The organism is Rhizobium sp. BT04 (assembly GCF_030053135.1).
GTDB lineage: Bacteria > Pseudomonadota > Alphaproteobacteria > Rhizobiales > Rhizobiaceae > Rhizobium > Rhizobium binxianense.
This window is the reverse complement of sequence record NZ_CP125652.1, coordinates 3,764,275-3,993,753: the sequence shown is the minus strand read 5'-3', so window position 1 is coordinate 3,993,753 and position 229,479 is coordinate 3,764,275. Positions and strand designations below refer to the sequence as shown.

Sequence of the window (229,479 nt, the reverse complement as noted above, 5' to 3'; positions counted from 1 at the left end):
CGCCGGCAGCGCCGGCGGACCTGTCTATGTGCCCTTTTCCCTGCCCGGGGAAACGGTGGCGATCGCCCGCGTCAAGAGCCAGGGAACGATCATGTCGATCACGACGGCCTCGCCCGACCGGCAGGAGCCGCCTTGCCGGCATTTCGGCCCGGATGGCGTCAACGGCACCTGCGGCGGCTGCACGCTGCAGCATATGGCAGATGGCCCCTACCGCGCCTTCAAGCGCCAGCTGGTCATCGATGCGCTGAGATCCAAGGGGCTGACGCCTGACGTCGGCGAGATCGTTCCGGCCCGGCCGGGCGAACGCCGGCGCGTGGTGTTTGCGGCGCGCAAGACCGAAAGGGACATGCTTGTCGGCTTCAACCAGGCCGAAAGCCATCATATCGTCGCCATCGAGGAATGTCCGATCTCTTCGGCAGGGATCATCGCCCGGCTGCCGGCGATCAGGGCGATTGCCGCATCGCTGGCGACCAATGCCGAGCCCTTCCGGGTCTCCGTGCTCGAAACGCTTTCCGGCCTCGATATTGCGGTCGACGAGGTGAAGAAACTGTCCGACCCGCAGCGGCGCAAGGCGGTCGAGACCGTGCTCAGCCTCCGCGGCATCGCCCGCGTTTCGCTGAACGGCGAAATTCTCATCGAGCCGTCGAAGCCGCTGGTCGATTTCGGCGGCGTCCAGGTCTCGCCGCCGCCGGGCGGCTTCACCCAGGCGACCAAGCCGGCGGAAGAGGCGATGGCCGAGCTGGTGCTCGCCCATGCCGGCAAGGCCAAGCGGATCGCCGATCTGTTTGCCGGCGCCGGCACATTTTCGCTGCAGCTGGCGCGGATCGGCCGCGTGCATGCCGTCGAAGCCGAGGCAAAGGCGCTTGCTGCCCTCGACCATGCCGCCCGCAACACACAGGGGTTGAAGCCGGTCAGCGTCGAAAGGCGTGATCTCTTCCGCCGTCCCCTGATGACGCAGGAGTTCAAGCCCTTTGACGCCGTCGTCTTCGATCCGCCGCGCGCCGGCGCCGAGTTCCAGTGCAAGGAGCTTGCCCGCTCAAGCGTGAAGAAGATCGCGGCCGTCAGCTGCAATCCGCTGACGCTGGCACGGGATCTGGCGATCCTCGTCGAGGGCGGCTATCGGATCACCGGCGTGACCCCGATCGACCAGTTCCTCTGGACCTCGCATGTCGAGGTGGTGGCGACGCTGGAGAAATAGGCGGGCCTGTCGGCTCTCTGTTTGCTCTCTGTGTCGGAGCTTCCTTATCGAGTTTCCGTTATCTGCTCCGAGCTCAGTCGCATCGCCCGGGTTCCGAGCTTTGCACCCGAAACGGCATCTATTGCGATCGGCTCGATCTCCAAGCCCGACTCGACATCGACATAGCGGGCAAGATCGCCATCGCAATGACGGTGCGCCCATGCCCCGATCATGATGAGCACCGGCAGGAAATCCCGGCCGGCTGCGGTGAGGACGTATTCTTCGCGCGGAGGCCGTTCGGAATAGAGGCGCTTTTCCAGCAAGCCATCATCCGTCAGGGCCTTGAGCCGCTTCGTGAGCATGGTCGGTACGATGCCGAGGCTCTTCCTGAATTGGTCGAAGCGGGTGAGGCCGGTATGTGCATCCCGCAAAACCAAAATGCTCCACGCATCGCCCACAGATTTAAGGCCCCGGGCGACCGGGCACTGGGGAATTGGACTATTTTTCATTCGGTATCTTTTCGATAGCGACACGATATCGAAAAGATAGTAACATATCGACGGACGATGATCCACATCCAATAAAAATTGAAACGAAACAGAAGCGTTGCCCTGGAATTTAGGACAGGATTCAGATTTAGGCGGACCGGCCTAAAATCATCCTCTTCCAGGCGGAGGAAACCGATTCCGAATGCGTAAGACCAAAAGACGCAATCCCTACTATAATGGCCCAGTGTCCGACCACTTCGACGGCACGCATTTCTTCAATCCCGAAGGTATTGAGCCCCTTGGTTTCCGCGATCTGCTGCGGTGGCAATTCGGCGGTGGCCGGGAGCGTTGGTCGCAGTCTGTCCCAAGTCCATACGCGGCGGCCAAGCCGGATCCACGCGTAGACGGCGAGGATCTAAGGGTGACCATGGTTGGTCATGCAACAATGCTCCTGCAGGTCGCCGGGCTCAATATCCTCACCGACCCGGTGTGGTCGGAGCGCGCGAGCCCCTTCGCCTTTGCCGGACCCAAGCGTGTCGTCCAACCGGGCATCGCGTTCGATGATTTGCCGCCGATTGATCTCGTGCTGGTATCGCATAATCATTATGATCATCTCGATATCGCAACGCTCAGGCGGTTGTGTGCGAAGCATCGGCCGCGTGTCGTGACGCCGCTCGGTAATGACACGATCATACGCCGTGCCGTGCCCGATATGCAGACGAAATCGATGGACTGGGGCGAGCGCATTTCGCACGCCGGAATCAGCATTGATGCGGAGCCGGCACACCATTGGTCCGCCCGCGGAACCGCCGATCGCCGGATGGCGCTCTGGGCGTCGTTCGTTTTGTCGACTCCAGCCGGAAAAATTTATCACATCGGGGATACGGGCTTTCACCACGGCATCAATTACAAAGCGGCACAGCGGAAGCATGGCGGCTTTCGCTTGGCCATTTTACCCATCGGCGCATATGAGCCGCGATGGTTTATGAAAGGCCAGCACCAGAACCCGCAGGAGGCGGTGATCGGGATGAAACTGGCAAATGCGGCCTATGTGGCCGGGCATCACTTCGCCACGTTCCAACTGACAAATGAGGCGGTCGACGCGCCGGCAAAAGCGTTGCAAGACGCAATGAGCGAGCATGATATTCCCCCGGAACGGTTCCGGCCTCTCAGGGCCGGCGAGGTATTCAACGTGCCGGCGGTCTAATCGGTATCCGCTTGCCCCCGGATGGTGCCAGGCGGCGCTCAGCGGCGCATGAAGGCTTCGAAGGCGGCGCGGGCCTCGGCGCTTTTCAGCCGCGCCGAGAAATAGCGGGCCTCCTCGTCGATGCGGGCGAGGATCTCGCCGCGGTCGGGGCGAATGAGGTCGCGGGCGATGCGCAGCGCCTCCGGCGGCTTGGCGGCGAGCTTTGCGGCGAGGCCAAGCGTCAGGGCATCGACCTCATCAGGCTCGACGACCTTCCAGACCAGGCCGGCTTGCCGCGCCTCCTCGGCCGAAAATGCTTCGCCGGCGGCCAGCATGGCGAAGGCGCGCTGATGGCCCATCAGCCGCGGCGCGACGAGGCTGGAACCTGCCTCCGGCACCAGCGCCAGATCGACGAAGGGTGTGCGGAACTGGCTGCGGCCGGAGGCGATGGTCAGGTCGCAATGCAGATGGATCGTCGTGCCGATGCCGACCGCCAGACCGTCGACGCCGGAGACGACCGGCTTTTCGGCATTGACCAGCGCATAAAGGAAATCGAGGATCTCCTGCTCCAGGCCACGGCCGCCCATCGCGGCAGCGAGAAAATCGTTGAGATCATTGCCGGCCGAGAAGCAGCCTTCGGTGCCGAGCAAGGCGGTGGCGCGGATGCCCGGATCGGCATTGGCCGCATTCAGCGCATCGGCCATGGTGCGGTACATGGGGCGGGTGATGGCGTTCTTCTTTTCCGGCCGGTTGAAGCGGATGAGCTGGACGCCGGGATAGGCGGAAGGCTGTTCGACGATGATGTGATCGGTCATTGGATCTCCTCGGGGGGTCCCCTCAGGCAAGCAGGATGCGGGCGGCGGCAAGGCTTGCCGCGCCATTGACGACCCGGTCGCGAAGGGCCGCGGTTTCAGCGAGCAGGTTTTCGGCGGCGAAGCGGCAGAGCGCGATGCGGCCTTCACCTGCGCCATCGGCTGCCTCGGCGAGAGCGCCCTTGGCGAGGTAACAGCCGGTCAGCACGAGGCCGAACAAGCGCTGATAGGGTGTCGCTCCCGAGAGCGCCTCGGCCGCCTTTTCCTCGGCAAGCGTCTTCAGCAGCCAGTCGGTCGCCTGCTCGAGGTCGCCGATCGCAGTGTCGAGCCTCGCGGCAGTCTCGCCGAAACCATCGAGATTGGAGCCGCGGACATTGTTGGCGATCTGCTTCAGCTCGGCGACAAAACCCTTCACCTGCTCACCGCCGGAGAGCGGCAGCTTGCGGGTGACAAGATCGATCGCCTGGATACCGTTGGTGCCCTCATAGATCGGGGCGATGCGGGCATCGCGGAGATAACGCGCGGCACCCGTCTCCTCGATGAAGCCCATGCCACCATGCACCTGAATGCCGAGCGAGGCGACGTCGACGCCGGCATCGGTCGAAAAGGATTTGGCGATCGGCGTCAGCAAAGCGGCGCGCTCCTGCCAGTGGCGATTGTTGTCACCTGCCCGGTGCGACATGTCGATCGCGTGGGCGCAGGCATAGGAGATGGCGCGTGCGCCTTGGGTCAGCGCCTTCATGGTGAGGAGCATGCGGGCGACATCGGGATGGTCGACGATCGGGCTCATGCCGGCGCCGCTCCAGCCGGGCGCCCTGCCCTGGGTGCGTTCCCTGGCATAGGCGAGCGCCTTCTGGGTGGCGGCCTCCGCGATCGCCACGCCCTGCATGCCGACGGCAAGGCGGGCATTGTTCATCATCGTGAACATGCAGGCGAGCCCCTTGTTCTCCTCGCCGACCAGCCATCCCACAGCGCCCTTTTCACCGCCGAATTTTCCGTCGCCATAGATCATCGTGCAGGTCGGCGAACCGTGAATGCCGAGCTTGTGCTCCAGCGAGTGGCAGAACAGATCGTTGCGAGCCCCAAGCGAGCCGTCGTCGTTCACCAGCAATTTCGGCACCAGGAAGAGCGAGATGCCGCGGGTGCCGGCCGGCGCATCCGGCAGGCGGGCCAGCACCAGATGGATGATGTTGTCGGCCGCGTCATGCTCGCCCCAGGTGATGAAGATCTTCTGGCCGAAGAGGCGGTAGCTGCCATCATCGCGGCGCTCTGCGCGGGCCTTGAGCACGCCGAGATCGGAGCCGGCATGCGGCTCGGTCAGGTTCATGGTGCCGGTCCATTCACCTGACACCATCTTCTCCAGATATTTGTCTTTCAGCGCGGCACTGCCATGGGCGCTGACCGCCTCGATGGCGCCCATCGTCAGGGTCGGGGCGAGCGCGAAAGCCATGGAACCCGAATTCCACATTTCGAGTGCTGCGACATTCAGCATATGCGGCAGCGCCTGGCCGCCGAAAGCCTCCGGCGCCGTCAGGCCGTTCCAGCCGCCGGCGATCCAGTTGCGATAGAGATCGCGCCAGCCATCCGGCAGCCTGACCTCGCCACCCTCCAGACGGGCGCCCTGGCGGTCGCCGATATCGGCGAGCGGCGCCACTTCGTCTGTGGCAAAACGTCCCGCCTCGGCGAGGATGGCGCCGACCAGATCGTCGCCGAGATCGCCGAGCAGCCCTTCGGACATCGCCTCGCCCATGCCAGCTACATGCTTCAACGTGAACGCGATTTCCTCGACGGGCGCCTTGTACATGCTCTTTTCCTCCGCAGACCGGCCTCGCACGCGGCAAAACCTCTCCGAGGCCACGGCTAATTGATTTTTACGTAAACGTCAATTTCGATTTCCGCGAGCGCCATGCGATAGTTTGGCTGACGTGACGCTTTGCTCTTGCACCCTTGCACAAATAGCCGTCATGGAGACACTACAGCGCCGCGCGTCTTTTCAGACGCGCAAACGACGCTGTAGCACTTTGAATGCTGCATAATTTTATCCGTAAATCGATTCCGATTTAAGGAATTATGCAGTAGGGAATGATATCGCCTTCGCAAAGGATCGGCGACCAATGGATACATTGCCCGTCAACATACCCGGTTTTGTCTGGGCCTATCGCTTCTCCCCCGAAGAGAAGACCGCGGTGCGGCTGAACAATAGTGCGACGGTGGCGGAACTGACCGCCGACAACTGTTTCTACTGGCTGCACCTCAATCTTGTCGACGCCCGCGTGCCGGCCTTGCTCGAGACCCTGGACGGGCTGACAGAGGACGCCAAATCGGCGCTGACGACGCGCGATACGCATGCGGCCATCACCGTCGACGAGCAGATGCTCTATGGCACGCTCGTCGATTGCCAGCGCGATTTCGCCCAGGATACCAACAATCTCGGCTGGCTGCATTTCGCCATGTCCGGCCGCTTCATCATCACCACGAGGCTGCAGCCGCTGCGCAGCGTCGAACGGGCGCGGGCGCTGATCGAGAAGAACCCGGGCAAATTTTCACGGCCGGTCGACCTCTTCGAACTGCTGGTGATCGAGTTCCAGCGCACGCTGATCGCGATCGTCATCGAACTCACCGAAGAGCTGAACCAGATCGAGGATATCGTCTACGACAGTGCGCAGCGCGACGAGCGCCGGCGTCTGGCGCCGGTCCGGCGCACCGTGGTCAGGCTGCATCGGCACCTGCGCACGGTGCTGGCGCTGATGCGCCGGGCGGCGGCAACCGACGACGACGAGATGCCCTTCGGCTTCGACGATGTGGCGCGGCGGCTGACGAGCCGGCTGGAAACGGTCGACCACGATATCTATGCGCTGCAGGACCGGGCGCGCCTGCTGCACGAAGAAATCGATTCGAAACAATCCTCCGAAACCAACCGCCACCTCTATCTGCTGTCGATCATGACGGCCTTCCTGCTGCCGCCGACGCTGGTGACCGGTTTCTTCGGCATGAACACCGCCAACCTGCCCTTCGCCGTCGGCGACTACGGCACCGAATACGCCGTCGCCCTCATCGTCGCGTCGATTGCGTTTGCATGGTGGCTGCTCAGGCGGGTGGATATTCTTTGAGGGGGAAAGGTTCGGCGTGACTGTCGAGGGTGTGAGTTCGCTCTTATTCCATCAAACGTCGCGGTACTTGCCACAGAGCTCACCCCACCCTCCGTCATCCTCGGGTCAAGGCCGAGGATGACGGAGGGTGGGGAAACGTTCCAGCCAAACTCGCCGCCGACGCAGCGGATGGCGCGTGCGTTGCACCTACCGTATCACACCGCATTGACACTGAGCGATCGGAAGCGCGTCACGCTTCCCATGCCTTTATCAATACGGCGAATAGCACTGCTGGCGCGGGCCGTTATAGGGCTGGAACGTGTTGTCGTAGGCGCGATAGGACCGGTAGCGGTTGGCGCACCAGGCGACGTGGCTTGAACCCATGCGGGGCGCAGCGTAGCGCGGGGCGACGACGACTGCGCCGGCGCCGAAAGCGGCGAGCGGATACCAGTAGCCGTTGTAACTGCGGTATCCCGGGCGGTAATAGCTATATCCCCGATAGCCGCCGTAGTAGCCGGGCCGGTAGTAGGCGCCGGGGCGATAGCCCGGCCGGTAACCGGGGCGATAATAGCGGCGGTACTGGACATTCTCGACGGCAGAGGATTTTTCCACCTGCGGGGCGGTGGGCATCTGGATTGCCTGCGACGGCACGAAGCCCGTCAGAACGACGGCAGCGGCCAGAACCGCGGTCGCGATTTTATTTCTCAGCCCGATCATTTCTCTCTCCCATTCAACAGCGATCACCGCCAGCCCAGCAACGCTTTCGGGCCCGAATGGTTCCGGAGCGGCCGAGGTCCGGCCGCTTTCTGTTTTAGCGAGGCTGAACTGAACCGCACATTAACCGGCGCCGGCAATGCGATCAGGCAACGGCCGAGATTTTCGCCTGGTCGCCCTGCAGGCGGTTCACCATGAAGTTCGAATACCATTCGAGGAACTGCATGACGCCGCCCTCATGCAGGGAAGAATATGGGCCGGGCTCATAGGCGGGCGAGTGGATGCCGAAGGCGTTTTCCTCGACGATGCGGCGATCCTGATCATTGGTCTCGGTCCAGACGTGGGTCAGTTCCTCGAGATTGTAATCGACACCTTCGACGGCGTCCTTGTGGACCAGCCACTTGGTCGTTACCGCCGTCTCGTTGGCGCTGAGCGGCAGCACGCGGAAGGAGATGGCGTGGTCGCCGAGCAGGTGGTTCCAGGTCGTCGGATAGTGGAAGAGCAGCATGGTGCCGATATGGCTGATCGCGATATCGTCGGCGAGCGGGCGCTTGACGGCGCGCTTGCCCGACATGGTGTAGCTCTCGGCATCTTCGATCAGCGGCATGCGGGCGGTGCGGAACTGGCCGTCCGGCGAAATCTGGAACTTGCTCGGCAGGCCGGCCGCCTCACAGCGCGCCCAATGGCCGGCGATCTCCGGATCGTCGGCGCCGCCATCCGTGCCGGTGACGCTCGGCGCTTCGGGATAAGTGCGGCAGAGTTCGGGGTGATTGGCGGCGCAATGATAGCACTCGCGGTTGTTTTCCCAGACGAGTTTCCAGTTGCCCTTCTCGATGATCGTGCTCTGGAAGGCGACCTTGCTCTCACTGATCCGGTGCGGCGCGACATAGGGTTCGATCTTGTCGCGCACCACCTGGAAATCCGGGGCGCTGTTGGCAAGGCAGATGAAGACATAGCCTGCGACGACCTCGCAATGGACGGGCTTCAGATTGAAGCCGGTCTTATCGAAATCATCGCCCATGTGGCGGGCGAAGGCGAGCTTGCCTTCAAGATCGTAGGTCCACTGATGATAGGGACAGACGAGACGCACGGAGGAACCGTGCTCCTTGGTGCAGACGCGCGAGCCGCGATGGCGGCAGCTGTTGTGGAAGGCGCGGATGACGTTGTCCTTGCCGCGGACGATGACGACGGGATAGCTGCCGATCTGGACGGTGAAATAGGCGCCCGGCTTTGGCAGTTCGCAATCATGGCCGATGAACAGCCAGTCGCGGTAATAGATCATCTCCATGTCGAGCTGGAAATAATCCTCGTCGATATAGAACGGCTGTTCGAGGCTGAAGCCCTCCCGGCGGCTCTTGAGCTGACGCAAAACGTTGCTGCGAATATCCATCTTCATGTCCTCGTGCACCCGGTTGCCACCCTCGATTGGAGGGCCGGCGGAAGCGCGCCCGCTTCCTTCTCCTTCGGGAGAATTGTTCGTGGCGCCATTTAATCACCTGGCATCGCTGCCGCTTGGTTGTAATGCGACATCGGCTTCGAAATTGGCGACAGGATGCGGCAAGGCTTGAAGCGGCCGATCCCGGTCGATCCTATCGCCCGACTCTCCGGGCAATTATCGTCAATTGCGACATGGCGTAAAGACTGTTGCGCAAAGAGGTCGGCTGCCTCCGTCGCGTTTGCGACATCTGCGCGCATTTGCCTTTCAGCCGGCCCGGCACCCGGAGATTTTAACATCGCCTTAAGCATACGGTCCTATCCTGCTGCTGATTGAAGACCGACCGAAGAACGCGACCTATGGCCAAACTCCGTTATTTCGATGCGAAGGAAGCGAGCAAATCGCAGGAGCGGCAGCTGGTTGCCGCGCATTCCGAATTCTTGCGCACCGGCCGCATACCCCGCGAGCGGCGGCACTGGCTGGCCGAGGAAAAGCGCTATTTCACCCATGATGAGGTGGCCGCAAAGACCGGCCGCAAGCTGCAGGCCGCCGGCGAAAAGACGCATCAGCACATTAACGGCTTTCACCACTCGATCCAGTTTCCGAAGATGATCTTCCACCGGACGCTGGAGGACAGCCCGCATCTCGGCTATTGCCACGTCACCGCCGCGCGGACGAAATTCGCCCATTACGAAGAGGTGAGCTGGGCCTTCTACATCGCCAATTTCTATTCCGACATCGGCGAGAACGACAATTTCTTCGAACGTATCGATGTCGGCTATTCCCGCATGTATTTCGCCGTCGCCATCAAGCCGGGCGAGAACTCCGCGGAAAAGATGACCATCGACCGGTCGGTGCGCGGCAACGGCCTGCTCTTCCGCACCCATGATCCGCAGGCAGCGATCCGCAACATCCTGTTGCTCGGCGCCCGCAACGAACAGCTGCGCGAAATCATCCGGCAGCTCTAAAGCGCCCGTTGTCGAACCGGATTCAACAACGCGATTGATCGCGGGCGGCGGAAAGCCTAAGGACTGCCGGAACGGAAAATCAGGCAGCACATGGCACGCACGATCGACATCAAGGCAGACAGGCAGGCGGCGCTGGACGTGGCCTCAGCCGTACTTGCCGATGGCTTTGCCATCGCCATTCCGACCGAGACCGTCTACGGCCTTGCCGCCGACGCCACCAATCCGGCCGCCATCACCCGCATCTACGAGACCAAGGGACGGCCACGCTTTAACCCGCTGATCTGCCATATGGCCGACCTCGCCATGGCCGAGGAACACGCCGAATTCGATCCCGTGTCGCGGGCGCTCGCCGCAGCCTTCTGGCCAGGGCCGCTGACACTGGTGTTGCCGCTGAAGCCTCAAAGCCCGATCCATTCGCTGGCGACCGCCGGGCTCGACAGCGTCGGCGTGCGTGTGCCGGAAGGGTTTGCCGGCGCCTTGATCGGCGCCTTCGGGCGGCCGCTCGCAGCTCCCAGCGCCAATAGGTCGGGCGCAATCAGCGCCACGAGTGCCGCCCATGTCGAGGCCGATCTCGGGGCGAAAATTCCGTTGATCCTCGATGCAGGCCCAAGTGCCGTCGGCGTCGAATCGACGATCGTCAAGGTGGAGGGCGACCGGCTGAGGCTGCTTCGGCCCGGCGGTCTGGCAGCGCGCGATATCGAGCGCGTCGCAGGCAGGCCGCTGCTCAGAGCGAAGACGGCATCGGCGGCCATCGAGGCGCCGGGTATGCTTGCCTCGCATTATGCGCCGGGCGCCTCCGTGCGTCTCAATGCGCGCGCCGTGGAACCCGGCGAAGCGCTGATCGGCTTCGGCGGTGCTGCGGTCTCCGGCGCGGAGGCTGCGCGGATCGTCCTCGATCTCAGCCCGCGCGGCGACCTTGCCGAGGCCGCCGCCAATCTTTTCGACTATATGAAGCGGGCCGATGCCAGCGGGGCTTTAAGCATCGCCTTTTCTCCCATTCCCGAGGATGGGCTTGGCGAAGCGATCAACGATCGCCTGCAGCGGGCAGCCGCACCCCGCGACTGACAGACCTTATAAAATCAAGAGGATCGATCTGATGAGCAGCCCCGACATTTCCACCGATCTTCTCGACCGCTTCGCCGCAATCGTCGGCGAAAGATACGCGCTTCGCAGCGAAGCCGATCTTGCGCCGCATCTGATCGAAAACCGCGGGCTCTATCACGGCTCCTCCCCTCTCCTACTCAAACCCGGCTCGGTCGCGGAAGTCTCCGACATCATGAAGCTTGCGACCGAGACCGGAACGGCGATCGTGCCGCAGACCGGCAATACCGGCCTGGTCGGCGGCCAGACCCCACGTGCCGGCAAGGCCGATATCATCCTGTCGCTCGAGCGCATGAACAGGATCCGTGATGTCGATCCGGTGGCGAACGTGCTGGTCGCCGATGGCGGCGCCATCCTCGCCGAGGTGCAGAAGGCGGCCGAGGCGCATGGGCGGCTGTTTCCGCTGTCGCTCGGCTCGGAAGGCTCCTGCCGCATCGGCGGCAACCTTTCCACCAATGCCGGCGGCACGGCCGTGCTTGCCTACGGCAATATGCGCCAGCTCTGCCTCGGCCTCGAAGTGGTGCTGCCGACCGGCGAAATCTGGGACGGGTTGCGCCGCCTGAAGAAGGACAATACCGGCTACGACCTGCGCGACCTGTTCATCGGCGCCGAAGGCACGCTCGGCATCATCACCGGCGCGGTGCTGAAGCTCTTTCCCCAGCCGCTCGGCCATCAGGTGGCCTTCGCCGGCCTGAATTCGGTCGAGGACGCGCTTGGCCTCTTCAACCTCGCCGCCAGCCTCTGCGGCGCCTCGCTGACCGGTTTCGAGCTGATGCCGCGTTTCGGCGTCGAGATCACCACCCGCCATATCGACGGCGTGCGCGATCCCTTGGACGCGGCCTATCCCTGGTACGTGCTGATCGACATTTCAACCTCGGACTCGGCCGAGACGGCGGAGCGGATGATGAACGGCGTGCTCGAACAGGGTTTTGAGGCCGGGCTGGTGCTCGATGCGGCGATCGCTTCATCCGTGGCGCAGCAGAAGGCGATCTGGCACATGCGCGAGAGCATGTCGGATGCCCAGAAGCCGGAAGGCGGGTCGATCAAGCACGATGTTTCCGTGCCGGTGTCGAAGGTCCCGCACTTCATCGCCGAGGCCGAAGAAGCGGTGATGGCGGCCATGCCTGGCGCCCGCATCTGCGCCTTCGGCCATATGGGCGACGGCAATATCCATTACAATATTTCCCAGCCGGTCGGTGCCGACAAGGACGCCTTCATCGCCCGCTGGCATGAGATGAACCATATCGTGCATGGGCTGGTGCTTGCCCATGGCGGCTCGATCTCGGCCGAGCACGGCATCGGCCAGTTGAAGCGCGACGAACTGGCGGCGATCCGGCCGGCGATCGAAATCGAGCTGATGCGCCGCATCAAGCGCGCCTTCGATCCCGCCAATATCATGAACCCGGGTAAGGTCGTCAGCCTCGAGGTGTGAGGTCGGAGCTCAGCGAGGTCGCCGAGGTTCGCCCCTCATCCGCCTGCCGGCACCTTCTCCCCGCTTGCGGGGCGAAGGGACGTGCCGCCCCTCTCGGTTCCCACCTCGCTCTCGCAGGGCAAGTACCCTCTCCCCGTTTTTACGGGGAGAGGGGTAGCCATTAACGCGAAGCGGACAGCTGTCGTCCCGCGAGAAAAACCTACCGTGCGCGCTTTGCTGGATTGCCTCAGCTTTACTGCGTGCCGCCGCCGGTGAGGATCTGCAGCGCCGGCGATTGCTGGGTGCTGTTCTGGACGTCGTACATGGCGGTGAACCGGCGCAGCAGCTTGTCGACCTTCTTCGGATCCTGGAGATCCTCGAGCTTGACGAAGCGGTTGATCAGATCGGCCTGCTTGGCGACGTCCATGCCCGAGATCTGCGACGGTAGGCTGAAGGCTGTGGTAATGACCTGGTAGAGCGCCTTGTCGCCGAGGAGCGAAAAGATCGAGGTGATGCTCGGGGCCTTGCGGCTGAAATAAAGCGCCAGGCGGACGCCGTCATTGCTTTCGCCCTGCTGGTTTTCCATCGTCTGCTGGACGAAGAGCTTTTGGGTACGATCCTCCGCCGCCTTGTTCTGGATGGCGCCGATCTTGGCGCGGGTCAGATCGCCGTCCTTGTCGAAATTGAAGGCGGCGACGATATCCTTGAAGCGCGCATCGGCCTTGGTGTTGAGGTAGCTCTTCTTGTCGTCGGGATCGGACGTGAAGATCTTCTTCAGCGTCGCCTTGTCGTAATCCTTCGGGTCGAGATTGTTCGCCTTCAGCACCAGATCCGTCAGGCGGCTGTCATCCAGGAAATCATCGAGCGACTTCACCTTCGCCATGCCCTTGGCGAAATAGTCGACCTCGGTCGTCGCGTCCTTCGATGCCTTGTCCTTCACCGGCCCGGCCTTCAGCAGCATGGTGACGTGCGCTTTGTAGTCGGTGGCGTATTTGGCCAGGGTCGCCTCGGGAAGCGCCTGGAGGGGCGACGCCGCCTTGCCGTCGGGACCGAAGTTGAAGGCGCGGGCGAGGTTGGTGATACGTTCGTCCTTCAGCGAGGCGATAAAACCATTCGGGTCGTAGGCATCGCTCGTCAGGATCTTGCGCATCATCGAGCGCGAGACTTCCTGGTCCGTCAGGCCGAAGGCCTGCAGCGCCACATGATAGGGATCCGGCAGATCATCGTTGCTCTTGGTGAAATCGGCCGACGAATTGCTGCGCAGAAAGTCGTTGACGCTCTTTATGTCCGAGAAGTTGAGCAGGCTGCCGCTGTCGGCCATCATGCGGGTGTAGTTGGTGGCCACCTCGTCGATCGCCTCGTCGCGCTCGTCGTCATAACGCGCCATATAATTGTCATTGGTGGTCTGCGCCTGATCGGCCGTCTGGATCGAACTCATCACCGGAAGCGATCCATCGGCGGCGAAGTTGAAATCGGCGTTGAGATCGGCATGGCCGGCGGCGGCAGCCGCCGTCGCATCGGTCAGGATGCTCTTCAGATCAGCGTTCGAAATGCCGGTCGGAAGGTTGTAGGTGCTCTTCAGGAAGTTGGTGATGGCGTCATCGGCGATGAGATCGTCGACATTGGCGATCGTCGACATCCGGGCGGAATAGTCGTCCGTGCGGGCGGAAGCGGTAAATTTCGTGCTGCTGATCTGGGTGGCCGTCTGCGCGGCCATGCCGTCCTCGAGCGTGCCGTCCGCCTTGAAGTTGAAGGCGGCGGCGACGTCGGCATAGGTACCGGTGCCGCTCTGATCAGTCAGGATGGCGCGAAGGGCAACGTCGGTGACGGTCGACGGGATGCCGTAGGCGTTGCGCACGAAATTGTTCAGCTTCTGGTCCGACAGCAACTGATCGACGTTGGAGATGCCGGCGATGGTCGCCTGGTAATAGACGGCCGCAGTGTCGGCCTTGTCCATGGTGCTGGCGCTCTGTGAGGCGCTCTGCGAGGCGTAAAGGGTCGCGACCGATCCGTCCGCCTTGAAATTGAAGAGATCGTGGACGTCGCTGTAGCCCTGGGCGCTGGCCGCCGCGGGATCGACGAGGAAAGTCCTCAACGTCGCATCGGAAACGCTGTCGGCGATCTGCATGCTGTTTCTGAGATAGCTGACCGCAACGGGATCGGACATGATGTCGTCGACATTGGTGACATTGCCGATCATGCTGTTGAAGTGCGTCGCGTTCGCCGCCGACTTGTCGGTGGTCGACTTGCGCTGCGCCGCGGTCTGGATCGCCGAACCGTTGATCGAGCCGTCCGCCTGGAAGTTGAAGTCGGCATTGAGATCGGCGTGGCCCTGGGCCGCGGCATAGGCCGAATCCGTCAGGATATTCTTCAGGTCGGCATTGCTGAAATTCGTGCCGAGGCCATAGGCATCCTTGATGTAACGCGCCAGCACATCATCGGCCAGCAGATCGTCGACATTGGTGATGGCGCTCGACTGCGAGGTTACGGAATAATAGTTGGACGTGCTCGATGCAGCCGATTTCAGTTTGTTTGCCTGGTCGATCGACTGGACGCGCGCCGTGCTGGAGGTCGATCCGTCAGCCTTGAAGTTGAAAGCATTGTAGACATTGGTAAAGCCCATCAGCTGGGCATAACCGGGATCGGTCAGCACCGTGCGCAGCGCGGCCGCGGTGAAGTCGGCGCCCATGCTGTAGGCCGTCGTGATATAGGAGGTCAGGCGTTTGTCGGCGACCAGATCGTCGACATTGGTGATCGTGCCGATCTTCGCCGTGTAATAGGCCTTGTTGTAGTCCGCTGCCGTCTGGCCGACGTAAAAGACGTCCGAACCGACCGAATTGTCGATGATGACCGACTGGGAATTCAGCGTGAAGGACTCGATGACCGAGGCCTTCTGCGCGGCGGTCTGCGCCGTGCCGGTGACGGTGCCGTCGGCATTGAAGCTGAACTGGGCGGCAAGCGCCTTGTATTTGTCGCCGCCCTGCGTGTTGACGACGCTCGTGGGGTCGCTGAGATCGCTCGTCAGCACCTGGCGCAGAAAGTCCTTCGACGCATAGGTGGGATCGATCTTGAACGTCTTCAGCACATAGGTGCGCAGCCGGGTGTTGTTGACCAGATCGTCGACGGTCTGCACGCTGTCGATATTGTTGCTGTAATAGATGCTCTCGGCGGCGGCCGCCTTGTCGGCATCGACGAAGGACTGCTTGTAGAGGCCGATGAGATCGTCCTCCTGCGCGTCCGTCTGGACGTCCTTGGCGGGCGCATTGAAATTGAAGGCGGCGGCGAATTCGCGGTAGCGCGTATCGGAAAGCTTGTTGGCGTAGCTGTTGGGGTCGGTGAGATCGCTTTCCAGCACCTTCTTCATGAGGGCCTTGGCGTAGGTCATGTCCTCGAGGCCATGGGCCTTCATCGCGTAGCTGTAGAGCTTGTAGTCTCCGAGGAAGTCGTCGACCGATGTGACCTTGTTGATGTGGTCCGCGTAGTACTCGGCATCCTTCTTGACCGTCGCCTGAGACGCAACCTTGTTGAGGCTGGACGTCATATCCTTCGACAGGATCGTATAAGCGAGGGAAGCCGTGATCATGAATAGCGCCCTTTTCGGCAAAATCTCTAAAAGAACGACGAACTGCTGGTGAGCACATTTTGCCACGGAAAGCTTACCTGAGACTTACCTCAGGATGCATCATTTCCGCACACCACAGCGTTCACCTTCCGGAAACCCTGCCGGATTCGGTTTTGATAACCATCAGAGGAGGCAAAGTTTTCTTAACCGCAATTTTTAAGCTGTACGGAACGGCAGGCCCCTATTGTCGGCCATAGAGGACGAAAAGTCCCAAGGAGAAGACCGGAAATCGGCTCTCAGGTAAGACAAGGGTAGAATGAAATGAACAATCCCGTAATGAAGCCCGCCTGGGCTGGCACGACGTTACGCCTCGATCCGTCCCGCTTTCCCCAGCAGGTCAGCTACGCCATCCATGATTGTTCGGATGACGTCAATATCACCATCGACGAACGCGGCGCGGTCCTGCGCAAGGTCCTGCCTTCCAGTGGCCTGCCGCTTTCGATTGCGCTGCCGAAGCGCGTCTTCAAGGGTGTCGCCGCCCGCGCCATCGACCATGGCGACGGTGAAGTTACCGTCACGCTCGAGCTTCACCACGCCGATCCCGAGCTCTGCGTTCCGTTGCTCGTCGCCCATGATCTCAGCGATATCGCCGCCGACTGGCGCAGCTGGTCGGAAGCCTTCCGCATTCCGATGCTGATGGTCGAGGCCGACGGCGTCGCCCGTCCGCTCGAAGACCATATTGGCGGCCTGCGCACCAGCGACCTCAAGCCGCGCCGCCGTCATTCCTACTTCGCCAATCGCCGTCCGCGCTTCCTCGTGCGCCGCACCACCGGCCGGCTGGGCGTCGCCATGAAGATCGAGGGCAAGGAAATCATCGCCCGCAACTGACCGAAATCGCGACACCGGACACATCATTGCCGGGCATTCTGCGCACTCATCAGTCGCAGAATGCCCGTTTTGCGACGCTGTCGAATTCGGCCGCAAACTGTCGCTTTAATCTCGATTGGCACCGCGGGATGAATTTTGACAGGATCACTGCGTAGCCAGTAAAAAAGCCTCTCATTCAAGGACGGAAAGTCCCAATCCGTGCTTGACCGTTTTGAGTGCGATCAGGCTCTTGTATTTTCGCACGAGCGCCTGTTGCTCACCCATAAGCCGCTCAATGAAGGCGTTGTATTCCTCGAGATTGCGGACGGCTACGAGCAGGACATAGTCCATATCGCCGGTGACATACCAGCATGACTGAACTTCGGGCGCACGGTCCAACCATCGCTGGAATTGCTCCAGCGTGTGTCGATGTTCGTTCTGGATTTCAAGCTCAACCAAAACGGACAAGGTGCGATCGACGGCTTTCGGACTGACCACCGCCACGATCTTCTCGATGATCCCATCTTGCTTCAGTTTGCTGATGCGGCGTTCGACGGCGGAGGGTGAGAGATTCACCACATCAGCAATGACCTTGCCGGGAATGTCGGCATTCTCCTGCAGCATTGACAGAATAGTTCGATCAATATCGTCCACTGCGTATAATCCAGATTTTATGCGGAGAATCCGCTATTTTTTTCCGTTGGCGCGGTTTTTCCGCGTCGAAAATTCATAACATCTCTCCATGACACAACAAGCACCTCTTTTAGCCGCCAAAATCGACGATGCCCGCAAGAAAATCGATCCGATTTTCCTCAACACCAATCTGTTGCGTTCCGATAGGCTCGCGCTGTCGCTCGTCGCCAAGGACGAAACGGAAAATCCGATCCGCAGCTTCAAGGGGCGTGGGACGGGGTATTTTCTCGCCGACGTCGCTGGTGAAAGAACTCCTCTGGTCACCGCATCAGCCGGGAACTTCGGTCAGGGGCTTGCTTATAATGCCGCACGGCATGGGCGATCTCTGGTCGTGTTCGCCAGTATCAACGCCAATCCGCTGAAGATCGAAGCCATGCGCAGGTTTGGGGCGGAGGTCTTTCTCGCCGGAGAAGATTTTGACGCTGCAAAGGAGGCAGCCAAAATCTACGCCGTCGAACGGAAGCTGCAGTTCGTCGAAGACGGAGCGAGCGCAGCCATTGCGGAAGGGGCAGGAACGATTGCGGCGGAGCTGACTGAAGAGGTCGACGATATCGACACCGTTTTCATTCCGCTTGGCAACGGTGCTCTGGCGGCCGGAGTGGGATGCTGGTTCAAATCACGTTCACCGCGAACAAGGGTCGTCGCCGTCGCCGCAAAGGGTGCGCCTTGCATGGCTCTCTCCTACAATGCGGGTGAGGCGATCTCGACGCCGGAGGCACGCACGATTGCCGATGGAATTGCCGTCCGGATTCCCGTCCCGTCGGCCGTCGACTGGCTTCAAGACACGATCGACGACGTCGTTCTCGTGGATGACGATCAGATTCTGGATGCAATGCGGTTTGCTCATGACACATGGAAGCGTCTCGTCGAACCAGCCGGAGCGGCGGGGCTCGCAGCTATTCTTGCGCAGGCATCTGCCCTGAAAGGCTGCCGTGTAGCGACTGTGCTGTGTGGTGCTAACCTAACGGATCAACAGATCAAGGCATGGCTTCCATCTGCCGCAAAGGACGACACGAATGCGTGCTAGACCAATCCTCCTGTCTGAGGACAGGCGCGCGAGGGCTGGCGCCCGCGCCGGGCTTAGCGTCCCAATCAGGGAATGGCAAACAGCAGGGAGACGAAGAGGCCGAAGAAGATGATCAGGCCGACGCGGTTGTTCGATTTGAACAGCGCCAGGCACTGGTCGGCATCGTTGATATCGAGCCGGACGATCTGCCAGGCGAACATGCCGGCCGCACCGAGCAAGGCCAGGAAAGCGATGAGATTGGCGCCGGCGAGCGCGAAAGCGATAAACATCAGCACCAGCGTCAGCCCATAAAGGCCGATCAGCCAAACCCTCGTCCTGTCGCCGAACAGCCGCGCGGTCGAACGGACACCGATCAGCTCGTCATCCTCCTTGTCCTGATGGGCGTAGATGGTGTCGTAACCGATCGTCCAGGCGACGGAGGCGGCATAGAGCAGGATGGCGGCGAAGGAAAGCCCGCCCAAAATGCCGGCCCAGCCCATCAGCGCACCCCAGGAGAAAGCAAGGCCGAGATAGAATTGCGGCCAGTCGGTGAAGCGTTTGGCGTAGGGATAAAAGGCCACGATGGCGAGCGAGAGCAAGCCCAAGAAGACGGTGAGCCAGTTGAACTGCAAGAGCACGAAGAGACCGACCAGCGCCTGCAGACCGATGAAGATTTTTGCGCGGGCGCGCGTGACGCGGCCGGAAGGGAGCGGGCGCGAACGGGTGCGGGCCACTTCCATGTCGATCTCGTGGTCGACGAGATCATTATAGGTGCAGCCGGCGCCGCGCATGGCGACCGAGCCGATGAAATAAAGGAAAAGGTGAGACACCAGCAGGCTGCCGGAATAGAGCCCTTGGTCGATCGCCGCATTGGCGGCGAGTGTCGCCGACCAGAAACATGGCCACATCAGCAATTGCCAGCCGATCGGGCGATCCCAGCGCGCCAGCTGCGCATAGGGCCAGAGCCATGGCGGCAGGATCCGGTAGACCCAGTTATTGGAAGGCGCGTCGGAGACGCGATCGTTGAAGTGGTCGGTATCTTCCATGCCGCTCATCTAGCGGCGGGCCGCCGATCCGGTCAAGAAGCGATCATAGCACCGTCCCTCGCATCATTTGCCGGACCCGAACCGATTCAAGGATAAAATCTCTGGTAGTTCAAGGCATTATGGCGCCCGCACATTTGAAAAAAACGCGTGGGCGCCGGCCATCACTGCAGTGAGAAATTGAACTTGTAGGTGGCCGAGACACCGATCAGGACCTGATTCTTCGAACCGCGGTCGCGCACCAGGCTGCTGTCGGCGGCAGGCCCCGCCAGCCGCTTATATTCGAGGAAGGAGCTTGCCGAGAGGTTTTCGGTCGCCTTCCAGGTGATGGCCGTTCCCGCGCCATAGGACTGGATGCCCGACGAGGGCTTATAGGGATCAAGACCGCTTGCCGCCGCGTGCTTGGCGCTGACGCCGTAATAGGCGTCGTAATAGCCTGCGGTGGCGAAGGTCGCGCGCGGACCGCCTGACAATTGCAGGTTGGGCGCGATATCGGTAAAGGCATCGACCGCGAGATCGGCGACAACGCCGTCATGAGAGCGGATGCCCTGGCGGACTTCGGCGCGGGCGCGCAGGAAATCTGTGGGGTAGACCTCGACGAAGCCGCCGGCTTCCGCCCCCCATTTGACCTTCCTCAAGCCCTTCAAGTCACGGTCGTCGCCGCCATCGCGCGACGGCACGAATTTGCCGACGATGCCGGCGCGGAAGGCGCCCTTGTCGATGAGGGCGAAGGAGGGATTGTCGTTGCGCGAGGAAAATCGCGGCCCGGCGCCCTGGCGGCCGACCGAGATCAACGGGCTGAACTTGAATTCATTGTGCGACGAGCCCTCGAATTTCGGGGCGGAGAAGCCGGCGACGCCGACGCTCAGATACCAGTCGCCGGACCAGAAGGGCTGGCCGCTTTCCTGCGCCGACGCCAAAACTGGGAATGAAAGGGCAATAGCCAAAGAGATCGATACGACTGATCGATGAAACACGTTCGCACTCCAGAAAACGCAAAAACAAAGCCGCGGAGGGCGGCGGTGGCTAGATTTATCCGGATCTCGTTACGCCAATGTTAACCACGGAGACACGAAGGGCGCTAAATGAAAGCGTGCCGCCTTTGGCGGTCGTACGCGAAAACCCGCCGGGAGAAAGACCTCCCCAAAGGGACAACCCGCAGCGGGGTCCTGCCATCAAAATGCGCCACCACATGTTGCGTCGTCAGGAAAGAAACTCGACGGACGCCAAACAGCAGCCCCTCCCCCTTGCGGGGAGGGGTTGGTGAAGGGTCTTAACTAGCGCCGACCGGACGCAAAATCGCTCCCGCAATTTTGGTGGAATTGCTTACCGCTGGTTCCACTGGCGGATGACTGGTTCGGTCAGGTCGTGCTCGTAGCCGAGCACGCTGATGCTTGTGGTATCGAGCGAGAAATGCGCGCCGCCTTCCGGCGGCAGGCCGAGCCAGCGGGCGGCGAGCACCCGCAGGAAATGTGAGCTGGAGAAGATCAGGATGGTGCTTGCCGCCTCGCGAAGCGCATGGATGACGGCGTCGGCGCGGGCACCGACATCGGCGGCGAACTCGCCATTCGGGCAGCCGTCGCGAAAGAGCTGCCAGCCGGGGCGGCCGGCCAAGATTTCCTTGGTGGTGATGCCCTCATAGGCGCCGTAGTCCCATTCGGCGAGATCGTCCCTGATGACCGCGCCCGATCCGAAGCCGGCGAGCGCGCAGGTTCGGCGGGCGCGAGCGGACGGGCTCGACCAGACGGCGGAGAAGGTCAGGCCCGCAAGCCGTTCGGAGAGCTTGCCGGCGGCAGCCTCGCCATTTGCCGTCAACGGAATATCGGTTCGCCCGGTATGGCGCCCGGAACGGCTCCACTCGGTTTCACCGTGCCGGACGAGATAGATCTCGGGAAACGCACTGCTCATCGGCATGCCCTTTCATTATGGCCGGCACAAGCGCTGTCGCTCAGAAAATTACCTTTTCGAGCGGCGCGCGCCTCGCCTCGAATTCCTTCAGCTTCGTCTCGTTGTGCGCGATGTAATTGCGATTGTCGGGAACGGCGAACTGGTTCTTGGCGATCTGGATCTGCAGGATGAAGAGTTCGTCCCAGCGGAAGCCCATTTCGGAACCCGCCAGATAGAATTCCCACATGCGGAAGAACTGTTCGTCGTAAAGCGCCACGGCTTCGGCCTTGCGCGCCACGAAACGCTCGCGCCAATGGCGCAGCGTATAGGCATAATGCATCGGCAGGATTTCGACATCCTTGACCAAGAGCCCCGCCTTTTCGAGCGGCGGCAAGACCTCGCCGACGGAAGGAATGTAGCCGCCGGGGAAAATATACTTCTCGATAAAGGCGTTGGTGCCGAAGCTCGGCTTCGGGCGGCCGATCGAATGCAGCACCATGACACCGTTATCGTCGAGGAGATCCGATACCTTGCGGAAGAAGTTGGCGTAATTGCCGATACCCACATGTTCGAACATGCCGACCGAGACGATGCGGTCGAACTTCTTGCCCGTCATGCTGCGATAATCCTGCAGCTCGAAACGCACGCGGTCGGCAAGGCCGCGCTTTTCGGCGCGGGCGCGGGAGACCTTGAGCTGTTCTTCGCTGAGCGTAATGCCGGTGAAATCGGCTCCATCAGTCGCTTCCGTCAGGTACATGCCCATGCCGCCCCAGCCCGAGCCGATCTCCAGGATACGCTGGTTGGGCTGAAGCAGAAGCTTGGCGGCGATATGGCGTTTCTTGGCGAGCTGCGCCTCATCGAGACTGATGCCCGGCGGCTCGAAATAGGCGCACGAATATTGCCAGTCCTCGTCGAGGAAAAGATCGAAGAGCTTGGCCGACAGGTCATAATGATGGGCGACGTTGTGCTTGTTGCGATTGACCGGCACGCGGCTCTTCAGCTGCTGCCAGGCAATGCGGCCCAGGAGCAGTGCCGCCATCTTGAAATCGAAGATCTCGTTGGTGGTGTTCTGCTTCACCAGCGACAGGAAATCGTAAATGTTGCCCTGTTCGAGAATGAAGCGGCCCTGCATGTACATTTCGCCGAGCTTCATCGTCGGGTCGCGGCGAATGGCGTCCTCGGCCTCCTGATCGGCAAGGCGGGCGACAACGGTTTCACCCGTGCCGTCGCCGATCAAGTGGGTCTCGCCATTGGCAAGGGTAAGTTTCAACGAACCCTTGCGGATGATTTGCTGGACGATCGAAAGGAAAGCTGACGCCACGGACGCCTCGCAAATGTGACAGGATGGTCACATCAACTTAGTAGCTCTCTTTCGCCTTACAAGCGCCGGATTTAGCACTCTTGAAATAACGCGGGCAAACTGTTGCATTTTTGCCAAAATGCCGGCTAAGCCCTTATTTTCGCTTCATGGCTTCGGCAAGGGCTGCGCCGAAAGCGCCCTGGCTCTCCGGTTTGGCGGCGGCCGGCCGGCGCTCGTTCTGCGGCCGGGAGCCCTGGTTGCCGCGAGAATCACCCCGCGGCGGCGGTGCAGCAGAACCGTCATCGCGCTTCATCGACAGAGCGATGCGCTTGCGCTTGGCATCGACTTCGACCACTCGCACCTTGACGACATCACCCGCCTTGACGACCTCGTGCGGATCCTTGACGAAGCGATCGGCAAGCTGGGACACATGCACCAGACCATCCTGGTGCACGCCGATATCGACGAAGGCGCCGAAGGCGGCGACATTGGTCACCGTGCCTTCCAGCATCATGCCGGGCTTCAGGTCGGAAATTTCGTTGACGCCCTCGGCGAAGGTCGCAGTCTTGAAGCTCGGACGCGGGTCGCGGCCGGGTTTTTCCAGCTCGGCGATGATGTCCCTGACCGTCGGCAGACCGAATTTCTCGTCGATGAACTGACGCGGATCGACCGATTTCAGGACGGCGCTGTCGCCCATCAGCGCGCGCAGATCACGGCCGCAGGCAGCGACGATCTTCTTGGCGACGCCATAGGCTTCCGGGTGGACCGAGGAGGCATCGAGCGGCTCCTTGCCGTTGGGGATGCGCAGGAAGCCGGCGCATTGTTCGAAGGTGCGGCCGCCGAGGCGGGCGACCTTCAAAAGATCCCGCCGGGTCTCGAAACGGCCTTCGCAGTCGCGGTGACGGACGATGGCGTCGGCAATCGACGGGCCGAGGCCGGAAACGCGAGACAGCAGCGGCGCAGACGCGGTGTTGAGATCGACACCGACGGCATTCACCGCATCTTCGACCACGGCATCGAGCGAACGCGACAGCTTCTGCTGGTCGACGTCGTGCTGATACTGGCCGACGCCGATCGACTTCGGCTCGATCTTGACGAGTTCGGCCAAGGGATCCTGCAGGCGCCGCGCGATGGAGACGGCGCCGCGTAGCGACACATCGAGATCGGGAAATTCGGCCGCTGCAGTCGCCGAGGCGGAATAGACCGAGGCGCCGGCTTCCGACACGATGACCTTGGTCGGCTTCGGCGCCGGCAATTCGGCCAGCATGTCGGCCACCAGCTTTTCGGTTTCGCGGCTGCCGGTGCCGTTGCCGATCGAGATCAGTTCGACATTGTGCTTGCGGATCAGCGATGCGAGCTCGACCTGGGCGCCGCGCACGTCGTTGCGCGGCTGGAAGGGATAGACGGTCGATGTCGCCACCACCTTGCCGGTGCCGTCGACGACGGCGACCTTGACGCCGGTGCGGATGCCTGGATCGAGACCCATCGTCGCGCGCGAGCCGGCGGGTGCTGCGAGCAGCAGATCCTTGAGATTGCGGGCGAAGACATGGATCGCTTCCTCTTCGGCCCTTTCGCGCAGTTCCCGCATCAGGTCGAGCGACAGCGACATGGAGAGCTTCACTCGCCAGGTCCAGCTTGCAACCTCCATCAGCCAGCGGTCGCCGGGACGGCTCGTCCCGATCTCATAGGCGGCCGCGATCATGCGTTCGACCGGCTTGTTCGGCGAGGCGGTCTCGGCGTCGGCCTCGATCGTCAGCGTCAGCACCTCCTCGTTCCAGCCGCGCAGCATGGCGAGCGCGCGGTGGCCGGGGGCGGTCGCCCAGCGTTCGGAATGGTCGAAATAGTCGGAGAACTTCTCGCCCGTCGCCTGCTTGCCGTCGACGACCCGGGCCTTTAGCAGCGAAGCCTGGCGCATATGGGCGCGCAATCTGCCGAGCAGGTCGGCATTTTCGGCAAAACCTTCGGCGACAATGTCGCGCGCGCCTTCGAGCGCCGTCTTCACATCCGGCACATCTGCCGTGATGAAGCCTTCGGCCAGCACCGCCGGCCCCCGGCCGCGCTCAGTGAGGATCGCCTCGGCGAGCGGGCCGAGGCCGCGTTCACGGGCGATTTCGGCGCGCGTGCGGCGCTTCGGCTTGTAGGGCAGATAGAGATCCTCGAGCTCGGCCTTGGTTTCGGCGCCCGAGACCTTGGTCATCAGCTCGTCGGTCATCTTGCCCTGGCCGGTGATCGATTCGACGATCGCGTCGCGGCGGGCTTCGAGCTCGCGCAGATAGACCAGCCGCTCGGCGAGATTGCGCAGCTGCGTATCATCCAACCCGCCCGTCACCTCTTTGCGATAGCGGGCGATGAAGGGCACGGTGGCGCCCTCGTCGAGCAGCTCGATCGCGGCTTTGGCCTGGTCGGGCCGGGCGTTGATTTCGGCGGAGATGCGGGCTGCGAGGAAACGGAGGTCTGCGGCCATGGGATTTCCTATGTCGACGAAAGTTGCGGGACCATAGCGGCGAAAAGCGGCAAGGCAATGTTGGAGTTTACAGGCAAGCGGCGATCCACAGGATAAGCATGCCGGAAAGGCGGCGATTTTGCGGTTGTGCAGATGCGCCATTCTTTGCTAGCAGAAGCAACGTTTTGACCCGGCGCCCATGCCATCCCTCCCCTGTCTCGGGAGGCAAGGAAATTCGACATGCCAAACCTTCTTCTCGAACTCCGCTCCGAAGAGATTCCGGCCCGCATGCAGCGCAAGGCTGCCGGCGACCTGAAGAAGCTCGTCACCGATGCGCTTGTCGAAGCGGGCCTGTCCTACGAGGGCGCGCGCGAATACTGGACGCCGCGGCGGCTGGCGCTCGATATTCACGGCCTGACGGCACGCTCGGCCGATGTGCGCGAGGAGCGCAAGGGGCCGCGCACCGATGCCAACGAGAAGGCGATCGAAGGTTTTCTGCGCGGCGCGGGCTTGTCCTCGGTCTCTGACGCGCAGGTGGTGAGCGATCCGAAGAAGGGCGATTTCTACGTCGCGGTCATCTCCAAGCCCGGCCGTGCGACCGAAGAGATCGTCACCAATGTCATGCCCGGCATCATCCGCGATTTTCCCTGGCCGAAATCGATGCGCTGGGGCAAGGCTTCCTCCAGGCCCGGCGCGCTGCGCTGGGTGCGGCCGCTGCAGTCGATCGTCTGCACCTTCGGTCCGGAGCATGAAGAAACCACCGTCATCCCCTTCGAGATCGACGGCATCACCGCTTCCAACATCACCTATGGCCACCGTTTCCATGCGCCCGAGGCGATCACCGTCCGGCGCTTCGACGATTATGCGGCGAACCTGGAAAAGGCGAAAGTCATCCTCGATGCCGAGCGGCGTAAGGATATCATCCTGCACGACGCCCGCGACATCGCCTTTGCCAATGGGCTGGAGCTGGTGGAAGACGAAGGCCTGCTGGAGGAAGTCTCCGGCCTCGTCGAATGGCCGCAGGTGCTGATGGGCTCTTTCGAGGAGGATTATCTCTCCATTCCCTCGGAAATCATCCGGCTGACGATCAAGACCAACCAGAAGTGCTTCGTGACGCGGCCACAGAGCGGCGAAGCGCTGTCGAACAAGTTCATCCTCGTCTCCAATATCCAGGCAAGCGACGGCGGCAAGGAAATCGTCCACGGCAATGGCAAGGTGGTGCGGGCAAGGCTTTCCGACGCGCTGCATTTCTGGAAGCGCGACCAGGGCAACCTGCCGGATCTCGAGACGCTCACGGCTTCGGCGGCAAAGTTCGGCCTCGACCTGAACAAGCCGCTCGACCAGCGCATGGCCAAGCTGGATGCGCTCGACGTCACCTTCCATGCCAAGCTCGGCACGCAGGGCGTACGCGTCGCCCGCATCCGGGCGCTTGCAAAGGAGCTAGCAAAGATCACCGGCGCCGACGCGGCTCTGGTCGATCGCGCTGCCGTGCTCGCCAAGGCCGATCTTCGTACGGAAGCGGTCGGCGAATTCCCGGAACTGCAGGGCCTGATGGGCCGCAAATATGCGGCACTGCAGGGCGAGGATGCTTCCGTTGCCGCCGCGGTGGAGGATCACTACAAGCCGCAGGGGCCGTCGGACCGCGTGCCGGAGGACAAGGTGGCGATCACCGTCGCGCTTGCCGACAAGCTCGATACGCTGATCGGCTTCTGGGCGATCGATGAAAAGCCCACGGGGTCGAAGGACCCGTTCGCGTTGCGGCGTGCGGCCCTCGGTGTCGTCAGGATCCTCTTGGAGCGAAGAATCCGCCTGCCGCTGCTGGCGACGACCAGGGATATCGATCTCCTCTCCTTCTTCCACGACCGCCTCAAGGTCTATCTGCGCGACCAGGGCGCCCGCCACGATCTCATCGACGCGGTGCTGACGGCGGATGCCGACGACCTGTTGATGGTGGCGCGCCGCGTCGAAGCGCTGACGGCCTTCATCACCTCGGAAGACGGCAAGAATCTGCTCGCCGGCACCAAGCGGGCGACGCAGTTGCTCGCCGCCGAGGAAAAGAAGGGCACCGTGATCGCCGACGGCGTTTCGCAAGCGCTTCTGAAGCTCGATGCCGAGAAGGAATTGTTCGCCGCGATCTCCAGCGCCTCGAAGGATGCGTCGGACGCCGTCGCCGGCGAGGATTTCCGCTCGGCAATGGAAGCGCTTTCCAAGCTGCGCGGCCCGGTCGACCGCTTCTTCGAAGACGTGCTCGTCAACGACGAGGACGCCGCCATCCGCGCCAACCGTCTCGCCCTGCTGCGGTTGATCCGCGAGGCGACGGGAACGGTTGCGGATTTCTCGAAGATTTCGGGGTGATATTCGGCTTCGGCCGGATGGCGCTGCATTTTCGTCGGAGCTTGCCCCATCCGGCTGCCGCCCCCTTCTCCCCGCTCGCGGGCAAAGGGGGATGGCGCGACCTCTCTATTCCTCGCTCACCTCTCGCAGGTTAGGGTGAGGGGCAGCCATCGGCGCAAACCGTAGGCGTGAGCTTGACCTGAGCATCCATAAGCAAGCAGTTCCGGTGCTGTCCAGCGTGAGGAATCGTTGAAACGGCGGCATCGACAAACGGCACGGCCGCCGGAGAACCGACGGCCGCTGAGAATTTGGTGATAAACGCCTTTGGCGCCTCGCCGTTTTTGTCTTTACGCAATTCCTGACGGAAAACCGCTTCGCACTTTTCCTGGAGTTGCTTTAAGCGGCGCGGCGACCCTGATGCGCAGCCGGGGCAGCACCTTCGCCGCTGACGCGGAAGCCGCGGATGAGGTCGATCAGCTCGTCGGTGTCGCTGGCCAGCGTTTCGGCCGATGCCGTCGTCTCCTCGGCCATGGCGGCGTTCTGCTGGGTGGCGGCGTCGAGCTGGTTCATCGAGGAGGAAATCGAGCGCAGCGTCGTATCCTGCTCGGAAGCGCTGTGGGCGATCTTGGCGACGATCTCGTTGGCGGCCTTGATCTGGTCGGAGATACGCTTCAGCGCCTCGCCGGCCTCGCCGACCAGGCGGACGCCATGGTCGACCTGGCTGGAGGAGCGGGCGATCTGGTCCTTGATCTCCTTGGCCGCAGCAGCCGAGCGCTGGGCAAGTTCGCGCACTTCCTGGGCGACGACGGCAAAACCCTTGCCGGATTCACCGGCACGGGCCGCCTCGACGCCGGCATTCAGCGCCAGCAGGTTGGTCTGGAAGGCGATCTCGTCGATGACGCCGATGATCTTGGTGATCTCCGACGACGACTTCTCGATACCGCTCATCGCCTCGATCGCCTGGGTGACGATCGCATCGCTATGGTTGGCTTCGGTGCTGACCGAGTGGACGCGCTTGCTCGCCTCATGGGCGCCATCGGCCGTCTGACGGACGGCGACGGTGAGCTCGTCGAGAGCAGCCGAAGTCTCTTCCAGGCTGGCGGCCTGGCGCTCGGTGCGCTGCGACAGCTCGTTGGAGGCGCGGCGGATCTCTTCCTTGCTGGTGCCGATGTCGGTGCCCTTGGCGCTGACCTTGGCCATGGCGGCTTCGAGATGCGACAGCGCATCGTTGAAGTTTTCGCGCAGGGCGGCGTATTTCTGGCCGAGATCGGCGCAGCGGACGGTGAGGTCGCCGCGTGCGATCATCTCCAACGCCTGGCCGATCGTCGCCACCACACGCGCCTGCAGCGCTGTTTCATCCTGCTGCTGGCGCAGATTGTTCTCCCGCTCGTTTTCCAGCGCCAGCTGCTGGGCCGCCTCGCGATCCGACATAGCATGGCGTTCCCGGATCTTTTCCTGCAGCGACTGCGTCGCCTTTGCCATCATGCCGACTTCATTGTTCATGCCGATATGCGGGATGGCGATGGAAACGTCCTCTTCGGCGACGGCCTTCAGGGCGGCATGGACGTTGTTGAGAGGTCCCGATATGCCGCGGATCACGACGTAGGCCGCTGCCATGGCAAGGAAGAACAGGACGATGCTGCCGGAGAGCGCAGTGAGGATCGTGCTGTTTATCTGAGCATCGAGATCGTCCATGTAGACCCCGGTGACGACAACGACTTTCCATGGGTCGAAGGCCTGGCCATAGGCCGTCTTGCGGTAATCACCGGCCGGCTGGCCCGGTTTACTGGTGGAATAAAATTCGACGAGGCCGCCGCCCTGCTGCCCGAGCTTGACCAGCTCTTCGCGGTAGAGCTTGCCTTTGCTGTCGGCCTGACCCTTGAGGTTCTGCCCGACTTTCGCCGCATCGTAGTGGAACATCATCTGGACGTCGTAGCTATAGCCGAAGAAATAGCCGTCGGGATCGTATTTCATCCCGTTGACGGTGGCGTAGGCCTGCTTCTGGGCATCCTCGAGCGTCATTTCGCCCGCGGTTACCTTGGCCTGGTAAAGCTTGAGAACGGACACCGCCGATTGAACCTCGGCGCGGAGCATGTCGTAGCGCTCCTTATAGATCGCATCGACCGAGGAGCGGATCTGCAGGGACGTGGCGATCGCAAAAGCAATCATCAGGCCGACGACCAGCAGTATGAGCTGCTTCGATATCTTCAAATTTTTCATGACGCCTCGCAACGGGAATGGTGGGCTGCATTCCGGTGCGGTTTTCTACCGCCTGTGCGAGCGCGCCAAACAAGGCCGCGCGTCTACCGCTGCTAAAACAAACATGCTGCGACCGGGTAAGTTACAATTGATGCCCACCCTATAAAAAAGCTTTAACTTTATTAAAAGCGATGCAGATTTCCCTAAAAATCAAGGGGTCAAATTATACAGCGCAGCGTCGGATTTCATCCGATGATCGCAAGATCGCTCGTGTTGGAAATTTCAGCTTGCCCAGCCCTATCAAAACAGGAATGCACCCCCGCTGCTCATCGAGGGTGCATTCGGCCCACCTGCGGTGGACCCCCAAACGATCGAAACCTTGATCAGGCGGGGGCAGGGAACTTTTTAGAAACGCAGCTTGAATTCGGAAACGTTGAGGGTTGCCGGCTGTTCAGTCATGCCAGCTGCAACAGGCTTGACGTCGCCGCCGATGACGGCCGCGGTCTGGGCGTTCATGTCGATGCCGTCAGCCGGCGGGGCGGACGGTGCTGCCGCAACCATCGCTTCCGGGGTCGCCTTGCTGACGAAGACGACCGGCGAGCCGCCCATCCAGCCTTCGGTGCGGTAGATCTTCTTTTCGCCGCCGACATCACGGATTTCACTCGCCTGGAGGACGCCGGGCTTCAGTTCCGGCACCGTATAGTCCTTCTTGGTCAGCTCGGCCTGGAGCGGCGGGCAATCGGCACAGCTTTCGGTGACGATGCTGCCTTCAGCGCGCGGAGCAGTCTTGCCGACCACCTCTATCGAGGACGCCATTGCTGAGCCTGCCATCAGCAGGATTGCCGCACCGAGGAAAATCTGACGCATCAACGCACCTCCGTCTTACCGTAGGGGCGGTATAACGGAGCTTTGTTTCCATCCCGTCAGGGGAAAGGGTAAAAATTTAAAGAATGCGGTGGTTTATACCGTATCTCAGGCTTTTTCGCGCTCGATTGCCCGCCAGCCGATGTCGCGCCGGCAGAAGCCGTTTTCCCATCTCACCTTGTCGAGCAGCGCGTAGGCCCGGTCCTTGGCCGCGGCCACCGTGCCGCCCGTGGCGGTGACGTTGAGCACACGGCCGCCGGTCGCGACCAGCACGCCGTCCTTCAGAGCCGTGCCGGCATGAAACACCTTCTCGCCCTCGCCCGCATCCGGCAGGGAAAGGATCGGCGTGTTCTTCTCGTAGGCGGCGGGATAACCCTTGGAGGCCATGACCACCGTCAGGGCCGGATCGTCGTTCCATTCTGCGGTTACCTGATCGAGCGTGCCGTTGGCGGTGGCAAGCAGCAGCGGCAGCAGATCGCTCTTCAACCGCATCATCATCACCTGGCATTCGGGATCGCCGAAGCGGACATTGTATTCGATCAGCTCCGGCCCCTTCCGGGTGATCATCAGCCCGGCGAAAAACACGCCGGAGAAGGGATGACCGCTCTCGGCCATGCCGCGCATCGTCGGCTCGATGATCTCCTTCATGGTACGCTCGACCATCTCGGCAGTCATCACGGGCGCCGGCGAATAGGCGCCCATGCCGCCGGTATTGACGCCGGTATCGCCCTCGCCCACCCGCTTGTGGTCCTGGGCGGTTGCGAGCGGCAGCACATGTTTTCCATCGCAGAGGCAGAAGAAGCTCGCCTCCTCGCCGTCGAGATAGGCTTCGACGACGACTTCGGCGCCGGCGGCGCCAAAGGCGCCCTCGAAGCAGTCGTCGACCGCGGCCAAGGCTTCATCCAGCGTCATCGCCACCGTCACGCCCTTGCCGGCGGCAAGGCCATCGGCCTTGACGACGATCGGCGCGCCTTGAGCGCGGATATAGGCCTTGGCCTTCGGCGCATTGTTGAAACGCTGATAGGCGCCTGTGGGAATGCCGTAACGGGCGCAGATATCCTTGGTGAAGCCCTTGGAGCCTTCGAGCTGGGCGGCAGCAGCGGAAGGACCGAAAACCACAAGACCATCGGCGCGCAGCCGGTCGGCGAGGCCGGCCACCAGCGGCGCTTCCGGGCCGACGACGACGAAATCGATCGCCTTGTCCTTGCAGAAGGCGGCGACCGCCTCGTGATCCTCGATGTCGATGGGCACGAGGACGGCGTGTTCGCCAATGCCGGGATTGCCGGGCGCGGCGTAGAATTCGCTCATCAACGGCGATTGCGCCAGCTTCCAGGCGAGCGCATGCTCACGTCCGCCCGATCCGATCAACAGAACCTTCATGCGCAACCCTTTCCTTTTGCCCCTGGCGGTTAAGGGCCAAGGGCTAAAAGGTCAAGCGGGAAAGCTTACCAGCCGCCGCCTCCCCCGCCTCCGCCGCCGCCGCCCGACGAGCCGCCGCCGGAAAAACCGGAGGATGAGCTCGACGGCGGCGGTGCCGGAATCGTCGACGCGATGGTCGAGGCCATCGACGAGGAAAAGCCGCCGATACGATCGGAAAAGCTGCCGCTGTTGAAATTGCCGGAATACCAGGCGGGCGTATAGGCCGCAGCCGCACCGGCGGCAGCGGCCGCAAGCCAGGTTTCGAAGGTGCGCGACCACGGCTTTTCGACGCCGAGCGCCACCGCATAGGGCAGCAGCGTCTCGAAATGCTGCGGCGACATTTGTGGGGCGCCTGCCGTGTTCATCCGATCCTTCTCGGCCAGCGTCAGATATTGGCGCAAGCCGTCTATGCCATCCATCATCTTGGCGCCGAGCGGGGTCGGAGCGCCCATGATGAAGAAATAGAGGATGTTGAGCAGTACTATGCCGCCGACGGCAAAGAGCATCGGCGTTTCATGCAGTTCCACCAGCGACGAGGCAAGCGCCAGGACCACGGTCGCCAGGATGCTGATGCCGACGAAAACGCCGATCGCCGTGGCAATGATGGCGATAATCTTGCCGAACAGCGACCTGCCGCGATGCAGCGACCTGACGAAGCCGGCGACGAACACCGCGACAAAGACCGAGATGCCGATCGGGATCAGCATCAGCGCGATGGTGTCGGGCTGCAGCGACCCAAAGACGAACAGCGCCACCAGGGCGGCGGCGCTGAGCGCAATGCCGCCCGTGGTATAACCGAGGTTGGAATTGTAATATTTGCCGCGGTGCTCTTTCTCGATCGCCGAGCGGAAAGCCTGTCCAACGGACTTCACCCGCTCGCCATTGGCCTTGTCGATCGTCAGCGTCTTGCCGGCGCCGCCAGCGGCCTTCAGCAGTTCGATCTCGCCGGCCTGGAATTTCTCTTTGCCGAGCGCCTTGCCGGTGCCGCGGATGACAATCGAATTCTTCAGATCTTCGAGCTTGACGTAACCGCGAACCGCAAGATTGAGCGCGGTGGCGGAAAGGGCGGTCCAGCCCTCGCCGGAAAAGCCCTTATTGTCGATGTAGTTGACCAGTGCCGGCGAAATGCCGTCAGGCGCGTCCCAGCGTGGCACGACGACGCCGCGGGCAGGATCGCGGCCGACCTTCAGCCATGATCTGAGATAATAGGCGAAAACCAGGATCAGGCCGCCGAAGCCGATGAAATAATCGCGGTTGTCCTTCAGCCACCATGTGCTTTCCATATCCGTGCTCGGCGGATCGATCGAGCCCTTCGGCATGCGGATCGCGAAAGTCAGACCTTCGTTAGGACCGAGAGGCGCGGTGGTGGAAAAAACGATGCCGGCGCCGGCCTCGCTGGCGCGGGCGTTCTTTCCAGTTGCGCCCTGCCGGCCGGTGAAGAAGGTCGTCTCGGTGGCAGTGACACCCGGCGGCAGCGTCACCGTGGCCGTCGCCGAGCGGATCGGGAAGATCCAGCCATTACCGGTGACGTTCCAATAGAGCTCGTCATGATCGTCGAAATAGCGGATCTGGCGGTTGGTTCTGTAGGTGAAGACGTAGCGATGACGGCCCGGCGTCACCGTCACATCGGCAGAACCGGCATAAATGCGGATGCCGCCCGAGATCGATTCCGTATGCCAAGGCTCGTTAGCACCGTCGCGCTGGACCGACACCATATCGAAATCGACGCTGCGGCGGCGGCCTGAGGCATCGGTGAAATAGAGCGGGAAGTCACGGAAGATGCCGTGGTTGATCCTGTTGCCCTCGGCATTGACGGTGATTGTTTCCGTCACCGTCATCGCACCGCTTTTTTCGAGCGCGATGTCGGAGGCGAAACTGTCGATCACCTCGGCGGCAAAGGCAGCCGGAGCGGCAAGCATCAACAGCAGTGCAAAACACAATCCGAAAAGCCGACGCCCCATCCCAGTCTCCCCGCCGGCAGCCTCGGCTGCGTGTTTTCCGTCAATCGTTGTCCTGATATGTCACGCCGAGGGCGGCGAGTGTGCGCCAATAGGCCGGGAAGGTTTTGCCGACGCAATCGGGATCGAGAATGGTGATGCCGTCGATCTTCAGGCCGGCGAGCGCGAAACTCATGGCGATGCGGTGATCGGCGAAGCTGTCGATCTCGGCCGGCAGGCGTTTGCCCGCAAGGGCTGGATCGGAGCTCACGATCAGATCGTCGCCCTCTTCGCGGGCAAGCCCCGAAATAATGCGGTTGAGGCCGGTGGACAGCGCCCGGATGCGGTCACATTCCTTGACGCGCAGGTTGGCGATGCCGACGAAGCGAACCGGCGTCTGGTTGAAGGCGGCAAGCACGGCCAGCGTCGGAACGGCATCCTGCATCTGCGAGCCGTCGATCTCTGCCGGCAGATGCGGGAATTTGGCGATGATGTCATAGGCGCGCGCATCCGGCTGCGAGAAGGTATCGGAGGGAACACCGAGATCGATCGCGCCGCCGGTGAGAACCTCGGCAGCCCAGAGATAGGTCGCGGCCGAGGCATCCGGCTCGACGATGAAATCGGCGGCGCGGTAGCCGGTCGGCTCGACGCGCCAGGTGACCGGGCTGGTCTTCTCGACCTTGGCGCCGAAAGCCTTCATCGCCGCCGTGGTCAGATCGATATAGCCGAGCGCGCCGATATCCTCGCCGACGAGTTCGATGTCGACCGGCCGGTCGCCGCCGGCTGCCATCATCAGCAGCGCCGAAACATACTGGCTGGACAGGCCACCATCGATGCGGATGCGATCGGCCTGGAAGCGGCCGGTGCCCTTGACGGTGACCGGCGGGCAGCCAGTCTCGGCGGTGACGTCGATGCCGAGCGTGCGCATCGCCTCGACCAGCGGGCCGATCGGGCGCTTGCGCATGTGCTCGTCGCCATCGACGATGACGGTGCCGTCGACAAGGGCGGCGGCCGCCGTCAGGAAGCGTGTCGCCGTGCCGGCATTGCCGAGGAAGAGCGGAGCCTTCGGCGGCTTGAGCCTGCCGCTGCCGGTGACGACGAAGGTGGTGTCATCGGGCTCGTCGATCGAAACCCCCATGGCACGTAGCGCATCAGCCATGTAACGCGTATCGTCGCTCTTCAGCGCACCCGTCAACCGGCTCGTGCCTTTGGCAAGGCCTGCCAGCAGCAGTGCGCGGTTGGTGATCGACTTGGAGCCCGGCGGCATGGCGCGACCCGAAAGCGGCTTGCCCGGCGGGATGATTGTGAGTTTGGCTGTGCTTTTCATGCTATGTCTTCCGTCCATGAGACGACCCTTTCCGGCCGCAAATCTGCCCTTGCTCTTAATCTCTTTCTCGCAAAGGCAAAATGCCGGATCGTCAGAATTTCACGCTGGGGACGGCGCGGTCGGCCTCGTTGGTGATTTCGAAATATTCCCGCTTGGCAAAACCGAACTGGCCGGCGACGAGATTGGAGGGGAAGCTTTCGACCTTGACGTTCAGGTCGCGGGCGGCGCCATTGTAATAACGCCGCGCCATCTGCAGCTCGCCTTCCATGGTTTCGAGCGAGGCCTGGAGCTCGGCAAAGTTCTGGTTGGCCTTGAGATCGGGATAGGCTTCGGCGAGCGCGATAACCCGGCCGAGCGCCTGGCCGAGCAGGCCTTCCGCCTGCGCCCTGCCCGCAACATCGCCTGATGGCACGGCCTGCGCCTTGTTGCGGAGCGAAACCACCTCTTCGAGCGTGGTCTTTTCATGGGCGGCATAACCCTTGACCGTCTCGATCAGGTTCGGGATCAGATCGGCGCGGCGCTTGAGCTGGACGTCGATGCCCGACCAGGCCTCTTCCGCCATCTGCCGCGCGCGAACCAGGCCGTTATAGATGAAGACGACGTAGAGTGCGATGACAACGATAATAGCCAGTATCACATACATGCAGATCAGCTCCCCGATTTGATGATCGCACGTTAGTGATTCGGCATAACAAAGTCATCTTGGCGTGGTCATTCTTCGGCCGATTTCACGAAGACTTTGAAAATACCTTTGGTCGAAGAGCTTATCCGCCAGTCGGGAGCATAGGCATCCATCCTTTCGCTCTCTCGCCAGACATTGAAGCGTTCCGTCCAGCAACGCTCGACGTCAAGCGCAACAGCGAACGGCAGATGGTGCTCGTAGCACTCGGTCGACATTGCCGGGCCATCAATCTCGCCCCGCAAATAACGGTCCAAACTCAGCACGTTATCGCGGATCTCGCGCTGCTTCGGCGTTGGCACGCGCAGCGTTGCCGCGACGACGATGATGCCCGCAATATCCAGCAAGATCGCCACCAGATATGGCTGCTGCTCGCTGATCACCTCGGTGGTCCCAATGTAGTAAAGCGAAAGAATCATCAGCACCGGAAGACCGAGACATACTCCCAATACCTGCCTGAAGTCCGCGAGGCTTGGGCGCTCCTCTGGGCGCAGCAACGCCGAGACGGCACCCAAAGACGTCAGCAATATGCCGCAGATGGCTGCCGAAAAAATCAAAAGGCCCGAGAAAATAGGCGACAGCAATGCCAAGAGTCAGAATGGAGAAAATAGCTCGCGAAACCCACCGATCTTTGCCTCTGAGCTTCTGATATTCCGCAACGACTGTCTTGTGCAATTCATCTTCGAGGCCATACCAGGCATATAGAACCCTGCGCCTGTCATCGACAGGCCGCTCTCTTTCAATCCGCTCAAATACCAGACGTGTTGCATCGGGAAGGCTATACCATCTGGCGCCGGTCACCTTGCGTTTCCCGCGCGCTTGCTTGGCAGACAAATCCGAAGCCTCGGCATCTTCGCCAAAGCCGGAAATGCGAAACTTTCGCTTCACTGCGAGATGGCAGACAGACGCCGTAAAAGCTGCCATTGCCGCACCCGCCTTCCAGTTTCGGAACAGATAGGCGGCGAGCGCCGGGGATATGCCCTCCGTCGTTTTGCTATCGAGGCCTGTCAAAGCTGGAGGCGAGCGCCGGCCGAGCGACAATCTCAACGCTACAAACAGACTGGCGATCAGCGGCCCTAAAATGCTTATGAATGCGAGAAAGTGGTCGGAGAGCCACCAGCGCACGAGCTTGTCGCTCGTCCCACTCAGGAACGTTCCTCGGGGATAGTCGATCTCGATGTCCGGCAGAACCCGGTCTCCCTTCCCTGCTGCAATGGACACCAGGATCTCGTTCGGTGCGTTCTGTGTGATCTCGTAGGCCGGCGGGTCAAGATGCGAACGGCGCAGCACTCCGCCCGGCGGGATCGTGAGAGTTACGATCTTTCTCGCACCCTGGCCGTGAATGCGCCCCATATAGGCCGGGAGGAAAAGCACCTGACGATCGCCCTCCTCACGGACCAGGCGCCCCAGGCGGTAAGCGATCTCTATGTTGCCGGGGCCGGGGGGCAGGTCGGCACGACAGTTCTTGCAGTGCCATTCGCCAATATAGATCGAATAGCCCGGCACGTTGTTTTCTTTGAAGTAATGTTCGTCACCACCGTCACGCTGGGCGGTTACCAGATTGAAATCCCGCCAGTGAGCACCGCCTGACGCATCCGTGAAACGTTGAGGTATATCGACGTAAACGCCGCCGTAATTTTCCGCTTTCTTGACGGAGATGTCGAAGCGTTCCGAAACCAAGGCAGTGCCGTCGGGGGACACGTTGACCGCGCTTTTTGCCGACTGGACAGTAAACTCCTTGTCAAAATCGCTACACGAGGTCAGGAAGACCAGAATTGCGCATGACATGAGCCATGAGAAAATTCGCGGCATCCCGCCTGCGAAGCTCATGAATAGGATTTTAAAATAAAGAATACCGCTCTTCAAAAGACAGACCGAATCTATACCTGATCGAAACAGCCGATAAGATAGTCATCGAGCGGCTCGCGTAAAAGACGCACAGTCTCGGAAGCGATGAAATTTAAAGAAGCGGCTTTTACGCCGCCTCTTTCGACAGGTTGACGCCGCCGGCATCGGTCAGCAGGAAGGCTTCGCCGCAGGCCTTGGCAAGCGTGCGAACGCGCAGGATGTAACTCTGGCGCTCGGTGACCGAGATGACGCCGCGGGCGTCGAGCAGGTTGAAGACGTGGCTGGCCTTGATGCATTGGTCATAGGCCGGGAAGACGCATTTGTGCAGGCGCTGGTTGGCGTTGTCACCAGGCGCGCCGGCATCGAGCAGTGCCCGGCACTCCTTCTCGGCATCGACGAAGTGGCGATGCAGCATCTCGGTATTGGCGAATTCGAAATTATGACGCGAATATTCCTGCTCGGCCTGCAGGAAGACGTCGCCATAGCTGATCTTCTCGTCGCCTTCGCGGCCGTTGAAGTTCAGGTCATAAACATTGTCGACGCCCTGGACATACATGGCCAAGCGCTCGAGACCGTATGTCAATTCGCCTGCGACCGGCGAGCATTCGATGCCGCAGACCTGCTGGAAATAGGTGAACTGCGAGACTTCCATGCCGTCGCACCAGCATTCCCAGCCGAGGCCCCAGGCGCCGAGCGTCGGGCTTTCCCAGTCGTCTTCGACGAAACGGATATCGTGCAGCAGCGGATCGAGACCGATCGCGGCCAGCGAGCCGAGATAGAGTTCCTGCAGGTTGGGCGGGTTCGGCTTCAGAATGACCTGATACTGGTAATAATGCTGCAGTCGGTTCGGGTTCTCGCCATAACGGCCGTCCGACGGGCGGCGGGAGGGCTGGACGTAGGCCGCCTTCCACGGCTTGGGGCCGAGGGCGCGCAGCGTCGTGGCCGGGTGAAAGGTGCCGGCGCCGACTTCCATGTCGTAGGGCTGCAGCACCGCGCAACCCTTGTCCGCCCAGTAGCTATGCAGGGTCAGGATCAGCGCCTGGAAGGAGCGCTTCGGGTTCATATGGTCTGGGATAGCTGACATCGAACGGCACCGATTGCTTGGGAATTATCGGCGCGACAGGTGCCATGGAGGGCGGCGGGGGTCAAGAGTTTTGCGGCGGCCGAGAGAGCCGGATGGGCAGAGCAGTCGCGGCGCCTTACTTCGTGCTCGTGATTTTATTCCTCATCGCGCTTCAGCCGATATTCCCCCGTCACCGGATCCTTGACCAGCGTGCCGATGGCGCCGGTCTGGCGCTCCTTTTCGGCGCGGCGCGACTTTTCGGCGAGTTTGCGGGCATCGGAGACGAAGCGGCGGTAGAGCCACCAGGCTGAGAAGACCAGGACCAGGATCGTGATAAGCTGCGCCATTCCCCTCTCCTGCTCTCCTTAAAGCCCGAAACGGCTCCACAATGCTCTTTCTTCGGCCGCTTCGACAAGCCCCGTCGCGAGACCGGATGCCGCACTTTCGAGCGAGACCGGCGATACGCCGGGGATACGGCGGCCGAGCAGGCCACGGCCGGCAGTGACGAGCTCCAGCTTGGTCTTCTGGCCGTAGCGCCGCTTCAGTTCCTGGCGCATGTCGCCGAGGCCATCGATGAGGCCGAGTTCGAGGCCGCGCGTGCCGCTCCAGAACAGGCCGGAGAAGACCGCCGCGTCGTCCCCCAGCTTGCCGGCGCGGCGCTCGCGCACCATCGCGATGAAGACCTGATGGATTTCGAGCTGCAGGCTCTTCAGGTATTCGATGTCCTTTTCCTTTTCCGGCTGGAAAGGATCGAGGATCACCTTGTTTTCACCCGCGGTATAAACGCGGCGCTCGACGCCGATCTTCTTCAGCAATTCGGGAAAACCGAAACCGCCGGAAACGACGCCGATCGAGCCGACGATCGAGGTGGCGTCGGCGATGATCTCGTCGCCGGCAAGCGCGATCATGTAACCGCCGGAAGCGGCGACGTCCTCGACGAAGACCAGAACCTTCTTCTGCTTCTCGCGGGCAAGCTCCCGAATACGGGTGAAGATCAGCCGCGACTGGACCGGCGAGCCGCCCGGCGAATTGATGGAGATGGCAACCGCCGGCGCGTCCTTCATGGCGAAGGCCTTTTCCAGCACCGGCGCGACATTGGCGAGATTGAGAGCCGGCCGGAACTGGCCGCCGCCGCTGATGATCGCGCCCTGCAGCCGGACGACCGGGATGGTGACGCCATCCTTGCGGAACCGTTTCGGCAGCAGTTTTCTCAACAATCCGGCCATCTCTAATCCTTCGCTTCGCGTCGTCTGATCGTCAATCGCGATCGGCATCCATGTATGCGCTGGAACGACAAACGCAATGGCCGCGTTCTCAAAACATGCAGTTTGATTTTCTTGTTGCGAATGACTTGCATTATCATTCTAATCCGTCATAGTGCACGCGAGATAAACAGGTGGAAAACGCATGGACGCCCTAAACCCGAATGCAAACCGCGGCTGGCGGCACGAACGCGGCGAGGCATCGCTATCGGATGTCTACCGCACCGTCGGAACGGGGCGTCACAGCTCGGCATGGCGGCGGGCGGCAGCCTTCGCCGGGCCGGGCTACATGGTCGCCGTCGGCTATATGGACCCCGGCAACTGGGCGACCTCGCTCGCCGGCGGCTCGAAATTCGGCTATGCGCTGCTGACCGTCGCCCTGCTTTCCAACCTGATGGCGATCGTGCTGCAATCGCTCTGCGCACGCCTGGCGATCGCATCGGGCCGCGACCTCGCACAGGCCTGCCGCGACGCCTTTCCGAAATATGTCTCGGTGCCGCTCTGGGCCTTTGCCGAGATCGCCATCATCGCCACCGACATCGCCGAGGTGATCGGCACGGCGATCGGCCTCAACCTGTTGATGGGCATCCCGCTCGAACTCGGCGTGCTGATCACCGCGCTCGACGTCTTCGTCATCCTCTTCCTGCAGAAGCTCGGTTTCCGCTGGGTGGAGGCCTTCATCATCGCGCTGCTCGGCGGCATCGCGATCTGCTTCGGCGTGCAGATCCTGCTTGCCGATCCGCAATGGGGCGCCGTCCTCACCGGCTTCTTCCCGACCACCGAGATCGTCACCAATCCGGAGATGCTCTATCTGGCGCTCGGCATTCTCGGCGCCACCGTGATGCCGCACAATCTCTACCTCCATTCCGGCATCGTGCAGACGCGGGCCTATGGCCACACCATTCCGGAGAAGAAGGAGGCGCTGACCTTTGCGACGATCGACTCGACAGTGGCGCTGTGCTTTGCGCTGCTGATCAACGCCTCGATCCTGATCCTGGCGGCGGCTGCCTTCAATGCGCATGGGAAGACCGATGTCGTTGAGCTCGGCGATGCCTATTCGCTGCTGTCGCCGCTGCTCGGCCTTGCCATCGCGCCGACGCTGTTCGGCATCGCGCTTCTCTGCTGCGGCCTCAATTCAACGGTGACGGCAACGCTTGCCGGCCAGATCGTCATGGAAGGCTTCCTGAAGATCCGGCTGAAGCCGTGGGTACGCCGGCTGATCACCCGCGCCATCGCCATCGTGCCGGCGGCGATCGTCACCATCTGGTATGGCGACAAGGGCACGGCCGAGCTGTTGATCCTCACGCAGGTGGTGCTCAGCCTGCAGCTTTCCTTCGCGGTCTTCCCGCTTGTGATGTTCACCGCCAGCAAGGCCAAGATGGGCGAACTCGTGGCGCCACGCTGGCTGAGCGGCATCGCTTATATGATCGCGGTCGTCATCGCCGGGCTGAACGTCAAGCTGCTCTTCGACTTCGTCACCGGCTAAATCCTACGGTAAGCCGCCCGGCCATTGTTGAAATCATCGACGAGAGGGGAGAACTTGTGGCTCCCCTCTTCGTGCATGATGAGGGCCGCCCGCAGCGACAGCCGGGCCCGCGACCCCTTGATACCAGTCACCAGAATGCGCACGGCATTTTCACCCGGACGCGGATGGATGGCGGTGATTTCGATGCCGCCGAAGCGCCGGCCGCAGGCATCGATGATCTCGGCGATCGACTGGGGCCTGGCGATCAGCGACAACTGCCCGCCCGGGATCATGATGGCGCCCGCCGTGCGGATCCAGCTTTCGAACAGGCCATCGGTCATCGCATGGGCTTCGGCCTTCAGCGCATCCGGCGTGCGCCGATCGCCGGCGTCGTTGAAGGGCGGGTTCATGATGACGTGATGGAAACTCTCATCGATGAGACCGGCATCGTTGCGCGCCTTGGCGGTCAGCGTTACATCGGCCTCGACGACGCTGACGCGGCCCGCGACATGGGCATTGTCGGGCAAGAGGATGCTGCGGCGGGCATAATCGGCCATCTCGGCCGAGCGCTCGAAGAGCACAACCTGCGTCTCGGCAAGCCGCGAGGCGACGGCAAGGCCGGCAGCGCCGGCGCCGGCGCCGAGATCGGCAACCCTGACCGGGCGATCGTCGGCAACGAGAGCCGCAAGCAGCATCGCATCCATGCCGGAACGATGGCCCCTGCCCTTCGGCTGCACCACATGGAAGGCGCCGCGATGAAAGGCATCGATGGTGTCAATGGGTTCCCCGGTCATCGGAGCTCACTTCCGCTCGCGCAACTCGCCGCCGAGACCGGCATCGGTGAGGATGCGGCGCGCCTGATCGGCCATCTCCTCATCCACCAGCAGGCGGCGCGACAGCATGCCGAGCGAGCCTTCCAGCACGCTCATGCCCTGATCGGCGATGAAGCAGTGAATTCCCGCATCCTTCATCAAACTCTCGGCATAAGAGAGCAGAACGGGGTCGTTGGCGCGGATAAGCTCATGCATTTGCCGTCGTTTTCCTTCCAATTTCGTTCAGCGCGACAATTCACCCCTTGCCGCCTGCATCGCCCCTTTCTATTGTCAGGTGCAATGAATGAACAGGAGTCCGGGTCGTTGGGCGTGGTCATACCGCTTGAAGAAAGCAAAAACAAACTGGCATCCATCAAGCCATTGGTCGATCTCACCAGGGTTGATATGGAGCGAGTAAACCAGCTCATTCTGTCCAAGGCCGGCTCCGACGTGCAGATGATCCCTGAGGTGGCGAACCATCTGATTTCGTCAGGCGGCAAGCGGCTGCGGCCGATGCTGACGCTGGCCGCCGCCTCGCTGTTCGACTACAGAGGCGAAAATCACGTCAAACTCGCGACCTCGGTCGAATTCATGCACACCGCAACGCTGCTGCATGACGACGTCGTCGACGAAAGCGACCTGCGCCGCGGCAAATCGACAGCGCGGATGATCTGGGGCAACCAGGCAAGCGTGCTGGTCGGCGACTTCCTGCTCGGCCAGGCCTTCCGCATGATGGTCGAAGTCGGCTCGCTCGATGCTCTCGACGTGCTGTCCTCGGCCGCCTGCGTGATCGCCGAAGGCGAAGTGCTGCAGCTTTCCGTCGCCAAGAACATGGAGACGACGGAGGACGATTATCTCGCCGTCATCCGCGCCAAGACGGCGGCGCTTTTTGCCGCCGCCGCCGAAGTCGGGCCGATTGTCGCAGAGGCCGGCAAATCCGGCCGCAACGCGCTGAAGTCCTACGGCATGAATCTCGGGCTCGCCTTCCAGCTGGTCGACGACGCGCTCGACTATGGCGGCAAGGCGGCCGACCTCGGCAAGAATGTCGGCGACGATTTCCGCGAGGGCAAGATCACCCTGCCGGTTATTCTCGCCTATCGCCGCGGCACCGAGGACGAGCGCGCCTTCTGGCGCGATGCGATCGAAGCCGGCAACAGCACCGCCGCCAACCTGGAAAAAGCGCTGGGGCTGATCACCAAATATGGGACGCTCAGCGACACGATCGGCCGGGCGATCCATTACGGCACGATCGCCCGCGACGCGCTTGCACCGCTCCCCGATACGGCCTGGAAATCCGCCCTGATGGAAGTGATCGATTTCTGCATCGAGCGCGTCAACTGATCAAACGTCCTTGATCGCAGGCTGATTTTCTTGCGGCGCCGCTTCAAAAAAGCCATCCTGTTATGAATCAGTGATCACAACTGATTTTGCGACCGGCATCATCGCCGGGACGCTCTCGAAGAAAGGTTTCCCTAATGCGGCAGAGATTCGCCATCCGTCTTCTTACGAGCGCAGCGCTAGTGGCTGTTCTTTCGCTCGGCGGCGTCGCCGGCGTGAACGCCGAGGATGCGGCCAAGACGGGCGATGCCGGCAAGACCGACAGCTTCGATGCCGACAGCGTCACCTCCTTCTCCGGTGCCTTCCTCGCGGCGCGCACGGCCGATGTCGATCATGATTACCCAACGGCGATCGAACTCTACAAGAAGGCGCTGCAGATCGAGCCCGGCAATCCGGAGATTCGCCAGCGGCTGATGATCTCGCTGCTGCTCAACGGCGACATCAAGGAGGGCGTCAAATATGCCAACGACCTGAAGGGCGATCCTTCCGTCGAGCGCATCACCACGATCGTGCGCGGCATGGATGCCGTGCGCCGTGACGACTACAAGACCGCCGAGGCCATCCTCAAATATAACGGGCCGAACGATCTCGACCGGATGATGAACGACCTGCTGCTCGCCTGGGCCCGCGTTGGCGCCGGCCGCGGCAAGGAAGCACTCACCATGGTCGAGAAGATGAAGGGACCGGACTGGTTCCGCATCTTCCAGAATTACAATGCCGGCGCCATCGCCATCGCCACCGGCGACGTGAAATCCGCCCGAAAGCATCTGAACGATGCCGTGCTCGACAAGGAGGGCGGTGCGACGGCGCCCGACACCTTCATGCGCGCGGTGATGGCGCTTGCCCGCCTCGAAGCCCAGCAGGGCAACAAGCAGAAGGCGCTCGACGCCGTGTCCGTCGGCGACAATCTGCTGCCGAACTATGCGCCGCTGAACGCGCTGCGCGACAGCATCGAAAAAGACCAGAAGCAGGAACAGCAGGTCAAGACCGCCGAAGAAGGCGCTGCCGGCGTGCTGTTTTCGGTCGGCGGCGCGCTGAACCGCGACGGCGCCGAGGACATCGTCTCGCTGTACCTGCAGACGGCCAATGCGCTCGATCCGAACAGCGCCGATACGCTGGTGCTGCTCGGCGGTATCGCCGAGAAGCAGAACCAGATGGACCGCGCCATCGCGCTCTACAAGCAGGTGCCGGAAAATTCGCCGATGCGGCGCATCTCCGAGCTGCAGCTCGGCCTTGCCCTTGCCCAGGGCGGCAAGGTGGACGAGGCACGCAAGCATCTGCAGGCGCTGATCGCCTCCGACCCGAAGGACATCCGCAGCTACCTGGCCTATGGCAGCGTGCTCTCCGACGCCAAGGACTACGAGGCGATGGCCGCCAATTACGACAAGGCGGTCGAAGCGATCGGCCCCATTCCCGGCCGCGCCAATTGGAGCGTCTTCTTCCAGCGCGGCATCGCCTATGAGCGGCTGAAGAAGTGGGACCAGGCCGAACCGAACTTCCGCAAGGCGTTGGAGCTCAACCCCGACCAGCCGCAGGTGCTGAACTATCTCGGCTATTCCTGGATCGACATGAACCGGAACCTCGACGAAGGCCTCAGCATGATCAAGAAGGCCGTCGATCTTCGCCCCGACGACGGCTACATCATCGATTCGCTCGGCTGGGCCTATTTCCGCCTCAACCGCTTCGACGATGCCGTCGACGAATTGGAGCGGGCCGCCCAGATCAAGGCCGGCGATGCGACGATCAACGACCATCTCGGCGATGCCTATTGGCGCGTCGGCCGCAAGCTCGAGGCCGTCTATCAGTGGAACCGGGCGCTCAGCTCCGAGCCTGAAGCCACCGAAATTCCGAAGATCAAGGACAAAGTCGCCAACGGCCTGCCTCCCGTCAGCGACGATGCCAAGGCGGCCGACAAGAAGCAGCCGGACCCGGCACCGGTCACCCCGCCGCCGGTCGACAAGAAATCCTGACGGGCCGAAAATATGCCTGAAGAGGGCCTGGCCGAGGCTTTCGGCGTCACCGAAGAGGCGCGCGCGAAGATCAACCTCGCCCTGCATGTGACGGGCCAGCGGGCAGATGGCTATCATCTGCTCGACATGCTGGTGACCTTCGCCGATTGCGGCGACCGGCTGGGCTTCCTGCCTTCGCAGGCCGACACCTTCACCCTGTCGGGCCGCTTCGGCGAAACGCTTGCCGGCGATGGTGGCACCAATCTGGTGCTGCGGGCGCGCGATCTGCTGCGCGAAGCGGTCGGCGCCCTCGCCTTCCCGGTCCATATCCACCTGCAAAAGAACCTGCCGATCGCCTCCGGCATCGGCGGCGGTTCGGCCGATGCGGCCGCGACGCTGCGCGGCCTGATGCGGCTCTGGGGCATGAGCTTGCCGGCTTCAGCGCTTGCCAACCTCTCGCTGAGGCTCGGCGCCGATGTGCCGATGTGCCTTGAGAGCCGGCCGCTGATTGCCCGCGGCATCGGTGAAAAGATCGAAGCCGTGCCGGGTCTGCCCGCCTTTGCCATGGTGCTCGCCAATCCGCTGAAAGGCGTCTCGACGCCGGAGGTTTTCCGGCGGCTGGCCGCGAAGAACAATCCGGCGCTGAACCTGGCTTCAAATCTTGCTGGGACTGCCGACTGGCTCGCGGCGATCAGCATCGCCCGCAACGACCTGGAGCCGCCGGCACGCGAACTCGTGCCCGAGATTTCGGCGATCTCGGCAACGCTGCAAGCCCGCGGCGCCCTGCTCACCCGCATGTCCGGCTCCGGCGCCACTTGTTTCGGGATCTTTGCTACTATGGCCGCAGCGCAGGAGGCGGTGGCAGGTCTTCACGGCGAGCGGCCGGACTGGTATTTCCAGGCGACGGAAACGGTTTCGGGAGGCAGGTGATGGCAGGTCTGGACGAAAAGCGGCCCTTCATCGCCGTCGGCATCGCGATTCTCACCGTCTCGGATACGCGCACGCCGGAGACGGACAAATCAGGCGACACGCTGGCGGCGCGAATCACCGAGGCCGGCCACAGGCTGGTCGACCGGGCGATCGTGCCCGATGATCGCGAGAAAATCGCCGCACGGGTGAAGGCCTGGACGGAGAGCAAAGACATCGACGTCGTCATCACCACTGGTGGTACCGGCTTTACCGGCCGCGACGTGACGCCGGAGGCGGTGGAGCCGTTGTTCGAAAAGCGCATGGACGGCTTTTCCGCCGTCTTCCACCGCATCTCCTACGAGAAGATCGGCACGGCGACGATCCAGTCGCGCGCGACGGCAGGCGTTGCCAATTCCACCTTCATCTTTGCACTGCCGGGATCGCCCGGCGCCTGCCGGGATGCCTGGGACGGCATTCTGAAAGGACAGCTCGACTATCGCAGCGTGCCCTGCAATTTCGTCGAGATCATGCCGCGTCTGGACGAGCATCTGAAACGCGGCGCGACCAAATAGAATTCGCTATGTGGCAAGGCCCGGCAGAGCCGGCATTGTTTCCCAGCTGTCACCCGACAGCAGGATGCAGCTTATGCCGTGAACATCCGTGACGACGAGTGTCCAGGTTCCGCTTTCGGCGGCGTAGACTTCGAGGACGGCGTTCTGGTTGACCAGTCCGACAGCCGTGAGCTTTTCAGCGAAGTTCCTGTCGAGGAACTTGATAACCTCGGATCGGCCTGCGCAACTGAGCATCGTCTGCGATGCTGCCGAATGCGGATGCGCGATCACCAAAGCCGGCAATATGACGGCCAGCAGGCCGTAGATCATACCGCGTACGCCGTAGATCATACCGCGTGTCATGACGCACCTCCTTTCGCCGGGAACCCGGCAGAAGAGGAGATTTTCGCGGACCTGTTCTGCCGCTCACCGGCATTCCATGGCCATTCCGTTGCGAAGCGCGGCGCTTCGACGGCGCCATATTTGAATTATAGCGCGAAATCCTATTGGGCGCCATCTTTTGCGAGAGCCATGGAGAGTATCGCGGCACCTACCGTGCGGCGCGGGCGACCCAGGAGGGAATGAGTTCGCTCGCCAGCTTGCGCGGCTTCTGGCCTTTGACGAATTCCGTAAGAGCCATCCCGCTTTTGGCGGTGGCGAGCGCCAGCTTTTTCGGCACGAGGAAACCAAGCTCCAGCGGGGGTACGGTGCGGCCGACACGCTGGAAGAACGGGCGCCGATAGCCCCTCGACGCGGTAAAGCGCGCCGGCAGCTTGTTCAGCGCCACATATTCGGCGATCTCATCGATCCAGCCGGCCTGCGGTCTGGCGCCCGGCTCGACGAAGAGCAGCCATTCGCCGCGGGCGGAGCGGACGATGTCCTTGATATCCCATTGTGAATGGAAGCGGCAGCCGGCAGCGTCGGCCACTCGTGAGGTACCGTCGCGCGAGCCGTGATCGAGCACGATCACATCGCTGACAAGCCCTTCCACCGCGCCTGCCACCAGTACCGATAAAGTCTGCGCCAGCTCAGATTCCTGATCATGGCATTCGAGAACAACCGTCAACATCGACTATTCATAATGCGCCGCACAAATTTTTGCCAGCACCGTTTTCCGCATTTTGTTCTTGCATTGTTCTGCTTTTACCGATAGGAATTTAATCATCAAAACGGGCGGGAGCAATGGCTTTCCGCCGCGGGAGAATCCGATGAGAGAGCAGTCCCTGGCAGGGCAGGCCGCATTCGCGCCTGCCAATACGGCAGATATTGCCGATGCAATGATCGTTTCCTCCGGTTTGAGAGTCGAGGTCGATCGGCGGCGCGGCCGTGGGGCGGGATTGAACCCGACAGGGCGGTTCGAGGCACTGCAGCGGGAGAGCTTCGACGACGGATGGCAGACCTGGGAAGAGCTACCGCCGTTCAAGACGGAGGTGCAGATCGAGAAACCGCGCACGGCCATCACCCGCAACGAATCGCCTGATATTTCCTTCGACCGCTCGATCAATCCCTATCGCGGCTGCGAGCATGGCTGCATCTATTGTTTCGCCCGGCCGACGCATGCCTATATGGGACTGTCCGCCGGGCTCGATTTCGAGACGAAGCTGTTTGCCAAGCCGGATGCGGCAAAGTTGCTGGAGCGAGAACTCGCCAAGCCCGGCTACAAGGTGCGGGTGATCGCCATCGGCACCAATACCGACCCTTATCAGCCGATCGAGAAGGAGTGGCGCATCATGCGCGGCATTCTCGAGGTCTTGAACAAGGCGAACCATCCGGTGTCGATCGTCACCAAGTCGGCGATGATCCTGCGCGATCTCGACATTCTGCAGGAGATGGCAGCCAAGAACCTGGTGCGCGTCGGCATCTCGGTGACCACGCTCGATCGCAAGCTAGCCCGGACGATGGAGCCGCGTGCCGCCACGCCGCCGCGGCGGCTGGAGACAATCCACACGCTTGCCGAAGCCGGCATACAGACGGCCGTGATGGCCGCCCCGCTCATTCCGGCGCTGAACGATCATGAGCTGGAGCGCATCCTCGAATCGGCCAAGGCTGCTGGCGCTGCCGAGGCGAGCTACGTCATCCTGAGGCTGCCGCTCGAGGTCAGCCCGCTGTTTCGTGACTGGCTGCTGCAGCATTATCCCGATCGTTACCGGCATGTGATGTCGCTGGTGCGCTCGATGCGCGGAGGCAAGGATTATGATGCCGAATTCGGCAAGCGCATGAAGGGCGCCGGTCCCTATGCCTGGCAGATCGCAAGGCGCTTTGAGATGGCCGCCCGGCGTTTCGGCCTGACGCGACGCAGCGTGCCGCTGCGCGACGATCTGTTTATTCCGCCCGATGGCAGCGGCGTGCAGCTGTCGTTTCTTTGACCTTTTGTGTTTACGCAATTCCAGCAAGACCGCTTCACACTTTTCCTGGAATTGCTTCGAGCTTGCGCATCGGCTGCTCAGAAAAACCGCCCTGTTTTCGAGCCCCGAGCGCAATTCCCGCGGATGGCCTTGACTGCCACCATCCGCCGGACCGGTCCCCGGCCGCCGCCCTGATCCGGGGACTTGCGGGAAATCGGGTTGGCGTGCGAGGTTCAGCCGCATGAAACCTCGCACGCCACCCGATTCTCCCCTGCTGTTCGACACGGCTCCGCTCGTGCCGGATTTCAAGCTCGAGCTCAAAGCCCGCAAGGCCGGCCACTGGCCGGTCGCCGGCGCCGATGAGGCGGGCCGCGGGCCGCTGGCAGGACCCGTCGTCGCCGCTGCCGTCATCCTCGATCCCAAGCGCATCCCCGAGGGTCTGAACGATTCCAAGCAGCTTTCGGCGCAACGGCGGGAGGAATTGTTCGTGCAGATCCTGGCAACCGCCACCGTCTCCATCGCCTCCTCCAGCTCGACGCGCATCGACGAGACGGATATTCGCAAGGCAAGCCTCGACGCCATGCGCCGCGCCATTTGCAGCCTCGCCATTCCGGCAAGCTACGTGCTGACCGACGGCCTCGACGTGCCGCCCGGCCTCGATTGCCCTGGACAGGCCGTGGTCAAGGGCGATGCCCGCTCGGTTTCGATCGCCGCCGCCTCGATCGTCGCCAAGGTGACACGCGACCGGATGATGGCGCGGGCGCATCATGTATTTCCGGATTACGGCTTTGCCGCGCATGTGGGCTACGGCACGGCACAGCACCGCGCCGGCATCGAGAAACACGGCCCCTGCTCCCTGCATCGGATGAGTTTTAGGCCGTTGCGCAAGGTCGAGGACGGTCCAGAGATGGATGAGCTGATCTCCTAGGTCGTCAAGAAAAGGCCGGTATATCCCTCCGTCAGACTGCCGATCAGCCCCTCATCCGCCTGCCGGCACCTTCTCCCCGTAAACGGGGCGAAGGGGACATGCCGAAGCCTTTCCGTCCCCCTCCGCCCTCTCCATTTCCAGCTCACTCTTGCATGGTGTTGCCCTCTCCGTCCCGAAGGGAAGAGGGGACGCGCCATGAGAGAGGCGGCGCGGAACGGAACGTCTCGGCTTGGTCCCTTCGCCCCGTTTACGGGGAGACGGTGGCGGCAGCCAGTGAGGGGCGGACGGTGGATGAGGAACACCGACCTTGCTCCGCAAGAGACCGAGCAAAAACAGGCCTTATCAACAAAGAAAGGCCGGGACATGCCCGGCCTTCGCTCTCAATCTTTTCGAAAACAGCTCAGTTGAGCCGTGTCTTGACCTGGCCGACGGCATTGCCGAAGAGCTCGGACTGGACCTTGGCATCGGCCTGCTTGGCGAGCACCGTTTCGGCGGCCGCGATTGCAAGATCGACGGCGGCGGAACGCACCGCCTTCATCGCCTCGGCCTCGGCCTGCTTGATCTTCTGCTCGGAAAGCGCCGTGCGGTTGGCGACGAATTCTTCCGTCTTCTTCTTCGCCTCAGTGGTCAGCATTTCGGCTTCGCGCTCGGCGGCGGCAACGATGTGAGCCGCTTCGGCTTCCGCTTCCTTGCGCTTGCGCTGGTATTCGGCGAGCAGGTGCTGGGCCTCCTCGCGCAGACGCTTGGCTTCGGCCAGTTCGTTGCGGATCTGGTCGGCGCGGTCGTCGAGCGACCGTGCCATCATGCCCGGAACCTTCAGGTAGACGACCAGCGCCAGGAAGAGGACGAGGCCGACAAAGGCGAAGAAAGTTGCGTCAAGGTGAAATTCCATCGATCAACCCTCCTTCTTGGCAGCTGCGACGGCAGCGGCGACATCGGCCTTGGCGACCGTGCCGCCGATCAGCTGATCGACCACGGCAGCCGCGGTTTCCTCGGCAATGGTGCCGACGTCGGCGAAGGCCTTGGCCTTGATCTCGCCGATGCGGAGTTCGGCAGCCTTGATCTTTTCCGACAGGCTCGCCTCGACAGTGCGGCGATCCTCTTCGGCCTTGGCCTTGGCGGCATCGCGTGCGGCAGAGCCGATCGCGTTGGATTTGGCGCGGGCAGCGGCCAGTTCACCTTCATAGGTCTGGACAGCCGCGTCGGCTTCCGCCTTCAGGCGGCCTGCTTCTTCCAGATCCTGGGAGATGCGCGTATGACGCTGATCGAGAATGGCCCCGATGCGCGGCGCGATGACCTTTTGCATGAGGAGGTAGAAGACGCCGAACGTGATCACCAGCCAGAGCAGCTGGGATGCGTAGGTCGTCGAATCGAAAGGCGGGAAAGGGCCACGGGCGTGTTCGCCTTCGGCAACACCAGTCTCGGTATGGACCTCGCCTGCGGCCGGAGCGGCATGCGCATCCGTACCCGTCGCTGCCGCCGGTGCTTCCTCAGCGTAAGCCGGGGTCACAAAAAACATGCTCACCTCCAGGTGGACTGCAAATGCAAAGGATCACGGCTTGCGGTCGCAGGCCGTGATCCATCTATTCGCCGATATCAGACGGCGAAAAGGAGGAGGAGAGCGACGAGCAGCGAGAAGATGCCCAGAGCTTCCGTAACGGCGAAGCCGAATACCAGACGGCCGAACTGGCTGTCAGCGGCAGACGGATTGCGCAGTGCGCCGGAGAGGTAGCTGCCGAAAATATTGCCGAGGCCGAGAGCCGTACCGGCCATACCAAAGCAAGCCAGGCCTGCACCGATGTACTTTGCTGCTTCCGCTTCCATGTTGAACTCCTTTGAATGGTTGTTGCGGCGAATGACTGACGCCCTTTGACGTCGTTGTCGTTATCCTTAGTGCCCGCCCGGATGGATCGCGTCGTTGAGGTACATGCAAGTCAGCACCGCAAAGACGTAAGCCTGGAGGAAGGCGACGAGGAACTCGAGACCGGTCAGGGCGACCGTCATGATGAGAGGAAGAACGGCTCCGCCGACACCGACAGCACCAAGGGCTCCAAGCGAGGCGACGAAGCCTGCGAACACCTTCAGCGTGATATGGCCGGCAAGCATGTTGGCGAAAAGACGAACCGACAGCGAAATCGGACGGGAGAGGAAGGAGATGATTTCGATCGTGACGACCAGCGGCAACAGAATGCCCGGCACGCCCGAGGGCACGAAGACATTCAGGAAGTGAAAGCCGTGCTTGTAGAAACCGTAGACGAGAACCGTGCCGATGACGAGGATCGCCAGCGCGAAGGTGACGATGATCTGGCTGGTGACCGTGAAGAAATACGGAAACATGCCGAGCAGGTTCGCCGTCAGGACGAACATGAAGAGCGAGAAGACCAGCGGGAAGAATTTCATTCCCTGCTTGCCCGCGCCTTCCTTCAGCATGTTGGCGATGAATTCATAGGACATTTCCGCGACCGACTGAGAACGGCCCGGCACGATGGCGCGGTTCGAGGTCGAGAAATAGAGGAAGCCAACGGCTACGGCAGCCGAAGCGGCCATGAAGAGCGATGCATTGGTGAACGAAAAATCAATTCCGCCGATTTCGATCGGCACAATCTTCTGGATCAGGAACTGATGAGTCGGATCGTTAGACACCGCTTGTTCTCTCTCTTTGGCCCGCAGGACGCGGGGTCATTGCACTGGACCGGGACCGGCCCTTATTTCTTGTCGTCGTCGAGCGGATGGGCCACCACCCCCGCAGAACGCAGCACGTTCAGAACGCCGGCACAGAATCCGAGAAGCAGAAGAACAATCAAACCCCAAGGCGCCGTGCCAACAAAACGGTCGAGGACATAGCCAAGGAAGGCACCGACGAGGATCGCAGCAATGAACTCGCTGGAAAGCTTCATCGCCTGAGCATAACCTTTACGGCTTACCTCGGCACGAGCTTCGCTTGCCTCGTCCACTTTTGCCTCGACGCGCTTGGTCGCGAGTTCCGCTTCCAGTTGCGCACGGCGCTTCTCAAGACTTTCCTCGCGGTCGTCCGCCATGGATCTCTCCTCGCCTGCCCGTCGCCCGCACTCCCGCTACCCCGGTCATTCGGACCCCGGACACGAGGGTTGAAACCCTTCCGGCCCGTTCTGAAGTCGCGCGCAACATAGTTTTAGGGATTGGTATAGTCAAGGCGTAGACAGCTTCTGTCCAGCCAGAAAATAATTCCATCGAATCAAAGAGATAAACCGATTTTGGGTCGATTGCTTAAATTCGATGGAAAGAATCCGCTTTTAAGCCCGGCAAATCTGCTTGCCCCGGCGATTTATCTCAGCTCCAGCCGCCGCCGTAGGTGCGATAGAAGACGTGAAGACCGATGCGGCCGACCTTTTCCATGGTCTTTGCCCATTTCGGCCTGACATAGACGGCGTGATAGTGAGTCGCCGAGCCCACCTGTGGCAGCCAGATCTTGCCTGCCGTCACCGCCATCGCCACGTCGCGGGCCATCCGCCAATGATATTCCGAATTCACCCTGTCCTTGATGCTGTCGCAGGCGAAGGAGAACTGGCAGCGGTTGCGCCAATCCTCGTTCTGGTAGACGACGCCGCAGATCGTCTTGGGATAGGCAGGGTTGCGGACGCGATTGAGGATGACCTGGGCGACGGCCGCCTGGCCCTTCACCGATTCTCCACGCGCCTCGAAATAGATGCCGGAGGCAAGGCACTGCTGTTCGCGGGCGGAAAAGACGCTCGGCGCCAATATGCTTGCGGCCCAGGCATGGTCGCGCGGGCCGATCTCCGGAACGAAGCGGCCGCTATCCTGTTCGGTCAGGATCGAATCGAAGGGTGACTGGCGGGAATAGTCGGGTGCGGCCGGTCCATAGGCGGTGGCGAGCACATCGGCCTTGTTGCTGGTGACCAGGCTTGCGAGCAATGCCGGCACGCCCCTATCGGTCACCACAGGCTGCTTCTTATAGAAAGACGTGGCGATCTCGATTTCCTTGCCCTGGATCTTCGGCTTGACGAAAGCCGACCTGTCCTTGAGATCGAAGCTCGGGGTGAAGAGCATCTTGGTACGCTCGAGGATCGAGCCGGCGGAAAAGTCCTTCGGCGGCTGCATCTTCTCGACGGCGACGACGCGGCCTTTTTTGGTGGAGCGGTTGACGCGATCCTCGTCGGGCGTGTCCTCGTGGCCCCTATCCTTGTCAGTGCCCTTGTCCTTGGCGGTAAAGGCGACCTTACGGCCATCGGGCAGCACCATGCCGGCGCCGGCGGAGATCGAACCGGTCACCATCGGCTCGGCGAAAGCGAGCTCGGCCTGGTGGATGGAGCCGGCCGGCGAATTGGTCAGCACCATGCGCCAGTTCTGTCCTTCCCGGTCGAGACCAGCGAGCATGGCGGCGAGATCGGCATGGGATGCGACGCTCGGGAAAATCAGCCAGCCGGCGAGACCGAAGATAACCGGCGACACCCAGTTCTCGGGAAGAAGACGCAGCTTGCTACGGGAAGAGCTCTTTCGACGCAACACGAACTCCGGGCATAGGACGCGGGAACATGCCCCTATAAATCTCGCATTAACCTTGACGTCCGGTTAACGGGCCGTGCCGGAATGTGACTGTGAGAACTTTTGGATGTTCTAATGTGTCTTAAAAGGTCCCTCCCCCAACCCCTCCGCACACCCGGGGAGGACTAACCGGAGCGCGCGCCTCGTCCCACTCGAAACATCGCAGATATGGAAACGGGTGCGACAGGTTAAGCCCCTCCCCTTGTGGGGGAGGGGTTTGGGGCGGGGTCTCTGCCACCCATCAAATAATAACGTGCGAGCCCAGTTCCACCACGCGGTTGGCCGGCAGGCGGAAGTAATCCGACGGGTTGGCGGCGGCGTTGGCGAGCGCGATGTAGAGCCGGTCCTGCCAGTAAGGCATGCCCGACTTGGCGTCCGGCACCAGCTTGCGGCGACCGAGATAGAAGGAGGTCGACATGATGTCGAACTTCAGTCCCGTCTTGCGCAGCGTCGCCAGGGCTTGCGAGACGTTCTGCGATTCCATGAAACCGAACAGCAGTTCGACGCGGGAGAAGCGTTCGGAAATCTGCTCGACCTTGTAGCGGTCCTGGCTGGGGACGCGCGGCTTGTTGACGGTGCGGATCGTCAGGATGACATTGCGGTCGTGGAGCACATGGTTGTGCTTGAGATTGTGGAGAAGCGCGGCGGGGGCCGATTCCGGATCGCTGGTCAGGAAGATCGCGGTGCCGGGAACCTGGGCCGGCGAATGTTCGCTCTTGCGCTCGATCGAACTGACGAAGGAGGGGAGCGGGATATCGGTGTGGCGGGTCTTTTCCATGAGGATCGCGGTGCCGCGGCGCCAGGTCCACATGATGACGGTGAAGGCGGTGGCGATCAGGATCGGGATATAACCGCCGTCGTGGATCTTCAAAAGGTTGGCGCCGAGGAAGATCAATTCGAGCACAACCAGCGGCGCAAGCGCCATCACCGCAACCGGCAGCGACCAGTTCCAGCGGGCACGAACGAATTCGAAGGCCATGATCGAGGTGACGACCATGGCGCCGGTGACGGAGATGCCATAGGCGGTGGCCAGCGCGTCCGACGTCTTGAAACTCAGGACCAGGAAGATGACGCCGATGAACAGCACGGCATTGACCGAAGGCACGAAGATCTGCCCGGTATTGGTTTCCGAGGTGAAGAGGATTTCCATGCGCGGCAGGAAGCCGAGGTTGATGCCCTGGCGCACCATCGAAAAAGCGCCCGTGATGACCGCCTGGCTGGCGATGATCGTCGCCGCGGTCGCCAGGATGACGACCGGCAGCAGCGCCCATTTCGGATACATCAGATAGAAGGGATCGGACATCGTCGCCGGATTGCCCAGCACAAGCGCGCCCTGCCCGAGATAGTTCAGCGTCAGCGCCGGGAAGACCAGCAGGAACCAGGCCCACTGGATCGGGCGGCGGCCGAAATGGCCGAGATCGGCATAGAGCGCCTCGGCGCCCGTCACCGTCAGGAAGACGGCGCCGAGCACGACGACGCCGTAAAAGCCCTCATGCAGCAGGAAGCTGACGGCATAATAGGGATTGAAGGCGGCAAGGATGCCGTAATCGTCCGAGATATGGGAAATGCCGGCGGCGGCCATGACGAGGAACCAGACGGCGGTGATCGGACCGAAGAACCGCGCGACGGCGCCGGTGCCGCGCGATTGCACGACGAAGAGCAGCGCCAGGATCACCACCGAGATCGGCACGATATATTCCGAGAGGCTTGGCGTGACGAGCTTCAGGCCCTCGACCGCCGACAGCACCGACAGCGCCGGCGTGATCATCGCGTCGCCGAGAAAGAGGGCAGCGCCCATCAGGCCGAGCAGCATCAGCAAGGCGGTGTGGCCGTTGGCGGTCTTCATCAACAGGGCGAGCAGCGACAGCGTGCCGCCCTCCCCTTCGTTGTCGGCGCGCAGCAGGAAGAGCACATATTTGATGGTGACGATGATCGTCAGCGCCCAGATCATCAACGAGATCAGGCTGATGACCTCGAAACGGGTGACGCCGTCATGGGCGACAGGCTTCAGCGCCTCGCGAAAGGCATAGAGCGGGCTGGTGCCGATATCGCCGTAGACGACGCCGATGGAACCCAGCGTGAGATAAAACAGCTTTTTCGGCGTCATCTGGGATTCGTTCGGATGGCTCTCTTCGGACATGAAGTTGCAACAGGCTCCTCAGAGCCAGCCTTTCCAGCGGAAAAAGAAAAAGGGGATGACGGCTGATATCACCATCAGGGCCAGCGAATAGGGATAACCCGCGGCCCAGGCCAGTTCCGGCATGACCTGAAAATTCATGCCATAGATGGAAGCGACCAAGGTCGGCGGCAAGAACACCACCGAGGCAATCGAGAAAATCTTGATGATCGAGTTCTGCTCGATGTTGATCAGCCCGAGCGAAGCGTCGAGCAGGAAGGTGATATTGCCGGCGACGAAGGCGGCATGCTCCGACAGCGACTGGATATCGCGCGAGACGGTACGGCAGAGTTCCTTCGCCTCACGGTCCTGCTGCATCGCCGGGATCGTGTGAAAGAAGGTGAGCAGGCGGGACAGCGAACCGAGGCTGTCGCGCACCTTGCTGATCGTCCGGTGATAGCCGGCGATATCCCTGAGCTTCTCCTCGAGATAGTTCGAGGGCTTGCGCACCTTCTTTGCCCGATCACCGAAGACATGCATCGACAGGATGTCGATGCGCGAGACGGAGATCTCTAGGATCTCGGCGGTGCGGTCGACGATCGTCTCCAACAGCTTGGCGAGAAGGGCAGCGCCGCTGCGCCAATTTTCCGGCAGCCGATGAAGGGCGGCGATGAACAGCGCAAAGGATTTGGGGTGGGCGTAACGGATGGTGACCAGGCGATTTCCGGCCAGGATGAAGGCGACATCGGTCAGCGTCGGCGCGTCGGTATCAGCCTTCCAGAGCAGCGAGGCGGTCATGAAGACGGCATCGTTTTCGACATAAAGACGGGCGGAAGGCTCGATATCCTTGAGATCGTCGCGGGTCGGGACCTCGATGCCGAGAACCTTCTCGACATAGAGCTCCTCGTCGCGGGTCGGCTCGATCATGTCGATCCACACCACATCCTCGGGGAAGGATGCGGCATGCGACAGGTCGCGAATTTCGACCGACGTGCAATTGGAACAGTAGGCGGTGATCAACGGCAGCCTCTCCGATGCTCACGGCGCTTCGCGGCCAGTGCGCTTTTCATCGCAAGCCTTTCCCTGCCGTCGCCAGTGCGGCAACGCGACGGTCGCTCATCCCAGCGGAACTCCAGCAGACGTGCCTGGCTCGAAACGGAAGCAGATCAAGAAAGTTCATACGACTCCGGCTGCATCCGACCTCAAGGACCGGCATGCGCATTGTGCTCCACCGCATCGCAGTTACCAATCCTTCGATCGACAAGACAACTCCGAACTCGCAGGCGGGTGTATCCTTCGGAACGAAGGCGGCCGTCATTGAGCATCTGCAGCAAACGCCATCATGGCGCCGCGGCATATGAAGCAAAGCCATGAAATAATCAAGACATCTTCCGTGAAGCGCGGCTTTTCACCACGTTTCCCCCACAATTTGGGGTATCCGCCACGGTGATTCGGGCCTCAAGCTCTCTGTTTATGCTGTCGTTACGCCGGAACGCCGCACACGTCCCGATGACATGCGTTCTTCCTTTGATGCATGTGGTTTTCCCGGAACCGCTACACACTTCCGGGCGACATGCACTATTTGTCGTTATTCGAAGACGATCGTCGGCGCGGGGCGCTGCGATTGGCCGCCCACCTGCTCCCAGACCTTGGCGGCGATGCCGCGATAAATGCCGGCGACGACGCCGTTCGGCTCGGAGGCGACGAGCGGCGTGCCGGCGTCGGAGGTTTCGCGGATATTCATCGTCAGCGGCACTTCGCCGAGGAAGGGCACGCCGATGCGCTCGGCCTCCTTGCGGGCGCCGCCATGACCGAAGATATCGTAGCGGGTGCCGGTATCGGGGGCGATGAAATAGCTCATATTCTCGACGATGCCGAGCACCGGCACCTCGACCTTACGGAACATGTTGAGGCCCTTGCGGGCATCGATCAAGGCGAGATCCTGCGGCGTCGAGACGATCACGGCGCCGGCAAGCGGCACCTGCTGGGCCATGGTCAGCTGCGCGTCGCCGGTGCCGGGCGGCATATCGACGACAAGTACGTCGAGCTCACCCCAGGCGACTTCGCGCAGCATCTGCAACAGCGCCGACTGGACCATCGGCCCGCGCCAGATCATCGCCGTCTCCTCGTCGACGAGGAAGCCCATCGACATGACCTTGAGGCCGTAATTCTCCATCGGATTGATGATGCGACCGTCGATCTGCGTCGGGCGGCCGGATATCTTCAAGAGCCGCGGCATCGAGGGACCATAGATATCGGCATCGAGAATGCCGACGCGAAGACCGTTCGCCAGCAGCCCGAGCGCCAGATTGACGGCGGTGGTCGACTTGCCGACCCCGCCCTTGCCCGAGGCGACGGCGATGATGGCGCCGATGCCCGGCACACCGATCTTGCCAGCGCGCGGCGGCTGTGGCTGCGGCGCATGCGCCCCGTGATGATGGCCCGCGTGATCGTGGCCGGCATGGCCGTGCGGCGGATTGGGTGCAGGGCGGGCGGCGGGAGCTGCGGCGGCCGCCTTCTTGTCCGCGGTCAGTGTGACGAGGGCGCCCTTGACGCCCGGCATTTCCTTGATGACGCGTTCGGCGGCAAGCCGCATCGGCTCCAGCTCCTTGGCGCGATCGGCGGGAACGGTGATGGAGAAATAGACCTTGCCGTCGGAGATGAAGACGTCGGAGACCATGCCGAGCTCGACGATATCATGCTCGAGATCGGGTCCGCGCACGGTCTTCAGCGTTTCGAGAACCTGTTCCTTGGTGACGTCGGCCATTCCATCCTCACTGCTTGCCTGCAGAGACCACAAATAGTGGAGGCGGACGCCTTCGCCAAACGAAATCATCGTGGGGAAATCGATTTGCCGGCTTGCAAAAGCGCCGGGGAGAATGGGCAATCCGTTGCGGCCATCAAGTCCGCCGGGCTTTCGCCCTGATGGCCGCAACGGTCTCCCCGAGAACCGGCGCAATGCGGGCGAACTAGAGTAAGCCGGCAAAAAGGCCAGCGAAAAATGAAGGGGAAAGACCAAATCGCCAGCAGCTGCCAACAAGCGGTGCCAAAACGCAACAACCGCCGCCGACACCGATGGCCTACGAGATGGGCGGCATCGGTGTCGGGCAGCAGTGTGCCGGCCGCGCCATTTCCTGGCGCTGGTCCAAGTCCCCTCTGGGCCTTTGCCAAAGGAGATGCAGAAAGCGTGCCAGACGGAAAATCGGCGGAAATGCCACAATGGCGACCCGGGGATGGCGCCAATGGCAGGGATTTGCTCAAGCGCTGGGCGGCCGGCGAAAGCCCGCCGCGCCTTATTGCATCTTATTTGATCAGGCCGATCCGCAGCGCCTTGGCGACCGCCTGGGTGCGGTTGACCGTATCGAGCTTCTTGGTGGCGCGGTTGAGGTAATGATTGACCGTGTGCTCGGACAGCGTGAGGATCTCGGCGATCTCCGCACTGGTCTTGCCGGCCGCCGTCCAGTTGAGGCAATCGATCTCGCGGTCGGTCAGCGTGTCGGTGATGCGCGTATCGAGGTTGCGGATCTCGGCGAGCCTGTCGAAGACATGGATGGCGATGTAGCAAAGCTCACGCATCTCCACCGGGCTGAAGAGTTCGCGGTCACCGGCGAAAGACACGGCGCCCCGCAGGCCGGAGGGCTCATGCGTCGGAAAATAGGCGCCGCGCATCATCCTGAAACGTTCGAACATCGTCACGACGAGCGCGGACTTGCCGTCGTCGCGCGACCAGTTCTCGCGCGACGTGTCGTAGAAGAACGGCCGCGCCGATGTTCTGAGCCGCCGGAGAACCGGGCTGTTGACCAGCAGTCCCTCCTGGTCGTAGAGCGCCAGAAGCTCGGCCGGCCAGCTGGTGATGACGGTGCTGCCCTGGAGATCCAGGGAGGTGATCGGCGGCAGGTTGAGAACCATGAAGGCACGGCTGCGATAGGCTTCCGTCACGCGTTTCAGGAAACGGAAAATATCGAACTGGGTCTTCAGGCCCGCTATCTCGTTGATATAATCGTCTTCTTCCGGGGATGTTTGCGACAAGGGTGCCATCACATTTCTTCATCTTCGGCAGGGCAGCCGGTTCGATTGCATCGGGGAATGACGATCGCTGATTGGATCAAACGGAGCCGGCCTCGGCGTGCAGCATTCGGCCGGTGAGTGGTTGTCGATTTCGCGGACTATTTGCAGTTGTCGTGATTCGCCGGCAAATCTCAATATCGCCCTCATCATAAGCATGCTCTCTGAACTGCGTTCGGCAAGGGCGGAGCGCAATTTTCCGTCAGCGGCGCGGGCCGAGGCGGATGCGCATGCCTTCCATGATCCTCCCGGCTGCCCGCTGAACCGGAACGACCCATTGGCGTAGAAGTTCCATCGACAAGCGATAGGCCGGGCCGGTGATCGAAATGCCGCCGATAAAAGTCCGATCCTCCGACCAGACGGGGGCGGCAACGCAGCAAATACCGGCCTCATGCTCCTCGCGGTCGAAGGCATAGCCCTGGTCGGCGATCTCACGGATTTCGGCAAGCAGCGTTTCGGCTGAGACATGGGTCGAAGCGGTAAAGCGGGTGAAGCTCAGATCGGCGAGGAGATCGGCGAGGAGATCGGCGGGAAGCAGCGAAAGAGCAGCCTTGCCGACGCCGGTGCAGTAACAGGGCGAGGCATTGCCGATCTGCGAATACATGCGCACCGGCTGACGGCCGTCGACCTTATCGAGATAGATGATCGACTGGCCTCTGAGAACACCGAGATGCACCGTCTCGCCGGTCGCCTGCTGCAGATCGGCCAGGTGCGGTTCGGCAATCAGGCGAAATTCATTGCGCGCCCAGCTGCGGGCGGCAAAATCGAGCAGGCGCAGGCCCGGCGCATAACGGCCGTCGCCATCGAGTTCGAGCAGACCTTCTTCCACCAGGTGACTCAGCTGGCGATGCAATGTGCCGCGCGGCTGGCCGGCAAGGGCCAGGATATCGGTGAAACGCAGTGGGCCATCTGCATGGGTGACGAGATCGAGCAGAACCATCAGTTTGCCGAGCGTGCCGGTCTCGCGTGCCTGCGCCATGCCGTCGCCGCTTGAATTCATCGCCCCATCCACCCTTGACAGAAAGGGCAGCATAATTGGATAATTCCATATAGTCAAATTAAGTTCCACATAATGGAATAATGAGTGGGGAGGCGCCGCTGATGATGACAATGAACATGATGCCAGCCGCACAGTTTCCCGAGTTCAAAGACCGAGCCGTGCTGGTGACCGGCGGTGGATCGGGCATCGGTGCTGCGATCGTTGAAGGTTTCGCGCGCCAGGGCGCCAAAGTCTCCTTCATCGATATCGCCGAGGACGCAGGCCGCGCGCTCGCCGAGAGGCTGTCGCCGGAGACGGTGCATCCGGTCTCCTTCCACCATGCCGACCTGCGCGACATCGAGGCGATCCGGCGCACGGTCGATACCGTCGTGGCGCGTTCGGGGCCGATCCGCGTGCTCGTCAACAATGCCGCCTGGGACGACCGCCATGAATTCGACGCGGTGACCGAGGCCTATTGGGACAACAACCAGGCGGTCAATCTGCGGCATGTGTTCTTCACCTCGCAGGCAGTAGTGCCGTCGATGCGGGCGGCCGGCGGCGGGGCGATCATCAATATGTCGTCGATCGCCTTCAAGCTGAACATGGGCGGTTTTCCCGCCTATGCGGCGGCGAAGGCTGCGGTCGTCGGACTGACGAAGAGCATGGCGGGCAGGCTCGGGCCGGACCATATCCGGGTCAACTGCATCCTGCCCGGCATGGTCGTCACCGAACGGCAGATGCAGCTCTGGCTGACCGAGGAGAGCATCGCGCGCTCGGTTGAGGACCAGTGCCTGAAAATTCCGCTCAAGCCCGATGCGATCGTCGGTCCCTGTCTGTTTCTTGCATCGGACTGCGCGGCGGCGATGACCGCGCAGTCCCTGATTGTCGATGGAGGCGTTCTGTAATGGCAAATCCCGCTTATGTTGCGGTGGACTGGGGCACCAGCAGTTTCCGGCTCTGGCTGCTCGGCAGAGACGGCAGCATCCTTGCCGAACGCCGCAGCGGCGAAGGCATGACGAGCGCTGCAAAGACCGGCTTTTCCCAAGTGCTTGCCGCCCACCTTACGGCCGTCGAGGCGCCGGAAAACCTGCCGGTGATCGTCTGCGGCATGGCCGGCGCACGGCAGGGCTGGGTCGAGGCCGGTTATATCGACGTGCCGGCCCCGCTCGCATCGATCCTTACCGGAGCGGTCTCAGTACCGGGGGAAAGCCGCGACATCCGCATCCTGCCGGGTCTTGCCCAGCGGGATATCGCCACACCCGACGTCATGCGCGGCGAGGAAACCCAGCTGCTTGGCGCGCTCGGCCGGACAAGCTCCGGAGCGCAGGCGGTCTGCATGCCCGGCACACATTCGAAATGGGTGCATGTGACGGACGGCAAGGTCACCGGCTTTTCGACCTTCATGACCGGCGAGCTGTTCGACGTCATCAGCAAACACACGATCCTCTCGCATGCCGTTGCCAGCGCCGGAGAGCAGCCGGCGGACGCGGCGGCCTTCGAGGCCGCGGTATCGTCGGCTTTCGCACGGCCGGCACTTGCCTCCAACCTGCTCTTTGCCGCCCGCTCGGGCCAGCTGCTGCACGGCATCTCGGCTGCTGCCGCGCAAGCCCGGCTTTCCGGCACGCTGATCGGCCTCGAAATCGCCGGCGCGCTGCAGGATGCAGCCAACTCAGGCATCACCCTGGTCGCTTCCGGGCGCCTGCAGGCGCTCTACGAACAGGCCTTCAAAACCCTCTCCCTTCCCTTCACCGCCATCGATGCGGACGCCGCCGTGCGCCGCGGGCTTTCGGCCGCCGCCGAAGCCATCTGGCCGAATTGAGAAAGCCGACATGATGAACCGTATCCCCTTCCCCGAGATGAAACGGCCGCTGATCGCCATCCTTCGCGGCATCAGGCCCGATGAGACCGAGAGCATCGTCGGCGCTTTGATCGAAAACGGCCTGACGGCGATCGAGATCCCGCTCAATTCGCCGGAACCGTTCAAATCCATCGAGATCGCCGCGAAGATGGCGCCGGCCGAGGTACTGATCGGTGCCGGCACGGTGCTGACGGTCGAGGCGGTCGACAGCCTGCATGCGGCCGGCGGCAAGCTGCTGGTCACGCCGAATGTCGACCCCGAGGTAATCATCCGGGCGCGAGAATATGGCATGGTGACGATGCCCGGCGTCTTCACCCCGACCGAGGCGCTGGCGGCAGCGCACGCCGGCGCCACCGGCCTCAAATTCTTTCCGGCGAGCGTGCTTGGCCCTTCCGGCATCACGGCGATCCGGGCTATCCTGCCGCCGGAGCTGACGATTGCCGCCGTCGGCGGCGTATCGGACAAGAATTTCGGCGATTATACCAGGGCCGGCATCTTTGCCTTCGGCCTCGGCACCAGCCTCTACAAGCCGGGAATGACCGCGTCAGAGGTTGCCGAGCGCGCCAAGGCGACCATTTACGCCTATGATGCAGCCATTGGGAGCGTGAGCGTATGACCGATATTTATGAGTTCGAGGGCAAGACCCTTTGCAACACCAACTCCGTTCTCGGCGAAGGTCCGACCTATGATCCGGACAGCAATACTGTCTGGTGGTTCAACATCCTCGGCAAGGAACTGCACGAGCTCAATCTTTCGACAAACGCGAAAAAGGTGCATCCGCTGCCTGCCATGGCAAGCGTGCTGGCCCGTATCGACGCCGGACGGCAGCTGATCGCGACGGAGGAAGGGCTGTTCGTCCGTGATGTGGCGAGCGGCAACCTCACCTTCTATGCGGCGCTCGAAAACGACAAGCCGGAAAACCGTTCGAACGATGGTCGTACCCATCCTTCCGGTGCGCTCTGGATCGGCACGATGAGCAAGCGGGCGGAAAACCAGGCCGGCGCCATCTATCATGTCGCTGGCGGCAAGGTGACGAAGATCTTCAACGGCATCAGCATCCCGAATTCGATCTGCTTCTCGCCGGATGGCACGATCGGCTATTATACGGACTCCCGCCTCAACCGGCTGATGCGCGTCATGGTCGATCCGCAGACCGGCCTGCCCGCGGGCGAGCCGATCGTGCTGGTCGACAGCGCCAACGAGCCCGGCGATATCGACGGCTCGGTGGTCGATGCCGACGGTTATATCTGGAATTCGCGCTGGGGTGCGGGCGTCGTCGACCGTTACAATCCCGATGGCCTGCGCATCTCGCGCTACAAGGTTCCCGCCGTCCAGCCCTCCTGCCCTGCCTTCATCGGCGTCAATGCCGACCGGCTGGCGGTGACGACCGCCTGGGAGGGGCTGGACGAGGATGCCCGTTCGGCGCAGCCCAGCGCCGGCGCGCTGCTGGAACTCGGCATCGACGTCAAAGGCGTGTTCGATCCGGTCTATGTGATCTGACGCGACCCGCATTTGCTTGCCAGCGGCGATCAGAGGCGCTCCCGACCGGGGCGCCTTTTCTCGTTCAGGTGGTTGCCGTTGATAAATGTTCCGTGAAAATCGAGAAATTTTCCGTGTTTTCAACCGGAACCAATCGGCGCACCAGCCATTTTCCCTTCGAACCGGCGCGGCAATGACTAGAGGCGTTGCCGGGTCAGCAATCACTCTAGGGAAATGAAGGTAGGTTCGAAATGACACGCAAACTCCTGACGACCGTTGCCGCTGGCGCACTGTTTGCCACGGCTTTCGCACCGGCGGCATTCTCGCAGACCGCCCCGCAGCCGGCCGATCCAGCCGCTTCGACGCAGGCGGCTCCCGCCGATCCGGCAGCACCGAAGCCGCCGATCACCCCTGACGTCACCAAGCCGGCAGGCGATGCCGCACAGGCTCCGGCCGCAGCACCGACGGCAGACACGGCCCAGGCTGGCTATATCACGGAGCAGGCTCCGGATCAGGTCAGCGCCAACACCTATATCGGCCAGTCGGTCTATAACGGCAACAATGAAAGTATCGGCAGCGTCAACGACCTGATCATGAAGAAGGACGGCGGCTTGGTCGCTGCGATCATCGGCGTCGGCGGCTTCCTCGGGATTGGCGAAAAGAACGTCGCCGTGCCGATGGACAAGATAACCGTCGCCCAGAACACCCAGGACGGCAGCGTCAAGCTGACGACAAGCGAAACGGCTGAATCGCTGAAGGCCGCGCCTGAGTTCAAGACGCTGGCCATGCAGTCAGCGGAAAAGGCCCCGGCTGCGACCGGCACCGATACCACGGCGACCGGCTCGACCACACCTAAGTAAACCGCGCGGTAGTATAACGTAGGCGATGGCGCTCCCAGGGGCGCCATCGTTTTATGACGCCATCGCTTTACGCGCTGACACGCTCCGCCACGGCCGGATCGTAATAGTTCTCGTGCAGGAAGCGAAGCGTGGCGATACCGTCGGCCGGACGGCCGAAGTGATAACCCTGCCCCATGCCGCAGCCGAGCGTGCGGAGCTTCACCGCCTCGGCATAATCCTCGATGCCTTCCGCCACGACCTCCAGCTCCAGGCCGTCGCACATGGTCAGGATCGCCTTGATGATGTGTTCGGAGGCGCGGTCGGAATTGATGCGCGAGACGAAGGCGCGGTCGATCTTGATCTTGTCGAAGATGAAGTCGCGCAGGCGCCCCAGGCTCGACTGGCCGGTGCCGAAATCGTCGAGCGAAATGCGCACACCGGCGGCGCGCAAATCGGCGATGATGCGGTGGGCGGTATCGGCCGAACTCATCACCGCGGTCTCGGTGATCTCCAGTTCCAGGCGATGTGGATCGAAGCCGACGCGGCCGAGGATCGACAATACGCTGCTGCTCGTGCCCGGATCCATCAGCTGGGCCGAGGACAGATTGAACGACAGGAAGAGATCGCGCGGCCATGAAAGGGCGGCTTCCGCGGCCTTGCGCAGCAGCGCCTCCGACAGCGCATCGATGAAACCGCGCTCTTCGGCGAGCGGCACGAAGACGCCGGGCGAGACGAAGCCGAGGTCGGGATCGTTCCAGCGGGCGAGCGCCTCGAAACCGACGACCTGGTTGTTGGAGAGCGAGACGATCGGCTGGAAATGCACATCGATCGCGTCGGAGATGATGGCGTTTCTGAGCGCCTGCTCCAACTGCGTCGCGCGCTTCATTTCCTGGGCGATCTCTCTGCTGTAGACGGTGATCTGGCCGCGGCCGCGGCGTTTGGAACGGTAAAGCGCGGTTTCCGCGCTCTTCAGCAGTTCCTCGCAATCCTCGCCTGCGAAGGGATAGATGGCAAAGCCTAGGGAGGCGGAGAGACGGACGTTGCGGTCGCCGAGGTCATAGGGGGCCGACAACACCTCGCGGATCATCTGGCCGAATTTCTCGGCACTCGCCCGCTCGAAAATCAGCGGCAGCACGAAAGCGAATTCATCGCCATCATGGCGGGTGACCAGCGCGCCATCGGGAATGCAGGCTCGGAGGCGATGCGCGACCTGGCACAGGATTTCATCGCCGGCCGCCGAGCCGAAGAGATCGTTGATCGGCTTGAAACTGTCGAGATTGGCGATGCCGATGGTGAAGGGGGCCGGATCGCTGGCACGCTCGGAGGAGATCTGCAAGACCTTCTCCCGCATGCGATTGCGGTTTCCCAATCCGCTCAGCGGATCGGTATAGGCCATCGTCTGAAGCTCATTCTGACCGACGGTCAAGAAAGCTATATCCGCCGATTTCATTATCCACCCGAGCTTTCCCGCGCCATGCAAAGAATGACCGGCATATCTTAACAATTCGATAGTAAATCAGCGGCCATGGCCGCTTGAATCGCCCTAAATCTGGGGATTTGACGGGGATTGCCTTGTTTTATCCATGCCGTTATCCCGGAACCGCGGCATACTTCGGGCGACATGCATTAGCCTCGCGCCCGCAGGGCTTCATCCAATAGGTGTTTCTGAAATATCGCCTCGAGCATGTCAGGGCTGACGGGTTTCATGATGACATCGTCCATGCCTGATTTGACGCATTCGGCGCGGTCGCGTTCGAAGGCCTGGGTCAGCACGCCAATGATCGGGGTGCGGGTTCCGCCGCCGGTTTCCTCCATTTGCCGGATCAGGCGGGCGGCCTCAAAGCCGTTGAAGCCCGGCAGGGAAATATCCATCAGCACGATCTGCGGCCGGTGCTCGGCCCACAGGCGCACGACCTCGTCGCCGGTCGCCGCGATCATATGGCGATAACCGAGGCCCTCGAGGATCTGCGAAAAAACGATCTGATTGATATCATTGTCTTCGGCGACGAGAACCTGCAGGCCGACCACATCGTCGGAAATGCTGATTTCCCAATCCGTATCCGCACCGGCAGCACTGCGGCTGTTGCGGTTGAAATGGCGGGCGATCTGGAAGGTGAGCTCGTTGGCGATCTGGAATCCGTCCATAACAAGCGACGGGATGCCGTAATGCTCGGCAAGCTCCAGGCAGCGCATGCCCATCTGATTGTCGATGATCAGGAGATCGAGCGAGATGCCGGAGGAGGTGGCAATTTCCAGGAAGCGCTCCTCCTCGTCCTCGCCGCGGACCGAGCAGGATTCGAAACCGTATTTCGACAGCGTCCGCAAGGCAGCAGTCTCGGCGGCGAGGTCGGCCGTGACGACGAGGACCTTGCGGCCGGAGAAATTCTCCGGAACGATCGCTTCCATCGCAGCCGGTTCGCGGCGTTCGACGGCGCTCGGCACCGGCACATAGGCCCGACGGTAGCTTTGATTGCTTGACGTGGTGATCGCCGAGGCCCGTCCGAACTCGTCGAGATCGGCGCCGTCGCGCGGCAGGTCCTGCATGGTCGACACCAGGAAATAGCGGCCGGGCTTGCCGATGCGGTGCTTGCGGCTGACGATGTCGCGCTCGATGCCGTCGCGGGAGATCTGCCGCTGGCGGGAGACGGACATTTCGCCGGTCTCCAGCACATGGCGATCGCTCTCCTCGAAACGCTTGGCGATCTCTTCAGAAAAGAGATCGCCGCTCTTGCGCCCGAGCACCTCGTCAGCGGTCGTCTGATATTTCTCGCAGAAGGCAAGGTTGACCGCGACATAGGTGAGGTTGCGGTCCTTGACGAAAAGCGGGAACGGCAGATTGTCGAGAATGTCCTCGGTGAGCTGCACCCGCTCCAGATCCGAGCGCCATTGCTCTTCGCGTTTCTTGTCCTCTGATATGTCGGAAATGATGGTGACGCCGTAACCGCCCGGCAGCCTGCGCTTGACGAAGCGGACCCAGCTGTCGGCGCCGTGGCGCTCGACGGATTCGAAGCGCTCACGCCAATGCGAGGCGATTTTCTGCGACAGCCAGTCCTCGCGGCTCAGCGAGCCGCCCTGCTTGGCAGCATATTGCTGGCGAATGCCGGTGTCATACATCGCGCCGAGGAAATCGCGGAGCCGCGTGCCGGGCCTCAGCATCTCGGACGGCAACGGGAAGAATTCCAACGTCTGGCGGCTGGCGAAGATCAGATGGTCGTTTTTGTCATAGATGATGAAAGCTGCGGAAAGGCTGTCGCACACCACATCGAAAAGCGCCGTCTGCAGATCGGCCTCGGCGGGAGTCCCATCGATTTCTGATGATGTGTCCGCCTTTTCGAAGCCGGCACTCATGCTATTGCGTCCCACATCTGTTCGATTTCGCAGCTTCCGGAGGTATATGAATAGAAATGCCATTTTTATGTTAAAACCGGCTTAACATTACCGCGCCGCGCGTCTTTTCCAGGCGCGCATGGGACGCTGTAACGCTTTGAACTGCTGCATGATTTCATCCTTAAATCGGAACCGATTTAAGGATGAAATCATGCAGCGGCGACTCCCAAGCTTGGGGAGAGCCTCGGATCACGCTTTGGGAAAGCCTATCGAAAGCCCTTCCCTCCGGCCCGCGAATCCTCGAAAATAGCCCATGGCCATCAGACAGCTTTCCGAAACACTCATCAATCAGATCGCCGCCGGCGAAGTCATCGAACGGCCGGCGAGCGCTGCCAAGGAACTGATCGAAAACGCGCTCGACGCCGGCGCGACGCGCATCGAGATCGCCACATCAGGTGGCGGCAAGGCGCTGCTGCGCGTCAGCGACAACGGCTCGGGCATGGACGCGGCTGATCTGGAACTGGCGGTCAGGCGCCACTGCACCTCGAAATTGTCGGATACGCTTGAGGATATCCGCACGCTCGGCTTCCGCGGCGAGGCGCTGCCCTCGATCGGCTCGGTCGCCAGGCTCAGCATCGCCAGCCGCAGGCGCGACAGCGCCGGCGGTCACGAGATCGCCGTGATCGCCGGCAAGATCGCCCATATCAGGCCGGCCGCCGCCAATCCCGGCACGATCGTCGAAGTGCGCGACCTGTTCTTCGCCACGCCCGCCCGGCTCAAATTCCTGAAGACGGAGAAGGCCGAGGCCGGCGCCATCACCGAAATCGTCAAGCGCATGGCGATCGCCTTCCCTGCCGTGCGCTTCGTGCTGTCGGGCTCGGACCGCACGACGCTGGAATTTCCGGCGACCGGCGACGATCACCTGGCGCGCATGGCGCAGGTGCTCGGCAAGGAATTCCGCGACAACGCCATTGCGCTCGACGCCGTGCGCGAGGAGATCTCGCTCACCGGCTTTGCCGGCGTGCCGACCTTCAATCGCGGCAACTCCGCGCATCAATATGCCTTCGTCAACGGCCGGCCGGTGCAGGACAAGCTGATCCTCTCGGCCATCCGCGGCGCCTATGCCGAGACCATCCCTTCAGGACGCCAGCCGGTGGCGGTGCTGTCGATCACGCTCGATCCCGCTCTCGTCGACGTCAACGTGCATCCTGCCAAATCCGACGTGCGGTTCCGCGACCCCGGCCTGGTGCGCGGCCTGATCGTCGGCGCCATCCGCGAAGCCCTGGCGCGCGACGGCAGCCGAGCGGCGACGACCGGGGCGAGCGACATGCTGCGCGCCTTCCGTCCCGGCTTCCAGCCGAATAGCCAGCGGACGCAGGGCGGATGGTCGGCCGAAACTTCGCCCTCCCGACCCTTTCAGCCGACAACGGGTTTCGGCGAACGGCCACAGGCCTCCTTCGACGCGCTTTCGATGCCGACGGCGCGGGCCGAGCCGCTACTTTCGCCGCAGCCGGCCGCCGCCGAACCGGCCGCGCGCTACCCGCTCGGCGCGGCGCGGGCGCAGATTCACGCAAATTACATCGTCGCCCAGACCGAGGACGGGCTTGTCATCGTCGACCAGCATGCCGCGCATGAGCGGCTGGTGTTCGAGGCGATGCGCAAGGCGCTGCATTCGAAGCGGCTGGCCTCGCAGGTGCTGCTGATCCCCGAGATCATCGACATTCCGGAAGAGGATTGCGACCGGCTGATGCAGCATGCGGCCGAGCTTTCCGAGCTCGGCCTGGCAATCGAGCGTTTCGGCCCCGGGGCGATCGCCGTGCGCGAGACGCCGGCCATGCTCGGCGAGGTCGACGCGCATGGCCTGATCCGCCAGCTTGCCGACGAGATTGCCGAATGGGACACGGCGTCCGGCCTGTCGGCCAAGCTCGAATATGTGGCGGCGACCATGGCCTGCCACGGATCGGTGCGCTCCGGACGGCGGCTGCGGCCGGAGGAAATGAACGCGCTGCTCCGGGAAATGGAAGTGACGCCCGGCTCCGGCCAGTGCAATCATGGCCGGCCGACCTATATCGAATTGAAGCTCAGCGATATCGAGCGGCTTTTCGGCAGAAGCTAAAAAAGCTGGAAAAGCAGCCCTTTCGGGAGTATGGCAAGGGGATGACAGACTGCAGGGAACGGAGCGCATGAATTTGTTCGAAGGCCATGGAAACCGCGAAGCGAAGATCCGGTATCTCGATGGCGATTTCCAGATTCTCTCGCCCGGCTCCTATGTCATCTGCGCGATGACGGGAAAACAGATCCCGCTCGACGAGTTGCGCTATTGGAGCGTCGCCCGGCAGGAACCCTATGCCGACGTGATCTCGGCGATCGAAGCCGACAAACGCGCCGGCGTGCTGCCGAACCAGCGGCGCTAGCTCCCAGCCTTCATCTCCCGCAGGCGCCGCTCGCGGCAGGCGGCAATCGCCCTGTCGATGATCAGGCTTGGGGCAAGGTGATCCTCGAACACCATGTCGACCTCGATCACCCGGCTCTTTTCGGCAAGCTGCGCCGCCTTGCCGGGATGGCCGGAGAGGCGGACGAAATCCTTGGAGGTGGTGACGATCAGCAGGCCCTGACGCTCGGCGGTGGTCAGGAGGTCGTCGATCTCCTCCTCGGTCAGGTGCTCGTGGTCGCCGAAGCTCTTGGCGACGGAGATTTCGGCGCCGCGTGATTCCACAGTGCGGAAGAATTTGGCGGGATCGGCGATGCCGGCGAAGGCGAGCACCTTCACGCCGGCCAGCATGTTGTCGCCGCGCACTTTCAGCGATGCGGTGAAATAGGGTTTTGCGGCACGCGCCGCCATGCGGACGATCCTGTCGGCGGCATTGCCGCCGCCGACCTTCAAGAGCGCCGTCGCATGACTCAGCTGCTGGCGGATCGGCGCCCGCACCGGGCCGCCCGGCACGATATGGCCGTTGCCGAGGCCGCGGGTCGCGTCGATGACGAGCAGGGCATAGTCGATCGCCAGCCGGGCGCTCTGGAACCCGTCATCCATGATGATGAGATCGGCGCCCTCCGCCACCAGGCGCGCGGCACCCTCGACGCGCCTGCGGGAAATCACCGTCAGCGCCTCCTGGGCAAGCAGCAACGGCTCATCGCCGACGGCGACCGCGCGGTGATGAGCGGGATCGACCACCGTCGTCACATCGAGCGAGCCGCCGTACCCCCTGCTGAGAAAACCAGGCTTCAGCCCCTTGGCCTTGGCGGCACGGGCGATGGTCAGTGCCGTCGGCGTCTTGCCTGCACCGCCGACAGTGAAATTGCCGACGCAGATGACCGGAATCGGAACGGAGGCGCGGCGCGCATGCGCCATGCGGTGGCCGGCGATGCGGCCGTATAGAAAGGAAAGCGGCAGCAGCAGCCAGGCCCGCCAATCGGCCTTCCTCCACCAGAACGGCGGCGCTTCGGATATCATCTTGCCGTCCCGCTCCCCTGCCCCTCGACCGGCCGGATTGAGAAGCCAAAATCGATGAAAATGCAAGCCCTTACAGATTAGCGCAATTCCCGGCAAAAGCGTTTCACCCTTTGCCTGGCAAAACCGCTGCACAGTTTTGCTGGAATTGCTTCTAGGCCGGCTGCAGATCCGGCAGCAACGCCTCGATGGCGGTGATGTCGTCAAGCACGTGATCGGCCGCGGCGGCCAGCGAATCCCGCGAACCGGTGCCGGTCAGCACGGCGATCCTTAAGCCCGTCCCGGCATTCAGACCCATGTGCAGATCGTGATTGTTGTCGCCGACGATCGCAACCTCTTCAGGCGAAAGACCGGTCGCGGCACAGAAGCCGAGCACCATGCCCGGCTCCGGCTTGACACCGAAACCGCTGTCATAGCCGGCAATGTAATCGACATAGCGGGCAAAACCGAAGCGTTCCGCCGTCTGGCGGATCGACCGTTCGTTGTCGCTGGAGGCGACGCCGAGCTTGAAGCCGCGCTGATGCAGCCTTGCGAAGAAGCCGGCGAGATCGGTCACCGGCACGGAAAATTCGGCGGCGCTGGAAAAGAGTTCGTCGAGGCGCACCGTCAGGTCACCGACATCGACCATCGAGCCCGCGGCAACCAGGCCCTCGGCGATCTGGCGGGTATTGCCGGCGGCAAGCAGGCTGTCGGGAACGATATGGCCAGTCACCGGATCCATGCCGCAGGCGGCAAGCAGCCGGTCGGCGAGAAGCGGATCGCCTTGGGCTGCAATGCGGGCCAACTCCCGGTTGACCGGCAGCCAGCTCTCGTCATAGTCGAGCAGCGTGCCGTCCTTGTCGAAGAGAATGCCTTTGATAAGGGTCGCTGCCGACATGATATATCCTCAGACCTGGGCCACGGCCTTGGGCAGCAGCCGCGCCTTCACCGTCAGCGGATTGATATAGGGTTCCAGCCCCTTCACGGTCGCGGTCAGCGCGCCGCGCATCTCATGCACGGCGGTGATGCCGGCCTCGATCATGTTGCGGCGGGCTTCGTCATTGATCAGCAGGTAATGCACACCCTTGGCCAGCATCTCGGTATCGCGCACCATGCGGGCGCTGCCGCTGCGGGCAAGCTTCTGATAGGCATCGCGGAAATTCTGCACATGGCCACCCGAGAGTACGGCGCAGCCGAGCATGGCGGGCTCCAGCGGGTTCTGGCCGCCTTCGGCAAAGAGCGAGCGTCCGACGAAAGCGATTTCCGTCAATCTCAGATAGAGGCCCATTTCGCCGATCGTATCGCCGAGAAAAATATCGACATCGGCCGACAAGACATCGTCACGGGTGCGGCGGGCGACCTTCAGCCCCTGCTTGACGAGCGCCGCCTCGATCTCGTCGCAGCGCTCCGGGTGACGCGGCACGATGATCGTCAATTGACGATCGCGCTCCCGCAGCGCCCGATGGACGATGGCGGCGGCATTCTCCTCGCCGTCGAAGGTCGAGATCGCCGCCCAGGTCTTGCGCTCGCCGATCTGCTTCTTGTAGCGGGCAAGCACAGCGCTGTCGTAGGGCGGTGCGTCGGTATCGACCTTCAGATTGCCTGAGGTGATGACGGGGACGGCGCCGAGATCGCGGAAACGTTCAGCATCCATATCCGACTGGGCGATGACGAGGGCGAGATTCTCGAACAAGGCTTCGGCAATCGCCGGGCGACGGCGCCAGCGGGCAAAGGAGCGGTCCGACATGCGGGCATTGATCAGGATCTGCGGAATCCGGCGGCGGCCGAGTTCCAGCACCGTTGCCGGCCAGATCTCGGATTCGGCGATGATGGCGCAATCGGGCTGCCAATAATCGAGGAAGCGGCTGACGGAGGGCTTCAGATCGAGCGGCACATATTGATGGATCGCTTCATTGCCGAGCCGCTCGGCGGCAAGCCTCGCGGAGGTGATGGTACCGGTCGTCAGGATGACATGGATGTCACGACGGCGGATTTCGCGGATCAGCGGGATGACGGCATTGGTTTCGCCCACACTTGCGGCATGGAACCAGACGAGCGGGCCTTGCGGCCGGTTGGCGCTCGGATAGCCGAAGCGTTCCAGGCGGCGCGCCCGGTCTTCCTTGCCCTTGGCCGTGCGGTAGGTGATATAGAGGCCGACAACAGGAGAGGCCACGGTTCCCGCCAGACGGTATGCGCTCAGACCGAACCGAGCCATCCGGGAGCTCATTGCGCCAGCCTCCGATCCAAGATCGACATCAAACCCATTCCCTCATTATCGTTGCGGCCGCAATGACCGATCAATTTGTTCAGAATGCGTCAGACAATCCGGAACGACGGGCGCCCGATGCGCGAAAGCCCTGCTCGCCGAACGGTCGCCGGCGGCACTTGCGGATGGCCTTGGCCGGGGTCGCTAGCCGAGGTCAGTTGCCTCTGGCCTTTTCCTGCGGATCGAGCAAACGATGCATGTGGACGATGAAGTAACGCATATGCGCATTGTCGACCGTCTGCTGCGCCTTCGCCTTCCAGGCCGTCAGCGCCGTGGCATAATCCGGGAAAATGCCGACGATATCGAGACCGTTCAGATCACGGAACTGGACGTCATCGAGGCTTTCCAGTTCGCCGCCAAAAACGAGATGCAAAAGCTGCTTCTTGTCACCGGATTCAGTCATTTTTTGTTCTCTTTCTGCCTATTCTCCTCCGCCATCCCATCTGCGGGATTTCGACGGAAACGTCAACTGTCTCATCGTCCCGCAAAGGCCGCGAGGAATTCATCGATGCGGGGCGTCGGTGCTGCGCAGAGGACCTTGTGGGTAACGTCGGCGCTGTTGTAGACGACCGGCCGGCCTTCGAGATCGACGAGACCGCCGCCGGCGCAGGTGAGAATCAGATCGGCGGCGGCAAGGTCCCAATCATGCGAATTGCTCTTGACGAAGGTGCCTTCGAGACGACCGTCCGCCACCATGGCGATGCGATAGGCGAGCGAGGGAATGTATTTCTGGCGCGTGACCCGGGCGCGGAACTCCGGCGGGAAGGTCGCCAACAGGTCCTCGCCGATCGCAAGGCGGCTCGTCTCATCTGCTCCTGCGGCGGAGACGGCGAGCGGCACGCCATTCTTCATCGCCACCCCGCCCTCGACGGCCTCATAGAGTTCTTCGAGCGCCGGGGCATAGAGCACGCCGGCCACCGGCCGGCCGCGATGAACGACCGCGACGCTCACGCACCAGACATTTTGCCCGCCGAGGAAGGCGCGCGTGCCGTCGATCGGATCGATGATGAACACCGTCGCGCGCGCGAGACGGTCGGCATCGTCGTCGGTTTCTTCCGAGAGCCAGCCGTAATCCGGCCGGGCCTTGCGCAGAATGGTCTCGAGCGTCTTGTTGGCGGCAAAATCGGCGGCGCTGACGGGGGAGCGATCCCCGTTCTTCCACCAGACCTCGGGCGATTGGTTGAAAAAGCCGTAAGCGACCGCACCCGCCTCTTTCGCAGCATCGGCGATCAGCGTGAGATCGCTCTGCCAGCGGGCTTTCTCCATGTCGCTCATCCGATCAATCCGTTTCTGAATTCTCGTTAGAGCATGATGTCGTCCGAAAGCCGCGCACACTTTTCGGTATCATGCTCTATCTCTTTATTTTTACGCAATTCCGGACGCAAAACCGCTACACACTTTTGCTGGAATTGCTCTAGCGCCCTGCCAGCGTCATGCCTTCGATGGCGAAGGTCGGGGCGGCGACGCCGAATTTGCGGTCTATGTCGTTTGCCGGCGTCAGGCGCATGAACATGTCCTTGAGGTTCGAGGCGATCGTCACCTCGGACACCGGGAAAGTCAGTTCGCCGTTCTCGATCCAGAAGCCGGTGGCGCCGCGGCTGTATTCGCCGGTGATCATATTGACGCCGTGGCCGATCAATTCGGTGACATAAAAACCGTTGCCGACGCTGCGGATCAGCTCCTCCGGCGAGATGTCGCCGGGTTCCAGCGCAAGGTTGGTGGAGGAAGGCGAGACTGATGTGCCGCCGCGCACGCCGCGGCCGTTGGTTTCCAGACCCAGCTCGCGCGCGGTCGAGGTCGAGAGGAACCAGTGCTTCAAGACCCCGTCCTCGATCATGACGAGCCGCTCGCCCGACACGCCCTCGCCGTCGAAGGGCCGCGAGGAAGGGCCGCGCACGACCAAGGGATCGTCTGATATCGACAGGCCCGACTTCAGCACCTGCTGACCCATCCTGTCGCGCAGGAAGCTGGACTTGCGGGCGACGGCAGCGCCATTGATCGCGCCGGCGATATGGCCGACGAAGCCGCGGGCGACGCGCGGGTCGAAGATGACGGTGACGTCCTTGCCGGTCGGCACCTGGCGAGGGTTGACGCGCTTTACCACCCGTTCGCCGGCGCGGCGGCCGATTTCAGCGGGATCGTCGAGCTCGGCATAGTAGAGGCGGCTGTCGAAATCATAATCGCGCTCCATGCCGGTGCCTTCGCCTGCGATGACGCTGACGGAATGGCCGAAACGCGAGGCCATGTAGCTGCCCGCAAAACCGTGCGAGGTGGCAAGAACCAGGCCGCCCATGCCGGCCGACGCGCCGGCGCCGGAAGAATTGGTGACGCCCTTGACCGCAAGGGCGGCTGCCTCGGCGGCAAGGCCTGCCTCGCGCAGCCTCTCCGAGGAGACCTCGGTGGTATCGAGCAATTGCAGGTCGGGATAGGATTTCGACAGGCTCGCCTCATCCGCCAGGCAGGCGAAGGGGTCCTCCGGCGAGACCTTGGCCATGGCGACGGCGCGTTCGGCCAGCGCCTGAAGATCGAAGCCCGGATTGGCCGAAACGCTGGCAACGCGCTTGCCGATGAAGACGCGCAGCGAAAAATCGTCGCTTTCGGAGGATTCCGTCCCCTCGACCTTGCCGAGGCGGACGCTCACCGATTGCGAGCGCGACCGGACGACGACGGCGTCGGCGGCGTCGGCCCCTGCCTTCCTGGCCAGATCGATCAATTGACTTGCGCGGGAAAGAAGTGTCGAGGAATCGATTTCAGAGGACATGATTTGGCCTTTCCTTCGGCTTCCATTTATTGTGCACTCTCCCAAGCATCAAGGCCGCCGCCACCGATTCTTTATCGGGGCTGCCCGCATGTTCCCCGCCGTCGAAAGAAATCGCCAGCATGTCAGCGCCCAATGCCCTTTTTTCCGAAACGATCCTGCTGCTCGGCGGAGCCGTGGTCGCCGCGCCGATCTTCAAGAAGCTCGGGCTCGGCACAGTGCTCGGCTATCTCGCCGCCGGCATCGTCATCGGCCCGGTTTTTCACGGCATCACCGATGGCGAACAGATCCTCAACGTCGCCGAACTCGGTGTGGTCTTCCTGCTCTTCATCATCGGGCTGGAGCTGAAACCCAGCCGCCTGTGGCAGATGCGGCGCGACATTTTCGGCCTCGGCACGGCGCAGGTGGTGGTGACCGGGCTGGCGCTGACCGCGCTCGCCTGGTTTTCCCACGTTTTCGACTGGCGCGGCAGTATCGTCGCCGGATTTGGCCTGGCACTGTCTTCGACCGCCTTCGCCATGCAGATCCTCGACGGCGACGGCGACGTCAATACGAGATATGGGCAGCGCTCCTTCTCGATGCTGTTGTTCCAGGACCTGGCGATCGTGCCGCTCTTAGCGCTGATCACCATTCTCGACGGCGGCAAGGGCAGCAACGCGCCGCTGCTCGGTTTTACGGTCGCCATCGGCGCCGTCGCGGCGATGATCGTCATGGGGCGCTACCTGCTGACGCCGCTCTTCCAGATCATCGCCCGGACCGGCGCGCGCGAGGCGATGATCGCCGCCGCCCTCTTCGTCGTCATGGGCTCGGCGAGCCTGATGCAGCTTGCCGGGCTTTCAATGGCGATGGGTGCCTTCCTGTCCGGCGTGATGTTGGCCGAATCCTCCTACCGGCACGAGCTGGAGGCGGATATCGAGCCCTTCCGCGGCGTCCTGCTCGCCATCTTCTTTATCGCCGTCGGCCTGTCGCTGGAGCTCGACGTTCTCTTGGACAACGCGCTCTTCGTCATCGTCACCGTGCCGATCGTCATGGCCGTCAAGGCGATCATCATCTACGGGCTCTGCCGGATCTCGGGTTCTCCGCATGACGATGCGATCCGCATCGCCTTCCTGCTGCCGCAGGGCGGCGAATTCGGCTTCGTGCTGTTCACCACGGCGGGGACCTCAGGGCTGATGTCGACGAGCACGGCATCGCTGCTGGTCGCGATCGTCACGCTCTCCATGGCGCTGACGCCGATCGGGGCGGCCCTTTCGAAGCGGCTCCTGCGCGGCGACGCGCGTGAGGAATTGGACGAGGATTTCGAGGGCGCGGGCGCCGACGTGCTGATGGTCGGCTTCTCCCGTTTCGGCCAGATCGCCGCCCAGATCCTGCTTGCCGGCGGGCGCAGCGTCACCGTCATCGATTTTTCGGCCGACCGCATCCGGCAGGCCTCCTCCTTCGGTTTCCGCATCTATTTCGGCGACGGCACCCGCAAGGACGTGCTGCGCTCGGCCGGCATCGACCGGGCAAAGATCGTGCTCGTCTGCACCCAGAAGAAAGAAATCACCGACAAGGTGGTGGAGCTGGTGCAGGCGGACTATCCACACACGCGGCTCTACGTGCGCTCCTACGACCGCATCCATTCGATCGAACTGCGCAACAAGGGCGTCGATTACGAACTGCGCGAAACGCTGGAATCCGGCCTGCTGTTCGGACGGCGGACGCTGGAGGCGCTCGGCGTTCCCGAGGTCGACGCCTATGAAATCGGCGAGGATATCCGCAAGCGCGACGAGGCGCGTCTGGTGCTGCAGGTTTCCGAAGGATTGCAGGCCGGGCGCGACATGCTGTTTTCCCACCCCGTTCGCCCCGAACCGCTGGTCAAGCCGAAACGCGCTAGCGATGCCTTCGAGGACGATCCGCTGGCGGGCACCGCGGATGCGACGGCGGACGCATAAATCAACTCCGGGACGTGGCAAGCTTGGGCCGATTGAACGGCGGCAGAGGCAAGGCTACTGCCAGAATCTGTCAGCATGCCTCTGTAGACGAGCCTCCTGACCCAAACAGGAGGCTCACCATGATCGACAGCAACAGCATTCTCCTTTTCGTAGCCGACGTGGCAAAGAGCGCCAGCTTTTATGGCCAACTGCTCGGGAAGGATCCGGTTGAGCTCAGCCCGACCCTCGCGATGTTCATCCTGCCTTCGGGCCTGGCCCTTGGACTCTGGGGCAAGGCGGGCGTTGAGCCGACGCCGACTGCCATGGGCGGCGGCTGCGACGTCGGTTTCAAGGTTGCGACGGCGGATAGGGTCGATACGCTTCACGCCGAATGGCAAGCCAAGGGCGCGACCATCCTCTTGCCGCCGACCGACCTCGATTTCGGCCGCACCTTTGTTGCAGCCGATCCCGACGGGCATCGCCTACGCGTCTACACCGTTTCGGAGGACTGAAACATGTCCCGCAGCTGGATCGCTGTCGCATCGGCAAACCATGTCCGCATCGGGCGCGAAGCCGGGTTCATGCAGGTCTGTCATGGCAAGGCCGCTCCGCTGAAGCGAAGCGCGCCCGGTGACCGGGTCATCTACTACTCGCCGACCGAAACATTTGGCGGCAAGGATCGCCTGCAGGCGTTCACGGCCATTGGCGTGGTCGAGGAGACGGCGGCGTATCAGGTGGAAGTTCACCCCGGTTTCCGCCCCTGGAGGCGCGATGTCGCCTGGTGGCGAGCCGTGGAAACGCCGATCCGGCCGTTGCTCGGCCGGCTGTCTTTCACAAGCGATCGGGGAGGCTGGGGCTATCGATTGCGCTTTGGTCTCTTCGAAATCGACAATGGCGATGCCGAGCTCATAGCCGAAGCGATGCTCGGTGAACCGCGCATGCATGTCGCCCGGAAGCATGCAACGGCTCCCGTGCAATGCACTTTAGCGCTTTAGCCGCGCTTCGATCTCGCGGTCGAGGGCGAATTTCAAGTCGTCCTTGACGCCGACCGACATGGCCAGCACTTCACGGGCCTTGAGGAAATCCATGACGCCGGTGCGGCCGACTGCCGGGCGCAGGAAGATATGCGGCGGACGGATCTTCAGCTTCAGCGTGATCGCTGTCTGCATCATCAGCTGGCCGGAGCCGAAGATGCTTTCCATGCGGTTTGGAATATGGGTGCCGTCGCCTTCCGGCGCGCCGACGACATCGATACCGACGACGATGTCGGCCAGATCCATCAGGGGTTCGTAGGGCACCGGATTGCTGATGCCGCCATCGATCATGACGCGGCCGCGCAGGCGCACCGGCATGAAGACGGCGGGAATAGCGGAAGAGGCCGCGAGCGCCGGAAACAGCTCGCCCTCTTCGATGATGACTTCGCACTGCCCGTAATAATCAGTGGTGATGACCTTCATCGGCACCAGCAGATCCTCGAAGCGGGCAGGCAGCTCGGACGGCAGGAAGGCCTTGAGGATCCGTTCCAGATTGAACTGGCCGATGCGGACGCCCTTGGCCACCGCATCGCGCACCGTCGCCGGCCTCAGACCCCAGATGCGGGCGATGACGGCCGTCTTGTTGCCGACGGTCGCCAGCGCATGTTCGCGGATTTCGGCGCCGGACATGCCGGCCGCCATGCCGGCCCCCATGATCGCGCCCATCGACGAACCCGATATCGCCACGGGCCGGATGCCGAGTTCGTCGAGCGTCTCGATGATATGGATATGGGAAAGCCCGCGCGCGCCGCCGCCGCCGAAAGCGACAGCGACCGTTGGAAGATCGCTGATCGCAGGCAGTTTCGGGCTGATGATCTCTGCCTGCTGCACGCCCCGCCTCCGCTTATTGCGGCTGATATCGGAAGAAATGCACCCTCGTATCGCCAAAGATGCGGTTTTCGAGAAAAACATAGGAAGGGTGGACGGAAACGACAATATCGGCGCGTTCTTCGAGCACCGCAATCGCGCCCGGCCGCAGCCAGCCGCCCTGAGCGGCGGCCGCCATCGCCTTTTCGCCGAGACCCTTGCCATAGGGCGGGTCGGCAAACAGCACGTCGAAGGGTTCGAGATTGCCGACACTGCCGAGATCGGTCGCATCCCGACGCAGGATGCGGGTGCGGCCGTGCAGGCCGAGCGCATCGATGTTCTCCCAGAGCAGCGCCCTGCCCTCGACGCTGTTTTCGACGAAGAGCGCATGGCGACAGCCGCGCGAAACGGCTTCGAGGCCGACGGCGCCGGTTCCGGCAAACAGGTCGAGAATCCGGGTGCCGTCGACGCATTCCGGATAGGCATGGCTCAATATATTGAACAGGCTCTCGCGCGTCCGGTCGGCAGTCGGCCGGATCTCGTTGGATTTTGGCACGGCGAGAGGCCGTCCGCGAAATTCACCGCCGACGATCCGCACCGCGCGTCATTCCCTTTCCTTTCGCACCACCTCTGGATGGCCCGCCCGCAGGCCTGTCGCCGCCCGGCCTATCACCGCCCGATTTGGCACCGCCCGATTTGGCACCGCCCGGCTTGGCGCCCTTCGGCTTGCCGGAAAAATTCTTGGCCCCACCGGGCTTGGCTCCAAAACCCTTGCCGCGCGGCTTGTCACCCGCAGGCCTATCACCCCGAGGCTTGTCGCCGAACGATCTTTCGCCGCGCGGACGTTCATCACCGTCCTCGCGCGGCCTGCGATCACCACGCGGCTTGTCGCCGAAGGGGCGATCGCCACGCGAGGGACGATCACCGAAAGGCCGGTCGCCGCGCGGACGCTCCGAACGGGCCTCACCGGTGGAGGCTCTGGCGGCACGAGGACGTTCGTCACCATCACCACGCGGCTTGCGATCACCGCGCGGCTTGTCGCCGAAGGGGCGATCGCCACGCGAGGGACGATCACCGAAAGGCCGGTCGCCGCGCGGGCGCTCCGAACGGCCCTCGCCGGCGGAGCTTCTGGTGCGCGGGCGCTCGTCTCCGCCTTCGCGGGGGCGGCGTTCGCCGCGCGCCGGGCGGTCACCAAAACCGCGGTCTTCGCGGGCGGGGCGATCCCCGAAAGAGCGCTTGCGGCCGGCGCCTTCGCCCTCATCCTTGCGACGGGGCTGCTCGCTCGAGCGGATCCATTCGCCATCCTCCTCGCGCACACGGTTCACCTGCGTGCGCGGGCGATCCTCGATGCGGTCGAAACCAGTGCCTCTTGCCGGTGCCAACTCGCCGCGCTTGCGTGCGGTCTGCGCATTCTTGGCGGCCTTCGCCGCTGCCTTTTCGCCGAGCGGCCGGGCGCCCGGCGCCATCCAGACATTGGCGCTGCGACGCTGGCCGAGCGGCTGGGGACGCTTCGGCTTGTCGTCATCCCTGCGGCCGCCGTCGCGGCGATCGTCATCTCTGCGCCCGCCACCGTGGCGGTCGTCGCGCTTGGTGTCGAGGCGGCTCAGCGCCCGTTCGCGCTTGTCCTCGTCGCGGCGCGGACGCTCGCGCTTTTCCGGCACCGCGGGCTCTGCCTCTTCCTCGGCTGCAACGGCCGGCGCATTGTAGATCGGCGCGTCGAAATTCGCCTTGGCTTCCTCGATCAAGCGCGGGCCGAGCTGGTCGCGCAGCGTGCGGCCGCGCACTTCGATGACATGGCCTTCCGGCAAATCGCCGAGCTGGAACGGGCCATAGGAGATGCGGATCAGCCGGTTGACGTCGAGGCCGAGCGCGCCGAGCACATTCTTGATTTCGCGGTTCTTGCCTTCGCGAAGGCCCATGGTGATCCAGACGTTCGAGCCCTGGGTGCGGTCGAGCGTCGCCTCGATCGAGCCATAGAGCACGCCGTCGACGGCGATGCCATCCTTCAGCTTGTCGAGCGCATCCTGATCGATCTCGCCATGGGCGCGGACACGGTAGCGGCGCAGCCAGCCGGTCGCCGGCAATTCCAGCGCGCGGGCGAGACCGCCGTCATTGGTCAAGAGCAGCAGGCCCTCGGTGTTGATATCGAGGCGGCCGATCGACATGACGCGCGGCAATTCTTCCGGCAGGTTGTCGAAGACGGTCGCGCGGCCTTCCGGATCGGCATTGGTGGTCACGAGGCCCGCCGGCTTATGATAGAGCCACAGCCTGGTGCGCTCGATGCCGCGGATCGGCACGCCGTCGACCTCGATGCGATCGGCAAGCGTGACGTTGACGACCGGGGTGTCGAGAACCCTGCCGTTCAACGTGACGCGGCCTTCCATGATCATGCGTTCGATGTCGCGACGGGAGGCAACGCCGGCGCGTGCCATCACCTTGGAAATACGTTCGGCCTTCGCGTCGCCATCGGTCTCGGCGGCGACCGCAGCCTTTGCCGGCTTGGCGCCGCCCGGCTTCGCGCCGGTCTTCGGCTCGGTGTCCCGTGAAAACGGCTTTGCGCCCGGGCGTTTTGGCTTGTCTTTGGGTGTCATTTGTTGTTTGCCTGCCTTTTGGGCCTGTCTATCAGGTCACGCATCTGCGGTTAAGTGGAAATTCTTGCGATCGTGAAGACAAATCGTTTCATGGAGATGGCGCTTGCAGAAGCGCATGCCGCCGGAGAACGCGGCGAGGTGCCGATCGGCGCCGTCGTCGTTATCGACGACATTGCCGTTTCACGCGCGGGAAACCGCACCCGCGAGCTCAATGACGTGACCGCACACGCCGAAATCGCCGCAATCCGGCTCGCCTGCGAAGCGCTCGGACAAGAGCGCCTTGTCGGCGCCGATCTCTACGTGACGCTCGAGCCCTGCACCATGTGCGCGGCAGCCATCTCGTTTGCGCGTATCCGCCGGCTCTATTACGGCGCCGAGGACCCGAAGGGCGGCGGCGTCGACAATGGCGTGCGATTCTATGCGCAACCGACCTGCCACCATGCCCCGGAGGTCTACTCCGGCTTCAACGAGGTGCAATCGGCCGAGATCTTACGGAGATTCTTTTCGCAACGGAGAGAGGCGCCATAATTCGTAACAGTTCTGCGCAGCACCGCCATCCCTGCCCGCGCTACGTCCGGTTTGTGCGAGTGGCCGCCCCTCACCCTAACCTTACCGGGGTCGAGCCACTCGTCTCGACCCGTCCTTCGGACCCCGTAAAAACGGGGTGAGGGAAGTGCCCTGCGAGAGCGAGATGGGAGCGGAGAGGTGCGGCTTGGTCCCTTCGCCCCGCGCGCGGGGAGAAGGTGGCGGCAGCCGGATGAGGGGTTGCTCTCGACGATCTCCTGTGCCGGCGATGTCGCGTCACATTGAGTCAGCAGACAGCGGTCCTAAAAAAACTGCTATTGCAGGAAGTTCCACCACTGATTGCCGCTGTTGGCGACCGCCGCGTCCTTCTTGCGCTTCTTCTGCTTCTTGAGCTCGGGTTCGCCGACATCATCGAGCTTTGCCGGATCGTCGACGGTGCGGTAGCCGGGCGGCGGATCTGAAATATAGCGGCGCTGATCGATGTAGGAGCCCTTCTGCAGGGCGCGGGCTTCACGATAGGCCTTGGTCTGGGCTTCCGTCGTGCGTCGGCCGCCTTCGATGGCAGAGCTCGCGAGCGGGGAGCGGTAATTCGGATTGTCCGAGTTCGCATCGGCCTCCGAAACCAGGCGGGCGCGGGTTTCCTCCGGCGATTCAATCCATTGCGGATTGTCCTTGTCGGCGACCGTCGGCTGCGGCGCAACGAGGGTCTCCTTCTGCGCCTGGGCCGGCAGCACCAGCGTCGGGCGCGGCGTGTACTTGACGCCCTTGTTCTTCGGGTCCGGCCCGGTCAACGATACGGACTGACCGAGATCGTCGGTCAACTGCTCCATGGCGGTCTTGTCGGTGCCGTAGGTCGGGCTGCTGGCGCAGCTGGACACCAGAGAGCATCCCGCCATGACAACAGACAGGCAGGCGCCCATACGGAACCAATGCGTTGCGAACATGAAAACCCTTCCAGCCACCGGTGCAATCGTTGCCCAACCGGACAACCGTCCCCCTGACGCAAAAATCCGGCCATTTTCAGGCAGCTTTTACCGGATGAACCGCGAAAACGCAATTCACCCGGCAAATATCTTCAAGCGCCGATGCCGAGTTCGCGCAAGGCGGCAGCGTCACGCGCGGAAACATCGGGATAGTCCGGATCGGAACCGACATCCTTGGTGATGCGCCAGGAGCGGGCGCATTTTTCACCCTCTGCCAGCTTCGGCACGACGCTGACCTCAGGCACTTCGGCAAGGCGGAAGGCCTCCGCCGGGCCTTCGCCGGCCTTGATCTCGATCGCCGAGGTGATGCAGACTTCGGTGAAGTCCTGGCCTTCGAGCGCCTTCATCAGTTCCGGATCGGCGATGAAGACGACGGGAGCCGCCTCCAGCGAAGAGCCGATGCGCTTGTCCTTGCGCTCGATTTCCAGAGCGCCCGTGACTACCGAGCGGACCGTGCGGATCTTCTTCCACTTCTCGGCCAGGGCATCGTTGCGCCATTCCTTGGCAACCGGCGCAAACTGCTCCAGATGCACGGAAACGGCGGACGGGTTGCGCGACAGCCATGCCTCCTCGGTGGTGAAGGGCAGCATCGGGGCGAGCCAGGTCACCATGCAATCGAAGATCTGCCGGATGACGTGCAGGCTGGCGCGCCGTCGCAGGCTCGACGGCGCGTCGCAATAGAGCGAGTCCTTGCGGACATCGAAATAGAAGGCCGAAAGCTCGACATTGGCGAAATCGATCAGCGCCCTGGCGATCTTCTTGAAGTCGAAGCTGTCGTAGTTCTCGCGCACCAGTTCGTCGAGCTCGGCAAGCCGGTGCAGCATCAGCTGCTCCAGCTCCGGCAGATCGGCGAGCGCGATCTCCTCGCCCTTGTCGTGGGCGAGCGTGCCGAGCATCCAGCGGATGGTGTTGCGCAGCTTGCGATAGGCGTCGACATTGGTCTGGATGATCGTCTTGCCGACGCGCAGGTCGTCGGCATAATCCGAGGTCATGACCCAGAGGCGCAGGATATCGGCGCCGGCGTCCTTCATCACCTCCTGTGGAGCGGTGACGTTGCCCTTCGACTTCGACATCTTCTCGCCCTTCTCGTCCATGGTGAAACCATGGGTGAGGACGGCGTTGTAGGGCGCGCGGCCGCGGGTGGCAGCCGATTCCAAGAGCGACGAATGGAACCAGCCGCGATGCTGATCGGACCCTTCGAGATAGAGATCGGCCGGCCACTTCAAGTCGGGGCGGTCTTCCAGCGTGAAGGTGTGCGTCGAGCCCGAGTCGAACCAGACGTCGAGGATATCCATGACCTGCGTCCAGCGGGCATGGTCGTGGTCGTTGCCGAGGAACCGCTCCTTGGCACCTTCGGCGAACCAGGCGTCGGCGCCCTCGTGTTCGAAGGCTTCGAGAATGCGGGCGTTGACGGCGTCATCGACCAGGACCTCGCCCTGCTCGTCGGCAAAGACGGCGATCGGCACGCCCCATGCCCTTTGACGGGAAAGAACCCAGTCCGGACGGCCCTCGATCATGGCGCGCAGGCGGTTCTGGCCGGCGGCGGGCACGAAGCGCGTGTCGTCGATCGCACTCAGCGCGCGCGAACGCAGCGTCGTGCCGTCGGCAAGGGTCTTGTCCATATAGACGAACCATTGCGGCGTGTTGCGGAAGATGACCGGCTTCTTCGAGCGCCAGGAATGCGGATATTGATGCTTCAGCCGGCCGCGGGCAAAGAGCGCGCCACGGGCGATCAGCTCCTTGATGACGCGGTCGTTGGCATCACCCTTCTTGCCGTTATCGTCGATGACGCGGGCGCCCTCGAAGCCGGGGGCGTCCGATGTGTAGAAGCCGCCGTCGTCGACCGGGAACGGGATCTTGGTCTCGATGCCACGGGCCTCGAGCGTGCGGACAGCCGACATCCAGGCATCGAAGTCTTCGCGGCCGTGGCTGGGAGCGGTGTGCACGAAGCCGGTGCCGGCATCATCGGTGACATGATCGCCATCGAGCAGCGGCACGGCGAATTCATAGCCGCCGTCGAGACCCTTGAAGGGATGGGCGCAGGTCATCGCGGCGAAGTCGGCCGCAGAGACATCGCTCAGGCGCTTGTACTGCAGCTTGGCCTTGGCGAAGGATTCCTCGGCCAGCTTATCGGCAAAGATCAGCCTCTCGCCGGGACGCGGGCCAAAATCATTCTCGGCGGCCGTTACTTCATAGAGCCCGTAGGAAACACGCGCGGAAAAGGAAACCGCGCGGTTGCCGGGGATCGTCCAGGGCGTGGTCGTCCAGATGACCACGAACGCATCCTTGAGCGCGGCCGGACCTTCGACGACGGGGAATTTCACCCAGATCGTATCGCTCTCGTAGTCCTGGTATTCGACCTCGGCCTCGGCCAGCGCGGTGCGCTCGACGACCGACCACATGATCGGCTTGGAGCCGCGGTAGAGCTGACCGCTGGCGGCGATCTTCAGGAGTTCGCCGGCGATGCGCGATTCCGCGTGGAAGTTCATCGTCGTATAGGGATTGTCGAAGTCGCCCTCGATGCCGAGACGCTTGAACTCTTCCGCCTGGACCTTGATCCAGCCGGTGGCGAATTCACGGCATTCCCGGCGGAATTCGTTGACCGGGACCTCGTCCTTGTTCTTGCCCTTCTCGCGATACTTTTCCTCGATCTTCCATTCGATCGGCAGGCCGTGGCAATCCCAGCCGGGCACGTAATTGGCATCGTAACCGCGCATCTGGAACGAGCGGTTGATGACGTCCTTGAGGATCTTGTTCAGCGCGTGGCCGATATGGATGTTGCCATTGGCATAGGGCGGGCCGTCGTGCAGCACGAATTTCTCGCGGCCGGCGGCGGAAGCGCGCAGTTTCTTGTAGAGACCCATCTCCTGCCAGCGCTTGACGAGCTCCGGCTCCTTCTGCGGCAGGCCGGCGCGCATCGGGAAATCGGTTTCGGGCAAATAGAGGGTCTTCGAGTAATCGATCTTTTCGGATGTGTCGGTCATATCGGGACAATCGTTTCTGGCGGCCCAGAAAGGGGCGCAACGGGCGTGAAAAAGCTGGTGACGGAAGCGCTCATATCCGAGCGCTGAAAACCCGGACCTCCCGGCCGCTTAGCGCGCGCGGAAGGCCGGGCCGATAATTCGCATCGTGATCGCCAGCCGAAATTTCGTCATAGCGCCGGTTCATAGGCGTTTTTGCCGGGAAAAGGAAGAGAAGAATTCGCGCGCCGGCAATCCTCATCGGTGGCGGGAATTGCCGCAAATGCATTCTCTGAAGAAGGCAGGTGGCTGGAAAACGCTTGCAGCATGCGGTATGATCTGACTATCTGACCAGTTTCTGTCGCGGGCATAGACGCATGAAAAAAGTGACGAAGCAAAGCTGGAAGCTCGAGGACGCGAAAGCGCGCTTCAGCGAGGTGGTTCGCCGCGCCCACAGCGAAGGACCACAGCGCGTGACGGTTCGCGGCCGGGACAGCGTCGTCGTCATCAGCGTCGAAGAACTCGACCAGTTGACCAAAGCCGAGCCTAAGAAGCCTTTGGTCGCCTTCATGGAGAGCCTAGATCTCAAAGAGCTCGACCTTGAGCGAGAGGCCGATTCCGGGCGAGATGCCGAGCTGTGATCGGCTGGCTGCTCGATACCAATGTCATTGCGGCGCTGATCAATCCGAACGGCGCACCCTCCGTCAAATCCTGGGCTACGGCTCAAGACGAGGAGGGGATGTTCATCAGCATTCTCACGCTGGCGGAATATGACAAAGGCATCGAAAACCTGCCTGAGGACGATCAGAACCGCTATCGCTATGCGGCCTCCCGCGATGCACTGGAGGAGAGGTTTTCGCAACGTGTTCTTTCGTTGAGCGACGCAGCCGTCAGGCATTGGGGCGTCATTTCGGGACGCGTGAAACTCAGGACCGGACATGCGCCGTCGGTTGTCGATACGATGCTGGCGGCCACGGCAATCGAGCACAATCTCTATCTGGTCACCCGCAACGTCAGAGATACGCGCTTCTCCGGCGCGGCAATCTTCGATCCATGGACCAACGATCCCGGTCAATTTCCGTTGAGCCGGAAATAACTCAAGGCACTCAGGAAAAGCACAGTTTCCCATCAAGCGCGCCGAGCGGGCTGACACCCGATAGCAGCGCCCTCGCCTCTTCCTCGTCGCGTTTGATCTGGGCGACCAGCGGATCGAGGCCGTCGAATTTCAGCTCGGGTCTGATATAGCCGAAGAAGGAGACGGCGCAGAGCTGGCCGTAGAGATCGCCGCTGAAGTCGAAAAGATAGGTTTCGAGCAGCGGCGCGCCGTTTTCCGTCACCGTCGGGCGGCGGCCATAGCTTGCGACTGCGTCGTGGAGCGTGCCGTCCGCAAGGCGGAAACGGACGGCGTAGATGCCGGCGGCGAGATCAACCTCCGGCGGCAGGCGCATATTGGCCGTGGGGAAACCGAGCTGCCGGCCGAGTTTCTCGCCATCGATCACCTCGGCTTCCACCGTATAGCGGTAGCCCAGCATGCCGGCGACTTCGCTGACATTGCCCTCCTTCAGGAGCGCGCGGATGTGGCTCGACGAGACGACGTCGGCGTTTTCATCGCGGAAGGCATCGATCAAGGTAACGCCGAAGCCATAGGTCTGGCCGGCATTCATGAGGAAGGCCGGACCGCCCTCGCGACCGCGGCCGAAATGGAAATCGAAGCCGGTGACGACTTCGGAGGCGCCGAGCCAATCCTTGAGGATCGAATGGATGAAATCATCGGCCGAGCGCTGCGAGAATTCGTAGTCGAAGGGATATTCGATGACGGCGCTGAAACCCAGCGCCTCCAGGATGCGGGCCTTGAGCGGCGCGGGCGTCAGGCGGAAGACCGGCGCCTGCGGCCGAAAGACCGTACGCGGATGCGGCTCGAAGGTCAGCACCAAAGCGGGGATACCGCGCGCCTCGGAGATTTCGAGCGCGCGATTCAGCACCGACTGGTGGCCACGATGCACGCCGTCGAAATTGCCGATGGCAATGACGCCGCCCTTCAGATGGGCGGGTAGGGGTTCCCGGGTTTCATTGCGGTGGAAGACGGTCATCGGCTGGCTTCTCTTCATGCAAGGCGTGGCATCCACCACTTCGGCGCGGCTTTTTCCCGTTCGAGATAGGCGTTCAGGATCGCCTCGTCGGTTTCGCCGTTCAGGGTGTATTCCTTGGCGTGGATACCGCCGCTGATGTAAAGAAGGTCGAGGCCGTAATTCAAGGCGCCGCGCACATCGGTCGGCATGCCGTCGCCGATCGCCAGCACCCGGTCGGCGGGGAAATCGCCGCGAAGCTCGCGGGCAGCGGCCAGCGTCGCCTCGTAAATCGGCCGATGCGGCTTTCCGGCGATGCGGGTGCTGCCGCCAAGCTGCTCATAATAGGCGGCCATGGCGCCGGCGCAGGGGATGATGCGATGGCCGCGCTCGACGACGAGGTCGGGATTGGCGCAGATCATCGGCACCTCGCGGGCTTTGAAGTCGAGAAGCATGTCGGTGTAATCCTCCGGCTTCTCAGTCTCGTCGTCGAAAAAGCCGGTGCAGACGAGCGATTGCGCTTCGCCGGCCGGCCGGCGCTCGACGCCAATGCCTTCGAGAAGCGCCTTGTCGCGCTCAGGGCCAAGCAGGAAGACCGTCTTCGGGCCCTCGGAAATCAGCCCGCGCGTCACGTCCCCCGACGTGACGATCCTGTCATAGGCGCTGTCGGGCACACCGATCTGACGCAACTGCTCGACCACCTGCCAGGAAAGGCGCGGCGAATTGGTGATGAGGACGACGGCGACCCCGCTTGCGCGTGCCGCTTCGAGGGCAGCGGCCGCCTTCGGAAACGGATCGACGCCGTTGTGAACGACGCCCCAGACATCGCAGAGCACCACGTCATAGTGATCTGTTATCTCCGAGAAGTTCTCTATCCGCCTGGCCATTCCGATTTCCCGATTTGCTTCAGTCACCGGTGACATTGCAAAGGCGCAAGGCGATGGCAAGGCATTTTCTTCGCTGCCGGGCGCGGATGGGCGGCGGTTTTTCACGATCCGATCCTGAAGCGGAGATGGTTGCGGCGGCGAGCCCGCAAATTTCGACCACCGTATGGTTCGGCCGCATTCCGATTATTCTCAGCCTCTTCACAATTCCGGCACAAAAATTCGTGATTGCTCTCATTGACTCCTTACGGAGCCATCCCTAAATGCTCGTCGCTAGCACTCACCGCAAGGGAGTGCTAACATCTATCCATGTGGGCCGCTCCGGCCTGCGAATGTCATTCGATCGAGGGATTAGACAATGGCAAGCACCAACTTCCGCCCCCTTCACGACCGCGTCGTCGTTCGCCGCGTTGAGTCCGAAGCCAAGACCAAGGGTGGCATCATCATTCCCGATACCGCCAAGGAAAAGCCGCAGGAAGGCGAAATCGTCGCCGTCGGCTCCGGCGCGCGCGATGAATCCGGCAAGGTCGTCGCACTCGACGTCAAGGCCGGCGACCGCATTCTGTTCGGCAAGTGGTCCGGCACCGAAGTCAAGATCGACGGCGAAGACCTTCTGATCATGAAGGAAGCCGACATTATGGGCATCATCGGCTGATCAGCCGCTGGCCTTTCCGAGAACCCGGACACTCGAATTGAGGAGTTTCAATCATGGCATCTAAAGAAATCAAGTTTGGTCGCACCGCGCGCGAAAAGATGCTGCGTGGCGTCGACATTCTCGCCGATGCAGTCAAGGTAACGCTCGGCCCGAAGGGCCGTAACGTCATCATCGACAAGTCCTTCGGCGCTCCGCGCATCACCAAGGACGGCGTTTCGGTCGCCAAGGAAATCGAACTCGAAGACAAGTTCGAAAACATGGGCGCCCAGATGGTCCGCGAAGTTGCTTCGAAGACCAACGACATCGCCGGCGACGGCACCACGACTGCAACCGTTCTTGCCCAGGCGATCGTTCGCGAAGGCAACAAGGCCGTTGCAGCCGGCATGAACCCGATGGACCTGAAGCGCGGCATCGACCTCGCTGTTGCCGACGTCGTGAAGGATCTCCAGGCCAAGGCCAAGAAGATCTCCACCTCGGAAGAAGTTGCACAGGTCGGCACGATCTCTGCCAACGGCGACAAGCAGGTCGGTCTCGACATTGCTGAAGCCATGCAGAAGGTCGGCAACGAAGGCGTCATCACGGTTGAAGAAGCCAAGACCGCCGAAACCGAACTCGAAGTCGTCGAAGGCATGCAGTTCGACCGCGGCTACCTCAGCCCCTACTTCGTGACCAACCCGGAAAAGATGATCGCCGACCTCGAAGACGTCTTCATTCTCCTTCACGAGAAGAAGCTCTCGAACCTGCAGTCGATGCTCCCGGTTCTCGAAGCCGTCGTTCAGACCGGCAAGCCGCTCCTCATCATCGCTGAAGACGTCGAAGGCGAAGCTCTTGCAACGCTCGTCGTCAACAAGCTGCGCGGCGGCCTGAAGATTGCTGCCGTCAAGGCTCCTGGCTTCGGCGATCGCCGCAAGGCCATGCTCGAAGACATCGCCATCCTGACGGGCGGCACTGTCATCTCCGAAGACCTCGGCATCAAGCTCGAAAGCGTCACGCTCGACATGCTCGGCCGTGCGAAGAAGGTTTCGATCTCGAAGGAAAACACCACGATCGTCGACGGTTCGGGCGCCAAGTCCGACATCGAAGGCCGTGTTGCCCAGATCAAGGCCCAGATCGAAGAAACCACCTCCGACTACGACCGCGAGAAGCTGCAGGAACGTCTTGCCAAGCTCGCCGGCGGCGTTGCCGTCATCCGCGTCGGCGGCTCGACGGAAGTTGAAGTGAAGGAAAAGAAGGATCGCATCGACGACGCGCTCAACGCGACCCGCGCTGCCGTTCAGGAAGGTATCGTCCCCGGCGGCGGTATCGCTCTGCTCCGCTCCTCCACGAAGATCACCGTCAAGGGTGCAAACGACGACCAGGAAGCCGGCATCAACATCGTTCGCCGCGCCCTGCAGTCGCTCGTTCGTCAGATCGCTGAAAACGCAGGCGACGAAGCCTCGATCGTTGTCGGCAAGGTCCTCGACAAGAACGAAGACAACTTCGGCTACAACGCCCAGACATCCGAATATGGCGACATGATCGCCATGGGTATCGTCGACCCGCTCAAGGTCGTTCGCACGGCGCTGCAGAACGCTGCTTCTGTCGCATCGCTGCTGATCACCACCGAAGCCATGATCGCCGAACTGCCGAAGAAGGATGCCCCTGCCGGCATGCCGGGCGGCATGGGCGGCATGGGCGGTATGGACATGATGTGATAGGCCAAGGGCCTTTCACAGCATCGTTCATTCCGGTATCCGGAACAGGAAGGGCGGCCCTCGGGTCGCCCTTTTCTTTTAAGCCACCGCGCCTTGGGTTAGGCGGTAGCGATTCGATGCATGGGCGTCCGATTCGGCAGATAAAACGTTTAACTGGCTCCGTATCGCAGGTCCCGGACGCGAAGCTTGCGCGAAACTTGCGGCGCTGCGTCTCTTTCGTTCACCGAGAGATCGCGATGTCGCGGCAGTATTTCCGGCTTCCTATGGGATGGAAAGGCTTGCAAAGCCCGTGAGGACGATCTTCTGGCGATGATTTTCGCAAACGGCTCGAAGATGCGAGCATCTCAGGACATGGTGCCGATCCGAATACCCCTTAAAAAGCCATTGCCGTTTGTCCAAAAGCCCCTATAAATCCGCGCTGCAATTGAAGCGCGCCGGGCGAGATCTCACCATCAGACGAGGCCGGAGCGCGAAAGGTGGGCGTTCGGGTTCCGAAGGCCTGATCGTCGTGTCAACGATCGCCGGATGCGGCGGGCATCATGCCCGCAGCGACATGATCCTGTTTCTTTGTGTTTGCCGAGCGTGCGGCGGAGGAGCCGCATGCGAACGGGGGAACGCCTTGTTTAAGATCGCCAAAGCCAATGCAGCCGTACCTTTGATGCCCGGCTCGCTGGACCACCATAGTCAAAATGACGAGATGGTGGCGCAGTTTTCCATTTCCGAAGCCTGGACCGGCGATCTGTCGAGCGGCATGCTCCGTCTCGGCGAATGGAGCACGATGCTGCACGGCCTTTCCGCACGGGACTGCGGCCTGTTAAGCCTGATCCGCTGCTACGACAGCAAGGACCGCAGCCACGTATTGGAGCTGTTCGAGCAGGCGGCGACCCTCTGCTCCTCCTTCTGTTTTTCGACGACGATCATCATGCCGAACGGCTTGCGCCAGCCGCTGTTCTGCATGGGCGAGTCGAATGGGCTCGAGGAGAAATACAGCGGCAGCATGTCCGGCGTCTTCATCTTTCCCCGCTTCAAGCTCGAAGGCGCCAGGCAGATCACAAGCCGGCAGTGAGGCTGAAATTAAGATAAAAGGCCGCCTCGAAGGCGGCCTTTGTGCTTTCCAACTGATCCGCTCGTTACTCCGGCTTGACGGGTATGTTGAGCCCCCTGGCACTGGCCGGACGGGCGATGCAGCGTTCCAGCCAGTCCGAGACGGCGGGGAATTTCGCGTATTCGAGAACCTCGCGGCCGCCATAGAAGATGTCGGCGCCGCGCACCCAGGTGAAGGTGGTGATGTCGGCGATCGTATAGAGATCGCCCATGATCCACTGGCGGCCTTTCAGCCGGTCTTCGAGCACGCCGAGCAGACGTTTGGACTCGTCGCGATAGCGCTCCACCGGATAGGAATTGTTGGCGACCTTGTCGGCGGCGAATTTGTAGAAATGCCCGAACTGGCCGAACATCGGGCCGATGCCCGCCATCTGGAAAAACACCCACTGGATGCATTCGTAGCGGCCGGCAGCATCATCGGGGATGAGCTTGCCGGTTTTTTCCGCGAGATAAAGCAGGATGGCGCCGGATTCGAACAGGCCGATCGGCTTGCCGCCCGGCCCGTTCGGATCGATGATCGCCGGAATGCGGCCGTTCGGGTTGAGAGATTCGAATTCCGGCGACTTCTGCTCGTTGGCGGCGAAGGAAACATAATGCGGCTCATAGGCGAGGCCGAGCTCTTCGAGGGCGACGGATATCTTCACCCCATTCGGTGTCTGCAGGGAATAGAGCTGGATGATGTCGGAATTTTTCGCCGGCCAGCGCGCCGTGATCGGAAATGCGGAAAGATCTGCCATCGGGGCCTCCATGTTCAGCCGACCATAAAAGACCGGGTTTGTGAAAAGCAAGCGACGGCGGCAGGACATCGTTCCATATTGTTGAACGAACTGTCCGCTTCCGTTTATCTTTCCATCACGGAAGAAAAAGGCGACATAGGTGACATCCGAGATCCATCCGGTGCCGGGGCACCCAGATCTCCAGAGTCCTTCAAACGGAGACAACATCCATGTCCAACGTCATCATCCTGATTGCCCGCATTCTTCTGTCTTTCATGTTCATCCTTTCCGGCTTCATGAAGCTCACCGATCCTGCCGGTACGGCGGGCATGATCGCCGGTGCCGGCCTGCCGGCAGCAACCCTGCTGGCCTATGTCGCAGGCCTTTTCGAACTGCTGGCCGGCCTTGCGGTTCTCACCGGCTTCCAGGTCCGCATTGCCGGCTGGCTGCTCGCCGCCTTCTGTGTCTTCACGGGTATTGCCTTCCACCTGCCTTACGCGAGTGGCACGGAACTCGTGAACATTCTCAACCAGATCATGGTCATGAAGAATATCACGCTGGCCGGCGCGTACATCCTGCTCGCCACCGTCGGTGCCGGTGCCTATTCGATCGACGCACGCCGCGGCGTCTACGCAGCCGCCTGATACCAGCAGACATCCTCCCATAAATGCGAAAACCCGCCGTCACCCGACGGCGGGTTTTCTTGCGCCTTGATGACCGGGATCAGAGGGCGGCGCGCACCGCGTCGATGATCGCCTGGACCGCCGGTTCGTCCGCATGGCTCTCCTTGCGGGCGCGCACGAGGCAGGCCTGCGAATGCAGGATGACGCCATCCTGGAGCACCTTCAGGTGGTTGGCGCGCAGCGTCGAGCCGGTGGAGGTGATATCGACGATGATATCGGCCGAGCCTGCGGCGGGAGCACCCTCGGTGGCGCCCAGGCTTTCGACGATGCGATAAAGCTGGATGCCGTGCTGGCTCGAAAAGAACTGCTGGGTCAGCCGCCAGTATTTGGTGGCGATAGCCAGGCGCCTGGAATGGCGGGCGCGGAAATCGGCGGCGACATCGCCGAGATCGGCCATGGTGTCGACGTCCAGCCAGATCTCCGGCACCGCAACCACCACATCGGCATGGCCGAAGCCGAGGCGGGCGCAGAATTCGACGCGTTTGTCGACTTCGGCAAAACCTTCCCGCATCAGATCCTCGCCGGTGACGCCGAAATCGACGGTGCCGCTGCCCAGTTCGCGGGAGATTTCGGAGGCCGACAGGAAGGCGACTTCGATATCGTCCCAGCCTTCGACCCGGCCGCGATAGGAGCGGTCGTTGCCAACAGCCGTTATCGGCATGCCGGCCCGCTCGAAGATCGCCGAAGCGTCGTCCTTCATCCGACCCTTGGAGGGAAGCGCGATGGTGATGGTCATACGGCTGCCCTTTCGGTTTCGATGCGGTCGAGCCAGAAGGAGAAGCCGACGGCCGGAATGCGGTCCGTTGCGCCGAGGAAGGTCAACAGCCGGTCGAAGCGGCCGCCGCCGGCCAGAACCGCGCTCGAGCCTTCCGCCGTCACCTCGAAGACGAGGCCGGTGTAATAGTCGAGCGGCCGTCCGAAAGCGGCGCGGTAATCGAGGCAGGAAAGATCGACGCCAGCGTTGGAAAGTGCTGCAACGCGGCCATTGAAGCGGGCGAGCGCGTTGCCGAGTTTCAGGCCGGCAGCATCGGCGAAACCGGCCAGCGCCGCCGACGCATTGACGAGCGGCACGTCGAGCGACAGGAACTCTTCCAGCACATGGAAGGCCGCATCGTCGAGGCGCGTTTCGGACAGGATGAGCTTTTCCTTGAGGCGCCGGGCGATCTCCAGGGGCGAGCGGCCGGCATTCGTCGAATAGCCGGTCTTCTGCATCTCCCGCTCGAGATGGACGACCAGCGCCTGCTCGTCGCCAGAGGCGACCAGCCTGGCAATATCGTCGTCCAGCCCGGTGACGAATTGCGGGCTGACGAGACCGGCCAGCAACGCTTCCAGTTGCGTCATGTTGCCGAAGGCATGGATCAGGCGCTTCTGCCAGCCGAGCTGCAGGCCGAGCGCCTGAACAACGGCCTCGAACACCGCCTGGTCGCCAAGCGTCACCGACAGGCGCCGGCCCGGCAGCAGCCGGCCGAGAATGCCGGTGGCATCGCCGATGGCGCGGGCGTCGGCGTTAGACAGGTCGATATCACCGAGATCCTCGATGCCGGCCTGATAGAATTCATTGGCGCCGTCGCGGCGCTGGCGGAAAACCTCGCCGAGATAAGCGTAACGCTTCGGCGTGCCTGTGGCGGTCTCGATGTGGCGCAGGCAGACGGGGATGGTGAATTCGGGACGCAGGCAGAGGCTGGCGCCGGTTTCGCTCTCCGTCATGAAGATGCGGCGGCGCAGATCTTCGCCGGCGATATCGAGGAAAGGTTCGGCCGGCTGAATGACAGGCGTATCGATGCGCTCGGCATTGCGCGCTGTAAATTCGGCCAGCAGGTCGCCCGCGAATTCGGGGAGGTTGATCAGGGGCATTGGCTTGACTTCCCTCTTCTCCCCAGCGGGGAGAAGATGCCCGACAGGGCAGATGAGGGGGATGAGGAGTGTAACCGACGAATGTCCTGAGCGGCGAGCGAAGGACAGCTTCTGCCGTGGCGCCCCCTCATCCGACCCTTCGGGCCACCTTCTCCCCGAGGGGCGAAGGGGAGATCTCTCTCAAATGTCGTCATCTGTGTCACCGGCTTGAGCGGGATCATATGAAGTTTCGAAACCGGAGCTAGCCCTTTTCCGATCCTCGGCCTGCGCGGCAAGGATTTCCTTCACCTTGGCGACGAGGTCGGCTTCCGGCGCCGTCGCCTGCGCCACACGCGCCTCGCGCCAGCTGGCATTGTCCTCGATCTCGCCGGAGAGCCGCTTGCCTTCGATCAGATCCTTGATCTGCACGACACCTTCGGCGCGCTCGTCGCCGCCCTGGATGATGGCGACGGGGCAGCCGCGGCGGTCGGCATATTTCAGCTGGTTACCGAATTTCTTCCAGTTGCCCTGGAACATCTCGGCGCGGATGCCGGCGGCGCGCAATTGCTGCGTCATCTTCTGATAACGGCCCATCGCCTCGACATCGCCGTCCATGACGGTGACCAACACCGGCTCGATGACGTCGCTGGCACCGAGCTTGCCGAGGTTCTTCAGCGCCGTCATCAGGCGGGAGACGCCGATCGAGAAGCCCGTCGCCGGAACCGGCTGACCCATAAAGCGGGAGACAAGACCGTCATAACGGCCGCCGCCGCCGACCGAACCGAAGACGACCTTTTCACCCTTTTCATTGGTGACGTCGAAGGAGAGTTCGGCCTCGTAGACCGGGCCGGTATAATATTCGAGGCCACGGACGACGGAGGGATCGATCTTGATGCGGTCGGAGCCGTAACCGGCGCTGGTGACCAGCGCACCAATGAAATTCAGCTCCTCGACGCCTTCACCGCCCCTGGAGGTTCCGGCAACGAGCTCAGCCAGGCGCCCGGCGCTTTCGGCATAATTCTTGATGCCGACGAAAAACAGCACCTTGTCGATCTGCTCCTGGTTGAGCCCGGCACCCTTGGTGAAGTCGCCGGATTCATCCTTTCGACCGGGACCGAGCAGCAATGCCACACCTTCCGGGCCGAACTTGTCGAGCTTGTCGATGGCGCGCAGCACGTTGAGCCGCTGGCCGGCCTTGTCGTCGCCGCCGAGGCCGATCGCCTCCAGCACGCCATCCAGAACCTTGCGGTTGTTGACGCGGATGACATAGTCGCCACGCTTGATACCGAGGGCTTCCAGTGTGTCGGCCATCATCATGCACATTTCGGCATCGGCCTGGACACCAGGTGCGCCGACGGTATCGGCATCGAACTGCATGAACTGGCGGAAGCGGCCGGGACCCGGCTTCTCGTTGCGGAAGACGTAACCGGCGCGATAGGTGCGGTAGGGCAGCTGGATCTCGTTGAAATTCTCGGCGACATGGCGGGCGAGCGGCGCCGTCAGGTCGTAGCGCAGCGACATCCATTGCTCGTCATCGTCCTGCAGCGAGAAAACACCCTCGTTCGGCCGGTCGCTGTCGGGCAGGAACTTGCCGAGCGCATCGGTATATTCGAACAGCGGCGTTTCCACAGGATCGAAACCATAATGCTCATAGACTTCCCGGATCTTTGCCGTCATCTCGTTGACGGCGCGGATATCGGCGGCCGTCCGGTCGACGAAGCCGCGCGGCAGGCGGGCCTTGAGCTTTTGCGGTTTCTTCTGCTTGTCGTTCATTTCCGGCAATTCCGCTGACTGTGACAGTGGCGGTTTCCTAGCGGATTGGGCGGGGAGCGGCAAGGGCGAAGGGTCTTGAAGCCGCAAGCAGAATCGATTGAAGCAGAGGCGTCTATCAGAATGCGGATATGCTCATGATCACCGAGGCGCTTCTCTATGCCGCGACAATGCCTCTCACCGGCAAGCCGCATCGAAAATTCATCCGCTATTCCGTCAATCTCTGGTCGCGGGCCGGACGCTGTGCGGTGGATTGGGCCGAACATGAGGAGATGAGCCGTAATGCGATCCGCACGGCTGCGGCCGACCTCCGGCAGAAGCGGACAGCCGTCGTGCTCGGTTCCGGCCTGCTGCGGGATGTGCCGATCGAAGACCTGGCGAAAAGCTTCGACACCGTCGTTCTGGTCGATCTCGTTCATCTCGCCTCGGTGCGCCTGTGGCTCGCGGCCAAGACCTATCGCAATACTAGGCTGATCGAGCGCGATCTCTCCGGCTATGACGCGATCGCGGCCGGCCGTGAGCCCGAACCGTTCGGCTTCCTGCGCTCGGTGCCCTATCTCGATTTCGTGGTTTCGGCCAATCTCCTGTCGCAGATCGGCCGCGGTGTAAAACGGCGCTATGAGGCCGAGACCGGCCGCTTGCCTGAAGATACCGTGGAAAGACTGATCGCGGCGCATCTCACCGGACTTTCCGAGCTGCCCTGCCGCGGTTGCCTGGTGACCGACATCGCCTATGCCGTCATCGACCGCAATGGCAAGACGCATGAGGAGGCCGACCTGCTGCACGGCGTTTTGCCGCCGCCGGCAAAGGCGGCTTGGACATGGCCGGTCGCGCCGCTCGGCGAGGAGAGCCGGGACTATCGGATCGAGCACAAGGTCATTGCCGCCTGGTGAGAGGCATAACGATGCCGTCACCGAATGTTCGCCGTCAGCCGGATTGGCTTACGCCCGGCATTCACTTATATGAAACATCATGCGCACGCTCGCTTTCATCACGATGGTTCTCGGCTGGCTGGTCTATAGCGCCATGTCCGCATGGGCGGGCTGTCCGACATGCGCGTCGATGAGTGCGCCGGTCGCCGTCGAAAACGGTATGCACCATGAAATGGCCGGCATGGATAGGCCTGGGGCGGCAGGCAAGGCCGATCCGATGAAAGACCCCTGCGCCAGCGGCAACGCAGCGCATATGCCGGTTTGCGCCGCCTGTCTTCTGCTGCCGCCGACGGTGACGGTCACGGATGGCGGACAGTCCGTTTTCGGCTATCCTGCCCCAGCACCTGCCCGCGCCCTGGATGACGACAAGCCGACACCGCAGGCGCCCCCTCCCCGACTGTCCTGACACCCTAGCAATCCATGCCAATCGGGTGGCTCAGCCACCCGGCAAACCTATTGTCAGACAGAGGAAGGAACTCTCATGTCTCTGAAAATCATCGCCCTCACCGCAATGCTTACTGTCGTTGCCACTCCCGTCCTTGCCGAAGACAAGCCCATGGACATGAGCAAGCCGATGGGCAGCCACGATACGGCGAGCCATGCCTTCAGTGAGGCGAACGACAAGATGCACAAGGATATGATGATCGAATATACAGGCGATCCCGATGTCGATTTCGTCCGCGGCATGATCCCTCACCATCAAGGTGCGATCGATGTGGCGAAGATCGAGCTTCAATACGGCAAGGACCCAGACATCCGCAAGCTCGCCGAAGCGGTGATCAAGGCGCAGGAAGCGGAGATCACCGAGATGAACGCCTGGCTCAAGGCCCACGGCAAGTAACCGATCTCAGATGAAAAGGGGAACGCCAGATCTATCAGGCGTTCCCAGATGGCTGATAAAGTCGGCAATTGACTCATCGCTTTTGATATTTAAAGTTGCACTCAGGGATGGTTCCCAGCCCGCATCCGCACCATTCTCTGCGCATTTCATTCACCGCATATCTCGCCTGTTGCATTCTCGAGTCCCAACGGAGGCTGCTCACAATGCGTGTCCATGCATTTTCTCCTGACAATAAGCTGCAGGTTTTTGCCGTCGCCGGAACGAAGGCGATCCTGCTGGCGATGAATATGGATGAAGGCCTTCTGCAGGGCTTTCACGGTTTTGCCTTTCGCCGCCGCGTCGCGGATGGACAGTGGGAATGGCTGACCGGCCTCAAGGTGTTCGTGGACCTGTTTCCAGAGGGCGGTCCGGTCATCAAGAAGGGCAAGGTCGGGCGCTTTCCCACCAACCAACATCCGATCCAGAGCTTTCTGTGGAGCGATTACCGCGCCTCACCGGGCACGAAATACGAATTCGAGATCTCGGCCATGTTCGGCCCGATCGCCAAGCTGGAGGCGCGCTACACGGCCACGCTTGCCATCACCACCGAACAAAACGACGACGGCAAGCACGGCATCTGGTTCAATCTCGGCGCCATCGCCAGCCAGGCCTTTGCCGAAAAATTCGGGAACAAGCCGCTGTCGGATGCGGAGTACAACGATCCCGATAACAAGGAGGTCGCGTTTCTGTCGCGCGGCCTGCTGGAAGCCTGCATCGAATTCATCAGGGAAACGCCTGCAGGCGATGCGCTGCGCATCGTCGCCTACGAATTCACCTTCAAGCGCATATTGCTGGAGCTGAAGGCGGCGCTGGAGCGCGGGGTCGACGTCAGGATCGTCTATCACGCCACCAAGGCGAACGGGGATGCAATTGCCGATGCGAAACTGCCTGAGAATTGGAAGGGAGAGCAGATCCTTTTCAAGCGGACGCGGCCGCAGACACCGCACAACAAGTTCATCGTCAGGCTGAAGAAAGGAAAAATTCCGGTCTCCGTTTGGACCGGTTCCACCAATTTCACGCCCTCGGGTTTTCTCGGGCAGACGAATGTCGGCCACAAGGTCACCGACGGCGACATGGCGAAAAACTATCTGCAGCTCTGGGAGGGGTTGAAGGCCGACCCTGATGATTTCGACGCGACTGAGGCGGCCATGGCGTTGACGCCCAATCCGGCCAATGCCGTCGGGACGGGAACGACACTGGTCTTTTCCCCGCGGCCGAGCCCCAAGATGCTCGACTGGTACGGTCATCGCGCCGCCGATGCAGTCAATGCGGTGATGTTCACGGCAGCCTTCAAAGTGGACGAACGAATCCTCAGCGCGCTCGCCGACACCGACACGTCGATGCGCTTCATTCTTCTCGAACAGCCGCCGAGCGCGGAAGTCCAGGCTGCCAGGAAGGCCAATCCGGCCGATCTCGAACTGTCCTACGGAGCGATCCTTGGAAAGACGAAGATGCTCACCGAGGAGCGAACCGGCCGTGACGCGACGGGCAAAAAGGTGACGAAGATCGTTCCGATCCCGAACTTCAAGATCGAGAAGTGGTTCCTGAAGGAAGAGCTGGAACGCCAGTCCGGCGACGGCTTCGTCTTTTACGTCCACACCAAGTTCCTGCTGGTCGATCCCTTCTCGGACGATCCCCTGGTGTGCACCGGATCGGCCAATTTCTCCGGTGCGTCGCTGACAGCAAACGACGAGAATATGCTGCTGATCCGCGGCGACACGCGTGTTGCCGATATCTATCTCACCGAATACGACCGCGTCTTCCGCCACTTCTATTCCCGCGACGTCATCAACGACATCGCCAAGAAGGGCGGCCCGGTGAACGTCGGCAAACTGGATCCCACCGACAAGTGGTGGCAGCCATATTATGACGACAAGCTCGCCAAGTCGCACAAGCGCCGCATGTTCTTCGAAGATCCGAAAAAACATTGGGTCGAGAGTGCCGCTGAGGACGGGAATGTTTTTGCCAAGGAAAAGGCGCTGAAAAAGCCTCAGTAGATTGCGGCCCCTTCATCTGCCTGCACCTCTGCAAGCAGATGAAGGGGCAGCCATTCGCATGACCCGGACGGGCGTGGCACAACGCCGATGATGTCAGTCCTTCGCCTCGAAATCGGCCGGGCGGCGGCCGGCGCCTTGCCGCGACAGCATCCAGCCCGGATATTCAGGGGCAAGGGCGCTCACCTCGTCGAGCCTCTTCAAATCGTCTTCATCGAGCTTCAGCTTGACGGCGGCTAGATTCTGGTCGAGCTGGTCGACCCGCTTGGCGCCGATGATGACCGTCGTGACGAAAGGCTTGGCGAGGATATAGGCGAGCGCCACGGTGGCGACGCTGGCGCCGTGTTTTTCGGCGACCTCGCGCATGACGGCGACGCAGGCCCAGGCCCTGTCCTTGTCGACGGGCGGGAAGTCGAAACTGGCGCGGCGGCCCTCGCCGTTGCCGGGCGCGCCCGGACCGTATTTGCCGGAGAGCAGACCGCCGGCGAGCGGCGACCAGACCATCAGGCCAAGCTTTTCCTCCTGCATCATCGGCACGATGTCGCGCTCGAGATCGCGGCCGGCGATGGAATAATAGGCCTGCACGGTTTCGAAACGGGCAAAGCCGCGGCGTTCGGAGAGGCCGAGCGCCTTGGAAATACGCCAAGCCTGCCAGTTGGAGACGCCGATATAGCGCACGAGACCGCGGGAAACGAGATCGTCAAGAGCGCGCAGCGTCTCCTCGATCGGCGTCACCGTATCGGTCGCGTGGATCTGGTAGAGATCGATATGATCGGTCTGCAGGCGCTGCAGGCTCGCCTCGACGGAATCCATGATGTGGCCGCGCGAGGCGCCGCGGTCGTTGGGCTTGTCGCCCATGACGCCGTAGACCTTGGTGGCGATGACCACGTCCTTGCGGGGCACGTCGAGGTTCTTCAGCGCCTGGCCGAGCAGCCTTTCGGACTCGCCGGATGAATAGACGTCGGCCGTATCGATGAAATTGACGCCTGCGCCAAGCGAGCGCTCGACGATCCGGTCGGCGGCATCCTGATCGACATCGGCGATGGCGCCCCACATGCTGCCCTGTTTGGCTTCGCCGAAGGTCATGGTGCCCAGGCAGATTTCCGAGACGAAAAGTCCCGTATTTCCGAGTTGATTGTAACGCATGGTCGAAAAAATCCTTTGTGTCTGCCGCAAGAGGCTTGCGAACCGCTGAACTTCATTTTTTGATTATTAGCCTGCGCGTGACAGGCACAGCCGTGGCTGGCTGCAGGGTGAGGCAGGTTCGATGTAGTGCGGCGCCGGAGCTTTTCAACGCCGTCTTGCCGCGCAGGCGACGCCCTTGTCTCGACACAGGCGGCCGGTAGATTGCCGGCCTGATTTCGAGAGGTACGCATATGGCGACGCGACCACTGACCACGATCGGCTTCGATGCCGACGATACGCTTTGGCAGAACGAACAATATTACCGGCTGACGGAAGCGCATTTCACCAGCCTGCTTGCCGATTTCGCCGAAGGACCGAAGATTTCCGAACGGCTGCTGGAAGCCGAGAAACGCAACCTTCGCCACTATGGCTTCGGCATCAAGGGTTTCACACTGTCAATGATCGAAACGGCGATCGAGATCACCGAGGGCAAGGTGCCCGCAGGCGTGATCGCCAAGATCCTCGATACCGGCCGCGACCTGCTCTCCCATCCGGTCGAGACCATGCCACATGTGCGCGACACGCTGGAGGGGCTTGCCGGCAAATATCTGCTTGTGATGATCACCAAGGGCGATCTGTTCGATCAGGAGCGCAAGCTCGCCCAATCCGGGCTCGGCGATTTCTTCGATGCGGTCGAGATCGTCTCCGACAAAACAGCCGTCACCTACCGCCGCATCTTCGCCAAGGTCGGGGACGGGCCGGAGCGGGCGATGATGGTCGGCAATTCGCTGAAATCGGACATCGTGCCGGCAATCGCCGCCGGCAGCTACGGCGTCTTCGTGCCGCACGAACTCACCTGGGTGCTGGAACATGTCGACGAACCGACGGAGGCGCCGCGGTTCCGCAAGATCGGCCATCTCGGCGAATTGCGCGACCTGATCGACCGGCTCGCTTAAGATTTTTATCTCATTGCTTGGCGGGCGCCTTCGGAAACAGCGATGGGCGCTCCGGCTCGGCCGGCTTTTGCGGCGGCGGCGGGGCGGCCGCCAAGGGCTCGATCAGGACGCTGAAGGGGGCGCCGAGGCCGCGGCGCGGCGAGACCTTGGAATAATAGGGACGCAGCAGCCAGGTGGTATTTTCCTTGACCGTCGTCTCGAAGCTCGTGCCGTCCTCGTCGGTGCCGAAAAAGGCCTCGTCATCCGGCTTCGACAGGTCGAAGATCGCCAGGAAGGCGAACTTGCTCTTCGTCGCAAAGCTGATTTTCACGTGCTGGCCGGCGCGCACCGGCAGCGTATAGACATGGCTGTTGCCGAACTTCGTCCAGCCCTGCAGCTGCATGGTGACGGCCGGGAACTGCAGCTTCTCCAGTTTCTCGCCGGGATCGAGCTGCGGCGTCTGCGCCATGGCGGGGACCGTCAGGAGGAGCAGGGCAGCGGCTGTTATCAATGTTCTCACGGATAGATCTTTCATGGGCGAACCAGGGCGGCGCGCATCGCCTCGACCTCGGCCCGGCAGTAACAGCCCTCCAGATGATCGTTGACGAGGCCCATCGCCTGCATGAAGGCATAAACTGTAGTCGGGCCGACAAAGGTCCAGCCGCGCTTCTTCAGATCCTTCGAAATGACCACGGATGTCGGGGTCGTCGGATTGGCGACGATATGATCGCGGTCGACGATCGCCGGCCTTTCGTTGTGGCCGGGCTCGTAGCGCCAGAAGTAATGGGCGAGCGAGCCGAATTCGTCCCGGAGCGCGATCGCGCGCTTGGCGTTGTTGATCGTGGAGACGATCTTGCCGCGATGGCGGATGATGCCGGCATCTGCAAGGCAGCGAGCGATATCTTCCTCGCCGAAGAGGGCGACCTTCTCGAAGTCGAAGGCGGCGAAGGCGGCGCGGAAGTTCTCACGCTTGCGCAGGATGGTCAGCCAGGAAAGGCCCGACTGGAAGCCCTCGAGGCAGATCTTCTCGAAGAGGCGGATGTCGTCGGTGACGGGGCGGCCCCATTCCTCGTCGTGATAGCGGAGATAATCCGGCAGATTGGCGTGCCAGTGGCAGCGGCTCCTGCCGTCCTCGCCGATGATGATGCCTGTCGCGCTCATGTCCGCTTCATTCTCCGGCGTCCGCTTCGTTCTCCGGTCATGATTCCGGCTTTACCATTTGCAAACCGTCTTTCCAAACCGAACGGTAACCCTGACGAAAAGTTTATTCGACCGGTCGGCTTTTCATGATTCGATCTTTACCATTCGCTGGCGGATAGGATGGCAGCGTCTTTGCGGGCGGGAACATCTCCGCCCGGGGCAGACATGCTCCGCCAGCACATTTTCGGTCATTTGTAGAGAGTTCGTCCGATGATGAAACACCTTGTTCTTGCCGCTGCCCTCGTCGGCATCTTCTCCACGACGGCCATGGCGGACGATCGCTATGCCACCCGTCCGCCGGTCGTGCTCAGCCCCGATCTGACCGCGCCATGGATCAACCAGCTCGGCGGCGGCACGGTTCGTCCCGTCGTCTACCAGCGTCCTGTCGTCCAGACGCAGCAGCGCGGCCTTTTCCAGCGCCGCATCATCCGCCAGGCGCCGCAGGTTGCGCCGCAGACCGTTTCGGCGATCAATCCAGGCATCCCCTCGATCCGCCATCCGATCGAGCCGCAGTTCCTGCCGCAGATCGTGGATTACGACACCCAGGAAAAGCCCGGCACGATCGTCATCGATACCAACAACCGCTTCCTCTATCTGGTGATGGAAGGCGGCAAGGCGCGGCGCTACGGCGTCGGCGTCGGCAAGCCTGGCTTCGAGTGGGCAGGCGCCCACAAGATTACTCGCAAGACGGAATGGCCGGACTGGACGCCGCCGTCCGAAATGGTCAGCCGTGAAGCCGCCAAGGGTCACTACCTGCCGGCACGCATGGACGGCGGCCCGGAAAACCCGCTCGGCGCGCGTGCCATGTATCTCGGCTCGACGCTCTACCGTATCCACGGCACCAACGCGCCCTGGTCGATCGGCAGCGCCGTTTCCTCCGGCTGCATTCGCCTGCGCAACGAAGATGTCGTCGATCTCTACGACCGCGTCAGCGTCGGGACCCGCGTCATCGTCATGTAACGGCGGCACAGTATTTTGGGAGCCGCAAGAACAGGCGGCTCCTTTCCCCAAAAATTCTGTATCCGTCAGCACCGATCTTGAATCGGGCAGAAGTTCATGTAGCTTCGAGCGGATTTTTGCTTGAGGGGAATCGACCATGATCAAATTGATGCCAGGTCTGGCTGCGGCCGGACTTGTCCTGTCCTTGATGTCTGCGTCCGCCTTTGCCGCACCCGCCGGCTCCACTCCTGACAACGCACAGCGCCCGACGCAGATCGTGCGTGTGGCGCAGATGCCGAAATACGTGAAGCCGGAGTTCAAGCGCAAGAAAGTGCGCCTGGTGACGACGGAAGTGGCCGGCACCGTGATCATCGATACCAACAACAAGTATCTCTACCTCGTCGAAGGCAACAACCGCGCCACCCGCTACGGCATCGGTGTCGGCCGCGACGGCTTCGGCTGGTCGGGTGTCGTCAAGATCGGCCGCAAGGCCGAATGGCCGGACTGGACGCCGCCGTCCGAGATGCGCCGACGCGAAGCCGCCAAGGGGCACATCATCCCCGCGTTCCAGGAAGGCGGCGAGGACAATCCGCTCGGCGCGCGCGCCATGTATCTCTACCAGGGCGGCCGCGACACCATCTTCCGCATCCACGGCACCAACCAGCCCTGGACGATCGGCCTCAACATGTCTTCCGGCTGCATCCGCATGATGAACGAAGATGTGACGCATCTATACGACCGCGCGCCTGTCGGCACCAAGGTGATCGTCATCGGCCCCGGCAACAAGCAGGGCAAGGTTGCCTTCGAAGACAGGGGCATCGATGTGCTGCGCACGCTATTTGGCGGCTGAGCAACACTTAAGAAAAAAACGAAAGGCGCTCTTCGAGGCGCCTTTTCTTTTCCTTAGACTTTGCGGCGGAAAGCTGGCACACCTGCCTTAGAGTCGACATATTGCAATCTGGGGTTATTCGATGACATCTGCGCTGCGTTCTTCCGCTTCCCTGCTTGCGGGCATCGCGTTTTTCACCATCTGTTCGGCAGCCTCCGCCTCGGCGGAAGACCTGCAGTTCTCCATCTACGGTGGCTATCAGACGGCACCGCACAGCGGGGTCGATCTCTCCGACGGCACGCATTTCACCGCCGGCTGGGAAGGCAAGTCCTTCGGCAGCCCGCCTTACTACGGCGGCCGCGTCACCTGGTGGCTCGAGAACTTCAACAAGCCGAACTGGGGTATCTCGCTCGATTACACCCATGACAAGGTCTATGCCGACGACGATACGCTGGCCAAAACCGGCTGGTCGCATTTCGAATTCACCGACGGCCTCAACCTGCTCACGGTGAACGGGCTCTACCGTTTCCAGGATCCGACCCGCCGCTGGACGCCTTATCTCGGCGCCGGTATCGGCGTGAACATTCCGCATGTCGAAGTGATTCGTCCCGAGGGCAAGACCTGGGCCTATGAATTCGGCGGCGTGACGCTGCAGGCGCAGGCCGGCGTCGATTTCAAGGTGACCGATCGCTGGTCGACCTTTGTCGAATACAAGGGCACCTATTCGCGCGTCGACGTTCCGATCGACAGCGGCGTCGACCTGAAGACCAACATCTTCACCAATGCCGTCAATGTCGGCGTATCATTCCACTGGTAATCGAGAATATCGGCTGCGGCGCTATTTGGTGCCGCAGCTGACCTTGCCCTCGACGGCATAGGGTTTGTCCCCGCCTGCGATCGTCAGGGAATAGGTGCCGGTGAAATTGGCAACCGGCTTGCCGCGTTCGCCGGCAACGACGACCAGATCCAGCGTTGCTCCGCCGGTATCGTCACCGCCGCCGTCAAAGACCTCCATAAGCAGTTCGCCGTCGCGCGACCAGTGATTGGTCAGATGCTGCGATTCGAAAACACGCTTTCCGAATACGGTCGATTGGGCCTCATCCTTGACGATCAACGCGCCGCGGAAATGGTTGAGCTTGTGGCCGGCATCGCTTTCGAAACCGCTTTCGAGCGTGAAGCGTGCTTCCTTGTCATCGGCGGAACAGAAATAACGGCTGTTTGCATGGGCGGTGCCTGCCGCACCGAGCAGTCCCGCAAGCACAATCATTCCCCGCCACATCGCCTAAAACTCCCGAGACCGGCCCGACGGGCCTTCGCAAGCTTCAGCCTAACGGCAAACCTGTTAATTTTTCCGGCACAGCGCCGCCATAAGCCCAATCGAGAAGCTCGACCGTATGTACGATCGGAATGCCGGTGCCGGTAGCAATCTGGGTGATGCAGCCGATATTGCCAGTGGCGATGACATCGGCCTTGGTGGCCTCGATGTTCTTGACCTTGCGCGCCTTCAGCGCCGCCGAGATCTCCGGCTGCATGATGTTGTAGGTGCCGGCAGAGCCGCAGCAAAGATGGCCTTCGGCGGGATCGCGCACGGCAAAACCCGCCGCTTTCAGCAATTGCTTCGGCGCCAGGGTGATCCTCTGCCCGTGCTGCATGGAACAGGCGGAATGATAGGCAACCGTGACGCCCTTCGGCATGTGCGCCGGCAGGTCGAGGGTTGCGAGATATTCGGTGACGTCCTTGGCGAGCGCCGAGACCCTGGCCGCCTTTGCAGCATAGGCGGGGTCGAGGCGCAGCATGTGGCCGTAATCCTTGATCGTCGTGCCGCAGCCGGAGGCGGTGATGATGATCGCGTCGAGGCCCTGCCCGTCGATCTCGCGCGTCCAGATATCGACATTGGCCCGCGCGCTGGCGAGCGCCTGTTCGGCACGGCCCATGTGATGGACCAGCGAACCGCAGCAGACCTCGCCTTCCGGCAGCACGACCTCGACGCCGAGCCGGGTCAGCAGCCGGATCGCCGCCGCGTTGATGCCGGGATCGAGCACCGGCTGGGCGCAGCCGGAAAGGATCGCCACCCGGCCGCGCCGTTCGGTCTCGGGCGGGTAGCTGCCCGGTTTTGCGAAAGCCGAAGCGGCGGGGATGCGACGCGGCGCAAGCGCCAGCATGGCGGCGAAAGGTTTCAGCGCGGCCCGTCGCATCAGGCCGGCGAAGGGCCGGCCGAGGCGGGCGAGATTGAGCGCCAGGCGGAAACGGCCGGGATAGGGCAGCACGGCGGCCAGGATGGCGCGCGTCAGCCGGTTCATCAGCGGGCGTTTATAGGTTTTTTCGATATGGGCGCGGGCGTGATCAACCAGATGCATGTAGTCGACACCCGAGGGACAGGTGGTGACACAGGCAAGGCAGGAGAGACAGCGGTCGATATGAGTGACGACTTCGGCATCGGCGGCCCGCCCGTTTTCCAGCATGTCCTTGATCAGGTAGATGCGGCCGCGCGGGCTGTCGAGCTCGTTGCCGAGGGTGACATAGGTGGGACAGGTGGCGGTGCAGAAACCGCAATGAACGCATTTGCGCAGAATCTGCTCGGATTCGGCAACATCGGGATCGAGGAGCTGGGTCAGGGTGAAGTTGGTTTGCATTTAGAGAGACCTCCGCTTTTGGAGGATGTCGAGGGTTGTGCTCATTTTCTCCCTCACCCCATCTTCCCCGGATTGAAGATCCCGGCCGGATCGAACTTCTCCTTCACCCGCCGCGACAGCATCGCCACCGCCTCGGGCTCGGGATGGAAGGCAGCGGTGACCGCCCTCGCCGCAACCGATGCACGGATCAGCGTCGCATGGCCGCCGCCGAGCGCCTTGATGAAGCGGCGGACCAGCTCGGCTTCGGGACCGGCCTCCATGCGCATCCAGACGAGGCCGCCCTGCCAGTCGTAGAAGGCGTCGACGCCGGCTTCGAGGCGGAGGGCTGCGACCAGCCGATGGCCGGTGCCGGGGGCGACAGAGACGCGCCAGACCGGCCGCGCGGTGCCGTCGGCATAAGGCAGCACATCGCGGATTTCCTGCCACAGCCTGCGGCTTTCCGGCTGTTCCAGCCGCGTGACCGTCGCAAAGGCCGACATCGCCGCCGCAAGCTTTTCGACGCGGACGTCGACCGAGCCGGCCAGGCCTTCGATGCGGAGCACCGTCGCCTCGCCCTCGGGCAATGTGCCGGCGAGGAATTTCCAGGTCACCGTCAAAGGCAGATGAGCGGCACTGGAGATTTCGACCGGCAGCGCCATTGCCGCCGCCATGGCGTTTGCGGCTTCGGCGTCGTTGAGGCCGGAGAGAACCACCGTCCGTTCGGTCTTCGCTGACGGCGGCACACGGAAGGTGACTTCGGTGAGAAAACCCAGCGTGCCATGCGAGCCGGCGATCAGCTTGACGAGATCGAGGCCGGTGACATTCTTCATCACCCGGCCGCCGGCCTTGATGATCTCGCCCTTGCCGTTGACGAAGCGCACACCGAGCAGGCTGTCGCGCGCCGCACCGGCGATGAGCCGGCGCGGGCCGGAGACATTGGCGGCGAAGACGCCCCCAATGGTCGGCTCGCCCGATGTGCCCATCACCGGGCGATGATCCATCGGCTCGAAAGCGAGCATCTGGCCGCTCTCCTGAAGTGCCGCCTCGACCTCGGCAAGCGGCGTGCCCGCTCGCGCGGTCATGACCATCTCTCCGGGATTATAGGCGACGATGCCGGAAAGCCCGGTCGAGCGCAGCCGCTCCTCTGTGATCATGTCGTTGCCGAAGCCCGAGCGGCTATCGCCGCCGCAAATCGCCAGCGGCCGGCCGCTTTCCGCATGGGCGCGGACGATTGCCGCCACCTCTTCCTCGCTCGTCGGCATCAGATCGATCATGCGGCGGGGCGCCCTTCGAGCGGGAAGACCTTCGACGGGTTGAGGAGCCAGCCGGGATCGAAGGCGGCGCGCACCGCCATCTGCTGGGCGAGATCGGCCTCAGAATATTGGTGGCGCATCAGGTCGCGCTTCTCGATGCCGACGCCATGTTCGCCGGTGAGGCAGCCGCCCGCGTCGACGCAGAGCTTCAGGATATCGTTGCCGGCCGCCTCGGCGCGGGCGGCATCCTCCGGATCATTGGCGTTGAAGAGGATCAGCGGGTGCATATTGCCGTCGCCGGCATGGAAGACGTTGGCGACGCGCAGGCCGTAATGATCGACGATCTCGGCGGTTCGTTTCAGCACGTGGGAGAGCTGGCTGAGCGGCACGGTGCCATCCATGCAGATATAGTCGGCGATGCGGCCGGTGGCGCCGAAGGCGGATTTGCGCCCCTTCCAGATCAGCGCCGCCTCGGTTGCCGACTGGCACTCGCGCACCGTCTTCACAGCATGCCGGCGGGCGATCGCCACGATGTCCTTCAGCGTCGCGTCCATCTCCGCTTCCGACCCCTCGACCTCGACGATCAGCAACGCGCCGACATCGAGCGGGTATCCGGCATGAGCGAAGGCATCGCAGATCTCGATTGCCGGCTTGTCCATGAATTCGATCGCAACCGGGATGATGCCGGCGGCGATGACATCGGCAACGCAGGCGCCGGCCTCCTCCGAACTCTCGAAGCCGAAGAGCACGGGGCGGGCGCCTTCCGGCTTGGCGATCAGCCGCACCGTCGCCTCGGTCACGATGCCGAGCTGGCCTTCGTGGCCGCAGACGAGGCCGAGCAGGTCATAACCCGCCGCATCCAGCGCCTTGCCGCCAAGCTCGATCACCGTGCCGTCGACCAACACCATCCTGACGCCGAGCAGATTGTTGGTGGTGACGCCGTATTTCAGGCAGTGGGCGCCGCCGGAATTCATGCCGATATTGCCGCCGATGGTGCAGGCGAGCTGCGAACTCGGATCGGGCGCATAGAAAAAGCCGTCCGCGGAGACGGATTCAGAAATATTGAGATTGGTGACGCCGGCCTGGACCACGGCGACCCGGTTCGGCAGATCGATTTCGAGGATAGCGTTCATCTTCGACAGGCCGAGCACCACGGCATCTTCCTGCGGAATGGCGCCGCCGGAGAGCGAGGTGCCGGCGCCCCGCGGCACGACGGGAATGCCATAGCGGTGGCAATAACGCATGACGGCCGAAACCTCGGCCGTGGTGCGCGGCAAGGCGACGGCGAGCGGCAGGCGACGGTAGGAGACGAAGGCGTCGGTCTCGAACGGCACCAGTTCGCGCGCCTCGTGCACCAGGCATTCCGCCGGCAGAAGATCGGTCAGGTCGGTGACGATCTGAGCCCGGCGCGCCAGGACATCGGCGCGGGGGCTGAGAAACGAAATGGCGTCGGACATGGCGCTCTCCCTGGCCCTGACGAGGGGGAATGACAGCGGGAAGATGACAGCGGAAACCGGCCGCGAACCTCCCTGCCGCCGATAGACCGGCTTAGCACTTTCCCGAAAGTGGCGCAAATGCTAAGCACTTATGCAAAAAGGGGAAAAAGTCGCAAAACCTTATGACCAATCTGGGTGATCTCGAAATCTTTGCCAAGGTCGTTTCAACGGGAAGCATGTCGCTCGCCGGGCGGGCGCTCGGCTTTTCCCCGGCCGTCGTCTCCAAACGGATCAAGCGGCTGGAGGACCGGCTGGGCACCCGGCTTCTGCAGCGCACGACGCGGCAGATCTCGCTGACGGAAGCCGGACAGGGCTTCTACGACCGCGTTCTCGGCATTCTCGCCGGGCTGGAGGAGGCAGAATTTTATATCTCAGGCCGCTCGGCGCAGATGCACGGCACGCTGAAGATCTCGGCGCCGACCTCCTTCGGGCGCATACACATCGCGCCGCATCTGAAGGATTTCATGGAGGCGCATCCGGAGCTTGCGATCAACCTGGTGCTGACCGACGAATTCAGCGACATCGTCGGCGGCGGTTTCGATCTGGCGATCCGCATCGCCGAACTCACCGATTCGAGCCTCGTCGCCCGCCGTCTGGCGCCGGTACGCCGGCTGCTCTGCGCCTCGCCGGACTACCTTGCAGCGCATGGCGAGCCGAAACATATCGACGAGCTGAAACACCACCGTTGCCTGCCGGCCCACAATAACGACACCTGGCGGCTGAACGGGCCGGACGGGGCGCTGAGTCTCAGGCCGGAAGGCATGCTGATCACCAATTCCAGCGAAGTGATCCGCGAGGCTGTCATCGCCGGCCTTGGGATCGCGCTGCGCTCGACCTGGGATATCGGCGAAGAGCTCAAGAGTGGCCGGCTGGTGCAGGTGCTGCCGGCCTATGAAGGCTCGCACAATGTCGCGCTGTCGGCCGTCTATCCCAGCCGGCAATTCCTGCCAGCCAAGGTGCGGCTGTTCATCGACTATCTGACAGAGCTTTATGGTCCTGTCCCCTACTGGGAGCGATGATAACAGGCGCAGGGTTCAGCGTGAGAGATCGAGATAGGCCTTCGCCACTATCGCGTCGATAGCCCTGGGCACAGGCACGACGCAGGATTCAGGGCCAGCCTCGCCCTTGGCGATACGTTCCAGGCAGCGGGCCTGAAGGGTGAAGCCGAGATCCATCGACTCGACGGTATTGCCGAGCGGCCGCGGGCCGGCGAGGTTGGCCATGTGTCCGCCGCCGAGCACATGGAAGGAGCGGCCGTCGCTCAGGTGGAAGGTCTCGATATGATCGGCCTCGTAGCGATGGATGCCGGTGACATCGGGGTGGCGGCGAAAAGCCTCGACATCGATCTCCTGCGGGAAATGGCCGCCATTCATCAGGATCGCGCCGTCCTTGACGAGCGGCAGGTCGGCTGCCGTCACGATGCCGGCAAAACCGGTGACGGTGACGATGATGTCGGCCGAGCGGATCGCTGCGTCGCGCAGCGGCGTGACGAAACCGTCGAGGTGGGCTTCGAGCGTCGTCACCGGATCGATATCGACGACGCTGACTGACGAAAAGGCATTGCGAAAACAGGCGGCCGTGCCCTTGCCGCAGGCGCCGTAGCCGAAGACCGTCACGCGTTTGCCATTGGTGGAGCGATTGGTGAAACGCAGGTAGCTTTCGAACAGGCTCTGGCCGACGGCATGCCTGTTTTCGGCGAACTGCTTGATCGGGCTGTCATTGATGACGAGGATCGGCATGTTCAGGCGCTCGCGCAGCGGCGCCAGACGGGTGCGGCCCGAGGTGGTCTCCTCGGTGCCGCCGCGGAGATTGGCATAGGGCTTTTCCGCCGCGATGGCGAAGAGATCGCCGCCATTGTCGAGCAGCAGATCCGGCTTTTCTGTGATGACCGCCTCTAAGCTCTGATGATGGGCGGCAGGATCGGTCGTCTGTGTCGCAAAGACCGCGATGCCCTGGGAACGCAGGAACTCGACCGTCGAGGGCTGAGTACTGTTGAGATTGCCCGTGCAGACGAGACGCGCGCCGCCGGCGCGCAGCGTCATCAGCAGCGCCACCGTCTTCGGCTCCAGATGGATGCCGGTGCCGATCGACAGACCCTCGAAAGGACGTGTGCGCTCGAATTCGGCGGCCGTCGCCGTGAGCAGCCGGCAGCCGGTGCCGATCCAGTCGATGCGGGTTGCGGTCTTTTCCATTAACTCTTTCCTGTTTGCGTATCCGGCTGTTTTTAACGGAGCAACAGGGCTGCGAATATGGAAGTAATTCTGGCCAAGGGGCAGAAATTCTGCCCTTTCAAGCCGATATCCCGCAACGAAGCAGCCAGCCGGACAGAGCCGCAAAGGCCGGTCGTTTCGCGTCCGGCGCGCGGCAGCAGAGGCTGTAGCCCGACGGGCGGGAGATGAAGCCGTAGGGGGCGACCAGACGCCCGCGTTGAAGATCGTCTTCGATCGAGGCGCGCGGCGCAAGCGCGACGCCAAGCCCGGAGCGGGCAGCACCCAGCGCCAGCAGCAGATCCTCGAATTCCTGGACGCGGGAAAAAGTGACCGGCGGTGTGCCGCTTTCGACAAACCATTCGTCCCAGAGCTTCGGAACGCTGCGGCTGGCGAGCATCGTCAGCGCGGCCATCGATGCAGGGTCGCTTGAGAGTGTTGCGGCAAGCGCTGCAGTCACGACCGGGCCGAATTCGTCCTCCATGAAACGCAGAGCGGTAATTCCTGCGGCCGGCCGGTATTCGCCGCCCATGATCACCGCGTCCAATTCCGGGTGGATCTGCAGCGGCTCGGCCACGGCCATCGGCACGATGTCGACCGCCGTGTCGCCGAGGCTTGCCTGCATGTCGGTGACGCGCGGCATGAGCCACCAGACCGCGAAGGCAGAGGGCACGCCGAGCCGGATGCGGTCCGGCACCTTGCCTTCGAGCTCCGAAGCGGCGCGCTGCAGAATGTCGAAAGCAGCGCCCGCGGCGGCGGCGAAAGCGCTGGCCTGGACGGTCGGCACCAGCCTGCGGCCGTCACGCGTAAAGAGCTTGCGGCCAACGTGATTCTCCAGCGTGGCGATCTGCTGGCGTACGGCGCCGCGCACCACGTTCAGCTCTTCGGCGGCCTTCAGAATGCTGCCGTGACGGCAGACGGCCTCGAAGGCGCGGATGGCATTGAGCGGTGGAAGGCGCATGATTACCACAATCGGAAACGATAGTGGATCACTTGATCTTGCCATTGAACGAAAGGCAAGTCCGCGCCATATTGTACAGCTGTGCAACGTGGCGCATTCGAGACATCACATGACGGATTTTCCGAACCTGTCTGGCCTCGATTCCCCTATGAACGGCGATCGAATCGCGTTTCGGATCGTCCCGTGGCTCTTTTGGATTGTGTAGGCTTTTCGTGATACACGTATATGAGTGATTCCTAAAACCACTGCGAAGGTGACCCGACAATTGACTCTTCTCGCCCGACTGGCATCCGATGTGCAACTGATGTTCCGGCGCCCGCCGCGCCAACAGTATGGTGCGATCTGCTATCGGGTAAAGAAGAAGAGCGGTGACGTCGAAGTGCTGCTGATGACGAGCCGCGATACCGGCCGCTGGGTCATTCCCAAGGGCTGGCCGATGACCGGCAAATGCGCCCATGAGGTCGCCGCACAGGAAGCTCTTGAGGAAGCCGGCGTCCGCGGCGCGGTCGAGACGGACACGCTCGGTGCTTACAGCTATTCGAAAGTGCTGCGCGACGGAGTGCAGGTGGTCTGCAAGGTGCAGGTCTATGCGCTCGAAGTCACCGACATGGCGAAGAACTTCAAGGAAAAGGGCGAACGCACCATCGAATGGGTATCGTTCGACGAGGCGGCCGGGCGCGTGCGCGAACCTGAACTCCGTCACCTTTTCCTCGCCTTCAAGAAGAAGATGACCGACAGGCTATCGGCAAAGCGCATTCCGGCGACCAAACAAATTCCGGCGGAATGAATCCTGCCATCTTGCGGTGCTAGAAAAGCAGCGTAGAAGCAGATTTCATACCTCGGGAAAAGAATGCCGGCACGTCCCACAGTCCTCACGAAACGCACGCTCGACAAGGACCTCGACAAGATCACCCATGCCGAGGACGCGGCGAAGCATGTTTTGCGGCGGCTGGTTGCGCCTGGTCTCGGGCTGATCTTCGTCGGTCTCGCCATGTTGTTTGCCGGTGTCTACGTGTTCGACCGGCCGGGAGCGGTGCTCGTCGTGGCGGCAGCAGCCCTTGCCGGCTACATGGCGATGAACATCGGCGCCAATGACGTGACCAACAATGTGGGTGCCGCCGTCGGCGCGCGCGCCATGACGATGGGCCAGGCGCTGGTCATCGCGGCGATTTTCGAAATCCTCGGCGCCACGGTCGCCGGCAGCGAGGTCGTCAAGACGATCTCCTCCAGCATCGTCGATGCGGTCCAGGTGCCGCCGGTGACGCTCGGCTGGATCATGATGGCGGCGCTGATGGCGGCGGCCCTCTGGATCAACCTCGCCACCTGGATGAACGCGCCGGTTTCCACCACCCATGCGATCGTCGGGGCGGTGATCGGCGCCGGCATCTCGGCCGTCGGGCCGGAGCCGGTGAACTGGCGGGTGATGCTGGAGATCACCTCGAGCTGGATCACCTCGCCGCTGATCGGCGGGCTGATCGCCGCCGGGCTGCTTTATCTCGTCAAGACGCTGATCATCTATCGCGACGACAAGGTCGCGGCGGCGCGGCGCTGGGTGCCGGTGCTGGTCGCGGTGATGGCGGGCGGCTTCATGGCCTATATGGTGCTGCAGCTGTCGCCCACCGGCAAATTTCCGTCTTTCACCATCCTCCTCATCGGCATCGGCATCGGGCTGGTCAGCTGGCTTGCCGCCCGGCCGCTCGTTCTCGCCCAGGCGCGGGATCTCGAAAACCGCAACAGCTCGCTGCGGGTGCTGTTCCGGTTGCCGCTGATCGGCTCTGCGGCGCTGCTGTCCTTCGCGCATGGCGCCAACGACGTTTCGAACGCGGTCGGGCCGCTGTCGGCGATCGTCCATTCGGTCGGAATCGGCGGCGACGCCATCGGACATCCGCCGCTCTGGGTGATGCTGATCGGCGCCTTCGGCATCTCCGTCGGCCTGCTGCTGTTCGGCCCCCGCCTCATCCGCCTCGTCGGCGAGGAGATCACCAAACTCAATCCGATGCGGGCCTATTGCGTCGCGCTGTCGACCGCCTTCACCGTCATCGTCGCCTCCTGGCTCGGCCTGCCGGTCAGCACCACGCATATCGCCGTCGGCTCCGTCTTCGGCGTCGGCTTCTTCCGCGAATGGTACACGCGCCATTCGAAGCGCCGCATCGCCTATATCAGGCGCAAGGCCGAGAGCTTCGATATCGACGAGCCGGAGGAACCGAACATTCACGAGACGCGGCGGCGCTATCTCGTGCGCCGTTCGCATTTCATGACGATCGTCGCTGCCTGGATCGTCACCGTGCCGGTTTCGGGAGCGCTTGCGGCCATGATTTATTGGGTTATGTTCGCGCTCTTCGTCTGAAACCCCGAGTTTTCGAATGCGCGCCAATTTCCGCATGCAACGGCTTTTCGTCGACGCGCCGCTTTCCCGCGGTGCCGCCTTCGAGGCGAGTGCCGATCAGTTCAACTATCTCGCCAATGTGCTGCGACTGGAGGCAGGCGCGGAGATCCTGCTCTTCAACGGCCGCGACGGCGAGTGGAAGGCCGCCCTGTCCTTCCCCACGCGCAAACGCATCCTCCTGACGGCAATCGAAGAGACGCGACCGCAGCCCGCGCCCTCAGACCTGCATTATCTCTTTGCGCCGCTCAAGGTCGGCCGCCTGGATTATCTGGTGCAGAAGGCAGTCGAAATGGGCGCCGGCCTGCTGCAGCCGGTGATGACCCAGCACGTCCAGGGCAAGATCACCAATCTCGACAAGCTGCGCGCCAATGTCGTCGAGGCGGCGGAGCAATGCGGCATTCTCGGCATACCCGAGGTGGCCGAGCCGGTGAGGCTTCTCGACTTGCTCGACCGCTGGCCGAAGGAGCGCCGCATCATCTATTGCGACGAGGGCGATGCCGGCCAGAACCCGCTGCCGGTGCTGTCGGCGATCAGGGAAAGGCACCTCGCGCTGCTGGTCGGGCCGGAAGGCGGCTTTTCGGAAGAGGAACGGGCACGGCTTCGAAGCCTCGATTTCGTCACCGCCATTCCGCTCGGACCACGCATCCTCCGGGCCGATACCGCAGCCGTTGCGGCGCTGGCGGTGGTGCAGGCGGCGATCGGCGACTGGAATTAGCTCGAAAACGGGTTGACATCGAAATCGCTGCTATTTTTTTGATGCGTCGTTGAAAGAATTTCACTTGCAACAGACGTGGCTTGGGTCCTAATCACCCTTCCAACTGCCCGGCCCCCTGGGCGCCTTTTCGAATACAGGTATCCCGCATGGCCCGCGACACTACCGACCAGACACCGCTCTCTTCGGTCCAGGATCTGACCGATTACATCGCCGCAGGCAACAAGCCGCGGGAGCGCTTCCGGATCGGCACCGAACACGAGAAGTTCGCCTTCTTCCGCGCCGACAACAGCCCGGTTCCCTATTTCGGCGATGCCAGCATTTCGGCCCTGCTCACCGGCCTGCAGGCGAAGAGCGGCTGGGAGCCGATCATGGATGGCGGCAATATCATCGGCCTGGCCGAGCAGAGTGGCATGGGCGCGATCTCGATCGAGCCGGGCGGCCAGTTCGAACTCTCCGGCGCACCGCTGGAAACGCTCCACGAAACCTGCAGGGAATCGAACCACCACCTGGCGACGTTGCGCGACATCGCCGAGCCGATGGGCATCCGCTTCCTCGGCATCGGCGGCAGCCCGAAATGGACCTATGCGCAAACCCCGCAGATGCCGAAATCGCGCTACGAGATCATGACCCGCTATATGCCGAAGGTCGGCACCCAAGGTCTCGACATGATGTACCGCACCTGCACGATCCAGGTGAACCTCGATTTCTCCTCGGAAGCCGACATGCGCCAGAAGATGCGCGTCTCGATGAAGCTGCAATCGCTGGCGACCGCGCTCTTCGCATCCTCGCCCTTCACCGAGGGCAAGCCGAACGGGCTGCTCTCCTGGCGCGGCGATATCTGGCGCGATGTCGACAACCAGCGCTCGGGCCTGCTCGATTTTACCTTCCGCGACGATTTCGGCTTCCGCGACTATGCCGAATGGGCGCTTGACGTGCCGATGTATTTCATCGTCCGTGACGGCCGCTATCACGACTGTACCCATGTCACCTTCCGCCAGTTCATGAACGGCGCATTGAAGGGCGAGGTCGCCGATCCCTCGCCGACGATGGGCGACTGGACGAACCATCTCTCCACGCTCTTTCCCGACGTGCGGATGAAGCGTTTCCTCGAAATGCGCGGCGCCGACGGCGGCCCGTGGCGGCGCATCTGCGCGTTGCCGGCCTTCTGGGTCGGCCTGCTCTACGACGATGCGGCCCTTCAGGCCGCCGACGAACTGACGAGCGATTGGAGCTTTGCCGAGGTCGGCGCCCTGCGCAATGCCGTTCCGGCGCAAGGGTTGAAGGCTGAGTTTCGCGGGCATGCGCTGCTCGATGTCGCGCGCGAGGTGGTCGGCATATCGAGAGCCGGCCTCAAGGCGCGCAGCAGGCTCAACCGCGAAGGCCAGGACGAGACGATCTTCCTGGCGCCGCTCGATGAAGTGCTCGCTAAGAAGGCGACACTCGCCGAGGATCTGCTGTCGCTCTATCACGGCCGCTGGCAGGGTTCCGTGGAACCGGTCTTCGAGGACTATCAGTACTGAGTCCTACTTCCGGCCGTCTCCGATATCCGCGCCCGGCTTTGCACCGTCTTCGCTAGGCGGCGCCTCGTCATGATCAGCGGGGGATTTCATTTCGGCCATGGAAGGAGAACGCCGGCGCGCAGGGATCGGTTTCCGGTGAGGATATCATGCCGCCGAAGAAATCGGCTCAGCTCCGGAAATTTGCCTGCACATGCTTAAATGCCCGCTCGACGGCGGGGCGTGGTTCAGCGACGGCGGGGTCCTGCTCGGCTTCGACGACCAGCCATCCGCGATAGCCGCTGTCCCTGACGAAACGGGCAAGCCGCTTGAAATCGATGATGCCGTCGCCGGGGACGGTGAACATGCCCCGGCGCACGCCGGCATTGAAGCTCATGTCACCCGCACGCACCTCGTCGATAACAGGACCTCGAATGTCTTTCAGATGAATGTGCACGACGCGATCGCCGAACCGATCGATCAGCCTAGCATAGTCGAAGCCGCCGGCGACGGCATGGCCGGTATCGAGAAGCAGTCCCGCCGCCGAGCCTGTCTTGTCAAAGATTGCCGATATCTCGTCGAACGTTTCGGCGACCATCATCAGGTGATGGTGGTAGGCAAGCGTCAGACCATATTCCGTCGCCAGGCGTCCGGCGAAATCGGTCAGGCGCCCGGCATATCCCGCTACTTCGGCCGCCGGCATGCGCAACCGCTGCGACATCGGTGCATCCAGCGGCGATCCAGGCGTCATCATCGCGACTTCGCCATAGACCATCACCTTGCAATCCATCGCTCGCAGCAGCGCGGCGTGCCCGGCAACGGCCTTCATCTCGTCGTCGACACTGCGCTCGGCCAACTCGCCGGAATGCCATCCGGATGCGAGAGCAAGCCGATGGCTGTCCAGCAGCGAGCGGAGCGCTCCTGCCTCGCGCGGGAATTTCCGCCCGAGCTCGATCCCCTCATAGCCGCTCTCGGCAGCGTCCCGGAGGCAGGTTTCCAGCGATATGTCGGCGCCGAGGTCTTCCAGAACGTCGTTGGCCCATGACAGCGGACTGACCGCCAGACGCACGCCAACGGGCAAGGCAGTGATATGTCCAGTCATGGATATTTCCTCCGAGATATGTCTTGAGAGTGCCGCCTGGTGGCCGCGAAAAGGAGCGCCCCATGTGGAAATGGCCTATGTGGATGTGCGCACGACCAGCTTGCCGGGAAGGGTTACGGTTTCCGGCTCCAGCCGGCCCTTGATCATGCCGATGACCGCCTGCACCATCTCGATCCTCGGCTGCTCATAGGTCGTCAGGCCGTAGCAGGAGGCGCCGCCGAGTTCGTAATTGTCGAAGCCGACGACGGCGATGTCATCAGGTATCCGCAGTCCGAAATTGCCGCGGATCTCGTCCATCGCTCCGAGGGCGAGGATATCATTTTCGCACATGAGGACGTCGACCCCTGCGGCCGGGTCGATGTCGTTCAGATAGTGACGGACGGATCCTGCCCCAGCTTCGGCACTGTATCTGTCGGCGGACAGAATGGTGATCTCGTCCACCCCCTTCCCCTTCCAGAAATCGATGAAATGCTGCCGGCGCCGCAGCGCCGTCGATAGCGCCGGCGCACCGGTCATGAAACCGGGACGCCGGTATCCCCTTTCATAGAGGTGGTCGACAATGTCGCGCAGCGCCAGTTCGGCGTCGCAGACGACGGCCGGCACCCCGTCGATCTGGCTGTCACGCGCCAGGACGAACATCGGCGGCATGCCCCTGCCCAATTGCCGGTCGCTCAGCGTTTCATTGCGAAAGGCGGTGCCGAAGAGGATGACGGCGTCGACCTGACGCTGATCGGCGTTCAGCAGCGCATGGACGTGATCGAAGTGATTGTTGATATTGATCAGCACCGCGACCAGGCCTTCCGCCTGCAAACGTTCGGTCAGGGTTTCCAGGAACGGCAGCTTCTGGGGATTGGCGAAGTCGTCGACGAAGACCGCGACCTGATGCGTCAGATTGGTCGCGAGACTACGGGCGAGCAGATTGGGCGTGTAGTTAAGCACGGCCGCCGCCTCGAGAACCCTACGCTTGCTTTCCTCGGTGATCGAGGCGCCCGGCGTAAATGCCCGGATGACCGTCCACTTCGAGACGCCTGCCGCATCCGCGACCTCTTTGGCCGTTGCTCTTTTTCGCAATGATGCCTCCCCAAAAATGAAACAAACATTCCATTTTATGATTCAGATGAAATGAATGCTTGATTTTAGCGCATCCGTGAATAAGATGCACCCGTTTGCACCCGGTAGCAAGTACGTTTGCACCCGGTAGCAATCGTTTTTTGCCATCCTGAGGAGTGGATGGTCTAGAGGAGGAAGACATGACATCTATTTTGAAGAAGCTCGCATTCGGCGCCCTCGCCCTTGGCGTTGCGACCACGGCGGCTGTCGGAGCCAAGGCCCAGGAGCCGACGATCATCGCCGTCACCCACGGCCAGGCGTCCGATCCGTTCTGGTCGATCGTCAAGAACGGCATGATGCAGGCGGCCAAGGACAGCAACGTCAAAGTCGACTATCGCGCCCCGGAGACTTTCGACATGGTGGCGATGGCGCAGTTGATCGAAGCCGCCGTCAACCAGAGCCCTGCCGGCATCGTCATCTCGAACCCCGATCCCGATGCGCTCGGTTCGGCGATCGAAAAGGCCGTTGCCGCCGGCATCCCGGTCATCTCGATGAACTCCGGCATTTCCGCGGCCGAAAAACTCGGCATCAAGCTGCATGTCGGCCAGGACGAACTGCCGGCCGGCGTCAAGGTCGGCGCCAAGCTCAAATCGCTCGGCCTGAAGCACGTCCTCTGCGTCAACCAGGAAGTTGGCAACGCGGCGCTCGATCAGCGTTGCGCCGGCACCGAGAAGGGCTTTGAGGGCGGCACGGTCACCGTTTTGCCGACCACGGCCGATCCGGCCGAAATTGAAGCGAAGATCCAGGCGGCTCTGACCTCCGATCCGTCCATCGATGTCGTTCTCGGCCTGTCGGCTCCGCTCGTCGGCGAGCGTGCGGTCGCCGTCGTCGAGAAGATGGGCAATGGCGACAAGGTCAAGGTCGCATCCTACGATCTTTCGGCCGGCTTCCTGCAGGCTGTCGCCGACGGCAAGGCATTGTTCGCGGTGGACCAGCAGCCATACCTCCAGGGCTACCTCCCCGTGACTTTCCTCGCGCTCAACGCTCGATATGGCACGATCCCGGCAGGCAACGTCCCCTCCGGCCCGAGCTTCGTCGAGAAGGATGCGGCCGCATCGGTCATCGAGAAATCCTCCCAGGGCATCCGCTGAGGCGGAGCCGCGGCAGCTTCCGCCTGGGCGGAGGCTGCCTCCAACGCCGCGCCTCCACGCGTGAAGGCGCACGCACGGCAACGACCAATCCTTGAGGAATGAACCATGACGCTCGCCAATGAACAGAATGGGGCTGCCACCCGATCCGATGAGCGGCTGAAAAAGGTTTCGGGTTTGACCGCGCTGCTGCGGCGGCCGGAACTCGGCGCCGTCGCCGGTCTGGTGCTCGTCACCATCTTCTTTTTCTTCACCGCCAATCCCGCCATGTTCACGCTGGCCGGCGTGATCAATTTCATGGCGCCGGCCGCGCAGCTCGGCATTCTGGCGATCGGCGCGGCATTGTTGATGATCGGCGGCGAATTCGATCTGTCGATCGGCTCGATGGTGGCTTTTGCCGGATTGGTCTTCGGCACCGCCCTCGTCGTTCTGCACCTGCCGCTCAGCGTGGCGATCCTCGTTGCGCTGGCCTTCGCCGCCGTGATCGGCGTGACCAACGCCCAGATCACCATGCGTACCGGCCTTCCCTCCTTCATCGTCACGCTTGCCTTCCTGTTCATCCTGCGCGGCCTGACGCTCGTCGGCCTGAAATGGGCAAGCGGCGGCGCCACGCAGCTGCGTGGCATGAAGGAAGCCGCAGCCGGCAGCCCGCTCGCGCCATTCTTCTCGGGCGACGCCTTTATCGGCCTGTTCTCATGGCTCGCCGGGCACGGGATCATCGAGACCTTCCCGAACGGCACGCCGAAAGTGCCGGGAATTCCGGTCGAGATCCTGTGGTTCTTCGGCATCGCCGTTCTCGCCACCTGGGTCCTGCTCAGAACCCGCTTCGGAAACTGGATCTTCGCAGCCGGCGGCGATCCGCGCGCTGCCAGAAAATCGGGCGTCCCGGTTGCCCGCGTCAAGACCACGCTTTTCGTGATCACTGCCCTCTGCGCCACGCTGGTCGCCATCCTGACCGTGCTTGACGCAGGCTCGACGGATGCGCGCCGCGGTTTCCAGAAGGAATTCGAAGCCATCATCGCCGCCGTCATCGGCGGATGCCTGCTGACAGGCGGCTACGGCTCGGCCATCGGCGCATTCTTCGGTTCGATCGTCTTCGGCATGGTGCTGATCGGCCTGACCTACACCTCGATCGACCAGGATTGGTACCTCGTCTTCCTCGGCGGCATGCTGCTGATCGCGGTGATCTTCAACAATGTCATTCGCAAACGCGTCACGGGAGAACGCTGATGAGCATGTCTCAGACGCCCCTCGTCGAGGTGAAGAACCTCGTCAAACACTTCGGCTCCATCATTGCGCTGAACGGCGTGTCGCTCACCGTCAATGCCAACGAAGTGCTCTGCCTTCTCGGCGATAACGGCGCCGGCAAGTCGACGCTGATCAATACGCTCGCCGGCGTCTTCCAGCCGACATCGGGAGAATTCCTGGTCGAAGGGCAGCCGCGCGCCTTTGCCGGTCCGCGCGACGCGCTCGATGCCGGTATCGCCACCGTGTATCAGGATCTCGCGATGATCCCGCTGATGTCGGTGACCCGGAACTTTTTCATGGGACGCGAACCGCTCAAAGGCTTCGGCCCCCTCAAGCGCATGGACATGGAACACGCAAACAACGTGACGCGCGACGAGATGCACAGGATCGGCATCGATGTGCGCGATCCCGAGCAGGCCGTCGGCACGCTTTCCGGCGGAGAGCGCCAATGCGTGGCGATCGCGCGCGCGGTCTATTTCGGCGCCAAGGTGTTGATCCTCGACGAACCGACATCGGCGCTCGGCGTGGCGCAAACATCGATGGTACTGAAATACATCAACCAGGTCCGCGGCAAGGGCCTCGGCGTGATCTTCATCACCCACAATGTTCGCCACGCCTATGCTGTCGGCAACCGCTTCACCGCGCTCAACCGCGGCCGCACGCTCGGCACCTATTCGAAGAGCGAGATCGGCATCGAGGACCTTCAAAACCTGATGGCCGGCGGCAAGGAGCTGCAGACCCTGTCGGAAGAACTCGGCGGAACGATCTGACCGACCTTCACCCCGAACTACGATGCGGCGATCGCGCTGCTCTTACCACCTCAGACCCTTGATATGGAAACCCTGCCATGAGTGCTGCCAACACTTCCCCCTTCCCGCTTGCCGCCTGCGCCGAAATGCTCTGGCGCGACAAGCCGATCGAATGGCGCGCCGCGCGCCTGAAGGAAATGGGCTTCGGCGTCGGTCTCTGGAACTGGCCGGAGTACGACCTCGCCAAACTGGAGACAACAGGCGCGACCTTCACGATCATGAACGGCTATCTCACCGGCCGCCTGACCGACGACGAGGGCGCCGCCGAACTTTTAAGGACGGCGCGCCAAACCGCTGAGATCGGCAAGCGGCTCGGTGTGCAGCGACTGAACCTGCACGGCACCGGCCTCGGAGATGGGGGCCTACCCGTCCAGCCGGTCGAAGTGGTCACCGGCGCGATGTGGCTGAAAGCGCGCGACACGCTCCTCCGGATTGTCGACATGGCCGAAGAGGAAAACGTCACCTTCACGCTCGAAAACCTCAATCTGCCGGTCGATCATCCGGGCGTGCCCTTCGGACGCGCGCAAGACACGCTGGCGCTGGTCTCGAGCGTCGATCACCCCCGGCTTCGCCTCAATCTCGACCTCTACCATGCCCAGATCGGCGAAGGGAACCTGATCGAGCTTTGCCGCAAATGCCTGCCCTGGATCGGCGAAATCCAGGTGGCCGACGTGCCGGGCCGCTGCGAGCCGGGGACCGGCGAAATCAACTGGCGCGGCATCGCCCGCGCGCTGAACGCCATGGGCTATTCCGGCCCGGTCGGCATGGAAGCCTGGTCGGCCGGCGATCCCGAAGCCGCGCTTGAAGCCTTCCGCACCGCCTTCACCCTCTGATCCATCTCGATACGCACAGGATTGCTGCCATGCCAGCCAACAAACCCGTCAATCTCGGCCTGATCGGCGCCGGCCGCATCGGTTCCTTTCATGGGGAGACCGTGTCCCGCCGCCTCGTCAACGCCAATCTCGTCGCCATCGCCGATCCCGCACCGGGCGCTGCCGCCAGGCTCGGCGAGACGCTCGACGTCGAGACCGCTTATACCGGCGTCGCGGAGCTTCTTTCCCATCCCGGGCTCGATGCCGTGATCATCGCCACACCTGCCCGCTTCCACACCAAAATTCTCGTCCAGGCCGCCGAAGCCGGCAAGGCGATCTTCTGCGAAAAGCCGATGGCGCTGACGCTGGAGGATGCCGATCGCGCCATTGCAGCGGCACGCGCGGCCAACGTTCCCCTTCAGGTCGGCTTCAACCGGCGTTGGGATCAGGCCTTTGCCGAAGGCCGTGCCGCGATCGACGAGGGAAAGATCGGCGCGCCGCAGCTGATCCGCTCGCTGACGCGCGATCCCGGCCCGTTCGGCGCCGATCCCGATCGCATTCCGCTCTGGACGATTTTCTACGAAACCCTCATTCACGACTTCGACACGCTGCTTTGGCTCAATCCCGGAGCAAAGCCCGTCGAGGTCCATGCAATGGCCGACGCCCTCATCCGGCCGGACGCCCGGGAGAAAGGCTTCCTCGATACGGCTGTAGTGACCATCCGGTTCGACAATGGCTCGATCGCGGTCGCCGAGGCAAACTTCTCCGCCCTCTACGGCTACGACATTCGCGGCGAAGTCTTCGGCTCCGGCGGGATGGTCACAATGGGCGACGTGCGCCGCTCCAGCATGACGCTCTTCGACGGCAATGGCGTCTCGAACGACACATGGCGCCGCGACACCGAGCACTTCGTTCACGGCTACACGGCCCAGCTCGCCTCTTTCGTCCGCTCCGTTCGTAACCGTGAACTAACCAAAGGGCCGACGGGTACGGATGCTCGCAATGCCCTCGCAATCGCGCTTGCCTGCATCGCATCGGTTTCGAAAAAGCAGGCAATCCCGCTGAACTGAAGGCCAACCGCGGTGGGCCCGGAGCCGGCGCACCGCATCTCGAAGGAACCACGGTTATGAATTCTGAGGAAAATCGCAAGCGGCCGAACGGTCTGACCGAACTCAAGGCCATGATCGTCAAGACAGGCCTGACGCTGCCCGAGCAGCAGGAACGCGCTGCCCGCATTGCGCTCACAAATCCGGAACTGATCGCGTTCGGGACCGTCGCTTCTGTCGCGCTCAAGTGCTCCGTCTCCCCCTCCACCGTCGTTCGCGTTGCCACCGCTCTCGGATTTGCGAGCTTTCGCGACTTCAAGACATTTTTCCGGCAGCATCTGAAAACATCCCGCCTTGCCGAGCAGAGCATAAACACTGCCCGACACGCGCCTCCCATCCCGAACCGATGATGTCCTGAAGCGAGAGGGCCGCGGCGGTGTTCCACTGATCTGCCGCTGAGGCTCGACCGCATGCTCCAGCAAAAAATTCCTCCCTAAGTTCTTATGGCAAAAAGCCGTTTGCACATTACCATTTCCGGATATAGTGACGTGACACGCGTCACGACTCGGGGAAAGGACCTCCATGCTGCCACTCTTCGACATGATGATGCAGGCGCAGAACGGCGCGGCGATGGAAGCGATCGCCCGACAGTTCAACCTGGCGCAGGAACAGGCGACCAAGGCGATGGCGGCGCTGATGCCGGCCTTCTCCGCCGGCCTGAAGCGCAGCACCAGCAATCCTTATGATTTCGTCGGGCTGATGCAGGCCGTCGCCTCCGGCAATTATGCGCGCTATTTCGAGGATATGAGCCGGGCTTTCACGCCCGAAGGCATTTCCGACGGCAATAACATCCTTGCCCAGCTTTTCGGTTCGAAGGAGGTTTCACGCGCGGTGGCCGCCCAGGCGGCGCAGATGACCGGGATCGGCCAGGATATTTACCAGCGGATGCTGCCGGTGCTGGCCGATACGCTGATGGGCGGGCTCTTCAAGCAGACGACCGGCCAGATGGCCTCGCCGGTCAACCCCTTCGTCAACACGCCGATGGGCGACACCATCCAGAAATGGCTGGAGAGCACCGGCTTCGCGCCGAAGCCGAAGACGACCCCGGAGCCCAACATCTTCGACAATCCCTTCACGCAGGCGATGCAGCAGATGTTTTCGGTCCCGAAGGCTCAACCGATGTCTCAGCCGAATCCCTTCCTCGACAATCCCTTCGCCAAGGCCTTCCAGGAGATGATGAGTGGCCTGGGCCAGCAGCCGGCCCAGCCGGCAACCAAGACGCCCGAGGCGCCGAAGGAAGAGGCGAAGGTCACAGCCGACAGCTATGGCGAGATCCTGAACGCCATGTTCGACAGCGGACTGGAAGTGCAGAAGACCTACCAGAGGAATCTGGAAGCGATCTTCGAGACCTATCGGCCGAAGCCCTCCCCCGGCGGCAAGGCATAAAAAAACCCGGAGATGGCTTTGGGACAAGCCGATCACCGGGTCAAGCGGCAGGGCTATTGGCTATCACCCTGCGGGGAAACTCGACGCTCCTACTCTTCGCAGGAGCGCAAAAAAGACGACAGGCGCCAGCGATTGCGCGCCGAGCGCGTCAGATGTTCCGACGGGTCCTCGAAGAAGGTCGACGCCAGGAACGCGGAGGTCAGATCAGCCCTGGTGAGGCCGATATCCCTCAGCTGAGTGTCGTTCAGATCGTGCAGCGCGTTGATCTCCATGCGATTGCGGAAGACGCGAAAGAGAGAGGCCAACGGTGCGAGACCTGCCGCCAGACGCTGGGAAAACGTCGGGGTCGGCTTGCCGCAGTCGAGTTCTAGTGTCCGGTCTGTCATGCGCATTGAACTCTCCTTTCTGTACAGTGCCCTGGGTCTTTTCAGACGCACAAAGAGCGCTGTAACGTTTCAGATCTGCGCGCAACACAACCCACCCCTCCCGCGAGGTCATGCGGGAGGGAGCAAGCTGAATTCCGCTTGGACAGGCAGGGTGTCTGTCCTTCACTTTGCTTTGATTTGCATCCCGAAGATGCCAAACACCTATTGATCAGTCCAACGAATGTTTCTAATGATTATCATCAGCTATCTTTATGGGTGACACCATGTCCGCGCCTCTTGATCTCGACCAGTTGCAGACCTTCATCGCCATCGTCGATTCCGGCAGCTTCACCAAGGCCGCCGACAGGGTCTACAAGACCCAATCGGCCGTCTCCATGCAGATGCGCCGGCTCGAAGAGCGCATCGGCAAGCAGCTGTTCATCAAGGACGGACGCGGCAACCGGCTGACGGTCGAGGGTGAAAAACTGCTCAACTATGCCCGGCGCATCATCCGCCTCAACAACGAGGCGATCGCGGCCTTCGACGACAACAGGCTGGAGGGGACGCTGCGCATCGGCACGCCGGACGATTATGCCGACCGCTACATGCCCGAAATCATCGGCCGCTTCGCCAAGACGCATCCGAATGTCGAACTCTACATCGTCTGCGAGCCCTCGGTGGATCTCGCCGAGCGCATGCACAAGGGCGAGCTCGACATTGCGCTCGTCACCCACAATCCGCGTGAGCGCATGTCCGACGTGGTGAGAACCGAGCCGCTCTGCTGGGTGGGCTCGGCCAATCATCCGCTCCGCGACGACGCACCGGTGCCGCTTGCCGTCGGCCGGCGCGATTGCCAGTGGCGCCAGCTTGCCTGTTCGGCGCTCGATGCTGTGGGACGCGAACATCAGATCCTGTTCACCAGTTGGTCCTGCACCGTCGTTGCCGCCGCCGTGCTCGCCGGCATGGCGGTTTCGGTCATGCCGGAATCGGCACTGCGAACCGGCATGAAGGTGCTGAGCCAGGCGGACGGCTTTCCGGCGCTGCCGCCGGTGCAGATCGGCATCATGAAGCGGCCGGGCGTTTCGCTGTCGCTGATGAACGCCATCACGGCGCATATTACGGCATGCCTCGACAACATCACCCCTGCCGTTGTCGACGACACCCTGGAGGCGGATGTCAAATCCGCCCAGGCACGCCTTTATCCCAGGCTGAAGACCGCCAATATGGTGCCGAGCTGGTAAGGAGTCTCAGGCCGCGTTCCGCACGGTAGCAGCGAACAGGGAGGCGCGGATGACGCGTTTCCACTCGTCGAGCATGCGCCGCGCCAGCGCCTCGTCGCTCACGGCGGCAAGCCGGATGACCGCGCCGATCAGGTGGCTGAACAGGTAAGTGCGCGCGTACATCTGCTCGTCGCAAAGGTCGGGATCCAGCGGACGAACGGCCTCCTGAAAGATGCCGGCGACGCGGCCGCTATGCTCGATATTCAGCTGCAGCAGATCCTGATCGGTCTCCGTTCCCATCCAGACGCCGAGATAGACGGGATCGTCGTGGTAGGAATCGTAATACCAGTCGATAATGGCGCAGACGCGGTCGAGCGCCTGATCGAGCGACCTGATATCGGCAAACATCGCCGCCGTCTTCGCCTGGATCGCCGAGGCGTGCTGGTCGAACAGAGCTTTGACGATCGCCGCCTTTTCCGGGAAATACTGGTAAACCGAGCCGATCGGCACTTTGGCTGCGACGGCAAGCTCGGTCATCCGCATGGCGCTGACACCCTTTTCGGCGATGATCCTGGCGGCGGCAGCGAGAATAAGATCCAGTCTCTGGATGCTGCGCTCCTGCTTCGGCTTCCTGCGCAAGCCGATCCGATCCATGCTTTCCGCGCCCATGTCGTTCCCATTTTTATTGTTCGCGGCGGAAGGCATGACATGCAAGTGTTCATCGGCCGTAAATGGAATTGCTCGTATTTTAACGGTTGGGAAAAGCGCGCGACGATCACGATTCCAGGATGTGATTTTAACCCTCACAACCGGTACCAAAACCGTCTCAACCGCATGACCGGTCGGTGGCGGGTGAGGTCTCAGCTCGTCGCCATCCATAGGGCGAGCCAACCCCACATGGCGGCGAGTATGATGTAACCCGCGGCGAAAATCGGGCTGCGATAGCGCAGGTTGTTGCTGGTGACGTGAACGGCGGCATGGGCGTAGCGCAAGGCCACGAAGGCCCAGGCGAGGACGACGGCGATGAGATTGTCGGCCTCGGTGATGTAGAGAAGAATTGAGCAGGCATAGAAAAGCACCGGCAGTTCGAACTGGTTGGCAAGGCAGTTCTTGACGACAAGGCTTTCGGCCGGCTCGCCCCGATTTTCGCGATAATCCGACTTGGCGATGCTGCCGGCGCGAACCATTTTCGCGCGCCGCATGCCAAGCAGCGCATAAAGACCATAGACCAGGGCCACATGGGCAAGGAGTGGCCAGAAGATTTGATAGCCGGTCATATGGTCGTGTGCCTTTCCGCCTTTGCAGTCGTCGCGAGCATTAGTCGAAAGACGATCGGGATACCAGTGTCGGCGGCCCGCCATCAAGCATTGACGGACCGCCGGATTCATCACACCTGCGCGGCGCCGCCGTCGGCGAAGAGTTCGATACCGGTGACGAAGCTCGAATCGTCGGAAGCGAGAAAGAGTGCGGCGGCGGCGATCTCTTCGGCGCGGCCGAGGCGCCCCATTGGCACCTGCGTTGCGAGATGATCGAGCAGGCCCTGCTGTTGCACCTGATCCTTGCCGGCGAGTTCGACGAGACCGGTTGTCTTTGTAGGACCGGGGCTCAGCGTATTGATACGAATGCCGCGATCCTTGAGATCGAGGATCCAGTTGCGAGCGAAGCTTCGTAACGCGGCCTTCGAGGCGGCGTAGACGCTAAAGGCCGGAGTGCCGGTCGAGCCCGTCGTCGATCCCGTCAGGATAACCGATGAGCCCGGACCAAGCAGCGGCAGCGCCTTCTGCACGGTGAAAAGAACGCCTTTCACATTTCTGTCGAACGTGTCGGCATACTGCTCTTCGGTAATTTCGCCGAGCGGCAGCATCGAACCACCGCCGGCATTGACGAACAGCACATCTATCCGGCCGGCTTCGGCTTTCACGCGTTCATAGAGCCGGTCAAGATCGGCAAGCTCTGCCGAGTCCGCCTGAAGGCCAACAACCTTACCCCCTATTTCCGCAACGGCCGCGTCGAGCACGTCCTTGCGCCGGCCGGTGACGAAAAGCTGGGCGCCTTCGGCGGCGAAACGCTTGGCAGTGGCAAGGCCGATGCCCGATGATGCGCCGGTAATCACTGCGATCTTTCCACTCAATCTCTGTGTCATTGTCGTCTCCTGTTGTTCGACCAAGGCCGAGATATGGACGCAGGGATCGTTTCGAAATAGAAAGAAATGAAATCTATCATTACAGGAATGAAATGACGAAGTTTCCCGATTTCGAAGGCCTCGCAATGTTCGCCAAGGTGGCCGAAGAGCGTTCTTTCGCCCGCGCCGCCAGGACGCTCGGTGTATCGGTGCCTACAGTTTCGCGGGCTGTCAGCAGGCTGGAGGAGAGACTTGGCGCACGGCTCTTCAACCGCACCTCCCGGCAACTGGCGCTGACGGATTTCGGCTTGCGATTGGTTGACAGCGCCTCGCGGCTCTATGCGGAGGCAGAGGCTGCGGAAAATGCCGCGCGCGAGCTGTCCAGCCGACCGCGGGGGCTTATCCGGCTTGCCGTGCCGATGGCCTTCGGCACACGCTGGCTGGCGCCGATCCTGCCCGATTTTTTCGACCTCTATCCCGATATTTCTATCGACCTGCACATGAGCGACGCCGTCGTCGACTTGGTGGGAGACGGTTTCGATGCTGCCCTGAGAATTGCCGTTCTGCCGGATTCCTCATTGGTCGCCCGGAGGCTCGCAGCTGTCGCTCCTTTCATTCTCGCTGCACCTGCGTACCTCGATAGATACGGCACGCCGCGACATCCGCGCGAGCTTAAGGCCGACCATTGCCTAGGTTACGTCTATCGGCCGCGCCAGGACGTCTGGCGCTTTCGCAATAAGGCAGGCGAAGAGGAAGTTGTCGTGCCGGCCGGTCCGTTGCGCGCCACCAATTCGGAAGCCTTGATTCCGATGGCGTTGCACGGCCTTGGGATTGTAGAGCTGCCGGAATTCATGGCGCATGAATATCTCGCCGATGGCAGGTTGAAAGCGATCCTCGCCGACTGGACGCTGCCGAGCGGAGCACTTTATTTCGTCACGCCCTCTGCCCGGGCTCGGCCTGCGAAGGTGGAGGTGCTCTCGGATTTCATGGTGGCGCGGCTTTCAAATCCGACGTGGCGATGGACAGGCTGATAGCACCCTTAGTCTTGGCGCGGTGAGAGCCAGCGGGCAATGGCGAGCCGAGCGATGAGGATGAAGCAGATGGCAAGGCTTGCGAATTTCAACCGTGTCATCCACGGCAGCAGCTGTGTTGCGAGGCCTGAGGGCGCACCATCGCCGAAGGCGATCAGGCTCGAGATGTTCTCGCCGTAGTCGGCGATGCCGTAGATGAATGGCAGCAGGTAGACTGCCTTGCCAATGACCGGATGCACCGATCGGCCAAACCACGCGCCGCCAGGACCGAGCTTGAGGAAGGCGAGGAACAGCAGCGCCGTCAGCAATGCCGGAAAGATCAGCTCCGGCCCGAAATACATGGCGCGCAGCAATCTGGTCGCCGTCTCGTTCTCATCGAGCAGCTTCTGCATGTGGAAGACCGCAGACTCGTCGTAACCGGCGAAATAGGTGTCGAGCACCGCCTGACCGGTTTCGTGCTTGAACGGAACGACGAAGCCGAAGGTCGTCCAGGCGAGCACGGCAAGGCAGAGGGCTGCGAGCAGCGCGACGATCCAGAGAGGAATCCCGCTGCCCGCTTTCATTGTCAGAGACCGGCGCCCGGATAGTTCGGGCTCTCGCGGGTGATCGTCACGTCATGGGCGTGGCTTTCGCGAAGACCGGCGCCGGAGATGCGCACGAAGGTGGCGCGCTCCTGAAAATCCTTCAGGTCCTTGCCGCCGACATAGCCCATGGCCGCCTTGAGGCCGCCGGCGAGCTGGTGGATGACGCCCGAGACCGGCCCCTTGTACGGCACCTGGCCTTCGATGCCCTCAGGCACGAGCTTCAGCGTGTCGCGCACCTCGGCCTGGAAGTAACGGTCGGCCGAGCCGCGGGCCATGGCGCCGACGGAGCCCATGCCGCGATAGGCCTTGAAGGAGCGGCCCTGGTAGAGATAGACCTCGCCCGGGCTCTCATCGGTACCGGCAAGCAGCGAGCCGATCATGACGGCGGAGGCGCCGGCAGCGATTGCCTTGGCAAGATCGCCGGAGAACTTGATGCCGCCATCGGCGATGACAGGCACGTCCTGATCATTCGCGGCCTGCACCGCCGACATGATGGCGGCGAGCTGCGGAACGCCGACGCCGGCGACGATGCGCGTCGTGCAGATCGAGCCCGGACCGATACCGACCTTGACGGCGTCAGCACCGGCATCGATCAGCGCTCTGGTGCCGTCATAGGTGGCAACGTTGCCGGCCATGATGCGCACCGAGTTGGAAAGCTTCTTGACGCGGGTGACGGCGTCGAGGACGCGCTGCGAGTGGCCATGGGCGGTATCGACGACCAGAAGATCGACACCGGCCTCGATCAGCCGCTCGGCGCGCTCGAAGCCGTCATCACCGACGCTGATGGCGGCAGCAGCGCGAAGCCTGCCCTGCGCATCCTTGGAAGCGTTCGGGTTCAGCTGCGACTTCTCGATATCCTTGACGGTGATGAGGCCGACGCAACGGCCTTCGGTATCGACCACCAGCAGCTTCTCGATGCGATGCGAATGCAGCAGGCGCTTGGCCTCCTGCTGATCGACGTTTTCCTTGACGGTGACCAGATTGTCCTTGGTCATCAGCTCATGAATCTTCTGTTCCTGATCGGAAGCGAAGCGGACGTCGCGGTTGGTCAGGATCCCAACGAGGCGGCCGGACTTCTCCACGACAGGGATGCCGGAAATGCTGTGGGACTTCATGAGCCCGAGCGCATCGGCAAGCGTCGCATCGGGACCGATCGTCACCGGATTGACGACCATGCCGCTTTCAAACTTCTTCACTTGCCGGACCTGCTCGGCCTGCTCGATCGGCGTCAGGTTGCGATGAATGACGCCGAGGCCGCCTGCCTGGGCCATGGCGATCGCCAGGCGGCTCTCGGTGACGGTATCCATGGCGGATGAAATGATCGGGATGTTGAGTTCGAAATCCCGAGCGATACGGGTGGAGATATTCGTCTGGCCGGGCATGACCTCGGAATGGCCGGGCTGCAGCAGCACGTCGTCGAAGGTAAGCGCGTCCGCGCCGGTTGCCGTTTCAATGATGCGTGCCATGGCCAAATTCCTTCATTTAATAAAAATGCGATCCCGCCCGGAAACGAATCGTCCGCCCCGGCGGTGTGCATGGGTTGCTTGGAAGTTGGCGAGGGCTGGTAACACGTCTATGACAGGAAGGAAATAGCAAAAAGCCCGGCGTGCCCGCCGGGCTCGTCATGGGTGCCATGCGCGTGAAGCAAGTCCCTGATTTCTCCACGTCGTGGAGAGGACCTATCCCTTTGTTTTCACGCGTTCCCGGGAAAGTCGCTGCGCAGAGAGCGGCTCCCTATCAGATGTCGAACTGATAGGTCTTCGGCACGAAGCGATAACCGCCATCCTGCCGCTCGACGAAGCCGACCGCCGGGAACGGCATGTGGTAGCCGAGGAAGGCGATCTTGTCGGTCGCGATCATATCGAAAACCTTGCGGCGGGTGGCCGCCGCCTGCGCCTTGTCCATGTCGAAGCGGACTTCCCAATCCGGGCGCAGCAGCGACAGGATATAATGATTGGCCGTATCGCCGGTGAGAACGAGCCGCTTTCCCTCGGATTCGACGTGGAACACCATATGTCCCGGCGAGTGGCCGGCGGCCAGCATCGCGGTAACGCCGGGGGCGACGCTGTCGCCGTCCTTGATGAAGGCGGTCTTTTCAGCAAGCGGCGTCACATTGGCGAGCACCGCCTTGTGGCCGCCTTCGGCCGGTGTGCCCTCACGCGCCTTGTCCGACCAGAAATCATACTCGGCCTGGCCGACGACATAGCGAGCATTCCTGAAGGCAGGCGCGCCGTTCTCCATCAGGCCGCCGATATGATCGCCGTGCAGATGGGTCAGCGCGACGATGGTGACGTCGTCGGCCGAATATCCAGCCGCTTTCAGGCCTTGGGCAAGCTTGCCGCTGCCCCTTGCGCGGCCGCCCTCGCCGAAGCCGGTATCGACGAGAATGACATCCGAGCCGGTATCGACAAGGGCCGGCGTATAGCCGTTCAACAGCTTGTCGGCGGGCAGGAAGTTTGCGGTCAGCAATGCCCTGACGGCGTCCGAATCCTGATTGGTGCCGTAGGTTTCATAGGGCTTTTCGGAGACATTGGTGCCGTCGCGGACGGCCGTAAACTTATAGGAACCGAGTTTGAACTGATTGATTTCGGGCAAAGGCGTTGCATCCATATTTCTGCTTTCTCCAGTGGCGGCCGCTTCGGCCTTCTCTCTCAAAATTGCCGGCGCCGCCAGCAGGCTGAGCCCTGCTGCAAAAAACGTGCGCCGCTTCAGTCGCGTCGAAACTGCCATATATCCCTTCTCCCCCGCCTTGCGGTGTGTCGCCGCACGCCTCGATGACGTTTCCCGCCGGATTTCTTGCCCCGGCAGAGTAAACATATGTCAATTTTGATAGGCGATCTTGTCGGACAAGCCGTCTCACGCAGACGTGAAGCAAACATGTCATCGAAGCGGATTTGAGCATTGGCAGGCTCCTGAAGTGGGACTAAACAGCACGGGCCTTCCCCCATCAAGGCTCCCGCCTATGAACCGCATCGTCCCGCTGATCCTCGCCGTCGCCCTCTTCATGGAACAGATGGATTCGACCGTCATTGCAACGGCGCTGCCGGCGATCGCCAGAGATCTCAATGTCGGGCCGATCACGCTGAAGCTGGCGCTGACCTCCTACATGGTGGCGCTGGCGGTGTTCATTCCGGTCAGCGGCTGGATGGCCGACAGGTTCGGCGCCAAGAAGATCTTCCGGCTTGCCATCTCGGTCTTCGTGATCGGCTCTATCTTCTGCGCCGCCTCGTCCAATCTCGTCGAATTCGTGTTTGCCCGCTTCCTGCAGGGCATGGGCGGCGCGATGATGACGCCGGTCGGCCGCCTGGTGCTGGTGCGCACAACGAAGCGCAGCGATCTGGTTTCGGCCATGGCGCTGCTCACCATTCCCGCCCTTGTCGGTCCGCTCACCGGTCCGCCGCTCGGCGGCTTCATCACCACCTATTTCAGCTGGCACTGGATCTTCCTGATCAACGTGCCGGTCGGCATTATCGGTATCTGGCTGGCGACGATCTTCCTGCCGGAGGTCGAGGCGACGGCGCCGCCGAAGCTCGATTTCACCGGTTTCGTGCTGACCTCGCTTTCAGCCGCCGGCGTCGTCTTCGGCCTGTCGGTGGTCAGCCTGCCGGCCCTGCCGCCTGCCATCGGCGTCACCGCCACCGTGATCGGCCTGGCCTGCGGCTTCCTTTACGTGCGGCATGCGAAGCGCCACCCGGCGCCGATCCTCAACCTCAACCTGTTCAAGAACCCGACCTTCCGGGCCTCCACCTTCGGCGGCACGCTGTTCCGTATCTGCATCGGCGCCATGCCGTTCCTGACGCCGCTGATGCTGCAGCTCGGCTTCGGGCTGACGCCGTTCCAATCCGGCCTCATCACCTTTGCCGGGGCGATCGGGGCGATCACCACCAAGTTCATGGCAAAGCGCGTCTTCGCCGCCGCCGGCTTCCGCACGACGCTGCTCGGCGCCGCCATGATGACGACGCTGGTGACCGTTATCACCGGCCTGTTCACGCCGGCGACGCCGCATCTCGTCATCATCGGCGTGCTACTGCTCGGCGGCTTCTCCCGCTCCTTCATGTTCACCGGCGTCAATGCGCTTGCCTTTGCCGATATCGATGATGCGGAAGCCAGCCAGGCGACATCGATGAGCTCGGTGATGCAGCAGATCAGCCTGGCGCTCGGCGTTGCGGTCGCCGCCGCGATCCTGGAAAGCTCGATCTATATCAGGGGCGAAGCGCTTGATGTCGTCGACTTCCACCTTGCCTTCTACATCATCGCCGGACTGACCGTCATTGCGACCATTCCCTTCATCAGGATGGACCGCAATGCCGGTGCGCTCGTTTCCGGCCACCGGCCGAGACGCGTGACGACCTCGACTGTTGAAGCAGAGCAGCCGGTGGTGAAATAGGCCGCTGCACAATGGCAGCTTAGTGCTGCAGCGGCCTTTGCGCGTCAGAGAGACCTGTCATCTATTCAGGGTTTTCACAGACGGCGCAGAGCTTGTTGCCGTCGAGATCGCGCACATAGGCGGCATAGAAATGAGCATGGTATGGGCGCAGGCCCGGTCCGCCTTCATCCACGCCGCCTGCCGCCATTGCCGCCGCATGGAAGGCATCGACATCCGCCCGGCTTGCAGCCGCAAAGGCGACCATGGCGCCATTGCCCGATGTCGCCCTGCGGCGATTGAAGGGGGTCACCACCCAGAAGCGGCAGCGCACATCGCCCTCGGCGGAATAGCCGATTTCCTCCTCCGAATAGTGCTGGCGGCGATAACCGAGCACCGGCAGAACGGCATCGTAAAAATGCCCCGCGTGATAAAGATCGTTGGTTCCGAGCGTGACGTAGAGAAGCATGGGATCAACTCTGATCAGCATCGCCGCGTGTCTCTCCAGACGCGCTAAGGACGCTGTGGCGTTTTCATTTGCTCGACAACCTTATCCTTAAATCGATCCCGATTTAAGGCGGTCATGCAAGAGACCGCCATCCCCCGTCAGCACCGGCCGGAAGATCAAGCTTGCTCAGCTTCACCTTCGGCCTTGCGGCCCTTGAAACCCTTGGCGAGCAGGAACATCTCGACCGATTCGGCGCGTGACGAATTCGGCTTGACATGAACAACCTGACGGAAATTCTGCTTCAGCATGGCGAGCAGCTCACGCTCGGTGCCCCCCTGGAAGGTCTTGGTGAGGAAATGTCCGCCCTCGCCCAGCACCTCGACGGCGAAATGCGCCGCGACTTCGCAGAGATGCATGGTGCGCAGATGATCGGTGCGGTGGTGGCCGGTGGTCGGTGCCGCCATGTCCGAGATGACAAGATCGGGCGCGCCGCCGACCGCTTCCAGCAGCTTTTCCGGCGCGCTGGGATCGAGGAAATCGAGTTGCAGAATCTTGACGCCCGGCAGCTGGGTCATTTCGAGGAAATCGATCGCGGCCACGCGGATATCCTCATCCGTCGAGCCGGTGACCTTGGCGGCGATCTGCGACCAGCTGCCGGGTGCCGCACCGAGATCGATGATGCGCCTGGCGCCGCGCAGGATATGGTATTTCTCGTCGATTTCCAGCAGCTTGAAGGCGGCGCGGGCGCGATAACCTTCAAGCTGGGCGCGCTGCACATAGGGATCGTTGATGTGGCGCTGCAGCCATTGGCGCGACGAGGCCTTCATCTTCTTGTTCTTGACGCGCTGGCCGAGCTTGCGGCCGGTGCGGTTTCCCGCGATCGGTGCCTTGGTCATGCCTTCCCCTATCTAGCCCGTTGGCCGCGGCGGTTGCGGTTGCGCCGCCACACGCCGTCATCGGCCATCATGTCTGTGAGCAGGCCTTCCCTCAAGCCGCGATCGGCAACGCGCATCCGCGGGCTCGGCCAGCGGCGGCGGATCGCCTCGAGAATGGCGCAGCCGGCCAGCACCAGATCGGCCCTGTCAGGCCCAATGCAGGGATTGGCCGCGCGGCTTTCGAAATCCCAGGAGAGAAGTTTTGCCTGCATGGCGGAGACCTCGTCGTCGGACAGCCAGATGCCGTCGACCCTGCGCCGGTCATAACGCGGCAGGTCGAGATGCACGCCGGCAAGCGTCGTCACCGTCCCCGACGTCCCGATCAGATGGAAGTCGCCGGTCTGGGCGATCTCGATCTCGGGGCAGTCGAAACTGACGAGCATGCCCTCGACCTCGCGCACCATGCCCTCAAAGACTTCCGGCGTGACGTCACGCCCGCCGTGACGCTCCGACAGCGTCACGACGCCGACCGGCAGCGAGGTCCAGTGGGTGATGTGATTGGCAAGCCGGCTGAAGCGATTGTCGCCAATGCGGATGACGGCAATCTCCGACGAACCGCCGCCGATATCGAAGAGCACGACCGAGCGCGTCTCGCGCCCGACCAGCGAAGAGCAGCCGGAGACGGCAAGCCGCGCCTCGGTCTCGCGATCGATGATCTCCAACTCGAGCCCGGTTTCGGCAACCACCCGGCTGAGGAATTCTTCGCCGTTGACGGCCTGACGGCAGGCTTCGGTGGCGATCAGCCGCATGCGGCGGATCTCACGGTTCCTGAGCTTGGAGGCGCAGATCCGCAGCGCCTCGATCGCCCGCTCCATCGCCTCGTCGGACAGGCGGCCGCTTGCCGCAAGGCCTTCGCCGAGGCGCACGATGCGGGAAAAGGCGTCCACGACGCGGAACTGACCGGGGCGGGTCGGCTGGGCAATGAGCAGGCGGCAATTGTTGGTGCCGAGGTCGAGAGCGGCGTAGAGTTCTTCCGGCCATGTATAGTCACCGGCCTGGCGATCCCCCTGAAAACCGGGATTGCTATGGCTATCCTGGCGGCCCTTGCGGCTGGCGGCTGCGCCGTTTGGCGTTTCGCGCGGAACGGCTGTACGCGCCGTCTCTTCCGCGCGGCTTTCCTGCTGCGGCGGGGAAGGCTTTGCCGCCGTCAGCGGCCGGCCCTGGAGACCGCGCTTGCCACGATTTTTGCGCCGGTTGCGCCGGCTCGGCAGAGGCTCACCTTCAGACCGCGCGGGGTTGCCCGCCGCTTGCGTCTGCTCCATCGCATGGGGATGAGGTGAACCGCCTTGCGCAGCACCATGACCGCCACGACGGCGACGCTTGCGCTTGCGGGCCGGATTGCCGGCTGCATCTTCCATCGGGCGCGCAGGCTGTCCGGCACCGCCGGAGGGCTCATGCGAAGCGGGATGAGCCGCGTTGCGGGATTGCCCGCCACGCTTGCCCTTACGGCGCCTGGACTTCTTGCCGTCCTTGCGCCCTGCCGCCGACGCCCCGTCAAATTGCGGCTTTGCGCCGCCTTCGGGGTCTTCCACGTTGTTTTTCCACCGCGCCGCGCAAGTCCTGAGGTATGCAGCAGGCGCTCATTCGATTTTTGCGTTGCCGCAAGAATATCAGCGCCCGCCGAAATCGCCAAATTCTTTTTTGGACGGGGATTCGGGGATGGTTTTTCGTCTTCCGCCCAGCCTCGAATTTTTTCAAAACGGGTATTTGCAATCCGCCCGCTTTTGGTTATAAGCGCCGCACAGCAGCCAAGCCCTGCTTCGGCGGCAACTGCTGGGGAATAGTTCAATGGTAGAACGACGGACTCTGACTCCGTTAATCTTGGTTCGAGTCCAGGTTCCCCAGCCAATCAATTTCCCCCTCATTAGATCAGGACATTTCGTGTCAGTTGGGAATTTCTGTTCTCGCTTCGAGCTTCCTGATCGCGCTTTCGGCCAGAGCCAAGTCTCGATTCAGGTAGTTTGAGTCCAAGGACCGAGCGGAATTCGCAAATATCGCCATAAGCAATATTGCCATTGCGCCAGAATTCGCCAATAGCTATATTCCCCTTATGAAAAAGATCGCCTACAGCAAGGCTGCCGCGAAGGCACTCCGCAAGATGCAGCCGAAGCGCGCGGCCGCGATCGTCGCCAAGGTCGAAGCCTTCGCCAACAGCGAGCCGGTTGATCTCAAGAAACTGCAAGGCAGCGAATTTTTTCGCATTCGCGTCGGACAGGATCGAGTCATCATCGACGATCAGACCATGCAGGTCATCGTCATCAAACCGGCCCGCGTGGCGACATCTATAACGAATAGGAGACCATCATGGGTGAAATTCAGACACTGACCATCGACGGCAAGGGCTATGTCCTGCTCTCCGAAGAAGACTACCGCGACCTTGTCGACCTCAGCGAGGCGCGCGCCGCGAAGGCGCGCATCGATGCCGGCGAAGAGACCTGGCCGGAAGACGTCGTCAAGGCGCTGATTTCAGGCGAAGATCCTGTCCGCGTGTTCCGCAAGCATCGCGGCATAAGCGTCAAGGAGCTGGCCGAAAAGGCCGGGCTCTCACAGCCCTATCTTTCGGAAATCGAGACCGGAAAGAAGGAAGGCTCCCTGGACGCATTGAAGGCGATCGCTCGGATTCTGGACGTCGACCTCGACGATCTGGTTTGATGCAGGATGCGCATCTGCATCTAGCACCAGAACGGTTCGGAAGAATTTTTTGGGTCGTATCCTGGCGGGTCGCGATACGTCGGTGCTGGCGAGCCTATTCAAGATGCGACGACTGTCGACCGGCTATTCAAAGAGAATGAGGCTTGCCGGCGTTGGAGGCATCGGTTTGACCGTGACACCGGCAAGGCCGACCAGTCTCGCCATCTCAGTCAGCTCACTTTGCGTGTAAGCTTGGCCCGCCGGCGTGCTGGCGAGCATCTCCCAGGAGAAGGCCGCGGGAAAAGGCGGCGACACGCCATCTTCGTTCGGCACGAAATCGACCGCGACGATCCGACCATCCCCTGCAAGGCTGGCGATGATCCTTCGTAACAGCTCAGCACATGTCGGCGCATCGAAGTGGTGCAGAAAATTCGGCAGCAGGACGAGATCGTAACCCGTCCCCCACTCCACATCGAAGGCACTGCCGGCGATCGTCCGGTATCGGTCGGCCACGCCGGCTTTTACCGCATTCTGCCTCGACAGCTCCAACACGGCGGCCCAATCGACGGCGACGATCTCCGCCGATGGAAAGGCCTTGGCGATTTCGATCCCGAAAACACCCGGACCTGCAGCGATGTCCAAGACCTTTTTGGGAGGCCTCGGCCAGCCGGAGATTTCGCCGGCCAGTATCTTGGCGCTGAGCCCGGTAAAGGAGCCCATGCCGCGCGCAAACTTCAACCAGACGGGATTGTCTGGCGACATGTTGGCAAGCCCGGACGAACCGCCGTTTCGCACGATGGCGGCCGGATCGCGCAGAAAATTATCGATTATTTCGGGTGCTGCGACGAACTCGACGGCAGAGCCCATATAGGCCGGCGAATTGCGATCGAGGAACATTCTGGTCGAGGGCGTCATTCGGTACTGTCCGCTCTCCTTTGTCAGGAAACCATGGACCACCAGGTAGTCGCACAGGATGCGCACCCCACGCTCCGAGGCGCTTGTCGCCGACGCCAGCAATGCTGCCGTTTTGCCCTCGCCGATGTGCGTAAAGAGATCAAGCTCGATGGCCGCCCTGATCGCTGCCGTCTTTCGGCATGCAAACAGCGCGTCGACCACGAGTTCGGGCGACACGACGCCGACACCGGCGTCCTCGACGATTGTTTCCATGGGATCCCCCAGAGCCCTCGACCGATCTTGCCTGGCAGCGCCGGCGGCAGAAATTATGCGTATATCCGCATATTCCACAATACTCACCGCACTAAGCCTATCGGGCTCCCCGTCTCAATGGCCGAGCCGTCCTGCCCCATAGGATCACGAGGCAATCGGAGGCTGGCGACACCCTGTGTCGCGATTGCGGGAAAAGAAAAATGCCGGAGGGTCCGCAGCGACTTGGTATCAGACCGCTGAATCGGATCTGTTTTCGAACTCCAGAAACCAGGCGTAGGTGGCGCGGATGCCATCCTCAAGCGAAATGCGCGGTTTCCAGCCCATGTCCTGCAGCTTCTGATTGCTCATCAGTTTGCGCGGCGTGCCATCGGGCTTGGAAAGGTCATGAATGATGTCACCCTCGTAACCGATGACGCGGCACACCAAACGGGTCAATTCGATAATTTCGAGATCCGTACCCGAGCCGACATTGACGTGCTGCGCGCCCGAATAGGTTTTGAGGAGAAACACCAACGCGTCGGCGCAGTCGTCGACATGAAGAAACTCTCGGCGCGGGGTCCCCGTGCCCCAGACCACCATATGCGGGTCTTTGCGAAGTTTCGCAGCATGCGCCTTGCGGATGAGCGCAGGCAGCACATGGCTGGAATTCAGGTCGAAATTATCGCCCGGGCCATATAAATTGGTCGGCATGGCCGAAATATAATCCCGACCATATTGCTTGCGATAGGCTTCCGCCAGTTTGATACCGGCGATCTTGGCAATCGCATACCATTCGTTGGTCGGCTCAAGCGCACCGGTCAGCAGAGACTCTTCGGGAATCGGCTGTGGAGCGAGCTTGGGATAGATGCAGCTTGACCCCAGGAAGAGCAGCCGGTTCACTCCCGCCCGGTGGGCGGCTTCGAAGAGGTTCGCTTCGATAATCAGATTGTCATAGATAAACTCTGCCGGATAACTGTCATTCGCGAGGATGCCGCCAACCTTGGCAGCAGCGAGAATGATCGCGTCAGGTCGAGTTGCTTCGACAAATTTCTCAACCTCCTCCTGCCGCGTCAAATCGACCTCACGGCGCGTGGCCGTGATAACGTTGCAATCTTCCGATTGAAGCCGGCGCGCGAGAGCACTGCCGACCATCCCGCGATGACCGGCAACCCAGATCTTCTTGTTGGATAAGTCGTACACTCAAATCTCTTTCCGGCTGTTTAGAGCCTTCCAGTGCTTGACGTCCTCCCGCACCATCTCAGCGGCGAGTTCGCGAACCGGCGTCTTGTGATGCCAGCCGAGTTTCTGACGTGCCTTGGTTGGATCGCCAAGCAGAAGGTCGACTTCCGTCGGGCGGAAATAGCGAGGATCGATTTCCACAAGGCACGCACCTGAGGCGACGTCATAGCCTTTTTCGGCAACGCCGGATCCCTTCCATTCCAAAGTGATGCCGACGTCGGCAAAGGCCCACTCGACAAACTGGCGGACACTGGTCGTCTCACCCGTCGCCAGTACGTAGTCATCCGGCTTGTCCTGTTGCAGCATGCGCCACATGCCCTCGACATATTCACGCGCGTGGCCCCAGTCACGCTTGGCGTCAAGGTTGCCGAGGAAGAGCTTGTCCTGAAGGCCGAGGCTGATGGCAGCCACCGCCATCGTGATCTTGCGCGTGACGAAGGTCTCGCCACGAAGCGGGCTTTCATGGTTGAACAGAATGCCGTTCGACGCATGCATGCCGTAAGCCTCGCGATAATTCACGACGATCCAGTAGGCATAGAGCTTGGCTGCGGCATAGGGAGAACGCGGGTAAAAGGGCGTCTTCTCGTTCTGCGGCACTTCCTGCACCAGACCGTAGAGTTCCGAGGTCGATGCCTGGTAGAACCGGGTCTTTCCCTCGAGCCCCAGGATACGAATGGCTTCGAGCAGCCTCAACGTGCCGACACCATCGGCATCCGCCGTATATTCAGGCGTTTCGAAGCTGACACCGACATGGCTTTGGGCGGCGAGATTGTAGATTTCATCGGGCTGCGTCTGCTGGACGATGCGCAGCAGGTTGGTCGAGTCGATCATATCGCCATAGTGGAGAATGAAGCGAGGATGTGCCTCATGCGGATCCTGATAGATATGTTCGATGCGGCCGGTATTAAATGACGAAGACCGCCGCTTGATACCGTGCACCGTATAGCCCTTGCTCAGAAGCAATTCGGCCAAATAGGCACCATCCTGACCAGTCACCCCAGTGATAAGCGCGGTTTTCGTCATTTTTTACGTCGTCTTTCGATGCAATCTTCGGGACGTGTTTATGGAAACGACCGAACTAGCGCAACCCCCATGTAACCGAGCCAGGCAACCGAAATGGGCATTGCGGATCTCTGCGGTTGACGTGGGACTGGCACAATGAGACTAGAGTCTTCCATTTATCAGATGTCCAAGGGGAAAAACATGATCTTGGTGACGGGAGGCGCCGGCTTTATCGGTGCGAATTTCGTGCTCGACTGGCTTGCGCTTCATGATGAGCCGGTCGTCAACCTCGATGCGCTCACCTATGCCGGCAATCTTGGAAATCTCACCTCTATCTGGAACAACCCGCGCCATCTCTTCGTCAAAGGCAGCATCGCGGACTACGACTTGGTTGAAGGGCTGCTTCGCGCGCATCATCCCCGCGCAATCCTCAATTTCGCTGCCGAAAGTCATGTCGATCGATCGATCCATGGGCCTGAAGAATTCATCCAGACGAATATCGTCGGGACTTTTCGCCTGTTGGAAGCCGTCCGCGGATTTCTCGCCCTGCAGAATGCAGCCTTCCAAGAGAGCTTTCGTTTTCTCCACGTGTCGACGGACGAGGTCTACGGTTCACTTGCGCCCGCGGAAGCCGCCTTCAGCGAACATCGCAAATACGAACCAAACAGCCCATATTCCGCGAGCAAGGCGGCGAGCGATCATCTGGTTCGCGCCTATCATCACACCTACGGCTTACCGGTTCTGACGACGAACTGTTCGAACAATTACGGTCCCTATCATTTTCCAGAGAAGCTTATTCCCCTGGTCATTCACAATGCGCTCGCGGATAAACAGATTCCGATCTACGGGGACGGAATGCAAGTTCGCGACTGGCTTTTCGTCAAGGACCATTGCAGCGCGATCCGGCGCGTTCTGGAAAGCGGAAAGGTCGGGGAAACCTATAATGTCGGCGGCAGGAACGAGCTGACCAACCTGTCGGTGGTCAATACGCTCTGCGAGATCCTCGACGAACTGAGGCCCCTGCCACACGGAGCAAGCTACAAGTCACAGATCACTTTCGTGCGCGACCGCCCCGGCCATGATCGCCGTTACGCCATCGATGCGGCCAAAATCGAGCGGGAACTGAACTGGCATCCGAGCGAGACGTTCGATACGGGCATTCGCAAGACTGTCGAGTGGTATCTCGCCAACGAAGCATGGGTCGAGAACGTCACAAGCGGCAGCTACCGCCAATGGGTCGATCGTCAGTACCAATAACGGGTCGGAAGTAGGCTCCTTCCCGCGTGCGTGCCGTCAATATCTGATGAAATGGTGCAGGAAGCGTTTGACTGACAGAGGCACATAGCGCTGCACCCATCTGCGCGCCAGAACCATAAAAAAGGGGCGAAGGCCATCGGAAAAGCCTGGAGAAATCGTTCTGATCACCTTCAGGGCTCGCATCAGAGCGCGCTCGTAAACCTTATAGACAGCGGTCGGCTCCTCGCAAACGGCGGTGTAGAAAGCTGACAGCCGATCGAACATTCCATTGGTCAGCAACTGGAACTGGTGAAAGTGATAAAAGATCAGAGGCGAACCTTCAACCTCGATCCTGCCTGAAGCATCCTGCGAAAAATGCAGCTTTTCGTAATTCCAGGGAGCAATCCCAGCTCCCGGATGCTCGATAATATGGCAATTCGGATAGAGAGCCGGCCATTCGTCCAAATACTTCTGGTCGCCCATCTTGCCGTCTTCCAGGCGATAATAGCACCATTCGATGCACTGCTCGCGCCAGCGCGCAAGGCAGCGCATTCCCTCTTCATCGCGCCGGAAGCTCACCCATTCCACACAGAAGCGGCCGTTAATTTCCCTATCCTGCAGCCGCGGGGCAAATCGATGCTCAATAATGGCGATGGAATTATCGCCGATTTCGTCGAGGATTGGTTGGATCGACGAATAGAACAGCAGATCGGAATCGAGATAGGTGATGAAATCGATTTCCGGATGGTGCTCCAGCACGAAACTCGGCAGACACGGAGACAGGGTCCAGCAATATTCGGCAACGCCACGCGATTTCTTGGTTTCCAGGAGTTCCGGGGTCTCCAGATCGGCAAGCGCAATGCAGGTGATGTAGGACCTTTTGGAGGCGGTCAATATTTCCTGCGTCTTTTCGTCCATGCAAAGCACAAAAACATGCGCGTCGGGACACCACTGGACGAGGCTTTCCATCATGGCCATCCCTTTGATGAGATAGCCGCTGTCGAAAAGGGTACAAAAGTAATTCGTCATGATCGGGATTGTTTCCTGCACAAATAGGTGCGGCCTGCATTGCCCTTGCTGCTGTCGTGTGGATCGGCGTTCTCGCTCAGCGTGAAGGTCGCCTGGACTTCCAGCCCATGAACTCGAAACATATCCAATAGCTGCGGCTCGGAAAAATGGATCTCTATGGTCTCGATGCCATAGGCTTGCTTGCGGAAATACTTCGTCGGCTCGCCGTAGACAACAGGCGTACGGTGAAAAAGCACGTATTCCTTGGCAACGCGGGCGCTCTCGGCGATCGCCGCTTCATAATTGGGAATATGCAGCAGGCAACATCCGGAGACCACAATATCGAAAGCGCCATCCCGATAGCTCAGCCGCGTTGCATCCTCCACGTCGAACGACAGCTTCGGATAGATGCTGCGCGCCATATCGATGAAAGCATCGGAGTAATCGCAGCCGCGATACCGCAACGGCAGGCGACTCACTTCCAAGACCTCGGAGTAATATCCGCTGGAGCAACCGATTTCGAGCAGCGAGCCATCGGCCGGGAGATTGTCGATCTTACGCAGCGCAGCGGTAAAAACATCGAATACGTCAATGGAAGCGCCGCTGCGATATTCCTTCAGCTGGCGCTCGACGAGGGCTCTCTGACGGGCGGGCAGATCACTCGCTTTCCAGGATGCGGCAAGGCGCGAGCTTTCGCTGTCACGCCGCGCTGAATCAATCTCGACATAGTGGGAGGATACCGATGTCGCCGGCAACAGCCGTTCACGCAATCGCTTTAACCGGCTCTTCACCCCCGGAAAGCGATTGAGACTCGCGCGCAGAAACGACATCAGCCCTGTTTCTCCAGATATCGTTCGAGGATCGGCACCAATTCTTCCATTCTCGACTTGTAAGTGTGGTCCTTCAGCGTCCTTGCCTGGCCGGCCTTTGCGATAGCATCGGCTTCGTCGGGGTGGTCTATATAATAGCGGACGAGTTCTGTCGCTTCCTCAGGACTGGAATAGGCGACCACCTCCCTGCCGACGTCGAAAATTTCGCCGAGATTGTCTTTCCTGTCGGTTATCAGCAGCGATCCGACACCGGTCGCCTCATAAAGCCGCATGTTATTGGCATTGTTTTCGGCAACATTGATGTGCCGGTTGATAGTGATCCGGCTGCGAGCCAGCGCGCGATACATATCCGGGCCCCAGACTTCGCCATTGTGACGTTTGCGAATCGGCGAAGAACGCGGGAGCGTCTTCGCGCCGTAGCCGAAAAACTGTATCGGCGTGGTATCGGCAAGATGTTCGAGCAAGGGGACGGCCTTGCCGTGATGGCGGCTTATGCCGCCGACGAAGCTCACCGGCACATCGCGTGGGACATTGCCGAGGATATCGAGCACCCGGGTATCGAAGCCGATCCTGAAATATTCGGACTTTATCCCCATCTCGTGAAAACGAGGCACGAAATGGGGGAAAGACGTCAGAATAAGATCATAGGGCCGCAGAAACCCATCCGGCGGCAGGGGACAAGCGATCTGCCCGACAATCAGAGGCACGGTCTTTTTCAACTCCGCCAAGGCATGCGGCGGAAAGAAGCTGAGATCCTGACAGTAGAGCACATCCGGCTTGAATGTTCGAACCCGGGCCATCGCGACCTCCAGCAAGCCGGGGAGCGCCGCCAGGCGTGCGCCGATATAAGGCAGCCTGAAAAATCGATGCGGCAATTTCATTGCCCAAGCGCTGAATGGTTCGTTGTTTTCTTGCGCCCAGGCCGACTGAAGCGGGACACAATTGCCGATAATATCGATGACGTCGCAGCCAAGCTCCGTGAGGTGGCGCGAATAGAAATCAGACGTGCCGAACGCAGCAGCCAACAACGCTTTCGTCTGTTCTGGCGAGGCCGATTTTCGCAGCTGTGGCCGCTGCGCATAGAATTGGCTCAGAAAACGTGCGTAATATGTGTCAAATATTGCTATTTTCATGTTCACCGTCTGGTTGGCTACCAGGACGTTCCTGGGATGTTGTATAGACACTACCTACAACCTTTGCCGGGTTCCCGGCAATTATCGCCCCTGCGGGGAAATTTCCCCGGACGACCGCACCCGCAGCGACAATGCTATCACGTCCTATTTCTGTGCCACGCAGGATGAGGGCATTGGTACCAATGAACACATTGTCGCCAATGTGCACTGGTGCTGTCTTTATATCCGCCTCGACATCCGAATGACGGCGCCCTTCCGGACGTATTGGATGAAAGTCCGTGTCGAAAATCGTTACATTGGCTCCCATCAGCACTTCCGCGCCGATCGAAATCCGTACAGCCGAGACGATGGTTGCACCACTGATCCCACTGTCTGCGCCAATGCTGATCTTCGATCCGGCGCGAATGGTCGCTATCTTCACCGGATGATTGAGAGCTAGCGCTGTAAATCGTGAATCAGAACATAGGACAACGCGATCATCGAGGTGAATCTCACTGTCAGGATGCCGTTGCAACAGAGGGGCGCCATAGAGCACAACATCACGGCCAACGCTTACTCCGTGACGTCTCAGTTCGCGAAGCCGCCTTGCACGCACAAAGGAAAAGGCAAATTTTTTAAACCTGGATGTCATGCTTCCTAAAAGGACACGAGCGCAGAAGAAATAGGCCATGCGGAAAGGTGCGGTCAATCTCTGCACCGGTGAACCGACAAGCGAATAGAAGATCAGGCGTTGAAACACATTGTGGGGAGAGCGCCTGCCAAACAGTCGTTTTTTCCATGAAAGCCTGGAGACGTCGTTTCCATATACTGGAGGCGAATAGATGATTGCTTTTGTGCTGACGATCAGAGGCACTCCAGCGCGGGCGAAGCGCATGGCGATTTCATAATCGGCCATGTAGTGCGGCAGAAGGCGTGGTCGCGCACCGCCATATTTCCGAAACAACAGGGCTGGATAGAGAGTACCGCGACCGCTCAATGCATCTACGCGGTATTGGCTGTCCGGCGACCGTTGTTGCGCTTTGCTTAATTCCGAAAGGAGATCCCAAATCGCGAACCTGTTGATGTTGATCCGAGGTCCTATACTGACAATAGGTGGGTCTTTCTCCTCTTCATGGATAACGCTTCCGACGGCGGCTTCGCCATTCGCCTTGGAAGTTTGCACCAGGGTTTCAACATAATTCCCGTCGAACCATGTGTCATTGTTCAGAAGTAGGATATAATCTTCAGCCTGACAGGACGGAAGGACGTGTTTCAGTCCTTCCGCGATGGCCCCCCCCCACCAAAGATTGCCGTCGCCTCGGATTTCGACCACATCGCCCTGCGCCTGCAGGTATTCTGCCGTTCCATCGGTCGAACCGTCGTTGACAACGACAATTGTCAACGCGTCGACGAGAGTTTGTCTCCTGAGAGCCTCCAACACCTTCCGAGTGTCTTCCAGACGATTGAAGACAGGGATAATGACGTTAACGCGCATCGTTAAATTTCCCGCCTCTCAAGAAACCAGCCAGAATAAGACCATTCGTATTGTCCCTGAGCTGGCGTAACGCCAATGCCCCAACGCTTTAATTCCTGCAAGGGTGGCGGTGTTGCTATTCCGAATGTCCCGGCGGGCTGAAAACTATCCAGCACCTCGTAGCCATGCCTCGCGAAGTGATCCTGCAATTCATTCGCGTTCAAGAACCATACCGGGTAGCTCGCGCGATAGATGCGTTCCGGCACATGCTGCACAAAAGGGACTTCGGCGACATCGAACTGCGCGCTTGTTCTGTCAACAAGGATGAACTTGACGCCTTTCGAAAGAAGGCTCTCAAGATACTCGTGAGGATATTCAAGATACTGGAGCACACCAGAGAGCAGAACGATGTGGGGATTCACAAGCTCGATTGCCTCTTCGAGGCTTTGAGAAAAGCTCAGGACCCCGTCTTCAAATTCTGTTCGCCCTGCGTCTGCAAAATGAGGCTGCTCGACTACGCACCATTTCAATTCCGCGAGATGAACCAGTTTCGAACGGTGTTGGAAATAGGAACTTCCCAACGCGCCCCCGAAATCGACCACCCTCAAACGACGATCGGATCTGGATGCAACATAGAGAAGCCAGGCAAGCAGCGGATGCGAGTAGCGTCTTTCCTTGAAGATGACAGTATCCCGCTCATATGAGGCACGGCCCTGAACGACCGCGCGCGTCGCTTCCACGGCTTTTGCAAGAATAACCGGCGCATCATAGCCGGCTGAATCTGCCATTGCCGAACGCCAATCATCGTAAGGTCCGTCGAAAACGATGTTGTGCCGCCGGAATTCGGTCCGGATCTCCCGTTCGCGCGCTTGCGGCGATTCCCGCGTCACCTCAAGCAAACAGTGGATTCCCGGGAGCGAAAAATTAAGCCGCCTCATTCTTCAAACCAAGCCTGGAAAGGCCGTCGCTCAAATTCGTCCAGCGCCCCACCGGGGGTGGAATTGAAGATGCCGATATCATTCGCTCTCGCGATATTTGCGATGGCTCGATATTGGCGCCACAGCCGCGCCGCCTGCTGAAAGTCGTCGTGACGGCTCATTGTCGGGCTGCCGTCCGCATTTACGGTGAAATCTTTTCCTTTTTGCACCTTGAGTTCGAACGCGTATTCGTAACTTGTTGACAGGAAACGATCGTGGTCGACGCCGAGCAGGATGATCTCCTTGAAACCGAGATACATCGCTATCATCAAGGCCATCACCGGCACCGAATCGACACGGGGCACCGGTTTGGAGATATCGACGATTTCCACGGATGGTCTTTCGTCGAAGCTTTCGCCCAGCACGAGATACCGGACCGTTCGCCCTGAAAACAGATTGTGTTTTCGAACCAGCTCGGCTTCTGTGGAACTGAGAAACAGTTCCGCGCCGCCCAAGTGCGAATGCATCTCTTTAAACCAGTCGATCACATCCTCCGATGTCATCGTTACGTAGGTAATTTGCGGAACACAATGATAACGAGACTGGAACTTGTCGAAATCGGAGTGCAGGTAACCATTGGAAACGGTTATAACGGTTTCGCCCTGAAGTCGCGACAGATCCAAGCCCTTGACGCTTGGGCCATTGCCTAAAATGAAACAGCGCCGCCCCGCGTGCAGACCAGCAAGCTGTCTATTTTCTGCCAGCGAACTCGCGACATCAGCAGAGAATTTGTGACGATTTTTAAGCCTGCGCTTCAGCTCATGCACACCATAGGGGAGCAGCATGGAGCCAAAGGTCAAAATCTTCCTCAAAGCTGCAGCCACTTTACCACCTCGAAAACCTCCGCGTATTTTACACCGATGCGCTGGCCGGCGTTCTCGGCTTCATTGCGGAAGAAGCTCACCCATTTCCGCCCGGTGCGCTCCATCTCGGATTCATGGGCAAGGATCGCCTTTTCCTTCTGGTTCCAATGGGAGGTGATGTCGACGTAGAAATTCCCCCTGAAATCGACCGTCGAATGATACCAGTTGCTGCGATACATCAGCAGGCGCGGCACGTGGCGGCAGCTATGCAGCGATGCGCGCGACAAGGCCAGATGGTCATGATGGATGTCGCCGACCCAGTGGGTGTAAACCATATCGATCTTCAGATCCTGCACGAGCTTGAGGATCTCGATATTCAGCGGATCGACGAATTCGATCTGGAGCGTTTTGAACTCGCCGCAAAACATTTTCTGGACGCCAAGGATTTCCATCGCAGCATCCGCCTCGGCTCTGGCGACCTGGCTGCTGCGGACGGACTGGTCATATTGGTTGGAAAAGCCGGATACGGTCGCGACATAGACATACACAGTGTCGCCGTTTGCAGCGTGACGCGCCAGTGCACCGCCACAGCCCAGTTCCACGTCGTCAAAATGGGCACCGATCGCGAGAATATTCATTTGCAACTCCAGAGCAGGTCACGCGTGCCTGCAATACCACAATTCAGCAGTGTGTCGAGGATGCTGAGATAGGGCATGAACTCACCGAAGGGCTGTGGATAAACCGGATGGACGAAATGCTGCCATTCGATCTCGATCCCGGCTGTCTCGAACACCTCGGGCCGCATGTAGTCGCGCGCGCCCAGACCCGAGAGATAACGCGTCGCTCCCACTTTGCGCAGCAGTTCGACAAGCAATTCGTTCTTATGCCCTTCGGGGTTTAACGTGCTCGACCGCACCGTTGGCATCGTGATTTCAAGCATATCCAGGATGCCCTCCAGGAAATGCATGTTAAAATCGACCAACAGGTCAAACCGCTTGCTGTAGAGGGCCTCCACGTGGGGAAAGACCTCGCTCCAACCGGCAGACTTGCGATAATTTTCGCGAAGCAAGGAAAGGTTTTGGTCTATCCAGCCGGTGCCGGGCGCCAGTTCCACCTCGTTGATCGGGGTGCCGAGCCTCGGCTTTCTAATTCCGACGGTGAGCCACCGATCGCCCTGTGCCGTCTTTATTTTGTCACGGTGCGTCCAGCTTTTGCTCGTACCATGAACGAACTGCACGTGATCCAGAACGATATAGAGGTTGGCGTTCAGGAAGCGCTGAAAAAAGCCGAGATATGAAGCAAAATCAGGCTGATGAATAACCGCGGTGATGGTCATGCTGCCAGCCTTTCCAGCAAATCGGCGACACGCCCGACTCCGCCAAGATCAACCTTGGTCATAGCGATCTCGCTCATAGACCTGATGGGAATTGCCTTTTCTAGGATACCGAGGTCGAATGCCGAGTGATGCCCGGCAAAAAACGCCGCTCCCAGCTTCTCGAGCGCACGCCCGACGGGGATTTCAAAAGGCTCGTTGGCAATCACCACGCAGGGCAGCCCAGCCGCGCAGGCCTCGAACGGGGTAATGCCGCCACCGGTAATGGCCAGATCATGTCGATGCATCTCCGCAGCCAGCGACGGCACCTGGTTCAGCAACCGGAACCGGCCCGGCGAAGCGGCCGAGACGACCTCTTCAAGCTCCGCCACGTGCTGAAAGCTCGGACCTGTAACGATGGTGACGGGCAAGGTCTTGCTGCTCAGCCATTTGGCGACGCGGACCGTCACGCCGTAAGTATCGGCGCCGCCGAGCGTGACAATTATCGATGCAAGCTTTTCCCGAACTCGGCGATACCCAGCGATCTCGGGATTGAGTATCATGTACTCCGGCCCCAGCCGCACATCCCTGCCCTTCAGACCTTCAGTGTTATCGAACAGCAGAGCGCAGATATTCATGTCGGCAAGTTCCGCGCCATCACCACGATCATCGAAGGTAACAAGCTTGGCGTCCAGGCGCTTGATCGTCTCGCTGTGGGACCGCTGCGTATTGAGGCGGTCGTTGATCCAGATCGGAGACGGAGCATTTGCTTCGAGGAAATCCTTCTCCCAACCCGTCACGGCGACGAGATCGTAAAGCCCCACGTCAAAGCCGCGCTCCCGGATGATTCTCAATGAATTCGGATGATCGTTCGCCAAAAAACGGATCGGATGACCGCGTGAACGCAATTCGGTGGCGAGCGTCAGCGATCGAAACAGATGACCCATGCCGCGTGCATGCGAACTTTCTATGCAGAAGACGAACATAGGCTGATCGCTTCTTCCGTCCCGAGCCAATTCTCACCCGCCTGCGCTGCGAGCGCACGGGCGCGGCTCCAATCTTCCTCAGTATCCACCGTCAGGCGCAGCTCCGGAGAGATTTTGGCCAGGGGCACATCGAGCTGACCGATCTTGAACAGTTCGGGGCAATCGGTGAAGTATTCATTCACGTGTTCGCGATGGTGCGGCAGCTTTCCCTCGCGGTGGCTGCGGGATAGAGCTTCGAAGGTAAATATCTCGGCGCCGACGCCAACAGGCAACTGGCCAAAGGCATGCGTGTAGTCGAACCCCTGCTTCTGGTGCAGATCGATCAACCTCTCAAGCTCCTCGATGTCAGTGAAGGGATTATCTGCCGTCAACCGCACGATATCCGACATCCCGAGCGATCTCGCGCACTGAAAATAACGATCGAGAACATCGGTTTCGTTGCCGCGAAAGCAGCTGACGCCGTGCTCAAGGCACCAGGCTTCGATAATATCGTTCTCACTGGTGGACGATGTCGCAACGACAACCTTTGCCGGGCGCTTCAACAACTGAAGCCTGCCAAGGACATGTCCGAGAAGGGGCTTTCCCGAAATGTCACGGAGCACTTTTCCCGGCAGCCGCGTCGATCCCATCCGCGCCTGGATAATGATCCCAAGCGTCACGCCAGATCGCTCCACTGGAGGACCGCGTCGCCGTCCAGATCCTTGATCAGTCGCCGCCCGGCAAGAGTTTCGAGATGTTTAGGTTCGATTCCCGTCCCCGGCCGTTTGACCGAGATGTCGCCTGCGGAGATCACATGACCGGCTTTGAGCGGTCGACTGACAACGATGCTTTTGCGGTTGTTCAACCTGGTCGTCGCCTCGCTTGCCGCTGGTTCCTTGCGACCACTGCCTTTCATAACCTCGAACGCACGTATCGCATCCACAAGCCATTTCATTTCTGCTGGATCGGCCGAGAGCATGTGGTCGGGACCGTCGGCGGCTTTATCGTAGGTGAAATGCCGCTCTATAACCCGTGCGCCCATCGCGGCAGCACAAAGGCTGGCAACCGGCGTCAACGTATGGTCGGAATAGCCAACGTCGAGATCCGGAAACGCCTCCATCATCGTTTGCATTGCACGCAGGTTCACATTTTCCGGATGCGTCGGATAGCTTGTGATGGCGTGCAGCAGAATGAGCTTCTGATTGCCTGCCTCCTTGATTGCGGCAACGGATTCCCGAACTTCGTCGAGCGTCGACATCCCCGTCGACAGGATTATCGGCTTGCCCGTTTTTGCCAGATAGCGGAGAAAGGGAATGTTGACCGCATCGTCCGAGCCCACCTTGTGGGCACCAACCCCGCACTTCTCCAGCAGATCGACATCCGTTTCGTGTGAGGGCGACGAAAACCAGTCCAGCCCGTGTTCCTCGGCATAGCGGAAAACCGCTTGGTGAAGCTCGTGACCGATTTCATATTTACGGAAAAGCTCGAATTGCGAGGTAACGCCGGTGTTTTCCATATCGAACATGGCGTTGCGGCTCGACAGGGTCTCTGCGCGATAAGTCTGGAGCTTGACAGCATCCACGCCGGACGCCTTTGCCTCGTCGATCAGCCGTCTTGCCTGATCAAAAGTCGTAAAATTCCCGCCGATTTCGGCGATAATATAACACCGGTCAGCTCGGTAGTTCCGGAACATCTGCTACTCCCGCAATTCACTATACAGCCGGCGTTCCAATAGCGGTAGCACAGCTCAGTCCAGCTCTGTGCCATGTCATCCCGCACACGACCGGTATACAACTCCCGGCTGCTTCTCTATTTTCCGATTTCCTGAGCCCGATCCACGTAATTTCGGACAATCACTTTCCGGCCGCAGATTTCGGTCGGCTCATCATCCGTCAGGCGAGGCAGGTAGCATCGGCGGCATACTTCGCTTTTCAAGAAGCCCTGCGGTTCTTTGTGCAAGGCGCGGACTGCATTCATTTTTTCGCCGTGCCAAATCTGGTGTACCGTCTCCATCGTCGCGTCACCAATGACTTCGCGATTTTCCTCGTCGTTCGAGCACTTCATCACAAGCCCGTCGGCGCCGATAACGAGGCGCTGGTATTGCTGAGGGCAGGTAAAGTTATCCAGATATTGAACGTCAGAATCGTTTCCGAGATAATCAATCAGCGGATTGAAGGCGACAAGATCCACATGAGGCGCAAAGGTTTCATAGTAGAGATCCGGATTTTCCCGGATTGCCGGCCAGATGCCCTGGACCTTGATGACGGGACGATGGAGACCGCGCTCGTCCTTGTACTTCTTGATGTCCTTGATCTTGTCGAGCAGGGCCTGGAACTTGATCGGCTTGCGGATCTTCTCATAGGTCTCACCCGTGCCGTCGATCGAAACGGTGATCCAGTCGATGCCGGCATCGACGAGCTGGGCGAAATAGTCTCTGTTGAGTTTGAAGCCGTGCGTGAGGGTCGAGACTTCCTTGATCCCATGGTCCTTGGCATAGCGCACACAGTCGGCGAAGCGCTTGTGCAGCGTCGCCTCGCCGCGCAGCGACAGACGGATCGCAGGAACCTTGCCACCGATCTCATCGATGATGCGGCAATAGAGGTCCCAGTCCATCCGGGTCGTGTTGACGCTCTTCTTGAACTCGTCGCTGATCGTATAGCACATAGGGCAACGCAGATTGCAGATCGACGCCAGCTCGAGATCGACCAGCAGCGGGTAGTCTGAAACATGCTGGTTCAAGGCATATTCCGACCACTTGCGACGGTAATCCGCGTATTCGGCTTCCCACCCTTCGCCACGGAATCTGTCGAACGCGGCTTCGCGCTCGTCCGTGTCCATCGAGTAGTTGCCCTTGTTGATCGGAACGTAACGTTCGTTCAATTTACGACTCCTTCATCATCGCGCGCATCCCGGCCGGCAGATCCCATTCCGGCCGCCATCCGAGAACGGCGCGAGCCCGCGTGATATCGGCCCTCACGTCAGGTATTTCATTCCGCCGAACTGTGCAAGATGACACTACAGGTAGATCAGTGCCGGCAGCTTCTTGCAAGATGTCGATTATTTCCTGCACCGAATACGACATTCCGGAGCCGATATTGATGCAATGGTAGCCTTCCACGACGTCCATGGCCTTGGCAAAGGCGCTCAGGACATCGTCAACGAAGATATAGTCACGCCGGGGACTGAGATCCAGGACCTGTATTTCCTGCTTCGTCCGTATCCGGTTCAGAAGCGTCGGTATCAGAAATTCGGGGCGCTGCCCTGAGCCGTATATATTGAAGAGGCGCAATACCACCACCGGTACCTGCTCGTGCGTGGCGGCGAACTCACAAAGCTGTTCGGCAAGATGTTTGGAAAGAGCGTAGGGGTTGTTCGGCCTGACCGGATCGCTTTCATGGATCGGCAGCCGCTTGGGCACCCCGTAAACATAGGCGCTTGCGAACACGAGTTTGGCCTTGTGTCGCTTGCACCAGTTCAAAGCATGTTGCGTTCCGAGGACGTTGGCGGCCGTGAAGCTCGGGCCTTGTGTCCAGCTATCCGGAACGAATGTCCTGCCGGCAAGGTGAAACAGCGTGCGCGCGGCGGGAAGCCCCTGCCAAAGCTGCTCTTCGCTTATATCTCCATGTGTTCGGTCAAGCGCAAGCACGTCAAAACCGGCCTCCTTGAGCCGTCTGACAAGACGGCTCCCGAGAAAACCGCCAGCACCGGTAACGATGGCATCAACCATTCAAGAACCTGGACTGCATGGATTCAAACTGCTCGATCGCCAAGGCATAATCGTCAGGCCGTCCGATATCGAGCCAATAGCCTGCAAAATCTCGAACCGTGGCCGGCTTGCCGGCCGCAAGAAGATCAAGCATCAACTGATCGAAGCCATAGGCGCCACCTTGTGGTATGTGCTCCACGGCCCTCGAAGACACCATGTAGACGCCCATGCTGACTTTGTATTCGGCCGTCGGTTTCTCTCGAAAACCGGTCAGCAGCCCGGCCTCGCTGGTGTCTAGAACGCCATAGTCTATGCGATGCTGACGCGTCTTGGACGAGATCGTGAATATATTCCCGTCGCGGACATGAGCATCATGAAAATCGGCATAGTTCAGATCCGTCAGGATGTCGCCGTTCATCACCAGGAAATTCTCCGGCAGATCCTTTATCAGCCGCAACGGCCCCATGGTGCCAAGAGGCTCGTCCTCGAGCGAATAGTCGATGCGTACGCCCCATTTGTCGCCATCCTGGAAAAAAGCCTTGATCAGCTCGGCCTGGTGGTTGACGGCAAGTGTTATATGCTGAAATCCGCCTGATATCAGCTGACGAATGATCACCTCAAGAATTGGATAGTCGCCGATCGGCATCAGAGGCTTTGGAAGCACGACAGTATAGGGCCGCAACCGCGTACCCATTCCGCCCGCCAGAATGACTGCGCGCCTAGACATTGAAGATATCCGCCTTGTATCTCGCCAGATTCTGCGGCTGACGCAGCCAGTCGATCGTTGCCTTCAGACCATCTTCCAAGCTGTAACGCGGCGAAAATCCTGTCAGAGACTTGATCAGGCTGTTGTCGCAGCACAAACGTTCCACTTCGCTATTTGCAGGACGCAAACGCTGTTCGTCGCATTCGATCTCTATGTCGACACCGATGATGTCGGCGATGAGCTGAACGGTATCGCCGATCGATATCTCGCCGCCGGAGCCGATATTGACGGTCTGGCCGACGGCTTGGTCGCAGGCCGCGAGCGCCAGAAAGCCGTCGCACGTATCCTGCACGAAATTGAAATCCCGCGTGGGAGAGAGCGCACCAAGCTTCAGGGTCCTTCGGCCGCTCAGAAGCTGCGAGATCACGGTCGGAATAACCGCCCTTGCCGATTGTCTCGGCCCGAACGTGTTGAATGGCCGGGCAACCGTCACCGGCAGATCAAAGCTCGAATGATAGCTGTAGGCGATCGCATCGGCGCCGATTTTGGAAGCCGAATAGGGCGATTGTGCCTGCAGGGGATGGCTTTCGCTGATGGGCACAAAACGCGCCGTGCCGTAGACTTCGCTCGTCGAGGTCTGGATCACCCTTCCGACACCGGCGTCGAGAGCACCTTGAAGAACGTTCAGCGTCCCGTGCACATTGGTATCGATATAGCTTGATGGGGCCTGATAGGAGTAGGGAATGGCGATCAGAGCGGCGAGATGGAAAACCGTATCCACGCCTTTAGCGACGGCGCGCATTTGCGAGGGATCGCGGACGTCTCCGAGGATCACCTCGAACTGGCCGCGATGTTCGGATTGGTCCAGCCAACCCCAGCTGGAAAACGAATTGTACTGGCAGAGCGCGCGAACTTCGACGCCCGATCTAACCAGTGTCTCGACAAGATGAGAGCCGATGAACCCGTCTGCCCCGGTGACAAGCGCTTTCTTCATTTCAAAACACCCTCAGCATCGCGCAGGAAGACCTTCTCAACCTCCCAAGGCAACTGTATCGCCGAAATCGACGGCTTCCGTTGCTGACCCAGCATCTGGATGATTCCCACATTGTCCTCCACGTCGAAGCGGATACCCTCGGCGACGGAATATATCGAGAATCGGCTCGATATCCCCAGCCGCACGTAGAACGTGCCCGTGTTGAGAAGACATCCGGGAAATTTGACGCGGGCTCGATAATAGCCGGCTGGTCGGGCGTCGAGGCGCCCGACGTCGAGTTCGGGATCGGAAAGGCTGACGAGCGTGGTGTAGCCGTCCTCCATCTTGATCTGCATCCCGACCGAGAGGCCGGAAAGCGGCTCCCTCAATTCGTATTCGACCTCGACGGAGAAGCCCTTCGACAGTTCCACCGTTCCCGAAACCTCGTCCTTCTCGTTCAATACCGCGACACGGCATATCACTGCCTTTCCGTCGACGTCCTCGGGATTGACCGAGTAGACAGCCGCGCCCCCGAATTCCGGGCGGTCGAGGTAGGCTTTTATCACATCTGCGGTATCGCCCATCGCAGCGACTTTGCCGTCGGCCATCAGAATCGATTTCGGGCAGATGCTGCTGATCGCAGTCATATTATGGCTGACAAAGATAATCGTTCGACCAGCCTTCGTGACTTCCTGCATGCGCCCCATGCATTTGTTCTGGAAGTTGACGTCGCCGACGGCCAATACCTCATCGACCAGGAGAATTTCCGGCTCGAGATGCGCCGCGACGGAGAAGGCCAGACGCACATACATGCCCGACGAATAGCGCTTCACCGGCGTATCGATAAATTCGCCGATCTCCGCAAACTCGACGATTTCATCGAATTTCGATCTGACCTCTGAACGACTCATGCCGAGGATGGCGCCATTGAGATAGACGTTCTCCCGACCGGTGAGTTCAGGGTGAAATCCGGTGCCGACCTCAAGCAGGCTCGCAATTCTGCCTCGTATCCCTATGAAGCCCGAATTGGGCATGGTGATCCGCGACATCACCTTCAGCAGCGTGGATTTTCCCGCCCCGTTCCTGCCGATAATTCCGACGATCTCGCCGTGCCCGACCTCGAAAGAGACATCGTCCAGAGCATGGAAGATGTCTCCCTTCAGCCGTGATGGCTTGCCGCGGTAGGACGTAAAGTCGGATACGGAAACGTTCGGATCCGGAAGGTTGCGCCACCTCGCCCACCAGCTCTGAAGGTCGCGATAGAGGGTGCCGTGATTTATCACGCCAAGACGATATAGCTTGCTGACGTGCTCCGCTCGAATAACGATATCGTTCATCAGACGGTATCCATCGCGTTGGCTTCGGCTCGCGAAAAAAGTGCCAGCCCGCATAAGGTGATCGCGACAGTCACCGCCAGATTGGCGAGATAAAGACCGACAGGCAAGGCGGGAGCGTCGAACAACGCCCAGCGGAAGGTTTCAACCGGCGTCGTCATTGGATTGATGTAATAGAACCAATGATATCGTTCCGGGATCTGGCTGAATGGATATACGATCGGCGTGCCATACATCCATAGTTGCGACATGAACCCGACGGCGTAGACGAGATCCCGGAAACGGACCGTCAGAGCGGTAACGACAAGCCCAGCCCCAATGCCGAGCACCGCAATGTAGAGCAGCACCAGCGGCGTCAGAAACAGGAACCAATAGCTCAGGGCCAGGTCGGGATTGGCAATTTTCATCCCGATGGAAACCGTCAGCAAGAGCAGGAACTGGATCGCAAAGGCGACCAGGCCGCTCATCGCAACGGATAACGGCACCACAAGTCTGGGAAAGTAGACCTTTCCGAACAGATTGGCATTCTTCGAGAAGACGTCAGAGTTGTTGGTCAAACAGACAGAAAAGTAGCTCCAGATGATCGTGCCCGACATGTAAAACAGGAAGGGCGGAAGGCCATCCGTGGAAAGATTGGCGATTTTCCCGAAGACGACATAATAGGTCATGGCCGTCAGCGACGGCTGGATGATGTACCAGACAGGCCCGAGAATGGTCTGTTTGTAGAATGTCGTGAAATCCCGCTTGAAGAACATCCAGACGAGATCGCGATATTGCCAAACCAGGCCGAGATTCGGCGTATTGCCCTTCGAAGGCTTGATGACGATATCCCAATCGTCATCCTTACGCGCCGAGGCCGATCCTTTCAGGTGCTCTGTCATGCCGCTAACTTCAGCTTTTCCGGGAGCGCCGCAAGAAGGCTGCAGACCCGCTCGATCTCATCCTTGCTATGCCCAGCCGAAATCGGCAGGCTCAGCTCGGTGGCGTGCAGCTCATCGGCAATGGGATAATCGCCGGAAAGAATGCCTTGCATCGCCTTCTGCCTATGCGGCGCGATGGGATAATGTATCTCGGTCTTGACCCCATTTTCGAGCAGCCACTGACGCAAATCGTCACGGGCCGGGTGACGGATCCCGAAGATATGAAACACGTCATACTCGGCAGGTCGACGAAGCGGCTGCGCAAGCCATTTGGGCAGATTGGCAAAATAGATATCGGCCAGTGCCCGCTTATGTTCCGTCACCTGATCGAGGTGACGCAGTTTGACCCGCAGGAATGCCGCCTGGATCTCATCAAGCCTGGAATTCAAACCGATATAAACGTTCTCATATTTCTTCTTCGAGCCGTAATTGCGCATGTGTCTGAGACGATCGGCAAACTCGTCATCGTCCGTGACAATCGCGCCCGCATCTCCCAGAGCCCCAAGATTCTTGGTCGGATAGAAGCTGAAGCAGCCGGCGATCCCGAAGGTGCCGGTCAGCTTGCCATCATAACGCGCACCATGGGACTGCGCGCAATCCTCGATCACCTGCAGACCATGCGCGCTCGCAAACGCGGCGATCTCTGTCATCCGGCAGGCTTTGCCGAAAAGATGCGTCACACAAATTGCCTGCGTATTGCGTGTGAGCGCTGCAGCAAGGCGCTCCGGATCTATGTTGAAGGTTTCGCGTTCAGGTTCCACCAGAACGGGCGTGTGGCCTGCGCGAAGAATTGCCAGGATCGTGGCTATATAGGTATTGGAGGCCACCATAATCTCACTGCCTTTCGGCAGGTCGAGCGCTTCGATCGACAGGATTAGCGCATCCAGGCCGTTGGCGACGCTGATGCAATGTTTGCTTTGCGCAAATTCGGCAAATTCGGCTTCGAATGAGGAGACCTCATTCCCAAGCACATACCACCCGGAACGAATGACACGGGAAGCGACCGCCTCCAACTCTTCCATCAGCGCGCGATTGGCCTGTGCAAGACTTTCATACTCAATCATCTCAGAGCCGCTCATAGGGGGTGTGAATATAGTCGCCCTTATCATATCCGTGAGAGGCGAAAACGAGCAGGATCGAACCCGGGCCAAAGGTCATGTCATGCCAGTCCTTCGGTTCCACCAGCAGGCACTGGTCCGGTGACGACAGAGTAATCTCTTCCCGGGTCTCACCGTCATCCATCGACACCACCACGGCGCCCGAAAGCGCCACCAATGCCTGTCGAGTTTTGTGATGACGATGGCCGCCGCGCTTATGTCCGTCGGCATCATAGATCCAGAAGCTCCGGACGACCGGAAATGGCAGTATTCCGTCCATGACGGTCAGCGCGCCCCGTGCGTCGGACATCGTCTTTAACGTAAGCAAGGTAAAAGCAGACAAGATTGGCTTTCCAGTTTTGCCGATTCAGCCGGTTGGGAAATGCGGAGCCGGCTCCCTCACCAAGCTGATGAGATATCGACCGTAAGAACTCTTTTCAAGTGGAGCTGCCAGCCTTAGCAATTGCTCGGCATCTATGTATCCCAAATGAAAGGCGATTTCTTCGGGGCAAGCGATCTTCAGCCCCTGGCGCCGCTCGATGGTGGCAATGAACTGGCTGGCTTCCAGGAGAGAATCGTGCGTGCCCGTATCGAGCCAGGCATGCCCTCTCCCCAGGACGGCAACATTCAGCCTGCCGGCCGATAAATAGTGCCGATTGATATCGGTGATTTCGGTTTCACCGCGCGGCGAAGGTTTCAGACCGGCAGCAATGTCAATCACGTCATTATCGTAGAAATACAGACCAGTCACAGCGTAAGAAGAACGGGGCTTGGTTGGCTTTTCCTCCAGGCTGAGGACTTTGCCCTCACTGTCAAACTCCACCACCCCATACCGTTCGGGATCGTGGACCTTATAGGCGAAGATCGTCGCTTCGTCCGATCTTTCGGACGCCGCGGATAGATCATGTGTCAAAAGGTTGCCGTAAAAGATATTGTCTCCGAGCACGAGCGCGGTTGACTCTCGCCCGATGAATTCCCTGCCTATCGAGAACGCCTGGGGAATTCCTTCTGGTGCAGCCTGCACGGCATATTGAAAGTTCAATCCCCATTGGGCGCCGTCACCGAGCAGTTGTTCAAAACGCGGCGTGTCCTGCGGCGTTGAGATGATCAAGATATCCTGGATTCCCGCAAGCATCAGCGTCGACAGGGGATAATAGATCATCGGCTTGTCAAAAACCGGAAGAAGCTGCTTCGAAATGGCGAGGGTTGCCGGATGGAGCCGAGTGCCTGAGCCCCCGGCGAGCAAGATGCCCTTGCGCAGCTTTTTCTTCGAAGACAAGAGACCTCCTGCAACCTGGTAAATCCGCGCACATTCACGCGCCTGTCGTAATGACGATCGCTGTTTGACACTGCTCACTACAGATAGATCGATCTGCATGCAATGCACTTGGCGAGAGGAGAAGTAGCCCGACGGCTCATCGATCCGGCATTGATCGACAATAATCTGCCGTACCGCATTGCGACGCCGCCTTTCCGTCTGCTACGGGTTGGCCAGATTTCGCCCCTGAGAATGTAAGCAAGACACCCGTCAAAAAAATGGCTGCAGACACTGCCGATCCACGTACTCCCCGGATAAGCCTCATCACTGTTTGCTGGAACGCCGAGCGGACCATTGCCGATACGTTGCGGTCCATCGACACGCAAACCTATCGCAATTTCGAGCACATCATTATCGATGGCGGCTCGAGCGATTCGACGCTCGCCATCATCGCTTCGGCGCCGGCGGAGAACCGCCGCATGCTTTCGGGACGGGACGGAGGTATCTATGAGGCGATGAACAAGGGGATTGGCCTTGCGAGCGGCGACATCATCGGGTTCTTGAATGCGGACGACACTTTCGAGAGCAGCGACTCCCTCGAAACCGTGGCGGCCGCGCTGGACGATGAAGCCTATGACGGCTGCTATGGCGATCTCATTTATGTTTCCAACCAGCGTCCCGATCGCAAAGTCCGTTATTGGAAATCCTGTGCGTTTAAACCCGGTTCCTTTGGACGCGGCTGGTGTCCGCCGCATCCAACATTCTATGTTCGGCGCAACATCTATGAACGGTTTGGGACGTTCGATCTGCGTTATCGACTTGCAGCCGACGTCGAGCTTATGATGCGATTTCTGGAAGTAGCGCGCATCAGAACCGTGTATATCCCCCGCGTGTTGGTCAGGATGCGCCTGGGGGGCGCCACGAACAAAAACGTCCAAAACATATCGCGTCAGAACAAGGAAGTGCTTCGTGCGCTTGCCGACCATGGCTTGAGGGTCTCGGCCCCGGTGTTCTGGGTATCGAAGCTTGTGAACCGCCTCGGCCAGTTCTTGACACGAAATCGGTAGCGGACGTCCGCGTTCGATTTCATGCGTAAAGGCGTGCGTCCCGTTCGACCGGTAGACGCCAGGCGAATTGAATATCCATTTTGCGAATAATCCTGCCGCGCTTCCGGCTCGCGGTGCAGAAGCGTTAACGCATTGTGCGGTTAATTCGGTGGTGGAAAACCAAACGTCCGACTGGCTGCCTGCGCCTGTGACTTAAGTGCCCGTGACTTAAGTCGACGACACGGCTGATCGGTTGGCGAGAGGCCCGAATGCGATCGAATGAGTCGATTGTATCTTTCAAACAATGATCCCAAAGCCGATAGAACCGTCGGAGCTGGCCGGACGACAAGCCGGGCTCTGCGACTTTTTATTCAGCTTCATCAGAATTTTGCAAGCGACCATGGTTTACAAGAAAGTCGTGCAGAGCGCGGATCTATGAAAATACAGTCGACCCCGTCGGCGAGCAAGCTCGCGAAGGTTCGGGCGTTCATGTCCATCCCCCTGGACAAGCCGGAATTGCTCAAAGCGCAATACAGGGCCTTTTCCTATCAGCTGCCGCTCATGTATGTCATTCTCCTGACCAATACATGGGTGCTGGCCGCGACCCATTTGTCGGTCGCGCCCACCTGGTTGGCGGTGTACATCCCGATCGTTCTGACATTGGTTTGCGCGGTTCGCGTCATCTCCTGGTCGCATTCCATGCGGGTGACTCCGACCCATGAGGTCGCCGCGCGAGCCCTGGCGCGCACCAATCGCCTCGCCAGCATCATCGCCGTCGCCTTCACTGGCTGGGCGCTGCTGTTGTTTCCTTATGGGGACGCTTATGCGAAGAGCCATGTGGCCTTCTACATGGCGATTACCGTTATCGGCGTCATTTTCTGCCTGATGCATTTGCGTCCGGCAGCCTTTACCGTCGCTGCCGTCGTCAACGGCGCGTTCTTCATCTTTTTCGCCCTTTCGGGCAATGCCGTCTTCATCGCCATAGCCATCAATACCGGGCTTGTCTCCGGCACCATGCTGGTCATCCTTCTCATTCAATACCGGGTTTTCACCCGGCTGATCGAGGCGAAGATACAGACGGAGGCGCTGAGCAATGAAAACTTTCGGCTCGCCAATCTCGACAGCCTCACCGACCTTCCCAATCGGCGTGCATTTTTCTCCCATCTCGGGCAAAGCTTTGCCGAAGCCGAGACCAATGGGCAAAGTCTTGCCGTCGGTATCATCGATCTCGACGGCTTCAAGCCGGTCAACGACCTCTATGGTCACGGCATCGGTGACAAATTGCTCTACGAAGTCGGGCAGCGTCTTGCCGGACTATGCCCTGCGAACATGCATCTGGCGCGACTCGGCGGTGATGAATTCGCGCTGATCGTTTCCGGGTCAACGAGTGAAACCGAGCTGCTGGCCTTTGGTGAAAGCCTGTGCATTGCGCTGCGGGTGCCGTTCGTCTTTGCGGAAGCCGCCGTTCAGATTTCATGCTCCATCGGCTTTGCGGCCTATCCGGAGAAGGCCAGGAGCGCGACAGATCTTTTCGAGCATGCCGATTACGCGCTCTATCACGGCAAGCGGACCAAGCGCGGCAAGGCGGTGCTGTTCTCCTCGGATCACGATGCAGAAATCCGTCGCGATGCGAAGATCGAGCAAGTCCTGCAGATGGCCAACCTGCAGGAGGAGCTGAGTGTGGTGTTTCAGCCGATCGTCGATGTCCGATTGGATGAGACCGTGGGATTCGAGGCGCTGGCGCGCTGGACGAGCCCGGTTCTCGGAAACGTCCCCCCGGCTGAGTTCATTCCCGTCGCCGAAAGGGCGGGCTTCATCAATCGTGTGACGCGGCCGCTTCTCGAAAAAGCCCTCACTGTGGCGGCCAATTGGCCAACGGGCGTTCGGCTTTCCTTCAATTTGTCGGCGCAGGACCTGACCTCGCCGGAGGGTTTGCTGCATCTCATCAGCATTATCCACGCCAGCCGTTTCGATCCCAAACGTCTCGAACTCGAGATTACCGAGACGGCCTTCGCCGCCGATTTCGGTCAAATTCAAAGCGCGATCACCGCCTTGAAGGCACTCGGCTGCGGCATATCGCTTGACGATTTCGGCATCGGCTATTCGAGCCTCTCACGGCTTCACGCCCTGCCGTTGACCAAGATCAAGATCGACCGCAGTTTCGTGACCGACCTGCATCAGAAGCCGGCCAGCTACAAGATCGTCAAATCGCTGCTGGCGCTCGGTCGCGACATGGGCCTCGACTGCGTCATCGAGGGCGTCGAAACGCGGGAAGAACTGGCCGCCCTCAGAGAACTCGGCGGCTTCCTGATCCAGGGATATTTCTATTCACGGCCGATGCGCGAAGACGACATCCCGGCGTTTTTGAATTTGCGGCCCAACGTGTCACGCCGACATCATGCTCACCTTCATTGAGCTTGCAACAGCCTGAGTGCTGCGCCTGGCTTACGCCGCGACCCTGTCCCGCATTCCATCGGCAATCGCCGTCATCCTGTCCGCCGCCGCATGGCCGATCAGCATGAAGGCGTGGGTGGCGTTCGACCAGTAGACGACGTTCATGCCCTTGCGTCTTTCGAGGTCGGGCGCCTTGGAGCCTGCATCCGACCTGACGATGCAGAGCGCCATCGGGCCGGTTTCGGGGTCGAGGTAAGCGATCTGGGCAAGCGGTTTGCCATCATATTGCAAGAGCAGCGCGCGTTTGAAATCGATGCCGGGAAGCGAGACGGCTTCGGGGGAAAGCGACAGGCCGAGTTTTTCGTCGAAGGCGCCGAGCTGAGCGACCTGGGCTTCCCTGGCGGGTGAAGGGCCGGCCAGCGTTTCCGGGGTATAGAGCGAGATATAGTCGGCGACCACGGCGCGCCATTCGCTGTTTTCATCCTTGGCCGAAAAGCGTGCTCCCATGCCGATGACGGCGCGGTCGATCGCGATGCCGGCAATGAGCGAGGCGGCGAGCGCGCCGAGGAAGCGGCGGCGCGTGGCGAAGGCGAGCGCGGAGTCGGATCTGGCGCTCTCATGCACGGGGATGGCGGCGAGCATCGTCTCCAGCTTCTCGCGCGGCGCCTGCGACAGTAGCGGGGCGAAGGCTTGCTCGAACGGCAGGCTGGCGCGCGCCAGGAATTCCAGCCGCTCGGCGACGGCCTTATCCTCGTTCACCATGGTTTGAATGCGCGCGGCCTCTTCGGCCGTCAGTTCACCGTCGATAAAGGCGGTGAGGTCCTCGTCGGAGGGAATGGTGTGCTTGGTGTTCATTGCCGTCCCCCTTCCGATCCGGCGCCGACGAGCCTGGCGCGAGCAGCCGCCAGCCGGCTCATCACGGTTCCGATCGGGATATCCAGTATGCCTGCAACCTCGCGATAGGAAAGTCCTTCCACATAGGCGAGGAAAACCACCGTCCGCTGCGCCTCGGGCAGCGCATTCACCTGTTTCAGCACTTGGTTCGCCATCACATGGGTTTCGGTGTCGTGGGCGCCGTCGAAGGTCAGCGCCTCCCCGGCATCGACGAAACCCTGGCCCTGCCGCACGCGGCGCGAGCGGATTTCGTTCAGCCAGATCGAATGCAGGATCGAAAACAGCCAGCGGTCGAGCCGGGTGCCGGCGACGAACTGATCGGCGCGCTCCAGCGCGCGAAGGCAGGTCGCCTGCACCAGATCGTCGGCGACATCGCGCTGATGCGAGAGAACGAGACCATAACGCCAGAGCCTGGCCAGATTTTCCGTCAGGCCGCTCCTGATATCCGCTGCGCTCGCGATGGCCGCCTCCGACGATCCAACATCCTTCGGAACCGCCCGATGAACCGGCGATTCCATTCTTGCGCGACTATAGGCAGGAAAGTGGGTGCACGCGACCGACATTCTGACATCCCTTTCGTGCTTTCGCTTCCCGCCGGTGGCGACCGATCAGATCTTCGACGGGTCGAGGATTGCGGCGTTCAGGTCCTGATATTCCTCGCAAGCCGTGCCGCAGATCGCCTTGATCGACTTCAACTGATCCTTGGCAAGATCGAGCCGGCCCTTGATGACATAGGCTTCGCCGAGATATTCGCGGACCTTGGCATATTGCGGGTCCATCTTCACCGACTTGAGGTAATAGGAAATGCCTTCGTCGGTGCGGCCGAGCTTGCGGGTGACATAACCGCGATAGTTCAGCACCTCAGCCGTGTTCTGATGCTTGACCGTGTCGAGCATGGCCAGCGCCTCCTCATAACGGCCGGCCTTGGCCAGCGAATAGGCGTAGTCGGCACGGTTCTCATCGGAGACGTTGGCGCCCTGCTGCTTGACGCATTTCTTGGTCTTCTGGTCGTAGATCTCGCCCTTCTTGCAGGTGGGTGTCGTGCTGCTGTCATCGCCGATCGCAAAGACCGGGCCGGAGAGAACTGAAGCGGCAAGGCAGCCGCCGAGAAGGATGGAAGCGATACGGACTGTCATGATCGTCATGGGAGACTCCTCAAAGGTGACGTTGCGAGGAGAGAACACCGCTGCATCTGGCTTTATTCGCCGGCGTTTCCATTTTCTCCATCACTGCTTCGTGAAGCAGACGAGGTCGAATAAATCATCGGCACCGGTGTTTTCGTTTCGCCGGGAACGACAAGGAGAATTCTGTGACCGATACCGTGAAACTCGTCAGCCTCGCCGTCGCCGCACCCGAACATATCATTTTCCAGAAACAGGCGGTCGAAGCCTCGGCCCGGCTGTTTGCCGACCGTTTCGAGGATTTCCGCCATCTTGCCCGCGTCTTCGACAGTGCCGGCATTGAAAAGCGCCATGCAGCGCGGCCGCTTGCCTGGTTCGACGAGCCGCATGGCTGGCAAGATCGAATGCAGGCCTATGCCGAGGTGGCGGGCGCGCTTTTCGTCGAGGCCGCTAGCTCAGCCCTTCGTCAGGCAGGGCTTAATGCCGGGGATGTCGACTGTGTCGTGACGGTCTCGTCCACCGGCTTTACGACGCCGAGCCTCGATGCACAGATGGCTAGCCGGATGGGTTTCAGGGCCGATATCGAGCGCGTGCCGGTGTTCGGGCTCGGCTGTGCCGCAGGCGTCTCGGGCTTTGCGATCGCTTCGCGGATGGCGCAAGGCCGGCCAGGCACTGTTGTGCTTTTCGTCTCGATCGAGCTTTGCACGCTGGCCTTCCGGCTGGACGAGCTGACACGGCCGAACATCATCGCGACAGCGCTTTTCGGCGACGGCGCTGCCGCCTGCGTGCTGCGATCCGGCGAAGGGGGGCTCGCGGAAGTGGAATCAACCGGCGAGCATCTCTTTCCCGACACGCTCGACATCATGGGCTGGAAGATCGACGACGGCGGCTTCGGCATCGTGCTGGCGCAATCGCTGCCGCCCTTTGCCGAACGCGAGCTCGGGCCTGCGGTGACGGCCATTTTAGCGCGCAACGGGCTGAGACGCGAGGATATCGACCGCTTCATCTGCCATCCCGGCGGCACCAAGGTGCTGGCCGCGATGGAGAGCGCACTGTCGCTGGCGCCGGGCTCGCTCGATCACGAGCGCGCGGTGCTTGCCGAATATGGCAATATGTCGTCGCCGACCATCTTGTTCGTGCTGGCGCGGGCAATCCGCGCAGGATTGCCGGAGCGCGCCGCGATGATCGCCATGGGGCCGGGCTTTTCGGCGAGCTGCGTGACGCTCAGGAGGGTCGCATGATGTGGCCGTCGATCGCGCTTCTGGCCTTCGTGACACTGCAGCGGCTGGCGGAACTCGTGCTCGCCCGGCGCAACACGGCGGCGCTTCTTGCCAAGGGCGCCAGAGAGGTGGCACCTGAGCATTATCCCGTCATGGTGGCGCTGCATGCAGGCTGGATTGTCGGCCTTTGGCTCACTGCACCGGGCAGGCCAGTCGCGCTCCTCTGGTTTCTCGTATTCATGGGACTGCAGGCGCTGCGGCTCTGGGTGCTGGCGACGCTGAAAGGCCGCTGGACGACGCGTATCATCGTCCTGCCCGGCGCGCCGCTCGTCAGATCCGGGCCTTATCGCTTCCTCCGCCATCCGAACTATGCAATCGTCGTCGGCGAGATCGCCGCCCTTCCCCTCGCCTTCGGCCTACCGCTTTACGCGATCGTCTTTTCCCTTCTCAACGCGCTTATCCTCCATGTCCGCGTGAAGGCTGAAAATGCCGCACTGAAAAGCGCAATGATTTTGAAATGAATGCGATTTTTCGTTTGCGCGGCGGTATCGGCACGGGCATTTTGACCCCGATAACCAAAGCGGAACGCAGGGGAATGACGAAGAACGCAATCGTGCTCGGCGCCGGCATCGTCGGGGTTTCCACCGCCATACACCTGCAGCGGCGCGGCCGGCAGGTGACGCTGATCGACCGCAAGGATCCGGGCAACGAAACCTCCTTCGGCAATGCCGGGCTGATCCAGCGCGAAGGTGTGGCGCCTTACGGCTTTCCGCAGCAGCTCGGGCTTTTGCTGCGTTATGCGCTGAATAACCGCATCGACGCGCATTATCACCTCAGTACGCTGCCGAGCCAGATCGCCTTTCTCGCCCGCTACTGGTGGAACTCCAATGCACGGCGCCACGCGATCATCACCCGCGCCTATGCGCCGCTGATCGAAAATTCGATTGCCGAACACAAGGACCTGATCGAGGCGTCGCAGGCTGAAGCGCTGATCCGCAAGGATGGCTGGGTGAAGCTTTTCCGCACGCCGGCCAAGCGCGATGCGGCTCTGACGGAGGCAGCACTTTGGCAAAGCGAATTCGGGGTAGAATACGACAGCCTGGCTCCGGCCGATATCGCCCGCATGGAACCTGATCTTACCGGCGATTTCGCAGGCGGCATCCGCTGGCGCGACCCGTGGTCGGTGCTCGACCCGCATGCGCTGACATGGGCCTATCGCCGCTATTTCGAAAGCCTCGGCGGCCGCTTCGTCACCGGTGATGCCGCCTCGCTCGGTCCGTTCGGCTCCGGCTGGAAGATCATGACTGGGGAAGGTCCGCTCGAAGCCGAGGATACAGTCATCGCGCTCGGCCCCTGGGCGGCCGTTGCCACGCGCCGGCTCGGCTATTCCTTCCCGCTCGGCGTCAAGCGCGGCTATCACATGCATTATGCCGCCGAGGGCAATGCGGTGCTCAACAACTGGATGCTCGATGCCGAACGCGGCTATCTCCTTGCGCCGATGAACCGCGGTATCCGTCTGACGACAGGGGCGGAGTTTGCAACGCTCGACGCGCCGAAGACGCCGGTCCAGCTCGACCGGGCCGAGGCCGTGGCGCGCACCATCTTCCCGCTCGGCAGGCGGCTCGATCCCGAGCCCTGGATGGGCGCACGCCCCTGCACGCCAGACATGATGCCTGTTATCGGCAAGGCGCCGCGCCATCAGGGCCTGTGGTTTGCCTTCGGCCATGCCCATCACGGGCTGACGCTCGGGCCGGTAACCGGCCGCGCGCTTGCCGAACTCATCACCGGCGAGACGCCGTTCATCGATATTGCGGCCTATTCGCCGCAGCGTTTCAAGCCATGATGCCGAGAGAAGCGAGACCTTTGAGAGCGATCGCAGCGATGCCGTCCACCATGTCGTCGATATCGACGGTGACGACGCCCGGCTCGCCTGTGGGCACCTCAAGCGTCGCCAGTTGGCTTTCGAGCAGCGACACCGGCATGAAATGTCCCTTGCGCTCGCCCATGCGTTTCGTCAGCAGCGCTCTTGAGCCCTCGAGATAGACGAAGAACAGATTGCCGCCGACAGCCGCCCGCAGCCGGTCGCGATAGAGGCGTTTCAGCGCTGAGCAGGAGACGATGATGCCCTCGCCCTTTTCCAGCGAGGCCTTCATCTCTTCGCCGATGCGGTCGAGCCAGGGCATCCGATCCTCATCGATCAGCGGAATGCCCTTCGACATCTTCTCGACATTGGCGGCCGGATGCAGCGCATCACCTTCGACGAAGGCCAAGTGCAGGGCCTCGGCGAGCCTTTCGCCGACGGAGGATTTGCCGCAGCCGCTGACGCCCATGACGATGATCGCATGGGGTTTGTTCATCCGCTCCTGCATGTTTCCTCCCAATCCATGTCTCCCGCTCAATCGAGCGGGAAGTGACAGGCATATTGTTGTGCACCTTCTCCCCTTAATTCGGGGGAAACCTGGCGACAATGGTCCTGCGCCTTCCAGCAGCGCGGATTGAAGTGGCAGCCGGACGGCGGCTTCAATGGCGACGGCAATTCGCCCTGCAGGCGGATGCGGTTCTTCTCGCGCTCGGGATCGGCGATCGGCGTGGCCGATAGCAGAGCTGCCGTATAGGGGTGGCGCGGCCGGGCGAAGACCTCGGCAGCAGGGCCGGTTTCGATCGGCCGGCCGAGATACATCACCATCACCTCGTCGGCGATGTGATGAACGACGGAGAGGCCGTGCGAGATGAACAGATAGGCTAACCCCATCTCCTTCTGCAGGTCCATCAAGAGGTTCAGCACCTGCGCCTGGATCGAGAGATCGAGGGCCGAAACCGGTTCGTCCAGCACCAGCACCTTCGGCCGCAGCATCAAAGCGCGGGCAATGGCGATGCGCTGGCGCTGGCCGCCGGAGAACATATGGGGATAGCGGCCGTGATGCTCCGGACGCAGGCCGACGCGGGCCATCATCTCCTCCACCTTGCGGCGGCGGGCGGCCGCATCGAGATCGGTATTGATCTTCAGCGGCTCATCGAGGATCGCGCCGACCTTCTGGCGCGGGTTGAGCGAGCCGTAAGGATTCTGGAAGACGATCTGCACCTGGCTGCGCAGGCTGCGGTCGCCGACGCGGGCGGGCTTGCCGTCGATCAGCAATTCGCCGGCCGTCGGGTCCTCGATCATCGTGACCAGGCGGGCGAGCGTCGACTTGCCGCAGCCGGATTCGCCGACGACGGCAAGTGTCTTGCCGGAATGGAGACTGAAGCTGACGCCGTTCAGCGCCTTGACGGTGGCATCGGCTTTGAAGAGACCGCGGTTGACGGTGTAGAAGCGGGCGAGATCCCTGCCCTCGAGAACAGCGCCGGTCATACCAGGTCTCCTGCGGTTTCATTGGCCATGACCCCGGGATGCCCGAGCGGCTTGCCATCCTTCAAAGGATAGTTGCACAGTGCCAGCCCGAGCTCCGGCCCCTGGCGGACGACGCCGCGATCGCATTCGACCGTGGCGTAGCCGCAGCGCGGCGCGAAAAGACAGCCTGTCGGACGGCCATGCTGGCCCGGAACCACACCGGCGATCGAGGGAAGGCGCTGGCCGACTTTGGCGCGCTCCGGCAAAGCGGCGAGCAGGGCTGCCGTATAAGGATGGTGCGGATCGCGGAACAGCGCCCTTACCGGCTGTTCCTCGACCTTCTGGCCGGCATATTGCACCTGCACGCGCTCGGCTGTTTCGGCGACGACACCCATGTCGTGGGTGATCAGCACCAGCGCCATGCCGTGCTCCTTCTGCAGGCGCACGAGCAGATCGAGGATCTGTGCCTGGATGGTCACGTCGAGCGCGGTGGTCGGCTCGTCGGCGATCAGAAGCTTCGGATTGCAGGCGAGCGCCATGGCGATCATGACGCGCTGGCTCATGCCGCCGGACATCTGATGCGGGAAGTTCGACAGGCGGTCTTCCGGCGCCGGAATGCCGACGAGGTTCAGAAGCTCGATCGAACGTTCGCGACGCTCCTTCCGGTTGAGGCCCATATGGAAGCGCAGTGTCTCACCGAGCTGGAAGCCGACCGTGAAGCACGGATTGAGGCTCGACATCGGCTCCTGGAAGATCATCGCCATGTCCTTGCCGACGATCCTGCGGCGCTGGCGGGCGGAGATGCCGCGCAGATCCTGGCCATCGAACTGCAGGCGATCGGCGGTGATTTTTGCCGTCCAGGGCAGAAGCCCCATCAGGGCCAGCATGGCGACGGATTTGCCCGAGCCGGATTCACCGACGACCGACAGGATCTCGCCCTTGTCGCAGGTGAGCGACACGCCGTCGACGGCGCGGAACAGACCGGATGACGTCTGGAATTCAACGGTCAGATTTTCGATTTCGAGAAGTGGCATCACGACCTCTTCAGCTTGGGGTCGAGCGCATCGCGCAGGCCGTCACCCATCAGGTTGATGGCGAGAACGGTGATGAGGATGGCAAGACCCGGGAATGTTACGACCCACCAGGCGCGCGAGATGAACTCACGGGATTCGGCCAGCATCGTGCCCCATTCGGGTGTCGGCGGCTGGGCGCCCATGCCGAGGAAGCCGAGGGCGGCCGCATCGAGGATCGCCGCCGAAAAGGCGAGCGTCGCCTGGACGATCAGCGGCCCAAGACAGTTCGGCAGGATCGTCTTGAACATCAGGCGCAGCGTGCCGGCACCGGCGACACGCGAAGCGATCACATATTCCTTCTCGCGCTCCGATATGACCGAAGCACGCGTCAGCCGCACGAAATGCGGCTGGTTGACCAGCGAAATCGCGATCATCGCATTGGTAAGGCCGGGGCCGAGCACCGCCACCAGCACAAGTGCAAGCAGCAGCGACGGGAAAGCCAGGATGATATCCATCAGGCGCATGATCGCCGTATCGACCTTGCCGCGGAAATATCCGGCGACGAGGCCGATTAGCACGCCTGAGATGACCGAAAGCGTGACGACGACGACGCCGATGAACAGCGAGAAACGCGCACCATAGATCAGCCGCGAGAGGATATCGCGGCCGACGGCATCCGTTCCGAGCGGGAAGGAGGCGCTGCCGCCCTCCATCCAGGCCGGCACGGCCAGCAGCACCGCACGGTTCTGCTCGTTCGGTTCATGCGGCGCAAAGAGCGGCGCGAAGACTGCGACGACCAGGATGACGATGAAGATCACGAGGCCGATGACGGCGCCCTTGTTGCGGGAGAAATAATGCCAGAATTCCGCAAGAGCGGATGGCTGGCCGGTTTTGACGGTGACCGTGCTCATGGACCGCTCCTAGTGACGAATGCGCGGATTGATGAAGCCGTAGAGAACATCAACAATCAGATTGACCATCATGATGACGCCGGCGATCAGGAGAAGACCGCCCTGGACCACGGCGTAATCGCGCTTGAAAACCGAATCGACCATCCATTTGCCGATACCCGGCCAGGAGAAGATCGTCTCCGTGAGGATGGCGCCGGCAAGAAGGACGCCGATCTGCAGACCGATCGTGGTGATGACGGGGATCATCGCATTGCGCAGTGCATGCACGCCGACGACACGCAACGGCTTCAGGCCCTTCGAGCGCGCCGTGCGGACATAATCCTCTCCCAGAACCTCGAGCATTGCCGAACGTGTCTGGCGTGCGATCACGGCAAGCGGGATGGTCGCCAGCACGATGGTCGGCAGAATGAGGTAGCTGACGGCCGAGGCGAAAGCCCCCTTCTGGCCGGATAACAGGCTGTCGACCAGCATGAAGCCGGTGACCGGCTTGAAGAAATACATCAGCGAGATGCGGCCGGAAACCGGCGTCCAGCCGAGATAGCCGGAGAAGAAAATGATGAGCAGCAGCCCCCACCAGAAAATCGGCATGGAATAACCGATGAGCGCCACGCCCATCACGCTCTGATCGAACCACGTGCCTCGCTTGACGGCCGCAAAGACGCCGGCGGGCACGCCAAGACAGACGGCGAGGATGATGGCACAGAACGAAAGCTCCAGCGTTGCCGGAAACAACGTGAGGAATTCGCCGAGAACCGGCCGCTTGGTGACGATCGAGGTGCCGAGATCGCCGTGCAGCACTTTTCCGAGATAATCGAAATACTGCACATACATGGGCCGGTCGAAACCGAGATCGTGCATGATCTGGGCGTGCCGTTCCGGCGCCATGACACGTTCACCCGACAGAAGCATGACGGGATCGCCGGGAAGCATGCGGATGAACGAGAAGGCAATGAGGGAAACGCCGAGGAATGTCGGGATCAGCACCGCAAAGCGGCCGATGAAAAAACGCAACATGGCAGATGTCCAATAGTTTCCGGCGGTCAGGAGACCCTGACCGCCGGCTGCGCCCAGCTCTGCCGGGCATTCTTACATTATTCTTGTTATTCGGATACGTCGACGCCGTCGAAACGGTGAATGCCGAGCGGATCCATGAAGAAGCCCGAGACCTTCTTGCTCATCGGCACGAAGACGAGCGAGTGGTCAAGCGTCGCCCAGGGAGCTTCCTTCTTGAAGATCAGCTGGGCCTGCTCGTAGGCCTTGGTGCGCTCGCCGACATCGGCGGTCAGCTTGGCCTTGGTCATCAGGTCGTCGTATTCCTTGTTGCACCACTGGGCGCGGTTATTGCCGCCGACGGCATCGCAGCCGAGCAGCGTATCCATGAAATTATCCGGGTCGCCGTTGTCGCCGGTCCAGCCGAGGATGACGGCGCCGTCGCGCTTCACGTCGGAGGAAAGCTTCAGATATTCGGCCCATTCATGGGTGACGATCTCGACCTTGACGCCGGCCTTGGCGAAATCGGCCTGGATCAGTTCGGCGGCGCGGCGCGCGTTCAGCATGTAGGGGCGCGACACCGGCATCGCCCAGACCTTCATGCTGAGATCCTTGACGCCGGCATCGGCGAGCGCCTTCTTGGCGGCATCCGGATCGTACTTGTCGTCCTGAACGGCGTCGTTATACGACCACATCGTCGGCGGGATCGGGTTCTTGGCAACGGCCGCCGCACCCTGGAAGACGGCGTCGATGATCGCCTGCTTGTTGATCGCCATGTTCAGCGCGCGGCGAACGTCCGGCTTGTCGAACGGGGCCATCTGGGTGTTGTAGGCGAGGAAGCCGACATTGAGGCCGGCCTGTTCCATTACCGTCAGATTTTCATCCTTCTTCAGTTCCGGCACGTCGGCTGCATTCGGATAGGGGATCAGGTGGCATTCGCCGGCCTTCAGCTTCTGGGCGCGGACGGCGGCGTCAGAGGTGATGGCGAACACCAGATCGTCGATCTTTTCCTTGCCCTTGAAATAGGTTTCGTTGGCCTTGTAGCGGATGACGGCATCCGGCTGGTAGGCGACGAAGGTGAAGGGGCCGGTGCCGAGCGGCTGTTGGTTCAGCTGCGCCATCTTGCCGTCGGCGGCAAGCTTGTCGGCATATTCCTTGGAGACGATCGAAGCGAAGTCCATGGCGAGGTCGGCGAGGAACGGCGCTTCGGGATGGTTGAGCGTGAACTTGACGGTGAGGTCATCGACCTTCTCGACCGACTTGATCAGCTCCGGGAAGCCCATGCCGGCGGCGTATTCGTAAGAACCGCCCTCGACATATTTGTTCCACGGGTTGTCGGATTTCAGCTGGCGCTCGAAGGAGAACACGACGTCGTCGGCGTTGAAATCGCGCGTCGGCGTGAAGAAGTCGGTGGTCTGATACTTGACCCCCGGATGAAGCTTGAAGGTGTATTCCGTGCCGTCGGCCGAAACGCTCCAGCTGTCGGCGAGGCCGGGCTCGATCTCGGTGCCGCCATGCTTGAATTCGACGAGGCGGCTATAGACCGTGCGCGATGAGGCGTCGAAGGTCGTGCCTGCCGTGTAGAGGCTCGGGTCGAAGCCTTCCGGCGAGCCCTCGGAGCAATAAACAAGGGTCTTGGACCAGGCCGACGTCGCCATGACCGAAATCAAGGCCGTCGCTGCCAGCATGACAGAGATCTTTTTCATAATATTGTTTCCCGGTTGTTCTTTTTTGATGTTTGGAGACCTGAGATAGACATCCCGATCGACGGTCGATGGAACGACATTTATCTACTGAAAGCAACGGTCTACGGAAAAAATTTTTCCAGTTGGACAATTTTAGAAATTTTCAGTCAAAAAACGGCCTCATTTGGACATTTTCGGATAAAAATGACCGGGATTTCGTCGTATTTTGGATAATTGCGCCTCCTAAGCGTGTGGCGATCGATCAGGCCCGCCCGCCACGCTTGCAGTGTTTCTTCTTGTCGAGCCCGCGCCACGCGGCAAAACAAAAACCGCGATTGCCGGGGCAATCGCGGTTTCATGAACTCTGTCCTGCTCGCTGGATTCAGGCGGCCGGCGCAACGATCGCGGGTTTGCGATAGGGCTGCTCGCCGGTGATTCCGAGAAGGAAATTGATCTGCGGACGCGCCTTGACGAGATCGTCGATGGAATATTCCGACAGCACGGCGAAGAAGGCGTTGAGCGCCTTGCGCAGCGCCGAATTCAAGCCGCAGCTGTCGACCAGCGGGCATTCGACCATGCCGTCATCCTCGAAGCATTCGGCCATGGCGAAACTGTCTTCCGTCACCCGCACCACATCGAAAAGGCTGATGCTGGCCGCCGGCTTGCCCAAGCGCACACCGCCGTTGCGGCCGCGCACGGTCTCGACCAGACCCGCCTTGTTGAGCGGCTGGAGGATCTTGAAAAGAAAGAGTTCGGAAACGCCGTAGGCCCTGGCGATTTCCGGAATCCGGCTCAGGTGCCCGTCATTGGCAGCACAATACATCAACATGCGAACCGCATAGTTGGTCTGCTTCGTCAACCGCATGCCATTCTCCTGACTCGTGCCTGTTCAAACCTATATAGGCGGTTTGCTAGTTTTGAACAATTCCAAAATATGAAATTCGCATTCAGCTTATGAGGCCATTTGCCGCGACGTCAATTCGGCACGAGATCTTGTGGTTGCAATCCATCATGACCTGCCTGCGCTCTGGCGGGCCGGGATAGTGAAAGCATGCAGTGCGGCGCGCTTGGTTTCCAAGATCAAACAAAACGGGGGCCGAAAGGCCCCCGAATTGCAGATTGGAATGTCGTGAAGATCACTTCATCGTCGGCATGACGAATTCGGCGCCGCTCTTGATGCCCGAGGGCCAGCGGGCGGTGACGGTCTTGGTCTTCGTCCAGAACTTGATCGAATCCGTGCCGTGCTGGTTGAGGTCGCCGAAGCTCGACGCCTTCCAGCCGCCGAAGGAGTGGTAGGCGAGCGGAACCGGGATCGGAACGTTGATACCGATCATGCCGATATTGATGCGCGAGGCGAAATCGCGGGCGGCATCGCCGTCGCGGGTGTAGATGGCGACGCCGTTGCCGTATTCGTGCTTCATCGGCAGCGATAGCGCTTCCTCATAGTTGTTGGCGCGAACGACGGAGAGGACGGGTCCGAAGATCTCGGTCTTGTAGATGTCCATCTCGGGCGTGACGTGGTCGAACAGGCAGCCGCCGACGAAATAGCCGTCTTCATAGCCCTGGAGCTTGAAATCGCGGCCGTCGACGACGAGCTTGGCGCCTTCCTCGATGCCGCGGTCGATCAGGCCGCGGACGCGGTTATAGGCATCCTTGGTGACGAGCGGGCCCATATCGGCCTTGTCGTCGGTGTAGGGACCGATGCGCAGCGATTCGATCTTCGGCGTCAGCTTCTCGACGAGGCGGTTGGCGGTCTCTTCGCCGACCGGAACGGCAACCGAGATCGCCATGCAGCGCTCGCCGGCCGAACCGTAGCCCGCGCCCATCAGCGCGTTGACGGCCTGGTCCATATCGGCATCCGGCATGATGATCATGTGGTTTTTGGCGCCGCCGAAGCACTGGGCGCGCTTGCCGTTCATCGCCGCCGTGCCATAGACGTAGCGGGCGATCGGCGTCGAGCCGACGAAGGAAACGGCGCCGATATCGGGATCGGTGAGGATCGCGTCGACCGCGCCCTTGTCGCCGTTGACGACGTTGAGGATGCCGGCCGGCAGGCCGGCCTCGATCATCAACTCGCCGAGACGGATCGGCAGGGAGGGATCACGCTCGGAGGGCTTCAGGATGAAGGCGTTGCCGCAGGCGATCGCCGGCGCAAACATCCACATCGGGATCATGCCGGGGAAGTTGAAAGGCGTGATGCCGGCGCCGATGCCGACCGGCTGGCGGATCGAATACATGTCGATCGCCGGGCCTGCACCCTCGGTGAATTCGCCCTTGGCGAGATGCGGGATACCGCAAACGAATTCGCAGACTTCGAGGCCGCGGATGACGTCGCCCTTGGCATCCTCGATCGTCTTGCCGTGTTCCTTGGAAATCAATTCGGCAAGTTCGTCCATGTGCTTGTTCAGGAGTTCGACGAACTTGAAGAAGACGCGGGCGCGGCGCTGCGGATTGGTGGCAGCCCATTTCGGCTGCGCGGCCTTGGCGTTTTCGACTGCGGCGCGCAGTTCCTCGACGCTTGCCAGCGCGACCGTCGCCTGCACTTCGCCGGTTGCCGGGTTATAAACGTTGCTCACGCGGCCGCTGGTGCCGGCAACATGCTTGCCGCCGATGAAATGACCGATCTCACGCATGGGATGCTCCTCCTGTTTTTGGGATGGCCTACAATCGCACTTCAATTTGCACAAATCAATGCGCTGATATAAGGAACTGTTGTGCGCAAATTATAGCCCTATCATTGCATCAAGCGCTGCTGCTACCAAATTTGGCACGGCACGCCGACAAGTCAAACGCCGACAAGTCAAACCCTGGGGGGAGGTCAAACCGATGAGCCGGAAACCCGTCGTCAGAATGGCGGAGCTGGAAATCGATCCGGACACGCTGGAAATCTATCGCGCATTGCTGACCGAAGAAATCGAGGCATCCCTGGCGCTGGAAGACGGTGTCCTTTCGCTCTGCGCCGTTTCCATCAGGGAGCACCCAAACCGCATCCGTATCCTTGAGGTCTACGCCGACCAGGAGGCATATGAGGCCCATCTGCGGACACCGCATTTCCTCAAATACAAGAACCAGACGGCGGACATGGTGACATCGCTGACGCTTATCGAGGTCGATCCGATCGCCATGCGTGCCAAGCCATGAACTGGGACGATGTTCGTATATTCCTTGCCGTCGCCCGCACCGGGCAGATTCTTGCCGCCTCGAAGCGGCTGGGGCTCAATCACGCCACGCTCTCGCGCCGGCTGACATCGCTGGAAGAGGCGCTGAAGACGCGGCTTTTCATCCGCCGCACAAATGGTTGCGAGCTGACGGCCGAAGGTGAAGTGTTCCTGGCATCCGCGGAGCGGATGGAAACCGAAATGCTCGCAGTGCAAGCGAGCCTCGGCCACACCGATACGGCAATTGCCGGGACGGTCCGCGTCGGCGCGCCTGATGGGTTCGGCGTTTCCTTCCTGGCGCCGCGCATGGGCAGGCTGATCGAGCGTCATCCGGAGCTGAAGATCCAGCTCGTCCCTGTGCCGCGCTCTTTCTCGCTGTCGCAGCGCGAGGCCGATATCGCCATCACGCTGGAGCGGCCCGAACAGGGCCGCCTCGTCTCCTCCAAGCTCACCGACTATACGCTCGGTCTCTACGCCTCGTGCGATTACCTTGCCTCGCAAGGCACACCCGGCGATATCGAGGCGCTGAAGGCGCATCCGCGCATCGGCTATGTCGAAGACCTGATCTTCACCGCCTCGCTGAATTTCTCCGGCGAGGTGATGCGCAGTTGGGATGCGAGCTTCGAGATCTCGACGGCGATCGGACAGACGGAGGCGGTCCGGTCAGGTGCCGGCATCGGCATCCTGCACGATTATATCGCCCGGCAGTATCCGGAACTCGAGCGCATCCTGCCTGATGTTTCAATCCGGCGCGCCTACTGGACGACCTATCACGAAACGGCGCGCGACCTTCTGCGCGTCAGGAGCGTTGCCGATTTCCTGCAGGAACTCGTCAGCGCCGAACGGCAGATTTTTCTTTAGAGCATTTCCGTTTTTCTTCGAATCACGCAAATGCCCTAGCTCTTTGTTTTGACGCAATTCCTCACGCAAAACCGCTTCACACTTTTGCTGGAATTGCTCTAGGAGACGTGCTTGGCCGGCTCGTCGTTCTCATCCGGGTTCGGAACCGGCGCTTCGTCGGGAAGCCTGTCCGGCTCGGGCTCCGTGATCGGCGGCACCGGCTTCCAGCCGGGCGCCGGCATCGGCGGCTGATCGGGGATGGGTTCGTTGGGCAGGGACATGACCGCCTCCCTTTTCATGATGTTGGATTAAACGCGACGTTCGATCGGGGCTATTTGTCCGGCTTTAACGATTCGGCAGCACGCATCGGCATGCTATCGATGATGGCGAAAAGCTCGCCATCGGTTATCGGCTCGCTCGCCTTGAGCTTGACGGTGCCGTCCTTGCCGACAAGGAAGGCCGCAAATTCGCCGATCTCCAACGCCTCGAGATCGCGGCGGATCGCTTCGCCGTCGAGGCCATCGGCGGCACCGAAGAGCGGCCGGACATCGGCGCCTGATATCTTCAGCACGACCAGGTCACGCTCGTCGAGGGCCGAACGATCGGCCAGCAGTTGGTTCTCCTGCCGGGCGGCGCGGGAATTGTCCCTGTCGGCAAAAACAACGAAAACGCGGTTCTTCCACTGGAACGCCGCGAGGCTTTCGACCGGGGCATAAGCGCTGTTGGTCTCGTCGATCTTCGTCGCACCATAGAGAAGGGTTTTCGACATGCATATTCTCCCGTTAACTTGGAGAACGGCGCGTGACGGCATGGGTTCCATCGAAATGAGGGGAACCGGGTTTTCATTCTGATCGTGGGGGAGATGGTACGGTTGGGGGGTCTCGAACCTCCGACCTCAGGTGCCACAAACCTGCGCTCTAACCAACTGAGCTACAACCGCATAAGTCACGCTTGGCGCGACGGGGGTCACATACGAGGACTTGGCGACGAATTCAAGCCCCATTCCTCGTCAATATACAAAAAGGCTGGACGCGAGGTCCAGCCTTTTATCTCCGATCGGTAAAGACCGATCAGGCGACCTTGAAGGATGCCAGGGCCTTTTCGGCGGCGTCCTTGGAAGGCTTTGCCAGCTTTTCGGCGACCTGCTTGGTGGTTTCCTGGATCGACTTCGCCTGCTCGACGGTGAGCTCGGCCTGCTTGCGGATGAAGGCGGTCTGCAGTTCGAAGAATTCGGCGGCGGACTTGACGCCGAGCAGGGCTTCGAAGTGCGACAGCGAGTTCTCGGAATTGACGCGCAGGATGTCGATCGCCTTCAGGCCGATCTCGACGGTGCCGGACTGAGCCGTCTGGACGGTGGCTTCGAGCGTCTTGCCGGCTTCCTCGCCAGCGGTCTTCAGCTTGGCATAGGCTTCCTTCGACTGCTGAGCGCCCTTTTCGGCGAAATCACGGAAGGATTCCGCGAACTTGGACGGGTCGAAAGAAGCGATTGAAAAAACGTCATCGGTCTTTATGGTAGCCATGGGTCGCATCCTTTGGGCTGAGGCAGTCGCTGCCTGTGTGTTAGTTGGATGATGCTCATATAAGGCATTTCATTGTGCATTGCAACAATTATTGTGCGATGCACAAGACGTTAACCTTGCCGGCCGAAAACACCCTGCTCTTCTGGACCCGCATGCGCCCCGCAGTTATTAATAAGCCGTTAATTTAAGAAGGCCGACAGCGACAAGGTTCGATCATGCCCGCAGTCCAATATCCGTTCATCGATATCGCCGTGCATGCACGGGTGCGGGAACGCTTTTCACGTGGCGAGGCGATGGTGCTGTTTTCGGCCGACCTGACCCGCTTGCTCTGGGCGAACGGTGCGGGCGCGGAGCTTTTCGGCCATTCGGCGGTCTATGACCTGCTCGATCAAGGCGTCGACCGCACCGACATCACCTTCCGCCAATTGGAAACGGCGGCGCGCCAGCTTGCCGATATCGGTGACAACAGAAGCCTGATGATCCGCGTCGCCAAGGGCTTTCAGCGTGCGCAGGTGCAGGCGGCGGCCGAACTGATCCGGCTCTCCTCAGGCGAAAAGGCCATCCTGTTTTCGGTGCCGGTCTCGGCAAAACCGCTGGCGGCCGGCGCCTCGGCGGCGCAGATGCTGCAAGGGCTTGATGATCCCGATACGCATATGGCGGTGATCGGCGCCAATGGCGAGGTCATCGCCGCCTCGCCGGGCTTTGCCTCGCTGGGGATTTCCGAACAGACCGCAAAGACCCTGATCAGCCTTGCCGGCGCCCATCCCGACCGGCTGGTGAAGCGTCCCGTCGCCACCGCCAGAGGCAATCTTCCGGCCGCCGTCGGCAAGCTCAGCGACGAGCCGGCGCTCCATCTGCTTTTTGCCGTGGAGGCCGCGATCGGCGATCTCGACCCGATCGATGCCCCCGCGCTCGACCCGGTCGATACATCAGCGCTCGACTCTGTCGATGCGCCCGCGCAGGAAGAAAGCACGCCGCCCGCCGAACTGCTTCAGGACGAGCCTGCGGTCGCCACCGGCTTCACCGAGATTATCGACGCAGTCTCGGGGATCGAAGAGGTCGAAGAGACGCTCGAGGACATCACCGGCGAAAGCGAACGGCCGGCCGAGACGGAAGCGGGATCCACAGACGCGGCAGTCGAAGAGGCTGGTCTCGCCGGACATGCCGAGCCGGAGAGTGACGGCAGCGTGATCGACAGCAGCGCAGATGAAGCCGATGAGCCTGCGGCGATCATCGAGGACGACCTTGCCTCCCTCACCGGGGCCGTGGAAACGGCACCGTTTGTCGAGGCCAGCGAAACGCCTGTCGAAGATGTGCCGGCAGCGGTTCACCAAGAACCCGCCATCGCCCCGACTTTCGTCCCCGAAGCGCCCCCTGCCCCTGAGCTTGCGGCTGAGCCCGGCTTCGTCTTCAGGCCGAACAGCCGCGCCACGCGCTTCGTCTGGAAGATCGACGCCGAGGGCCGTTTCACCGAGGTCAGCCACGAATTTGCCGAGGCCGTCGGTCCGCATGCGTCGGACATCATCGGCACCGCCTTCGGCGATATCGCCGCCCTCTTCAATCTGGATCCGGACGGCAAGCTTTCCGAGGCGCTCGCCCGCCGCGACACATGGTCGGGCAAGACGATCCTCTGGCCGATCGAAGGCACCAGCCTCGTCGTTCCGGTCGATCTGGCGGCGCTGCCGACCTATACCCGCAACCGCGACTTCGACGGTTTCCGCGGCTTCGGCGTCGTCCGGCTTTCCGATGCGCAGGAAGATCCGCTGGCGCTCGGCCTGACGCTCGGCCATGATGGCGTCGGCCATGATGCGGCAAGCCTCGGCCCGGTGGCCGAGCCGATCGGCGAAATGGCGGATGAAGCGGAAGCCGCGCCCCAAGAGGTTTCGGCCGAAACCATCGCGGCAGAAGAGATCGAAGACCAGGTGTTTACGGCAGCCGAGCCGGAGACCCCAGAGACCGAGGAGACCGAAGAGACAGGATCGGAAGAGATCGCTGCCGAAGAGCCGATCGTCGAGACATCGGCCCCGGACAATGCCGCAGAAAAACAGGCGGCCGGCACCGACGAAGCACCTGCCGCCTGGCCGTCAGCGGATCTTTCGGACGAGCCGCCGGCGCTTCGCATTGCCGAAACGCCCAATCGCCGTTTCTCCGACAAGATCGTTCAGCTCCACAATACCAGCGCCGGACTGACGCCCGCCGAACAGGCGAATTTCCGCGAGATCGCCAAGCGGCTCGAGGCCTTCGGCGCCAGCAAGGAAGAGCCTGCCGCCTCAGCGCCGATCGAACCCGCCGTCACGGCGCCGGCAGAACCTTCCGTCGCGGAAATGGCCAGCTTCGAAGGGGCCTCCGGCCCCACAGAGGTCGAGGCCGAAACTCCCGCCGACACGGCGGATATGACCTCGCCCGAGGAAATCGCGCCGCAAGAAGCGATCTTCGAGAATGCCGTCGAGGCCGAGCACGAAGACGAGGTCGCCGCCGAAGAGCCGGCTGGTATCGCCGAGGACGAGGCGACGGAAGGGCTGGAGGAGACGGTCAGTCAGATCGAGGTTCTCACCAGCTTCATCCCGCCGCGCGTCAAGATGACCGACGGGCTTTCGGTGGGAACGGTCGACCAGTTGCCTGTCGCCGTGCTCATCCATATCGGCGATGCGCTGATCCACGCCAATCCGGAATTCATGCGGCTGACCGGCTATGCTTCGCTCGACGCGCTGCGTGAGGTGGGCGGCATCGAAGCCCTGCTGCAGCGCCGCGAACTCGAGGAAAAGGCTGCCGGCGCCGGCACCATGATGCTGGTCAAGGCCGACGATACGCTGGTACCGGTAACGGCGCGGCTGCAATCGGTGCGCTGGGAAGACGCCAACGCCCTGATGCTGGCGCTGATGCCGGTCGAAGGCAAGGATGACAACCGCAGCAACGTAAATCGGTCCGAGGGCCGCTCCGAGGGTCGTTTCGAAGCCCGTCCCGAGCGGATGGTCGAGAAGGTCGCCAAGCTTCAGGTCGAAGTGGAAGAATTGCGCTCGATCCTGGAAACGGCAACCGACGGCGTCGTCGTCATCGGCACGGAAGGCGACATCCGCTCGATGAACCGGTCGGCCAGCGCGCTTTTCAATTACGATGAGCAGGAGACGCGCGGCAAACCCTTCGTCATGCTGTTTGCCCATGAGAGCCAGAAGGCCGTGCTCGATTATCTGAACGGCCTCACCGGCCATGGCGTGGCCAGTGTACTGAACGACGGGCGCGAAGTGATCGGCCGCGAGGCCGCCGGCGGCTTCGTGCCGCTGTTCATGACGATGGGCCAGCTCACCTCCTCCAACGGCTATTGCGCCGTCATCCGCGATATCACCCAGTGGAAGCGCACCGAGGACGAGTTGCGCAACGCCAAGGGTGCGGCCGAAACCGCCAACGCCCACAAGACCGATTTCCTCGCCCGCGTCAGCCATGAAATCCGCACGCCGCTCAATGCGATCATCGGCTTTTCCGACATGATGGCCGGCGAGCGCTTCGGGCCGATCGGCCATCCCCGTTACATCGAATACGCCAACGACATCGGCCGTTCCGGCCGGCACGTTCTCGATATCGTCAACGATCTGCTCGACATTTCGAAGATCGAGGCGGGCGAGATGGATCTCGATTTTGCCGCCGTCGGTCTCAACGAGGCAGTCTCCGAGGCCGTGGCGCTGGTCCAGCCGCAGGCGAACGGCCAACGCGTCATCATCCGCACGGCGCTGTCGCATGCGGTGCCTGATGTCGTGGCGGACCTGCGCTCGATCAAGCAGATTGCGCTCAACATCCTGTCGAACGCCATCCGTTTCACCCCGTCCGGCGGACAGATCGTCGTTTCCACCTCCTATGAGACAAATGGCAGCGTTGTGCTCAGGGTGCGCGATACCGGCATCGGCATGACGCGCAGCGAACTCGACCAGGCGATGAAGCCGTTCCGGCAGGTCTCCTCGACCCAATCGCGCCATCGCGGCGACGGCACCGGGCTCGGCCTGCCGTTGACCAAGGCGATGGTCGATGCCAACCGGGCGGTGTTCTCGATCAATTCGGCGCCGAACGAGGGCACGCTCGTCGAGATCACCTTTCCGTCGCAGCGGGTGCTGGCGGGCTGATCCACGCAAAAAAGGAAAGCGGTGGCCATAAAGAAAAGGCAGCCATCAGGCCGCCTTTGAATTTGGTGCTGTTCAACAAGAGCTCAGTCGATCGACGTCATGTTGTAAGCCCGAAGGCCCTACGCCGCCTCGTTCAGTGCGGCCCCAAGGTTAGCTTCACCTTTGACAAACCTTTCTTAACGAAAGGTTTCCATGACAAGAGATTGATAGAGGGTGAAAGCTTGTGGTTTACGAGTTCCGTCAGTCCTTCAATTCGCTCAAGCCGGCAAAGAGCCGCAGCGCCTCGGGATTGGCCAGCGCCTCCTGGTTCTTCACCGGCCTGTTGTGAACGACCTCGCGCACGGCAAGCTCGACGATCTTGCCGGATTTGGTGCGGGGAATATCGGCGACCGCGATGATCTTTGCCGGCACATGCCGCGGCGAGGCGCCGGTGCGCACCCGCGTCTTGATCGCCTTGACGAGATCCTCGGTCAGCGTCACACCGGGGGCAAGACGGACGAAGAGGATGACGCGCACGTCGTCGTCCCACTCCTGGCCGATGCACAGCGCCTCGGCCACCTCCTCCATCTGCTCCACCTGATTGTAGATCTCGGCCGTGCCGATGCGCACGCCGCCGGGATTGAGCGTCGCATCCGAGCGGCCGTGGATAACAAGGCCGCCATGCTCCGTCCATTCGGCGAAATCGCCGTGGCACCAGACATTGTCGAACCGCTCGAAATAGGCGGCGCGATATTTGGCGCCATCGGGATCGTTCCAGAACATCACCGGCATCGAGGGGAAGGCCTTGGTGCAGACGAGTTCACCCTTCTCGCCACGGACCGGCTTGCCGTCATCGTTCCAGACGTCGACCGCAAGGCCGAGGCCGGCCCCCTGGATCTCGCCGCGCCAGACCGGCTGCAGCGGATTGCCGAGCACGAAGCAGGAGACGATATCGGTGCCGCCCGAAATCGAGGCGAGTTGCACATCCGGCTTGATGCCCTCGTAGACGAAGGTGAATCCCTCGGGCGACAACGGCGAACCGGTGGAGGTCATCAGCCGGAGGCTGGAGAGATCATGGCTTGCGCGCGGCGTCAGCCCGCTTTTGCGCACGGCATCGATATATTTCGCCGAGGTGCCGAAGATCGCGAATTTTTCGGCCTCGGCATAGTCGAAGAGCACGTTGCCATCGGGTGCGAAGGGCGAGCCGTCGAACAGGCAGAGCGTGGCGCCGCTGGCAAGGCCGCTGACCAGCCAGTTCCACATCATCCAGCCGCAGGTGGTGAAGTAGAACAGCTTCTCGCCCGCCTGCAGGCCGCAATGCAGCCGCTGCTCCTTGAGGTGCTGCAGCAGCGTGCCGCCGGCCGAATGCACGATGCATTTCGGCACGCCCGTCGTGCCTGAGGAAAAGAGGATGTAGAGCGGGTGCGCAAAGCCAAGCGGCGTGAACGCGACCGCTTTTGCCTCATAGGGCGCAATAAAGGCCTCCAGCGTCGAAGCTCCTGATGTCTTGGCCGCCACCGCTTCGGCATCGCCGGCATAGTGGACGATGATCGTCGGCACATCCAGGCTTTTGGCAACCGTGGCGACCTTGGCGCCGACATCCTGCAGCTTGCCGGAATACCAATAGGCATCGCAGGCGATGAAGAGCTTGGGGCCGATCTGGCCGAAGCGGTCGAGCACACCCTGCTCGCCGAAATCGGGGGAGCAGGACGACCATATGGCGCCGATAGAGGCGGCGGCGAGCACGGCGGCAACGGTCTCCGGCATGTTCGGCATCATGGCGGCGATGCGGTCGCCCTTGCCGATGCCGCGTGCTGCGAAGGCCTGCTGCAGCTTCGAGACCAGCGCGCGCAGCCGATCCCACGACCAGCGATCCTCAGCCTTGTCTTCGCCGCGGAAGATGATGGCGTCGCCCTCGCCGCGGCGGGGCAGCAGGTTTTCGGCGAAGTTCAGCGTCGCATCGGGAAAGAAGCGGGCCTCCAGCATGCGGTCGCCGTCAACGAGCACCTCTGCGCCGCGCTCTCCCTTCACGCCGCAGAAATCCCAGACAGCGGACCAGAAATTCTCCCGCTCGGCCACCGACCAGGCATGCAGATCCTCAAAGCCCGAAAGCGAAAGCCCGAAATCGGCATTGCAGCGCTCCATGAAGGCATGGATCGGGCTTGTTGCAACGGCATTTTCCGAGGGCACCCAAAGTGGTCTGTTATCGCGCATTCAATCTCCTCCCCAATAGCGTCTTTATATCATGCTGCATTGCATTATAAAGTACGGAACCGACGCGATCCGTCGTCTATCGCGTCGTCCTCTGCACGGCTGAAAAGACGCGTGGCACTGGAGGGATTTGCATATGCCTGATATTTCCTATATCGGCGAAACCAGCGCATAACGGGATGACCGGCTGAATTGCCGGCGGATATCATGAGCACGTCAAGACATCGCAGGTGGCGCAGGAAGATCGGACCCGTTTCGCGCTGGCTTCCGGCCTTCGCCCGTTTGTCGACTGTCTTCCTGCTGATCGCGCTTGCGCTTTTCGTGGCGCTCCGGGTCGCCGCACCCTATCTCATTTCGACCGGTTTCGTGCGCTCCGGCATCGAGGACGCGCTGTCGAAATGGACGGGCTATCATGCCGAGATCAAGGGCAGCCCGGTTCTGGAATTCTGGCCGACGCCGCGCATCACGCTGAACCAGATCACCATCCGCCAACCGCGCGAAAGCGGCGACAAGCTGCTCGGCAGCATTGAAAGCCTGTCGGCCGATTTCAGCCTCATCGATGCGTTGAGAGGCCGGACGAGCTTCCACGAATTCCATCTGGTGCGCCCCAATCTGGCGCTGACGCGCGACGAGAAGGGGCTGATCGACTGGAGTTATGCCGGCCTGCTCGCACGTGCGATCAGCGGCGTACGCTACGAAAACGGCGCCGAGATGCTCGATCCCGATCTCGATGCCGAGATCGGCGCGGTGACGGTTGAAGACGGCACGCTCACGGTGACCGACATCAAGACCGCCAAGGCCTATCATTTCGACAGCGTCACCGCAGATATCGCCTGGCCGCGACTGTCGGGCGCGATCTCGGCGGTCGTCATCGCCCGCATCAACGGCGAGGACCTGAAGGTCGATTTCGCCTCGCGCCAGCCGCTGCTTGCCTTTGCCGGCAGGAATGCAGAGACACGAACGTCGCTGACATCGAACCTTTTGACGGCACACTTCCAGGGGATTGCCAGCATTGCCAGCCTTTCGGCCCTTTCGGGTAATATTAGCGCCAGCATTCCCGATATGCCGGCGCTTCTGGCATGGTCGGGCAAATCGATCCCCGGCATCGCAACGCTGAAGAGCGCCTCGCTGGAATCCGACATCATGTCGTCGGGCAACGGGCTGCGCTTCAACAATCTCAGCCTTTCGCTGAACGAAGCAAGCGCCACGGGGGTGATGGACCTTTTCACCCAACCCGGCAAACGACCGAAAATCGGCGGCACGCTCGCCTTCGACGAGATGAACCTCAAGCCGTTCCTCGATGCCTTCGCGCTCAGGCTCGCCGCCGGCGAGGCGGAGGAAATCTCCGCCGGCATCAACGGGCCGCTGCGAATGCTCGATGTCGATGTCAGACTTTCGGCGCGGCGCGCGCAGATGGGTCTCTTCGAACTCTCCGATGTCGGCGCCAGCATGATTGTTTCGGGCGGCGAAGCGAAATTCGATATTGGCGACAGCCGGTTCGAGGGCGGCGAAATGACCGCGCATCTGGAAGCGACCCAGCGCGACTTCGACGGCGGCGGCAAGCTGCAGCTGTCGATCCGCGATGCCGACTTCGCAGCCCTTGCCGAGCGCCTGCAGCTGAAGGGACCGCTGCCGCTGGCGACCGGATCGCTCGACCTCGACCTGCAGTCGCCGAAGGCGATCTGGACGACCGGTCTTGCCGACGTCACCGGCCGGCTGCGCTTCTGGACACGGGAAGGCACGATCCCCGGCATCGATGCCGCAGCGCTCCGGACACAGGCAGCCGGAAAGCCGTTCTTTCCGCTGAGCGCGGCGGCAGGCGGCGCCTTTGCCTTCAACCAGTTGAACCTCCAGGCCGATTTCGCCAACGGCTCCGCCGAGATGCACGACGTCCGTATCGCCGGTCCCTCGGAGACGCTGACGCTTTCCGGCGTCATCACCTATCACTCGAATGGGCTGGCGCTGTCCGGATCGCTTGAGGCAACCGATCCGGCCAAGGCGGCCGAGCTGCCACTTCTGCCGTTCTTCATCGGCGGCTCGTGGCCGAACCCGGTGATCTCGCCGGTTCCGCTGTTCGGCAATACGCCGCACGCGCAATAAAGCTCTTTAATTTCACGCAATATCGGGCGCAACAGCTGCACGGTTTTGCGCGATCCGCTTTGGCTCAGGCGCCGGCAGCGGCCGCCCGCTCGTCCCGCTGGCGCTGGATTTCGCGGCGCTTGGTGACGATCGAGGCGCAGATAACGCCGACCGCGACGATGCCGATCAGGATCGTGCACACCGCGTTGATCTCCGGCGTGACGCCGAGGCGCACCTGGCTGTAGATCCGCATCGGCAACGTGGTGGCACCCGGCCCCGATGTGAAGCTGGCAATCACCAGATCGTCGAGCGACAGGGTGAAGGCAAGGATCCAGCCTGAGATCACCGCCGGGGCGATGATCGGCAGGGTGATCTCGAAAAAGGTGCGCACCGGCGGCGCGCCGAGATCCTGGGCCGCCTCCTCGATCGAATGATCGAAGCTCAGCAGACGTGACTGCACGACGACGGCGACGAAGCACATGGTGAGCGTCGTATGCGCCAGCGTGATCGTCCAGAAGCCGCGGTCGAAGCCGATCGCGACGAAGAGCAGCAGCAGCGACAGGCCGGTGATGACGTCGGGCATGACGAGCGGTGCGTAGATCATGCCTGAGAACAGCATGCGGCCGCGAAAGCGGGTGTAGCGCACCAGCGTCAGCGCCGCCATCGTGCCGAGGACGGTTGCGGCCGTCGCCGACAGCAGGCCGACGCGGATCGTCACCCAGGCGGCGTCGAGCAGGCCCTGGTTTGCGAGCAGCAAGACATACCACTTGGTGGAGAAACCGCCCCAGACGGTGACGAGCTTCGATTCGTTGAAGGAGAAGATCACCAACAGCACGATCGGCAGGTAGAGGAAGGCAAAGCCGAGCGTGACGGAGACGATGTTGAAACGGGTCCATTTCAGCATGACTTATTTCCCCCGCTCTTCGGCCTTGGCCTGGGCGTTCTGGAAGAAGACGATCGGGATCACCAGGATCATGAGCAGGATGGTTGCGACCGCCGAGGAGACCGGCCAGTCGCGGTTGGCGTTGAACTCGTTCCAGAGCGTCTTGCCGATCATCAGCGTCTGCGAACCGCCGAGCAGATCGGGAATGACGAATTCACCGACAGCGGGAATGAAGACCAGCATGCAGCCGGCCACCACGCCGGGGATCGACAGCGGAAAGGTGACGCGCCAGAAGGCCCGGATCGGCGTGCAGCCAAGGTCCTGCGCAGCCTCGATCAGCGTGCCGTCCATCTTTTCCAGCGCCGAATAGAGCGGCAGCACCATGAAGGGCAGATAGGAATAGACGATGCCGATATAGACGGCGGTATTGGTGTTGAGGATGATCAGCGGGCTGTCGATGATGTGCAGCGACTGGAGAAGCTGGTTGAGAAGCCCTTCCGGCTTCAGGATCGCGATCCAGGAATAAACGCGGATCAGGAAGCTCGTCCAGAACGGCAGGATGACCAGCATCACCAGCGTCGGGCGGATGGTGCGCGGCGCCTGTGCCATGCCGTAGGCGATCGGATAGGCGATCAGCAGGGTGAGGAAAGTGGCAATCCCGGCAATCACCACGCTCGAGACATAGGCATTGAAATAGAGAGCGTCCTCGGTGAGGTAGGTGTAGTTGTCGAAGGAGAGCTCGCCGATCTTGCTCCACAGCCCGGCCCAGCCATCGGCAAGCGAGAAGACCGGCTCATAAGGCGGCATGGCGATCGCCGTCGTCGACAGCGAAATGCGGAAGACGATGAAGAACGGCGCCAGGAAGAAGAGCAGCAGCCAGGCATAAGGGATGGTGATGACGAGGCGGTTGTAGAGGCCGGACGTGAGCTTGCCCATGATGTCAATCCTTCAGCAGCACGCCGGCGTTCTCGTCGAACGAGACCCAGACTTCCTGGTCGTAGGTGAAGGGGTCGTCGACCGAGCGCTGTGCATTGAGGGACGAGGCCTTGACGATGTTGCCGCTCTGCAGCTTCACATGGAAGACGGTCATATCGCCGAGATAGGCGATATCCCAGAGTTCGCCCTTGGCGGCGTTGACCGAAGCGTTGGCGGGTGCGGCGCGCCCGACCCGCATCTTTTCCGGCCGGATGGCGAAACCGACGGCGCCGCCGGCCGAAGGCGTCTCGGAAGAGGCGACGCGTACGCTGAAGCCGCTGTCGACGGATATCTCGACGCTGCCGTTGCCCGATGAGGCGACCTTGCCGTCGAAGATGTTGACGTCGCCGATGAAATCCGCGACGAAGCGGGAATTCGGCGCCTCGTAGATCTCGGCAGGCGTCGCCACCTGCACGACCTTGCCATGGCTCATGACGGCGATGCGGTCGGCCATGGTCATCGCCTCTTCCTGATCGTGGGTGACGACGACGAAGGTGAGGCCGAGGCTCTGCTGTAGGTCCATCAGCTCGAACTGGGTTTCCTCACGCAGCTTCTTGTCGAGCGCGCCGAGCGGTTCGTCGAGCAGCAGCACCTTCGGGCGCTTGGCGAGCGAGCGGGCGAGCGCCACGCGCTGGCGCTGGCCGCCGGAAAGCTGGTTCGGTTTGCGGGAGGCGAACTGCTCGAGCTTGACGAGCTTCAGCATCTGCGAGACGCGATCGGTCATCTCGTCCTTCGGCATGCCGTCCTGCTTCAGGCCGAAGGCGATGTTCTTTTCCACCGTCATGTGCGGGAAAAGCGCATAGGACTGGAACATCATGTTGACCGGGCGCCTGTAGGGCGGCGTGCCGGCCATGTCGGTGCCGTCGAGCACGATCTCGCCCGAGGTCGGCTGCTCGAAGCCGGCAAGCATGCGCAGCAGCGTCGACTTGCCGCAGCCCGAAGCGCCGAGCAGCGCGAAGAACTCGCGGTGATAGATGTCAAGCGACAGATTGTCGACGGCGGTAAAATCGCCGAAGCGCTTGGTGACGTTCTTGAAAGCAATGAAGGGTTTTGCAGAGGGATCGGTCCAGGGCGCAAAAGCGCGGCGGATATTGCCGAGAGACTTCATATTATTCCCCGAATACAAGGTTTTGCCGGCCTCCACCCAGGCCGGTAATTGAAAGGCCCGGACGTTTCCGTCCGGGCCCGAAGCTGAATTACTGGCCGGTGACGACCTTCGTCCAGAGGCGCGTTCCCAGGCGCTGCGTTTTCGGATCCCACGGCTTGACCGTGAAGAGGTTCTTCATCACCTCGTCGGTGGGATAAACCGCCGGGTCTTCCAGGATGTCCTTGCTGACGAACTGCTGCGAAGCCTTGTTGCCGTTGGCATAGAAGGTGTGGTCGCTCGCCTTGGCGATGACCTCGGGCTTCATCAGGTAGTTCAGGAACTCATGGGCTTCCGCGACATGGGGCGCATCGGCGGGGATCGCCATCATGTCGAACCACATCTGGGCGCCCTGCGGTGGGATCGAATAATTGACCTCGACGCCGTTCTTGGCTTCGGCCGCACGGTCGCGCGCCTGCAGCAGGTCGCCGGAATAGCCGAAGGCGATGCAGATGTCGCCGTTGGCAAGCGCATTGATGTATTCGGACGAGTGGAACTTGCGGACATAGGGGCGGACCGCCGTCAGCAGCTCTTCGGCCTTCTTGAAATCCTCAGCCTTTGTGGAGTTCGGGTCGAGGCCGAGATAACGAAACGCCGTGGTGATGACATCCTTCGGCGTGTCGAGAACGTAGATACCGCAATCTTTGAACTTTGCGGCGACCTTCGGATCGAAGATCACTTCGAGGCCGGGCTTGACATCGGGACCGAGGATTTCGGCAGCCTTCTTGACGTTGTAGCCGATGCCATCGGTGCCCCACATGTAATCGACCGCGTGTTCGTTGCCCGGGTCGTATTCGGCGGTGCGCTGCTGGATCACATCCCACATGTTGGAGAGGTTCGGCAGTTTCGACTTGTCGAGCTTCTGGAAGACGCCGGCCTGGATCTGGCGCTGCAGGAAGTCGGCTGTCGGGACAACGACATCATAGCCCGTGCCGCCGGCAAGCAGCTTGGTTTCCACGGTCTCGTTGGAATCGAAGGTGTCGTAGACGACCTTGATGCCGGTTTCCTTGGTGAAGTCGGCAAGGATGGAGTCGTCGATATAATCCGACCAGTTGTAGACGTTGACCACACGGTCCTGGGCAAAGGCCGGAGCGGCGGCAAGGAGCGCGGCAATGACGGCGGCCGTCACGCTTGGGATGGTTGACCTCATGACTTCTCCTGTTTGTTCAAAGATTCCGCACCCCCGGAGATCTTTTCCCTCTGGTTTTGCCCGCAGACTAAGAAGGAATTTCGCAGCCCACAAGCGCAAAATCCTGCCGCTTCAATGATTTCACAATCACTGGAAGTCGAAGGCGCTGAGCCCCGCCACCATCTCGTCGAGACCGAGCGGCCGCGTCACCGGCGGCTCGGCCCGGGAAAGGCAGCCGCGCCGCTCGCACAGGCGACAGGCCGGACCGATTTCGATCGGATCGAGCGCCGTCGCCTGGCCGTAGACCAGGGCCTCGCCAAGGGCGGCGTCGCAGCCGATCAGGATCGCGGTGCGCCGCAGCCTTTCGCCGAATTCGACGCTCGGCCCCTCCAGGGTGCGGGCGACCGTCAGGAAGGATGCGCCATCCGGCATGACCACCGTTTCGGCGAGGATCTGGCCCGGCTGCAGGAAGGCGGCGTGGATATTCAGCTTCGGACAGCCGCCGCCGAACCGGGCCTGCGGAAAACCCTGGGCGCCCGCCCGGCGCAGCCGGTGGCCCGCCGCATCGATCTCGATCAGGAAGAAGGGTATGGCCGCCGCCCCCGGCCGCTGCAGCATGGCAAGGCGCGCGGCGGCATGGCCGAAGGAGACGCCGAAGCGCGCTCGCAGAATATCGATATCGTAGCGCGTCGCCTTCGCCGCCGACAGGAAGGCCTCGTAGGGCATTGCCAGCGCCAAGGCCGCAATGCGGGCAAGCTCGAAGCGGGCGATGCGGCGCGCCTCGGCGGAGGAGAGCTGGAGATCGTCGAGCTCGGCATCGATGGTCGGCAACAAGGCGAGTGTTACGGCCTCGACTGCCATCTCATGCGCCCGGTCGGCCGCTGACAGGCGCTCGGAAATGAAAAGCCGCATCGAATGGCGGTCGAAACGGCGGCGCAGATCCGGCATGACGTGGACGGGCAGGACACGCACCGCGATGCCGCGCTCTGAGCGCAGCCAGTCCTTCAGCCCGGCGGCAAGATCGAGGCCGCCGGGCAGCGTCGCGGCAAAGGCCTCCGCCGCCGTCTCGATCCGCCCGAAATAACCGGACCTGCGTTCCAGCGTCTCGCGCACCTCGTCGAGCGGCAACCGGCCGTCGGCAACGGGCGCATGGCCTTCGGCGGCCATCAGCGCCGTCAGATCGGAGAGCCTTGCCGCCTGCTCGCGATAGGCGCGGTAGAGCTTGATCATTCCGCTTGCGGCATTCGGAGCCGCCTCGGCCACTTCCACCAGTTCCTGGTCACCGGGCAGTTCGCCCGACAGCAGCGGATCGGCGAAGATCTCCTTGAGCTGATCGAGACTGCCGCCGGTCTGCCCGCGCAACTCTTCCAGATCGACCCGATAGACGCTTGCAAGCTTCAGAAGCAGTTGCACCGTCAGCGGCCGCTGGTTGCGCTCGATCAGGTTCAGGTAGGACGGCGATATTTCAAGCGCCTCGGCCATGGCGGTCTGCGTCAGCGCCAGCGCATTGCGGATGCGCCTGACTTTCGGGCCTGCGAATATCTTCCGTTCCGCCATGTCACACCCTTTGACAGGCAAGCAGCGCTCTATTTACAAAATTTTACAAATTCACAGCGCCGCTCTGTCAATCCTCGTCATCTTAACCTCTTTCCATCCCAGAAATCAAAGGTTTTTCTGGCCATTTCGCGCCATATTGTCAATCTTGTCATCAGCACCCTTTATCGAGCTTTTAGTGAGGAGAGCAGCATGACCGATTTTTACAAACTTGTCCCCAACGCATCGGCTGATCGTTTCGACGGCATCGAGAGACCCTACTCGGCCGATGACGTGCAGCGGCTGCGGGGCTCGGTGGCGCTGCGCCATTCGCTGGCGGAAATGGGCGCGGACCGGTTGTGGCGGCTGCTGCACCAGGAGGATTTCGTCAATGCGCTCGGCGCGCTGTCCGGCAACCAGGCCATGCAGATGGTGCGCGCCGGGCTGAAGGCGATCTATCTCTCCGGCTGGCAGGTGGCGGCCGACGCCAATACGGCGTCCGCGATGTATCCCGACCAGTCCCTCTATCCGGCCAATGCCGGCCCGGAGCTTGCCAAGCGCATCAATCGCACGCTGCAGCGCGCTGATCAGATCGAGACCTCGGAAGGCCAGGGGCTTTCCGTCGAGACCTGGTTCGCGCCGATCGTCGCCGATGCGGAAGCCGGCTTCGGCGGACCGCTCAACGCCTTCGAAATCATGAAGGCCTATATCGAAGCGGGCGCTGCGGGCGTCCACTTCGAGGACCAGCTCGCCTCGGAGAAGAAATGCGGCCATCTCGGCGGCAAGGTGCTGATCCCGACGGCCGCCCATATCCGCAACCTCGACGCCGCGCGGCTTGCCGCCGACGTCATGGGTGTCGCAACGCTCGTCATCGCTCGCACCGATGCGGAAGCGGCGAAGCTCCTGACATCGGATATCGACGAGCGCGACCAGCCCTTCGTCGATTATGATGCCGGCCGCACGGTCGAAGGCTTCTATCAGGTGCGCAACGGCATCGAGCCCTGCATCGCCCGCGCCGTCGCCTATGCGCCGCATTGCGACCTCATCTGGTGCGAGACCTCGAAGCCCGACCTCGAGCAGGCGCGGCGCTTTGCCGAAGGCGTGCACAAGGTCTATCCCGGCAAGCTGCTCGCCTATAATTGCTCGCCTTCCTTCAATTGGAAGAAGAACCTCGACGAGGCGACGATCGCACGGTTCCAGCGTGAACTCGGCGCGATGGGCTACAAGTTCCAGTTCATCACGCTCGCCGGCTTCCACCAGTTGAACTACGGCATGTACGAACTGGCGCGCGGTTACAAGCAGCGCCAGATGTCGGCCTATTCCGAGCTGCAGCAGGCGGAATTTGCCGCCGAGGCCAATGGCTATACCGCCACCAAACATCAGCGCGAGGTCGGCACCGGCTATTTCGACGCCGTGTCGCTCGCCATTACCGGCGGCCGGTCTTCGACCACGGCGATGCACGACTCGACTGAACATGCGCAGTTCAAACCGGCTGCGGAATAACCCGAAGAAGAGGAGACGATCATGGCATCCATTTCACGCGTCAGGGAACGGGCCGAGGAGCAGGCGACCAGCATGAGCGAGGATCAGCAGACGACGATCCGCATGCTCGCCAACGACCTGCATCGGTTAAACCAATCGGTCATGAAAGCCGTCGAGGCCGGCGTCTCGGTCGAGCTGGTGCGTTCGGCCCGTCATCACGGCGGCGACGGCAACTGGGGCGACCTGCTCATTCCCGTCGTCGTCACCAACCGGCATTGAGACGGCCGGCGAATTGGCTTCGATCCGCAATCGGAACGCCCGCGCATCCCAAGAGATGTGCGGGCGCTTCGTCGTAAACTTCAGCCGCGGCTCGGCCGTTTTCCGGCGAAGAGATCGGCATAACTTCTGATCAGCTTGATCATGCGGTCGGCGACCGTCCGGATTTCCGGGCGATGGCGGTCTTCGGCATTCATGACGATCCATTGGGCATGGCGCAATTCCGGCAACTCGCCGCCAAGCCGTTGCAATTGCGGATCGAGATCGCCGACGAAACAGGGAAGCACGGTCTTGCCGGCGCCGGCGCGCACCAGATCCGGCAGCGAACGCGGCCGGTTGACGGTGGCGACGATATCGTTTGCGGCATGGGCATGCGGCCAGCGCAGATAGGCTGATATCGCCTCCTCCTCGGCAACCGCAATCCAGCGCTCGTCCGTCTCGGCGGCGTTGCGTCTGATATAGACCGCATAGGCCACCTCTCCGAGCCGCCGTGCGGCCAGATTGGCCTCCTCAGGCTCGAAGGCGCGAATCCCGATATCGCTCTCGCGATAGGCAAGGCTTGCCCGCGCCTCGCCGATGGTGAGCGAAATGGCGAAGGCATCGCCCGGCATGCGGATTGCCGCGAAATTCTCCGTCAGCAACCAGGCAACCCAGGTGCCGGCGGCGATCCTGACCGTCGTGCCGCCCTCACCGGATTGCCGCCACGCCTCGACCTTGCGGGCGGCGGCCTCCATCTCCTGAAGGTGATCGAGCAGCGCCTGGCCATCCCCGGTCAGGCGATATCCGGTCTGGCTGCGCGAAAACAAGGCGCGGCCGATCTCCTGTTCGAGATCGAGCATACGCCGGCCGACGGTCGCGGGGCTGAGCCCGCTTGCGGCGCTTGCCCCGGTCAGGCCGCCGAGCCGGGCGACCTGCAGGAAAAGCTGATAGGAATCCCAATTGGCGTTTTTCATCGATGAAAAACATAGTGGGATTTTCCCCGTTTATAAAGAGAAATTCGATGCTTAGACCAGGTGATGTCTTCTACAGGAAAGGACATCGCCATGATCGACATGATCACCATCGCAGGTACCATCGGCTATCGGCACTCTCCCAAGCGATGCGGAGGCAAGACGGATGAGGATCGATTCTATGCCGAGTTCGGAGAGAGCAGCCTCATTCGCTTCGTCGCCTGGCTGACCTCGCTCGATCTCAACCTGGGAAGGCGGAGCAAGGCCGCAGCGCAAACCTGCAGCGGCTGCGTGGTTCAGGCGACTTTTCTTGCCCCGAGATGAGCCGGTGCGGGCTCTGCGACGATGCGGAACCGCTCGATCAGCGTCATCAGCGTATCGGCTTCGCCGGCAAGCAGGCGGCTTGCCTGCGTCGTCTCGGCCACCATCGAGGCGTTCTTCTGGGTCATCTGGTCCATGGCGTTGACGGAACCGTTGACCTCCTGCAGCGCCGCCGACTGATCGCGGCTGGCGGTGGCGATGGTCTCGACATGGCCGCTGATCGCGATGATCTCCTGGCTGATCGCGGCCAGCACGCTGCCGGTCTTCTGGACCAGTTCGGAGCCTGCCGTCACTTCCCGGCTGGATGTCTCGATCAGCGATTTGATCTCGCGGGCCGCATCGGCCGAACGCTGGGCGAGTTCACGGACCTCCTGGGCGACGACGGCAAACCCCTTGCCGGCCTCGCCGGCGCGGGCCGCCTCGATGCCGGCGTTCAGCGCCAGCAGATTGGTCTGGAACGCGATGTCGTCGATCACCTCGATGATCTGCTCGATGCGCTGCGAGGCCTCTTCGATGCGCTCCATCGCGGCAACGGCATCACCGACGACGGCACCGGAATTGTCAGCCGTCTTCTTGGTCGCGGCCACGACATTATTGGCCTCACGGGCACGCTCGGCGGAAGAACGAACCGTCACGGTGATCTCCTCCACCGCCGCCGCGGTCTCCTCGAGGTTTGCCGCCTGCGCCTCGGTGCGCTTCGAGAGCTCACCGGCCGAGGCGGAGACGGCGCCGCTGTTGCGCTGGATCGTCGAGGCGCTGTCGCGAATGCCCGACAGCGTATCCTGCAGTCGCAGCAGCGATGCATTGAAATCGACGCGCAACTGCTCCAGCCGGCCGACGAAGGGCGTACCGATCGTCTGCGAGACATCGCCCTGCGACAGGCGCCCGAGGCCGGCGGCGAGCTGGTTGACGGCAAAGTCGATCTGGCCGTCGAGCGAGCGCTTGTCGGCATCGTTCCGGGCGCGTTCGGCATCGCTCAAGGCGCGCTGTTCGGCAGCCTGCGTTTCCAGGTCGCGCCTGGCGCGGGCGCTGTCGCGGAACAGCGCCAACGCCCTGCCGATATCGCCGAACTCGTTCTTCTTGTCGACACAAGGGATGGCGCCATCGAGATCGCCCGAGGAAATCGAGCGAACGCTCGCGGTCAGCGCCTGCAAAGGCTTCACCGACAGGCGGATCGCATAGAAGGCGACAACGCCGACGATCAACATGACGATGGCGCCGATGCCGAGAACCAGGATCTGCAGTTCGTTCAGGCGCTGGTAATAGACCTCCATCGGAATGCCGATGAAGAGAATGCCGACATTGGCGTTCGACGCGTTCTTGATGGGGAAGTAACCGGTGATGAACTGGCGGCCGAAAAGCACCGCCGGGCCGTAATAGGCCTCGCCCTTGGCGAGAACCGGCTGGGCGGGGTGTTCGGCGACGAGCTTGGTGCCGACGGCGCGGTCGCCGTTTTCCTTCTTGACGTTCGTGGAGATGCGGACGTAGTCGCTGCCCTGCTTCTGGAAGATCGTCGCAACACCGGCGATCGACTGCGCCGTACGGTCGACCAGCGAATGATCGGCAAGGGTCGGAATGGCGTCTTCCGTCACGGTGGAGAGCTGATTGTCCTTCAGCTCGATCTTTGCCGCCTGATCGGCCGCGCCGTAGAGGACGGCCATGACGCGGGTGGCTTCCTTCGCGTCGGAAACGGCCCCTTCCATGACATGATGGCTCAGATAGTAATAGGTCACGCCGACGATGGCGGCCGTGCTGATCGCCAGCAGAAACAGTGTGATCGCAACGATCTGGCGTACGATCGACGTGGAGAAAAGGCGCAGCATCAAGACCCCCGGAAGAAACCAGGGTTAAATTAAGCGAAAAGCGTTAAGGAAAATTTTCCGTAAATCAGGGCGGCCGGAGATATTCACCGTGTCATTTTCGGACGTCTTCTGACCATTGCGGCTCGATAGACTGGCGGGCATTCAAGGCAATTCTTCCAGCGTTCAAATTTCCTCAATCAGTGCGCGATTTTTGCGGAATAAAGAGGAACGGAGAGGTCGCGGCATGTCCCTTCGGCCCGCAAGTGGGGGTCCGAAAGGACGGGTCGAGACCCGTGGCTCGACCCGGTCGTGGCGGCAGGCCGATGAGGGCAAAGCGGCGACCTCCTCAGCCGCCAATGTCCACAACCCGACCAAATAGAAACGGCCCCGGAAAGCCCGGGGCCGTTCGCATGAAGACGGGTCGGTCGACGATCAGGCGGCGCGATAGACCGGCGCCGAGGCTGCCTCGCCGTCGATCTTGAACTGCTGGATCAGCCGGCGGAGCGAATCGGCCTCGTCGGCCAGTTCGCGGCTGGCGGCGGTCGTTTCCTCCACCATGGCGGCGTTCTGCTGCGTCATCTGGTCCATCTGGTTGACGGTCGCGTTGACGCTCTGCAACGCGTTGGACTGGTCGTGGCTGGCGCGGGCGATCATCTCGACATGCTGGCTGATCGTGACGATCTGGGCGCTGATCCTGGCGAGCACCGTGCCGGTCTCCTGGACGAATTGCGAGCCGGAGCTGACCTCGTTGGTCGACTTGTTGATCAGGCCCTTGATCTCCTGCGCCGCGGCTGCGGAACGCTGAGCCAGTTCGCGGACTTCCATCGCCACCACCGCAAAGCCCTTGCCCGCCTCGCCGGCGCGCGCCGCCTCGATGCCGGCGTTGAGCGCCAGCAGGTTGGTCTGGAAGGCGATCTCGTCGATGACGCCGATGATCTGCTCGATCTGGCGCGAGGCATCCTCGATGCGGCCCATCGCGTCGATCGCATTGCTGACGACGACGGCGGAATCGTCGGCGCTGCGCTTGGCCTGGCGGACGATCTGGTCGGCATCCTTGGCGCGTTCGGCCGACGAACGGACCGTGACGGTGATCTCGTCGACGGCGGCGGCGGTCTCTTCGAGCGAGGCGGCCTGCTGCTCGGTGCGCTTGGACAGATCCTCGGCCGACTGGGCCATCTGGTTGCCGTTGCCCTGGATCAGTTCGACATTGTCGCGGATCTGGCTCATCGTCGCCTGCAGGCGCATCATCGAGCCGTTGAAATCCTGGCGCAGCTGTTCGAGGCGGCCGATGAAGGGCGTCTCGATCGTCGTCGAGATATCGCCCTGCGACATGCGTTCGAGGCCGGCGGCGAGCGCGTTGACGGCGAATTCGATCTGACGATCCATTTCGCGCTTTTCGGCGTCGTTGCGCTGGCGCTCGTGTTCGGCGGCGGCGCGCTCCTCGTCGCTCTGCTCCTCGATGCGGATCTTCGAGATGGCGTTTTCCTTGAAGATGCCGAGCGCGCGGGCCATGTCGCCGATTTCATCGTAGCGCTGCTCGCCGGAGATGCTGGTGTCCAGCGCCCCTTCGGCGATGCGGCGCATGGCGGCGGTGATGTGGCTGATCGGGCGCTGCAGTGTCAGCACCAAGGCGATACCGCCGAGGATCGACAGAAGGATGCCGAGACCGGTGGTCATGACCGAGATGCTGTTTGCCTGGGTGCGCTCGGTGCCGGCCGTCTGTTTCTGCAGCTCGGCGAAATCGGTCAGCTTCGTCCAGATCTGGTCGAGCTCCTGGCGGGCAGCGGCATAGGCGGTGACGCGCTCGCCGATCGTATCGACGATCTTCGAGCCGCCGCCGGAAATGGCGTCGAGCGCCGGCTGGATCGCGCCCGATATGCCCTCGGCAAAGCCCATGCCCTTGGCGCTGGTGGTCAGCACCTGCATGTCCTTGCCCAGCGTGCCGGCCTGCTGCTGCAGGCGCACGAGATTGTCCTTGCTCGAATTGGAGAGGAAATCGGAAAGGACGATCTGTAGCGCATAGACGGAATTTTCGAGGCGCCGCGTATCCTGAAGGACGGAGTTGGTCTGGGCGATGCGGCCCTCGAGCTCGGCGAAACGCTGTGTCGCCTCGCGCATCTTCTGCGTTGCCGTCAGCTGCGTATAGGTCGAGGTCTGGCGGAAGCGCGAAACGAGACGGCCGAGCTCGGCGATGTCCTCGTCGGTCGGAGCGGGCAGCTGGGCGATCGCCTTGATGCTGTCGATGGTGGCGGTCAGCGCGTCGATGACGTTCTTCTGGTTGGTCGGAACCGAAATGGCGATCTGCCGCTGGGCTTTGACGATCGCAGGCATCTGTTCGTTGATGAAGGCGATCTTGTCCTGCGGTGTCTGCGGTTTGCTGTAGCCGCTGGCGACGGTGCCGAGGAAATCGCCGCCCTTCAGCAGGCGGTCGGCGGTGCGCAGCGTGATGGTGGCGGCACCCTCGTCGTTCTGGAGCGCGGTCTGCAATTCCTCGGCCTGGTAGGAGACCGTGAAACGGGTGCTGATCAGGCTCTTCTGTGCGGCATCGATCTGCTCGTGCAGTGCCTGCTCCTGTTCATGCAGCGCCCAGAGCTTGTCGACGACGCCCGATATGTCCTTGGTGCGGCGCGATGCCTCGGCAAGGCTGTCGCGGCCGGCGGCCTCTTCGCCGACCTGGTTCAGCGTCTGGTCGAGCACGCCTTGCTGGGTCTTCAGTTCCGCGGTCAGCTTGTCGCGCGCCTCCGGGCTGGTGACGCGCAGGAAATCGTCCATCGAACCGTAGAGATCCTTGAAGCCGCTCAGCGACTGCAGCACGCTGTTGGATATTTCCATGCGGCCCTGCAGAAGTCCCGAAGCGTAAAGGCCCGTCAGGCCCACCGCCGAAATGGTGACGACGAAAGGCAGAACGAAGATCAGAACCTTGGTCTTGATCCTGAAGCGGGAAAGAATCTTGTCAATCAACATGGCGTTCCGGGCCTTTCATACACCACTCCTCCCGCAGGCGGCCACTTGGCGCCTGCCGGGTGCACATCGAGCTGCTTTTAAATTTCCATTGGGGAACCCGGAAGCCAGGCGGCAGTCATTGCCAGTTCATGTCCAAACAACTTGGAGATGCCCAAATAATCGCGGGCAATTGTGTCAGATTAGGTATTAATTTTCGGATAAGCGGTGATGGCAGGTTAAGCCAAGGCAGTGAAATAGTTGCAGATTGTAAGCCGCAACGCCGCAGTGCGGCGATCGGCATGCCGCAATGTTCTTTCCGGCTCTACGGACAGGATCAGATGAGGTGTGAGAGCAGCAGCGCGAGGCTGGCGGCGGTAGCGCCGGCGGCAAGCATCAGATAACGCAAGGTCACCATCCGGGCGTTCGGCTTTGCCTCGGCAATGGCGCGGGCGCGGGCGCGTCGTGTGTTTCCGGTCATGGTCGAAACCTCACTTCTGTCTGACACAACAATCCAACAAAACAGCTTGCCGGTAAAGCATTATCTAGGAACGACCTTGCAAACCGCCAATTGAGACAGGATGGCGCACCTCTCTTAACAAGTCTTGAATCGGCTTTTGTCTTTGTCTTATGCAAGTCGTTCTCCCAAAACCGCTGCGCACTTTTGGGCGACATGCATTAAGCCCATTCGCCCGCGGCAAAACCGGAGGCCCAGGCCCACTGGAAATTATAGCCGCCGAGCCAGCCGGTGACGTCGACGCATTCGCCGATGAAGTAAAGCCCGGGCACGGATTTTGCCTCCATGCTGCGGGAATCCAACGCTGCCGTGTCGATGCCGCCGAGCGTCACTTCGGCGGTACGGTAGCCTTCCGAGCCGGAAGGTTTGAGCGCAAAGTTCTGGGCGCCGGCGGCAAGGCGCAGCAACGCCTTGTCCGGCAGGTCGGCCATGTTGCCGGAGATTTTTTCGCGCTCGACGAGAAACTGCGCCAGCCGCTTCGGCAGGATGTCGCCAAGTGCAGTCTGCGGCGACTGGCGGCCATTGCGCTGCTTTGCCGTCTTCAGATGTGCTGATATGTCGATATCCGGTTCGATCGCCACGACGATCTCGTCGCCTTCGCGCCAGTAGGAGGAGATCTGCAGGATGGCGGGGCCGCTCAGCCCCCGATGGGTAAACAGCAGCGCTTCGCGGAAAGCCGTCTTGCCGTGGCGGATTTCGGCCGGGGCGGCGATGCCGGCGAGCGGCGCGATGCTTTCCAGCAGGCCGGGATCGAGGGTCAGCGGCACGAGGCCGGGGCGAGTTTCGAGCACGGCCAAGCCGAACTGTTCGGCAATGCGATAGGCAAAGCCGGTGGCGCCCATCTTCGGGATCGACTTGCCGCCGCTGGCGACGATCAGCGACGATGCTTCATAGGCGCCCTCGCCTGTGGAGATGCGGAAGCCTGCCTCGGTCCTTTCGACGCCCGATATCTCGGTGCCGAGATGCAGCGTAGCACCGGCCGCGCGCATCTCCTCCAGCAGCATGCGGATGATATCCTTGGCGCTGTCGTCGCAGAAAAGCTGGCCGAGCGTCTTTTCATGCCAGGCAATACCGTGGCGATCGACCATGGCGATGAAATCGGACGGCGTGAAACGGGCGAGCGCCGATTTGCAGAAATGCGGATTGGCGGAGAGGAAATTCTTCGGCCCCGCATGGATATTGGTGAAATTGCAGCGGCCGCCGCCTGAGATGCGGATCTTCTCGCCGGGCGCCCTTGCATGATCGAGGATCACGACTGAGCGGCCGCGTTTTCCGGCCCGGATAGCCGCCATCATGCCCGCCGCCCCGGCGCCGATGACGATGACGTCGCTTTTGCGCTGCAAACCCGTTTCCCCGATCAAGACAGCGTCTTCTTTTTCCATCGAAGGGCGAAAGTCAACGTTCTCAACCTCTCGCCAATTGGCAAAGTCCAGTTATGATGGCGCCACGATCAACCAAACCGGTGTGTCATGTCCCCAAAAAAGACAACGCTGAAGCCTGCCAGAAACGTACCCGCCTCGAAGAAGACTCCCCCGGACCCCGGATCCCTGCGCGGCGTTGCGAACTGGAAGGAAGCAGCGCGGTGGCTGAGGGACCGGGGCATCGAGGACATCGAATGCATCACGCCGGACCTTGCCGGCGTTCCGCGCGGCAAGATGATGCCGAGCTCGAAATTCACCTCGAACACCTCGCTGGCGCTGCCGTCGGCGATCTACCGGCACACGATTTCGGGCGAATATCCCGACGAGACCGAAAGCTTCCGCTACGAGCCGCGCGACAGCGACCTGAAGCTGATGCCGGATCTTTCGACGCTGTCGGTCGTGCCCTGGGAGACCGACCCGACGGCGCAGGTGATCTGCGACATCGTCGATTCGGACGGCGGCGAGGTGCCCTATACGCCGCGCAACGTGCTGAAGCGGATCCTGAGCCTCTATCACGAGCGCGGCTGGAAGCCGATCGTGGCGCCCGAGATCGAATTCTACCTGGTCGCCAAGAATGACGACCCCGATTATCCGCTACACCCGCCGAAAGGCCGGTCCGGCCGCTCTATCCTCGGCGGCCAGGGTTATTCGATCGCCGGCATCAACGAATTCGACGAGCTGATCGACGATGTCTATCATTTCTCGGAGAAGCAGGGGCTGGAGATCGACACGCTGATCCACGAAGAGGGACCGGCGCAGCTCGAAATCAACCTGCGCCACGGCAATCCGATCGAGCTTGCCGACCAGGTGTTCCTGTTCAAGCGCACGATCCGCGAGGCGGCGCTGAAACACGACATCTATGCGACCTTCATGGCCAAGCCGATGCAGGGCCAGCCGGGTTCGGCGATGCATATCCATCAGTCGGTGGTCAACATCGAGACGGGCAAGAACATCTTCTCCAATCCGGACGGATCGGCCTCGAAGGAATTCTTCCATTTCATCGGCGGCATGCAGAAATTCGTGCCGAGCGCGATGGCGATGCTGGCGCCCTACGTCAATTCCTACCGGCGCCTGCAGCCCGACATGTCCTGCCCGGTCAACAATGCCTGGGGCTACGACAACCGCACGACCGCCTTCCGCGTGCCGGTTTCCGATCCGCAGGCGCGGCGCGTGGAAAACCGGCTGCCGAGCTCGGACGCCAATCCCTATCTGGCGCTCGCCGCCTCGCTTGCCGCCGGCCTGCTCGGCATCATGAAAGAGATCGAGCCGACGGCGCCGACCGAAGATTCGGCCAATGAAGGCTCGATCGACCTGCCGCGCGGCCTCCTGGAAGCCGTGGCGCTGCTCGAGGACGAGCCCGCCTTCGAGGAGATTTTCGGCAAGCAGTTCATCGGCCTCTATGCCGGCGTCAAGCGCGGCGAGTTCGAAACCTTCATGCAGGTGATCAGCCCCTGGGAGCGGGAATTCCTTCTGCTCAACGTGTGAGGGAACCATCCATGGCATTGCAGGAGACGTGGCAGAGCCCGATCGCGCCCGGGCTATCCTGGTATCAGGCAACCGTCGGGGAGCGGCCGACCTATGCGGCTCTCGACGGCTCGACAACAGCAGACGTCGCCATCATCGGCGGCGGCTACACCGGCCTGCAGGCCGCCTATCATCTCGCCGAAGCGGGCGTTTCGGTGGTGCTGATCGAGGCCTGCCGCTTCGGCGACGGGGCGTCGGGGCGCAATGGCGGCCAGCTTGGCACCGGACAGCGCTGGTGGCCGGAAGAACTCGAGGAGAAGATCGGCTACGAACGCTCGAAGGCGTTGTTTGATCTTGCCGAGGCGGCCAAGCGCCATCTCATCGATTTCGCCCGCGAGCACCAGATCGAGATCGACTATGTGCCCGGCCAGCTCAACGTCGCGCACAAGGCGAGCTACAAACGCGACTATTATGAAAATGCCGCGATCGCCGCAGAGCGCTACGGCTATCCGCACATCAGCTTCATGGACGAGAAGGAAACGCAGGAGCGGCTCGGCTCGAAGCGTTTCCATTGCGGCGTGCGCGATGTCGGCACCGGCCACATCCATCCGCTGAAGCTGCTCATCGGGCTGGCCCGGGTCGCCGCCAATGCCGGCGCTGAAATCTTCGAGATGACCAGGGCAACGGCGATCCGCCAAAGCGGCGGCAAGGTGACGATCGAAACCGAAAGGGGTGTGATCACCGCCGAGCGCGCGCTGATCGCCTGCGACGCCTATATCGACGGCCTCGAACCGGTGACGGCAAGCCATATCATGCCGATCCGCTCCTTCATCGGCGCCACGGCGCCGCTCGACCGATACCCCGATGTGCTGCCGGGCGGCGAGGCGGTGGCCGATTCGCGCTTCGTCGTGCGCTACTTCCGCAAATTCGGCGACGGCCGCCTGCTGTTCGGCGGGCGCGAAGCCTATACGGCGGACAATCCGCGGGACATTTCCGAGCACATCCGCCGGCAGATCGCCGAGATCTATCCTGACCTGAAGAATATCGACATCACCCACGCCTGGGGCGGCAGCGTCGGCATCACCATGCCGCGCCAGCCTTTCGTACGCGAGGTCATGCCCGGCGTCATCTCGATCGGCGGTTATTCCGGCCATGGCGTCATGCTGTCAAACTACTGTGGCAAGCTCTACGCGGAAACGGTGCTTGGAAAATCCGGCGATCTCGACCTGTTCAAATCGCTCGATATTCCCGCCTTTCCCGGCGGAGCGCGCATGCGGGCGCCGCTGCTTTTTCTCGCCTTGTCGTGGTTTGCGCTTCGCGACAAGTTTTAGTCCGATTGCGGATTTCTTCTTCCGGGAATTCGCTCTAAAACCGGTGCCTGAGAGATTCATTGCACTGCACACTGGCTTTTTTAAATCGATTAGATTAAAAGGGCCGCCAACCAGCCTGATTGAGAGACAAGCTCATGAGCAGCCAGATTATTCCCGTTGAGCCTTTTGATTACGTCGTCTTCGGCGGCAGCGGCGACCTTGCCGAGCGCAAGTTGCTGCCGGCGCTTTATCATCGCCAGATCGAGGGCCAGTTTACGGAACCGACCCGTGTCATCGGCGCTTCGCGCAGCCCGCTTTCGCATGAGGAATATCGCAAATTCGCCAAGGACGCGCTCAAGGAGCACCTGAAAAAGGGCGAATATGACGAGGCGGAAGTCGAAAAGTTCTGTGCCCGTCTCTTCTACGTTTCCGTCGACGCCCGCACGGACGCCGGTTGGGATCATCTCAAGAAGCTGCTCGACGAGGGCAAGGACCGCGTTCGCTCTTTCTATCTCGCTGTCGCTCCGGGCATCTTCGGCGACATTTCGCAGAAAATCCACGACCACAAGCTGATCACCAAGTCGACCCGCATCGTCGTCGAGAAGCCGATCGGCCGCGACCTCGCCTCGGCGCTGCAGCTGAACGACACGATCGGCCGAGCCTTCAAGGAAGAGCAGATCTTCCGCATCGACCACTATCTCGGCAAGGAAACGGTGCAGAACCTGATGGCGCTGCGCTTCGCCAACGCACTCTATGAGCCGCTGTGGAACGCCAATTATATCGACCACGTGCAGATTACGGTCGCTGAATCGGTCGGCCTCGAAGGCCGCGCCGGTTATTACGATACGGCTGGCGCGCTGCGCGACATGGTGCAGAACCACATTCTGCAGCTGCTCTGCCTGACGGCGATGGAAGTGCCCTCGTCGATGGATTCGGAAGCTGTCCGCGACGAGAAGCTGAAGGTGCTGCGCGCACTGAAGCCGCTCAATGCCTCCAATGTCGAGCAGGCGACGGTGCGCGGCCAGTACCGCGCCGGCGCATCGGGCAGCGGCCCGGTCAAGGGTTATCTCGAAGAGCTCGAAGGCGGCGTCTCGAACACCGAAACCTTCGTCGCCATCAAGGCCGAGATCAATAACTGGCGCTGGGCGGGCGTTCCCTTCTACATCAGAACCGGCAAGCGCCTGACCGGGCGCATGTCCGAGATCGTCATCACCTTCAAGCCGATCCCGCATGCGATTTTCGACCAGGCGGCCGGGCGCATCGTCGCCAACCAGCTGATCATCCGGCTGCAGCCGGATGAAGGCGTCAAGCAGTCGCTGATGATCAAGGATCCGGGTCCGGGCGGTATGCGCCTGCGCAATGTCTCCCTCGACATGAGCTTCGCCCAAGCCTTCAACGTCCGCAATCCCGACGCCTACGAGCGTCTGCTGATGGATGTGATCCGCTCCAACCAGACCTTGTTCATGCGCCGCGACGAAGTGGAAGCCGCATGGAGATGGGTCGACCCGATCCTCAAGGGCTGGGAAGCGACCGGCCAGCAGGTACAGGGTTATACGGCCGGCACCTGGGGCCCGAGCCAGGCCATCGCGCTGATCGAGCGTGACGGCCGCACCTGGCATGACGATATCTAGGACGAAACCGATGGCATCGACCCTGCACTCCTTCGCCAGCCCCGCAGACCTCGCGGGCAGCCTTGCCGACAAAGTCGCGAGCACGCTTTCGGCGGCGATTGCCGCCCGCGGAACGGCGTCCATCGCCGTTTCCGGCGGCTCGACGCCGAAGGCCTTCTTCCAGGCGCTGTCGACGCGCGACATCGCCTGGGACAAGGTGACGATCACCCTTGTAGACGAACGTTTCGTGCCGGCCGACAATCCGCGCTCGAACCATCTGCTGGTCGATGCCAATCTGCTGCAGAACAAGGCAAAGGCGGCGCGCTTCCTGCCGCTCTATCAGGAGGCCGCCTCGGTGGAGGAGGCCGCTTCGCTTGCGACCGAGAAGACCAGGGCGATCAGTTCGCCCTTCGACATCGTCATCCTGGGCATGGGCGGCGACGGCCACACGGCCTCGTTCTTTCCCGGCGGCAGCAATCTTGCCAAGGCGCTCGATGCATCGACCCCACGCGGCATCATCACCATGGAAGCGGAAGGAGCCGGCGAGCCGCGCCTGACCTTCACCTTCTCCAGTCTTCAGGATGCCGCACTCCTGGTTCTTCATATTGAGGGCGAAGGCAAAAAAGACGTTCTCGCCAAGGCGGAAGGCAACGGAGACGAGGCAGAAATGCCGATCCGCGCCGTTCTGCGCCGGGCCACTTCCCCGGTCGAGATCTACTGGGCTCCCTGATCGGCCGTCCATTCGGACCGAGATTCAGGCCAGAGCCGCCGAAACAGATACGACAACGAACAAGGCAGGGATCTTCCATGTCCGCTCACGCACGCATTTCTGCGATCACCGATCGCATTGTCGAACGCTCGAAACCATCTCGCGAGCGCTACCTGGAACGCCTGCGCGCCGCCGCGTCCAAGGGTGTCGCCCGTTCGGTGCTCGGCTGCGCCAACCTTGCCCACGGCTTCGCGGTCTGTTCCCCCGCCGAGAAGGATGCGCTCGCCGGTGACCGCATCGCCAATCTCGGCATCATCACCGCCTATAACGACATGCTCTCGGCCCACCAGCCGTTCGAGACCTATCCGGCGATCATCCGCGAAGCGGCCGCAGAAGCAGGCGGCGTGGCGCAGGTGGCCGGCGGCGTGCCGGCCATGTGCGACGGCGTCACCCAGGGACAGCCGGGCATGGAGCTCTCGCTGTTCTCACGCGACCTGATCGCCATGTCGGCGGGCGTCGGCCTGTCGCACAACATGTTCGATGCCGCCCTCTTCCTCGGCGTCTGCGACAAGATCGTGCCGGGCCTGGTCATCGCGGCCCTGTCCTTCGGGCACCTGCCGTCGATCTTCGTTCCCGCCGGTCCGATGACGACAGGCCTGCCGAACGACGAAAAGTCGCGCGTGCGCCAGCTCTTTGCCGAGGGCAAGGTCGGCCGTGCCGAGCTGCTGGAGGCGGAATCGAAATCCTATCACGGCCCCGGCACCTGCACCTTCTACGGCACCGCCAATTCCAACCAGATGCTGATGGAGATCATGGGCTTCCATATGCCCGGCTCCTCCTTCATCAACCCCGGCACGCCGCTGCGCGAAGCGCTGACGCGCGAAGCCGCCAAGCGGGCGTTGGCGATCACCGCGCTCGGCAACGAATTCACCCCGGCGGGCGAGATGATCGACGAGCGCTCGGTCGTCAACGGTGTCGTCGGCCTGCATGCGACCGGCGGCTCGACCAACCATACGCTGCACCTGGTCGCCATGGCGCGGGCGGCCGGCATCCATCTCACCTGGCAGGACATTGCCGAGCTTTCGGAAGTGGTGCCGCTGCTTGCCCGCGTCTACCCGAACGGGCTTGCCGACGTGAACCATTTCCAGGCGGCCGGCGGCATGGGCTTCCTGATCAAGGAACTCCTGAAGCACGGCCTGGTGCATGACGATGTGCGCACCGTCTTCGGCCAGGGTCTCCAAGCCTATACGGTCGATGCCCGCCTCGGCGAAAACGGCGGCGTTCTGCGCGAGCCGTCGCCGGATAAGAGCCACGATCCGAAGGTGCTTTCCAGCATCGAAACGCCGTTCCAGGCGAATGGCGGGCTGAAGATGCTGCGCGGCAATCTCGGCAAGGCGGTTATCAAGATCTCGGCCGTCAAGCCGGAACGTCACATCATCGAGGCGCCGGCGATCATCTTCCACAGCCAGCAGGAACTGCAGGACGCGTTCAAGGAAGGCAAGCTCAACCGCGATTTCATCGCCGTCGTGCGCTTCCAGGGCCCGAAGGCGAACGGCATGCCGGAGCTGCACAAGCTGACGCCGCCGCTCGGTGTGCTGCAGGACCGCGGCTTCCGCGTGGCGCTGCTGACCGACGGGCGCATGTCCGGCGCATCCGGCAAGGTGCCGGCCGCGATCCACGTCACCCCGGAAGCGGTCGACGGCGGCCCGATCGCCCGCATCCGCGACGGCGATATCATTCGCCTCGATGCGATCAAGGGCACGCTCGAACTGCTCGTCGATGCGGCAGACTTGGCCGAGCGCGAGCCGGTGACCGTCGATCTCTCCGACAATGAATTCGGCATGGGCCGCGAGCTCTTCGCACCGTTCCGCCGCGCCGTCGGCGCTTCGGATCAGGGCGCCAGCGTGCTCTTCCACTGAGCACAGTCGCTCAGGGCGAACAAAAAACCGCGTGGCGCGCGAAGCACCCCGCGGTTTTTTCATTTCGTCGGTCCGGTGCTATCCGTCAGGCGCGGATATCGAGCACGTAGTCGCGATGCGCCGGGTGGGTGCTGTAGACGAAGATCTTGTTCAGCTCCTTCTGCGTCAGCAGGCGCAGGAAGCGGACTTCGATCGTGTTGTTGGCGTTGACCTTCATCAACAGGCAGCCGACCTTAGTGATCCGGGCATCCGGAATATCCAGATAGAACTGCTTCGGCAGGTTGAACTGGGTCAGGATCGCAAGTGTTGCGCTACTCATCGAGATCCGGATGATATCGCAGCGGCGCGAAGCCGCGTGCATGACGCCCTTTTCCGTATATTCGATGCGCGCGGCATTCATTGTGTCCTCCATCTTGAACCGCGCCTCGCGGTCGTACATGAAGGATTCTTCCTTGCTCAGGAAATGAGATTTTGGCTGTGACGGATTGGAAGCGGCCACGTGCTTATCCCCCTCATAAATTGACTGGGAAAAGGTAGCAGCCGATCTTTAACAGAAAGTGAGAATTCGGCCCGTCCCGGACAATTCTTGGGATGATCCCCCCAAAAATGGCCGCTTCATTTCCGGTAGGTGTGACCGGTTGCATCAAAGAGATGCAACTTCTGCCTGTCGGCGGCAAAGCGCATCCTCTGGCCCTTCTTCACATCGTAGATGCCGGGCAGCTTGACGACGATCGGTTCGCCGGGCACCAGGCCTTCGATATAGAGCAGCGTCACTTCGCCGAGCGCTTCGACGATCGACACTTCACCTTCGAAAAGGTAGTCAGCGCCATCGGCAACCCGGAGATCCTCCGGACGAACGCCGAAGCTTGCCTGCTTGCCGGTTTCGGCCGCGTCGGTCGCCACATCGAGCGTCACCGACATGCCGCCGGTCAGCGTCACCGTCGTCTGGCTTCCGGTGCCGGCCACCGTCGCCGGGATGATGTTCATGGCCGGCGAGCCGATAAATTTCGCAACGAAGAGGTTGGCCGGGCGCTCGTAGAGCTCCAGCGGCGCGCCGACCTGCTCGATATTGCCGGCGGAGAGAACGACGATGCGGTCGGCCAGCGTCATCGCCTCGACCTGGTCGTGGGTGACGTAGATCATCGTCGTATCGGCCATCTGTTCGTTCAGGCGGGCGATCTCGATGCGGGTGGCGACGCGCAGCGCGGCATCGAGGTTGGACAGCGGCTCGTCGAACAGGAAGACCTTCGGATCGCGGCAGATGGCGCGGCCGATCGCCACGCGCTGGCGCTGGCCGCCGGAAAGGGCTTTCGGCAGGCGGTCGAGATATTTGGTCAGCTGCAGGCTCTCGGCCGCGGCCCGCACGCGGCGGTCGATTTCCTGCTTGCTTTCACCGGCAATCTTCATGCCGAAGGCCATGTTGTCGAAGACGGTCATGTGCGGGTAGAGCGCATAGGACTGGAAGACCATGGCGATGCCGCGCTTGGAGGGCGGCACGTCATTGACGAGATGGCCGTCAATATACATTTCACCGCCGGTGATCGCCTCGAGGCCGGCGATCATGCGCAGAAGCGTGGACTTGCCGCAGCCCGACGGACCGACGAAGACGATAAACTCGCCTTGCTTGATATCGAGGTCGATCCCGTGGAGAACGTCCACGGAACCGTAGGATTTGCGGATATCCTTCAGCGTCAGTCCAGTCATGTCTCTCTCCCCTCCTGATCCTTAAGCGAGACGGGCGAAATACGCCCCCCAGGCCGGAATATCGATCTTGTCGCCATAGTTGTTGCTGATAAAGCCATGCCCCGTCAACGCCTGCCATTCTCCCGCAGGCAGGGTGACGCCGGTTTCGGCCGGGCTCATGTTGAAGATGCAGAGCAGCTTCTCATTGCCGTATTCCCGGGTGAAGACCAGCGTATCGCCCTCAGTCTCCTCGAATTCGATTTCGCCCTTGGCAAAAGCCGGGTGCAGCTTACGGAAGGCGATGAAGCGGCGATAGTGCTCCAGCACCGAAGCCTCGTCGCCCTGCTGGACGCTGACGGCGCGCAGGATATGCTCGACCGGCACCGGCAGCCAGGGCTTGACTGTGGAGAAACCGCCCTGGGCGACCTGGCTGTCCCAGACCATCGGGGTGCGGCAGCCGTCGCGGCCCTTGAATTCCGGCCAGAACTGGATGCCATAGGGATCCTGCAGATCCTGATAGGCGAGATCGGCCTCCGTCAGCGCCAGTTCCTCACCCTGATAAAGGCAGACGGAGCCGCGCAGCGTCATCAGCAGCGAGGCATAGAGCTTGGCGAAGGCGTCGTGATCGGCGACCAAAGCGCCCCAGCGGCTGACATGGCGCATGACGTCGTGGTTGGAGAAGGCCCAGCAGGCCCAGCCATCGGGTGCAGCGGCTTCGAAATCCTCCATCACCTCCTCGACGCGCTCCGGCGTCAGGGGATCGGGCGCCAGGAACTCGAAGGCATAACACATATGCATCTTGTCGTTGCCGGAGGTGTATTCGCCGACGATTTCGAGGCCGCGCTGGCTGTCGCCGACTTCGCCGACGGCGGCGATTGCCGGGAACTCCTCGAGAACGGCACGGAAGCGCTTCAGGAAGGCAAGATTCTCCGGCCGGTTCTTGTCGTAGACATGCTCCTGGAAATTATAGGGATTGACCGCGGGCGCCGTCGAGGCGTTGCGCCGTTCGGGCGCGAGCGCCGGATTGTCGCGCAGAAGCGGATCGTGGAAATAGAAGTTGATGGTGTCGAGGCGGAAGCCGTCGACGCCGCGGTTCAGCCAGAAGCGCACGACATCGAGCAGACGGTCCTGCACCTCAGGATTATGCAGATTCATATCCGGCTGCGAGGTCAGGAAGTTGTGCAGGTAATATTGCATGCGCGTCGGATCCCACGCCCATGCCGAGCCGCCGAAGATCGACAGCCAGTTGTTCGGCGGGGTGCCGTCCGGCTTGGCGTCGGCCCAGACATACCAGTCGGCCTTGGCGTTGGTCTTGCTGGAGCGGCTCTGGACGAACCAGGGATGCTGATCCGAGCTGTGGGAGATGACGAGGTCGATCATCACCCGGATGCCGAGGCGATGAGCCTCGGCGATCATCGTATCGAAATCCACCAGCGTGCCGAAGATCGAATCGACATTCTCGTAGTCGGAAACGTCGTAACCGAAATCGCGCATCGGCGAGGTGAAGAAGGGCGAGATCCAGATCGCATCGACGCCGAGGCTTGCCACATGCGGCAGGCGGGCGGTGATGCCCTTCAGGTCGCCGATGCCGTCACCGTTCGAATCCTGGTAGGAGCGCGGGTAGATCTGATAGATCACCGCACCGCGCCACCAGTCCTTGTCGGGGGTCGAGATCGATTGAGAAGCCACGTTCATGGAATATCCTGTTTGAAGTCACGGTCGGGAATGGTCAGCCTCCCTTGACCGAACCCGCCAGCAGACCGCGCACCAAGTAACGCTGCAGCCCGAAGAAGACGAGCAGCGGCACGATGATGGTGACGAAGGCCGACGCCGTCAAAATCTCCCAATTGCCGCCGCGCGAGCCGAGCAGCGCGTTCAGGCTGCCGGTCAGCACGAGGTGGTCCTTGTCGGTGCCGAGGAAGACCATGGCGACGAGCAGGTCGTTCCACACCCACAGGAACTGGAAGATGGCGAAGGAGGCGAGTGCCGGGAAGGACAGAGGCAAAACGATGCGGACGAAGATCTCGAAATCGCTTGCGCCATCGACGCGGGCGGATTCGATGATCTCCTTCGGCAGGCCGGCGATATAGGCCCGCAAGAGATAAATGGCGAGCGGCATGCCGAAGGCGGTATGGGCCAGCCAGATGCCGGGATAGGTCTTCGACGGCTGGCCGAGCATGTTGCCGATTTCGTTATAGAGACGCAGCAGCGGGATCAGCGACATCTGCAGCGGCACGACGATGAGGCCGACGACGAGCGCAATCAAAAGCGCCCGGCCGGGAAATTCCATCCAGCTCAAGGCATAGGCGGCGAAAGCGGCAATCAGGATCGGGATGATCGTCGCCGGGATCGTCACGGTTAGCGAGTTGATGAAGGACTGGCCAATGCCCTCGCCGGTCAGAACAGTCTTGTAGTTCTGCATCGTGAATTCCGGCGGTGCCGAGACGGATGCATAGATGCGCTTCGGGCGTTCGTCGGGCGAGAAGGCCGCGTTCTTCACATAGCGATAACTGCCGTCGCTGTTGATCTGCAGGGTTTCACCGTCGCCGAGATCGGCGGTCTCACCGGCCTTGAAGGCGGCCGGCTGCTGTATGCGGTTGCCGAAGGCCTTGACCGCGCGGCCAGTCTGTCCTTCCAGCACATTGCCCGAGATGACGTAGGTGGCACCCTCCTGCTTTTGCTGGTCGGGTGTACCGAGGCGGACCGCGGCCGTCTGCGTCGAACCGACGAAGGCCGTCCACCAGCCGGAGACGACGATCTGGTCCTTGTCGCGCAGCGCGCTGACGAAGATGCCGAGCGTCGGGATCAGCCAGACGATGACGATCAGCAGAACGGCGGCGTGAACGAAGAGACGGGCGGGGCCGATCTTGAAGTAGCTTCCGGCAGCAGTCATCTCAGTGCCCCTTCAGTTCGCGGTTGGCGCGGCGCACGTTCCAGACCATGATCGGCGTGACGGCGAGCATGATGATGATGGCGATGACGGCACTTCGGCCGGAATCGCCGCCGCCGCGGAACATCCAGTCGAACATCAGGTTCGCCAGCACCATCGTCTGCCACTGGCCGTTGGTCATGGTCAGCACGATATCGAAGACCTTGAGGACGAGGATGGTGATCGTCGTCCAGACGACGGCGATCGAGCCCCAGACCTGCGGCACCATGATGCGCCAGAAGATCTGCCAGCCATTGGCGCCGTCGATGACGGCGGCTTCGATCGTTTCCTCGGGAATGCCGCGAAGGGCGGCAGACAGGATGACCATGGCAAAACCGGTCTGGATCCAGATCAGGATGACCATCAGGAAGAAGTTGTTCCAGAATGGAATGGAGATCCACACCTCGGGCGTGCCGCCAAACGTCTGGACAATGGCGTTCAGCAGGCCGATCTGGACGTCATTGCCGCCGCGATATTCATAGATGAATTTCCAGATGACCGAGGCGCCGACGAAGGAGATCGCCATCGGCATGAAGACGATGCTTTTGGCGATATTGCCCCACCAAATGCGATCGGTCATCACCGCGATGACGAGGCCGAAGAAGGTGCAGGCGGCCGGCACGACGGCGAGCCAGAGGATGTTGTTGAAGATCGACTGGCGGAATTCGCGGTCGTTCAAGGCCCACAGGTAGTTCGTCGCGCCGACGAACTGATTGCCCGACCGATCGTAGAAGGACAGGATGAAGGTCGCAACGACGGGATAGACGAGATAGACGATGAGCAGGAAGAGCGCCGGGCCGATGAACAACCACGGCCGGATCAGCGCGCGACGGTTGAGATTGCGCGATGCGGCGCGGATGTCGCCATCCTTCACCGGCAGAGCCAGATCCAGGATCTTGTTCGAAAAATAGAAATAGGCCGAGCACGCGATAACGGCCCCGACCACGACGCCCAAAGCGGACACAATCTGCAACAGCATTTCGTCCCTCCCCTGCTTCCCCTGATCTTATCCCGACCGGTCTTTATGCTGACGGGTCAGCGCCGGTCATCGTCAATCTATTCGCATTGCCCCATCACAATACAGCCTGCGATGGCCGGGCTCTTTGCGAGCCCGGCCAGTCATGCAAGCCGTGCCGCCGGCAAGCCGGCGGCAGCATTTTGAAGATTACTTGATGCCGTCCCAGGCGCTCTGGATTTCGCCTGCAGCCTCTTCGGCCGACTTGCCGCCGACGAAATCGACCATGCCCGTCCAGAAGGCGCCGGCGCCGATCTTGCCCGGCATCAGGTCGGAACCGTCGAAGCGGAAGGTGGTGGCCGAGGTCAGGATCTCGCCTTCCTTCTTCATCTGCGGGTTGGCATAGGCTTCGGTGCTGACACCCTTATACGGGGTCAGGAAGCTCGACTGCGCCATCCAGACCTCGTGGGCGATCGGGGTCTTCAGGAAGTCGATGAAGGCGCGGGCTGTCTTCGAGTCCTTGGCGATCGAGACGAGCGTGCCGGCGCCGAGAACCGGCTTGCCGAGCTCGGGATGCGACGCATAGGTCGGCATGTAGAAGAAGTCGGCATCCTGGCCGAGCTTCGTGCCCTCAGGGAAGAAGGACGGGATGAACGAGGCCTGGTGGTGCATGTAGCACTTCGGCGGAACCGCGAACAGACCCTTCGGGCTGTCGCGGAAGTCGGTCGAGGCCACGGCCGCGACGCCGCCATCGACGTATTTCGCGTTCTTGGCGAACTTGCCGAATTCGTCGATCGCGGCAACGACGGCCGGATCGGTGAATTTCAGCTCGTTGGTCGTCCACTTGTCATAGGCTTCCGGCGGCTGCATGCGCAGCATGAGGTCTTCGACCCAGTCGGTCGCCGGCCAGCCGGTGGCGCCGCCGGAACCGAGACCGATGCACCAGGGAACGCCGCCGTCCTTGACGATCTGGTCGGTCAGGGCATGCAGTTCTTCCATGGTCGTCGGGATCTTGTAGCCGGCTTCCTCGAAGTTCTCCGGAACATACCAGACCAGCGATTTCACGTCGGCCTTGTAGGGGAAGGCGTAGAAGGCTTCCTTGCCGTCCTTGCCCTTGTAGGTGCCGTACCCGACCCAGCTGTCGCCGGCGCCGTAATTGTCCTTGATCCACTTGGAGTTGTCATCGCCGAGCGGCGTCAGGAAGCCCTTGCTGGCGAGATCGGCGAGCAGGCCCGGCTGCGGCAGAACGGCAATGTTCGGCGGCGAGCCTGCCTGCGTATCGATGACGATCTGCTGTTCGTAGTTTTCGGAAGAGGAATATTTGACATCGATGCCGGTGGCTTCGGTGAAATAGGCAAGAACGCTCTGGAAGAACGCCTCGTCCTCGCCGCGCCACGGCCCGAAGATCGTCAGCGGCTGGCCCTTCAGATCGGCGTGGGCAGCCTTGAATTCGTCATAGCTCTTCCAGTTGAACTTGGCATCCTGTCCGGGGGCAAATTTCAAATCGGCCGCGGACGCAGCGCCGGCAAAAAGCGCTGCCGCGGCAACGCCCATCAAAAATGACTTTTTCATGTGATCATCCTCCCATCACAATCCCAACCGCGCCGAATTCCCTTAAAAAGAAATTTCAAAGCGCTTTGACACCCAACTCATTTCACTTTCGGTGGAATGGAGTCAAGTCAATTCGCGATAACCGGTTGTGAATACGGCTGTTATCGCGGCGCAGCGGCGCCTATCGGGAAATATGGAGCGATTTTTCTTGAGTCAAGCGCGTCAAATGCTACATAATTGAAAGCGCTTTGGATGCCACTCGGAGGCGGCAGGCCTTTTCAAGACGGCCGCAAAGCGGGCCGGGAGGAAGCATAACAGGTGAATCTCAAACAGCTATCGGAATTGCTGGGGCTGTCGCAGACGACGGTGAGCCGAGCGCTCAACGGCTATCCCGAGGTCAACGAGGCGACCCGGGAGCGCGTACTTCAGGCCGTCAAGGAAACCGGGTACCGGCCGAACAAGGCGGCGCAGCGGCTGGCGACCGGCAAGGCAGGCTCGATCGGCCTCGTCATGCCGACGGCGCCCGGCCACCACTCCGACGTGCATTTCGGCGAATTCCTGGCCGGGCTCGGCGAAGAGGCCGTGCGCCACGACTTCCATTTCGTGATCATGCCGGCCGACCCGGATGACGAGGTGGCCGCATTGCGGCGCCTTGCGATCAGCGGCAATGTCGACGCCCTGTTCGTCGCCTATATGCGCGGCCACGACCCGCGGCTTCCCATGCTGAAATCGCTCTCCATGCCCTATGTCGTGCACGGCCGCTCCTTCGGTTCGGAGCCGGACTATCCCTATCTCGACATCGACAATGAAGGGGCCTTCTACGGTGCGACGCGGCTGCTGCTGCAGCTCGGCCATACGCGCTTTGCGCTGATGAACGGGCCGATGCATCTCGATTTCGCCATCCGCCGGAAGAACGGCGTCATATCAGCCCTTGCTGAGCGCGGGCTGGCGCTCGATGAAGATTGCATGAGCCACGCGCTGATGACGGACGAGCAGGGCCTGCTGGCGATGGAACGGTTCCTGCAGCTGCCGGAGCGGCCGACGGCGATCCTCTGTTCCAGCACGGTGCTGGCGCTCGGCGCGATCCGCGCAGTCAATCAGGCGGGATTGCGGCTCGGCGAGGATATTTCGCTGATCGCCCATGACGACGTGCTGCCGCTCTTGAAGCCGGAAAACTTCTCGGTGCCGCTGACGACGACACGCTCGTCCTTGCGGGCCGCCGGCGTCCGCATCGCCCAGCGGCTGATCGGCACGGTGAAGCAGGCCGCCCCCTTCCCCGACCAGGAGCTCTGGAAGACCGAGCTGATCGTCAGGGCCTCGACCGGCCCTGCCCCGCAAATCTAGAGCGGTTCAGCTTTTCATAGAAACGCAAAACCGCTCTAACTTTTTGTTTTATGCAATTCCCGGCAAAGGCGCTTCGCAGTTTTCCTGGAATTGCTCTAATCAAAACTGTGGCGGGGTCTGCCCGGCCGCGCGATGGGCGGCGATGACAGTGTTGGCCATCAGCATGGCGATGGTCATCGGGCCGACGCCCCCGGGCACCGGGGTGATGGTGCTGGCGACCTCGGCGACTTCCTGGAAGGCAACATCGCCGACGAGCCGGGTCTTGCCTTCGCCTTTGTCGGGGGCCGGCACCCGGTTGATGCCGACATCGATAACCGTCGCACCCGGCTTCACCCAATCGGCCCTGACCATCTCCGGCCGGCCGACGGCGGCGACCAGAATATCGGCGTTGCGGCAGACCTCGGCGAGGTTCTTGGTTCTGGAATGCGCGATCGTCACCGTGGCATTGGCGTTGAGCAGCAATTGCGCCATCGGCTTGCCGAATAGGTTGGAGCGGCCGATGACGACGGCGTTGAGGCCGGAGAGGTCCTCGCCATGGGTGCGGCGGACGAAGACCATGGCGCCGGCCGGCGTGCAGGAGACCAGACCGGTCTTCAGGTCGCCGGTGGCGAGCTTGCCGGCATTGATGACGCTGAGCCCGTCGACATCCTTTTCCGGCAGGATCGACTGAATGATCGGCTCGCTGTCGAGCGGCTTCGGCAACGGCAACTGCACCAGGATGCCGTGGATCGACGGATCGGCGTTGAGGGTGGCGACGAGGGCTGCCAGATCCTCCTGCCTGGTCTCGGCCGGCAGCGTGTGCTGGACCGACTTGAAACCGCATTCCTTGGCCATGCGGCCCTTGGAGCCGACATAGGCGTGGCTCGCCGGATCGTCGCCGACGATGACGACCGCAAGGCCTGTCGTAACGCCGCTGCTCCTTTCCAACGCTGCCGTCGCACTCTTGACCGTCTGAATGACCGATGCAGCTACGTTCTTGCCGTCGATTACTGTCGTCACGCGTCTCTCCGCCCTGTTTTGCGTCAATCTATGGATAGTCGACGAGCGTCAAATGCCCGCTAACGCCCTATCCTGTCGGAAAGCAACAAGGCAATATCAAACTTGCAAGGAAATGTTCGTTCAGCGCAGCGGCTGCCGCGCTTCGAGCGCATGAATACGAAGCCGGTCGCGCAGGCCGGAGATCTCGGAGCGCAGCATCTCCATCTCGTCGGCCGGGGGCGGGACAGATTGCGGTGCCGGCGGCGCGGAAGACAGCGGGAGGGATACCGGCATTTCCTCTTCGGGTACGGCCATGGGTTTACGCCGGCGCAGCAGGAAAGCTGCAGCAAGACCTGCGACGAGACCCGCGGCAGCGCCGGCGAGCGAACGTCCGGTCCGGCCATCCCTCGCCGATACCGCCGTTGCCAATGCCGGCTTGATGAGCGTGACGCGGCCATCGGCAACCGTTCCGGCCGACGCGGGAGCCGCATTTTCCAGGCGCGAACGCGCGGCATTGGCCTTCTCGCTGAGCTCGGTCAGCCGGGAAAGATCGACGCCGGTATCCCGGCTTTGAGCGATCAGCGTGTTGCGGCGGTCGTTCAAGCCCTTGCGCGCATCGACGGCAGCCTTGGCGGCGACATTGGCGGCCTGAGCTAGACGGGTCAGTTCCTTGCTCATATTCTCCTTCACGCCATCGGTTTCGGTCTGCTGCTGCAAGAGGCGCGGATGGCGCGGGCCGAGCTCGGCCGAAAGCTGGGCCAGCGCTGTCCTGGCGACGGCATATTTGTCGCGCCAGTCCTGCAGCGCCGGCGAAAGCATATCGGCGGGCAACGAACCGTCGAGCACCCCGGCAAGTTTTGCCGCCTTGAGCCGGTCGGCCTGCGCCTTGGCGTCGAGGATATTCTGGTCTGCCTCTTTCAGATCGGCATCGAGCCGGTCGATCTGGCGGCGAAGATCGACCGCCACCTTGACATTGCCCTCGCCGCTCTTTGCCGTGAAGGCGGCAAGCGCCGCCTTCGCCTCGTCATAGGCCTTGCGCAAGGCGGCGTCGGTTTCGGCGTTGCCGCCGGGTCCATCTACCGAGGAAACTGCTTCAGCAAGCCTCGCGGCGATGCGCATGGATTTGCCGCTGTCGCCTGTCGTCACCCTCACGAGGATCGTGCCGGAGGCGGCATCGGGCAGAATCTCGACCGCGTGTTTCAACGTCGCCTCGGCGCGCGAGGCCGGATCGGCGGCAGTACCGGTCGCCGAGAGGAGATCGAGCGCAACGCCAAGCGCATCGGCACCGCGGCCGGCAAATTCGGGATCGTGATCGAGTTTCAGGGCGGCGACCGTCGAAGCAACCACCCGCGCCGACAGCAGCCCTTTCACTGCTGCCTGGGTGAAGGCGGCGCGACTTGCGGCATCGGTCTTCACCGCAAGCATCGCTTCGGCGCGGTAGAGGGCT

General features: G+C 61.7%; 209 protein-coding genes, 2 tRNA genes and 2 pseudogenes (2 of these 213 cut by a window edge). 79 read left to right on the top strand and 134 right to left on the bottom strand.

Features of this window, described 5'->3' with window-relative positions:
• Positions 1-1,198: the 3' portion of a class I SAM-dependent RNA methyltransferase gene (locus QMO82_RS27705; protein WP_183605905.1), read on the top strand. 53 nt of this gene lie to the left of the window's left edge; only the last 1,198 of its 1,251 coding nucleotides appear in the window; its start codon lies beyond the left edge, outside the window; its stop codon occupies positions 1,196-1,198.
• Between the two features lie 44 nt (positions 1,199-1,242).
• Here the strand turns inward: QMO82_RS27705 and QMO82_RS27700 are convergent, their stop codons facing one another.
• Positions 1,243-1,686 (bottom strand): helix-turn-helix domain-containing protein, encoded by a 444-nt coding sequence (locus QMO82_RS27700; protein WP_183606644.1) that lies wholly within the window; start codon positions 1,684-1,686, stop codon positions 1,243-1,245.
• Between the two features lie 181 nt (positions 1,687-1,867).
• Between QMO82_RS27700 and QMO82_RS27695 the strand changes: the two genes are divergently transcribed.
• On the top strand, positions 1,868-2,872 hold the full coding sequence (locus QMO82_RS27695) for an MBL fold metallo-hydrolase (RefSeq protein ID WP_183605904.1): 1,005 nt from the start codon (positions 1,868-1,870) through the stop codon (positions 2,870-2,872).
• Between the two features lie 38 nt (positions 2,873-2,910).
• On the opposite strand, the gene QMO82_RS27690 is transcribed toward QMO82_RS27695, so the two are convergent.
• Positions 2,911-3,666, bottom strand: coding sequence for a crotonase/enoyl-CoA hydratase family protein (locus QMO82_RS27690; protein ID WP_183605903.1), 756 nt, complete (start codon positions 3,664-3,666; stop codon positions 2,911-2,913).
• Positions 3,667-3,688: 22 nt separating this feature from the next.
• Positions 3,689-5,467 (bottom strand): acyl-CoA dehydrogenase, encoded by a 1,779-nt coding sequence (locus QMO82_RS27685; RefSeq protein WP_183605902.1) that lies wholly within the window; start codon positions 5,465-5,467, stop codon positions 3,689-3,691.
• Positions 5,468-5,777: 310 nt separating this feature from the next.
• On the opposite strand from QMO82_RS27685, the gene QMO82_RS27680 reads away from it, so the two are divergent.
• Positions 5,778-6,773, top strand: coding sequence for a transporter (locus QMO82_RS27680; protein WP_183605901.1), 996 nt, complete (start codon positions 5,778-5,780; stop codon positions 6,771-6,773).
• Between the two features lie 249 nt (positions 6,774-7,022).
• On the opposite strand, the gene QMO82_RS27675 is transcribed toward QMO82_RS27680, so the two are convergent.
• Positions 7,023-7,469, bottom strand: coding sequence for a BA14K family protein (locus QMO82_RS27675; RefSeq protein ID WP_183605900.1), 447 nt, complete (start codon positions 7,467-7,469; stop codon positions 7,023-7,025).
• Positions 7,470-7,611: 142 nt separating this feature from the next.
• Positions 7,612-8,856: an aromatic ring-hydroxylating dioxygenase subunit alpha gene (locus tag QMO82_RS27670; protein ID WP_183605899.1), complete on the bottom strand. Its 1,245-nt coding sequence runs from the start codon at positions 8,854-8,856 to the stop codon at positions 7,612-7,614.
• A gap of 404 nt (positions 8,857-9,260) precedes the next feature.
• Between QMO82_RS27670 and QMO82_RS27665 the strand changes: the two genes are divergently transcribed.
• The 3 genes from QMO82_RS27665 to QMO82_RS27655 all read left to right on the top strand — a co-directional run bounded on the left by QMO82_RS27665 (position 9,261) and on the right by QMO82_RS27655 (position 12,402).
• Positions 9,261-9,869 carry a DUF6656 family protein gene (locus QMO82_RS27665; RefSeq protein ID WP_183605898.1) on the top strand — a complete coding sequence of 203 codons (609 nt, stop codon included), beginning with the start codon at positions 9,261-9,263 and terminating at the stop codon, positions 9,867-9,869.
• Positions 9,870-9,959: 90 nt separating this feature from the next.
• Positions 9,960-10,934 carry an L-threonylcarbamoyladenylate synthase gene (locus QMO82_RS27660; RefSeq protein ID WP_183605897.1) on the top strand — a complete coding sequence of 325 codons (975 nt, stop codon included), beginning with the start codon at positions 9,960-9,962 and terminating at the stop codon, positions 10,932-10,934.
• Between the two features lie 31 nt (positions 10,935-10,965).
• Positions 10,966-12,402 carry an FAD-binding oxidoreductase gene (locus QMO82_RS27655; RefSeq protein ID WP_183605896.1) on the top strand — a complete coding sequence of 479 codons (1,437 nt, stop codon included), beginning with the start codon at positions 10,966-10,968 and terminating at the stop codon, positions 12,400-12,402.
• 232 nt (positions 12,403-12,634) lie between these two features.
• Here QMO82_RS27655 and QMO82_RS27650 read toward each other — a convergent pair whose 3' ends face one another.
• A complete protein-coding gene (locus QMO82_RS27650; protein ID WP_183605895.1) occupies positions 12,635-15,964 on the bottom strand; it encodes a DUF1217 domain-containing protein in 3,330 nt (1,109 codons plus the stop codon).
• A gap of 300 nt (positions 15,965-16,264) precedes the next feature.
• Between QMO82_RS27650 and QMO82_RS27645 the strand changes: the two genes are divergently transcribed.
• Complete coding sequence (locus tag QMO82_RS27645) at positions 16,265-16,831, top strand: DUF6101 family protein (RefSeq protein WP_183605894.1); 567 nt, start codon at positions 16,265-16,267, stop codon at positions 16,829-16,831.
• A gap of 171 nt (positions 16,832-17,002) precedes the next feature.
• On the opposite strand, the gene QMO82_RS27640 is transcribed toward QMO82_RS27645, so the two are convergent.
• Complete coding sequence (locus tag QMO82_RS27640) at positions 17,003-17,464, bottom strand: Lrp/AsnC family transcriptional regulator (RefSeq protein WP_080647216.1); 462 nt, start codon at positions 17,462-17,464, stop codon at positions 17,003-17,005.
• An 88-nt stretch (positions 17,465-17,552) separates the two neighbouring features.
• Between QMO82_RS27640 and QMO82_RS27635 the strand changes: the two genes are divergently transcribed.
• Positions 17,553-18,530 carry a threonine/serine dehydratase gene (locus QMO82_RS27635; RefSeq protein WP_183605893.1) on the top strand — a complete coding sequence of 326 codons (978 nt, stop codon included), beginning with the start codon at positions 17,553-17,555 and terminating at the stop codon, positions 18,528-18,530.
• Between the two features lie 65 nt (positions 18,531-18,595).
• Here the strand turns inward: QMO82_RS27635 and ubiA are convergent, their stop codons facing one another.
• From ubiA to QMO82_RS27610, 5 genes are all read right to left on the bottom strand, one after another.
• Positions 18,596-19,555 carry a 4-hydroxybenzoate octaprenyltransferase gene (ubiA, locus tag QMO82_RS27630; protein WP_183605892.1) on the bottom strand — a complete coding sequence of 320 codons (960 nt, stop codon included), beginning with the start codon at positions 19,553-19,555 and terminating at the stop codon, positions 18,596-18,598.
• Between the two features lie 161 nt (positions 19,556-19,716).
• A complete protein-coding gene (locus tag QMO82_RS27625) occupies positions 19,717-20,529 on the bottom strand; it encodes a MipA/OmpV family protein (protein ID WP_183605891.1) in 813 nt (270 codons plus the stop codon).
• A 349-nt stretch (positions 20,530-20,878) separates the two neighbouring features.
• Positions 20,879-21,460: a histidine phosphatase family protein gene (locus QMO82_RS27620; protein ID WP_183605890.1), complete on the bottom strand. Its 582-nt coding sequence runs from the start codon at positions 21,458-21,460 to the stop codon at positions 20,879-20,881.
• A 40-nt stretch (positions 21,461-21,500) separates the two neighbouring features.
• Positions 21,501-22,760 (bottom strand): cyclopropane-fatty-acyl-phospholipid synthase family protein, encoded by a 1,260-nt coding sequence (locus QMO82_RS27615; RefSeq protein WP_183605889.1) that lies wholly within the window; start codon positions 22,758-22,760, stop codon positions 21,501-21,503.
• Between the two features lie 133 nt (positions 22,761-22,893).
• A complete protein-coding gene (locus tag QMO82_RS27610; RefSeq protein WP_183605888.1) occupies positions 22,894-25,203 on the bottom strand; it encodes a Tex family protein in 2,310 nt (769 codons plus the stop codon).
• 219 nt (positions 25,204-25,422) lie between these two features.
• Here QMO82_RS27610 and glyS point away from each other — a divergent pair, with 219 nt between their 5' ends.
• Positions 25,423-27,537, top strand: a complete 2,115-nt coding sequence (gene glyS / locus QMO82_RS27605) for a glycine--tRNA ligase subunit beta (RefSeq protein ID WP_183605887.1) — start codon at positions 25,423-25,425, stop codon at positions 27,535-27,537.
• 375 nt (positions 27,538-27,912) lie between these two features.
• On the opposite strand, the gene QMO82_RS27600 is transcribed toward glyS, so the two are convergent.
• The 10 genes and pseudogenes from QMO82_RS27600 to QMO82_RS27555 form a co-directional block, all read right to left on the bottom strand.
• On the bottom strand, positions 27,913-29,736 hold the full coding sequence (locus QMO82_RS27600) for a methyl-accepting chemotaxis protein (protein WP_183605886.1): 1,824 nt from the start codon (positions 29,734-29,736) through the stop codon (positions 27,913-27,915).
• 384 nt (positions 29,737-30,120) lie between these two features.
• Complete coding sequence (locus tag QMO82_RS27595) at positions 30,121-30,582, bottom strand: plant virulence effector HPE1-like domain-containing protein (protein ID WP_183605885.1); 462 nt, start codon at positions 30,580-30,582, stop codon at positions 30,121-30,123.
• Between the two features lie 105 nt (positions 30,583-30,687).
• A complete protein-coding gene (purD, locus tag QMO82_RS27590) occupies positions 30,688-31,959 on the bottom strand; it encodes a phosphoribosylamine--glycine ligase (protein WP_183605884.1) in 1,272 nt (423 codons plus the stop codon).
• Positions 31,960-32,024: 65 nt separating this feature from the next.
• Positions 32,025-33,959 carry a DUF2207 domain-containing protein gene (locus QMO82_RS27585; RefSeq protein ID WP_183605883.1) on the bottom strand — a complete coding sequence of 645 codons (1,935 nt, stop codon included), beginning with the start codon at positions 33,957-33,959 and terminating at the stop codon, positions 32,025-32,027.
• 40 nt (positions 33,960-33,999) lie between these two features.
• Positions 34,000-35,262: a 3-phosphoshikimate 1-carboxyvinyltransferase gene (locus QMO82_RS27580; RefSeq protein ID WP_183605882.1), complete on the bottom strand. Its 1,263-nt coding sequence runs from the start codon at positions 35,260-35,262 to the stop codon at positions 34,000-34,002.
• 91 nt (positions 35,263-35,353) lie between these two features.
• Complete coding sequence (locus QMO82_RS27575; RefSeq protein ID WP_183605881.1) at positions 35,354-35,905, bottom strand: LemA family protein; 552 nt, start codon at positions 35,903-35,905, stop codon at positions 35,354-35,356.
• A gap of 68 nt (positions 35,906-35,973) precedes the next feature.
• Positions 35,974-37,753, bottom strand: a pseudogene (locus tag QMO82_RS27570) (DUF2207 domain-containing protein).
• Positions 37,754-37,916: 163 nt separating this feature from the next.
• Positions 37,917-38,873, bottom strand: coding sequence for a glycine--tRNA ligase subunit alpha (locus QMO82_RS27565; protein ID WP_183605880.1), 957 nt, complete (start codon positions 38,871-38,873; stop codon positions 37,917-37,919).
• Positions 38,874-39,007: 134 nt separating this feature from the next.
• Positions 39,008-39,199, bottom strand: coding sequence for a hypothetical protein (locus QMO82_RS27560; protein ID WP_003584596.1), 192 nt, complete (start codon positions 39,197-39,199; stop codon positions 39,008-39,010).
• A gap of 18 nt (positions 39,200-39,217) precedes the next feature.
• Positions 39,218-40,078: a S49 family peptidase gene (locus tag QMO82_RS27555; RefSeq protein WP_183605879.1), complete on the bottom strand. Its 861-nt coding sequence runs from the start codon at positions 40,076-40,078 to the stop codon at positions 39,218-39,220.
• A 181-nt stretch (positions 40,079-40,259) separates the two neighbouring features.
• Between QMO82_RS27555 and QMO82_RS27550 the strand changes: the two genes are divergently transcribed.
• The gene (locus tag QMO82_RS27550) at positions 40,260-41,600 is read left to right on the top strand and encodes an Nramp family divalent metal transporter (RefSeq protein ID WP_283196555.1); all 1,341 of its coding nucleotides are present in this window, start codon (positions 40,260-40,262) and stop codon (positions 41,598-41,600) included.
• Here QMO82_RS27550 and QMO82_RS27545 read toward each other — a convergent pair.
• Together QMO82_RS27545 and QMO82_RS27540 are read right to left on the bottom strand one after the other, a co-directional pair.
• A complete protein-coding gene (locus QMO82_RS27545) occupies positions 41,597-42,373 on the bottom strand; it encodes a tRNA1(Val) (adenine(37)-N6)-methyltransferase (RefSeq protein ID WP_183605877.1) in 777 nt (258 codons plus the stop codon). The two genes, QMO82_RS27550 and QMO82_RS27545, sit on opposite strands and share 4 nt — an antisense overlap.
• A 6-nt stretch (positions 42,374-42,379) precedes the next feature.
• Entirely contained in the window at positions 42,380-42,607 is a 228-nt protein-coding gene (locus QMO82_RS27540; protein WP_003545870.1) for a DUF2007 domain-containing protein, read from the bottom strand.
• 108 nt (positions 42,608-42,715) lie between these two features.
• Here QMO82_RS27540 and QMO82_RS27535 point away from each other — a divergent pair, with 108 nt between their 5' ends.
• The 4 genes from QMO82_RS27535 to moaB all read left to right on the top strand — a co-directional run bounded on the left by QMO82_RS27535 (position 42,716) and on the right by moaB (position 47,159).
• Positions 42,716-43,732 carry a polyprenyl synthetase family protein gene (locus QMO82_RS27535; protein WP_183605876.1) on the top strand — a complete coding sequence of 339 codons (1,017 nt, stop codon included), beginning with the start codon at positions 42,716-42,718 and terminating at the stop codon, positions 43,730-43,732.
• A gap of 134 nt (positions 43,733-43,866) precedes the next feature.
• Positions 43,867-45,699, top strand: coding sequence for a tetratricopeptide repeat protein (locus tag QMO82_RS27530; RefSeq protein ID WP_183605875.1), 1,833 nt, complete (start codon positions 43,867-43,869; stop codon positions 45,697-45,699).
• Between the two features lie 12 nt (positions 45,700-45,711).
• On the top strand, positions 45,712-46,608 hold the full coding sequence (locus QMO82_RS27525; protein WP_283196554.1) for a 4-(cytidine 5'-diphospho)-2-C-methyl-D-erythritol kinase: 897 nt from the start codon (positions 45,712-45,714) through the stop codon (positions 46,606-46,608).
• Positions 46,608-47,159: a molybdenum cofactor biosynthesis protein B gene (moaB, locus tag QMO82_RS27520; RefSeq protein ID WP_183605873.1), complete on the top strand. Its 552-nt coding sequence runs from the start codon at positions 46,608-46,610 to the stop codon at positions 47,157-47,159. Before QMO82_RS27525 ends, moaB begins: the two co-directional genes overlap by 1 nt.
• A 6-nt stretch (positions 47,160-47,165) precedes the next feature.
• Here the strand turns inward: moaB and QMO82_RS27515 are convergent, their stop codons facing one another.
• A complete protein-coding gene (locus tag QMO82_RS27515) occupies positions 47,166-47,501 on the bottom strand; it encodes a hypothetical protein (RefSeq protein WP_183605872.1) in 336 nt (111 codons plus the stop codon).
• Between the two features lie 187 nt (positions 47,502-47,688).
• Positions 47,689-48,207, bottom strand: a complete 519-nt coding sequence (locus QMO82_RS27510) for a glycosyl transferase (RefSeq protein WP_183605871.1) — start codon at positions 48,205-48,207, stop codon at positions 47,689-47,691.
• 139 nt (positions 48,208-48,346) lie between these two features.
• Between QMO82_RS27510 and QMO82_RS27505 the strand changes: the two genes are divergently transcribed.
• Together QMO82_RS27505 and QMO82_RS27500 are read left to right on the top strand one after the other, a co-directional pair.
• Positions 48,347-49,504 carry a PA0069 family radical SAM protein gene (locus tag QMO82_RS27505; RefSeq protein WP_183605870.1) on the top strand — a complete coding sequence of 386 codons (1,158 nt, stop codon included), beginning with the start codon at positions 48,347-48,349 and terminating at the stop codon, positions 49,502-49,504.
• Between the two features lie 220 nt (positions 49,505-49,724).
• The gene (locus tag QMO82_RS27500) at positions 49,725-50,411 is read left to right on the top strand and encodes a ribonuclease HII (protein WP_183605869.1); all 687 of its coding nucleotides are present in this window, start codon (positions 49,725-49,727) and stop codon (positions 50,409-50,411) included.
• A gap of 400 nt (positions 50,412-50,811) precedes the next feature.
• Here the strand turns inward: QMO82_RS27500 and QMO82_RS27495 are convergent, their stop codons facing one another.
• From QMO82_RS27495 to QMO82_RS27445, 11 genes are all read right to left on the bottom strand, one after another.
• On the bottom strand, positions 50,812-51,303 hold the full coding sequence (locus QMO82_RS27495) for a F0F1 ATP synthase subunit B (protein WP_183605868.1): 492 nt from the start codon (positions 51,301-51,303) through the stop codon (positions 50,812-50,814).
• A 3-nt stretch (positions 51,304-51,306) separates the two neighbouring features.
• The gene (locus QMO82_RS27490) at positions 51,307-51,930 is read right to left on the bottom strand and encodes a F0F1 ATP synthase subunit B (RefSeq protein ID WP_183605867.1); all 624 of its coding nucleotides are present in this window, start codon (positions 51,928-51,930) and stop codon (positions 51,307-51,309) included.
• Between the two features lie 77 nt (positions 51,931-52,007).
• Positions 52,008-52,235 (bottom strand): F0F1 ATP synthase subunit C, encoded by a 228-nt coding sequence (locus QMO82_RS27485; RefSeq protein WP_003545854.1) that lies wholly within the window; start codon positions 52,233-52,235, stop codon positions 52,008-52,010.
• 66 nt (positions 52,236-52,301) lie between these two features.
• Positions 52,302-53,054, bottom strand: coding sequence for a F0F1 ATP synthase subunit A (locus QMO82_RS27480; RefSeq protein ID WP_183605866.1), 753 nt, complete (start codon positions 53,052-53,054; stop codon positions 52,302-52,304).
• A 62-nt stretch (positions 53,055-53,116) separates the two neighbouring features.
• Positions 53,117-53,449: an AtpZ/AtpI family protein gene (locus QMO82_RS27475; protein ID WP_183605865.1), complete on the bottom strand. Its 333-nt coding sequence runs from the start codon at positions 53,447-53,449 to the stop codon at positions 53,117-53,119.
• A gap of 271 nt (positions 53,450-53,720) precedes the next feature.
• Positions 53,721-54,914 (bottom strand): cell wall hydrolase, encoded by a 1,194-nt coding sequence (locus QMO82_RS27470; protein ID WP_183605864.1) that lies wholly within the window; start codon positions 54,912-54,914, stop codon positions 53,721-53,723.
• A gap of 280 nt (positions 54,915-55,194) precedes the next feature.
• Complete coding sequence (locus tag QMO82_RS27465; protein WP_183605863.1) at positions 55,195-57,093, bottom strand: potassium transporter Kup; 1,899 nt, start codon at positions 57,091-57,093, stop codon at positions 55,195-55,197.
• 18 nt (positions 57,094-57,111) lie between these two features.
• A complete protein-coding gene (locus QMO82_RS27460; RefSeq protein WP_183605862.1) occupies positions 57,112-58,089 on the bottom strand; it encodes a magnesium transporter CorA family protein in 978 nt (325 codons plus the stop codon).
• A gap of 568 nt (positions 58,090-58,657) precedes the next feature.
• The gene (locus QMO82_RS27455; protein ID WP_183605861.1) at positions 58,658-59,836 is read right to left on the bottom strand and encodes an Mrp/NBP35 family ATP-binding protein; all 1,179 of its coding nucleotides are present in this window, start codon (positions 59,834-59,836) and stop codon (positions 58,658-58,660) included.
• 536 nt (positions 59,837-60,372) lie between these two features.
• Entirely contained in the window at positions 60,373-61,107 is a 735-nt protein-coding gene (locus tag QMO82_RS27450; RefSeq protein WP_183605860.1) for a LuxR family transcriptional regulator, read from the bottom strand.
• A gap of 229 nt (positions 61,108-61,336) precedes the next feature.
• Positions 61,337-62,134 carry an IclR family transcriptional regulator gene (locus QMO82_RS27445; RefSeq protein WP_183605859.1) on the bottom strand — a complete coding sequence of 266 codons (798 nt, stop codon included), beginning with the start codon at positions 62,132-62,134 and terminating at the stop codon, positions 61,337-61,339.
• Positions 62,135-62,250: 116 nt separating this feature from the next.
• Between QMO82_RS27445 and QMO82_RS27440 the strand changes: the two genes are divergently transcribed.
• The 5 genes from QMO82_RS27440 to QMO82_RS27420 all read left to right on the top strand — a co-directional run bounded on the left by QMO82_RS27440 (position 62,251) and on the right by QMO82_RS27420 (position 66,310).
• Positions 62,251-63,018, top strand: coding sequence for an SDR family NAD(P)-dependent oxidoreductase (locus tag QMO82_RS27440; protein WP_183606643.1), 768 nt, complete (start codon positions 62,251-62,253; stop codon positions 63,016-63,018).
• Positions 63,018-63,932 (top strand): 2-dehydro-3-deoxygalactonokinase, encoded by a 915-nt coding sequence (locus QMO82_RS27435; protein WP_183605858.1) that lies wholly within the window; start codon positions 63,018-63,020, stop codon positions 63,930-63,932. The genes QMO82_RS27440 and QMO82_RS27435 overlap by 1 nt, the downstream gene beginning before the upstream one ends.
• Before the next feature lie 13 nt (positions 63,933-63,945).
• Entirely contained in the window at positions 63,946-64,587 is a 642-nt protein-coding gene (locus QMO82_RS27430; RefSeq protein ID WP_183606642.1) for a 2-dehydro-3-deoxy-6-phosphogalactonate aldolase, read from the top strand.
• Positions 64,584-65,471 carry an SMP-30/gluconolactonase/LRE family protein gene (locus tag QMO82_RS27425; RefSeq protein ID WP_183605857.1) on the top strand — a complete coding sequence of 296 codons (888 nt, stop codon included), beginning with the start codon at positions 64,584-64,586 and terminating at the stop codon, positions 65,469-65,471. Before QMO82_RS27430 ends, QMO82_RS27425 begins: the two co-directional genes overlap by 4 nt.
• Positions 65,472-65,701: 230 nt before the next feature.
• On the top strand, positions 65,702-66,310 hold the full coding sequence (locus QMO82_RS27420) for a PRC-barrel domain-containing protein (RefSeq protein ID WP_183605856.1): 609 nt from the start codon (positions 65,702-65,704) through the stop codon (positions 66,308-66,310).
• A gap of 67 nt (positions 66,311-66,377) precedes the next feature.
• Here the strand turns inward: QMO82_RS27420 and QMO82_RS27415 are convergent, their stop codons facing one another.
• Complete coding sequence (locus tag QMO82_RS27415) at positions 66,378-67,742, bottom strand: bifunctional diguanylate cyclase/phosphodiesterase (protein ID WP_183606641.1); 1,365 nt, start codon at positions 67,740-67,742, stop codon at positions 66,378-66,380.
• Between the two features lie 173 nt (positions 67,743-67,915).
• Positions 67,916-69,637 (bottom strand): response regulator, encoded by a 1,722-nt coding sequence (locus QMO82_RS27410; protein ID WP_183605855.1) that lies wholly within the window; start codon positions 69,635-69,637, stop codon positions 67,916-67,918.
• Between the two features lie 292 nt (positions 69,638-69,929).
• Between QMO82_RS27410 and mutL the strand changes: the two genes are divergently transcribed.
• A complete protein-coding gene (gene mutL / locus QMO82_RS27405) occupies positions 69,930-71,732 on the top strand; it encodes a DNA mismatch repair endonuclease MutL (RefSeq protein ID WP_183605854.1) in 1,803 nt (600 codons plus the stop codon).
• Between the two features lie 67 nt (positions 71,733-71,799).
• Positions 71,800-72,030, top strand: a complete 231-nt coding sequence (locus tag QMO82_RS27400; protein ID WP_183605853.1) for a DUF2093 domain-containing protein — start codon at positions 71,800-71,802, stop codon at positions 72,028-72,030.
• Here the strand turns inward: QMO82_RS27400 and lpxK are convergent.
• The 6 genes from lpxK to QMO82_RS27370 form a co-directional block, all read right to left on the bottom strand.
• On the bottom strand, positions 72,027-73,070 hold the full coding sequence (gene lpxK / locus QMO82_RS27395; protein WP_183605852.1) for a tetraacyldisaccharide 4'-kinase: 1,044 nt from the start codon (positions 73,068-73,070) through the stop codon (positions 72,027-72,029). The two genes, QMO82_RS27400 and lpxK, sit on opposite strands and share 4 nt — an antisense overlap.
• Before the next feature lie 151 nt (positions 73,071-73,221).
• The gene (locus QMO82_RS27390) at positions 73,222-73,944 is read right to left on the bottom strand and encodes an HAD family hydrolase (protein ID WP_183605851.1); all 723 of its coding nucleotides are present in this window, start codon (positions 73,942-73,944) and stop codon (positions 73,222-73,224) included.
• A gap of 9 nt (positions 73,945-73,953) precedes the next feature.
• Positions 73,954-75,273: a lipid IV(A) 3-deoxy-D-manno-octulosonic acid transferase gene (gene waaA / locus QMO82_RS27385; protein WP_183605850.1), complete on the bottom strand. Its 1,320-nt coding sequence runs from the start codon at positions 75,271-75,273 to the stop codon at positions 73,954-73,956.
• Positions 75,274-75,466: 193 nt separating this feature from the next.
• Positions 75,467-75,715 carry a DUF4170 domain-containing protein gene (locus tag QMO82_RS27380; protein WP_183605849.1) on the bottom strand — a complete coding sequence of 83 codons (249 nt, stop codon included), beginning with the start codon at positions 75,713-75,715 and terminating at the stop codon, positions 75,467-75,469.
• 71 nt (positions 75,716-75,786) lie between these two features.
• Positions 75,787-76,587 carry a 3'(2'),5'-bisphosphate nucleotidase CysQ gene (locus tag QMO82_RS27375; protein ID WP_183605848.1) on the bottom strand — a complete coding sequence of 267 codons (801 nt, stop codon included), beginning with the start codon at positions 76,585-76,587 and terminating at the stop codon, positions 75,787-75,789.
• Positions 76,588-76,726: 139 nt separating this feature from the next.
• Positions 76,727-78,073, bottom strand: coding sequence for a TldD/PmbA family protein (locus tag QMO82_RS27370; RefSeq protein WP_183605847.1), 1,347 nt, complete (start codon positions 78,071-78,073; stop codon positions 76,727-76,729).
• A 119-nt stretch (positions 78,074-78,192) separates the two neighbouring features.
• On the opposite strand from QMO82_RS27370, the gene QMO82_RS27365 reads away from it, so the two are divergent.
• The 3 genes from QMO82_RS27365 to QMO82_RS27355 all read left to right on the top strand — a co-directional run bounded on the left by QMO82_RS27365 (position 78,193) and on the right by QMO82_RS27355 (position 80,978).
• Complete coding sequence (locus tag QMO82_RS27365) at positions 78,193-80,004, top strand: monovalent cation:proton antiporter-2 (CPA2) family protein (RefSeq protein WP_183605846.1); 1,812 nt, start codon at positions 78,193-78,195, stop codon at positions 80,002-80,004.
• Positions 80,005-80,123: 119 nt separating this feature from the next.
• Complete coding sequence (locus QMO82_RS27360) at positions 80,124-80,495, top strand: VOC family protein (RefSeq protein WP_183605845.1); 372 nt, start codon at positions 80,124-80,126, stop codon at positions 80,493-80,495.
• A 3-nt stretch (positions 80,496-80,498) separates the two neighbouring features.
• Positions 80,499-80,978 carry an EVE domain-containing protein gene (locus QMO82_RS27355; protein ID WP_183605844.1) on the top strand — a complete coding sequence of 160 codons (480 nt, stop codon included), beginning with the start codon at positions 80,499-80,501 and terminating at the stop codon, positions 80,976-80,978.
• Here QMO82_RS27355 and QMO82_RS27350 read toward each other — a convergent pair.
• Genes QMO82_RS27350 through QMO82_RS27340 form a run of 3 tightly spaced genes read right to left on the bottom strand, consistent with a single transcriptional unit; the run spans position 80,967 to position 84,415 of the window.
• Positions 80,967-81,848, bottom strand: a complete 882-nt coding sequence (locus QMO82_RS27350) for a patatin-like phospholipase family protein (protein WP_183605843.1) — start codon at positions 81,846-81,848, stop codon at positions 80,967-80,969. The genes QMO82_RS27355 and QMO82_RS27350 overlap by 12 nt on opposite strands.
• 13 nt (positions 81,849-81,861) lie before the next feature.
• Complete coding sequence (rsmD, locus tag QMO82_RS27345) at positions 81,862-82,422, bottom strand: 16S rRNA (guanine(966)-N(2))-methyltransferase RsmD (protein WP_183605842.1); 561 nt, start codon at positions 82,420-82,422, stop codon at positions 81,862-81,864.
• Entirely contained in the window at positions 82,403-84,415 is a 2,013-nt protein-coding gene (locus QMO82_RS27340) for a pseudouridine synthase (RefSeq protein WP_183605841.1), read from the bottom strand. The genes rsmD and QMO82_RS27340 overlap by 20 nt, the downstream gene beginning before the upstream one ends.
• 90 nt (positions 84,416-84,505) lie before the next feature.
• On the opposite strand from QMO82_RS27340, the gene QMO82_RS27335 reads away from it, so the two are divergent.
• Entirely contained in the window at positions 84,506-84,943 is a 438-nt protein-coding gene (locus QMO82_RS27335) for a nucleoside deaminase (RefSeq protein ID WP_183606640.1), read from the top strand.
• A 311-nt stretch (positions 84,944-85,254) separates the two neighbouring features.
• Here the strand turns inward: QMO82_RS27335 and QMO82_RS27330 are convergent, their stop codons facing one another.
• Together QMO82_RS27330 and ileS are read right to left on the bottom strand one after the other, a co-directional pair.
• Positions 85,255-85,884 (bottom strand): hypothetical protein, encoded by a 630-nt coding sequence (locus QMO82_RS27330; protein ID WP_183605840.1) that lies wholly within the window; start codon positions 85,882-85,884, stop codon positions 85,255-85,257.
• A 131-nt stretch (positions 85,885-86,015) separates the two neighbouring features.
• The gene (gene ileS / locus QMO82_RS27325) at positions 86,016-88,907 is read right to left on the bottom strand and encodes an isoleucine--tRNA ligase (protein WP_183605839.1); all 2,892 of its coding nucleotides are present in this window, start codon (positions 88,905-88,907) and stop codon (positions 86,016-86,018) included.
• Positions 88,908-89,260: 353 nt separating this feature from the next.
• On the opposite strand from ileS, the gene QMO82_RS27320 reads away from it, so the two are divergent.
• Both QMO82_RS27320 and QMO82_RS27315 read left to right on the top strand, forming a co-directional pair.
• Positions 89,261-89,524, top strand: coding sequence for a type II toxin-antitoxin system Phd/YefM family antitoxin (locus QMO82_RS27320; protein WP_183605838.1), 264 nt, complete (start codon positions 89,261-89,263; stop codon positions 89,522-89,524).
• Positions 89,521-89,979 carry a type II toxin-antitoxin system VapC family toxin gene (locus QMO82_RS27315; RefSeq protein ID WP_183605837.1) on the top strand — a complete coding sequence of 153 codons (459 nt, stop codon included), beginning with the start codon at positions 89,521-89,523 and terminating at the stop codon, positions 89,977-89,979. The genes QMO82_RS27320 and QMO82_RS27315 overlap by 4 nt, the downstream gene beginning before the upstream one ends.
• A 10-nt stretch (positions 89,980-89,989) precedes the next feature.
• Here the strand turns inward: QMO82_RS27315 and QMO82_RS27310 are convergent, their stop codons facing one another.
• Both QMO82_RS27310 and QMO82_RS27305 read right to left on the bottom strand, forming a co-directional pair.
• Positions 89,990-90,973, bottom strand: coding sequence for a bifunctional riboflavin kinase/FAD synthetase (locus QMO82_RS27310; RefSeq protein ID WP_183606639.1), 984 nt, complete (start codon positions 90,971-90,973; stop codon positions 89,990-89,992).
• A gap of 14 nt (positions 90,974-90,987) precedes the next feature.
• Positions 90,988-91,836, bottom strand: coding sequence for a TIGR01459 family HAD-type hydrolase (locus QMO82_RS27305; RefSeq protein ID WP_183605836.1), 849 nt, complete (start codon positions 91,834-91,836; stop codon positions 90,988-90,990).
• A 53-nt stretch (positions 91,837-91,889) separates the two neighbouring features.
• Here QMO82_RS27305 and QMO82_RS27300 point away from each other — a divergent pair, with 53 nt between their 5' ends.
• The 4 genes from QMO82_RS27300 (at position 91,890) to QMO82_RS27285 (ending at position 95,248) form a co-directional block, all read left to right on the top strand.
• A complete protein-coding gene (locus tag QMO82_RS27300; protein WP_183605835.1) occupies positions 91,890-92,096 on the top strand; it encodes a hypothetical protein in 207 nt (68 codons plus the stop codon).
• A gap of 95 nt (positions 92,097-92,191) precedes the next feature.
• Complete coding sequence (gene groES / locus QMO82_RS27295) at positions 92,192-92,488, top strand: co-chaperone GroES (RefSeq protein WP_003545797.1); 297 nt, start codon at positions 92,192-92,194, stop codon at positions 92,486-92,488.
• A 53-nt stretch (positions 92,489-92,541) separates the two neighbouring features.
• The gene (groL, locus tag QMO82_RS27290) at positions 92,542-94,182 is read left to right on the top strand and encodes a chaperonin GroEL (protein WP_183605834.1); all 1,641 of its coding nucleotides are present in this window, start codon (positions 92,542-92,544) and stop codon (positions 94,180-94,182) included.
• Positions 94,183-94,801: 619 nt separating this feature from the next.
• Complete coding sequence (locus QMO82_RS27285) at positions 94,802-95,248, top strand: hypothetical protein (RefSeq protein ID WP_183605833.1); 447 nt, start codon at positions 94,802-94,804, stop codon at positions 95,246-95,248.
• A gap of 64 nt (positions 95,249-95,312) precedes the next feature.
• Here QMO82_RS27285 and QMO82_RS27280 read toward each other — a convergent pair whose 3' ends face one another.
• The gene (locus QMO82_RS27280) at positions 95,313-96,023 is read right to left on the bottom strand and encodes a glutathione binding-like protein (RefSeq protein ID WP_183605832.1); all 711 of its coding nucleotides are present in this window, start codon (positions 96,021-96,023) and stop codon (positions 95,313-95,315) included.
• A 209-nt stretch (positions 96,024-96,232) separates the two neighbouring features.
• On the opposite strand from QMO82_RS27280, the gene QMO82_RS27275 reads away from it, so the two are divergent.
• Entirely contained in the window at positions 96,233-96,646 is a 414-nt protein-coding gene (locus QMO82_RS27275) for a DoxX family protein (RefSeq protein ID WP_183605831.1), read from the top strand.
• 79 nt (positions 96,647-96,725) lie between these two features.
• Here QMO82_RS27275 and hisG read toward each other — a convergent pair whose 3' ends face one another.
• The 3 genes from hisG to hisS all read right to left on the bottom strand — a co-directional run bounded on the left by hisG (position 96,726) and on the right by hisS (position 100,291).
• On the bottom strand, positions 96,726-97,421 hold the full coding sequence (gene hisG / locus QMO82_RS27270) for an ATP phosphoribosyltransferase (RefSeq protein ID WP_183605830.1): 696 nt from the start codon (positions 97,419-97,421) through the stop codon (positions 96,726-96,728).
• Positions 97,418-98,539: an ATP phosphoribosyltransferase regulatory subunit gene (locus QMO82_RS27265; RefSeq protein WP_183605829.1), complete on the bottom strand. Its 1,122-nt coding sequence runs from the start codon at positions 98,537-98,539 to the stop codon at positions 97,418-97,420. Before QMO82_RS27265 ends, hisG begins: the two co-directional genes overlap by 4 nt.
• Positions 98,540-98,719: 180 nt before the next feature.
• The gene (gene hisS, locus QMO82_RS27260; protein WP_183605828.1) at positions 98,720-100,291 is read right to left on the bottom strand and encodes a histidine--tRNA ligase; all 1,572 of its coding nucleotides are present in this window, start codon (positions 100,289-100,291) and stop codon (positions 98,720-98,722) included.
• 128 nt (positions 100,292-100,419) lie between these two features.
• Here hisS and QMO82_RS27255 point away from each other — a divergent pair, with 128 nt between their 5' ends.
• The 4 genes from QMO82_RS27255 to QMO82_RS27240 all read left to right on the top strand — a co-directional run bounded on the left by QMO82_RS27255 (position 100,420) and on the right by QMO82_RS27240 (position 104,097).
• Positions 100,420-101,181, top strand: coding sequence for a hypothetical protein (locus QMO82_RS27255; RefSeq protein WP_183605827.1), 762 nt, complete (start codon positions 100,420-100,422; stop codon positions 101,179-101,181).
• A gap of 79 nt (positions 101,182-101,260) precedes the next feature.
• Complete coding sequence (locus QMO82_RS27250; protein ID WP_183605826.1) at positions 101,261-101,626, top strand: hypothetical protein; 366 nt, start codon at positions 101,261-101,263, stop codon at positions 101,624-101,626.
• Positions 101,627-101,701: 75 nt separating this feature from the next.
• Entirely contained in the window at positions 101,702-102,061 is a 360-nt protein-coding gene (locus tag QMO82_RS27245; protein ID WP_183605825.1) for a DUF305 domain-containing protein, read from the top strand.
• A gap of 203 nt (positions 102,062-102,264) precedes the next feature.
• Positions 102,265-104,097 (top strand): phospholipase D-like domain-containing protein, encoded by a 1,833-nt coding sequence (locus tag QMO82_RS27240; protein WP_183605824.1) that lies wholly within the window; start codon positions 102,265-102,267, stop codon positions 104,095-104,097.
• A 93-nt stretch (positions 104,098-104,190) separates the two neighbouring features.
• Here QMO82_RS27240 and QMO82_RS27235 read toward each other — a convergent pair whose 3' ends face one another.
• Positions 104,191-105,240: an aldo/keto reductase gene (locus QMO82_RS27235; protein WP_183605823.1), complete on the bottom strand. Its 1,050-nt coding sequence runs from the start codon at positions 105,238-105,240 to the stop codon at positions 104,191-104,193.
• A gap of 230 nt (positions 105,241-105,470) precedes the next feature.
• Here QMO82_RS27235 and QMO82_RS27230 point away from each other — a divergent pair, with 230 nt between their 5' ends.
• Entirely contained in the window at positions 105,471-106,175 is a 705-nt protein-coding gene (locus QMO82_RS27230) for an HAD family hydrolase (RefSeq protein WP_183605822.1), read from the top strand.
• A 10-nt stretch (positions 106,176-106,185) separates the two neighbouring features.
• Here QMO82_RS27230 and QMO82_RS27225 read toward each other — a convergent pair whose 3' ends face one another.
• Together QMO82_RS27225 and QMO82_RS27220 are read right to left on the bottom strand one after the other, a co-directional pair.
• Positions 106,186-106,689, bottom strand: a complete 504-nt coding sequence (locus tag QMO82_RS27225; RefSeq protein ID WP_183605821.1) for a hypothetical protein — start codon at positions 106,687-106,689, stop codon at positions 106,186-106,188.
• Positions 106,686-107,315 (bottom strand): DNA-3-methyladenine glycosylase I, encoded by a 630-nt coding sequence (locus QMO82_RS27220; protein ID WP_183605820.1) that lies wholly within the window; start codon positions 107,313-107,315, stop codon positions 106,686-106,688. The genes QMO82_RS27225 and QMO82_RS27220 overlap by 4 nt, the downstream gene beginning before the upstream one ends.
• A gap of 249 nt (positions 107,316-107,564) precedes the next feature.
• On the opposite strand from QMO82_RS27220, the gene QMO82_RS27215 reads away from it, so the two are divergent.
• The 3 genes from QMO82_RS27215 to QMO82_RS27205 all read left to right on the top strand — a co-directional run bounded on the left by QMO82_RS27215 (position 107,565) and on the right by QMO82_RS27205 (position 109,939).
• Entirely contained in the window at positions 107,565-108,314 is a 750-nt protein-coding gene (locus QMO82_RS27215; protein ID WP_125843865.1) for a L,D-transpeptidase, read from the top strand.
• A 136-nt stretch (positions 108,315-108,450) separates the two neighbouring features.
• Positions 108,451-109,143 (top strand): L,D-transpeptidase, encoded by a 693-nt coding sequence (locus QMO82_RS27210; RefSeq protein WP_183605819.1) that lies wholly within the window; start codon positions 108,451-108,453, stop codon positions 109,141-109,143.
• Between the two features lie 121 nt (positions 109,144-109,264).
• A complete protein-coding gene (locus tag QMO82_RS27205; RefSeq protein WP_183605818.1) occupies positions 109,265-109,939 on the top strand; it encodes an outer membrane protein in 675 nt (224 codons plus the stop codon).
• 21 nt (positions 109,940-109,960) lie between these two features.
• Here the strand turns inward: QMO82_RS27205 and QMO82_RS27200 are convergent, their stop codons facing one another.
• From QMO82_RS27200 to QMO82_RS27185, 4 genes are read right to left on the bottom strand one after another with little or no spacing between them, the layout of a single operon-like run.
• Complete coding sequence (locus tag QMO82_RS27200; RefSeq protein ID WP_183605817.1) at positions 109,961-110,401, bottom strand: hypothetical protein; 441 nt, start codon at positions 110,399-110,401, stop codon at positions 109,961-109,963.
• Positions 110,402-110,444: 43 nt separating this feature from the next.
• Positions 110,445-111,755: a glycolate oxidase subunit GlcF gene (glcF, locus tag QMO82_RS27195; protein WP_183605816.1), complete on the bottom strand. Its 1,311-nt coding sequence runs from the start codon at positions 111,753-111,755 to the stop codon at positions 110,445-110,447.
• A 53-nt stretch (positions 111,756-111,808) separates the two neighbouring features.
• Positions 111,809-113,008, bottom strand: coding sequence for a glycolate oxidase subunit GlcE (gene glcE, locus QMO82_RS27190; protein ID WP_183605815.1), 1,200 nt, complete (start codon positions 113,006-113,008; stop codon positions 111,809-111,811).
• Positions 113,005-114,444: an FAD-linked oxidase C-terminal domain-containing protein gene (locus tag QMO82_RS27185; protein WP_183605814.1), complete on the bottom strand. Its 1,440-nt coding sequence runs from the start codon at positions 114,442-114,444 to the stop codon at positions 113,005-113,007. Before QMO82_RS27185 ends, glcE begins: the two co-directional genes overlap by 4 nt.
• Before the next feature lie 161 nt (positions 114,445-114,605).
• Here QMO82_RS27185 and QMO82_RS27180 point away from each other — a divergent pair, with 161 nt between their 5' ends.
• Positions 114,606-115,502 carry a LysR family transcriptional regulator gene (locus QMO82_RS27180; RefSeq protein WP_183605813.1) on the top strand — a complete coding sequence of 299 codons (897 nt, stop codon included), beginning with the start codon at positions 114,606-114,608 and terminating at the stop codon, positions 115,500-115,502.
• Between the two features lie 15 nt (positions 115,503-115,517).
• Here the strand turns inward: QMO82_RS27180 and QMO82_RS27175 are convergent, their stop codons facing one another.
• On the bottom strand, positions 115,518-116,675 hold the full coding sequence (locus QMO82_RS27175) for an adenosylhomocysteinase (RefSeq protein WP_183605812.1): 1,158 nt from the start codon (positions 116,673-116,675) through the stop codon (positions 115,518-115,520).
• 97 nt (positions 116,676-116,772) lie between these two features.
• Complete coding sequence (locus QMO82_RS27170) at positions 116,773-117,651, bottom strand: LysR substrate-binding domain-containing protein (protein ID WP_183605811.1); 879 nt, start codon at positions 117,649-117,651, stop codon at positions 116,773-116,775.
• Positions 117,652-117,916: 265 nt separating this feature from the next.
• Here QMO82_RS27170 and QMO82_RS27165 point away from each other — a divergent pair, with 265 nt between their 5' ends.
• The 4 genes from QMO82_RS27165 to QMO82_RS27150 all read left to right on the top strand — a co-directional run bounded on the left by QMO82_RS27165 (position 117,917) and on the right by QMO82_RS27150 (position 122,272).
• Entirely contained in the window at positions 117,917-118,438 is a 522-nt protein-coding gene (locus QMO82_RS27165; protein ID WP_183605810.1) for an NUDIX hydrolase, read from the top strand.
• Between the two features lie 63 nt (positions 118,439-118,501).
• The gene (locus tag QMO82_RS27160) at positions 118,502-119,998 is read left to right on the top strand and encodes an inorganic phosphate transporter (RefSeq protein WP_183605809.1); all 1,497 of its coding nucleotides are present in this window, start codon (positions 118,502-118,504) and stop codon (positions 119,996-119,998) included.
• 16 nt (positions 119,999-120,014) lie between these two features.
• Positions 120,015-120,752: a 16S rRNA (uracil(1498)-N(3))-methyltransferase gene (locus tag QMO82_RS27155; RefSeq protein ID WP_183605808.1), complete on the top strand. Its 738-nt coding sequence runs from the start codon at positions 120,015-120,017 to the stop codon at positions 120,750-120,752.
• A gap of 146 nt (positions 120,753-120,898) precedes the next feature.
• Positions 120,899-122,272: a glutamate--cysteine ligase gene (locus QMO82_RS27150; RefSeq protein ID WP_183605807.1), complete on the top strand. Its 1,374-nt coding sequence runs from the start codon at positions 120,899-120,901 to the stop codon at positions 122,270-122,272.
• 166 nt (positions 122,273-122,438) lie between these two features.
• On the opposite strand, the gene iolE is transcribed toward QMO82_RS27150, so the two are convergent.
• Positions 122,439-123,350: a myo-inosose-2 dehydratase gene (gene iolE, locus QMO82_RS27145; protein ID WP_183605806.1), complete on the bottom strand. Its 912-nt coding sequence runs from the start codon at positions 123,348-123,350 to the stop codon at positions 122,439-122,441.
• A gap of 75 nt (positions 123,351-123,425) precedes the next feature.
• Positions 123,426-124,421, bottom strand: coding sequence for a LacI family DNA-binding transcriptional regulator (locus QMO82_RS27140; protein ID WP_183605805.1), 996 nt, complete (start codon positions 124,419-124,421; stop codon positions 123,426-123,428).
• 179 nt (positions 124,422-124,600) lie between these two features.
• On the opposite strand from QMO82_RS27140, the gene QMO82_RS27135 reads away from it, so the two are divergent.
• From QMO82_RS27135 to QMO82_RS27105, 7 genes are all read left to right on the top strand, one after another.
• Entirely contained in the window at positions 124,601-125,551 is a 951-nt protein-coding gene (locus QMO82_RS27135) for a sugar ABC transporter substrate-binding protein (RefSeq protein WP_183605804.1), read from the top strand.
• Between the two features lie 105 nt (positions 125,552-125,656).
• Positions 125,657-126,778, top strand: a complete 1,122-nt coding sequence (locus tag QMO82_RS27130) for an ABC transporter permease (protein ID WP_097620998.1) — start codon at positions 125,657-125,659, stop codon at positions 126,776-126,778.
• Positions 126,778-127,566, top strand: coding sequence for an ATP-binding cassette domain-containing protein (locus tag QMO82_RS27125; protein ID WP_183605803.1), 789 nt, complete (start codon positions 126,778-126,780; stop codon positions 127,564-127,566). Before QMO82_RS27130 ends, QMO82_RS27125 begins: the two co-directional genes overlap by 1 nt.
• Before the next feature lie 77 nt (positions 127,567-127,643).
• Entirely contained in the window at positions 127,644-128,438 is a 795-nt protein-coding gene (locus QMO82_RS27120; RefSeq protein WP_183605802.1) for a TIM barrel protein, read from the top strand.
• Between the two features lie 29 nt (positions 128,439-128,467).
• On the top strand, positions 128,468-129,487 hold the full coding sequence (locus QMO82_RS27115; RefSeq protein WP_183605801.1) for a Gfo/Idh/MocA family oxidoreductase: 1,020 nt from the start codon (positions 128,468-128,470) through the stop codon (positions 129,485-129,487).
• Positions 129,488-129,543: 56 nt separating this feature from the next.
• The gene (locus QMO82_RS27110) at positions 129,544-129,873 is read left to right on the top strand and encodes a MurR/RpiR family transcriptional regulator (protein WP_183605800.1); all 330 of its coding nucleotides are present in this window, start codon (positions 129,544-129,546) and stop codon (positions 129,871-129,873) included.
• A 172-nt stretch (positions 129,874-130,045) separates the two neighbouring features.
• The gene (locus QMO82_RS27105; RefSeq protein WP_183605799.1) at positions 130,046-130,909 is read left to right on the top strand and encodes a DUF937 domain-containing protein; all 864 of its coding nucleotides are present in this window, start codon (positions 130,046-130,048) and stop codon (positions 130,907-130,909) included.
• Positions 130,910-130,998: 89 nt separating this feature from the next.
• Here QMO82_RS27105 and QMO82_RS27100 read toward each other — a convergent pair whose 3' ends face one another.
• Positions 130,999-131,301 carry a DUF1127 domain-containing protein gene (locus QMO82_RS27100; protein ID WP_183605798.1) on the bottom strand — a complete coding sequence of 101 codons (303 nt, stop codon included), beginning with the start codon at positions 131,299-131,301 and terminating at the stop codon, positions 130,999-131,001.
• 257 nt (positions 131,302-131,558) lie between these two features.
• On the opposite strand from QMO82_RS27100, the gene QMO82_RS27095 reads away from it, so the two are divergent.
• Entirely contained in the window at positions 131,559-132,515 is a 957-nt protein-coding gene (locus QMO82_RS27095) for a LysR substrate-binding domain-containing protein (protein ID WP_210305620.1), read from the top strand.
• Between the two features lie 6 nt (positions 132,516-132,521).
• On the opposite strand, the gene QMO82_RS27090 is transcribed toward QMO82_RS27095, so the two are convergent.
• From QMO82_RS27090 to QMO82_RS27080, 3 genes are all read right to left on the bottom strand, one after another.
• Positions 132,522-133,163 (bottom strand): TetR family transcriptional regulator, encoded by a 642-nt coding sequence (locus QMO82_RS27090; protein ID WP_246718179.1) that lies wholly within the window; start codon positions 133,161-133,163, stop codon positions 132,522-132,524.
• 191 nt (positions 133,164-133,354) lie between these two features.
• A complete protein-coding gene (locus QMO82_RS27085; RefSeq protein ID WP_183605795.1) occupies positions 133,355-133,771 on the bottom strand; it encodes an MAPEG family protein in 417 nt (138 codons plus the stop codon).
• 110 nt (positions 133,772-133,881) lie between these two features.
• Positions 133,882-134,637 (bottom strand): SDR family oxidoreductase, encoded by a 756-nt coding sequence (locus QMO82_RS27080; protein WP_183605794.1) that lies wholly within the window; start codon positions 134,635-134,637, stop codon positions 133,882-133,884.
• 92 nt (positions 134,638-134,729) lie between these two features.
• On the opposite strand from QMO82_RS27080, the gene QMO82_RS27075 reads away from it, so the two are divergent.
• On the top strand, positions 134,730-135,647 hold the full coding sequence (locus QMO82_RS27075; protein ID WP_183605793.1) for a LysR family transcriptional regulator: 918 nt from the start codon (positions 134,730-134,732) through the stop codon (positions 135,645-135,647).
• An 8-nt stretch (positions 135,648-135,655) separates the two neighbouring features.
• Here QMO82_RS27075 and QMO82_RS27070 read toward each other — a convergent pair whose 3' ends face one another.
• The 3 genes from QMO82_RS27070 to QMO82_RS27060 form a co-directional block, all read right to left on the bottom strand.
• Entirely contained in the window at positions 135,656-136,210 is a 555-nt protein-coding gene (locus QMO82_RS27070; protein WP_183605792.1) for a hypothetical protein, read from the bottom strand.
• Positions 136,211-136,212: 2 nt separating this feature from the next.
• Positions 136,213-137,697, bottom strand: coding sequence for an IMP dehydrogenase (guaB, locus tag QMO82_RS27065; protein WP_183605791.1), 1,485 nt, complete (start codon positions 137,695-137,697; stop codon positions 136,213-136,215).
• A gap of 271 nt (positions 137,698-137,968) precedes the next feature.
• Positions 137,969-138,961, bottom strand: coding sequence for an MBL fold metallo-hydrolase (locus QMO82_RS27060; protein WP_183605790.1), 993 nt, complete (start codon positions 138,959-138,961; stop codon positions 137,969-137,971).
• Positions 138,962-139,193: 232 nt separating this feature from the next.
• On the opposite strand from QMO82_RS27060, the gene QMO82_RS27055 reads away from it, so the two are divergent.
• A complete protein-coding gene (locus QMO82_RS27055; protein ID WP_183605789.1) occupies positions 139,194-140,618 on the top strand; it encodes a DHA2 family efflux MFS transporter permease subunit in 1,425 nt (474 codons plus the stop codon).
• 61 nt (positions 140,619-140,679) lie between these two features.
• On the opposite strand, the gene QMO82_RS27050 is transcribed toward QMO82_RS27055, so the two are convergent.
• The 3 genes from QMO82_RS27050 to QMO82_RS27040 all read right to left on the bottom strand — a co-directional run bounded on the left by QMO82_RS27050 (position 140,680) and on the right by QMO82_RS27040 (position 143,509).
• Positions 140,680-141,063 (bottom strand): VOC family protein, encoded by a 384-nt coding sequence (locus tag QMO82_RS27050; RefSeq protein WP_183606638.1) that lies wholly within the window; start codon positions 141,061-141,063, stop codon positions 140,680-140,682.
• 155 nt (positions 141,064-141,218) lie between these two features.
• A complete protein-coding gene (locus QMO82_RS27045) occupies positions 141,219-141,938 on the bottom strand; it encodes an RlmE family RNA methyltransferase (RefSeq protein WP_183605788.1) in 720 nt (239 codons plus the stop codon).
• Positions 141,939-141,946: 8 nt separating this feature from the next.
• A complete protein-coding gene (locus tag QMO82_RS27040) occupies positions 141,947-143,509 on the bottom strand; it encodes a Ppx/GppA phosphatase family protein (RefSeq protein WP_183605787.1) in 1,563 nt (520 codons plus the stop codon).
• Positions 143,510-143,751: 242 nt separating this feature from the next.
• Here QMO82_RS27040 and QMO82_RS27035 point away from each other — a divergent pair.
• From QMO82_RS27035 to QMO82_RS27025, 3 genes and pseudogenes are all read left to right on the top strand, one after another.
• A tRNA-Gln gene (locus QMO82_RS27035) sits at positions 143,752-143,825 on the top strand.
• Positions 143,826-144,027: 202 nt separating this feature from the next.
• Positions 144,028-144,272: pseudogene (locus QMO82_RS27030) on the top strand (type II toxin-antitoxin system RelE/ParE family toxin).
• Between the two features lie 9 nt (positions 144,273-144,281).
• On the top strand, positions 144,282-144,629 hold the full coding sequence (locus tag QMO82_RS27025; protein WP_183605786.1) for a helix-turn-helix domain-containing protein: 348 nt from the start codon (positions 144,282-144,284) through the stop codon (positions 144,627-144,629).
• 123 nt (positions 144,630-144,752) lie between these two features.
• Here the strand turns inward: QMO82_RS27025 and QMO82_RS27020 are convergent, their stop codons facing one another.
• The 3 genes from QMO82_RS27020 to gmd all read right to left on the bottom strand — a co-directional run bounded on the left by QMO82_RS27020 (position 144,753) and on the right by gmd (position 148,016).
• Entirely contained in the window at positions 144,753-145,775 is a 1,023-nt protein-coding gene (locus tag QMO82_RS27020) for a bifunctional 2-polyprenyl-6-hydroxyphenol methylase/3-demethylubiquinol 3-O-methyltransferase UbiG (RefSeq protein ID WP_183605785.1), read from the bottom strand.
• A 228-nt stretch (positions 145,776-146,003) separates the two neighbouring features.
• Complete coding sequence (locus QMO82_RS27015) at positions 146,004-146,954, bottom strand: GDP-L-fucose synthase (RefSeq protein ID WP_183605784.1); 951 nt, start codon at positions 146,952-146,954, stop codon at positions 146,004-146,006.
• Positions 146,955-148,016: a GDP-mannose 4,6-dehydratase gene (gmd, locus tag QMO82_RS27010; RefSeq protein WP_183605783.1), complete on the bottom strand. Its 1,062-nt coding sequence runs from the start codon at positions 148,014-148,016 to the stop codon at positions 146,955-146,957.
• A 180-nt stretch (positions 148,017-148,196) separates the two neighbouring features.
• Between gmd and rfbB the strand changes: the two genes are divergently transcribed.
• On the top strand, positions 148,197-149,252 hold the full coding sequence (gene rfbB / locus QMO82_RS27005) for a dTDP-glucose 4,6-dehydratase (RefSeq protein ID WP_183605782.1): 1,056 nt from the start codon (positions 148,197-148,199) through the stop codon (positions 149,250-149,252).
• A gap of 36 nt (positions 149,253-149,288) precedes the next feature.
• Here rfbB and QMO82_RS27000 read toward each other — a convergent pair whose 3' ends face one another.
• The 20 genes from QMO82_RS27000 to rfbA all read right to left on the bottom strand — a co-directional run bounded on the left by QMO82_RS27000 (position 149,289) and on the right by rfbA (position 167,727).
• Positions 149,289-150,260: a hypothetical protein gene (locus QMO82_RS27000; protein WP_183605781.1), complete on the bottom strand. Its 972-nt coding sequence runs from the start codon at positions 150,258-150,260 to the stop codon at positions 149,289-149,291.
• Complete coding sequence (locus QMO82_RS26995) at positions 150,257-151,069, bottom strand: class I SAM-dependent methyltransferase (protein WP_183605780.1); 813 nt, start codon at positions 151,067-151,069, stop codon at positions 150,257-150,259. The genes QMO82_RS27000 and QMO82_RS26995 overlap by 4 nt, the downstream gene beginning before the upstream one ends.
• Positions 151,069-151,869 carry a glycosyltransferase gene (locus QMO82_RS26990; RefSeq protein ID WP_246718177.1) on the bottom strand — a complete coding sequence of 267 codons (801 nt, stop codon included), beginning with the start codon at positions 151,867-151,869 and terminating at the stop codon, positions 151,069-151,071. Before QMO82_RS26990 ends, QMO82_RS26995 begins: the two co-directional genes overlap by 1 nt.
• A gap of 313 nt (positions 151,870-152,182) precedes the next feature.
• Positions 152,183-153,676: a glycosyltransferase gene (locus tag QMO82_RS26985; protein WP_183605778.1), complete on the bottom strand. Its 1,494-nt coding sequence runs from the start codon at positions 153,674-153,676 to the stop codon at positions 152,183-152,185.
• Positions 153,677-153,678: 2 nt separating this feature from the next.
• Complete coding sequence (locus QMO82_RS26980; protein WP_272783183.1) at positions 153,679-154,545, bottom strand: TIGR04325 family methyltransferase; 867 nt, start codon at positions 154,543-154,545, stop codon at positions 153,679-153,681.
• 44 nt (positions 154,546-154,589) lie between these two features.
• Positions 154,590-155,456 carry a hypothetical protein gene (locus tag QMO82_RS26975; RefSeq protein WP_183605776.1) on the bottom strand — a complete coding sequence of 289 codons (867 nt, stop codon included), beginning with the start codon at positions 155,454-155,456 and terminating at the stop codon, positions 154,590-154,592.
• Entirely contained in the window at positions 155,441-156,073 is a 633-nt protein-coding gene (locus QMO82_RS26970; RefSeq protein WP_183605775.1) for a PIG-L deacetylase family protein, read from the bottom strand. Before QMO82_RS26970 ends, QMO82_RS26975 begins: the two co-directional genes overlap by 16 nt.
• The gene (locus QMO82_RS26965; RefSeq protein WP_183605774.1) at positions 156,070-156,771 is read right to left on the bottom strand and encodes a WbqC family protein; all 702 of its coding nucleotides are present in this window, start codon (positions 156,769-156,771) and stop codon (positions 156,070-156,072) included. Before QMO82_RS26965 ends, QMO82_RS26970 begins: the two co-directional genes overlap by 4 nt.
• Complete coding sequence (locus tag QMO82_RS26960; protein ID WP_183605773.1) at positions 156,768-157,733, bottom strand: PseG/SpsG family protein; 966 nt, start codon at positions 157,731-157,733, stop codon at positions 156,768-156,770. The genes QMO82_RS26965 and QMO82_RS26960 overlap by 4 nt, the downstream gene beginning before the upstream one ends.
• Positions 157,715-158,392: a glycosyltransferase family protein gene (locus QMO82_RS26955; RefSeq protein WP_183605772.1), complete on the bottom strand. Its 678-nt coding sequence runs from the start codon at positions 158,390-158,392 to the stop codon at positions 157,715-157,717. Before QMO82_RS26955 ends, QMO82_RS26960 begins: the two co-directional genes overlap by 19 nt.
• The gene (locus QMO82_RS26950; RefSeq protein WP_183605771.1) at positions 158,389-159,405 is read right to left on the bottom strand and encodes an N-acetylneuraminate synthase family protein; all 1,017 of its coding nucleotides are present in this window, start codon (positions 159,403-159,405) and stop codon (positions 158,389-158,391) included. Before QMO82_RS26950 ends, QMO82_RS26955 begins: the two co-directional genes overlap by 4 nt.
• A 116-nt stretch (positions 159,406-159,521) precedes the next feature.
• Positions 159,522-160,592, bottom strand: a complete 1,071-nt coding sequence (locus QMO82_RS26945) for a radical SAM/SPASM domain-containing protein (RefSeq protein ID WP_183605770.1) — start codon at positions 160,590-160,592, stop codon at positions 159,522-159,524.
• A 1-nt stretch (position 160,593) separates the two neighbouring features.
• Positions 160,594-161,439, bottom strand: a complete 846-nt coding sequence (locus QMO82_RS26940) for an NAD(P)-dependent oxidoreductase (RefSeq protein ID WP_183605769.1) — start codon at positions 161,437-161,439, stop codon at positions 160,594-160,596.
• Positions 161,432-162,145, bottom strand: coding sequence for a nucleotidyltransferase family protein (locus QMO82_RS26935; protein WP_168317425.1), 714 nt, complete (start codon positions 162,143-162,145; stop codon positions 161,432-161,434). Before QMO82_RS26935 ends, QMO82_RS26940 begins: the two co-directional genes overlap by 8 nt.
• Positions 162,138-163,118 carry an NAD-dependent 4,6-dehydratase LegB gene (locus QMO82_RS26930; RefSeq protein ID WP_183605768.1) on the bottom strand — a complete coding sequence of 327 codons (981 nt, stop codon included), beginning with the start codon at positions 163,116-163,118 and terminating at the stop codon, positions 162,138-162,140. Before QMO82_RS26930 ends, QMO82_RS26935 begins: the two co-directional genes overlap by 8 nt.
• Entirely contained in the window at positions 163,115-164,434 is a 1,320-nt protein-coding gene (locus QMO82_RS26925; protein ID WP_183605767.1) for an ABC transporter ATP-binding protein, read from the bottom strand. Before QMO82_RS26925 ends, QMO82_RS26930 begins: the two co-directional genes overlap by 4 nt.
• Positions 164,434-165,312: an ABC transporter permease gene (locus QMO82_RS26920; RefSeq protein ID WP_183605766.1), complete on the bottom strand. Its 879-nt coding sequence runs from the start codon at positions 165,310-165,312 to the stop codon at positions 164,434-164,436. Before QMO82_RS26920 ends, QMO82_RS26925 begins: the two co-directional genes overlap by 1 nt.
• Entirely contained in the window at positions 165,309-166,415 is a 1,107-nt protein-coding gene (locus QMO82_RS26915) for a DegT/DnrJ/EryC1/StrS aminotransferase family protein (protein WP_183605765.1), read from the bottom strand. The genes QMO82_RS26920 and QMO82_RS26915 overlap by 4 nt, the downstream gene beginning before the upstream one ends.
• 1 nt (position 166,416) lies before the next feature.
• The gene (locus tag QMO82_RS26910; RefSeq protein ID WP_183605764.1) at positions 166,417-166,791 is read right to left on the bottom strand and encodes an FdtA/QdtA family cupin domain-containing protein; all 375 of its coding nucleotides are present in this window, start codon (positions 166,789-166,791) and stop codon (positions 166,417-166,419) included.
• Between the two features lie 24 nt (positions 166,792-166,815).
• Positions 166,816-167,727, bottom strand: coding sequence for a glucose-1-phosphate thymidylyltransferase RfbA (rfbA, locus tag QMO82_RS26905; RefSeq protein ID WP_097621036.1), 912 nt, complete (start codon positions 167,725-167,727; stop codon positions 166,816-166,818).
• 257 nt (positions 167,728-167,984) lie between these two features.
• Between rfbA and QMO82_RS26900 the strand changes: the two genes are divergently transcribed.
• Entirely contained in the window at positions 167,985-168,773 is a 789-nt protein-coding gene (locus QMO82_RS26900; protein WP_183605763.1) for a glycosyltransferase family 2 protein, read from the top strand.
• Between the two features lie 468 nt (positions 168,774-169,241).
• Complete coding sequence (locus tag QMO82_RS26895) at positions 169,242-171,167, top strand: bifunctional diguanylate cyclase/phosphodiesterase (RefSeq protein WP_183605762.1); 1,926 nt, start codon at positions 169,242-169,244, stop codon at positions 171,165-171,167.
• 30 nt (positions 171,168-171,197) lie between these two features.
• Here the strand turns inward: QMO82_RS26895 and QMO82_RS26890 are convergent, their stop codons facing one another.
• From QMO82_RS26890 to QMO82_RS26880, 3 genes are read right to left on the bottom strand one after another with little or no spacing between them, the layout of a single operon-like run.
• Positions 171,198-172,001, bottom strand: a complete 804-nt coding sequence (locus QMO82_RS26890) for an anti-sigma factor (protein ID WP_183605761.1) — start codon at positions 171,999-172,001, stop codon at positions 171,198-171,200.
• On the bottom strand, positions 171,998-172,603 hold the full coding sequence (locus tag QMO82_RS26885; RefSeq protein ID WP_183605760.1) for an RNA polymerase sigma factor: 606 nt from the start codon (positions 172,601-172,603) through the stop codon (positions 171,998-172,000). Before QMO82_RS26885 ends, QMO82_RS26890 begins: the two co-directional genes overlap by 4 nt.
• 45 nt (positions 172,604-172,648) lie before the next feature.
• Complete coding sequence (locus QMO82_RS26880) at positions 172,649-173,185, bottom strand: tetratricopeptide repeat protein (RefSeq protein ID WP_183605759.1); 537 nt, start codon at positions 173,183-173,185, stop codon at positions 172,649-172,651.
• Positions 173,186-173,349: 164 nt separating this feature from the next.
• On the opposite strand from QMO82_RS26880, the gene QMO82_RS26875 reads away from it, so the two are divergent.
• From QMO82_RS26875 to QMO82_RS26865, 3 genes are all read left to right on the top strand, one after another.
• Positions 173,350-174,402, top strand: a complete 1,053-nt coding sequence (locus QMO82_RS26875) for a type III polyketide synthase (RefSeq protein ID WP_183605758.1) — start codon at positions 173,350-173,352, stop codon at positions 174,400-174,402.
• On the top strand, positions 174,399-174,902 hold the full coding sequence (locus QMO82_RS26870) for an isoprenylcysteine carboxyl methyltransferase family protein (RefSeq protein ID WP_183605757.1): 504 nt from the start codon (positions 174,399-174,401) through the stop codon (positions 174,900-174,902). Before QMO82_RS26875 ends, QMO82_RS26870 begins: the two co-directional genes overlap by 4 nt.
• A gap of 74 nt (positions 174,903-174,976) precedes the next feature.
• Complete coding sequence (locus QMO82_RS26865) at positions 174,977-176,224, top strand: FAD-binding oxidoreductase (RefSeq protein WP_183605756.1); 1,248 nt, start codon at positions 174,977-174,979, stop codon at positions 176,222-176,224.
• Here QMO82_RS26865 and QMO82_RS26860 read toward each other — a convergent pair.
• The 8 genes from QMO82_RS26860 to QMO82_RS26825 form a co-directional block, all read right to left on the bottom strand.
• Positions 176,214-176,750: a gluconokinase gene (locus QMO82_RS26860; RefSeq protein WP_183605755.1), complete on the bottom strand. Its 537-nt coding sequence runs from the start codon at positions 176,748-176,750 to the stop codon at positions 176,214-176,216. The two genes, QMO82_RS26865 and QMO82_RS26860, sit on opposite strands and share 11 nt — an antisense overlap.
• Positions 176,751-176,776: 26 nt before the next feature.
• Positions 176,777-177,730 (bottom strand): peptide ABC transporter ATP-binding protein, encoded by a 954-nt coding sequence (locus QMO82_RS26855; protein WP_183605754.1) that lies wholly within the window; start codon positions 177,728-177,730, stop codon positions 176,777-176,779.
• On the bottom strand, positions 177,727-178,743 hold the full coding sequence (locus tag QMO82_RS26850; protein ID WP_168314408.1) for an ABC transporter ATP-binding protein: 1,017 nt from the start codon (positions 178,741-178,743) through the stop codon (positions 177,727-177,729). The genes QMO82_RS26855 and QMO82_RS26850 overlap by 4 nt, the downstream gene beginning before the upstream one ends.
• Entirely contained in the window at positions 178,743-179,633 is an 891-nt protein-coding gene (locus QMO82_RS26845; protein WP_096764880.1) for an ABC transporter permease subunit, read from the bottom strand. The genes QMO82_RS26850 and QMO82_RS26845 overlap by 1 nt, the downstream gene beginning before the upstream one ends.
• Before the next feature lie 9 nt (positions 179,634-179,642).
• Complete coding sequence (locus QMO82_RS26840) at positions 179,643-180,647, bottom strand: ABC transporter permease subunit (RefSeq protein ID WP_096764879.1); 1,005 nt, start codon at positions 180,645-180,647, stop codon at positions 179,643-179,645.
• 86 nt (positions 180,648-180,733) lie between these two features.
• Entirely contained in the window at positions 180,734-182,329 is a 1,596-nt protein-coding gene (locus QMO82_RS26835; protein ID WP_183605753.1) for an ABC transporter substrate-binding protein, read from the bottom strand.
• A 361-nt stretch (positions 182,330-182,690) separates the two neighbouring features.
• A complete protein-coding gene (gene rirA / locus QMO82_RS26830; protein WP_183605752.1) occupies positions 182,691-183,173 on the bottom strand; it encodes an iron-responsive transcriptional regulator RirA in 483 nt (160 codons plus the stop codon).
• A 271-nt stretch (positions 183,174-183,444) separates the two neighbouring features.
• Entirely contained in the window at positions 183,445-184,941 is a 1,497-nt protein-coding gene (locus QMO82_RS26825) for a CoA-acylating methylmalonate-semialdehyde dehydrogenase (RefSeq protein WP_183605751.1), read from the bottom strand.
• Between the two features lie 193 nt (positions 184,942-185,134).
• Between QMO82_RS26825 and QMO82_RS26820 the strand changes: the two genes are divergently transcribed.
• Both QMO82_RS26820 and QMO82_RS26815 read left to right on the top strand, forming a co-directional pair.
• Complete coding sequence (locus tag QMO82_RS26820; RefSeq protein ID WP_183605750.1) at positions 185,135-185,449, top strand: putative quinol monooxygenase; 315 nt, start codon at positions 185,135-185,137, stop codon at positions 185,447-185,449.
• Entirely contained in the window at positions 185,446-186,327 is an 882-nt protein-coding gene (locus tag QMO82_RS26815) for a LysR family transcriptional regulator (RefSeq protein WP_183605749.1), read from the top strand. Before QMO82_RS26820 ends, QMO82_RS26815 begins: the two co-directional genes overlap by 4 nt.
• Before the next feature lie 98 nt (positions 186,328-186,425).
• Here QMO82_RS26815 and QMO82_RS26810 read toward each other — a convergent pair whose 3' ends face one another.
• The 4 genes from QMO82_RS26810 to QMO82_RS26795 all read right to left on the bottom strand — a co-directional run bounded on the left by QMO82_RS26810 (position 186,426) and on the right by QMO82_RS26795 (position 187,826).
• A complete protein-coding gene (locus QMO82_RS26810) occupies positions 186,426-186,587 on the bottom strand; it encodes a hypothetical protein (RefSeq protein WP_183605748.1) in 162 nt (53 codons plus the stop codon).
• Between the two features lie 50 nt (positions 186,588-186,637).
• Complete coding sequence (locus QMO82_RS26805; protein WP_183605747.1) at positions 186,638-187,075, bottom strand: DUF4174 domain-containing protein; 438 nt, start codon at positions 187,073-187,075, stop codon at positions 186,638-186,640.
• Between the two features lie 94 nt (positions 187,076-187,169).
• A tRNA-His gene (locus tag QMO82_RS26800) sits at positions 187,170-187,246 on the bottom strand.
• A 130-nt stretch (positions 187,247-187,376) separates the two neighbouring features.
• Complete coding sequence (locus QMO82_RS26795) at positions 187,377-187,826, bottom strand: phasin (RefSeq protein WP_183605746.1); 450 nt, start codon at positions 187,824-187,826, stop codon at positions 187,377-187,379.
• A gap of 215 nt (positions 187,827-188,041) precedes the next feature.
• Here QMO82_RS26795 and QMO82_RS26790 point away from each other — a divergent pair, with 215 nt between their 5' ends.
• Positions 188,042-191,938 carry an ATP-binding protein gene (locus QMO82_RS26790; RefSeq protein WP_183605745.1) on the top strand — a complete coding sequence of 1,299 codons (3,897 nt, stop codon included), beginning with the start codon at positions 188,042-188,044 and terminating at the stop codon, positions 191,936-191,938.
• Between the two features lie 240 nt (positions 191,939-192,178).
• Here QMO82_RS26790 and QMO82_RS26785 read toward each other — a convergent pair whose 3' ends face one another.
• Entirely contained in the window at positions 192,179-194,131 is a 1,953-nt protein-coding gene (locus QMO82_RS26785) for an acetoacetate--CoA ligase (RefSeq protein WP_183605744.1), read from the bottom strand.
• Between the two features lie 204 nt (positions 194,132-194,335).
• Here QMO82_RS26785 and QMO82_RS26780 point away from each other — a divergent pair, with 204 nt between their 5' ends.
• Complete coding sequence (locus tag QMO82_RS26780; protein ID WP_183605743.1) at positions 194,336-196,228, top strand: AsmA-like C-terminal region-containing protein; 1,893 nt, start codon at positions 194,336-194,338, stop codon at positions 196,226-196,228.
• 64 nt (positions 196,229-196,292) lie between these two features.
• On the opposite strand, the gene QMO82_RS26775 is transcribed toward QMO82_RS26780, so the two are convergent.
• From QMO82_RS26775 to QMO82_RS26755, 5 genes are all read right to left on the bottom strand, one after another.
• Positions 196,293-197,111, bottom strand: coding sequence for an ABC transporter permease subunit (locus QMO82_RS26775; protein ID WP_183605742.1), 819 nt, complete (start codon positions 197,109-197,111; stop codon positions 196,293-196,295).
• Between the two features lie 3 nt (positions 197,112-197,114).
• Positions 197,115-198,026 carry an ABC transporter permease subunit gene (locus QMO82_RS26770; RefSeq protein WP_183605741.1) on the bottom strand — a complete coding sequence of 304 codons (912 nt, stop codon included), beginning with the start codon at positions 198,024-198,026 and terminating at the stop codon, positions 197,115-197,117.
• Between the two features lie 4 nt (positions 198,027-198,030).
• Positions 198,031-199,173 (bottom strand): ABC transporter ATP-binding protein, encoded by a 1,143-nt coding sequence (locus tag QMO82_RS26765; protein WP_183605740.1) that lies wholly within the window; start codon positions 199,171-199,173, stop codon positions 198,031-198,033.
• Between the two features lie 88 nt (positions 199,174-199,261).
• On the bottom strand, positions 199,262-200,359 hold the full coding sequence (locus tag QMO82_RS26760) for a polyamine ABC transporter substrate-binding protein (protein WP_183605739.1): 1,098 nt from the start codon (positions 200,357-200,359) through the stop codon (positions 199,262-199,264).
• Between the two features lie 126 nt (positions 200,360-200,485).
• Positions 200,486-201,895 (bottom strand): short-chain fatty acyl-CoA regulator family protein, encoded by a 1,410-nt coding sequence (locus tag QMO82_RS26755; RefSeq protein WP_183605738.1) that lies wholly within the window; start codon positions 201,893-201,895, stop codon positions 200,486-200,488.
• 189 nt (positions 201,896-202,084) lie between these two features.
• Between QMO82_RS26755 and aceA the strand changes: the two genes are divergently transcribed.
• A complete protein-coding gene (gene aceA / locus QMO82_RS26750; protein ID WP_183605737.1) occupies positions 202,085-203,374 on the top strand; it encodes an isocitrate lyase in 1,290 nt (429 codons plus the stop codon).
• Positions 203,375-203,395: 21 nt separating this feature from the next.
• Complete coding sequence (locus QMO82_RS26745; RefSeq protein ID WP_003570242.1) at positions 203,396-203,632, top strand: hypothetical protein; 237 nt, start codon at positions 203,396-203,398, stop codon at positions 203,630-203,632.
• Between the two features lie 80 nt (positions 203,633-203,712).
• Here the strand turns inward: QMO82_RS26745 and QMO82_RS26740 are convergent, their stop codons facing one another.
• Positions 203,713-204,582: a LysR family transcriptional regulator gene (locus QMO82_RS26740; RefSeq protein ID WP_183605736.1), complete on the bottom strand. Its 870-nt coding sequence runs from the start codon at positions 204,580-204,582 to the stop codon at positions 203,713-203,715.
• 90 nt (positions 204,583-204,672) lie between these two features.
• Between QMO82_RS26740 and QMO82_RS26735 the strand changes: the two genes are divergently transcribed.
• On the top strand, positions 204,673-204,903 hold the full coding sequence (locus QMO82_RS26735; RefSeq protein ID WP_183605735.1) for a hypothetical protein: 231 nt from the start codon (positions 204,673-204,675) through the stop codon (positions 204,901-204,903).
• On the opposite strand, the gene QMO82_RS26730 is transcribed toward QMO82_RS26735, so the two are convergent.
• The 4 genes from QMO82_RS26730 to QMO82_RS26715 all read right to left on the bottom strand — a co-directional run bounded on the left by QMO82_RS26730 (position 204,876) and on the right by QMO82_RS26715 (position 211,541).
• Entirely contained in the window at positions 204,876-206,723 is a 1,848-nt protein-coding gene (locus QMO82_RS26730) for a methyl-accepting chemotaxis protein (RefSeq protein ID WP_183605734.1), read from the bottom strand. The two genes, QMO82_RS26735 and QMO82_RS26730, sit on opposite strands and share 28 nt — an antisense overlap.
• A 411-nt stretch (positions 206,724-207,134) precedes the next feature.
• Complete coding sequence (locus QMO82_RS26725) at positions 207,135-209,666, bottom strand: HAMP domain-containing methyl-accepting chemotaxis protein (protein WP_183605733.1); 2,532 nt, start codon at positions 209,664-209,666, stop codon at positions 207,135-207,137.
• Between the two features lie 313 nt (positions 209,667-209,979).
• A complete protein-coding gene (locus QMO82_RS26720) occupies positions 209,980-210,123 on the bottom strand; it encodes a hypothetical protein (RefSeq protein WP_183605732.1) in 144 nt (47 codons plus the stop codon).
• A 197-nt stretch (positions 210,124-210,320) separates the two neighbouring features.
• Positions 210,321-211,541 carry an NAD(P)/FAD-dependent oxidoreductase gene (locus tag QMO82_RS26715; RefSeq protein ID WP_183605731.1) on the bottom strand — a complete coding sequence of 407 codons (1,221 nt, stop codon included), beginning with the start codon at positions 211,539-211,541 and terminating at the stop codon, positions 210,321-210,323.
• A gap of 87 nt (positions 211,542-211,628) precedes the next feature.
• Here QMO82_RS26715 and QMO82_RS26710 point away from each other — a divergent pair, with 87 nt between their 5' ends.
• The 5 genes from QMO82_RS26710 to edd all read left to right on the top strand — a co-directional run bounded on the left by QMO82_RS26710 (position 211,629) and on the right by edd (position 218,592).
• Entirely contained in the window at positions 211,629-213,065 is a 1,437-nt protein-coding gene (locus QMO82_RS26710) for a glutamine synthetase family protein (protein WP_183605730.1), read from the top strand.
• An 11-nt stretch (positions 213,066-213,076) separates the two neighbouring features.
• On the top strand, positions 213,077-214,375 hold the full coding sequence (locus QMO82_RS26705; protein WP_183605729.1) for an FAD-binding oxidoreductase: 1,299 nt from the start codon (positions 213,077-213,079) through the stop codon (positions 214,373-214,375).
• 134 nt (positions 214,376-214,509) lie between these two features.
• Positions 214,510-215,985, top strand: a complete 1,476-nt coding sequence (gene zwf / locus QMO82_RS26700; protein ID WP_272782962.1) for a glucose-6-phosphate dehydrogenase — start codon at positions 214,510-214,512, stop codon at positions 215,983-215,985.
• A gap of 10 nt (positions 215,986-215,995) precedes the next feature.
• On the top strand, positions 215,996-216,694 hold the full coding sequence (gene pgl / locus QMO82_RS26695) for a 6-phosphogluconolactonase (RefSeq protein WP_183605727.1): 699 nt from the start codon (positions 215,996-215,998) through the stop codon (positions 216,692-216,694).
• 77 nt (positions 216,695-216,771) lie between these two features.
• The gene (gene edd, locus QMO82_RS26690; protein ID WP_183605726.1) at positions 216,772-218,592 is read left to right on the top strand and encodes a phosphogluconate dehydratase; all 1,821 of its coding nucleotides are present in this window, start codon (positions 216,772-216,774) and stop codon (positions 218,590-218,592) included.
• An 85-nt stretch (positions 218,593-218,677) separates the two neighbouring features.
• Here the strand turns inward: edd and QMO82_RS26685 are convergent, their stop codons facing one another.
• From QMO82_RS26685 to QMO82_RS26660, 6 genes are all read right to left on the bottom strand, one after another.
• A complete protein-coding gene (locus QMO82_RS26685) occupies positions 218,678-219,031 on the bottom strand; it encodes a hypothetical protein (protein WP_049813631.1) in 354 nt (117 codons plus the stop codon).
• A gap of 176 nt (positions 219,032-219,207) precedes the next feature.
• Positions 219,208-220,296 carry an ABC transporter ATP-binding protein gene (locus QMO82_RS26680; RefSeq protein WP_183605725.1) on the bottom strand — a complete coding sequence of 363 codons (1,089 nt, stop codon included), beginning with the start codon at positions 220,294-220,296 and terminating at the stop codon, positions 219,208-219,210.
• A 21-nt stretch (positions 220,297-220,317) separates the two neighbouring features.
• On the bottom strand, positions 220,318-221,970 hold the full coding sequence (locus tag QMO82_RS26675; protein WP_183605724.1) for an alpha-glucosidase: 1,653 nt from the start codon (positions 221,968-221,970) through the stop codon (positions 220,318-220,320).
• Between the two features lie 34 nt (positions 221,971-222,004).
• A complete protein-coding gene (locus QMO82_RS26670) occupies positions 222,005-223,168 on the bottom strand; it encodes a carbohydrate ABC transporter permease (RefSeq protein WP_183605723.1) in 1,164 nt (387 codons plus the stop codon).
• 1 nt (position 223,169) lies between these two features.
• A complete protein-coding gene (locus tag QMO82_RS26665; RefSeq protein ID WP_183605722.1) occupies positions 223,170-224,183 on the bottom strand; it encodes a carbohydrate ABC transporter permease in 1,014 nt (337 codons plus the stop codon).
• A gap of 186 nt (positions 224,184-224,369) precedes the next feature.
• Positions 224,370-225,731 carry an ABC transporter substrate-binding protein gene (locus QMO82_RS26660; protein ID WP_183605721.1) on the bottom strand — a complete coding sequence of 454 codons (1,362 nt, stop codon included), beginning with the start codon at positions 225,729-225,731 and terminating at the stop codon, positions 224,370-224,372.
• A gap of 297 nt (positions 225,732-226,028) precedes the next feature.
• Between QMO82_RS26660 and QMO82_RS26655 the strand changes: the two genes are divergently transcribed.
• Positions 226,029-227,054 (top strand): LacI family DNA-binding transcriptional regulator, encoded by a 1,026-nt coding sequence (locus QMO82_RS26655; protein ID WP_183605720.1) that lies wholly within the window; start codon positions 226,029-226,031, stop codon positions 227,052-227,054.
• 99 nt (positions 227,055-227,153) lie between these two features.
• On the opposite strand, the gene folD is transcribed toward QMO82_RS26655, so the two are convergent.
• Together folD and QMO82_RS26645 are read right to left on the bottom strand one after the other, a co-directional pair.
• Positions 227,154-228,053: a bifunctional methylenetetrahydrofolate dehydrogenase/methenyltetrahydrofolate cyclohydrolase FolD gene (gene folD / locus QMO82_RS26650; protein ID WP_183605719.1), complete on the bottom strand. Its 900-nt coding sequence runs from the start codon at positions 228,051-228,053 to the stop codon at positions 227,154-227,156.
• A 120-nt stretch (positions 228,054-228,173) separates the two neighbouring features.
• Positions 228,174-229,479: the 3' portion of a succinoglycan biosynthesis protein exop gene (locus QMO82_RS26645; RefSeq protein WP_183605718.1), read on the bottom strand. It continues 458 nt past the right edge of the window; only the last 1,306 of its 1,764 coding nucleotides appear in the window; its start codon lies beyond the right edge, outside the window — the gene reads right to left on this strand; the stop codon is at positions 228,174-228,176.

Coding starts and splice junctions, on each gene's coding strand:
- QMO82_RS27700 (WP_183606644.1), bottom strand. CDS start 1,686: ATGAAAAATAGTCCAATTCCCCAGTGCCCGGTCGCCCGGGGCCTTAAA.
- QMO82_RS27695 (WP_183605904.1), top strand. CDS start 1,868: ATGCGTAAGACCAAAAGACGCAATCCCTACTATAATGGCCCAGTGTCC.
- QMO82_RS27690 (WP_183605903.1), bottom strand. CDS start 3,666: ATGACCGATCACATCATCGTCGAACAGCCTTCCGCCTATCCCGGCGTC.
- QMO82_RS27685 (WP_183605902.1), bottom strand. CDS start 5,467: ATGTACAAGGCGCCCGTCGAGGAAATCGCGTTCACGTTGAAGCATGTA.
- QMO82_RS27680 (WP_183605901.1), top strand. CDS start 5,778: ATGGATACATTGCCCGTCAACATACCCGGTTTTGTCTGGGCCTATCGC.
- QMO82_RS27675 (WP_183605900.1), bottom strand. CDS start 7,469: ATGATCGGGCTGAGAAATAAAATCGCGACCGCGGTTCTGGCCGCTGCC.
- QMO82_RS27670 (WP_183605899.1), bottom strand. CDS start 8,856: ATGGATATTCGCAGCAACGTTTTGCGTCAGCTCAAGAGCCGCCGGGAG.
- QMO82_RS27665 (WP_183605898.1), top strand. CDS start 9,261: ATGGCCAAACTCCGTTATTTCGATGCGAAGGAAGCGAGCAAATCGCAG.
- QMO82_RS27660 (WP_183605897.1), top strand. CDS start 9,960: ATGGCACGCACGATCGACATCAAGGCAGACAGGCAGGCGGCGCTGGAC.
- QMO82_RS27655 (WP_183605896.1), top strand. CDS start 10,966: ATGAGCAGCCCCGACATTTCCACCGATCTTCTCGACCGCTTCGCCGCA.
- QMO82_RS27650 (WP_183605895.1), bottom strand. CDS start 15,964: ATGATCACGGCTTCCCTCGCTTATACGATCCTGTCGAAGGATATGACG.
- QMO82_RS27645 (WP_183605894.1), top strand. CDS start 16,265: ATGAACAATCCCGTAATGAAGCCCGCCTGGGCTGGCACGACGTTACGC.
- QMO82_RS27635 (WP_183605893.1), top strand. CDS start 17,553: ATGACACAACAAGCACCTCTTTTAGCCGCCAAAATCGACGATGCCCGC.
- ubiA (WP_183605892.1), bottom strand. CDS start 19,555: ATGGAAGATACCGACCACTTCAACGATCGCGTCTCCGACGCGCCTTCC.
- QMO82_RS27620 (WP_183605890.1), bottom strand. CDS start 21,460: ATGAGCAGTGCGTTTCCCGAGATCTATCTCGTCCGGCACGGTGAAACC.
- QMO82_RS27610 (WP_183605888.1), bottom strand. CDS start 25,203: ATGGCCGCAGACCTCCGTTTCCTCGCAGCCCGCATCTCCGCCGAAATC.
- glyS (WP_183605887.1), top strand. CDS start 25,423: ATGCCAAACCTTCTTCTCGAACTCCGCTCCGAAGAGATTCCGGCCCGC.
- QMO82_RS27600 (WP_183605886.1), bottom strand. CDS start 29,736: ATGAAAAATTTGAAGATATCGAAGCAGCTCATACTGCTGGTCGTCGGC.
- QMO82_RS27595 (WP_183605885.1), bottom strand. CDS start 30,582: ATGCGTCAGATTTTCCTCGGTGCGGCAATCCTGCTGATGGCAGGCTCA.
- purD (WP_183605884.1), bottom strand. CDS start 31,959: ATGAAGGTTCTGTTGATCGGATCGGGCGGACGTGAGCATGCGCTCGCC.
- QMO82_RS27585 (WP_183605883.1), bottom strand. CDS start 33,959: ATGGGGCGTCGGCTTTTCGGATTGTGTTTTGCACTGCTGTTGATGCTT.
- QMO82_RS27580 (WP_183605882.1), bottom strand. CDS start 35,262: ATGAAAAGCACAGCCAAACTCACAATCATCCCGCCGGGCAAGCCGCTT.
- QMO82_RS27575 (WP_183605881.1), bottom strand. CDS start 35,905: ATGTATGTGATACTGGCTATTATCGTTGTCATCGCACTCTACGTCGTC.
- QMO82_RS27565 (WP_183605880.1), bottom strand. CDS start 38,873: ATGTCAGCTATCCCAGACCATATGAACCCGAAGCGCTCCTTCCAGGCG.
- QMO82_RS27560 (WP_003584596.1), bottom strand. CDS start 39,199: ATGGCGCAGCTTATCACGATCCTGGTCCTGGTCTTCTCAGCCTGGTGG.
- QMO82_RS27555 (WP_183605879.1), bottom strand. CDS start 40,078: ATGGCCGGATTGTTGAGAAAACTGCTGCCGAAACGGTTCCGCAAGGAT.
- QMO82_RS27550 (WP_283196555.1), top strand. CDS start 40,260: ATGGACGCCCTAAACCCGAATGCAAACCGCGGCTGGCGGCACGAACGC.
- QMO82_RS27545 (WP_183605877.1), bottom strand. CDS start 42,373: ATGACCGGGGAACCCATTGACACCATCGATGCCTTTCATCGCGGCGCC.
- QMO82_RS27540 (WP_003545870.1), bottom strand. CDS start 42,607: ATGCATGAGCTTATCCGCGCCAACGACCCCGTTCTGCTCTCTTATGCC.
- QMO82_RS27530 (WP_183605875.1), top strand. CDS start 43,867: ATGCGGCAGAGATTCGCCATCCGTCTTCTTACGAGCGCAGCGCTAGTG.
- QMO82_RS27525 (WP_283196554.1), top strand. CDS start 45,712: ATGCCTGAAGAGGGCCTGGCCGAGGCTTTCGGCGTCACCGAAGAGGCG.
- moaB (WP_183605873.1), top strand. CDS start 46,608: ATGGCAGGTCTGGACGAAAAGCGGCCCTTCATCGCCGTCGGCATCGCG.
- QMO82_RS27515 (WP_183605872.1), bottom strand. CDS start 47,501: ATGACACGCGGTATGATCTACGGCGTACGCGGTATGATCTACGGCCTG.
- QMO82_RS27510 (WP_183605871.1), bottom strand. CDS start 48,207: ATGTTGACGGTTGTTCTCGAATGCCATGATCAGGAATCTGAGCTGGCG.
- QMO82_RS27505 (WP_183605870.1), top strand. CDS start 48,347: ATGAGAGAGCAGTCCCTGGCAGGGCAGGCCGCATTCGCGCCTGCCAAT.
- QMO82_RS27500 (WP_183605869.1), top strand. CDS start 49,725: ATGAAACCTCGCACGCCACCCGATTCTCCCCTGCTGTTCGACACGGCT.
- QMO82_RS27495 (WP_183605868.1), bottom strand. CDS start 51,303: ATGGAATTTCACCTTGACGCAACTTTCTTCGCCTTTGTCGGCCTCGTC.
- QMO82_RS27490 (WP_183605867.1), bottom strand. CDS start 51,930: ATGTTTTTTGTGACCCCGGCTTACGCTGAGGAAGCACCGGCGGCAGCG.
- QMO82_RS27485 (WP_003545854.1), bottom strand. CDS start 52,235: ATGGAAGCGGAAGCAGCAAAGTACATCGGTGCAGGCCTGGCTTGCTTT.
- QMO82_RS27475 (WP_183605865.1), bottom strand. CDS start 53,449: ATGGCGGACGACCGCGAGGAAAGTCTTGAGAAGCGCCGTGCGCAACTG.
- QMO82_RS27465 (WP_183605863.1), bottom strand. CDS start 57,093: ATGTCCGAAGAGAGCCATCCGAACGAATCCCAGATGACGCCGAAAAAG.
- QMO82_RS27455 (WP_183605861.1), bottom strand. CDS start 59,836: ATGGCCGACGTCACCAAGGAACAGGTTCTCGAAACGCTGAAGACCGTG.
- QMO82_RS27450 (WP_183605860.1), bottom strand. CDS start 61,107: ATGGCACCCTTGTCGCAAACATCCCCGGAAGAAGACGATTATATCAAC.
- QMO82_RS27445 (WP_183605859.1), bottom strand. CDS start 62,134: ATGAATTCAAGCGGCGACGGCATGGCGCAGGCACGCGAGACCGGCACG.
- QMO82_RS27440 (WP_183606643.1), top strand. CDS start 62,251: ATGATGCCAGCCGCACAGTTTCCCGAGTTCAAAGACCGAGCCGTGCTG.
- QMO82_RS27435 (WP_183605858.1), top strand. CDS start 63,018: ATGGCAAATCCCGCTTATGTTGCGGTGGACTGGGGCACCAGCAGTTTC.
- QMO82_RS27430 (WP_183606642.1), top strand. CDS start 63,946: ATGAACCGTATCCCCTTCCCCGAGATGAAACGGCCGCTGATCGCCATC.
- QMO82_RS27425 (WP_183605857.1), top strand. CDS start 64,584: ATGACCGATATTTATGAGTTCGAGGGCAAGACCCTTTGCAACACCAAC.
- QMO82_RS27420 (WP_183605856.1), top strand. CDS start 65,702: ATGACACGCAAACTCCTGACGACCGTTGCCGCTGGCGCACTGTTTGCC.
- QMO82_RS27410 (WP_183605855.1), bottom strand. CDS start 69,637: ATGAGTGCCGGCTTCGAAAAGGCGGACACATCATCAGAAATCGATGGG.
- mutL (WP_183605854.1), top strand. CDS start 69,930: ATGGCCATCAGACAGCTTTCCGAAACACTCATCAATCAGATCGCCGCC.
- QMO82_RS27400 (WP_183605853.1), top strand. CDS start 71,800: ATGAATTTGTTCGAAGGCCATGGAAACCGCGAAGCGAAGATCCGGTAT.
- lpxK (WP_183605852.1), bottom strand. CDS start 73,070: ATGATATCCGAAGCGCCGCCGTTCTGGTGGAGGAAGGCCGATTGGCGG.
- QMO82_RS27390 (WP_183605851.1), bottom strand. CDS start 73,944: ATGTCGGCAGCGACCCTTATCAAAGGCATTCTCTTCGACAAGGACGGC.
- waaA (WP_183605850.1), bottom strand. CDS start 75,273: ATGAGCTCCCGGATGGCTCGGTTCGGTCTGAGCGCATACCGTCTGGCG.
- QMO82_RS27380 (WP_183605849.1), bottom strand. CDS start 75,715: ATGACTGAATCCGGTGACAAGAAGCAGCTTTTGCATCTCGTTTTTGGC.
- QMO82_RS27375 (WP_183605848.1), bottom strand. CDS start 76,587: ATGAGCGACATGGAGAAAGCCCGCTGGCAGAGCGATCTCACGCTGATC.
- QMO82_RS27370 (WP_183605847.1), bottom strand. CDS start 78,073: ATGTCCTCTGAAATCGATTCCTCGACACTTCTTTCCCGCGCAAGTCAA.
- QMO82_RS27365 (WP_183605846.1), top strand. CDS start 78,193: ATGTCAGCGCCCAATGCCCTTTTTTCCGAAACGATCCTGCTGCTCGGC.
- QMO82_RS27360 (WP_183605845.1), top strand. CDS start 80,124: ATGATCGACAGCAACAGCATTCTCCTTTTCGTAGCCGACGTGGCAAAG.
- QMO82_RS27355 (WP_183605844.1), top strand. CDS start 80,499: ATGTCCCGCAGCTGGATCGCTGTCGCATCGGCAAACCATGTCCGCATC.
- QMO82_RS27340 (WP_183605841.1), bottom strand. CDS start 84,415: ATGACACCCAAAGACAAGCCAAAACGCCCGGGCGCAAAGCCGTTTTCA.
- QMO82_RS27335 (WP_183606640.1), top strand. CDS start 84,506: ATGGAGATGGCGCTTGCAGAAGCGCATGCCGCCGGAGAACGCGGCGAG.
- QMO82_RS27330 (WP_183605840.1), bottom strand. CDS start 85,884: ATGTTCGCAACGCATTGGTTCCGTATGGGCGCCTGCCTGTCTGTTGTC.
- ileS (WP_183605839.1), bottom strand. CDS start 88,907: ATGACCGACACATCCGAAAAGATCGATTACTCGAAGACCCTCTATTTG.
- QMO82_RS27320 (WP_183605838.1), top strand. CDS start 89,261: ATGAAAAAAGTGACGAAGCAAAGCTGGAAGCTCGAGGACGCGAAAGCG.
- QMO82_RS27310 (WP_183606639.1), bottom strand. CDS start 90,973: ATGACCGTCTTCCACCGCAATGAAACCCGGGAACCCCTACCCGCCCAT.
- QMO82_RS27305 (WP_183605836.1), bottom strand. CDS start 91,836: ATGGCCAGGCGGATAGAGAACTTCTCGGAGATAACAGATCACTATGAC.
- QMO82_RS27300 (WP_183605835.1), top strand. CDS start 91,890: ATGGCAAGGCATTTTCTTCGCTGCCGGGCGCGGATGGGCGGCGGTTTT.
- groES (WP_003545797.1), top strand. CDS start 92,192: ATGGCAAGCACCAACTTCCGCCCCCTTCACGACCGCGTCGTCGTTCGC.
- groL (WP_183605834.1), top strand. CDS start 92,542: ATGGCATCTAAAGAAATCAAGTTTGGTCGCACCGCGCGCGAAAAGATG.
- QMO82_RS27280 (WP_183605832.1), bottom strand. CDS start 96,023: ATGGCAGATCTTTCCGCATTTCCGATCACGGCGCGCTGGCCGGCGAAA.
- QMO82_RS27275 (WP_183605831.1), top strand. CDS start 96,233: ATGTCCAACGTCATCATCCTGATTGCCCGCATTCTTCTGTCTTTCATG.
- hisG (WP_183605830.1), bottom strand. CDS start 97,421: ATGACCATCACCATCGCGCTTCCCTCCAAGGGTCGGATGAAGGACGAC.
- QMO82_RS27265 (WP_183605829.1), bottom strand. CDS start 98,539: ATGCCCCTGATCAACCTCCCCGAATTCGCGGGCGACCTGCTGGCCGAA.
- hisS (WP_183605828.1), bottom strand. CDS start 100,291: ATGAACGACAAGCAGAAGAAACCGCAAAAGCTCAAGGCCCGCCTGCCG.
- QMO82_RS27255 (WP_183605827.1), top strand. CDS start 100,420: ATGCTCATGATCACCGAGGCGCTTCTCTATGCCGCGACAATGCCTCTC.
- QMO82_RS27250 (WP_183605826.1), top strand. CDS start 101,261: ATGCGCACGCTCGCTTTCATCACGATGGTTCTCGGCTGGCTGGTCTAT.
- QMO82_RS27245 (WP_183605825.1), top strand. CDS start 101,702: ATGTCTCTGAAAATCATCGCCCTCACCGCAATGCTTACTGTCGTTGCC.
- QMO82_RS27240 (WP_183605824.1), top strand. CDS start 102,265: ATGCGTGTCCATGCATTTTCTCCTGACAATAAGCTGCAGGTTTTTGCC.
- QMO82_RS27235 (WP_183605823.1), bottom strand. CDS start 105,240: ATGCGTTACAATCAACTCGGAAATACGGGACTTTTCGTCTCGGAAATC.
- QMO82_RS27230 (WP_183605822.1), top strand. CDS start 105,471: ATGGCGACGCGACCACTGACCACGATCGGCTTCGATGCCGACGATACG.
- QMO82_RS27225 (WP_183605821.1), bottom strand. CDS start 106,689: ATGAAAGATCTATCCGTGAGAACATTGATAACAGCCGCTGCCCTGCTC.
- QMO82_RS27220 (WP_183605820.1), bottom strand. CDS start 107,315: ATGAGCGCGACAGGCATCATCATCGGCGAGGACGGCAGGAGCCGCTGC.
- QMO82_RS27215 (WP_125843865.1), top strand. CDS start 107,565: ATGATGAAACACCTTGTTCTTGCCGCTGCCCTCGTCGGCATCTTCTCC.
- QMO82_RS27210 (WP_183605819.1), top strand. CDS start 108,451: ATGATCAAATTGATGCCAGGTCTGGCTGCGGCCGGACTTGTCCTGTCC.
- QMO82_RS27205 (WP_183605818.1), top strand. CDS start 109,265: ATGACATCTGCGCTGCGTTCTTCCGCTTCCCTGCTTGCGGGCATCGCG.
- QMO82_RS27200 (WP_183605817.1), bottom strand. CDS start 110,401: ATGTGGCGGGGAATGATTGTGCTTGCGGGACTGCTCGGTGCGGCAGGC.
- glcF (WP_183605816.1), bottom strand. CDS start 111,755: ATGCAAACCAACTTCACCCTGACCCAGCTCCTCGATCCCGATGTTGCC.
- glcE (WP_183605815.1), bottom strand. CDS start 113,008: ATGATCGATCTGATGCCGACGAGCGAGGAAGAGGTGGCGGCAATCGTC.
- QMO82_RS27185 (WP_183605814.1), bottom strand. CDS start 114,444: ATGTCCGACGCCATTTCGTTTCTCAGCCCCCGCGCCGATGTCCTGGCG.
- QMO82_RS27180 (WP_183605813.1), top strand. CDS start 114,606: ATGACCAATCTGGGTGATCTCGAAATCTTTGCCAAGGTCGTTTCAACG.
- QMO82_RS27175 (WP_183605812.1), bottom strand. CDS start 116,675: ATGGAAAAGACCGCAACCCGCATCGACTGGATCGGCACCGGCTGCCGG.
- QMO82_RS27170 (WP_183605811.1), bottom strand. CDS start 117,651: ATGCGCCTTCCACCGCTCAATGCCATCCGCGCCTTCGAGGCCGTCTGC.
- QMO82_RS27160 (WP_183605809.1), top strand. CDS start 118,502: ATGCCGGCACGTCCCACAGTCCTCACGAAACGCACGCTCGACAAGGAC.
- QMO82_RS27155 (WP_183605808.1), top strand. CDS start 120,015: ATGCGCGCCAATTTCCGCATGCAACGGCTTTTCGTCGACGCGCCGCTT.
- QMO82_RS27150 (WP_183605807.1), top strand. CDS start 120,899: ATGGCCCGCGACACTACCGACCAGACACCGCTCTCTTCGGTCCAGGAT.
- iolE (WP_183605806.1), bottom strand. CDS start 123,350: ATGACTGGACATATCACTGCCTTGCCCGTTGGCGTGCGTCTGGCGGTC.
- QMO82_RS27135 (WP_183605804.1), top strand. CDS start 124,601: ATGACATCTATTTTGAAGAAGCTCGCATTCGGCGCCCTCGCCCTTGGC.
- QMO82_RS27130 (WP_097620998.1), top strand. CDS start 125,657: ATGACGCTCGCCAATGAACAGAATGGGGCTGCCACCCGATCCGATGAG.
- QMO82_RS27125 (WP_183605803.1), top strand. CDS start 126,778: ATGAGCATGTCTCAGACGCCCCTCGTCGAGGTGAAGAACCTCGTCAAA.
- QMO82_RS27120 (WP_183605802.1), top strand. CDS start 127,644: ATGAGTGCTGCCAACACTTCCCCCTTCCCGCTTGCCGCCTGCGCCGAA.
- QMO82_RS27115 (WP_183605801.1), top strand. CDS start 128,468: ATGCCAGCCAACAAACCCGTCAATCTCGGCCTGATCGGCGCCGGCCGC.
- QMO82_RS27110 (WP_183605800.1), top strand. CDS start 129,544: ATGAATTCTGAGGAAAATCGCAAGCGGCCGAACGGTCTGACCGAACTC.
- QMO82_RS27105 (WP_183605799.1), top strand. CDS start 130,046: ATGCTGCCACTCTTCGACATGATGATGCAGGCGCAGAACGGCGCGGCG.
- QMO82_RS27100 (WP_183605798.1), bottom strand. CDS start 131,301: ATGCGCATGACAGACCGGACACTAGAACTCGACTGCGGCAAGCCGACC.
- QMO82_RS27095 (WP_210305620.1), top strand. CDS start 131,559: ATGTCCGCGCCTCTTGATCTCGACCAGTTGCAGACCTTCATCGCCATC.
- QMO82_RS27090 (WP_246718179.1), bottom strand. CDS start 133,163: ATGGGCGCGGAAAGCATGGATCGGATCGGCTTGCGCAGGAAGCCGAAG.
- QMO82_RS27085 (WP_183605795.1), bottom strand. CDS start 133,771: ATGACCGGCTATCAAATCTTCTGGCCACTCCTTGCCCATGTGGCCCTG.
- QMO82_RS27080 (WP_183605794.1), bottom strand. CDS start 134,637: ATGACACAGAGATTGAGTGGAAAGATCGCAGTGATTACCGGCGCATCA.
- QMO82_RS27075 (WP_183605793.1), top strand. CDS start 134,730: ATGACGAAGTTTCCCGATTTCGAAGGCCTCGCAATGTTCGCCAAGGTG.
- QMO82_RS27070 (WP_183605792.1), bottom strand. CDS start 136,210: ATGAAAGCGGGCAGCGGGATTCCTCTCTGGATCGTCGCGCTGCTCGCA.
- guaB (WP_183605791.1), bottom strand. CDS start 137,697: ATGGCACGCATCATTGAAACGGCAACCGGCGCGGACGCGCTTACCTTC.
- QMO82_RS27060 (WP_183605790.1), bottom strand. CDS start 138,961: ATGGCAGTTTCGACGCGACTGAAGCGGCGCACGTTTTTTGCAGCAGGG.
- QMO82_RS27055 (WP_183605789.1), top strand. CDS start 139,194: ATGAACCGCATCGTCCCGCTGATCCTCGCCGTCGCCCTCTTCATGGAA.
- QMO82_RS27050 (WP_183606638.1), bottom strand. CDS start 141,063: ATGCTTCTCTACGTCACGCTCGGAACCAACGATCTTTATCACGCGGGG.
- QMO82_RS27045 (WP_183605788.1), bottom strand. CDS start 141,938: ATGACCAAGGCACCGATCGCGGGAAACCGCACCGGCCGCAAGCTCGGC.
- QMO82_RS27025 (WP_183605786.1), top strand. CDS start 144,282: ATGGGTGAAATTCAGACACTGACCATCGACGGCAAGGGCTATGTCCTG.
- QMO82_RS27020 (WP_183605785.1), bottom strand. CDS start 145,775: ATGGAAACAATCGTCGAGGACGCCGGTGTCGGCGTCGTGTCGCCCGAA.
- gmd (WP_183605783.1), bottom strand. CDS start 148,016: ATGACGAAAACCGCGCTTATCACTGGGGTGACTGGTCAGGATGGTGCC.
- rfbB (WP_183605782.1), top strand. CDS start 148,197: ATGATCTTGGTGACGGGAGGCGCCGGCTTTATCGGTGCGAATTTCGTG.
- QMO82_RS27000 (WP_183605781.1), bottom strand. CDS start 150,260: ATGACGAATTACTTTTGTACCCTTTTCGACAGCGGCTATCTCATCAAA.
- QMO82_RS26995 (WP_183605780.1), bottom strand. CDS start 151,069: ATGTCGTTTCTGCGCGCGAGTCTCAATCGCTTTCCGGGGGTGAAGAGC.
- QMO82_RS26990 (WP_246718177.1), bottom strand. CDS start 151,869: ATGGCCCGGGTTCGAACATTCAAGCCGGATGTGCTCTACTGTCAGGAT.
- QMO82_RS26985 (WP_183605778.1), bottom strand. CDS start 153,676: ATGCGCGTTAACGTCATTATCCCTGTCTTCAATCGTCTGGAAGACACT.
- QMO82_RS26970 (WP_183605775.1), bottom strand. CDS start 156,073: ATGAATATTCTCGCGATCGGTGCCCATTTTGACGACGTGGAACTGGGC.
- QMO82_RS26965 (WP_183605774.1), bottom strand. CDS start 156,771: ATGACCATCACCGCGGTTATTCATCAGCCTGATTTTGCTTCATATCTC.
- QMO82_RS26960 (WP_183605773.1), bottom strand. CDS start 157,733: ATGTTCGTCTTCTGCATAGAAAGTTCGCATGCACGCGGCATGGGTCAT.
- QMO82_RS26950 (WP_183605771.1), bottom strand. CDS start 159,405: ATGTTCCGGAACTACCGAGCTGACCGGTGTTATATTATCGCCGAAATC.
- QMO82_RS26940 (WP_183605769.1), bottom strand. CDS start 161,439: ATGGTTGATGCCATCGTTACCGGTGCTGGCGGTTTTCTCGGGAGCCGT.
- QMO82_RS26935 (WP_168317425.1), bottom strand. CDS start 162,145: ATGTCTAGGCGCGCAGTCATTCTGGCGGGCGGAATGGGTACGCGGTTG.
- QMO82_RS26930 (WP_183605768.1), bottom strand. CDS start 163,118: ATGAAGAAAGCGCTTGTCACCGGGGCAGACGGGTTCATCGGCTCTCAT.
- QMO82_RS26925 (WP_183605767.1), bottom strand. CDS start 164,434: ATGAACGATATCGTTATTCGAGCGGAGCACGTCAGCAAGCTATATCGT.
- QMO82_RS26920 (WP_183605766.1), bottom strand. CDS start 165,312: ATGACAGAGCACCTGAAAGGATCGGCCTCGGCGCGTAAGGATGACGAT.
- QMO82_RS26915 (WP_183605765.1), bottom strand. CDS start 166,415: ATGATTGAGTATGAAAGTCTTGCACAGGCCAATCGCGCGCTGATGGAA.
- QMO82_RS26900 (WP_183605763.1), top strand. CDS start 167,985: ATGGCTGCAGACACTGCCGATCCACGTACTCCCCGGATAAGCCTCATC.
- QMO82_RS26895 (WP_183605762.1), top strand. CDS start 169,242: ATGTCCATCCCCCTGGACAAGCCGGAATTGCTCAAAGCGCAATACAGG.
- QMO82_RS26890 (WP_183605761.1), bottom strand. CDS start 172,001: ATGAACACCAAGCACACCATTCCCTCCGACGAGGACCTCACCGCCTTT.
- QMO82_RS26885 (WP_183605760.1), bottom strand. CDS start 172,603: ATGTCGGTCGCGTGCACCCACTTTCCTGCCTATAGTCGCGCAAGAATG.
- QMO82_RS26880 (WP_183605759.1), bottom strand. CDS start 173,185: ATGACGATCATGACAGTCCGTATCGCTTCCATCCTTCTCGGCGGCTGC.
- QMO82_RS26870 (WP_183605757.1), top strand. CDS start 174,399: ATGATGTGGCCGTCGATCGCGCTTCTGGCCTTCGTGACACTGCAGCGG.
- QMO82_RS26865 (WP_183605756.1), top strand. CDS start 174,977: ATGACGAAGAACGCAATCGTGCTCGGCGCCGGCATCGTCGGGGTTTCC.
- QMO82_RS26860 (WP_183605755.1), bottom strand. CDS start 176,750: ATGCAGGAGCGGATGAACAAACCCCATGCGATCATCGTCATGGGCGTC.
- QMO82_RS26855 (WP_183605754.1), bottom strand. CDS start 177,730: ATGACCGGCGCTGTTCTCGAGGGCAGGGATCTCGCCCGCTTCTACACC.
- QMO82_RS26850 (WP_168314408.1), bottom strand. CDS start 178,743: ATGCCACTTCTCGAAATCGAAAATCTGACCGTTGAATTCCAGACGTCA.
- QMO82_RS26845 (WP_096764880.1), bottom strand. CDS start 179,633: ATGAGCACGGTCACCGTCAAAACCGGCCAGCCATCCGCTCTTGCGGAA.
- QMO82_RS26840 (WP_096764879.1), bottom strand. CDS start 180,647: ATGTTGCGTTTTTTCATCGGCCGCTTTGCGGTGCTGATCCCGACATTC.
- QMO82_RS26835 (WP_183605753.1), bottom strand. CDS start 182,329: ATGAAAAAGATCTCTGTCATGCTGGCAGCGACGGCCTTGATTTCGGTC.
- rirA (WP_183605752.1), bottom strand. CDS start 183,173: ATGCGGTTGACGAAGCAGACCAACTATGCGGTTCGCATGTTGATGTAT.
- QMO82_RS26825 (WP_183605751.1), bottom strand. CDS start 184,941: ATGCGTGAGATCGGTCATTTCATCGGCGGCAAGCATGTTGCCGGCACC.
- QMO82_RS26820 (WP_183605750.1), top strand. CDS start 185,135: ATGAGCCGGAAACCCGTCGTCAGAATGGCGGAGCTGGAAATCGATCCG.
- QMO82_RS26815 (WP_183605749.1), top strand. CDS start 185,446: ATGAACTGGGACGATGTTCGTATATTCCTTGCCGTCGCCCGCACCGGG.
- QMO82_RS26810 (WP_183605748.1), bottom strand. CDS start 186,587: ATGTCCCTGCCCAACGAACCCATCCCCGATCAGCCGCCGATGCCGGCG.
- QMO82_RS26805 (WP_183605747.1), bottom strand. CDS start 187,075: ATGTCGAAAACCCTTCTCTATGGTGCGACGAAGATCGACGAGACCAAC.
- QMO82_RS26795 (WP_183605746.1), bottom strand. CDS start 187,826: ATGGCTACCATAAAGACCGATGACGTTTTTTCAATCGCTTCTTTCGAC.
- QMO82_RS26790 (WP_183605745.1), top strand. CDS start 188,042: ATGCCCGCAGTCCAATATCCGTTCATCGATATCGCCGTGCATGCACGG.
- QMO82_RS26785 (WP_183605744.1), bottom strand. CDS start 194,131: ATGCGCGATAACAGACCACTTTGGGTGCCCTCGGAAAATGCCGTTGCA.
- QMO82_RS26780 (WP_183605743.1), top strand. CDS start 194,336: ATGAGCACGTCAAGACATCGCAGGTGGCGCAGGAAGATCGGACCCGTT.
- QMO82_RS26775 (WP_183605742.1), bottom strand. CDS start 197,111: ATGCTGAAATGGACCCGTTTCAACATCGTCTCCGTCACGCTCGGCTTT.
- QMO82_RS26770 (WP_183605741.1), bottom strand. CDS start 198,026: ATGGGCAAGCTCACGTCCGGCCTCTACAACCGCCTCGTCATCACCATC.
- QMO82_RS26765 (WP_183605740.1), bottom strand. CDS start 199,173: ATGAAGTCTCTCGGCAATATCCGCCGCGCTTTTGCGCCCTGGACCGAT.
- QMO82_RS26760 (WP_183605739.1), bottom strand. CDS start 200,359: ATGAGGTCAACCATCCCAAGCGTGACGGCCGCCGTCATTGCCGCGCTC.
- QMO82_RS26755 (WP_183605738.1), bottom strand. CDS start 201,895: ATGGCGGAACGGAAGATATTCGCAGGCCCGAAAGTCAGGCGCATCCGC.
- aceA (WP_183605737.1), top strand. CDS start 202,085: ATGACCGATTTTTACAAACTTGTCCCCAACGCATCGGCTGATCGTTTC.
- QMO82_RS26745 (WP_003570242.1), top strand. CDS start 203,396: ATGGCATCCATTTCACGCGTCAGGGAACGGGCCGAGGAGCAGGCGACC.
- QMO82_RS26740 (WP_183605736.1), bottom strand. CDS start 204,582: ATGAAAAACGCCAATTGGGATTCCTATCAGCTTTTCCTGCAGGTCGCC.
- QMO82_RS26735 (WP_183605735.1), top strand. CDS start 204,673: ATGATCGACATGATCACCATCGCAGGTACCATCGGCTATCGGCACTCT.
- QMO82_RS26730 (WP_183605734.1), bottom strand. CDS start 206,723: ATGCTGCGCCTTTTCTCCACGTCGATCGTACGCCAGATCGTTGCGATC.
- QMO82_RS26725 (WP_183605733.1), bottom strand. CDS start 209,666: ATGTTGATTGACAAGATTCTTTCCCGCTTCAGGATCAAGACCAAGGTT.
- QMO82_RS26720 (WP_183605732.1), bottom strand. CDS start 210,123: ATGACCGGAAACACACGACGCGCCCGCGCCCGCGCCATTGCCGAGGCA.
- QMO82_RS26715 (WP_183605731.1), bottom strand. CDS start 211,541: ATGGAAAAAGAAGACGCTGTCTTGATCGGGGAAACGGGTTTGCAGCGC.
- QMO82_RS26710 (WP_183605730.1), top strand. CDS start 211,629: ATGTCCCCAAAAAAGACAACGCTGAAGCCTGCCAGAAACGTACCCGCC.
- QMO82_RS26705 (WP_183605729.1), top strand. CDS start 213,077: ATGGCATTGCAGGAGACGTGGCAGAGCCCGATCGCGCCCGGGCTATCC.
- zwf (WP_272782962.1), top strand. CDS start 214,510: ATGAGCAGCCAGATTATTCCCGTTGAGCCTTTTGATTACGTCGTCTTC.
- pgl (WP_183605727.1), top strand. CDS start 215,996: ATGGCATCGACCCTGCACTCCTTCGCCAGCCCCGCAGACCTCGCGGGC.
- edd (WP_183605726.1), top strand. CDS start 216,772: ATGTCCGCTCACGCACGCATTTCTGCGATCACCGATCGCATTGTCGAA.
- QMO82_RS26685 (WP_049813631.1), bottom strand. CDS start 219,031: ATGTACGACCGCGAGGCGCGGTTCAAGATGGAGGACACAATGAATGCC.
- QMO82_RS26680 (WP_183605725.1), bottom strand. CDS start 220,296: ATGACTGGACTGACGCTGAAGGATATCCGCAAATCCTACGGTTCCGTG.
- QMO82_RS26675 (WP_183605724.1), bottom strand. CDS start 221,970: ATGAACGTGGCTTCTCAATCGATCTCGACCCCCGACAAGGACTGGTGG.
- QMO82_RS26670 (WP_183605723.1), bottom strand. CDS start 223,168: ATGACTGCTGCCGGAAGCTACTTCAAGATCGGCCCCGCCCGTCTCTTC.
- QMO82_RS26665 (WP_183605722.1), bottom strand. CDS start 224,183: ATGCTGTTGCAGATTGTGTCCGCTTTGGGCGTCGTGGTCGGGGCCGTT.
- QMO82_RS26660 (WP_183605721.1), bottom strand. CDS start 225,731: ATGAAAAAGTCATTTTTGATGGGCGTTGCCGCGGCAGCGCTTTTTGCC.